Consider the following 224,890-nt stretch of genomic DNA (forward strand, 5'->3'; position numbering starts at 1 on the left):
TCTGCAAGACGAGCATTCCAGACTCTCCGAGAAACGCAAACACCGGCTGATCGGCCTGTCCAGTCAGGTCAGGGCGGCCGGTAACGGAACCTCCCCATTCTGAACACTCTGACCGGCCAGGTCACTGCCGCATTCAGTCGCCGCTTCATCGTCGCAACCCCCGACGGCGACCTGCCCTGCCAGGTTAAAGGCCGCCACCTGCGCGTGGTCTGCGGCGACCGCGTCGACGTCCGGCGCGATGGCGATGCAGGCGTGATCGAGACGGTGCATCCGCGTGCCAGCCTGCTGTATCGCTCCGACGCCTTCAAATCCAAGGCCATCGCCGCCAACGTCACGCAGCTGGCCGTGGTGGTTGCAGCGCGTCCGAGCTTCTCGATGGAACTGGTGCAGCGCTGCATCCTTGCCGCCGAAGACCAGGGCATCGCCAGCCTGCTGATTCTCAACAAGGCAGACCTGCCGGAAACACCGGCCGCACGCGAACGCCTGACGCTGCTCACCCGCGTCGGCTACCCGCTCGTCACATTATCGGCGCTGACCGATGTCGCACCGCTACGGCCGGCCTTGCAGGGCCATACCACTCTGCTGATCGGCCAGTCCGGGATGGGAAAATCGACCCTGATCAATGCGCTCTTTCCCGATGCCGAGGCGGTCACCGCCGAGTATTCCGAAGCGCTCGACAGCGGACGCCACACGACCACCCATACCCGTCTGCACCGTCTGGATGCCGATTCGGCTGTGGTCGATTCGCCTGGCCTACAGGAGTTTGCCCTGCAACATCTGGACGCCAGCGCCCTCGCGCACGCCTTCATCGAGTTCCGTCCATTTCTGGGGCTATGCCGGTTCCGTGACTGCAAGCACGAGTCCGAGCCAGGTTGCCGCCTTCTGGAAGCGGCGACGGCTGGCGAAATCGATCCGGCGCGGCTCAAGCTGTTCCAGACGCTGCGGCGCCTGCAGCAAAACGCCGCTCAGCGCCTATAAAACAAGCTCCTCCACCCGGCAAGGAGAGCGACCATGAAATCGCTTCTGATTGCGTTGGCAGGCCTATTTCTGGGCTTGTCCACCTCGGTGCTTGCTGCGGGAACGTGGGTGGCCACGCCCTATGCGCCCGCCAAGGTCGTGTTCGAGTTCTATCTGGACCACCCGCAGAAAATCGGCAGTGCGCTCTACTGGGTGCGTTCGCTGATGAACCCCTTGCTGGAGGCGCCTTACAACTATTCGCCCGAAGACCTGAGCCTCGTCGTCGTGATCCACGGCAACGAAATCGTGACGGTGGCGAAAAAGAACGAGGCGAAATACCAGGACGCGGTCGATCGCATGCGCTACTACGCCGGACTCGGGGTGAAGTTCAAGGTGTGCGGACAGGCGGCCGCGGACTTCGGCTACAAGGTGGAGGATTTCCAGGACTTCATCGAGGTCGTGCCCAATGCCATCACCGAGCTGGCACACTGGCAACAGCAAGGCTATGCGCTGATCGTGCCCAAGGTCATGGAAAAGACGATCGACATCGAGTCGATCCGCTAGCCAGCCTGGATGGACCGCTTACTCAGGCCAGTGCTTGATGTAGCGTTTCAACAGGCTGTTCTCGAAATTGGCTTCCTTGAGGCAGGCACGCGCCACGTCGTGAAAGGAAATGATGCCAAGCAGTTTGTTGCCGTCGAGAATCGGCAGGTGTCCGATATGCGACTTGGTCATCACATCCCGCGCATAGTCGACCGAGTCTTCGGCGTTGGCCACCACCGGTTCGGTCACCATGATGGTGCTGACCTCCGCGTCCTTAAGATTGCAGCCTTGCTTGACCATCCCCTGCACCACATCGCGTTCGGTCACGAGCCCCACCATCTCGCCGTTCTTGAGCACGACCAGCGAACCGACTCCCAGGCCCACCAGCTTGTCGACGGCGCTTGCGACTGAATCTGTAGGTGCGATGCTGTAGATGGTGTCACTCTTGAGGGTGAGAATTTCGCGAATCTGCATGGCGGTCTCCGGTTCGTCTGGATATTTGGTATAGGTTTGTTAATAATAGCAACGACGACGCATGGGTGGCTATGGCCTGACCAGGGCAGCTTCGACCTGCTGGCGTTTGTCGACTCCCACCAGCGTCTCGATCAGCGCAAGCGCGAAATCCATCGCCGTACCTGGCCCGCGCGAAGTCAGCACCTTGCCGTCCCGCACCACGGCCGCCGCGCTAACGGTCACGCCGGGCAAGCCATCGAGAAAACCGGGGTAGCTGGTGGCCTGCCTGCCATCAAGCACACCCGCTTCGGCGAGCACCATCGGGGCAGCACAAATGGCGGCGGTGTATTTCCCCGCTGCCGCCATGTCCTTCAGCAACTGGAGAATACGCGGGTCTGCCTTCAGATGGGCCGCGCCGGGCATACCGCCGGGCAGCACCACCATGTCGTAGTCGTCCTGCAAGGCGCGATCCAGCGTCAGATCCGGCACCAATTGCACGCCGCGGCTGGCCTTGACGACGCCGGGCTTGAGTCCGGCGCTCACCACTTCGATGCCGGCACGGCGCAACAAATCGATGATGGTGACGGCCTCAAGCTCTTCGCAGCCGTCCGCCAGCGGAACCAGGACTTTGGCCATATGCGCCTCCTGTTCGTCAGTCGCGGAAATTCTGGTACTGCAGCGGGAAGTCGGTGATGGTCTTCCGCACCAGCGCAATGGTGTCTTGCAGAATATCGCGCTTGGCACCCGACACGCGCACGGCGTCGCCCTGGATGCTGGCTTGCACCTTCAGCTTGCTGTCCTTGATGCATTTGACGATCTTCTTCGCCAGTTCGGTCTCGACGCCCGTCTTCACCGTCACGCTGCGCTTGACCTTGTTGCCCGAGACTTTCTCGACGCTGCCAATGTCCAGGCATTTCACGTCGACGCTACGCTTGGCGAGCTTTTGCGCGAGGATGTCCTGCACCTGGTCGAGCTGGAATTCGGTATCGGCGTAGACCGTCAGCACATAGTCGGCCTGTTCGACGCGAGCATCGGATCCCTTGAAATCGAAACGGGTGGACACTTCCTTGTTGACCTGGTCGACCGCGTTGCGCACTTCCTGTTTGTCGACCTCGGACACGATGTCAAAACTCGGCATGTTTACTCCTCAACATCCATCACAAATGACTGCGCCGGCAAACCCGACTCGTCATGGAATTCGGCCGCCGCCATCACACCCAGCCGCGCCACCGCCTCGGCATCGAGCGAAGGCGCGCGGTAGGCCGCGTACATCGCGCCCAGTGCATACGGGCTGCCGCTGCCATAGGCATAGAATTTCGAGAACTCCTGCACCGTGCGATGCGCCGCCACGCCGAATATGCCGCGCGGGTTGGCAATCAGCACGTCCATGCGGCTGGACTCCAGGTCTTCCTCCTTGTCCTCGCCTGTCTGCAGATAGTACTGCTCCTTGAGAACGCCGTGCAGGGCATTCCACACGCTGAAGATGCTGGCCACCGAGTCCAGCTGCGGCGGCTCTTCCAGCGAAGAAAAATAATCCGTCAGGATCAGCTTGAAGGTCGCCGATCCGGTGATCGCCACGAAGCTGTCGCCGACGTGAATGATCTTTTCGTGGTTCGCCACATAGGCGGCGGATTCCTTGCCGCCGCCCCATTTCGTCAGCGTGTCGGCCGCAATCGCGATACGACCGCCTTTCCTGACGACGGTGACGGTGGTCATGATTCAGCTCAGCCGAAGTGGCAGACGTAGTGATAGGGCTCGCCCGCCACCTCGATGTCGAAACTGGAATTGCCCGGCACCTTGAACGACTGGCCGGCGCCGTAGCGTGCCCACTCGCTCTCACCGGCCAGCTTGACGCGGCAGGCACCCGCCACGGTCTCCATGATTTCCGGCGCACCGGTGTTGAAAGTGAGCGTGGACGGCAGGATCACGCCGACCGATTTCTTGGTGCCATCTGCCAGCGTAATGCTGTGCGACACGCACTTGCCGTCGAAATAGACGTTGGCCTTGGAAACAACCGAGACATTGTCGAACTGGGACATGCTTATTTTCTCCGTGCGTCGAGTTTCGCTGCGATCCGCATGCGCAGCGCGTTGAGCTTGATGAAGCCGCCCGCGTCCTTCTGGTCGTAGGCGCCGGCGTCGTCCTCGAAGGTGGCGATGGTCGAGTCGAACAGCGAGTCGGTCTTCGAATCGCGGCCGACCACGATGACGTTGCCCTTGTAGAGCTTCAGCCGCACGCTGCCGTTGACGTGCTGCTGGGTATGGTCGATCAGCACCTGCAGGGCGCGGCGTTCGGGGCTCCACCAGTAGCCGTTGTAGATCAGGCTGGCGTAGCGCGGCATCAAATCATCTTTCAAATGCGCGACCTCGCGGTCGAGCGTGATCGATTCGATGGCGCGGTGCGCCTTCAACAGGATCGTGCCGCCGGGAGTTTCGTAGCAGCCGCGCGACTTCATGCCGACGTAACGGTTCTCCACCAGGTCGAGCCGGCCGATGCCGTGCTTGCCGCCGATCTCGTTGAGCTTCGCCAGCACTTCATGCGCCTTCATGGCCTGGCCGTTGATCGCGACGACGTCGCCTTTGGCGTAGGTCAGCTCGATGTATTCAGCCTGGTCGGGCGCCTTCTCCGGCGACACGGTCCAGCGCCACATGTCTTCCTCGGCTTCCGCATTGGGGTCTTCCAGATGGCGGCCTTCGTAGGAGATGTGCAGCAGGTTGGCGTCCATGGAGTACGGCGAACCGCCCTGGCGGTGCTTCATGTCGATGGGGATGCCGTGCGTTTCGGCGTAATTCAGCAGCTTCTCGCGGGAGAGCAGATCCCACTCGCGCCACGGGGCGATCACCTTGACGTCGGGCTTCAGCGCATAGGCGCCGAGTTCGAAGCGCACCTGGTCGTTGCCCTTGCCGGTGGCACCGTGGCAGATGGCGTCGGCGCCGGTTTCGTTGACGATCTCGATCAGGCGCTTGGCGATCAGCGGCCGCGCGATCGAGGTGCCGAGCAGGTATTCGCCTTCGTAGACGGTGTTGGCGCGGAACATCGGGAAGACGAAGTCATGCACGAATTCCTCGCGCAGGTCGTCGATGTAGATCTGCTCGGGCTTGATGCCGAACTGCAGCGCCTTGGCACGAGCCGGTTCCAGTTCTTCGCCCTGGCCGAGGTCGGCGGTGAAGGTGACCACCTCGCATTTATAGGTGTCCTGCAGCCATTTCAGGATGACCGAGGTGTCGAGGCCGCCGGAATAGGCGAGCACTACTTTCTTGATGTCGTTCATGGTGTGTGCGTCAGTGGGTGGAACCGGATTTGTTCTTGTCGATGATCTCGACCTGACCGGGGAAGCCGCCGATCTTCAGGATGTCGAGGTTGGTGGCGAGGCTGGCCTTTTCGATCTCGATGCCGACCACGCGGCCGTCTTCCGACAGGTTGAGCACGATGCCTTCGTGTGCTTCCCACGCCTGCGCGGGATTTTCGGGACTGATTTCGACATAGAGCGAATCCATGTCCTTGAAATAGGCGATGTTCATGATTCGATTTTTCCTAACAGTAGATATTCCATCAGTGCCTTCTGCACGTGCAGCCGGTTCTCGGCCTCATCCCAAACCACCGACTGCGGGCCGTCGATCACCTCGGCGGTGACTTCCTCGCCACGATGCGCTGGCAGGCAATGCATGAAGAGTGCGGTGGATTTCGCCACCTGCATCATGTCGGCATCGACCTGCCAATCGGCGAATGCCTTCAGCCGCTCCTCGTTTTCGGCCTCCCAGCCCATGCTGGTCCACACGTCGGTGGTCACCAGATCGGCGCCGCGGCAAGCGTCCATCGGGTCGGCAAAACTTTCGTAATTGTCCGTGCCGTATAGATTGGCGCGCTCGGGCTCGACTTCATAACCGGGAGGCGTCGACACGTGGACGTTGAAATCGAGCACTTCAGCCGCCTGCAGCCAGGTGTTGCACATATTGTTGGAGTCGCCGACCCATGCCACGGTCTTGCCCTGGATCGAACCGCGATGCTCGATGAAGGTGAAGATGTCGGCGAGGATCTGGCACGGATGATATTCGTTGGTCAGACCGTTGATCACCGGCACGCGCGAATGCGACGCGAAGCGCTCGATGATCTCCTGCTCGAAGGTGCGGATCATCACGATGTCGACCATGCGCGAGATGACCTCGCCTGCGTCCTCCACCGGCTCGCCGCGTCCCAGTTGTGTGTCGCGCGTGTTGAGGTAGATCGCCGAGCCGCCAAGCTGGTGCATGCCAGCTTCGAACGAAAGCCGCGTACGGGTCGAGCTTTTTTCGAAGATCATCGCCAGTGTCCGGTCGACCAGCGGGTGATACGGCTGATAGCGCTTGAAACGCGACTTGATCAGCCGCGCGCGTTCGAACAGATAGTTCAGTTCGTCGCGCGACAGGTCCTTGAATTGCAGGAAATGCTTCAGCATCACGCAGCCTGCTGCAGATAGTTTTTCACGATGCCGGAAACCGCCGTGACCAGCGTATCGACTTCGGCCGCGCCATAGATCAAAGGCGGTACCAGACGGATGACCGTGTCGGACGTGACGTTGATCAGCACGCCGGCATCGCGCGCCACCGCCACCAGTTCGCCGCACGGACGATCGAGTTCGATGCCGATCATCATGCCCTCGCCGCGGATGTCTACCACGCCATGCATGCCGAGGAGCGCTGCGCGCAGGCCACTGCGAATGGCTTCGCCGCGCACGCGCGCGTTGTCGAGCAGCTTCTCCTCTTCAATGGTCTGGAGCGTCGCCAATGCCGCGGCGCAAGCCAGCGGGTTACCGCCAAAAGTGGAGCCATGGCTGCCGGGCGTGAACACTTCGGCCGCCGCACCGCGTGCCAGACAGGCGCCGATCGGCACACCCGAGCCCAGGCCTTTGGCCAGCGCCATCACATCCGGCAGGACACCGCTATGTTGGAAGCCGAACCAGGTACCGGTGCGGCCGATGCCGGTCTGGACCTCGTCCAGCATCAGCAGCCAACCGTGGACGTCACAAATCTTGCGCAACTCGGCAAGATACTCCGACGGCAGCACGTTGATGCCGCCTTCGCCCTGCACCACTTCGATCAACACCGCGACCACGCTCTTGTTGTGCTCGGCGACATGGCGGATCGCCTCCAGATCGTTGAACGGCACCCGTGCGAAGCCCGACAGCAGGGGCTCGAACCCGGCCTGGATCTTGCGGCTGCCGGTCGCGGTCAATGTCGCCATGGTGCGGCCGTGGAAAGCCTTCTCCATCACGATGATGGTCGGCATCTCGATGCCCTTGCCGTGGCCATACAGGCGCGCCAGCTTGATCGCGGCCTCGTTGGCCTCGCAACCCGAGTTGCAGAAGAAGGCCTTGTCCATGCCCGACAGTGCGCACAGCTTGTCGGCCAGTTCCTCCTGTCGCAGCACGCGGTACAGGTTGGACGAATGGATCAGCGATGCCGCCTGTTCGCTGACGGCTTTCACCAGTTTGGGGTGGCCGTGCCCCAGGCCATTCACCGCCACGCCGGCGACCGCATCGAGATAGCGTTTGCCGGCTTCGTCCCACAGGTAGGCACCCTCGCCGCGCACAAAGGCGACGGGCTGGCGGTTATAGGTATTCATCAAATGTGTTGTCATGGCAGTCCCCAACCAGGCTGTCCCGAAATAGCTGCTGTAATTGAGTGAAATCAGCGAAATAGAAAACGGCGGCCAAAGCCGCCGTGCTTGTTATGCAGCGCCTTGATTATAGGCCGAAAAGCGCCCGGTGAGACCACCCGCCCGCCATGAAGAACAGCATCGGAATCGACAGCATGGTATTGGTGCGGGATGCCAGGAAGGCCACCCGGCGCGCCTTGTTCTTCTCGCCGTCGGTCGCCGAAACCATGCCGAGGATTTTCTTCTGGTTCGGCCAGATCAGAACCCAGACGTTGAACAGCATGATGGTGCCCAGCCACGCACCGATGCCGATCCCGCCCATGCCGTTACGCAGCAGGAAGGCGTCGACAAACAGCGGGCCCAGCAGAGCGGCGCCGGCGAGCCAGGTTACGACAGCCGCCCAGCGAAAGAACAGCAGGGCACGCGGCGCAACATGCTTGCTGATGCCGGCGGCCGTGCCATCGGCGGCGGCATTTTTCAACGCCGTCACCTGTACGAAATTGAAGTAGTACAGCAGGCCGATCCACATCACGCCTGCCATGAAATGGATCCAGCGGGCCAGGACTGCTGCGATATTGATGTTCTCCATTGCCGATGCTCCCTTTAGCTCAGAAAGTTTCTGGCAAAGACATACAGCACGGCGGTCAGAACAAAACCGGCGATGACCGTTCCCCACAGCGAATCGAGCGGATTTCTCATGATTTCCTCCTCCTGATGAATTGTTGACGGTTTTTGTCAGGTACCTGCGCCAGTATCTTCAAAATGCCGCAAACGCGCAAGCGAGGCCGGCTCAGCGCGCCTCTCCCTGCATGCTAAAATCCGCCAATTCCTTCCACCGCCCACCCACCCCATGGATGACGCCACCGCCAACGCCCCCTTCATCATTCGCGGCCTCACCAGCAAGGGTTCGCGGTTTCGCCCAAGCGACTGGGCCGATCGCCTGGCAGGCGCCTTCGCTGTCATCGATCCCAACAACCGCACCAACTATTCGCCCTATGTACAGCCCACCACATTGGACGGCATCCGCTGCGTCGTTGTGGATAAAAAGCTCAAGGCGACCGATCCCAACGCCTACCGGTTTTTACAGGCCTTTGCCGAGAGCAACGAACTGCTCACCGAGAATGGCGATTGAATAGCAACCGTGGGGGATCGGAAATGAAAAACGCCGCTGAATGCGGCGTTTTTTGCGGCGCGGGTCGTTTCACCCGGGATCGTCCGACGCTCAGGCCATGCTCTTGACCGCCTGCGACAGACGGCTCTTGTGGCGCGCGGCCTTGTTCTTGTGAACGATCTGCTTGTCGGCGATGCTGTCGATCACGCTCATGGACGCCTGGAAGACCTGCTGTGCTGCGGCCTTGTCGCCGGCCTCGATGGCTTTGCGCACTTTCTTGATCGCGGTGCGGAGCTCGGAACGCTGGCTCATGTTGCTGTCGCGCTGGGCGCTGGCTTGACGTGCGCGCTTGCGCGCCTGGGCGGAGTTCGCCATATATTTCTGCTCCTGTGGACCCCGCGCCTCGCGCAGGGCAATTAATCTAGTAGGTGCCTCGTTTGCAACGGGGCTGATTCACCAAAGCCCGCGATTGTACGGGACAACCCGACAAAAAATCAAGCCCACAGCAATCGGTGTTGCAGCACAGCCGCGCGACCCGCACAATGCGCGCAAAACCCGGTCCCGCCATGAACCTTCTCAAAGCCCTCGCTGCGGTCAGCAGCATGACCCTGCTCTCCCGCATTATGGGATTCGTGCGCGATACCATCATCGCCCGCGTATTCGGCGCCGGGATGCTCACGGACGCCTTCTTCGTCGCCTTCAAGATCCCCAACCTGCTGCGGCGGCTGTTTGCCGAAGGCGCGTTTTCGCAGGCCTTCGTGCCCATCCTCGCGGAATACAAGAGCCGCAAGGGTCATGATGCCACCCATACGCTGGTCAACCAGGTCGGCACCGCGCTGACGCTGACGCTGGTCGTCGTCGCCCTGCTGGGCATCGTAGGAGCGCCGTGGGTAGCCTATGTCAGCGCGCCCGGCTTTCGTGCCGACCCGGAAAAATTCGCGCTCACCGTCACGCTGCTGCGCATCACTTTCCCGTACATCGTGTTCATTTCGCTGGTCGCGTTGGCGGCCGGCGTGCTCAACACCTACAGCAAGTTTTCGGTGCCGGCGTTCGCGCCGGTGCTGCTGAACGTGGCCATGATCAGCGCCGCGCTGTGGCTGGCGCCCTACTTCGACCCGCCAGTGCTGGCGCTGGGCTGGGGGGTGGCGCTGGGCGGCGTGCTGCAGCTGGCGTGGATGCTGCCGCACATGATGAAAATCGGCATGCTGCCGCGCCCCACGCGGCACATCAATGACCCCGGCGTGCATCGCATCCTGCAGCTGATGGCGCCCGCCACGCTGGGTGTATCGGTGGCGCAGATCAGTCTGCTCATCAACACCATCTTCGCGTCCTTCCTCGCCACCGGCAGCGTGTCGTGGCTGTATTACGCCGACCGTCTGATGGAATTCCCCACCGGCATGCTGGGCGTGGCGCTCGGCACCATCCTGCTGCCCAGCCTGGCCAAGCATTACGCCGACGACTCCCCGGCCGAATATTCCAGGCTGCTCGACTGGGGCCTGCGGCTCACCCTGCTGCTGGCACTGCCCTCCGCGGCCGCGCTGGCGGTGCTGGCGGTGCCGCTCATCACCACGCTGTTTCGCTACGGCGCGTTCGACGCCCATGACGTCGCCATGACCCAGCACGCGCTGGTAGCCTACAGCCTCGGGCTGGTCGGGCTGATCCTGGTCAAGGTGCTGGCGCCCGGCTTCTATGCGCGGCAGAACATCCGCACGCCGGTCAAGGTCGCCATCTTTACCCTCATCGCCACCCAGTTGATGAACCTCGTCTTCATCGGCCCGCTGGGCCACGCCGGGTTGGCGCTGTCGATCGGGCTGGCTGCGTGCCTCAACGCCGGAATGCTGCTGCATCTGCTGAAAAAGCACGGCGTATACCAGCCGCAACCAGGCTGGACCGCCTACTTCCTGCGCGTGCTGCTGGCGGTTTCGCTGATGGCCGCCCTGCTTTACTTCGCCATGGGCGAGACGCAGTGGTGGCTGGCCGCCCGCTCCTACGAACGGCTGCTCCGGCTGTCGCTGCTGGTCGGCGGCGGCATCGCGCTGTATTTCGCCGCGCTCGGTCTGATGGGTTTCCGCCCGCGCCAGTTCGTCCGGCGCGCCGCGGAATAAGGGTTCGAATCGGCTAGAATAAGCGCTTTTCGGCGCCTCGCCCGCAATGCGCATCACCCACGGTTTTCGTCCACTCGGCACGCCCCACGCAGTCACCATCGGTAATTTCGACGGCTTGCACCTCGGGCACCAGGCCATGCTCGCCCGCTTGCAGGACGTGGCGCGGATGCGCGGCCTGCCGAGCTGCGTACTGAGCTTCGAGCCGCATCCGCGCGAGTTTTTCGCGCCCGAGCAGGCGCCCGCGCGTCTGTCGAGCCTGCGCGAAAAGGCCGAATGCCTGCAACGCCTGGGGATCGACCGCTTCCACGTATTCCGCTTCGACCGCGCGTTTTCTTCACTGACCGCCGAGGCTTTCATCGAACAGGTGCTGGGGCGTACGTTGCAGGCGCATTACGTCCTGGTGGGCGACGATTTTCGCTACGGCGCCAAACGCACCGGCGACTTTGCCCTGCTGCGGCAAACAGGCCGGTCGCTCGGTTTCGACGCGGAATTCCTGCCCACGGTCGAAGTGGCGGGGGAACGCGCTTCGTCCACGGCGGTGCGCAGTGCGCTGGCCGCGGGGGCGCTCGATCATGCGGCGCGCCTGCTCGGTCGTCCTTACAGCATCTCGGGCCGCGTGGTGCACGGCGACAAGCTCGGGCGCGACATCGGCTTTCCCACCGCCAACATCCAGCTCAAGCACAACCGTCCGCCGCTGATGGGCATTTTCGCGGTCGAACTCTGCGGCCTCAACGGCGCACCACTACCCGGCGTGGCGAGCCTGGGCAAGCGGCCCACGGTGAAAGGCGCAGACGCCGTGCCCGTGCTCGAAGTGCATCTGTTCGATTTCGACGCCGACATCTACGGCCGCCGCGTGCGCGTGGATTTCCTGCACAAGCTGCGCGACGAAGCAAAATACCCTGACCTTGACAGCCTCGTTGCGCAGATCCGCCGCGACGTCGACAACGCCAAACACTTTTTGGCCACGATTAAATAAAACCCAGACGCCATGCCTGACTATAAAAGTACGCTCAACCTGCCCGACACCCCCTTCCCGATGCGCGGCGACCTCGCGAAGCGCGAACCCGGCTGGGTCAAAAGCTGGCAGGAGAAAAAGCGCTACGAAGCCATCCGCAAGGCGGCGGCCGGCCGCCCAAAATTCATCCTGCACGACGGCCCGCCCTATGCCAACGGCGACATCCACATCGGCCATGCGGTGAACAAGATCCTCAAGGACATCATCGTCAAGGCCAAGACCCTCTCCGGCTTCGACGCGCCCTACGTGCCGGGCTGGGACTGCCATGGCCTGCCGATCGAGCTGCAGGTGGAAAAAACCCATGGCAAGGACATCCCCCCGTCGAAGTTCCGCGAACTGTGCCGCGCCTACGCCACCGAACAGATCGAACGCCAGAAGGCCGACTTCATCCGCTTGGGCGTGCTGGGCGACTGGGACCATCCCTACCGCACGATGGACTTCCAGTTCGAGGCCGACACCCTGCGCGTGCTTGGGCAGATCCAGCAGGCGGGCTACCTGTATCAGGGCGCCAAGCCGGTGCACTGGTGCGTCGACTGCGGCTCGGCGCTGGCCGAGGCCGAGGTCGAATACGAGGACAAGACCTCACCGGCGATCGACGTCGGTTTTGGCGTGGCCGACCCCGCCGACCTCGCGCGCCGTTTCGACATTGCGTCGATAGCCGAACCGGTTCGGATCGTCATCTGGACCACCACGCCGTGGACGCTGCCGGCCAACCAGGCGGTGGCACTGCACCCCGACTTCCAGTACGCGCTGGTGCGCACGGCCAAGGGCCTCCTGATCCTCGCCGACAGCCTGCGAGAAGCCGCGCTGACGCGCTACGGCCTCGCCGACGGCGCCGAAGTCATCGCGCACACCACCGGCCAGGCGCTCGAAGGCGTGCTGCTGTGGCACCCGTTCCAGGAGCGTCAGGTGCCGGTGATCGTCGGCGATCACGTCACGGCGGACGCCGGTACCGGCGCGGTGCATACCGCGCCCGGCCACGGCCTCGACGACTATGTGGTGGGCAGCCGCTACGGTCTGAAGGTCGACAACCCGGTGGGCGACGACGGCCGCTTCTACGCCAGCGTGCCGCTGGTCGGCGGCATGAGCATCTGGCAGGCCAATCCGCTGATCGTCGAAACGCTCGAGGCCAGCGGCAACCTGCTGGCGCACGAGAAACTGCTGCACAGCTATCCGCATTGCTGGCGCCACAAGACGCCGATCATTTTCCGCGCCACGCGGCAGTGGTTCATCGGCATGGAAGCCGGCGGCGACAAGACCCTGCGCGAGCAGGCGATGGCCGCGGTCGACGCGACCCAGTTCTTCCCGGCCTGGGGCCGCGCGCGGTTGGAGGCAATGATCCGGAACCGGCCCGACTGGTGCGTCTCGCGCCAGCGCAGCTGGGGGGTGCCGATGCCCTTCTTCACCCACAAGGAAACCGGAGAATTGCACCCGCGTACCCTGGAACTGCTGGAGATCGTGGCCAAGCGCGTGGAGGAAAAAGGCATCGAGGCTTGGTTCGCGCTCGACTCCGCCGAACTGCTGGGTGGCGACGCTGCAGACTACGACAAGACCGGTCACACGCTCGACGTGTGGTTCGATTCCGGGGTCACCCACGCCTGCGTGCTGAAGCGCCGCCCCGAGCTCGCGCATCCGGCCGACCTCTATCTGGAAGGCTCGGACCAGCATCGCGGCTGGTTCCAGTCCTCCCTGCTCACCGGCTGTGCCACCGACGGCCGCGCGCCCTACGATGCACTCCTCACCCACGGCTTCGTGGTCGACGGCAAGGGCCACAAGATGAGCAAGTCGAAGGGCAACGTCGTCGCACCACAGAAGGTGATGGACCAGTACGGTGCCGACATCCTGCGGCTGTGGGTGGCCACCACCGATTATTCCGGCGAACTGTCGATCTCGGACGAGATCCTCAAGCGCGTGGTGGAAGGCTACCGGCGGATCCGCAATACCCTGAAATTCCTGCTCGCCAACCTGTCGGACTTCGATCCGCAGGCGCACGCGCTGCCGGTGACGGACTGGCTGGAGATCGACCGCTACGCGCTGGCATTGACCCGCCAATTGCAGGGCGAACTGCAGGCGCACTACGACGCCTACGAGTTCCACTTCATCGTGCAGAAGCTGCAGTCCTTCTGCTCCGAAGACCTCGGCGGTTTCTACCTCGACATCCTCAAGGACCGACTCTACACCAGCGGTGCCGACAGCTCCGCTCGCCGCGCCGCGCAGAACGCGCTGTATCACCTGACGCAGGCACTGGCCCGCTGGATGGCGCCGATCCTGTCGTTCACCGGTGAAGAAGTGTGGGCGCAACTGGCGGGCGAGGACGACTCGGTATTCCTGCATACCTGGCACGACCTGCCGGCACAGGCCGGCGAAGCCGACCTGCTCCAGCGCTGGATCCGCATCCGCGCGGTGCGCGCCGACGTGCAGAAGGAGCTCGAAACCGTGCGCGTCGCCGGCGGCATCGGTTCCTCGCTGCAGGCCGACGTGACCCTGCACGCCAGCCCCGCCACCCAGGCCTTGCTGGCGCCGCTGGGCGACGACCTACGCTTCGTCCTCATCACCTCACAGGCACGCCTGGTGGCCGCCGCCGCCGATCGCATCGAGGTCACCCCGAGTGCCGCGAAGAAATGCGAGCGCTGCTGGCATTACCGCGACGACGTTGATGCAGACGCCGGACATCCCGGCCTGTGCGGACGCTGCGTCAGCAACCTGGCGGGCAGCGGCGAGGTGCGCAGCCATGCGTGATCTGCTGAATCCATCCATACGTAAATGGTTGGGCATCGCCCTGGCTGTGATCGTGCTCGACCACCTGACGAAGTTCTGGGTATCGTCCGCGCTCGATTATCAGGAGGCCATCCCTGTGTTGCCGTTCTTTTCACTGGTACTGGTGCACAACACTGGCGCGGCATTCAGCTTTCTCGCTGACGCAGGCGGATGGCAACGCTGGTTCTTCATTACGGTAGGTGTCGTGGCGACCGTGGTCATCGTGCGCCTGCTGAAGCGCCACGCCCATGACACGCATCTGGCATTCGCGCTGGCGCTGGTGCTCGGCGGGGCGCTCGGCAACGTGATCGACCGTGTGGTGCTCGGCCATGTGGTGGACTTCCTGTATTTCCACTACAAGAGCTTCGCCTGGCCGGCGTTCAACGTGGCGGATTCCGCCATCACCGTCGGCGCCGCGCTGCTGATCTGGGACAGCCTGCGCGGCAAGCAGGCCACGGCCAGCAAGCCATGAACGCACGTGCGGTTGTCGCCGGCGACACGTTCGAACTTCGCTATGCGCTGCGCCCACGTGGCGGCAACGACATCGTCTCCAACTTCGACGACGTCGAACCGGAGACCCTTACGCTCGGCGACGGCACCCTGGCGCCGATGCTGGAGCAATGGCTGATCGATCTCGTTCCCGGCGAACGCCACGTCTTCCTGCTCGACCCCTGGCAGGCCTTCGGCGCCAACCAGCCCGACCTGGTCCAGGTGCTGCCCAAAACCGACCTGCCCGCCGAAATGGAATTCGCGGTCGACCAACTGGTCGAATTCGCCATGCCCAACGGCCAGACACTGGCCGGCCGCATCCTTGAAATCGGCGACGACGCGGTGAAGATCGACTTCAACCACCCGCTCGCCGATCTGTCCATCGAGTTCGAAGTGGAAATCGTCCGCATCCTGTGACCCTGGAACGCCCATGACTCCTACCATTCTTCTCGCCAACCCGCGCGGCTTCTGTGCCGGTGTCGATCGCGCCATCGCTATCGTCGAGCGTGCGCTGGAGAAATTCGGCGCACCGATCTACGTGCGTCACGAAGTCGTCCACAACACTTTCGTCGTCAACGACCTCAAGGCCAAGGGCGCCATCTTCGTCGAGGAACTTGCGGAAGTGCCCGCCGGGGCCACCGTCATCTTCAGCGCCCACGGCGTGTCGCAGGCAGTACGCGTCGAAGCCGAGGCACGTGGCCTCAACGTGTTCGACGCCACCTGCCCGCTGGTCACCAAAGTCCACGTCGAAGTCAGCAAGATGCGCAAAAAGGGATTCGAGATCGTGATGATCGGCCACAAGGGCCATCCCGAAGTCGAGGGCACGCTAGGGCAGTCGAACGGTGGCATGTATCTGGTCGAAACGCCGGAGGATGTCGCCGCCCTGCAGGTCAGCGATCCCGACAAGCTCGCCTATGTCACCCAGACCACGCTATCGGTTGATGATGCCGCGCGTGTGGTCGACGCCTTGCGTGCACGTTTTCCACACATTACCGGCCCGAAGAAGGACGACATCTGCTATGCCACGCAGAATCGGCAGGATGCGGTCAAGGCGCTGGCACCGCAGTGCGATGTGGTGATCGTGGTGGGGTCACCGACCAGTTCAAACTCCAACCGCCTGCGGGAAGTAGCCCGCAACCTGGGCGTGACCGCCTACATGGTCGACAACGCGAGCGAAATCAATCCGCAGTGGATTGTAGGGAAGCAGCGCGTAGGGGTGACGGCCGGCGCCTCAGCCCCGGAGGTGCTAGTCCGGGAGGTCGTCGCACGCTTGGGACAACTCGGCGCAGGTGAGATCGAGAACCTGGCGGGTGTCCAGGAAAACGTGGGGTTCCCCCTGCCCAAAGGTCTGTAAAAACTGGGACGGAATATCGCCGACGGGCGGCATGTCGGCGGCGGCATGACTGAACCTTCTATTATTTTCCCCAGCAATCTGCCACGTTACCGCCAGCCCCCTGCAGGCCGGTATTCGTTAGCGTCAGTGTGCCGCATGTATCTCCTATCATCACTCCCGTTGGTGCGGCGGAAAGCGTAAAAGTTTGCGCCGGCGCAGCCCCCATCGCAACCGTGATGTTGTATTTGGCCGCACCATTGACCGGACTTACCTGACGTGGTAACTGTGAGCTGTCAATCGCGTTGCCTGCACTGTCCTGGTCGTAGCGGTTGGCAGTTGTGAAATTGCGCTCCAGAAACTGCGCGTTTTCAAGCAGCAGCGAGCGTGCCTCGGCCCGGCTAGCCCGCTGCACGTATTGTGTGTACGACGGGTAGGCAATCGCCGCCAGAATGCCGATGACGGCCACTGTGATCATCAACTCGATCAATGTGAATCCTGAGTGGCTGGTCTTTTTCATATTCACCTCTGATCCGATCAATGCTTACTGCGGGAAAAGCTGACGCCACGATGTCCTGGGAACACCTGTCGTTCCCTTTTCCTCCACCACCACGATACCGCCTGCGGTGCCACTGCCCACTTTGTATTCTTTCTCGCCCGCGCTGATGACGGTAGGCGACTTGAGCAAGCCCTCACTGGCGAGTTTTTTGCCGCTGACTGCAGCATTCACCGTAGAGCCACCCGAGGTGTAGCTCACATAATCCGAACTGTCGAAGACGGTGTCGCCATTGAAGTTGAACACGCTGTAAGGCAGCCCTGCCCCCGTGAAGGCATCCACCTCCGTCAGCCAACTGTAGCCCCCTTGGTCGCACACTGCCGCGGACGGCACGATGGACGTGAAGATCACGCGTCCGTAACGCAGCAACGGCACGCTGACGATGCGCTCACCCAGGTTCGTCGGCGTGTTGGGCGACAGCAGGTCGAGATACCAGCCCTTCTTGGCGGATCCTCCCGAATAGCTGAACGCAGTGGTGCTGACCACACGCACCACGTCCGAGTTGGTGGCCGAATACGGGCCCTCGTACACGAAGCTCTGCCCTTGCAGATCGCTACGGCCATTAGTGATTTTCGAGCCGGAATCCAGGATGCCATACCCCGTTTGCGTATTGGTCGGGCCGATATCGGAGTTGCCCAAGTATTTTCCGGTGCCGAAGTAGATCATGTAGCCCGACTGTCCGCTCGGCGCCGCACCAATCTCCAGGGGACTGGTGATGGGCTGCGCTGTCGTTCCGATCATCGCCTGGAATAGCGGGGATGGCGTTGAGCCGGTTTTGTATGCGACTTTCCAAGAACCCGTCGTAGCACCGCTCACATCAAACTTCCACACGTTGCCTTTCAGATCGCCCGCATAGATCGCATCGACGATGCGGTCGCCGGTCGTATCCAGCAAAGCGGGTTCGGACAGGCCGTTGTCGGTGCCGACCCCAGTATCGATCTTGATCACGGGCAAGCCCAGCGACTTGTCCAGCGGCACCATATACAGCAACGCATGCTGGTTGGCACTGTTGTAGCCGTTTCCGAACACGGCATACCAGTTGCCATCGTTCATACGCGCCACGAATGCGTGTCCCATGATGTTGCCGAGGTCGTTTGTATCGGTGAACTCCCACATGACCTTGCTTGCATCGAACGCATCCGGGTCGGTGATGTCCAGCGCGAATACCGCCTTGCCACCTGCCCCGAGCGTACCCAGCAGGACGGTTTTCCAAGCCGCTCCCAGATACGCGTCACCCGAATTGGGTGATCCGTCGACAAAATACTGGTGCTGGTAGGTCGGACTGGCCAGATTCTTCAAATTCGGAATGACGGCATTGGGCACGTAGGTGAACAATTCTTGTCCACCGCCCCCCGCTGCCGTGTCGGATGCATTGATGGCATGCAGCATGCCGTCGTTGGAGCCTACATAAAGCGCTGGTTTCCGGCCCGCCTTGAAGGTGGTACGGAAGGTCGTGTAGGCAGCCTGCTCAGTGGCAGACAGGCCGCTGCCCGGCTGATCGTAACCGTAGCTTTCAACCGCCACATAATGTGGGTCCGAGTTGACGATGTCGCCCAGCAGCGTGCTGCGTTTGCGGTAGGTTCCATTCGCCTCGTTCGATTGATCTCCCCGTATGTAATCAAGGACGGGGCTGCTTCCGTTGGAAGCATTCGCACTGTCGATCGCGTTTTTCTGCGTGCTGGTGATCGCCCCCCAGAGGAAGTCGGACCCAGCGCCGGCATTCCAGGCCGAGCCGTCCCAGGTTGCGATCTTGCGTGAAGCGGCAGCCGGGATATTGGTGCTATCGCTGGCATCCCAACTTGGGGTACCTGGCGCACCCGTCGAACTCAGCGGAATGGCCTTCAGTTCGCCATACCAGCCCGGCGTATGGAACAAGGCCTGATAAACGTGGGTGTTGGTGTCCAGGCGGGTGGAGTTGGTGGCGATGGCGGACGCCGACGCATCAGCCGTGGCCGCCGCCTCAAATACCTTGCCCAGCGCGTCGTACAGGCCAGCAGGGTTGGTCACCTTGAAGTAATTGTCAGGGACACCATCCGCACCTGCTGCACCTGTTTTATTGTTTTTGACGTCCCAGTTCCCGCTCAGATAATCGGCGCTGCCGTATTTAGCCGCATACCAGAGCGGGTTTTCCAGCAGCTTTGCTGCAGAGGAGCCAAGATCAAAGGTTCTGTAGGTCGGCCCTGTTACCGTTCCAGGACGGGTTGCGATCGAGGTGAAATTCTGGCCCCCGGGTCGCAGGATATCAAGATAGGTTCCGTCCGCGTCGCTTCCGGTCACAGTGTAGCCGAAGCGAAGCGTGTGTCCCGCTTGGGCATAATTGGTTTGTGCAGTAATCTTGAATTCATTGGAGGACACTGCCGGCGAACAGGCCGTGCCGACGCAGAAATCGATCAATTCCTTGCCGTCCAGGTCGTAGTCATTGCCCCAGGTGGAGTCCTCCCAGGACATCTCCAACTGACCACTGACGATATTGCCGCCTGACATGTTCAGGCTCAGCACTTTCATATCCGTCAGCGAGCATACACGCCAGCCTGAAGTGGAAGCCGTCGCGTTCGGGTCGCTGTTTGCCTGACAGGCGGGCAGGAAACTGATCGTCCCGCCAGATACCGGGATTTCCAGCTTGGGCAGGCTTTCGGCCAACGCAACCGTATAGGTGCCCATCGGCTGACGCGCCGCGTAGTCCGGCTTATAGTTGCCCTTGCTCGGATCGCCCCAGCGATTAGTGCGATCAGCCTTATATAGCGGACGTAAATCCACCGTCTGGTTGGAATACGCCAGGCCGGCGATGAAATAGGTACCTTTCAGGCTCGGGCCTTCGGGACAGATGCCCTTGGCATTTTTCAGATCCGCTAGCGTCTTGCCCGTGCACTGGTTATCCGAGGTCACGGAGTTGTCACCGATCAGATAGCTGCCGGAAATTCCTTCCTTGGTCCCCACCGCCGTCGTCAACACCGCCGGATTCAGGCCGGGTACATCAGATGCTGAAGAAAAGTCGTCGTCGTCAAATGAGCCCAGGCCCGTGGAAAGCACGATGGTATTAGACAGCGCGCACCATTCGGTACTCGGCAACGGATCACTCCAGGTCACCTTGGGCAGGTTGGGGATGATACTGGCATCTGATGTGTCAAAGGCATTACTCGGCGATGTATTGCCGGCAAAATAGCGCAAGCTTTCCAGATACATTTCGGACAAGGGATTGCCCCAGTCGACGCACTCGCCATTGTTAAAGGTGAGAATTCCTGGCGTGCCACAGTTGTATTGATACTTATGCGTGCCAAAATCCCAGCCGGCAATCCGGAACCGGTTGATGGTGTTGACGATACCGTAATCGCTCGCGCCCTGGTTGATGAATTGTCCAGTTGCGGTGTTAATCTCGTTGTCAGTTGCTGTTGTGTTTCCACTCATCCAAGTAGTATTTTTACGCAGAACACCTCCCGACTTGTTTTTGCTATAGCTCCCCGTCAAGAGTCCAAAACGCACCCGGGCAGCAGCTGTGCTTTCCCCATATTTCTGCAATAAGCCAGTAGGTTTCTTATTGCTCCCATACGTCGTGCAGTTATCTTCCTCTTTGCCGGACACGCACACTGCAACTCGCGCAGTCAGGGTAGTAATGGATCCTGATGAAGGTTTATCTCCCACAGCACCGCTACCTGCACCGCATTGCTGGCCGTCATAAAACGCCCAGTTGGTCCAGGACCCCGAGGCAACCTGAAGCGCAGGCGCTACGGTCGTACTATTCGACTGGCCACTCGTGGCAGGCGTAACGTTACAAATTGAAATTGACGAATATGAGTAAGGCGTAAATTTCGCCACATCCGTCGCACCACCGGCCGGCGCAAATATTTTGGCAAACGCATGCACATCATTCGGAAGCATGGCACGTTCCAGTACCGTGTCCCCCAGCGCAGTGCCATTATTATCGGTTGAGCGGTAGCCGCCGTATAACACCTTGCGTAGCACGTCCATCCGTGTCATGGCTGCCCAGTTAAGGAAATTACCACTCCATTGAGACGAACATTCGTGGCTATTTAAACCGCCAGCCGTTCCCGCTGGCTCGAAACGGCCACCACTTCCAGAAGTGTAGCTATAGCAGCGCTTAGGATTAAAGTAACCGTAATATTCGACTGTATCGGTATAACTTGTGTCCAATACGCCGTCACCATTCAGGTCGGAATAGTCGTTATAGGCCTTCATCGACAGTTGGTGATCGCGCGACATGACCAGCATCATGCGAGGGTCAGGCGGGTTGAGGAACACCGGCTTTTGGGCAATATCGACTGCCGCGCCAGCCAATGGCGACAGTGTGGCGAGGACCAGTCCGAGTATGAGGGCGTTGATGCGTTTCATGTTCGATGCTCCAGAGTATCGGCACTAGCGGCGATAAGTTTCCTGCAGATAGATATGGGTATTGGGATTGCCGCCGGTCCCGCGTGCAGTAATCCGATACATGCCCGACTCGGTTATCGGGCCGGACTTCAAGCTGAATCCGCCTGCGACCCCACTGGGTATCTGCTCGACCACGAAACTGGGGGCCGAATAGACACCAGCCGGGACGGTGGAGACCGCAACTGAATCCGTTCCCCAGTTGTGCGTTTGTATCCAGTAGGACGTATTGCTGCGGGTACTGCTTGGCGTCAGATAGGCCCCTGTTGCTGCGAAAGTAGGCAAGGATGCACCGTTGAGAACCGATTCGCCTGAGCGCAAAGCTGCCTCGGCGGCCTGGAACGCCAGATCGATATCGCGTGCATTGCCTGACATTTTTTCTTCGAGCAGGGTGGTGCGCAGCGCCGCCATCGAAATCAGGGTGAGGACGACCATGAAGATCAGGCCGGTGATGAGGGCGACACCACGCTCGGCGCGCGGCACGGTATGGGTCATCGTGTTCATGGCAGGCGGTTGCGAACCCCGATCGTGGTTGTCAAGACTTGGTACATGCGCCGGTCCCCGGCAGGCACGGCGGCATTGTTGTAGTTGTAGGTTTGCTGGGAGGTGACGATATTGTTGTCGGGGCTGGCCATCAGCAGGCTGATCCTGACCGCCACCACCCGGTCCCAGTTCGCGACCGCACCGGCCGTGACGTAGCTGTCCACGGCGCCGTCCGAATTGGTATCGATGCCGTACTGGATCTGCATGTTCTGGACGCCGTCAGCCAGTTCCACGGGATTGCTCGCGCTGGTGGCGAGGAAGTTGTCGTACACCCACAACGCGGGACGACCGCTCGCACCCGTGCGGATGAAATAGGTCTTGCTCTGCATCTTGGCAATTTCGCCGTTGACGAAGTTGTGGCCAAGATCTTGGGTGGCGTTGCCCGGCGTTCCCGTGCCGGTATTGTGAACGACGTTCTGCCCGCCCCCCGTTGAGTTGAAATTGGTAATCTGGAAAACAGTGGCATTCGTGCAATCGGTCACCATGGCGATGTCGCCGATCGCCAGATCGTTAGGCGTCGTAACCTTGAGATCGGCCGAGGTGTTGCCCGGCTGCTGTGTCACGTACGCGCCCATGCCTGCCGTGCTGCGCAGGACGACGGCATCCGTCCCGGGCAGGATGTTCAGCGTATCCAGCCCGCCGGTTCCGGTGGGCAGGGCGGGCGACCAGCTGGCGCTCTGCGCGTCGTAGCCGGCGAGCGGCTGACCGAAGTTGTAGGCGTTGAGCGAACTGTTGTTCAGAGTGTTGTTGAACGTGCCACTGCCGCTCGCACAGCCGCGATAGCCAGCCATGCGAATGTCGCGGGTCAGGGTGTCCATTGCATAGCGCGCGGTTTCCTGCATGCGCGACATGTTGTCGGCGGTACGGAAAGCGCCCCGGCTGCCGATGTAGAGGTAGCCGACCGCGCCGACCACAATGAACCCGATAGTGATCGCCACCATGAGTTCGACCAGGCTGAAGCCGGCCTGAGATTTTGCCTGAGTGGGGGTCATGGGTGTTTTCATAGCCGGGTCTGGATCGTGAATTGCTGGGCCGAGTCGCCGGCGTTACCTGTGCTCGTGTCGTGCTTCCCGACTCCTCGGCTATCGTTCCACTGCACCGTGATGGTTACGGTGCGATTGGCTTGAACGGCTATTGCACCATCCCCGGCTGGCAGCGCACAGGCGACCTGGTTTTTCCAGTCGGTCAGTTCGTTCGCTGCCATCGTCGCGCCGGCCAGGACCGGGGTCGCTGCGCAGGTGGCCGGGCTGCCAAGGGCCGTGTTGTAATTGCTGGCCAACGCCGCGGCCCGGTCGACACGCATGCGGTCGACGATGTCGTAGGCCAGCCAGGTGGCCTGGGTGCGCTGGTACGCGCTCTGGTTGTTGCGGACGCTGGCCGTCATCAGGCCAGCCAGGCCGAGCAGGCCGATGGCCAGCACCAGCACCGCGACCAGCACTTCGAGCAGGGTAAAACCGGACTGTTTCATTCGCATCCTCATGGGCAGACAGCGTCGGCGACGTACGGGCGCCCGGTCAGCTCGACCTGGATGGCCCGCCCCTTGACGGTGGCGGGGGCGGGGGGGCACAGCGTCAGGGTGGTGGCCGCAGCAAGGGTGGTGCGGCCATTCGGCGTATAGGTAATGGTGGTCACTGCGCCGGCCGACAGCGTGTTGCCACCGGTGAGGGCAGGCTGCACGCGAATGACGCCCGACGCATCGCGCACGATCAAGCCCTGCATCCAGCCGCCCGTGCAACTGCTGCCATTGCTGCTGGCGCACACGCTGACCTGAGCGCCCCGCTTGACGGCCTCGCTGCGCGCCAGGCTGAGCGCGCCGACGATTTCGTTGGCCTGCGATGCCATGCGGCTGTTCATCACGAACATCTGATAATTCGGGACGGCAACGGTCAGCAGAATGACCGCCACGGCCAGTGTGACCAGCAATTCGATCAGGGTAAAGCCGCGCGATGTGTCCGAGGCGTCGATCATGTTATTCAGGTTCTCATTTCACGCTGCCACCTTAAGAAGCGGGGGCGGTGATGTCCAGTTCCGCAAGACGAATGGCAGGATTGGGTTTATGAACGGCCAAACCCCGCCGGCACTGTGTTTCAGCAATCCACAATACTTAACGTCACGGGCGAGACCAACTTGAGCAGCTGGCGAGATCAGCAGATACCTGAGAGGAGACGGGGACGCCCAGTGTTATTGATAATGATGTCGCGTCGATTGCCCGAGTTACAAATTTGGATGGTGCCATTGGGCAGACTTAACCCCTGGCTTCTCCCAGTTGGAAGATAGCTGACGTAGCGGCTGTAGTTCGTGCCTGTAGTGATGATCACCGCTGAATTGACAGTGTCCTGTACTCTCAACACCACGTCACCCGAATCGACCACACCAGGCGTGCCACCATCGACAAATACCAGCCAGCCCTCGTGCCAGTTGGCCGTGGCATCGCAAGCCGATGGGACGGCCCCCGCATCGCCTGTCTTGCACACAGTAACGCGCATGCCCCGCTTGACGGCTTCGGACCGCGCCAGTTGCAGGTCCGTCACCAGATCGTTGGTCACGGCCGCCAGCCTGCTGGTGCTCGTCAGAAATCCATAGCCTGGAACAGCAATCGCCAATAAAATCGACCCTACCGCCAGCACAACCAGCAGTTCCACCAGTGTGAAGCCACGCCATCCCATTTCCCCCTCCCTCGCTTTTTTATATGGGAATGTCAGCTTGCCACGCTGTAGACGACGCATCTATACAACTTTAGTCGTAGGTTCAGCCCATGCATGAGCCAGGCAATCCGGGGCTGCGAACGTCCGTCATCGTCCTGGGCGCGGGGGTTTCCGGCCTCAGCGCAGCGCTGGCTTTATTAAAACGCGGCCATGGCGTCACGCTTCTGGAACGCGGAGACGTAGGGGCCGAGTCGTCGTGGGCGGGCGGGGGGATTCTGTCGCCGCTGCTGCCGTGGGATTACACCGAAGCGCTCTCCACGCTGGCGCTGCGCTCGATGGCCGGCTATGCGGACTGGGTGGCGGATATCGAGGCATACTGCGGACGCAGTGCCGAATACTGGTGCTGCGGGATGCAGGTATCGAGCGAACCCCGGATCGACGAGGCACTTGCCTGGTGCGAAACGCATGATCTGACGGCGCAACGCCAATTCACACAGGCAGGCGAAAGCCTCTGGCTGCCTGATATCGCCCAGGTGCGTAATCCGCGCCTGGTCGCGGCCTTGCGCGAAGCCGTGATACGCCTGGGCGGGATCATCCATGTACACAGCGCGGTGGAAACGGTCACCATCCGTGCAAAGCATATGGTGGCAGTCCACACGGCACAGGACACGTACACGGCGGATCGGTTCGTCGTAGCTACCGGGGCGTGGTCAGGCATCGCGCTACCCAATCTAACAGGTGTCCCGAATATCCGTCCGATACGCGGCCAGATGCTGCTATTCAAACAGGAACCCGGCATGCTTGATACGATCCTGTACCGCAAGGGTCTGTATCTGATTCCACGCCGCGACGGCCATGTGCTGGCTGGAAGCACGCTGGAAGACGCCGGGTTCGACAAGACCACCGATGCACCCACACGCCAGCGCCTGCACGTTGAGGCGGCCGAATTGCTGCCTTCCCTGGAAGAGCTTCAACCCATCAGGCATTGGGCCGGTCTGCGTCCCGGTTCACCCGACAATCTTCCAGTCATCGACCGCCATCCCGATTTCGACAATGTCTTCGTCAACGTAGGACATTACCGCTATGGCGTCACGTTGGCGCCTGCGTCGGCAGAGCTCCTGACCGACCTGATGGAGGACACCATGCCAGCCGTCGACCCCGCACCCTATCGTTGGGAAGCTGCGCGCGAACGCGGGTGGACCGACGCACTCTAGGTGTTCCCATGGGCAAGCACTCGGCGCGCCCTGACAAGATGGTTTACACTTTGCGCCACTCAAGCCACGCTGCTTCTGCCATGCGATGAAAACAATAATCGGTTCGTGCGACCCCATCTATACAAAGGCTGGCAGGAATGACAAGGGTGTCCATTGACTGAGGCAACCGGCAACCGCCCAGCCCTGACGGTCTGGATCGTCAGCGACGGCAAACCGGGGCATGTCAATCAATCGCTGGGACTGGTCGAGGCACTGGCGCGCGCCACGCCAACCGAAACCCATATGCTTCCCGCCTTGCCGGCTTGGCGCTCCTGGCTGGCGTTGCTACTGAAGCACATTCCGGGCAAGGCACTTCCCTCCCCCGATCTGATCGTGGGCGCAGGGCACGCCACACACATGACGCTACTGGCGGCACGACGTGCGCGTGGGGGACAGGTCGTCGTCCTGATGAAACCGAGCCTGCCGCGCGCTTGGTTCGACCTCTGCATTGTGCCCCGGCACGACGGCATCGCAGCTGATATGCGTACGCTCGTGACGGAAGGCGCCCTGAACCGCATGCGCACTGCGGCCAACAGCGATACACATCATGGATTGCTTCTGATCGGCGGCCTCTCGCCGCATTTCGAATGGGACAGCGACGCCATCCAGCTTCAGATCAAGAGCATCCTCACACGTACACCCGACACGCTATGGACGCTCACCACCTCGCGCCGCACGCCGCCCGAATTTCTGGCGGAGCTGCCACCCGCCGCCACCCTGACCGTGGTTCCGCATACCGCGACGTCGCCCGACTGGCTGCCGGCACAGTTTGCACGATGCGGCATCGTATGGGTCACGCCCGACAGCGCCTCGATGGTGTTCGAAGCCCTGTCGGCAGGTGCCGATGTCGGCGTATTCGACCTGCCGGTCAACCCGAAAAGCCGCGTTGGCCAGGCGATCGCACGACTTGCCGATTCGCAACGCATTACCCGCTTCGTGCGCTGGTGCGCGAGCGGCACGCTCCATCCCAACCTGCACCCGTTGGCCGAGGCCGACCGGTGTGCCGAATGGATTCTTGAATGGCTGAAGAAAAAAAACTGACCGTCCTGCAACTGCTGCCCGCCCTGCAATCCGGCGGCGTCGAACGCGGCACACTCGAAGTAGCGCAGGCCTTGGTGAAGCAAGGCCACCGGGCTCTGGTGATATCGGCAGGCGGACGGCTGGTTGCCCCCCTGACGAAAACCGGTGCCGAACATTTCACCTGGCCGATCGGCAAGAAATCGCTCAAGACGCTGCTGCTCGTCGGCAAACTGCGAAAATTCCTGACGGAAGAGAAAGTGGACATCCTCCACGCACGTTCGCGCGTGCCTGCCTGGATCGCTTGGCTGGCCTGGCGCGGCATGAATCCGTCGACTCGACCGCGTTTCGTCACCACGGTGCATGGCCCCTATTCGGTAAGTGCCTACAGCGCAGTCATGACGAAGGGCGAACGGGTCATCGCCATCTCAAAAATGATCATCAATTACATCGTCAGGAATTACCCGAAGGTGCCACAGGAAAATGTGCGCCTGATCTATCGGGGCGTCGACCCCGAGCAATTTCCGTCGGGTTACACGCCCCCTGACGACTGGATGCGCCAGTGGCAGCAGGAACATCCCGGCCTGGCAGGCAAGAAAATCCTGTTGCTGCCCGCCCGTCTGACCCGCTGGAAAGGCCAGACCGACTTTATCGACATGCTGGAACAAGTTCTCAAGACTCGGCCCGATGTCCACGGCCTGATCGTGGGCGAAACCCATCCAAGGAAGCAGGCATTCATGGCCGAGTTGGAAGCGCGCAGCAAACGTCTTGGCGTGTGTCAGCATCTGAGTTTCATCAGCCATCGCGCAGACCTTCGGGAAATCATGGCCATCAGCGATATTGTGTATTCGCTCTCGCGCGAACCCGAAGCGTTTGGCCGGGTCAGCCTGGAAGCGCTCAGCCTCGGCAAGCCGCTGATCGCCTATGACCACGGGGGTGTGAAAGAGCAACTGGCGGCCATCCTGCCGGAAGGTGCGGTTCCCGTCGGCGACATCGGCCAGGCCGCCCGGAAAACCCTGCGGTGGCTGGATGCCCCGCCTCGCGTACCCGAACAGAATCCGTTCACGCTGGAACGCATGCTGACAGCCACGCTCGACGTCTATACCGAGCTCGCCCGCGCACCGCGCACCAAATAAAGCAGACGCTATCGATACAGATCCGCAGCGGTCAGGATTTTCCGCTGATCGCCCCGGGCAGATGGCGCAGCCGTCCCCGGAGCTTGCCATACACGTCCCGAAACAGGGTGGCTGGGCTGGACATGCGCATGGCGCGGCGCGACAGAATTGCCGCCCCCGTTTCCGGTTTTGCGCCCTCGCGATGCAGGCGTGCAATTTCACGAGCGGCCACGGCAAACAGGTTGTATTCGAACATGACACGCCGCTTGGCCTCGACGATCGCCGGCAGGCGCTTGTCGAATTCACGGTTCGCGATCGCCTCTCGGATCAACGCGGCGGCTCCAGCCGCGTCATGGATATCGATACGGATAAAACTTTCTTCCGGAAAATACGCCTCCAGATTGGGGCAGCCACAGTAGAAAGGCAGCGCCAGCCCCAGGAAGGGATCGGCAATCTTTTCCGTCCAGTGGTGCTCGCCGATATAGTTTTCGATCGCGACGTGGTAACGATAGGCGCGAAGGCAGTCGGCCTTGTCGTCGAGCGGCCGTGCGCTGTGGCGGCCGAACGTATCGAGCTCGGGCATCAACTCCACCAGCTCGCGCATGAAGCGCGCACGGTGATAGTGCAAGGTATGCCGCATCGCCTTGGGCGAATACACCATCGAGACATTGCGGGATTTGTCTTGTGGCGATTCGCCCAGGATGTCGTCGAACGGCACGGTCCGATGCCGTCCCACCCCGTAGAACCAATGCAGCGCCGACTGCGAGTAAATCCGGTTGGGGTGCCGCAACGCCCACTCGGGCTGGCTGGTCAGCACCGCACCGAACTGTCGCGCATAGTCATTGCCATAAATCTTGACGGACGAAGGCTCCATGGTCACCAGCAGCGTATGCTCGTGCGGGCAGGCCAGCGGCTCGCGGCTGACTTTCTTTGCCTCCCCCGGTCTCGCGGGCACGTCGTCGTAGACCAGCAACCAGTCGTAATCCCGCGCCTCACGCTCGAAGACGAATTCGCATTCGCCCCATACGGGCTCATTGTGGGGAAATTGGTGAAGCCAGGTCGACGTGGGCGTGGAACTGATCACTTTGACGCGTAGCCGCGACTTGGTCATGGTCGGCCTCAGAAGCTGCGCAAACTGCCGGGGAGGTCCTGCCCGGCCTTCAGGTTGCCAGCGATGAGGTTCGGCAATTCTGCCGCCAACCATTCCGGCGTGATCGCTTTCATGCAGGCATGGGTGTCCGGATTGCTACAGGTCTTGGCATAGCAACTGATGCACGGCAGCTCGGCCTGGATCGCAACAACCCGCGGCCCGATCGGCTTGACCCGACGCGGGTCGGTCGGGCCGCACAGAACAAGCAAGGGCCTGTCGGCTATCGAGGCGAAATGTGCGGTGCCGGTGTCATTGCCGACGACTGCGGCAGCGCCTGCGCACAGCGGCGCAATATCCAGTAACTGGAGCCGGCCATTCAGATTGACCACCCATTCCCCGAGGGTCGCGATTTCAGCGCAGACATCCACCTCGTCCGGCCCGCCGATCAGGACGATCTTTTCCATACCCTGCTGGTGCAGCCGTTGCGCCAGTTCGGCAAAACGCTGCGTGCCCCAACGTTTCAGCGGGTGTGCGGCAGCCGCCCCGGGCAGCAGCACGACGTAATCATTCTCGCCGAGGCCATGTTCACGCCGCAACTGCTCGATGAACGGTGCACGGTCCGGTGCGGGATACAGCACCGGATGCAAGGTTCGCGTGGGGATGCCGATCGCCTGTAATACCGACTGCATCATCGGGAACGCATGGGCTCGAGGATCGCGCAGCGCCGGCTGATGTGTATAGGGAAGGCCCCCGCGGTTGCCGACGCGGATGCGCGGCGCACGGCCAGCAAGCCAGAGCAGCGTGAGCAGGAAACGGGAATGATCCGAGCGTTGCAGGTCGACGACCAGATCGTAATGCCCGGCACGTATTTTCTTGAGCCACGCGAGGCTATTGGCCCAACGCCGGGTTTTACTGCGCACGTCGATCGCCCATACCTCGGAAAAACGCGGATCGTGCGCAAACAGGCCGCTGCAGTTGGGCTGCGTGTTGAGATGTATCTCGGCGTGCGGCAAGGCACGCGCAATGTCTTCCATGAGTGCGCTGGCGGTCACCACGTCGCCCAGCGCACTCCACTTGATGACCAGGACACGCCGGATCCTGTCGAGTTGTACCGCATTCATGCTGGAGACAATTGGGGTTGATATTCCGGCACCCAGGTCTTCAACTGGCGTTTGACTGTCGCCTCATCGTAAGCGCCCGGATAGGCAAGCCAAGCCAGGCATTCGGCATACCAGTCAGCATCTGCCCTGCGTGCTTTGGCCACCCGTAACTTGGGATGCGGCGTCGGCAGGGTGGATTCGTCATCGGCAAGCAATTCCTCGTAAAGCTTTTCGCCGGGGCGGAGCCCGGTGTATTCGATGCGGATACGGTCTTCGTCCGCACCCGACAACCGAATCATGAGTCGGGCCAATTCGGCAATCCTGACCGGCTCGCCCATGTCGAGCACGAAAATCTCGCCACCCTCACCCATCAAGCCCGCCTGCAACACCAGCTGAGCCGCTTCGGGAATCGACATGAAATAGCGCATGATGTCGGGATGGGTCACCGTCACCGGTCCGCCCGCCTCGATCTGCTTCTGGAATTTTGGAATCACACTGCCGGACGAACCGAGCACGTTGCCGAAGCGCACCGACACGAAGCGCGTGCCGCCCGGTTGCTGCATCGCCTGGCAGGCCATCTCGGCGAGGCGCTTGGTCGCCCCCATCACATTGGTCGGGTTGACCGCCTTGTCGGTGGAAATCATCACGAACTTGCCGACACCCTGCGCCTGCGCCGCCGCTGCGACCACCTGCGTGCCGAGCACATTGTTGCGCACGGCTTCCCAAGCATTGTCATTCTCCATCAACGGTACGTGCTTGTAAGCCGCGGCATGGAACACCACGGCCGGCCGATGCTCGGCCATCACCTGGCTCAGCCAGACTGCATTCTTCACGTCGCCGATCACCGGCACAATTTTCAGTTGGGAAAAATGCTGCGGCAACTCCTGCTCCATCGCATACAGTGCCAGTTCGGACTGCTCGAACAGAACCAGTTTCGCCGGGACAAAGCGTGCAATCTGGCGGCACAGTTCCGAACCGATCGAGCCGCCGGCACCGGTCACCATCACCACCTGGCCGGTCAGCAACTGGTGCAGGCCGCTGTCGTCGAGCTGCACCGGGTCGCGTCCCAGCAGGTCGTCAAGTTCGACACGACGCAGGCTGGACACCGACACCCGGCCCGCCACCAGATCCTCGAGCGACGGGATGGTCATCACGTTCAACCCGGCTTCGGTACAGAGTTGGGTGATGCGCTTGCGCACGGCGTGCGCGGCCGACGGCAACGCCAGCACGATGTCGTCCACCTCCATTTTCTTCGCGCAGGCCACAACATCGTCCAACGCGCCCAGAACAGGAAGGCCCTGCACCAGCCGCCCCTGTTTGTCGCGATTGTCATCCAGCAGACCGACCACGTGAAAACCCGCCGGATTCCGCGCCAGTTCGCGCAGCAGAAAATCCGCCGCCGAACCTGCGCCAGCCACCAATACCGGCTTGCTGTCCGGACGCAACACGCTGGCAAGCCGGTGCTCCTTCCACGCCCGATAGGCCAGGCGGCTGCCTCCCATCACGATCACCAACAGCAACGGATCGAGAATCAGCACCGAACGCGGGACCACCGCGTGGACACGGAACAGGATCAGCGTCACGGGAACCAGCAGCGCAGCCAGACCCACCGCCAGCACGATGCGCTTGAGATCGGGCAGGCTGGCGAAACGCCAGATGCCGCGATACAGACCGAAGCGCCAGAACACCACGGCCTGCAACGGCACCACCCAGGCCAGCGTGGACAGGGCCGCCTCCTGGAACTCGGGCGGCATCGCCAGATTGAAGCGCAGCCAGTAGGCACCCATCCAGGCGAAAGCCGCCACCAGGATGTCGTGCAGGATGATGATGGCGGTGCGGGGATTAACGTTCATTACGGGATCGATGCCAGCGCCAGTCGATGGCGCGAAAAATCAGCAGATAGCTTGTCGCCGACAGTATAAGCACCCACACGGCGCACAGCGGCAGAATCAGCAACACGAATGCCAGCGCGGCAACCACCAGCATCAGGGCATAGGCTGCCAGGGCGAGTTGGCGGTGCGACGCTCCCAGCAATACCACGCGCTGATAATAATGCGAACGATGCGCCTGCCAGATCTTTTCACCGCGCAGGCCCCGCCGTGCGAGCGTCACGCTGGCATCGACGATGAAGGGCGAAAACACCAGCAGCGGAAACAACCAGGGCCATACGTTTTGTCGCGCCCCAAGGATGCCGAACGTGGCCGCCATGAATCCCAGCGGGATCGATCCGGCATCGCCCATGAACACGCGCGCGGGCGGAAAGTTGAAGTACAGGAACGCCAGCGCCGCCGCCGCAATCGCAGCGCAGAATACGGCCAGTCCATGAGCGTCCCCCATCCACGCGGCCAGCGCCAGCGCACCGAAGCCGATGACCGCCATGCCGCCTGCCAGGCCGTCCGAACCATCCATGAAATTGTAGAGATTGGTCATCCATACCGTCGCCAGCGTGCCCACCAGCAGGGCCCAGCCGGTGAGCCCCAGCGCCAGCAGGCAGCCTGCCGCCGCGAGGAAATGTGCCGAGAAACGCACCCGCACCGACAATCCCCGCAGGTCGTCGAGCAGCGACACGGCGGCCAGCGCGAACGCCCCCAGGCCCACCGGCAGCAAGGTGCCATCGCCGCCCCACAGGCTCGCGGCCCCCACTCCTGCCATGATGCCCAGCCCGCCAACGCGTGGCGTCGGCGTGGCATGCAGCGAACGGGCGTTGGGGTGGTCCATCGGCAGGCGTTCCCCACGCCGCAGCAGCCAGGCCAGCGTCAACCAGCACAGCAGGAAAGCGGCGAGCGGAGCTCCCCATGCGTCAACACTCATCTGCATTTACTTGTGGCCTATCGCTATTTTTGCGCCAGCACGTGAGCCGGTCGCATCACAGGAGTCGATATTGGCGAGCAAATCGTCGAATTGTATCAATCTGCAGCGCCACAACCTTGTGCTCGTCGTAAAGCCGCAGGGCACGCTTGCGGCCGGCCTCGCCCATGGCATGCGCCTCGGCCGGAGCTTGCAGCATACGGGCGAAGGCCTGAGTGAGCGCTGACGCGTCGCGCGCGGGAACAAGCAGGCCGGTTTCGTTAGCCACTACTTCCTCGCGCGACCCGCGGATGTCGGTGGCCACCACCGGCAAGCCCGACATCATCGCTTCGATGATGGTGCGGGGCATTCCTTCACGGTAAGAAGGCAGGCAGAACACATCCATCGCCCCCATCAGGTCTGGAATGTCCTTCCGCATGCCGGGCAGAACCAGCCTTGCCCCCAAACTGCTGCTGGCACGCTTCAAGGCATCGTCCATCGGGTCTGCATGGTCGCTCGCCAGCCGTTCACCAATCAGCAAGAAATATACGTTTGGAAGGTCCTTCGCCAGCATTTCGGCAGCAGCCAGAAATTCGCGTACCCCCTTTTCCCCGACCAAACGTCCCACCATGCCGATCACTGGCACGTCTGTGGGCAGGCCCAGTTCCGCCCTCACCTCGCTGCGCGGTCGTCTTGTACCTGGATCGAAGCTGTCTGGATCCACACCATTGCCTACGGCCAGAACCCGTTCTGGAGGCAGCAACTTTTCTTCGACAGCCGTTTGTGCATCCTCACTGCTCTGGGTAAACAGCAGATCGGTAAACCAGCCGCCTATCCTTTCCATTTCCACGAACAGCCGCCGCTTCCAGGCAGGCATCGCGTCGTGGAAATAAAACCCATGCGCGGTATAAACCACCATCGGCACCCCTGCCAACCGTGCAGCCATACGTCCGATCAGCGCCGCCACCGGCGTATGCGCATGCAGCAGATCAAAGTGTTCCTGCCGGAACAAACGATACAGACGCCAGAAAGGCAGCATCAGACGCAGCGGATTGAGACTGCGCGGAATGTTCACGGTCCTGATGGCATAGCCGCTCTGACGCAAGTGGGAAATAGCCGGTCCATCCGAACACACCGACACCACCTCCCAACCCACGGCTATCATGCCGTCCACCAACGGCAACAGGAACTTGTCTAGCGTAAAGTCCACCGCGCAGAGTTGGCATACTTTCAATGCCATTGCCGCCTCCACGCCTCGAACATCAATATATCCCACAGGTAGTACGACCAGTTGCGCCGCCCAGACAGATGTTCGTCCCATTTGTCGCGAATGAGGGAAGCCCGGAAATAACCGCTCGTCTCCAGACTGGATGCGTTCAACAGTTCCTCCGCCCAGCTCCTGAGCGGCCCCCGCAGCCAGACATCGAGCGGAATACCAAACCCCATCTTGGGACGCTCGATCATTTCCTGCGGAACATGGCGGTACAACACCTGCCGCAACAGCCATTTGCTCTGTCCGTCGCGCAGTTTCATCGTGAGCGGTAGTGCCCAGGCAAACTCCAGAACGCGGTGATCCAGCAAAGGCACGCGCGTTTCGAGGGAGACCCCCATGGCGGCTCGATCCACCTTGGTCAGGATGTCGTCAGGCAGATAGCTCACCGTATCGAGATACATCATGCGATGAGTCAGATCAGGAACATTCGCCCACTGGCTGGCGTCGGTCAAAACGGTGGGGGGTTCGGTTCCATATTTCACTATCTGTGTAGGCTGCTTCCAGTGGGATACCAGCCCCCAATAGATTTCCTCCGGATTGCGCACGGCCAGGATCTCAGCCAGTTTGTGCAGCTTGTCGCCGGGATTGGCATAGCGCAGATTCGCGGGAAGCATCCGTTCAAATTTCCTGAACACCGAATTCCAGGTGGTCGGTGGCAAGGTTGTCAGCACTCCAGCCACCGCTGCGCGAAGGGATTGCGGCAGCCAGCCCAGTCGCCGCCAGATGTTTTGGGCCCAGAAATAGCGGTTGTAGCCGCCAAACAGTTCGTCGCCGCCGTCGCCGGACAAACTCACTGTCACATGCTCGCGCGCTAGGCGCGACACCAAATAGGTAGGAATCTGCGAGGAATCCGCAAACGGTTCGTCGTAAAGCCCCGACAGCAGCGGGATCACCGCCTGCGCCTCTTCCGGCTTCACATAAAGCTCGGTGTGCTCGGTGCCCAGATGACGTGCCACCGCGTGGGCATGCTCCGCCTCGTTGTAGCCTGCTTCATTGAATCCGATGGTGAAGGTTTTCACCGGACGCTTGGACTGCGTCTGCATCAGCGCAACCACGGTACTTGAATCGATCCCTCCAGAAAGAAACGCCCCCAACGGCACATCCGCCAGCATCTGGCCCCTGATGCTCTGCCCGAGCACAGCCTCCAGAGCTTCGCACGCGTCGTTGTCGCTGCCTCGGAACAGGTTTGCCTGGCCGATCTCTGCCACTTCGCGTGCCGACCAATAGCTGACCGGATGAATCACACTCGAGCTTGCCAAGGCGGCACTCGCATTGACCTGCAAGAAAGTCCCAGGCGGTAGCTTGTTGATTCCGCGGTAGATGGAATAAGGCACAGGCACATAGTTGTGCCGCAAAAACAGCGTCAGCGCGTCACGGTTGATTACACCCTGGAAAGCCGGATGAGCCCGCAATGCCTTGAGTTCCGAGCCGAACAGTAGTACGCCATTCTGCCAGCCATAATAAAGCGGTTTTTCTCCTAATCGGTCACGTCCCAGCGTAAGCGTGCGGCTTTCGCGATCCCACAGCGCAATGGCGAACATCCCCACGCTCTTTTTAAGCGATGCCTCCACTCCCCAGCACTCAAAAGCCGCCAGTAGCGTCTCGGTATCGGAGTGTCCCCGCCACTTCCCATCTGGCAATGCTTCTCGCAATTCCAAGTGGTTGTATATCTCGCCATTGAAAACGATTACATAACGACCTGATGGCGACACCATGGGCTGGTGGCCGGCAGGAGACAGGTCTAGGATAGACAGGCGGCGATGCGCCAGTGCCACTCCTGCTGGTTCATCCACCCAGACACCAGAATCATCGGGGCCACGGTGATAAAGGGCCGATGCCATCCGATCGGCAACAACAGCTGAGCCACTTGAAGAAGTCCCCAGAAAGCCAGTAATACCACACATCCATCAATCCTTCTTTAGCCCGTGGGCAAACAGATTTCTCGTTTCTAGAGCAGAGGCCAATTACAGGATCCAGAGGCAATGTGTGGTGGTATCCCAGATTGGCACCACGCTGTTTATGAATTGGAATTTGTGTCTATCTTGTGTAAATCATGAAGATCACCCAAGACTTGATCTGCTGGCTGCAGCACGTATGAGCGACAGCAATCTTGGCGAAGCCAGTTCCAAACTAAACTCCGCCTCTACCCTGGCACGCCCTTTCTTTCCCATTTCCGTACGCAGCAATGGATCTTCGATCAAACGTAATAAATAGCTCACCCACTCTTCCTCGTCTCCAGCAAGAAAGCCGTTGATACCGTGCCCGACGATTTTCTGGTTAACTCCTACCGGGGAAGCTACAACCGGTTTTCCACAAGCCATGTACTGAATCAACTTGTAACCACACTTGCCGCGTTCCCACGGACTGTCAAGTAAAGGCATGATACCCACATCAAAAGACTGGATCATGCCGACCTCGCCCGCTTCGCTCCACTCCATGTTCACAATGGGTAGATTGGCTTGCACTGGCACTTTGCCGCCCACTACAACCAGTCGAATTGACTTGCCCATCTGGCACAATTTGGACATGGCACCAAGAACGATATCTAGATAACGCTGTGTTGATGGGGAACCAATCCAACCGATGGTAACAACATCCGGTTGTGTATTGCATTGGGGCTGGTAGCGGGTAGTGTCCACTACGGTTGGCAAAATCTCCACTCGTTTCGCGCCTGCGGCCAACGCCCGTTCGGCAAGATATTGATTACCGGCAATGACCAGCTGTGAATCTGCCATGATCCGGTCGATTTTCCCGCCGAGCAGAGAGCGCACCCACCGATTGCGGTGCAGATCATAGCGATGGAAGATGGCGTCATCGTAGTCCACAATATAGGGAACCCCACCCAAACCCAATACCATTTCCAGCCAGGCCGGCAACCAGGGAAAAGCCTCGTATTCCAGCCAAACCAGATCGTATTTCCTCGAACGCCATAAAGCAGAAACACGTTTCAGGTAGGCCATGGCGACCCCTGGCCAATCAGGTCCAGACCCCGCGTACAAACGCGTCAAATAATCATCGTCAAAGAGGGGGGCACTATCAACTTGGAGGCCTTGAGCCTCAAGGTAAGAGAGAAACTGGTAGAAGCGGAGTCGGCTACTGGCACCGAGATTGGTGTAGCGGGCCAGAACAAGAACTTTTAAGCGCGGCATCGAACGGGCTATTTTTTCCTGAGCCGTTACCTGACTTCATAACAGGGAACAATATGGCTCAGATTTTCCTCGTAGAACTCTTGCATATAGCCAACGCTGTTGAAAATAAGTCCAAACAATTTTTTGACCCCATGCCTAATAAAAAATGGGCGGGTTGATTTAAACACGAGATCGACAGCGATCAGATCAAATTGGATAGAGTGCTGATACGTCGGCACCTTACGACTGAACAAAGACTCGCTTGCGTAATAACAAAACGTATACAGGCCAAAGAAGGTTCTATGAGTTGGATCAGAGTAAAAATAAGGATTTGAAAAATGGGGGACCACTACTTCGAGATGGCCGCCCGGTCTCAAGACCCGAGCTATATTGCTAAGTAGCTCTTGAAAATTGGCTATATGTTCAAAGAAGTGGAACGAGTGAACTGAGTCCACTGATTTTTCCGGAAACTTTCCAAGAACTTCGAAAATATCGCCAACTATATCCACACCCTCGTAATTAATGGCATCAATCCCTATGGCGCTCATCAGCTTTTTGTTAGGGCCACACCCCAATTCCAGCGCGACCTTATCGAGTTGATCCAGCCGATTCAAGAAATCGTTTTTATCCAGCATTTTCAATGCGTGTCAAAGTCGAGGAAAATTTTTTATTAATCGCGCAATGAAAATCAATACTTGCAAAAACTTGTGTTTTTCCGTTTCCAATTGCACCTGAAACCCCTCGCACAAACCCCGGGCGAGATTAGAGTTCGAAACCCCACCAGTGGCAAAGCGGCCCATGACAACATCTGATTCGACACCCCGTAACCATGAATAAAAGAGCTTTTTAATGAACAATCCGTCAGCACACAATGTGTAACGTGTTGAATAGGGACCAAGCTGATCATGTACTCTGGTTCGAATCAGCATACCTACACTATGCCCATTAACCATGGCATGAGCCCCAAGCCATCCCTTACTTGGGCGCATCCCTTTCCTTAGCCTATTCCCCAGCCACATTGAGGCCACGACGAAATCAACCTCAGCGTGCTTCAACTGGGTATTTACAACTTGTTGTATTGCATCATCAAATAGTTCATCGTCGCACCCGAGCACAAGGTAATATTCACCGGACACCCTGCTTATAGCCTTATTGAAAGCATCATAAATCCCACAGTCTGGTTCACTCAGCCAATAATCAATTGTATGTTCATATTTTTTGATTATGTCCAATGTGCCGTCAGCAGAGGCACCGTCAATGATGACATATTCCACATTATCGTAGGTCTGCCTCGCCACACACTGAATGGCATTTTCCAATATGGCCGCACCATTGAAGACAACCGTAATAACTGTGATCAGTGGCTTCCCAGGTTCGGATTTCTTATTCACTCCCTGGAGACGCGTGCCACCCTCCTGTTTCACAATCAAGGAAGAACTGGCAGTCAGTTGGAGCGTTGGCATCTCGGAATTCAACCCCGCGCGGCCTAATATATGCATGCTCGACGATGGATTTTAGGTGGCAGGTCAGGAAGAGTCGGCGCTGTCAAAGCGGGATCCTTGTCACAGGAAAGAGTTTTCGTATTTGCCCATAAGCAAAACGCGTTCGGGTTCTAAGTTTGCTTAATAACGTTCGTCTTTGTTGTGGCCGTATTTCGAATCCATTTTGCAGCAATATCTCGACGGCTTTTCGCAATTCGGCGACATAGCCTGCATATACAAAACTCAAGGTCACGCGTGGCAGCGTATAGGGTCCCAAAAATACTGCGAATGCTCTTCTGGAATATTTTTCAATTCTTAAAGATTGAAAATGCCACACGATTCCATTTCCGTAGGGGAATCTCGTAGCATTCCACGGCGCGAGTGCCAACTCTTTGTCATTTAGGACATGGACAGAGTCTGGAAATCGCTCAGGCCAGTCATCCAAATATTTCTGATCCCCAAACTTTCCGTCCTCAAATCGTGCATAGCACCATTCAAGGCACCGCTCTTCCCACCACTTTCTAACTGTCTCGCCACCATCCCGTGTAAAGGTCATGAATTGCACACAATACTGTCCCGAAGTGGACGTTGCGTCGTTCTCCGGGGCATAAGCATGATCAGTTATCAGCACGTGCTTACCGGATGCCTCGAACTCTCTGAAGATTGGCGCCGGGTGCTTCCGAAACCACAGGTCAGCATCCAGGTAGGTCACACGGGTAACGGTAGAATCGGCGTCGAAAACAAATCGAGGCGCGAATGGCGTCAATGTCCAGCAATACTCGCCCTTGGTGCGAGTGGGTTTAACATGCTTGAGTTCTTCAGTCTCTAATTGATCGAGTTTAAGCAGCCGCAGATTTGGCAGACGCAGCTTGCTCAATATCTCATGCGTTTCGTTATCCACGCACAATACCCATAGCGTGTAGTCCTTTACATGCCGCTCCATGGACATGTGTAGTGCTAGTCCCTGGGGCAGGAACAGGCTATCGAACAGGGTGACGTAGTGTTCCATTATCTGGCCCGGAACCCATTGACGGCGGCTACGACCTGGGCGACGTCATCATCGGACATCTGCGGGTGACAGGGTAACGACAGGCAAGTTGCCGCATGCTGTTCACACGCAGCTAAGCCGAGCGGGTCATGCTGGATCGTCCTGCACGGTTCTTGATGGTGAACCGGAATGGGGTAGTGAATGAACGACTGAACATGCTGCTGCTGCAAGTGGGTTTGCAAGGCTTCACGCTGCTCGCAGGTAATTGCAAAGAGATGATATACGTGTGCTTCAGCCTCTTCGGGAGCGGCAAGTTGCTGAATGGCTGGGTTATGAATGCCGGCGCGATAAGCTTTAGCGATCTGGCGACGACGTTCGGTAAACTCCGACAACCATTTTAGTCGTTCGGTCAGCATGGCCGCGTGGATTTCGTCCAAGCGGCTGTTTAGCCCCAGCTCAGTGTGGTGGTAGCGTACGCTCTGGCCATAGTTGCGCAGCCGGCAGGCGCGTTGGGCCAATGTTTCATCTTGGGTAACGACCATGCCGGCATCGCCGGGAGCGCCCAGGTTTTTAGTAGGGTAGAAGCTATACGCGCCAGCTGCGCCAAAGCTGCCTGCTACTTTACCTCGCCAAGTTGCCAGATGGGCCTGGGCGCAATCTTCAATCAACTGAATACCGTACTTGGTACTGAACGCCACCCAACCATCCATCGATCTGACTTGCCCATATAGATGCACCAGCACAATGGCCTTGGTCTTGGATGAAACACAACGGCTCGCGCTTTCCATCGAGAGAAGCGCGGTTTTCGGATCGATATCGGCTAAGACGGGTGTCGCGCCCGCACGCAAGATGGCAAGGACTGTAGCAAAGGCCGTCATAGGCGTGGTGATCACCTCATCGCCGGGGCCGATGTCGAGTGCACGCAAGGCTATCTCGATTGCGTCCATCCCGTTGCCCACCCCGACGCCATGTTTCACGCCACACGCGGATGCCCACTGTCTTTCGAATGCAACGACCTCATTGCCCAGCACATACCAGCCTGATTCCAGCACGCGCCGTACGGCGCCTAACATCGCCTCACGCAACTCGTGCGGCTCAGCCTTGAAATCGTTCATCAAGATCATTGATCGTTGTTCCAATAATGCATGTGGTTGGCTTGGTAATAAGCCATCGTTCTTTGTAAGCCCTCACGCAAATCAATCTTGGGTTGCCAGCCCAACTCATGGGTAATCAGTGAAAAATCACTGTAGTAATCACCAATGTCGATAGCCTTGCGCTCCGGCGGAAACGGGATCAATTCATAGCCGCCGCCAATTTTCAGTTCATTTCCCAGCTCGACCATCATTTCGGCCAGCGCCTTAAGGCCAACAACCTCCGAACTGCCCAGGTTGTATATCTTGCCATTGGCATCATCACTGGCCCCAGCGAGCAATAAGGCTTCGACGCAATCATCCACATAGTTGAAGTCGCGCAATTGCAGGCCGTCTCCAAACACCCTGATAGGCTTCCCCTCGATCAGCAAACGCACCCAGATGCCGAGGAAGGTTTGCCGCGCATCCTTGACTCGCATACCTGGTCCGTAAGTATTGGTAAGACGCAGCGCACAAGCACGAATTCCATAAACATTGTTGTAGAGAAGGTGATACCACTCCCCTGCAAGCTTGTTGATGCCATTAACATCCACAGGTCGGATCGGGTGTTTCTCATCCACAGGCAAATAATCCGGCTTGCCGTAAAGCTGGCGTGTACTCGCGAAAACAATCTTGATTCCTGGATTGCTCTTACGGCAGGCTTCCAAAATCGCAAGTTGTGCCGCAGCGTTGATATCCAGATCAGTCTGAGGATCGGACATCGAGTCAAGATGGCTGGTCTGCCCCGCGAGATTGAATAGGAAATCCTTGCCCTGGAGCAGGTAGGCCATGGCAAACGGGTCGCGCACGTCGCAGACATTCACGGTTAGCTTGTCGCGAATATCGTCGATGTTGAATGGGTTTCCTCCGTATTGGGGGATAAGGCTATCAACCAGCGTGACTTCCGCTCCTTGCGCCACCAGAGCGCGGGCGAGATTCGAACCAATAAAGCCAAGGCCGCCGGTGATCAGAACACGCTTTTTAAGATAACTTTCTGACAACATCATTCGGCTCTCTTTCTGGCCAATACCACTTGATCGAGATACAAGTCAGGGTTGGCGGGTAATAGCTTGCCCAATACAATTCCCATCAAATTAAACGGCGCGATAACAAAGGCACAGACCAACAAATTTACTTTCGCGTTTGAGGTTTGCAATGCCTTGTATAGATATGCATTGATCAGCTGAAATAGCACTCGCACATCGGCATTCGTCTTGCGTTGCTCGTCTACGGCAAATCCGTTCCGTTCTAGCAAACTTCGCAAGCCGAACGACGAATATCGCGCGTAGTCCCATGGCTGTTCATGCTCATCCCAGACAAACGGAACCGTCATTAACAATTTCCCGCCCGGTTTGAGAACACGAGAAATCTCCTGAAGAAATTGATCCGGGTTGAAAACGTGCTCAAGAACCTGGTTACAGATGACTCCGTCATACGACAACGCATCGAACGGAAACGTATTCCCGTCGTAAAAATAATCTGCGCGCTTAGCAATGCGATTTACCGGAGTGTCATACTCCAGCCCGATATAATCGGACGCATAGAGAAACAACTCTCGATAAGGCTTAAAGCCACACCCTACATCTAACAGGCTACCATTCATCTTCGGCGCAAAACGGACCATTTCCCGGTGCAACTCTTTACGTGCGAGATAGAATGGGTTTAGCCAAATACCGAGAAGTCCCGGATCAAACTGCTGCCGAAGAAAATATTTTTTTACCCGCTCAAACATTTAAAGAACGTCGCCGGAGTCCAATCCTGTGCAAAACTGCGCCTCCAATTCGCCGCGCCATCGTATACGTGAATGTGCGCACAAAACTCCAAGTAAAGTAGTTTCGCAGAATCGCCCGTCTCAACTCTTGAGGTGAAAGCAGATGGTTTGTGCCCATCTCTTCATTAATTGAAGTGCTGTTGATTGAAAGCAGAAAATTTTTGTCAAACCTGAAACTCGTTTCAATGTATTCTTTTGATAGGTGCGGATTTCCCAAGTTTTTAACTTGAGACGGCAACTCTAAATGGTGAAGATTTAAACCCAAGTACCCGGCATAAATCACCCCGCTCCCCAGATCGCTAAAAATACAATGCTTCTTATCGTAAACGTTAAGAATAAAATTTCTCAGGAAATTTTCATCAAAAAGATTCCCATTTGACACCACATTGAAGCCGAAGCTTTTATACACACTTACTGTATGCGGATCCATGTCAAGGTAATACAACATTACAGTGATAGGCTTAAAGTCATCGCCCAACTGATCCAATGCCCGCGCAAAGCTATCAACAGAGTACTCTGTCTTTGCGAAGTGCGAAGAGTGCGGTGGGATACAAATACTTCCGTTCTTTTCCTTTGGAGGTAACTCGTTTTTAATAGACTCCATTAGGTAACAAAAAAACGATCCAACAATTCTAATTCTATCTCTCGGATAGAACCTAATCATTTCCCTTGCAATGCGCTCAGACCATACCCAAATTTCAGGCGGTTTTGCAACCGCCTCAAAGTCATGTACGTCTCGATGCCACCCATGATGAATAGCGACTGGAAATGGAAGGAATTTTGGCAACTGCGCATAGCCAAGCATGATTTCCTTAATTCCATAGAAACGAGCACCTGGATACATTTCAATAGCATTCCCGATTACACGGCAACTCAAATGAACTCTGCATAGTGAGTGGCGATAATTCCGTGCTGAGGGGTAAGCAACGGAATACCCAACACCACTGGATATATCCTTAATGAGGATTCAGACCAATAGCAGCCATGGGACAGCTGAAGCCGTTCCCCATTATTTGGGCATCTATACTCCACATTACGATTGCCGCTAGCTCTTTTGTTCTTCTCAATTAAAAGCATCGCTGTTGGATTTAATGAGTTTGAGCATACTTTGGTCAACCTGTAGTCGGAAACATTCATCCCGAGCTTATCAGCGACTTGAGGCAAACCCCTGACATAGCCCAGATGATCCATTCTTTGCCTACCTTCGTTCGTAGCCATTTCATATGATGGCTCGTACAAAATTAGATACTTCCTGGCCACGCGATATAACTCGGAGAGCGCATCTTCCTCGCGTCCTCCATTTGGCTCAATCGAATGAGAAGTGTAAACAATGTCAACCGAATCATCGGCCAAGGGGATACTAAACATGTCCCCGACGAAAAGGCTTGAGCTCCCCCGCCCTTTCCTGTTGAAATATTTTTGACCAAACAAAGCTCGCGAAAGCGAAATATCGAATCCAAAAGAATCCGGCTCAAATCTTAATTGCCGGCGGACATTTGCAAGTGTGGTCGCCTCGCCGACACCGGCCTCCATGATTGATTCAGTACCGGCACCTAAAGTGTTAAGGGTTTCGGCAATCTCACTTGTATATTCGTCAATGTAGGTACTGTTCTCATCAGCCAACGCTGTGTAGGTACCCGCCTGCAAATCGTAGCTAATTGCAATCGCGTCGGTGCGCCCTACTCCTCGGCACACTAGGTAATCAATAATATTGACCCCGCTTTTGTAGATCGCTTTTAATTCCAGAAGATCCATCGCCCACTCACGCTTTATTAGTAATGAAGGTTTGTATTTACTCAAATTGGAGGCATTTAAATGACAGCCGTCCACGAAACAGCGCCAAATGAAACAGCCTATACGGCTAAGCTTTTCGCTGCATATACTTTCACCGTGCTCGGCTTTCCTTCAAAAATATATTTGTCCGGAATATCGTATATCCACTCATATCCCGCAGCCAAAAACGTTTTTTGCGAAGCGATATTTTCCGAATAGGCACCCGCCTCTATCCATCGTAGCTTTAGCTTATCTAACGCCCATCGAGTCACGGCTTCTATTACTTTCGAGCCAAGTTTCTTTCCCCATACAGATTTGTCGAACAAACAAATGCCTATGTGCGCGGTCTTGTGATGGCTTTCTATCCCATGGAGACGGACTGTGCCGCAATGATGCTGAGCCCCGTTCAACCATACCCCGAACAACACTGCATTCTCGGACTGCTGGTTCTGCTTCACAAACTCCGAGACACTCTGCTCAGTCTGGGCAACTCGTTTGACGCCATCCAAGTATCTGTTCACTTCGGGGTCATTTAATCCGGCAACGTAGCCGGGATGCAAATCCTCCAGTTTCAGCGGACGCAAATAGCCTCCCGAGAATTCCAAGACAATTTCTGGATTCAACCCAGCATCCCCCAATTGAGAGCCGTCCCGCGCTTCACATCCTGACTGACGGTTTTACCCAGTATCTCTCCCAGAAATTTGGTGGGCAGCCCCAGACCGGGACGAATCGCTCGTACGTTCTCTTTCGTTAACACGTCCCCCGCCTTGATATCCTGCACCACATATAGCGACCGACGATACTGGAGAGACTTCTTCTCCGCCTGCGTTGGCCCGTAACTTACTCGCCCAAGTGCTTGCCAGGCCCGTTCGGCCTCCAACACCAGTTGCGTCATCTCCGCGGGCTCCATGGAGAAAGCCGAGTCTACGCCGCCGTCTGCGCGGCTGAGGGTAAAGTGCTTTTCGATGACGCTGGCCCCCAGTGCGACACTGGCAACAGAAACTCCGACTCCCATAGTGTGATCAGACAACCCCACTTCGCACCCGAACAATTCACGCAAGTGCGGGATGGTCAGGATGTTGGTATTCTCGGCTGTAGCAGGATAGGTGCTGGTGCATTTGAGCAGAATTAAATCCATGCACCCCGCCTCACGTGCCGCTCGGACGGTCTCATCCAATTCGGCCACAGTCGCCATGCCGGTGGAGATAATCAGTGGTTTACCGGTTGCCGCCACGCGGCGGATCAGCGGCAAGTCGGTGTTCTCGAACGAGGCAATTTTATAGCAAGGCACGTCCAATGCCTCAAGGAAATCCACTGCAGTATCGTCAAATGGCGTACTGAAAGGGATGATGCCAAGTTCGCGTGCACGATCAAAGATCGGCTTGTGCCACTCCCACGGCGTGTATGCCTCGCCGTAAAGTTTGTAAAGCGAGGCACCTTTCCACAAACTGTTGGAATCGCTTATGTGAAACTCCCGCTCGTCCAGATCGATCGTCATCGTATCCGGCGTATAGGTCTGTATCTTCAGTGCGTGTGCGCCTGACTTGGCCGCCGCTTCAACGATTTCCAAAGCACGTTCCAACGACTGGTTATGGTTACCAGACATCTCGGCAATGATGAATGGCGGGTAACTCGGGCCGATCTGGCGGCCGGCTATTTGAATAGGTTTCATATGCCTTTCAATCAATAATTACTGCACTCTGGACTCTCACCATGATGCGATCCTGCGATATTTCTGGAAAAACAACCTGCTTTCCTTCGGCTTCATCAATGGCCCAGAGCACGTCGGTGTATCCCAATCGGTGCCTCATCAATACAGTCGAAGAAAAGCGCGGATTGATCTCGAACACACGTGGCCCCTTATCGGTAAGCCGCAGTTGGACATTCATGCTGCCACGCAGATCCAAGCCTATAGCGATGGCTTCGCACATTCGGGTCGTTTCCTCATCCTTTATTATCTTCGCCCAGCCAGTAAATCCCCCCGTCAGGCGCCGCAGCATCAACAAACTGGAGACTTTTCCGTCAAGACGGCGATATACGGCGCATGTCACCTCTCGCTCTGCCGACCCTACCAATTCCTGGAAGATTGCATCCGGGTAACGTTTGACCAGGTAATCAGCATCTTCATCATCAGCAACTGTAAAGATAGCCCGCGACCCGGAACCTGTCCGATTCTTCAGGATGCAGGGATACGCAATAGGACGCCCGGCGCGCGCAGGGCGCGTCCAAGGTATTGGTATGCCAAGATCCATCAAGGAATTCATTGTTTCCAGCTTGTCCAACCCTGCCTTGACGACACGCTGCCCGGCAGTGATCCATTTCACTCCAGAAGCCAATTCTGGAAATGGCAAAGTTGCAGTTAACTCCGGCTCCGACATCGGTATCACCATCCCGACGGAATATTTCCTGACGATTTCTTTTATCGTATCCAGATATTCAGGATCACCTGCTTGGGGGACCAGTAGAAAGTGATCCACGAATAAATGCCCGCCATGTTGTGCATGAATATCCACGCCGACCAGGTAGAGGTCTGGCCGGTTTTCCCGGAGAATCGTAGCGACTCCTTGCGAGATATCTCCGCCTATCCCTGTAATAAGAACTACGTTGCTCATTTGCGTGTCAGGACCTCTGCTAAATAGGGTAGTTCAGGATGACGTTGCTGACACTCCTGCACCAGTCCGGATGCATCATATTGCTCGCAACGCAATTCCAGGCTTTGGGTAGCCGTATCGAAAAGCGCCCAATGCGCGCCCGGCTGACGATTGCGAGGCTGCCCCACAGAGCCGGGGTTCACCAAAAGTGTGTTGCCGATCTTTCGCTGCATGGGGTAGTGCGTATGGCCCAGCACGACCAGGTCGAAATCCTGCACCGCAGATCGACTCAACAACTCCGGTTGCGCATCCGGATAGACGTATTGGTCATTGTTCCAAGGGGAGCCGTGGCATAGCAAAATCCTGCATCCGTCGATCATGAGATCCAAAGGGTGAGGCAGACTGCACAACTCATCGAGTTGTTCCTCGCTTAGTTGCTCGATGGCAGTGCGTAAGCCCGTTCCATAGCGCGCATCCACTCGATCCAGAAATGCGGAATCGGAGCGTGCTGCAATCAGCATGTCTTCATGATTGCCTCTCACTACATGCCTGTCCCATGGCTTAAGCAATTCCAGTGCTTTCTTTGGCGCATAGTAGTAACCGATAAGATCACCCGTTATAAGCAATTTATCGGCCCCGTTTGAAGTGGCTGCGGTGAGGACAGCCCGCAACGCAAAGTCATTTCCGTGAATATCGCCCAGCAAGACCAACTTCATTTTGTGTTTGCTTGTTCCAAGTTAAGCAACATCTAACGCTTTTTCGCCACCATCATCACATCTCGACCGTAACCACCTGCTGCTAGGGTTTCATAAAAATGATCAAGAACATCAGTCATCCCGGCCTTTTTCAAGTTCTCCTCGAACATTACCCGTCGCTGGTGCGCAATAGGACCCAATTCCGGATGGGCCACGTAGTCAAGATCTTGCAACAGGAATAATTCCAATGGATATAACGCCGACTGGTCAATCACATCAAAACCATTTTGCTCAAGGACGTTCTTAAGGGAATCAAAATCAAAATAGTTAACGTGATCAGGAAGATGGACAAACCAGGGTAGATGTCCCTTAGCTTTCAAGAAGGCTTTTTGCAACGGGCTAAAATCGTTCGGGACCGTGACGCCCAGCAACGCACCGGATTTCATAACCCCGCGTATTCTTTCAAGAAACTTGATGGGTTCGGTAACATGCTCCAAGACATTGACCATCACGAATGCTTCTGCATCCACTTCCCCGCTGGACTCCGCCTCATCAAGAAATGTCCATACACTCTTTTTGAAGAATGTTCCAAATCCCAATTTCTGTGCACGCTCCAGTCCGGGACTCTGGTCAAATCCAGTGAGATTGTTAAACCCTAACGCATGCATCTCCTTTAAGAAGCCTCCGTCACCGCACCCCATATCGATAACTTTCGCATCACGCTGCAAGTTTCTGCCCAATAAGCGCGCTGTCTCAGCCAAATTTGCCTGGGGGGTTGGCATCTCGTAACGGCTGTAGAAATCGCTAAGATATTCGGCGGGCGGATAGGGATCGACATGGTAAAACTTGCAGGTTTCACAATAGCCAAGTTTAGTTCCAGCGAGGGGCCGACTGTTGCGCCACAGTTCCTCGGGTACAGGATCCAATATATAAGTTAGAAAATGGTGCCCTTTAGGAGCCATCTATTTGCCCTTTTAAATGATCGAGATTTTCTTCATGATGGCGGTGACCGTTTCCGTCCCCTGCCATTCCCCCAATACAACGCTAGCCTGTGCCGAAAGCCTCTTCAACTCAGCTGGACTTTCAATAAGGCGCTCAATTGCCTGCGCCAGGTCGGTGGCAGTAATTTCACCTTCCCATCCCAGGAATTCGATTGCCCCCATTTGCTCCAAGTCCAAAGTTGTTTGAAGCTGGTTATCCGCGAGTACGACAGTAAGCGTCGGCAATGCCAATGAACATCGCTCCCAAGTGGTTACACCTCCTGCACCGACCGCCAAATCTGCAGCTTCAATCAGTTCAGCCATATTGGATACTTGGCAATGGAATTGCGTGCTCGGCATCTCATTACACAGGGATAGGATTTCATTCCGATAGGGGTTGCCCGCACCCACGACCACATCAACGGAAATTTCCGGTCTGGCGATCAGCTTAACTGCATCTAATGCCTTACGCGTCTGATTGGTCGAATCGCTACCACCGAAAAAAATCAGGATACGCCGTACTGTTCCATCTCTCACTCTGAGCTTCTGTTTTGCGGTAGCGAATTCAGGACGCAACAACACATATTTTGGCCCAAGTAGGGTGACGCACCCTTCAGGCACCAAGCCCTGGTAGCGCCGCTCCATATCCCGATAATAATTCTGATCGAGCAGCAGATCGCAATCATGCGGTCGATTCGCAAGGTCATCGATCACCATGAGCTTGCGCGCGCATGGGCGTAGCGCACGCTCCCATGCAGCATCCAATTGATAATGATCAACCACCAGCCAATCAACGCCGTCCGGAAACAACTGCGCGGCCGCCTTGTTTGTTTCACCTGCATCATGCTGCTGAGTAACCTTTTCCACTTCAGCCAAGGGTAATTTGGCAAATCGATAACCACGTACGCTCAACAAGTCGAACATTCCGCCGGGCAAGTCGCGGCAAATGAAAGCCACTTCTGCCCCCTCGCAACGCAGTTGATCGGCCAGTGTCAGACAACGCATCAGATGCCCACTGCCAATCTCGACCGATGCATCGGTACGGACAAGTATCTTCATAACCGCTGCTAGCCTTGTTCTTTACATACGGTCACTGGTGCCGTCAGGCCGGTAGCCAATGAGTAGCGGGTCTGAAGCCTTACGCATCAACGCACCTTGAACAATGGCTCTAGCGGTTGACAGCGCAGCATCGACTCAAGCTTGTTTCCGCGCACGCCTTCGGCCAGCATCGGGATCACCTCATCGTATGCGCTGAAAAGCCGATCTAGATCGGCATCCGAATGGCTATAGCTCATGTTGTGCGATCCAATAGTTAGGATTCCGCGCGCGAACATCTCCTGCAAAAACAATGTCTTGATCTGCCACTGGCTATAGTTGCCTACATCTTTGATCAGGAAGAAGCTCCATGTCGGATTACCAGATGTGCTCAGAAAATCTTCTGCGCCTGCCGCCAGGATGCGCGTCTTTAAGCCATCGATCACCTTTCGCCCCTGGACATAGAGCGTCTCGGTGACCGGTTCCCTCTTGAGTTTTTGCATGGTAGCGAGCGCCGCCGCTAAAGAAAGCGTCTCCCCTCCAAAGGTGAAAGAAAAAAACACTTCCTCCATGAGTTGCATGACATCGGCTCGGCCAACAACGGCCGATACCGGGTAACCGTTGGCAAGCCCCTTGCCGAAGGTAGCGACATCGGGCGTCACCCCGAAGTGCTGTTGCGCGCCGCCAACGGCATAGCGGAAGCCCGTCACAGTCTCATCAAAAATCAGCAGCGCGCCATGTTTGTGCGCCAGCGCTTTCACTTCTTCCAGGAAACCCGGCAGCGGCTCTGTTACGTTCATCGGCTCAAGGATCACTGCGGCGATCTGGTCTGGGTATTCCTGAAACAGTTTGGCAAGACTGCTGATGTCGTTATAGGTCCATGTATGCGAGAGGTCGCGCGTGACCTGGGGCACGCCGCGGTTTCGCGCAGTAGTGCCGATGTACCAATCCTGCCAGCCATGGTAGCCACAGACCGCGACATGATCGCGATTCGTGTACGCGCGCGCGATACGAATCGCCCCGGCCGTGGCATCGGAGCCGTTCTTGCCAAAACGAACTTTTTCGGCACACGGCACAAGTTTGACGATCTGCTCAGCCACCTGCATCTCGAGTGGGTGCGGTAACGAAAAGATCACGCCGTCCTCAAGTTGAGCCCGCACTGCGGCATCCACATCTGGATCGCAATAACCCAAGGTGATGGCGGCCAAACTATTGATGAAATCAATGTATTCATTGCCATCGACATCCCATACCCGACAACCCTTGCCCTTCCGAATAAAGAATGGTGAAACGCTCATCGGGTATTGGGTTTTGCTTTTGCTAAAGGTCTGTGATCCAAGCGGAATGGTTTTTAGAGCCCTATCCAGCAATTCTTCTGAGTGTTGATAGCGTTCAGACATATTAATTCTCTTTGATTTGGTAAGCAGTTGATGACATATCTGCCTTGAGGGACTTTAGATATCCCTCATTGCGTTGATGGGTGGTGTTCCAGTTCGCCAATTCCGGACGCTGATCCAGCAGACTTAAGATGTCCTGCGTGGAAAAATCAGGATTCTTTGGATAGAGCGCCTCGTAAACCATGGTGACCAGCTCGAGATCCTTTGGCTCATCCACCGTCCAGCGCAAATGTGAGAGGTCGCTTGGACTCTTGTAATGACCTATTTTGAATCGAAGAGGTTGCTGATGGATGAACGGTGTCACATGTTCACGTTGAGACGGCAACGTAGCTTCCCGCCATGCCTGCTCAAGGCAGGAAAAGCGGAATAACTCGACGTCCAGTCCGTCAGGGAATGTGGGCTCTATTGCATTGCTAGCGTAATCAAAGCCACCATCCAGATAAAAGCCGATGACATCATCAATCAGCATTGGATCGGCCAAAGGACAATCCGCGGTAAGACGCACAACATGTTCTGGGTTGAAGACGCGCGCAGCCTGATAAAACCTATCCAGAACGTCGTTGAGACTTCCACGGTAACAACCGATGCCATGCTCTTCGCAGAGCTTTTCTATCAGATCGTCTGATGGCTCGTTACTGGTTGCCACCAGTAATCGATCTATCTTCTGCGCTTTCTGCAGCCTCTCGATCTGTCTCAATAACATGGGCGCGCCAACCAACGGTTTTAGCACTTTCCCCGGCAAGCGAGACGAGGTAACACGGGCCTGTAATATCGCAAGTATCATTTTTTGACCACGTCACCGTTGTGTAATGGCCTAATTGTACGGATAGCGACGGGGCTTTGGGGCAGTTGTCTGGAAGTTCCGCATATCGCCAGGTTAAGCCGCGACATTGCCCTTTTTCCCCACATCGAGCCGCCAAAGCGATGGATTGACGATCGACTCGTCAGAAACTGCGAAATTTGTGAATTCCCTCCAATCAATCTTTGCTTGGCTCGCCTCGCATATTTCCCGAAGTTGTTCGGAATTGTTCACACCACAAATAACCTGATCAATCTCTGGAATTCCCAGGACAAAGCCTAGGGCAGCTTGAAGCGGCGTCAACCCACGTTTACTAATGATTTGATGGTAGGAGTCAAGCTTCTCACGAACGCTATTAAAATAATCAGGTATATCTTGTTGCCCCATCAGCAAAAGCCCTTGTAGAAATACTGAGCGTGCATGTATTTCCACCCCAGCTCGTTTGAGTTTTTCCAGATAGGCGCCCCGCAATAAGCGCTGATCCAGCATATTGATGGGCAACTGAATCAAGTCGATAGAAAACCGGTCGAGCACCTGATCGATCTGCTGACCCGAATAGACCGATACCCCGATCTTGCTGACAAATCCATCTTTTTTGAGCCGCAATAGCCGATTCATCAGCAAGTCTCCGCCCGGTACCAGTAGATCGTCAGCCCTATGCATCAATAAGCCGTAAACCGATGGCATGCGTAGTTTCAGCAAGGAGGCATGGAAAGCGTCTTCCAGGTTTTGTGCATCGACTTCGTCCAGCATTTGCTTGGAGAACGCCACTGTCTTAGTAACGATGTTGAAATAAGTATCCGGGGGCATGGCCCTCCCAATTACTTCTTCGCTATCGCCATAGTGAGACGCTGTGTCAATGAACCTCACGCCCAATTCAAACGCGGTAGAGAGAATGGTCCGGACTTCCGACTCCGGCGTCTTCCCGTCTTTGTTAGAAATACCGTAGTTCGCGCCAAACTGTACTGCCCCAATTCCGATCTTCATTGCAGCAGTTCTTTAAGGACGCGCACCACGTAATCCTGATTCTTGTCCGTCAAAACAGGGTACATAGGCAAGCTGATAGCTTCGGTGTAGTAACGTTCGGCTTCCGGGAAGTCGCCGGCCTGGAATCCCATTCGCTGGTAGTAGGGCTGGGTGTGCACGGGGATGTAGTGGAGGTTGACGCCGATTCCCTGGTCGCGCAACGCCTCAAAGATCTGAGGATGGCTCTTCTTGATCTGGTCCAACTGCATGCGGATGACATAGAGGTGCAGGCCGGAATAACAGTCTGGATGTTGCCAAGGGATAACCACCGGCAAGTCCGCCAGTTGTTCGTCATACCGTCTTGCGATGGCGTGACGTTTGGCGACAAATTCATCCAGTCGCCGCATCTGGCTCAAACCAAGAGCGGCCTGCAGCTCGGTCATGCGGTAGTTGTAGCCGAGATCAATCTGCTGGTAATACCAAGATCCGTCGGGTTCGTGAGTCATCTGTCTTGGGTCGCGCGTAATGCCATGGCTGCGCAACAACGACATGTGGCCCGCGAGTTCGGGATCGTTGGTCAGCGCCATGCCACCCTCGGCAGTGGTGATGATCTTTACGGGATGAAAGCTGAAGACGGTGATGTCGCTGTAGCGGCAATTGCCAATCGGTTCACCCTTGTATTTCCCGCCAATGGCGTGCGAGGCATCTTCGATAATCTTGAAGCCATAGCGCTGGCTCAATACGTGAATAGCCTGCATGTCGCACGCTTGTCCGCACAAGTGCACGGGGATGACAACTTTCGGGAGTCGCCCGACACGCTCGGCGTCCTCTAGCTTACGTGCCAGGGCCTGTGACGACAGGTTGTAGGTGCGGGGGTCGATATCAACGAAATCGACTCCCGCACCACAATACAGCGCGCAGTTGGCGCTTGCCACAAAGGTAATCGGGCTGGTCCACACCCAGTCGCCTGGCCCCACTCCAAGCGATAAGCAGGCGATATGCAGGGCACTGGTCGCACTGTTAACGGCGATGGCATGAGTAGCCCCGCAGCAGTTGGCAATGGCTTTTTCAAAGGCCGGCACGACCGGCCCCTGGGTTAGATAATCCGAACGCAATACATCCACAACCGATTGGATGTCGTCCTCGCTGATGTCCTGTCGTCCGTAGGGAATCATCACAGCCCTTAGATGTTTCCGATCTTTTCGCGATTCTGTTCGACCCAGGCCCGCAGAGTATCGATGCTCATCCAATCGGGGTTGCTGTCCGAGCAATAAGTGAAGTCTTCAGCGACTTTCTTTCCGCCGTTGATGCGATCGGGGTCCGAACTCCAGTTGTGGATCGCAGGCAGTATTTTGAAGTGATCGGCATATTCGTAGGTATGCAATGCATCTTCGGTGCCAATCATCTGTTCATGGAGTTTTTCGCCAGGACGAATACCGATGATTTCCTGACTGGCATCGGGCGCAACGGCGAGGGCGAGATCCGTCACTTTCATGGAAGGAATTTTCTTGACATAAATCTCCCCCCCCACCATGTCTTCGAATGCATGCCAGACAAGTTCAACGCCTTGTTCCAGACTGATCATGAAACGGGTCATGCGCGCGTCAGTGATTGGGATCTTTCCCTTATTGGCGATGGATAGGAAAAAGGGAATGACCGAGCCCCGGGATCCCATCACATTGCCATAGCGAACGACGGCAAAGCGAGTGTCATGCCCACCCGCATAGGAGTTGCCAGCCACAAAGAGTTTATCCGAGGCCAGCTTGGTCGCACCATAAAGGTTGGCGGGGCTGCTAGCCTTGTCAGTAGAAAGTGCAACGACCCGTTTGACTTTTTTGTCGATACAGGCATCGATGAGGTTCATCGCCCCAATGACGTTGGTCTTAACGCATTCAAACGGGTTGTATTCGGCTGTCGGGACAATCTTAGTTGCCGCCGCATGAACCACATAGTCGACGCCATCGAGTGCACGGTAGAGCCTTTCACGATCGCGCACATCGCCAATAAAAAACCGCACCCGCTTGTCTCCGGCAAACTTCTTGGCCATTTCCCACTGTTTCATCTCGTCACGGGAATAGATGATGACCTTCTTAGGATTGTGTTTCTCGAGGGTCATTGGCACGAAGGTATGACCGAAAGAACCAGTACCTCCCGTAATCAGAATGGAAGAATTAGTGAGCATAGAACGTCTCTTTCCTGTTTTGGAAATCAAGCTAAATTAGCAACAATTTCTTGATAAGTACCGATTTTCTTAATGCCACCACCACACAACTCTACGATCTGGTCGCAGTTTTTCAAGGTGGTCAAACGGTGGGCAATGATAAGAATTGTAAGGTCGTCGCTGAGGCCTTCAATAGCCTGCATTACAGCCTCCTCGGTTTCATTATCGAGCGCGCTAGTCGCCTCATCAAAAATAATCACATCGGCCTGCTTATAGAGGGCGCGTGCAATGCCGATACGCTGACGCTGGCCACCGGAGAGCCGAACGCCGCGCTCGCCTACAAAGGTTTTGTACTGTTCAGGCCAAGTTTCAATGATATCTGCGATCTGAGCCTGGCGAGCAGCCTGCCTGACGCGTTGGGGATCAATCTGATCTTTGATCACACCAAAAGCGATGTTTTCTTCGATGCTGCTATCGGCCAGAAAAATGGCTTGTGGAACATGCGCAATATGCACCTGCCAAGCTCGATGGTTGACAGTCGTAATGGGCTGACCGTCGATTTCAAGCGCGCCCTGCGTAGGCGGCAATAGTCCCATGACGATATCGAGCAAAGTACTCTTGCCGCTACCTGTCGTGCCGATGAAGCCCACGCGGCTGCCTTTGGCGATGGCAAAGTCAATCTTATTGAGCACCCAGGGCGCTTGCGGAGCATAGCGAAACGAGAGTTGCTTCAGGGCGATGTTTTTTCCGAACGGCAGAGGTTCAGTGAGGTGCTGATCAGCGTATTCGGGCAGTGGTTGATCGAGTAACTGAAGCGCGTCCTGCAGCGATGCCTGCCCGCCACGAATAGCAGACCACGCACCATAGGACAACTGCATGACAGGCAACAGGCGCTGCGCGCCTAGCGCCAGGGCACCCAGCACCGGAATCGCCTTGGCGATGCCATCCGGTTGCTGGGCGAGAACATAGGCCAGTATGGCAATGAGCAGCATGCCCAAAGCTTCCATTCCATAGCGAGGGCTTTGGCTAATGAATATGTTATTGCCCTGTGCGAGGCGTAGCGGAAGATCAGCATCGCGGTATATCTGGCAGTAAGTCTGCTGGGTGCCATCGATTAGAACATCGCGTATTCCACCCAAGCCTTCCTGCAAAGCTTTAATGACGTGTGTACCTTCGCGAGCAATCCGCTGGCTATCTATCAATAGACGCTTTCGTGTCATACGGATGATGAAGGCGTAGATCATGCCAAACCCGCCAAAGGCAGCTAGCGCGATAAAAGGGTCTACGGATAAAAGCGCAACCAGAATCATGAGCAGCATGATGCTGGAACTGACAAGCGTCAGAACCGGCATGATCGCACTGTAGATAATGTCGCTGGTCTTGCCCGAAATACCGCTGATGACTTCGCTGCTATTGCGGGCAGCATGTACCGAGTAAGGCTGGTAAAGCGTACGGCGGTAGATACTCATACTCAGGTCGGCGCCTGCTGCGAAGGACAGGCGGGTACTGGCCCAGAGCAGCGCCAGGCGCATCGCGCCCGCCAGTAAAGCGGCCAAGCCAAAGAGTATGGTGAGTGGAAGCAGAAGCTCTTTAGGCTCTTTGAGCGCCAGCAATTCAATGAAGGGCTGAGCAGCGGGGTGCATAAAAACGCGGTCAGGCACCGTAAGTACGCCAAGGAAAGGCAATACCGCCCCGATACTGATAATCTCTGCGAATGAGGCCAGCACCATCAGCACGAGCAGCATCCCAAGTTGGGCGCGACGCCGCTGGCTAATGTGGCGCCAGAGTCGTGTTAATAGCTGAATGATGGGCTGGGTGGATCGCACTATAAAACCATAAAAGAGCACTGGATGTCCGCCAATTGGCGGCCTAGCTGAGCAAAAGAACGGTGAATTTATCCATACCGGTCAGTTCGCGCCAGCGTCCCCTGTCGATACTGTTTTCAAACACCAATTGGAGTCCAATCGAACGGCCCTTCAGCTCTTTAATTAAATTAAAGAAGCGCTTACTTTGTTCACGTCACTTGGAAGCATCCTATCTTATCGAGACGAACCCAGAAGGAAAAAGCAAATGGCTTCAAGAAGTTTTACGTTGTATTTTACCGTGCCCGGCAGGTACAAACAAAAAGGCCAACCTACCCATACATACCGAGGAATTTAAATGCACCCATCGATCTCACACACCACCGGTTTTACGTATGTATGCCAAGGAGTTTGGGGGTATCAATTGTACGAATGTCGTACAGAAACAATCGCAATCAGCCACCAGATCAACAATGACCAGTACGCTGAATAAAGTGCACTGTGGGTGTTTAGGGGAAACAGCCAGGAAAACGCTCCCAGCCATGACGCCCACACTAACGGAAAATCCGATATTCCCCGCCCTGTCCGAATAAAAAGAACAAAAAACACCAGTAATCCTGCCAGCCCGATCAGCCCCGTTTCAGATCCCACCTCCAGCAACAATTGGTGAGCATAGATCTGCCCTGTACCGTCAGGACTAAGAAAAGGATCCCCTGCCTCGGCAAATTGGGGATAGGCATAGCGATACGAGCGGACACCCGCGCCGTTAACCGGATAATGCTCCAGCACCGTGAGTGCGTTGCGCCACAAATGCAAACGCTGGGAACTGGCGGCGTTCAGGCCCTCGTAACTGAAATCCATTGCTTCAACGGACTGGTTCATGCGCTGGGCAAACTTGGGGTTGACCTGATAGGTTCCAAATCCTGCCACGACGGCGATCAGCATAATGGGTACCCATAGCCGGGCCGGATGAAACCCCAGCCGCCGGGCGTACACCCAACTCCACATCAGGGTGGCGATGGCGAAGACGATCCAGCTTTCGCGGTTGCTGGCGAGCAGAACGACAGTTGCGGTGCCGAGCCAGGCCAAAGCCAGTTGCCATTTGGCGCCGTGACGGGAAACGTATTCCCACACGATGGGCGACAGCATGGCAAGCGTCAGGCCGAGCTTCCAGTCATGCGGGCCATAGAGGCCATTCAGCCGTTCGGGGTAGGCATAGCCAAGCAGATCGTAGCCGACTGCGGCCTGGATCAGGGCATCCAGGACCCAGAAAAGCAGCAACCACGCCGACAGCTTGAGCAGACGCTGGCGCGCGCGATCTTCGTGCAGCATCCAGATGAGATAGATGCCGGCAAAGTAGATGCGCGGGTAGGTGAGCGTGGTACTGAGCGATTTGGTGAACCAGATGGAATCCGGCACCGACAGCGCCATGGGAATCCAGATGCACAGGAACAGCAGGCTGAAGGTCTTGGCGCCGCCCTCCCACACGACCTGCTTGCCATGCCGCCAGATCAGCATGCCGCCCAGGATGGCCATGATGAACACGGGCAACTCGGACGAACGGCCAAACGGCAGCAGCAGGAGGAACGACCAGGCGAGGACGACGGGCGGCCACGTTGCGGGGCGGAAAAAGGATTTCATCGCTAGACTTTATCGACGAATGCACCGTGCATCCGGCAGGGTGGATAGTACCGCACCACTCCGGACTTTCATGCAATGAAAGCCAGCGGGTCCGACTGATTAGCGGGTTTTTCTCCCTCACCTTCGACGAAGATGCGGTGCCAGACGGCAAAGCTGAGCAGCGTCCATATCGCACTGCCCTGCCGGCCGCCCTGCTGTTGTGCACGCAGCAGCTTGCGGACCTCGGATGGGTCGAACCAGGCACGGATCCCGTCCGCTTCCGGCAGGACTTTGAGCAGCGTCTGCAGCCGCTCGCCGCGCAGCCAGTCGTTTACCGGCACGGTAAAGCCTTTCTTGCGCGCCCATAGATGCTCGTGTGGCAGATAGCGCTCGCCCCACAGTCGCAGGAAGCGCTTGCCGGTTCGTCCCTCGATCTTGTAAGCATCCGGCAACGCCAAGCCGAATTCGACCACCCGGTGGTCGAGGAACGGCACACGGCCTTCGATGCCCCAGGCCATCAGCATGCGGTCGGCCTTGATCAGCAGATCGTCCGGCAGCCAGGTTTCCATATCCACGCATTGCATGCGTTGCAGCCGTGTCCACTGCCGCGGGGTGCGCTGCCACGCCTGCTGGAATGGTTGCCGCCAGCCGGGCAAGGCTTCGGCCAGCCGCGGGCTGAACAATGCAGCGCGGGTGCCGTCGAAGACGCCCTTGCTGCGGAAGCCGCCGCTGCCGGGAACACGCATCGCCGCCCAGGCTCGCTTGACCCAAGGTGAACGATAACGCCCGTAGCCGGCGAACACTTCATCTCCGCCTTCGCCGGAAAATACCACTTTCAGTTCTGCGCCGGCTTGCTCGGCCAGCATCGACACCGGCAAATTGGCATAGTCTGCAGTGAGATCGTCTGCCGCCCAGACGCTGCGCGGCAGGCAGTTCAGCATGTCGTCGGCACTCACCTCGAATACGCTGTGGCGGGTATGGAACTGCTCGGCGACACGCTGTGCCGCGTCAAGCTCGTTGTGCACCGAACTGCCCGGGAAGCCCACCGAAAACGTACGCAGAGGCTCAGCCATCCGTTGCGCCAGCATGACGGCCAGCAAGGAAGAGTCGACGCCCCCGGAGAGGAACAGGCCCAGCGGGACGTCGGCACGCATATGGATGTCCATCACGTCCCGCATCAAGACGTCGAAATACTCCAGCGCATCGTCCAACCCAAGATCAAGCGGAGTGATCTGCAACGGCGACCAGTAGGCATGCAATTCGATCGTCAGGGTACGGGTATCGATCCGGGCCAGATGCGCTGGCGGCAATTTCGCCACGCCCTGCAGCAGCGTCCGCGGCGCACAGGTGAAATTGGACTGCAGGAGTTGGGCAAGACCCTGAGGATCGACCTCGGGCTTCCCCAACCAGGGCAGCAGCGCCTTGATCTCGGATGCAAACGCCAGCCCTCGGCTATCGCGGCAGTAGTAAAGCGGCTTGATGCCCAGCCGGTCGCGCGCCAGAATCAGTTCTCCGCGCTGCACATCGTGGAGCGCAAAGGCAAACATGCCCTGCAGGCGGTCGAGGAAAGCGATCCCCCAGGCCTCGTAGCCGTGCAGGATGGTTTCGCAGTCGGAATGCGTGGCGAAGCGGTGGCCGAGCGTTTCCAGTTCGGAACGCAATTCGCGGTAGTTATAGATCTCGCCATTGGCGACCAGGATGAGACTGCGGTCCTCGTTGTAGAGCGGCTGCGCGCCGCCCTCCAGATCGATGATGGCAAGCCGCGTATGCAACAGGCCGACATTGCCCGCCACATGTCTGCCCTGCCCGTCCGGTCCGCGATGGACGAGGCGCCGCGCCATGTCGTCGAGCAGGGCCGCTTCGATCGGGTTGGCTGAAACGACGCCTGCGATCCCGCACATGCTAATTCCCTGCCGTGCGGCGGTATTCGATCGTCACGGCGTGCGGAACGCTTTAACGCGTGCTGCCGGCGGCAACAGCCGAAGCGAACGCATCGATCACCGGCTGGATCAGGTTCCGCTTGAGCTTGAGTGCGGCCTGGTTCACGACCAGGCGCGAACTGATGTCGCTGATGTGCTCGACCGCAACCAGCCCGTTGGCCTTGAGCGTGCCGCCGGTGGAAACGAGATCGACGATGACGTCGGACAGTCCGACCAGCGGCGCCAGCTCCATCGAGCCATACAGCTTGATGAGGTCGATGTGCACGCCCTTGCTGGAGAAATGGTCGCGTGCCGCGTTGACGTACTTGGTCGCGACGCGGATGCGTGCGCCCTGCTTCACCATTCCGGCATAGTCGTAGCCTTCGCGTACCGCGACCATCATGCGACAGCGTGCGATCTGCAGATCGAGCGGTTGATAGAGGCCGTTGCCGCCATGTTCGTTGAGCACATCCTTGCCGGCGATGCCGAGGTCGGCGGCGCCATATTGCACATAGGTCGGCACATCACTGGCGCGCACGATGATGAGGCGCACATCGGCGCGGTTGGTACCGATGATGAGCTTGCGCGAGGACTCGGGATTCTCGGTCGGCGTGATACCCGCCGCCGCCAGCAGCGGCAGTGTTTCTTCGAAGATGCGGCCCTTGGACAGGGCCAGCGTGATGCCGGAGTTGCTCATGTTCAATATCTGTCTTCAGTGCACGCGCTTGATGCGCGCGCCCAATTGGGTGAGCTTTTCCTCGATGCGTTCGTAGCCACGGTCAAGGTGGTAGATGCGTTCGATGGTGGTCTCGCCCGCCGCCACCAGTCCGGCCAGCACCAGGCAGGCCGAGGCGCGCAGGTCGGTCGCCATGACGATGGCGCCATCGAGCCGTGGCACCCCGCGCACCAGCGCCGTGTGGCCGGATACCTCGATGTTGGCACCGAGGCGACGCAATTCCTGCACGTGCATGAAGCGGTTCTCGAAGATGGTTTCGGTGACGCTGGCCGCCCCTTCGGAGACGGCATTCATCGCCATGAACTGCGCCTGCATGTCGGTGGGAAAGGCCGGGTGCGGCGCGGTGCGCACGTCGACTGCCTTCAGCTTGCCATCGGAGTCGATTTCGATCCAGTCCTCGCCGACGCTTACCTGGGCTCCGGCCTCGCGCAGTTTGCTTATCACCGCTTCCAGCGTATCGGGCTGGGCGTGAGTGGCGCGCACGCGCCCACCCGTCATCGCGGCGGCCACCAGGAAAGTGCCGGTCTCGATGCGGTCGGCCATGACGGCATACTCGGCGCCGTGCAGCGAGTCGACGCCGTGGATGGTGATGACATCGCTACCAGCGCCTTCGATCTTGGCGCCCATCGCGATCAGGCACCGTGCGAGGTCGACCACTTCGGGTTCGCGCGCGGCATTTTCCAGCACGGTCGTGCCGTCGGCCAGCGCGGCGGCCATCATCAGGTTCTCGGTGCCGGTCACGGTGACCATGTCCATCACGATGCGCGCACCCTGCAGGCGTTTGCAGCGTGCATGGATATAGCCATGCTCGATATTGATATCGGCGCCCATGGCCTGCAGGCCCTTGATGTGCAGGTCGACCGGGCGCGAGCCGATGGCGCAGCCGCCAGGCAATGAGACGCGTGCCTCGCCGAAGCGCGCCAGCGTCGGCCCCAGCACCAGGATCGCGGCACGCATGGTTTTCACCATTTCATAGGGCGCTTCCTTGTGCGGGATCGATTCGCCGGACAGGGTGACATGGTTCTTGTCGTCCAGGGTGACGCGCACGCCCATGTGGCCGAGCAGCGCCAGCATGGTGCTGATGTCCTTGAGATGCGGCACGTTGCCGAGCTTCAGTGGCTCGGCGCTGAGCAGGCTGGCGGTGAGGATCGGCAGCGCGGCATTCTTGGCGCCGGAAATGCGTACTTCACCGGCAAGCGGGTTGCCGCCGTGAATCAGCAGCGCATCCATTCAGCGGGCGGCCCACTCTTCGGGGGCGTAGGTCTTCATCGACAGCGCATGGATCTGCGCGTGCATGCGGGTACCCAGCGCATCATAGACCAGCCGGTGCTGCTGGATCATGTTCTTGCCGCTGAAGGCCGGGCTGACGATCACCGCCTGGAAATGCTGGCCGTCGCCGTCCAGTTCGATGTGGTCGCACGGCAGTTTCTCGGTGATCCAGCCTTTGATGTCGTCGGGAGTAACCATGCTTGTCTTGCCTCGTCTTTCGCAATACTAATGTCTGAGCTTGTAGCCACTCTTCAGCAGCATCAGGGTGAGCGCGGATATTGCCACAAAGCAGGCACCCGCGACCAGCAGGCCGAGCCCGGGATCGGTATCGGACTGGCCCACGAAGGCATAGCGGAAACCGTCGATCAGATAGAACACCGGATTGACGCGCGACACGGCCTGCCAGAAGGGTGGCAGCGAGTGGATCGAGTAGAACACGCCGGACAGGAAGGTGAGCGGCAGGATGAGGAAATTCTGGAATGCCGCCAGCTGGTCGTATTTTTCCGCCCAGATACCCGCCACGATGCCGACCGCAGCCATGATGGCACAAGCCAGCAGCGCGTACGCCAACAGCCAAACCGGATGCGGCAGTTGAAATGGCGCGTACCACAGGGTCACCGCCCATACGCCGAGCCCAACGATCAGCCCGCGCAGGATCGCCGCGCCGAGATAGGCCAGGAAGAACTCCAGATACGATAGTGGCGGTAGCAGCACGAACACGATATTGCCCTGCATCTTCGACTGGATGAGGCTGGACGAACTGTTGGAGAAGGCATTCTGCAGCATGCTCATCATCACCAGTCCCGGCACCAGGAAGCTGGTGTACGAAACGCCGGGATAGACCTCGACATGCGCCTCAAGGACATGCGAGAAGATCAGGAGATACAGCAGCGCCGTCACCACCGGGGCGACCACGGTCTGTACCACCACTTTCCAGAAGCGCAGCAGCTCCTTGTAAAACAGCGCCGAGAATCCGCTCATGTGCGCTTCATGATGTCCGTGAAGACATCCTCCAGATCCGGTTCCTGCAAATGCATTTCGGTCACGCGCACGCCCGTGACGCGCAGGTCGGCCAGCAGGGTTTCCAGTTCGAGGTACTCGCTGAAATTGATGCGCCAACCACCCTCCGCATCGCGCAGCAGCCGATCCTGCCAAGCGACCGGCACGTCGTTCCTGTCCAGCCGCAGTTGCGCGCAATGCTCGTTGGTCAATTGCAGCAGGTTGCGCGTGGTATCGCAGGCGACAACCCGGCCGCTCTTCAGCATCGCAATACGGCCGCACAGCGCTTCGGCCTCCTCCAGATAATGCGTGGTCAGGAGAATGGTATGCCCCTCGCGGTTGAGGCGGCTGATGAATTCCCACAGCGAGCGGCGGAGGTCGACGTCGACGCCAGCCGTCGGCTCGTCGAGTACGATGACCGGCGGCTTGTGCACCAGTGCCTGTGCCACCAGCAGGCGGCGCTTCATGCCGCCCGACAGGTTCTGGGTGTTCTTGCCGGCATGCTGGGCAAGATCGAGGTGATGCATGATCTCGTCGATCCAGCCGTCGTTGTGCTTGAGGCCAAAGTAGCCGGACTGGATGCGCAGGGTTTCGCGTACATTGAAAAAAGGATCGTAGACCAGCTCCTGTGGCACCACCCCGAGCGCACGGCGCGCCTGGCGATAATCGCGCACCACGTCGTGGCCCATGATGGTGGCCTGGCCGGCGTCAGCTCGCGTGAGCCCGGCCAGAATCGAAATGAGGGTGGTCTTGCCTGCCCCGTTGGGGCCCAGCAGGCCGAAGAACTCGCCCGGCTGGATGTCGAGCGACACGCCGTCCAAGGCCTGTGTGGTGCGGAAACGCTTGCGCAGATCGTCGACGTGGATGGCGGGCGTCGCCTGGCTCATGTCGGCAGCAGATCCGATACGCCATACAACTCCGCCAATGTGGTGAAACTGGGCGGCAGACCAGTGAAGGTCAGCGTACGATTCGCCTGGCGAGTCTGCCGCATGGCGCTGAACATGAGCGCGAGTGCAGCCGAATCGACGGTTTCGACCTTGCTGAAATCCAGGGTTTCAACCCCTCGGGCAAGCTGAGGCTGCAATTCGCGCAGCAGGCTGCCCACGCTGTCGACCGTCACCGCACCGGCGATGCGACAGCATGTGTCGTCGCATGCGATCACGAGCCGGAACGCGGCGCCGGCTGGGACACGCTGCGTGCGGACTTGTCGGCCAGGGTCTTGATCAGGCCATCGATCCCGCTCTGACGGATGGTGCTGGCAAAGGAAGCGCGGTAATTGGTGACCAGGCTGACACCGTCGATCGACACGTCGTAGACTTTCCAGCCGAAGCTGGTCTTGTACATGCTGTAGTCGATGGGAATCGGTTGCCCGCCGGGCTGGCGGATTTCGGAATGCACGGTCACGTCGGTATCGTCCGGCTTCATCGTCAGCGGCCTGAATTCGACCGTCTGATTGGTGAAGGCCGTCAACGAACTGGAATACGTCCGCACCAGCAGATTGCGGAATTCGGTCACCAGCGCCTGCTTCTGGTTGGCGGTGGCGCGCGGCCAGTGCTTGCCGACCGCCAGCTGGGTCATGCGGTTGAAGTCGAAATTGGGCAGGATCTTGGCTTCGACCAGCTGATACACCTTATTCAGGTTACCGCTCTGGATCTCCTTGTCCTGCTTCAGGATGGCAAGCACTTCCTGCGTGGTGCTGCGCGCCAACACATCGGGCGGCGTATCTGCGGCCCGCACCGGGGTACTGAATCCCGACACCAGTGCCAGCAGCAGAAAAAACGTGCGCAACATAACTATGTCCTATTCGAATTTAATGGATATACGGGAAATCGGTTATGGAGTAGACGCGATCGCGTTACTTGAGTTCACCCGTCAGGCGCGCCAATTGCGCCACATTCATGTTGTAGTCGTTCACCGTACGCAGATATTCCGTCTGCACCAGGACGTAGCTCTTGATCGCGTCGGCCACTTTGTCGGCGCTTTCCAGCCCGGCTGACAAATCGGCCAGCGACGCCACCATCCAGCGCCGCGCCGCCGTGGCGCCTTCGCTCAGTTCGTGTTGCGCATTGAAGTTGGCCTGGGCATTGATATAGGCCTCACCCACTTCGAACGGGATACCCGCCACTGCAAACGCCTTCTTGTGGTTGAGCGCTTCCAGCTCGGCCTGGGCCTGGTTGACGCGCGCATTGGCGGTCCCGAAGATCGTGTCCCACTTCACGCCCACCACCGGCGTGAGGCCGCCCCAGTTGAAGGGATCGTTGATGTAGGGATTATCCAGCCGATCGCGCTGCGAAGCGAAGTTGAACTGCCCGATCACGCCCGCGTATACGTCCGGCATGCGATCCGCCTTCTTGGCCGCCACCAGAGCACGACGGGCGCGCAACCCGGCTTCGAGCTGCTGCATTTCCGGACGGTCCTGCAGGGCGCGTGCCTGGAATTCGGCCAGATCGATCTGCGGGAACGGCACCGGCGCGATGCGCTCGTCCGCCACGCTCAGGTCCTCCTTCAGGCCCACGCCGGTCAGCACTTTCAAGCCGTCCAGGCTGATTTTCTCGACGGCACGCGCCTGACTCACATACTTGGAGAGCAAACCTTTCGCGGTCTGCAACGCATACAGGTCAGACTGCTTGGACTCGCCGTTTTCCTTCTTGAGATTGCGCTCGACCGAGCCGATGGACTGGTTCAGCCGATCCTGCATGTCCTCCAGAAAAACCCGGGTATCGCGCGCGGTCAGATAGCCGAAATAGGCACGCTTGGTGTCGTACACCGTATTGGTGCGCGTTTGCCGGAGTTCGCCCTGCTTGAGGTCGACATTGCCCTGTGCGGCCTCGCCGTAATGTTCGATCTTGCCGAAGGTGAAGAGCGGCTTGATCAGCGCGAAATCGAGGTGCGTCCAGTCGGACAAGCCATGGAACTCGTCGCCGTCGGTGCGTGGCACGGTTCCGCTAAAGCTCCCGCCCTGGTAAAACCCACCCTCGACTTGCGGCGCCAGCCCAATGAACGCATTGGCGTTGAGCCGCCAGCCGGCATTCCCCTGGACCTCCTGTACCATGCTGCGCGCGGCCTCGACGACCTGTTCGCGTTCCTTGATGCGGGGATCGGCAGCCAGGCTCATTTCCACAGCCTGCTGCAAGTTGATGGTCTCGGCCTCCCCAGGCAGAGCGGTCAGCAGCATGCCAGCTGCCAGGAGTGTGCGGGTCAGAGTGTTGCGTGTCATTTTGGCGCCCCTTCTTGAGCCTTACCGTATAAAAATTGGCCGATCAGATTTTCCAGTACCACCGCGTCCTGCGTGATCAGGATCCGATCCTTGTCTTTCAGTTTCTGGTTGTCGCCACCGGCTTCCAGCCCGACATATTGCTCGCCCAGCAGGCCCGAAGTCATGATGGCCGCCGAACTGTCCTTAGGGAAAGCATAGCGCTTGTCCAAGCGAAGCGTGACGGCGGCTTCGTATTTTTCATTGTCAAAGCGGATATCCGCCACCCTGCCCACGACCACCCCCGCGCTTTTGACCGGTGCGCGGGGCTTGAGGCCGCCGATGTTCTGGAAATCGGCGATGACTTCATAGCTGTCTGCAGAATTTACGGTACTCATGCTGCCGACCTTGAGCGCCAGGAACAGCAATGCGCCGATACCTGCGATGACGAATAATCCCACCCAGAAATCGAGTACGGTCCTGTTCATTTAATTGAGCCCCCGGAACATGAATGCGGTCAAGATAAAATCCAGTGCCAGCACGACCAGGCTGGAGGTCACGACGGTTCGCGTGGTGGCGCCTGACACGCCTTCGGCAGTAGGCGGCGCATCGTAGCCCTCGAACAGCGCGATGGTGGTGACGGCGATACCGAACACGACGCTCTTGATGACGCCGTTCAGGATGTCCTGCTCGAAATCGACGGCCCCCTGCATCTGCGACCAGAACGTACCCTCGTCCACGCCGATCAGCTTCACACCGACCAGGTAGCCGCCCAGCACGCCCATGGCCGAGAACAGCGCCGCCAGCAGCGGCATCGAAATCACCCCGGCCCAGAAGCGCGGTGCTACCACGCGAGCGATCGGATCGACCGCCATCATTTCCATCGCCGACAACTGCTCGGTTGCCTTCATCAAGCCGATTTCCGCAGTGATGGCCGATCCGGCGCGGCTGGCGAACAGCAGCCCGGCCAGAACCGGCCCCAGCTCGCGCACCAGGGACAGCGCCACCAACGTGCCCAGTGCCGACTCGGAGCCATAGCGCTGCAGGGTTTCATAGCCCTGCAGGCCGAGCACCATGCCGACAAACAAGCCCGACACCAGGATGATGATGAGCGAGAGCACGCCGGTGAAATACATCTCGCGGATGGTCAAGCCGAAGCGGCGAAACGCGGTTCCCGAATGTAGGAGCATCGACAGGAAGAAACGACTGGCGAAGCCGATGCGCCAGACGCCCTGTATGGTGTGGTTGCCCAGATTTTCGATAGCCTGCTTAAGCACTCTGCGCTCCCAACCTAAGGTCGTCGACATAGGGCGGCGCCGGATAATGGAACGGCACCGGCCCATCGGACTCGCCATGCACGAACTGATGCACATAGGGGAGCCCGGACGCCCGGATCTCCGCTGCCGTACCCTCTGCCACGATCACGCCTTCGGAGACGAAATAGACGTAATCGACGATTTTCAACGACTCCTGCACGTCGTGCGTGACCACCAGCGAAGTCAGCCCCAAGGTGTCGGTCAGGCGCCGGATCAGGTTGCCGGTCACCCCCAGTGAAATGGGATCGAGGCCGGCAAACGGCTCGTCGTACATCACCAGCGAGGGCTCCAGCGCAATCGCACGGGCCAGTGCCACTCGCCGCGCCATCCCGCCGGAGAGCTCGGCAGGCATCAGATGGGCGGCACCACGCAAACCCACGGCATGCAGCTTCATTAGCACCAGATCGCTGATGACGTCTTCCGGCAGGTCGGTATGTTCGCGCAGCTGGAAGGCCACATTGTCGAACACCGACATGTCGGTGAACAGCGCGCCGAACTGGAACAGCATGCCCATTTTTCGACGCACCCGGTAGAGGCCGGCCCGGTCGAGCTCACCCAGCGACTCGCCCGCCACGCGCACTGTACCCTGGCCAGCTTTGACCTGGCCGCCGATCAGGCGCAGGAGGGTGGTTTTGCCGCAACCGCTGCTGCCCATGATGGCCACGACCTGTCCCCGTTTGGCGGTCAGGTTGATGCCCTTCAAAACCGGCCGGGCGCCATAGCCAAATACAGCATCTTCGATCTCGACCAGAATGTCGTTTTGCAAGAAATCGAGCCTGTTTTTTTAGTTGAGGGCCGCTATTCTACCGAAGCTGGCCACGCTGCCGCCATTGGCAGGTATTTTCCCCCTGCTCAATAACCCATGACCTGCTTCAGGTTATTTGCCCGCTCCAGTTGCACGAGGTCGCCAGTCAGGCTGAAGACGAAGAGCGGAGAGCCGGTTGTCGCTTGCTGTGCGATGCGCTGTGCCAGCGCGCGCAGATCAGGCGCCTGATCCAGCCACCAGACATGCGCCGCCGTCCATGCGGGCGTCGCCAGCAGGACACGAGGCGAAACCGGCGGAACCGCCCCGGCATCGCCCGGCTCGAGCACGAAACAAAATCCGTCCTGGGTATCGCCAAGCCATTGCGCCCAGATCGCATCCGATGCGGCCTGCCACATGACGGCCGGCAGGTAGACTGCCTGGAATTGCGTGTTGTAATAAGACAACATCCAGTCATCCGGCAGGTCTTCCGGATAGAAGCTGCCGCGCCAATCGGGTCTATTCCAATTCATGGCGCCTACCAAGACGAGTGCACTGGATGTCATACGGCCATTATCCTGCCAGGGCGAAACATACTGCCACCCCGCCGATGCCGGGCATGTTCAGGCCCGGCGCCAGGTGGTTCCGCCCGCCCCGTCTTCCAATACGACGCCGGCGGCGGTCAGCGCATCGCGGATGCGATCCGACTCGGCAAAATCCTTCGCCTTGCGCGCCGCTTGGCGCGCAGCGATCAAAGCCTCGATCCCGGCTTCGGACAGGCCATCGGCAGCGCTTCCGGCTTGCAGGAAATCCGTGGCTTCGCGCTGCAGCAGACCGAGCACCGCGCCCAAGCTGCGAAGCGTCGTCGCGGCAGCGATATCGCCGCGATTGGCCTCGCCGGCCAGTTCGAACAGCACGGCGAGCGCCTCCGGCGTATTGAAATCGTCGTCCATCGCTGCCTTGAAACGTTGGGCAACCGGCTGCGCCCAGTCAGGGGCGGGCGTATTGACAGGTGCGTTCTTCAGCGCCGTATATAGCCGCGTCAGCGCACCCTTGGCGTCGTCGAGGTGCGCGTCTGAATAGTTCAGCGGGCTGCGGTAATGGGCGCGCAGGATGAAGAAGCGCACCACTTCGGCGTCGTATTTCGCCAGCACCTCGCGGATGGTGAAGAAGTTGCCGAGCGACTTGGACATCTTCTCGTTGTCCACGCGCACGAAGCCGTTGTGCAGCCAGTAGTTGACGAAAGTGCAGCCGTGCGCACCTTCCGACTGGGCGATTTCGTTTTCGTGGTGGGGAAACTGCAGATCCTGCCCGCCACCGTGGATGTCGAAATGCTGGCCGAGCAACTCGGCGCTCATCGCCGAGCATTCGATGTGCCAGCCGGGACGGCCCGGCCCCCACGGCGACTCCCACGCAGGTTCGCCCGGCTTGGCGGCTTTCCACAGCACGAAATCCATCGGGTCGCGCTTGTTGGGGTCGATGTCCACCCGCTCGCCGGCACGCAGCTCGTCGAGGCTCTTGCCCGACAGCCGCCCGTAGGTGGGAAACGCACGCACGCTGTAATACACGTCGCCGTTGGGCGCCGGGTAGGCCAGACCGTTGGCGATCAACTGCCCGATCAGTGCCAGCATCTGCGCCACGTATTCGGTGGCGCGCGGTTCGTGGTCGGGCGGCAGCACGCCCAGCGCACGCTCGTCCTCGTGCATCGCGGCAATGAAGCGCCCGGTCAGCGCAGCCGGGGTTTCGCCATTGTCATGCGCGCGTTTGATGATCTTGTCGTCGATGTCCGTGATGTTGCGAACGTAGTCGACCCGGTAGCCGCTGGCACGCAGCCAGCGCGTCACCATGTCGAACACCACGAATACACGCGCGTGGCCCAGATGGCAGAGGTCGTACACCGTCATGCCGCACACATACATGCGGACGACGCCGGGAGTAAGCGGGACGAATTCTTCCTTGGTGCGCGTGAGGGAATTAGTGATGTGCAGCATGGTGCGAACAGGCCTGGGGCGAAATGTCAGGGGGCGGTCCGGGGCGGCGCACCGACTGTCTTAGCGGGGTCGATGTTGTTAGAATGCCGGCTTCCCAAGATGATCCGAGCATATCACATGGCCTTGTCACGTTTCCTTGCCGCCGTTATTGCCGGCGTCATGCTCGTCGGCCTTCCCGTACAGGCCGATGAAATCCAGGACATCAACCTGCAGTTCCGCAAGGGCGAACTGACCGCCGCGCTCGACCAGGCCAACCGTTATCTGGCCAACAAGCCTAAGGACGCGCAGGCCCTGTTCCTGAAAGGCCTGATCCTCGGAGACCTGGGCAAGACCAACGATGCCATCGACGTGTTCAAGGGCCTGACCGAAAATTATCCCGAACTGCCCGAGCCCTACAACAACCTGGCCGTGCTCTATGCTTCGCAGGGCCGCTACGAACTGGCGCGAAACGCCCTCGAAATGGCCATTCGAACCCATCCCGACTACGTCACCGCGCACGAGAACCTTGGTGACATTTATGCCAAAATGGCGGCGATCGAGTATGGCAAGGTTCTGGCACTGGACAATGGCAACCAGGCTGCACAAACGAGGCTCAAGCTGATCCAGAACATGCTCGGCGGTCAGGCGACCAAACCGGCGGGCAAACCTGTGTCTGGTTCCGTCCGACCGACCAAAAAATAAAGGCAGCCCTCGCGGTGCCTGCAACGCGGCCTCGAGCCCACTCATCCCCGTAAACTCTCCATAGGACTCCACATGGTCAAGCTGCATACGAATCACGGCATCATCACCCTCGAACTCGACGCCGAGAAGGCCCCGAAGACGGTGGAAAACTTCCTGCAGTATGTGCGTGACGGCTTTTTCGACGGCACGATCTTCCATCGCGTGATCGACGGTTTCATGGTCCAGGGCGGCGGCTTCGAGCCCGGCATGACGCAGAAGCCCACCCGCGATGCGATCGAGAACGAAGCCTCCAACGGCCTCAAGAACGAGGCCTACACCATTGCCATGGCACGTACGCCCAATCCCAATTCGGCCACGGCGCAGTTTTTCATCAACGTCGCCAACAACAGCTTCCTCAACTTCACCGCCCCCACCCCACAGGGCTACGGCTATGCCGTGTTCGGCAAGGTGGTCGAGGGCATGGACGTGGTCGACGCGATCAAGAAAGTGAAGACCGGCAACCGCGCGGGCCACCAGGACGTGCCACTGGAGGACGTGGTGATCACCAAGGCGGAAATCGTCTGACCGGCACGGTGAGCCTGACCTCAAAACCAGGCGCAGGCCGCACCTATTTTGTTGCCGACCTGCACCTCACCGACGAACGCCCGGCTGCCACCGGGCGTTTTTTTCGCTTCCTGCAGGACGAGGTGGCCGGTGCGGACGCGCTCTACATCCTGGGCGACCTGTTCGAAGCCTGGATCGGCGACGACCACGGGGAACAAGTCGCCGGCGACACGGCGAACCGGCTCGCGGCACTGGGTGCAGCCGGTACGCGAGTGTACTTCATGCACGGCAACCGGGACTTCATGCTGGCCGAACGCTATGCTGCACGATCCGGCATGACGCTGATCGCGGATCCGGCACGAATTGACCTGTATGGGGTGCCGACGCTGCTGATGCACGGCGACACCCTGTGCACCGACGACACGGCCTACCAGGATTTTCGCCGCCGCGTCCGTCATCCGCTGACACGCGCACTCTTGCGTCGCCTGCCGCGGGCGCTGCGCCAGCGCATGGCACGCCAGGCGCGGGCGGGCAGCGAAGCGGCCAAGGCGCACAAGGCCGCCGGGATCATGGATGTGAATGCCGATGAAGTGGTACGCGTACTGCGCGAATACCAGGTCTGCCGTCTGATCCATGGGCATACCCATCGTCCCGCACAGCATGCGCTCACTGTCGACGATCGTGCATGCGTGCGCTGGGTGGTGCCGGACTGGTATACCCGCTGGGGCTATGTCGCGTGCGACGCCGCGGGCTGCACGCTGCAGGTGGGCGCGCTATGACGGCGTGTTGATCTCCGTCTCTCTTAAGACGGCGCATCAACCTGCGCTATGTCTATGAAGGCGCATTGATCTGCGCCATGCCCTCCGGCACGCGGAACAGCCCGGGATCCACTGGCAGCCGGGTTTCGCTCTCGAATGTCCGCGTCCGCCCGGTAAACTCGCGTTCCTCGAGAGGCAGGCCAAGACTGAGCGTGTCACCCGCGTTCCACACCTGATTCGCCAGGTCACAGTCGTGCTGCAAATCGGGAGGCGATGCCTTCCACACACGATATTGGGTCGCGGCCAGAATGGCTTTCATCTCGGCCATCGCGCGTGCCGCATCCATGGCATGTCTGGCGGCAATGCCTTCGCTACAGGCAACGCCCTTGACTGCCAGCGTGAAATGCCGGCCGCCACGCTCTGCCTTGCCCTTAGCGAGCCGCGCGTTCCAGCCGGCGGGTTTCAGCGGCAGCGTGCCGGACGCGAACACCATCGCCAGCCTGCTGTCGTGCATGACGTTGATGACCACCCGTTTCCGCCGGTCCAGCAGGGTGAAATCACCCGCGTCCTCGCCGCTGTCCATGCGCATGAAATCGGGGGTGACCAGGATGCGCGTCGCGTAAGGCGGGCCGCCCGGTTCCTGGTCGACGTAACGCAGCACCGTCATGTCGGCCGCATGCGCCATCCCCACGCACAGCGCGAGCAGAAGGCCGGACAGCGCTTTCATCCCGCCAGCCCGCGTGTCAGATCGGTCTGGATGTCGGCCACCGATTCCAGCCCTGCGGCGATGCGTACCAGCCCGTCGCTGATGCCGGCTGCCGCGCGCTGTTCCGCCGTCATGCGGCTGTGCGTGGTCGACGCGGGATGCGTGATCGTGGATTTGGTATCGCCGAGGTTGGCGGTAATCGACAGCAGTTTCGTCGCGTCGATCAGCTTCCAGGCGGCATCCTTGCCGCCCTTGAGCTCGAACGAGACGATGCCGCCGCCGGTTTTCTGCTGGCGCATCGCGAGTTCATGCTGCGGGTGCGAAGGCAGACCCGGATACCACACGCGCGCCACCTGGGGCTGGGCTTCCAGCCATTGCGCCAGCGCCAGCGCGTTTTTCGAATGCGCTTCCATGCGCAGCGAGAGCGTTTCCATGCCTTTGAGAATCACCCACGCGTTGAACGCCGACAGCGTCGGACCGGCCGTGCGCAGGAAAGTAAACACGCCCTCCATCAACTCCTTGCTGCCCAGCACGGCGCCGCCGAGCACCCTGCCCTGCCCGTCGAGATACTTGGTGGCGGAGTGGATCACGATGTCGGCGCCGAGTTCGAGCGGCTTCTGCAGCGCAGGCGAGCAGAAGCAGTTGTCGACCGCGAGCCAGGCGCCCGCCTCGTGCGCGATGTCGGCGAGCGCGCGGATGTCGCTGACTTCGGTGAGCGGATTCGACGGCGATTCGACGAAGAACAGTCGGGTGTTCGGCTTCACCGCCGCGCGCCATTCCGCCGGATCGGTCGGCGACACATAGGTCGTCTCGACGCCGAAGCGGCCGAGGATGTTGGAGAACAGCTGCACCGTCGAGCCGAAGATCGAACGCGACGCAACGACATGCTCGCCCGCCTTCATCAGCCCCATCACCGTCGCCAGGATCGACGCCATGCCGGAGGCGAACGCGACGCAGCGTTCGGCCCCTTCCAGCGCAGCAAGCCGTGCTTCCATCATGTTGACGGTAGGATTGGCGAAGCGCGCGTAGATGGGCCCGGGCTGTTCGCCCTTGAAGCGTGCCGCCGCTTCCGCAGCGCTGCTGAACATGAAGCTCGAGGTGAGGAATATCGCCTCCGAGTGTTCGTTGAACTGGCTGCGCACCGTACCGGCACGCACGGCCAGCGTCTCAATGTCGTATTCGTCGTTGTCCATGTTTGATCCCAAAAATAAAAACCCCGAACGGCAAGCGCGGTTCGGGGTTTCCCTGGCGACGCTTTAGCCGAATTTATCAAGCGCCCGCAAGCTGAGGTTCAAATCGGCGCCAAGGACAATTTACGCCCGGCGCCGGACACGGTCAACCGTTATTCGCCGCCAGATTGAGGTCGAGTTGCTGGGTGGAAAGCGCCGACGGTGGCGGGGTTTCGCCGTTGCGCACGGCCTCGACGTAATTCAGGTACTCCGGCGTCACGTCGCCGGTGATGTAGCGACCGTCGAAGCACGAGGTATCGAAGTCCTGAATCGCGGGATTGCCCGAACGGACCACCTCCACCATTGCGTCAAGATCCTGGTAGATCAGCGCGTCGCAGCCGATCTCGCGCGCGATCTCTGCGTCGGTGCGGCCATTGGCGATCAGTTCGTTGCGCGTCGGCATGTCGATACCGTAGACGTTGGAGAAACGTACCGGCGGCGAGGCCGAGGCGAAATACACCTGGGCGGCACCGGCATCGCGCGCCATCTGCACGATCTCGCGGCTGGTGGTGCCGCGAACGATGGAGTCGTCGACCAGCAGCACGTTGCGGCCCTTGAACTCCTCGGCGATGGCATTGAGCTTCTGCCGCACCGATTTCTTGCGCAGCGCCTGTCCCGGCATGATGAAGGTGCGCCCGATATAGCGGTTCTTGATGAAGCCTTCACGGTAGGGCACGTTGAGGTGGTTTGCCAGCTGCAGTGCGGAGGGACGGCTGGTGTCGGGAATCGGGATCACCACGTCGATCCTGAGATGGGCGAATTCACGCTTGATCTTTTCGGCCAGCGACACGCCCATGGCGAGCCGCGTGCTGTAGACCGAGACGCCGTCCATCACCGAGTCGGGACGGGCGAGGTATACGTATTCGAAGATGCAAGGATTGAGCACGGCCTTGTCGCTGCACTGACGGCTGTGCAGCTTGCGCTCGTAGTCGATGAACACCGCTTCGCCCGGCGCCACGTCGCGCAGCAGACGGAAGCCCAGCGTATCGATCGCCACGCTCTCCGACGCGACGATGTACTCGTGCGGCGTAACCTGTTCATTGACGCCGATCACCAGCGGCCGGATGCCGTACGGGTCGCGGAAGGCCAGCAGACCATGGCCGGCAATGAAGGCCGTCACCGCATAGGCGCCCTTGCAGCGCGCATGCACGCCGGACACCGCGCCGAAGATCGTGTCCAGATTGAGTTGGCGCCCGGCGGCGCGCACCTGGAGTTCATGCGCCAGCACGTTCAACAGCACCTCGGAATCCGAATTGGTGTTGACGTGGCGCAGATCGGCGCGGAACAGCGACTCCTTCAGCTCGTCGGTGTTGGTGAGGTTGCCGTTGTGTCCCAGCACGATGCCGTAGGGCGAGTTCACGTAGAACGGCTGCGATTCGGCCGACGACGACGCACTGCCGGCGGTGGGATAGCGCACGTGCGCCACCCCCATGTCGCCCAGCAGATTGCGCATGTCGCGGGTGCGGAACACGTCGCGTGCCAGCCCCTGCCCCTTGTGCATGTGGAAACGGCTTTCTTCCGCCGTCACGATGCCGGCCGCATCCTGACCGCGATGCTGGAGCACCATCAGCCCGTCATACAAAAGCTGATTGGCTGCCGAATTGGAAACGACTCCGATTACCCCGCACATGATGTGCACCCATCCATAAAGTTATTCGAAACGAATGTACTTCGCCACGTCGGCCGGCACCAGCGGCAAGGCGCGCTGCGCCATCGCCTGCAGGCTGCCCGACACCCGGGCCTGCTTCCAGAAGTCGGTACGCGGCAGCGAAGTCAGCCCGGCCGCCAGCGTCAGCCCGATCAGGATCACCAGACCCTTGGCCAGCCCCAGCACCCCGCCCAGCACCTTGTCGGCGCCGCCCAGCCCCACCGCCTTGACCAGTGTTACCAGGGCATGCCCCAGCAGCAGCACGCCGATCAGCACCACCAGAAAAACCACTGCAAAACCGGCGAAGTAGCGAATGCTCGGGCTCTCGATCCCGATCGGCAACAGCGGTGCCACCACCAACGCGCCCCATTTTCCCAGCATGAATGCCAGGATCCAGGCGGCCAGCGAAAACAGCGTATCGACCATGCCGCGCATCAGGCCGCGTACCACGGTCAGGACCAGCACCAGCACCACGATGAGGTCGAGCGTGTTCATTTGGCCAGCACCTGCCCGGTCATGCCGTTTTCAGCCAGCCGCCCTGCCGCTGCCTCCGCGGCCTCGCGCGTCGGATAAGGCCCTACACGCACACGCGTCAGATTGCCAACCGTATCGGTGTAGGTCGGCAATCCTGCCAGTGCCGCGCGCGCCTTGAGTTCGCGAGCCTTGGCGCCATCGGACAGGGCGGCAAGCTGTACCACGAACATTTCACTGGTTGCCGCAGGTTTTTTATGGGGAACAGGGGCAGCAACGGGATGCGGCTTGGGTTGCGGTTTGGCGGGTTCCGCTTTGACAGGCTCAGGCTTGACCGGTTCGCCTTCAGGCTTGGGCTCGGGTCTGGCTGCTGGTTTTGCGGGTTCGGGCGGCGGCGGCGCGGGCTGCGACGGCGCTGAAGGCGCGGGTTCGGCTGCAGGCACTGGCGCGACCGCCTGTTGTTCGGGTACGGGCGTCGGAGCTTCGGCCATGTGGACCGACAGCGTACTCGTCGGCGGCGGCTCGTCTTCCAGCAACAGCGGCAGCACGATCACCGCTAGCAAGGTCAACGCCACCGCACCGATCAGTCGGCGCCTGGCGAGGCGTTTGAGGTCATTTTCACTGCTGGGTGGCGGCATGGTCGAGCACGGCGGCAACGGTATAAAACGAACCGAAGACGAGAATTCTATCATCTTCGCGCGCCGCGCTTCGTGCCTCCGTGAGTGCACGGGCGACATCCGGTTGCACGTGTATCGGCACCTCGCCCACCTGGCCGCGCAGTTCGGCAGCCAGTGCCTTGGCATCCTGCGCACGCGGCGAAGCAGGCGTACACGTCCACCATGCATCGATTTCGTCGCGCAATGCCGCAAACACCCCCGCCGCATCCTTGTCGGCCAGCATGCCAACGACTGCCAGCGTGCGTCCGCCTACAGGCTGGTCGTGCAGGGTGGCCGCCAGTGCCCGCGCGGCTTCCGGATTGTGCGCCACGTCCAGAATGACTGCCGGCGCCTGGGCGATGTGCTGGAACCGCCCCGGCACGCGCGTGTCCGCCAGCCCGCGGCGGATAGCCGCTTCATCCACGGGCAGACGATCCTGTATGGCATCCAGCGCCGCCAGCGCACCGGACGCGTTACGCAACTGGCAGGCGCCCGCCATGGCGGGCAGCGGCAAATCTGCCCAGCATGTAGCGAGGCTGCGATAGGTCCAGTGGTCGTCCTCGCGCTGCGCGGAAAAATCCTGGTCCACACACCGCAGGTCGGCACCGATACGACGGGCATGTTCAAGCAGGCTGAGCGGCGGCACGGGATCGACGCAAACTGCAGGACGTCCGGTTCGATAAATCCCCGCCTTCTCGAAGCCGATCTTTTCGCGGCTGTCGCCCAGGTAGTCCATATGGTCGAGATCGACGCTGGTGACGACCGCGACGTCGGCGTCGAATACGTTCACGGCATCGAGCCGCCCGCCAAGGCCCACCTCAAGAACGGCCACATCGATGCCGGCATCGATGAACCGGGCCATCGCGCCCAGGGTGCCAAATTCGAAGTAGGTCAGCGAAACGTCGCCGCGTGCCGCGTCGACCCGTTCGAATGCAGCGATGAGTTCGGCGTCGCTCGCCTCCCTGCCGGCGACCCGCACGCGTTCGTTGTAGCGCAGCAGATGCGGCGAGGTGTACAGGCCGGTCTTGTAGCCGGCGGCATCGAGGATGGTAGCCAGATACGCACAGGTAGAGCCTTTGCCGTTGGTGCCGCCCACGACGATGAGCGGAAAATCCGGAACGAGTCCAAGTGCATCCTTGACCCGACGCACCCGATCGAGGCCGAGATCGATCGTACTGGGATGCAGTCGTTCCAGCCGCGCCAGCCAGGCATCAAGGGAAGTAAGACGTTGCACGATCAGGTTACGCCAGGACGGTATGCCAGACAGGAATCAAACAAATCGCCGCGATGCGGGCATGTCTCCGGCGACTTGGGCGCTCAATCAACTCGGATGTCAGGCCGCCAGCGCCGGCCGGCCCATCATCATCGCCAGCGTGGATGCGAGCTCGCTACGCATCTGACGGCGATCGATGATGCGGTCGATGGCGCCCTTCTCTTGCAGGAACTCGGCGCGCTGAAACCCTTCCGGCAGGGTTTCGCGCACGGTCTGCTCGATCACGCGCGGCCCGGCAAAGCCGATCAGCGCGTTGGGCTCGGCGACGATCAGGTCGCCCAGCATGGCGAAGCTCGCCGACACGCCGCCCATCGTGGGATCGGTCAGCACCGACACGAAGGGCAGTCGATGGCGCGATAACTGGGTCAGCGCCGCCGACGTCTTGGCCATCTGCATCAACGAAAACAGGCCTTCCTGCATGCGCGCGCCGCCGCTGGCGGAGAAGCAGACGAAGGCCGAGTTCGACTCGATCGCCGCTTCCACACCCAGGGCGAAGCGCTCGCCAACCACCGACCCCATCGAGCCGCCCATGAACTTGAACTCGAACGCCGCTGCCACTACCGGCACCGCCTTGACGCTGCCGCCGATCACCACCAGTGCATCCGTTTCCGACGTGCCGGTCTGCGCTTCCTTCAGGCGGTCGGGATATTTCTTGCTGTCCTTGAATTTGAGCGGGTCGAGGGGCGTGATATGGGCGCCGATTTCATGCTGCCCCTCCGCATCCAGCAGCATGGCCAGCCGCTGCCGCGCACCGATACGATGGTGGTGACCGCACTTCGGGCACACTTCCAGGTTGCTTTCCAGATCGGCACGGTAGAGCACCTCGTTGCAGGCCGGGCACTTGGACCACAAGCCCTCGGGCATCGACTTCTTCGATGCCTGTGCACGCCGCTTGATCTTCGGCGGCAGGATTTTCTGAAACCAGCTCATGTGTCTTCTCCGTTTATTTCGATGCCGCGTCGACGCCGCGGCGCAATTCGGCCACCAGGTGCTTGACGCGGTTGGTGCATTCGCCTTCGGGCGCGGTCTCGATCTCGTTCACGATGCGGCTGCCCACCACCACCGCGTCGGCGATGCGCGCCACCGCTTCGGCGGTTGCCGCGTCGCGTATGCCGAAGCCCACGCCCACCGGCAGGCTGCAATGCTTGCGCACCATGGCCAGTTTCTGCGCGACTTCCTCGGTGTCGAGATTGGCCGAACCCGTCACGCCCTTGAGCGAGACGTAATAGATGAAACCGCCGGCGGCCGCCGCCACTTGTTCCACGCGCGATTCCGGCGTCGTCGGCGACAACAGGAAAATCGGGTCGAGGCCGTGGGCCTTGAACACGTCCGACACGCCGGCCGATTCCTCCGGCGGAATATCCACCGTCAGCACGCCGTCCACGCCGGCCGCCTTCGCCGCCAGGGCAAAGGTTTCGTAGCCCATGCGTTCGACCGGGTTGGCATAGCCCATCAGTACCACGGGCGTCGTCGTATTGGTCTTGCGGAATTCCGCCGTCATCGCCAGCACGTCCTTCAGCCCGACCTTGTTCGCCAGCGCCCGTTCGGATGCCCGTTGGATCACCGGGCCGTCGGCCATGGGATCGGAAAACGGCACCCCCAACTCGATGATGTCGGCCCCGGCTTCCACCAGCGCGTGCATCAGCGGCACCGTCAGGCCCTTGCCGGGGTCGCCTGCGGTAATGAAGGGAATCAGGGCTTTTCTGTTGTGCGCTTTCAGCGCGATAAAGGTCTGGCCGATGCGGCTCATGGTGTGGTCTTCTGGAAGATTCGATTCAATTGGGGAGCCGGTTCAGAGTGTGATCCCCGATACCTTGGCCACGGTGTTGATGTCCTTGTCGCCGCGCCCGGAGAGATTGACCAGGATGATCTTGTCCTTGCCCAGGGTCGGCGCAAGCTTCTTGGCATGGGCGACGGCATGGCTGGATTCGAGTGCGGGAATGATGCCTTCGTAACGACACAGATCGTGAAAGGCGGCCAGTGCCTCGTCGTCGTCGATCGCGACATATTCGGCACGGCCGGCATCCTTGAGGTAGCTGTGTTCGGGGCCAACACCGGGATAGTCGAGACCGGCGGAGACCGAATGGGTCTCGATGATCTGGCCGTTCTCGTCCTGCATCAGGTAGCTGCGGAAGCCATGCAGCACGCCGGGCGTGCCGGCGGTGAGCGGCGCCGCGTGCTTGCCGCTGGCCACGCCGGAACCGCCCGCTTCGACGCCGATCAGGCGCACGTTTTCATGCGGGATATAGGGATGGAAGATGCCGATGGCGTTGGAACCGCCGCCGACGCAGGCGATCACCGCATCGGGCTGGCGGCCGGCCAGTTCCGGCATCTGGACGAGGCATTCGCGGCCGATCACGCACTGGAAGTCGCGCACCAGCATGGGATACGGATGCGGGCCGGCGGCCGTGCCAAGAATGTAAAAGGTCGACTCGACGTTGGTCACCCAGTCGCGCATCGCCTCGTTCAGCGCATCCTTCAGGGTCTTGGAACCCGACGACACCGGTACCACGGTGGCGCCCAGGAGCTTCATGCGGAAGACGTTGGGCGACTGGCGGGCGACGTCCTCGGCACCCATGTAGACCACGCATTCCATGCCGTAGCGCGCCGCGACGGTGGCCGACGCGACGCCGTGCTGGCCGGCGCCGGTTTCGGCAATCACGCGCTTCTTGCCCATGCGCCGCGCCAGCAGCGCCTGGCCGATGGTGTTGTTGATCTTGTGCGCACCGGTGTGGTTGAGATCCTCGCGCTTGAGGTAGATCTGCGCGCCGCCGTAGGCTTCGGAGAGCCGCTTGGCGTGATACACCGGACTGGGACGGCCGACGTAGTGCTTGAGCTCATACTCGAATTCGGCGATGAAAGCGGGATCGTTGCGCGCCTTGTCGTATTCGACGCGCAGTTCGTCGAGCGCCGCCATCAGGGTTTCGGCGACGAAAATGCCGCCGTAGGGGCCGAAGTGGCCGCGGGAATCGGGTAGATCGGTGAGCTTCATGATGCTTCTTTCGCTTTCGCAATGAATTGCGCAATCTTGTGCGCGTCCTTGATGCCTTTGGCGGCAACGGCCGCCCCATTAACAAGCAGCGCCGCTTCGACCCCGGAGGACACATCCACCGCCCACGGTCGCACGCGCTGCACCGCATCGGCGACGTTGTCGGGCGTGAGGCCGCCCGACAGGATGATCGGCCTTGGGAGATCCGGCGGGATCAGGGCCCAGTCGAAGCGTTCCCCGGTGCCGCCCGGCACGCCCGGCACGAAGGCATCGAGCAACAGGCCGCGTGCGGCATCGAAGTCAGCCGCGCATTTTAGCAAATCCGTGTCCCGATTGACCCGTACCGCCTTGATATAGGGTCGGCCGAAGCGCGTACAGTCGGCCGGCGTCTCGTCGCCGTGGAATTGCAGCAGGTCGAGCGGGGCACGTTGCAACACGCTTTCGACGAAGGCCGGCTCGGCGTTGACGAACAGGCCCACGCTCTGGACGAAGGGCGGCAATGCGCGCACCAGTTCAGCGGCGGCCTCGACCGACACGTGGCGCGGACTTTTTTCGTAGAACACGAAGCCCACGGCATCCGCCCCCGCGCTGCAGGCGGCTTGCAGGTCCTGCAACCGGGTGATGCCACAGATTTTTACGCGAACAGCCATCGTTCCGAGCTTTCCGGCAAGGCAAAGTGCGCAGGATACCGGATGTGGGTGAGATACAGCCCGGCGGCGTCGAAAGTGGGCGCTGCCAGCGTGCGATCGCGGCTTTGCAGGATCTCGTGCATCCACTCGGGCGACTGCATGCCGGCGCCGATATGGACCAGGCAGCCCATGAGATTGCGCACCATGTGGTGCAGGAAACCGTCGGCGCGGAAATCGCACAGCAGGTAATCGCCGCGCCGCTCGATCTGCGCCAGCCGCAGCTCCTTGACCGGCGACCGGGCCTGGCATTCGGCGGCACGGAAGGCGGAAAAATCGTGCCGACCGATCAGATGCGCCGCCGCCCGGTTCATCGCGTCGGCATCGAGCGGACGATGATGCCAGCCGATCAGCCCGTGATTGAGGCCGGGCCGCACCGGGTGATTCAGCAGCACATAGCGGTAGCCCCGCTGTGTGGCGGCGAAACGCGCATGAAAATCCTCGCCCACCTCGCGCGCCCATAACACCGCCACGCCAGGCGGAAGATGGCTATTGACGCCGCGCACCCAGGCCGTAATCGGACGCTGGGCCGAAGTATCGAAATGGGTGACCTGGAATGCCGCGTGCACGCCGGTGTCGGTGCGCCCGGCTGCAGTGACGACCGTCCTTTCGCCGGCAATCGCCGACACGGCCGCTTCCAGTGCGTTCTGCACACCGCAGCCCTGCGGCTGCGACTGCCAGCCGCAAAAGCCGACGCCGCAATATTCCAGCCCCAATACGATACGCATACTCACCCGGCCTCACGCCAGCACGATCCACACCCCAAGCAAGCCCGCAAGTATGACGGCGCTATCGCAGCCTTGCCAGCGTTCGGTGCGCAGAGTGTACGTGGCGGGGCCGGCGTCATCCGGCAATGGCACGCGCAGCGCATCCAGCCACCGCGCCGGTTTGGGCGCATGCTCGACGTAGTCCAGGGTCAGCCCCAGGCGTACTGCGAAGGCGCGACGATCAAACCCCAACCAGACCAGCGGGCGGGCCAGGCCATACAGGCCGTAAATCAGGCGAGGGCGGATAGTGGTGGCGAGCAGCACCCCCAGTCCAGCGATCATCAGTGCCAGCCGCGCCACGCGCAGTGCACCCAGCCGGATCCCTTCCAAGGTCGGGCTGGCCCATTCGAGCGGGGGCCATAACGGCGTACCGGGCATGGTGTAGGCGTAGGTAAGCAGAAGGACAACCATCAGCCAACGGGTTCGGCGCAACAAACGCCAGGCCTCATGGCGGGCAGATGCAAACAGCAAGGCCGTCGCAAGGGCGACGGCCAGGAAAGCAAGCTGGGGCAAGACAGCACGTTCCACCGCCACTGCCCACCCGCACCACAGCAGGATGCGGGCAGCCGGATGGGGGCATCTAACCAAGCGAACTCAACATGCCTTGCGCATCGGATTTCTGTCTTTCGCTGCCTTCGGCCAGCACTTCGTTGAGGATCTCGCGTGCGCCTTCCTTGTCACCCATTTCCACATAGGCACGGGCAAGATCGAGCTTGGTACCGACTTCGTCGAGTTCGAGTTCGTTGTCGCCCGACTCGCCCAGATCGAGATCGAGGCCGCTGAAATCGAATTTGCTGTCCGGACCATTATCGTCATTCAGGCCGAGATCCAGCTTCAACGAGTCGTCCTCCTCCGCAGGCAGATCGATATCCGGTAGATCGAAGTTCAGGCTATGGGTATCCGCCTCGACGTAGCCGGCTGCAGAGGATTCAGCCGCAGGCTCGGACGGCATGTCGAAATTGAGGACATGCCCCGCGGATTCGAATTCCAGCGGCATGTTGTCGGCTACCGGCTCTGGCTCGATTTCATGTTCGGCAGCGGGTGCCGATTCGATGGCGGATTCGGCCTTCGCCGGCTCGCCTGCGAAGGCCACGGCTCCACCGGCGATCGCCGCTGTCGCCGCTACCGTTTCCGCCGCGGCAGAAGGAGCGCTCGACTGCACGCCGCCATACAGCGGGTTGGTCGGATCGATGCTGCGGCCCATTTCGCAGACTTTGTCCCACAAAGGGCTCGACTTGCTGCCAAGCGCAGCATAGAGCTCGCCGGCAACCGATTCGAATGCTGAGGTATTGCGGCGCGCAGCGTAGATTTCCAGCAGTTTGACGCGGATTTCGTGACGGTCCGGATTTTTGCTGATGGCTTCCTTGAGGATCTCCTCAGCTTGGGCATCACGGCCGTACGCCATGTACACCTCGGCTTCGGCGATGGGATCCACATCGTGGGTATCGATGGTGCCCAGACCCGCCTGGCTGAAATCGGTCAGGAAAGACGTGTCGCCGGTATTAACGCTGCCACCGGATGCGGCACCGATGACCGTGTTCGGGCGCACGTCGCCGCCGCTCATGATGCTGTCTTCAAGGGCGGCGCTGCCGCCTTTGCGGCGTCCGCCACCCGCCATCATCCACCACAGGATACCGCCCAAGCCCAGCGCGGCTACGCCCCCCCCCCAATACAACGGGTCGGCGAGCAGAGGGTCGTACCAGTTTTGAGCTGGTTCGGGGCTGGCCGGCGGCGCCTTGACGGTGGGTGCAACTGGTGCCGGAGTAGGCGCAGGCTTGGCCGCCTGCGGAGCAACCGGGGCCGGGGTTGGGGTCGGAGCAGGAACGGGGGCTGGGGCTTCTTTTTTCGCTTTCTCCTTCATCTCGACCAGCTTCTGCATATCCTGGATCTGCTTTTCCAGTGTAGCCACGCGCTGCCCCGACTCCTTCAGCGCTTTTTCGCGGGCAGTCGCATCCTCTTCCTGTGCGCGCAGTTTTTCCTGCAGCGCCCGGGTTTCATCGGCCTTGCCCGCGGTCGTGGCAGGCGGCGCGGCCTTGGACAGCTTCAGGACGTCCTTCGGCGCTTCGGCTGCCGGCTTGGCGTGATCTTCCACCTTGGGCGTGACCTTGCCGCTGCTGGCCTGGCCTTGTGTAGCCTTGGCCGCGGGAGCTGCGCTCACGGTTCCGGCCAGTTTCTGCCGATAGGCACGCCAGTCATCCGCCTGCAGCCTGAGTTCGCGCATTGCATCTTGTTGCGGAATGGCAGCCACTTTGTCGGCGGACGGAACGTCGAGCGTCTTGCCTGCCCGCAGACGGTTCATGTTGCCGTCGAAAGCCTGGGTATTCTCCCGATAGAGGCCAACCAGGGTCTGCTCCAGACTCACGCCTTCGGGGCGCACGCGGCTGGCAATGCCGATGAGGGTGTCGCCCCGTTTGACTTTGACATGGTCCGCCGCCGTGGCCTTGGGCGCGGCCTTGCCCGCAGCGGGAGTCGTCGTTTTGGGTGCTGCCACGGCCGGGGCTGGAGCTGGGGCGGGTTTGGCTGCGGGGCCGTTCGACGGCGCCACGGCCGTCACGGGCGCCACCGTCTGTTTTGCCGCGAGACCCGGAGGATCGAGCAGCATGGTGTATTCACGCACCAGTCGTCCCGAACCCCAGTTCAGTTCGACCAGCATATCGATGAAGGGGTCGTTCACCGGGCGGCTGGAACTGACTTTCAGGACGGCCTTGCCGTTCGGCTTTTTCTCGACCGTGAAGCGCAGGGACGACAACACCGGGGCAAATTCGACGTGCGCATCGCGAAACGCCTGGTCGGAAGCCAGGCTGGCCGACAGGCTGTCGAGTTCGGCCTTGTCTGCCGCGAACAACTCGATTTCGGCCGCAAGCGGCTGGCCGAGCGTAGAGGTGACCGACAGCTTGCCCAACCCGGCTGCATCCGCCATCAGCGGCACGGCGATCAGGCCGGCAGCCACCAGTTGGGTGGTGAAGCGCTTCAATTTCATCCGTCTCTCCCTGTTCGCCCCGCTAGCGGGGCTGTTGAATCCTTGACGTCACTATTGACGGCTCGTCAGGCGCAATCTTTAGTGCAACAATCGCACCAGTCTTGAACCTGCCGCCCTCAACCCCATTCGGTCAGGCTTCCAGCAGGATGCGCAGCATGCGGCGCAGCGGTTCGGCTGCCCCCCATAGCAGTTGGTCGCCGACGGTAAACGCGGTCAGGTATTCCGGCCCCATGTTGAGCTTGCGCATGCGGCCGATCGGCACGGTCAGCGTACCGGTCACTGCGGCCGGGGTCAGTTCGCGCATGCTGAGTTCACGGTCGTTCGGTACCACCTTCACCCACTGGTTGTGGGCGGCGATCAGGCTGTGAATGTCGGCCAGCGGGACATCTCTTGTCATTTTGATGGTGAGCGCCTGCGAGTGGCAGCGCATCGCGCCGACGCGCACGCACAGGCCGTCGATCGGAATCGGTTTGTCGCTGCGGCGCATGATCTTGTTGGCCTCGACCTGCGCCTTCCATTCCTCCTTGGACTGGCCGGACTCGAGCGCGACGTCGATCCACGGGATCAGGTTGCCGGCCAGCGGCACCGGCCAGGCGTCGACCGGGTAGCGGTCGGAACGGATAAAATCCGCCACCTTGCGGTCGATTTCGAGGATGGCGGAAGCCGGGTCGGCGATCAGGTCCTTCACTTCGGCATACACTGCGCCCATCTGGGCGATCAGTTCGCGCATGTTGCGCGCGCCAGCGCCGGAGGCGGCCTGATAGGTCATCGGCGACACCCATTCGACCAGGCCGGCATCAAATAGCCCGCCCATTGCCATCAGCATCAGCGACACCGTGCAATTACCGCCGACATAGGTCTTGACGCCATTGGCGATGCCGTCCTGTATGACATTCTTGTTGACCGGGTCGAGGATGATGATGGCCTCGTCCTTCATCCTCAGCGTCGAGGCGGCGTCGATCCAGTAGCCATTCCAGCCCGCCGCACGCAGCTGCGGATAGACTTCCTTGGTGTAGTCGCCGCCCTGGCAGGTGATGATGGTATCGCAGGCCTTCAGTTCATCGATGCTGCCGGCATCCTTCAGCGGCGGCACGTCACGGCCGATGTCGGGTCCTTTGCCGCCGACGTTCGAGGTGGTGAAGAACACCGGTTCGATGTGATCGAAGTCGCGCTCTTCCTTCATGCGCCCCATCAGCACGGAACCCACCATGCCGCGCCAGCCGACCAGTCCTACTTTCATCATGTTCGTCTCCAGATAATCGGTCCGCGCATGCCTCGCAGGCCGTGCGCGGGAAAAATCACAGCGCCTTCACCACCGCGTCGCCCATCGCGCTGCACGACACTTTCTGCGTACCCTCAGTCCAAATGTCGCCGGTACGCAGACCCTGCGCGATCACCTTCTTCACCGCATTCTCGATGCGGTCGGCGGTCGCCAAGTCGGCGAAGGTGTAGCGATACATCATCGCCACCGACAGAATGGTCGCCAGCGGATTCGCCAGGTTCTTGCCGGCGATGTCGGGCGCCGAGCCGTGGATCGGCTCGTACATGCCCTTGTTGTGCTCGTCGAGCGAGGCCGATGGCAGCATGCCGATCGAGCCGGACAGCATTGACGCGGCATCGGACAGGATGTCGCCGAAGATGTTGCCGGTGACGATCGTGTCGAACTGCTTGGGCGCGCGGATCAGCTGCATCGCCGCGTTGTCGACGTACATGTGGGAAAGCGCGACCTCGGGATAGTCCTTCGACACCTCTATCATCACTTCCTTCCACAGCTCGGAGCATTCCAGCACGTTGGCCTTCTCGACCGAACACAGCTTCCTGCCGCGCTTCATCGCGATGCCGAAGGCGACGTGCGCGACACGGCGCACCTCGGACTCGGAATACAGCATCGTGTTGAAGCCGACGCGCTCGCCATTCCGCACCTCGATACCACGTGGCTGACCGAAGTACACGTCGCCGGTCAACTCACGCACGATCATGAGATCGAGACCGGACACCACCTCGGGCTTCAGCGAGGACGCACCCGCCAGTTCGGGATACAGCAGCGCCGGCCGCAGGTTGGCGAACAGGTTGAGCTCCTTGCGGATGCGCAGGAGGCCGCGCTCGGGGCGCAACGGACGATCCAGCGTGTCGTATTGCGGGCCGCCGACAGCGCCGAGCAGCACCGTATCGGCCTCCCGCGCGAGTTTCAGCGTCGCCTCAGGCAGCGGATCGCCCGCCGCGTCGTAGCCCGCGCCGCCGATGGGCGCGGTCTCCATTTCGATTTTCGCGCCGTCGGCACGCAGGACTTCCAGCAGCTTCACCGCCTGCGCGACGATTTCCGGACCGATGCCGTCACCCGGCAAGACTGCAATCTTCATTGTTGTGATCCACTAAATAACCAGGGGGCTTCCTGCTTGCGCCGTTCTTCGTATGCCTTGATCTTGTCGGCCTGCAACAGGGTGAGGCCGATGTCGTCGAGCCCGTTCAACAGACGGTGCTTACGCCCCGCATCCACATCGAACCGGATGCTTTCACCCGTTGGCGTGGTCACCGTCTGCTTGTCCAGATCCACTGTCAGGGCGTACCCCTCATTCGCTTCGCATTCGCGGAACAGTCGGTCTACCACCGCAGCGTCAAGCACAATCGGCAAGATGCCGTTCTTGAAGCAGTTGTTGTAGAAGATGTCGGCGAAGCTCGGCGCGATGATGGCAAGGACGCCATAGTCCTCCAGCGCCCATGGCGCGTGCTCTCGGCTCGAACCGCAGCCGAAATTGTCGCGTGTCAGCAGCACCGATGCGCCCTGATAGCGCGGCTGATTCAGCACAAAATCCGGATTCAGCGGACGGTCGTGATTCGACTTGCCCGGTTCGCCGTGGTCGAGATAGCGCCATTCGTCGAACAGATTCGGGCCGAAGCCGGCGCGCTTGATCGATTTCAGGAACTGCTTGGGGATGATCGCATCGGTGTCGACGTTGGCACGATCCAGGGGCACGACCAATCCATCCAACACTGAGAACTTACGCATCACTTGCTCACCTTCTCCAGTTTTTCGCCGCCTTTTTGCATCTTCTCGCCGACCCACTCGCCCGCCTTCTTGACGCCGTGCTCCGTCGCTTCAACGCCTTTCTTGATGCCACGTTCCGTTGCTTCCGCACCTTTCTTGATGCCGCGCTCCGTCGCTTCCGCGCCCTTCTTCACGGCGTCGCCCGTCTTTTGGACAACGCTTTTCTCTTCCGCCCATGCGCCTTGCGCCATCGCCAGCAACACCAACAACCCGAAGATTTTCTTCATCTTTCACTCCTTGCGGACATCGACGAAATGGCCGGCACACGCAGCAGCAGCCGCCATCGCCGGACTGACCAGATGCGTCCTGCCGCCCTGCCCCTGCCGTCCCTCGAAATTGCGGTTGGAAGTGGAGGCGCAACGCTCGCCCGGCTCCAGGCGGTCGGCGTTCATTGCCAGGCACATCGAGCAGCCGGGTTCGCGCCATTCGAAGCCGGCCTCGATAAAAATCCTGTCGAGGCCTTCGGCCTCGGCCTGCTGTTTGACCAGGCCGGAACCGGGCACCACCATCGCCAGCTTGACGTTGGGCGCGACCTTGCGACCCTTCGCCACGCTGGCGGCCTCGCGCAGATCCTCGATGCGGGAATTGGTACACGAGCCGATGAACACCTTGTCGACCGGAATTTCGGCGATCGGCGTGCCGGCCTGCAGGCCCATGTATTCCAGGGCGCGCGTCCAGTCGTGGCGCTTGACCTCGCTCGACGCGTCGGCCGGGTTGGGTACGCAGCCGCCGATGGTCGCCACCATTTCGGGCGAGGTACCCCAGGTGACCTGCGGTTCGATCTTCGCGGCATCGAGTTCGACCACGCGGTCGAACTCGGCGTCGGCATCCGAGTGCAGCGTGTTCCACCACGCCACCGCCTGGTCCCATGCGTCGCCCTTCGGCGCGTACGGACGGCCCTCGACGTAATCGATGGTGGCCTGGTCGACCGCCACCATGCCGGCGCGCGCGCCGGCCTCGATCGCCATGTTGCACAGGGTCATGCGCCCTTCCATGGTAAGGGCCCGGATCGCCGAGCCGCCGAATTCAAGCGCGTAGCCGGTGCCGCCGGCGGTGCCGATCTCGCCGATGACCGCGAGCGCGATGTCCTTCGCGGTCACGCCGTGGCCCAACTGGCCTTCCACCTTCACCAGCATGGTCTTCGAAGGTTTCTGCCACAGGCATTGCGTCGCCAGCACATGCTCGACTTCGGACGTGCCGATGCCGAACGCCAGTGCACCGAAGGCGCCGTGGGTTGACGTGTGCGAGTCGCCGCAGACCACGGTCATCCCGGGCAGGGTCAGTCCTTCCTCGGGGCCGATGACGTGGACGATGCCCTGGCGGATGTCGTCCATCTTGAATTCGGTGATGCCGAACTCGGCGCAGTTGGCGTCGAGCGTTTCAACCTGCAGGCGCGAAACGGGATCGGCGATGCCCTGCGATCGGTCGGTCGTCGGCACGTTGTGGTCCGGCACGGCAATCGCCGCATCCGCGCGGCGGGGCGTGCGGTGGGCGAGCTTCAGCCCTTCGAAGGCCTGCGGGCTGGTGACTTCATGCACCAGATGACGATCGATATACAGCAGGGTGGTGCCATCGGGTTCGACATGAACCACGTGGGCGTCCCACAGTTTCTTGAACAAGGTTTCACCGGGCATGCGGAATAAGGCCATACAGCGCGTAAAACGCTGATTATTTCATAGCTTAGGGGCCGCTGGCACGGGTTTTGTTCCGCCCCAGGCCGCATAGACCACCCAGGCCAGCGCCGCGCTGGCGGCAGCGAGGGTAAAGGTCCAGGCCGACCCCAGCGATTCCCAGGTCAGGCCGCTGGCCAAGCCGCCGATCGTGCCGCCGATGCCATAGGACAGGCTGGTGTAGAGCGCCTGGCCTCGCGCCTGGTGACGGCCACGGAAATGCTGGTGAACCAGCGCCACGGCGGAGGCATGGAAGGTGCCGAAGGTGAAGGCATGCAGCGTCTGGGCACCCCACACAAGCCAGGCCGATTCCACGCCCCAGGCGATCAGCAGGAAGCGCAGCACCGCCAGTGCGAAGCTTGCCAGGATCAGCCGACGCGGCGTCACCCGCGCAAAAACGCGCGGAATGACCAGGAAAATGCCGATTTCGCACAGCACACCCAGCGCCCACAACCAGCCCACGGTGGACTTATCGTAGCCGTGGTCGACCAGATAGATCGAATAGAAGGTGTAGTAAGGGCCGTGCGTCACCGCCATCAACATGCAGGCAGCCAGCAGCGACGCCACATCGGGACGCTTGACGACATCCCACACCGAGTGATGGTCGGTGGCGTGCGGCAGGATATCGGCCTCAGGAATGACCCGCGCGAACGCCAGGATGCCCAGCATCACCGCCAGCACCGCCCACGGCAGCCAGCCGATCGCCACATGATCGAAGGCGTAGCCCAGGCCCACCACCATCAGAATGAAGCCGACCGACCCCCACAGGCGGATGCGACCGTAGGTATCGGTGCGCTCGCCCAGATGCGACAGGGTCATCGCCTCGACAAGCGGCAGCGACGCGCTCCAGAAAAAGCTCAGCGCGGCCATCACCGCGAACATCCACCAGAAACTGCTGCCGAGAAATACGCCGCCGAACACCAGCACACTACCAAGCGCCGCGATCTGCACGATCGTCGTCCGGCGCCCGGTACGGTCGGCGATATGCCCCCAGATGTTGGGCGCAAAGATCCGCATCACCTGCAGCAGCGACATCAGCACGCCGATCTCGAAGGCATTGAACGCCAGCGAGCGCAGATAGAGCCCCCAGAACGGCGACATGGCGCCGACGAAGGCGAAATAAAAGAAGTAGAAACCGGACAGGCGCCAGTAAGGGAGATTGGGCATGAACTCTAACTGCCGCGGACGCGGCCAAAATGCAGCGCGCATTATGCGGCCACGGCCAGACGGTCGGAAGCTTAAAGCACACGCTTTCAATACATACCCTGGTATTGAAAGCGTGATCGGGCACGGTGCGACGATCCGGTACTCGCCCCGTGCCGGAAAACTTATTTCAGGATGAAAGTCAGCTTCATCCTGACGCCGTAAGTGACGATCTTGCCTTTCTTCACTTTCACGCTTTGGTCCATGATCCAGGCGCCGGTGATGTTTTCCAGCGATTCGGCCGCCTTGGCTACCCCCTGCTTGATCGCGTCTTCGAACCCTTTCTCGGAACTCGCCGAGATTTCGATGGTTTTTGCAATGCTCATGACCGTCCCCTTCCGCTTCGACAAGCTGAATGTGACTTCAGCCTATCAACTTGCCGCAGGATTCCAACTGCAAAATCGGCCTATTTCATCGCCGAACGCAGCCTGATCGTCTCGCCGGCTATCGCAAACACCCCGTTGCCCCGATGGTGCAAGGTCTGCGGGTTCTTGACAGCGGTGTCGACCCAGGCCCGCACCACTTCGAGAACGAAGAAATTGTAACGATTCACAAGCCGTGTGTCGGCCACCCGGCATTCGAGGTTGGCATAGCATTCGGCGATCAACGGTGCCTTCACTTCGGAAGCCTCGACCGCAGTCAGGCCGAATCGGGCGAACTTGTCGACTGTCTCGCCGGAGCAGTTGCCGACGCCCACCACCTGTTTCGCCAGATCCTGTGTCGGAATGTTGATCGCACATTCCTTCGTCGTCCGAAGCGCGTCGAACGAGGCATTACGCCCGCTGATCACGCAGCCAATCAACGGCGGCTCGAATTCCATCATGGTGTGCCATGACATCGTCATGATGTTGGGCCTCCCTTTGCGGCGAGTCGTCACCAGAACCACCGGCCCCGGTTCCAGCAGGCCGTAGACCTTGGACAATGGATAGGATCGTTTTGACATGATGGACGCCTCATGGAAACCTGACCTTTTCAGCGTAGCCCGTCTGGCCCCCTGTCACAAACTGCCACGTTCTGGAACGGCCGGGACACAGACCGGCCACACAGCCTCCCTACCATGCACATACCGCATGCACTCACCTGCATCCGGATATTTCAATCTCGATAGGAGTGACTCATGAAGCACATCGCACACGCCCTGGTTTTCGGCTCCCTTGCCGCCCTGTTCTCGGTTTCGGCGCTGGCCGACCACAACAGCCCCATGGGCGCAGGTTGGGCCAACATGCCGAATGACATCCACAACACGCAGATCGAAGACGACCTCAGCGGCGCCGAGTTCAGCGACTTCGTGCGCCAAGGCGCCGGTGCCGATACGGTGAACCGCTATCTGGATACGTCTACCCTGCAGTCGGGCGCGGGCAGTAGCGCCACCGCAAGCGGAGGCGGCCGTCGCTGACCGGACCGGCGCGCGAATCACTGCCGCCTGCCAACGAGACCGTGCCCCGAAGGGCACGGTTTTTTGACATATCGAGGGCGTGCCAGCCCGATTACCTCGGGCATTCTCATGCGAAGCCACCCGGCCGAAATGCGCCTTGTATCCAAAGGAGGCCTGTCCTACTTTTAAAGGACATCCTGCAAGCCCCCGAAGGAGAAGACCATGCTGCACGAATCAGCCGACATCAACCATCTGATCCGGGAGCCCAACCCCAATCCCGATTTTCCCGACGCCCCGATGGAATGGACCCGGGATGACGCAACGAACATCGCCCGCGAGGAGGGCCTGGCACTCACCGAAGACCACTGGAACGTGATTCGCGCCCTCCAGCACTACTACGCGCAACATGCCGACGACACCGTCATCAATCTGCGCGATCTGCATGACGCCCTGGACGAGCGCTTCCACCGTCAAGGTGGCGTGAAATACCTCTATACCTTGTTTCCCGGCGGGCCGATCGCGCAAAGCTGCCGTATAGCCGGCCTCAAGGCGCCGTACATCGCCACGGATCCCAGCTTCGGCAGCGTGGCCTGAGGCGCGATACGTCGCACACCGCTCCATTCACCGCTTGACGGGAAACCGTCGGTAACGCCCGTCTGGCCGGTTGCTGCCCCCTCTGCCCACATCTGTGAGGAATGCCGTGAGAGACCGGCACCTCGCTCACGATCGTTTCCCAAGTGCTTGATCAAACGCGCAAATAGACACATACTTCGCGCCACATACGGCTGGGTTTCCTTTTCTGATCCTTTGCACGATTCTGACGCCAGGTATAGAGCCCCTTCTGTGGCTTCCACATCCCACCCATCGCTGATCGATCTGCAGGATTTGCAACTGGACGACGCGCGTGCGTTACTGGAACACGCCGGACAAGACAGCGGCCAGGAAAGCGACGAACTGCCGCTCGCCTATCTGCAGCGCGTGATCAATGAACTGTGCGAACTCTCGCTCAAGGATCCCCTGACGGGCTTGGGCAACCGAAGGCACTTCATCGCGACGCTCGAACGCGCAATCGAGGTGGCGGCCCGCTCCGGGGAATCCATCCTGCTGCTGCTGCTCGACATCGACCACTTCAAGCACATCAACGACACCCACGGCCATCTGGCCGGCGACCAGGTATTGCAGGCCGTCGCCGCCTGCCTGGGCCACTGTGTGCGGCCCATGGACACGGTCGCGCGCTATGGCGGCGAGGAATTTGCCATGATCCTGCCCAACTGCCGGCCCAACTGCGGGCGCGCAGTTGCCGAGCGTGTGCGCCGCACGATCGAATCGCTGTCCATCCCGGTGACACCGCTGGTCAACCTGCATGTCACGATCAGTATTGGCGGCGCCTATGCGCCGGAATGGGTGCGCTCCACCACCGATTTATGGATCGAGCGCGCCGACCAGCAGCTCTATCGCGCCAAGGCCGACGGACGCAATCAGGTGTTTCTCGACTTGCCGTATGAGATTTCGGTCAGTGCCGAGGAAAAAGGCTTGCTGTTCGGCCATTTCGTCATGGATCAGGCAGCGACGACGCCAGACAGCGCACCTGACGGGGCAGGTCCCGGAAGCCATTCCCCTCATCGAGTCAACGCATGAACGACCTGCTCACGCCACCCCTCTCCGGCAAGCAGGACACAAGCCCTCTCCCGCTCAAGCCGCTTGGCAAGGTCATCGCCGTCACCAGCGGAAAAGGCGGCGTCGGCAAGACCTTCATCTCGGCCAATCTCGCTGCCGCTCTGGCCCAGCGTGGGAACAAGGTCCTGGTGCTCGACGCCGACCTCGGACTCGCCAACCTCGACGTGGTGCTCAATCTCTACCCCAAGATCACCCTGCACGACGTGTTCACTGGCAAGGCCAAGCTGGAAGAAGCCGTCCTGCAGACGCCAGGCGGATTTTCGGTCCTACTGGCAGGGTCCGGCCTGGTCGAATATTCGCGGCTCACCCCCGAGGTACGCAACGAGTTCCTGCGCATCATGAGCAGTCTGGTGCCGAATTACGACATCGTATTGCTGGATACCGGCGCCGGGATTTCAGATGTGGTGCTGTTTGCCGTCTCGCTGGCTTCCGAGGTCCTGATGGTCGCCACCCCCGAACCGACCTCGCTCACCGATGCCTACGCCACCATCAAGGTGCTGGTGGGGCAACAGCAGCGACAAACCGTGCGCATTGTCGTCAACCAGGCTTCCCGTCCAGGCGCGGGGCTGCCGATCACCCACCAGCTGCAGCATGTCCTTGACCGTTTCGTCACGACCGTGACCGGTCATCCCGTCCGCCTGGTCCACATGGGGGATATCCCGATCGACCCCGAGGTCCGCCAGGCTGTGATGCGGCGGCAGCTGCTGATGCAAAACGCCCCGGGATGTCCGGCGGGGCAGGCCATCGCCCAACTCGCCACCCGACTGGAAAAAACCGTCATGCCCAAGCTGGCCTAGCCTCGCCGCCCGGCAAACGGGCTGCCTCAGGCGATCGCGGGACCGGCCTTCACCAGCGCCATCACCTTGTTCGGATCCATGTGAAGCAGTGCGGCAATTTCATCGAAATCGTCCGGCAAGGCTGCGTCGTGCCAGCCATGGGCAGAATGTCGGGCCAGATTGACCGCCAACATGACATTGCGCACACGGATCGATTGCGCCAGCGCCGGATCCATCAGGTTTCTCAGCAATTCGGGCAGGCGCCATGTAATTGTCAACTGGCGCTGCAACTCCAGGCCGGCAAAACCCAGCACCAGCGTCTGCGCGTCGGCACTACGCATGGCGTGGTCGGTTGCCTGCAATTTCTGGATTTCGAGCATCCGCTCGGGACTGAAACACCACATCAGCATTTCGGATACATGGGTGAGCAGCGCGGAGACCTGCACCTCTTCCGCATGCATGTCGTGCAGGCGCAATGCCCAGTCGAAGGCGTAATACGCCGAACGCTGCGCCCGCCTGACCGTGCGCAACAGATACACCAGCGCGGCACGGTGCTCCTTCAGCATTTCTTCCGCGATCGGCATTGCCGGCACTTCGCGGAAAAACGTGTCCAGCCCCATCATGAGCAGCGCCTGTTTCACGTCGACCAGCTCGTGAGTCTGGTTTCGGCGCTTGTGCGTCTGCATGTAGCGTAACAATTTGACCGTCATCAGCGGGTCGTCGGTGACCACGTCGGCAACCGCGCGTGCGTTGAGTTGAACCTCGTCCTCGCGCAGCCGTTCCAGCTCGCGCGCGGTTCGCTTCAGCACAGGGATATCGGCCCGTCCCAAAAAGGCGAGCCAATCAGCCAAGCTTGCGGGTTGCAGCGCCATCATCCTCCCCTTTGGTCCGGCATGAATGCATTGTAGTGAGGCCTACACGAAAAACCGACGGGCGGCAGGAGAAACGCACCCTTTCACCTTATGCAGACAATTCGAGACGTCTCATTTTGTCTATCGGCGCCGTTTGCCATCCCTTGAGGGTCTGCGCATCCGCAGCCGCCACTCAGAGCAACGGCCTGAAGTAATCCACGCCGAATGCCACGGCCTGTTCCAGCGTGTATAAGCTATGGCTCTGCCAATCGCCCCCATGCCATTGGGCGGCGGCGTCAACGTCTTTCAGGAAGATCATCTCGGTGCACAGGCTGTGCGCGGCGCTGTCGCCCGCAGGCGCCTGCCAGCGCACGCCCACCTGCGCTGCGGCCGGGCTGGCGCCCACGATGCGCTCGCCGTGCTGCCTGATCGTGACCGCATCCCCCGTCACCCGGCAATGCGAACGGATGCGTACCGGACAATCGAACAAGGGGCTGACAGCAAGCGCATCGACCGCGCACATGGCATAAATCGAGTGGCCATTGACCTCGAGTGCATGCGGCGTGATTTCCGATGTGACGGGGTAGGCCCCGAGGATGTCACGCCGGTCTGCGGACAGCACGACGAGATCATCGTTTCCCAGCCGGGCAAGTGCCGCGTCAACCTGCATGTCGCCCACCTGGGCGGCGATCTCCGCCCGGGAAGGTGGGCGTCCGCGCACGACCAGAGACACGATCACTGCGCGATGCAAGGCCCTGAATGCCGGCGCGTGGCGGTCCTGGCGCGCCTTCAGGGGCAGCAATTCGTTCAGCCGCAGCACGGAGGATTTGACTGATTCGCTCATCTCATTCGAGAGGGTGGGGCGACGCACACCCTGTCACTCGCGGTACACAGGCACGCGGGTCTTCGACAAGCTTATTTCAGATTGCTGGACGAGAACAACAGCACCTGGCCCGCAAGAAAATTCACGTGGACGGAATGTTTCTCATCGCCCCACTGGCAGCTGCGCACGCCCATCACATCGTCACATCGATCGGGCGTCCCGATCAGCTGGACGACCTCATCATACGGCATGCCCATGGCGATCTTGTTGTAATTTTCCAGCGTGAGATTGCTGCAGCCTGACATCGTCAGGACCAGGCCCAGTAGCAAGACAGTCAAGGTTTTCATGGGCACTCCAGGAGGGTCGTCACAGGGTCTCTGCGCTGCATCGGGCATCTCACAGCAAGTCAGGCAGACGGGCGTACGCGTGCCAGATAGTTGCTCGCCAGGGCCTTGTACAGCGGCCGCGGGCACACGACCCGCGACACGGCGGTGGCCAGCAGCGTGGACAGCATCAGGGGCACCACCATGTCATGGTTGCCGGTCATTTCCATCACGATGACAAACGCGGTGATGGGCGCCTGGACCACGCCGGCAAAATAGGCCGCCATGCCGATCACGATCAATGCGCCGGCATCCGCCTGGCCAAGCATGCCCGCCACGACCTGGCCGATTCCCGCACCGGCCGACAGGCTGGGCGCGAACAATCCGCCGGGAATGCCGCTGACGAACGACACGAAGGTCGCCAGCATTTTCCATATCCCGTATCCCGCCGATACGGTTCCCGTGCCTTCGATCAGACGCTTGGCTTCCACGTAGCCGCTGCCGTAGACAGCGCTCCCGGATGCGAAGCCGATCAGCGCCAGCGTCAGGCCACAGAGCGCGGCAAACTTCACGGGGTGGGTGCGAACGAACACCCCCGCCCGGCCCGGCAGGCCATGCGTCGAGAAGGCCAGCAGCAGACGGCTGAATCCCCCGCCCAGCAGACCGCCAGCCAGCCCGCACAACAACACGCCGAACCAGCCGGACGCTCCGGCGAGCGTGGAATTGGTCGCACCGAAATACGTGTAGTTGCCCTGCACATAGACTGCGGCGAGGCCGGCAATGATGACCGCCGTGATCAGGGTGCCGCTGGAACGCTCCTCGAACGACCTGGCCATTTCTTCGATGGCGAACACGATCCCCGCGAGCGGCGTGTTGAAGGCCGCCGCCACGCCAGCGCCCCCGCCAGCAACAATCAGGCCACGCTCCATCAGATGACGAGGGAAACGGACCAGCCAGCGCAGGTTGTACAGCAGCGCAGCGCCCACCTGGACTGTGGGGCCTTCGCGACCCACGCTGGCACCGCCTGCCAGGCTGATGCAGGTCAGGAACATCTTGCCGATGGCCACGCGCAGGGACAGCACCGCGTCGCGATCGCTGCCTTCGGACATGCGGATGGCCGCGATCGTCTGCGGAATGCCGCTGCCTTCCGCTCCCTTGAAATAACGCTGCGTCAGCGCAGCCACGCCGGCAAGCGTCAGGGGCGTGACCAGGAAGGGCAGCCAGGGGGACGCTGCCACCACCGAGCGGAACAGCGTATGCGCATAGTCGCTGCTCAGGGCGAACGCCGTGGCTGCCAAGCCAACGGCGACTGCCCCGCTCCAGAAAAGCATGTGGCGCAACCACAGCCGCAACGAAAGCAGACCGACGCGGTGACGCTTCTGGACGTAGGGGAATCGGGGGCGGGGCCAAGTCATGACGGCCCATATTAACCCACCCGTTCGAAGCGTGTCTCGACGGCATGATCAAGTGTGGGAAGGTATCCAGGATGCAGGACTCTACCCGTTCAGAATCCTCCGATATAGGCGTACCCGTCGTTCTGTAGCTTGACGATGCGCGTATAGCCGTCGTGGACGATCGTAACCCCGGGCAGGACGTCGTCGGCCGTCCAGCCCTTCGATTTCATCACGCTGTGGCAGATTTCCACGCTCACCCCAATATCCAGCAAATCCTGGGTGATCTTCGCATTGAGATTGACCGCGAAGGGATCGCCGACGACATCGCGATAGGTCGTGTCGATGAGCAGATACTGCGCTGCCTCGCCATGCAGTACCAGATGGATGTCGAGTTGCGGTGGCGCGACGCCCTGCTTGCGATAGGCTTCGATCAGGCCGCGCGCATAGAACAGTCCTTTGCTGATGCCTGCTGCCGTCTCGGCGGAATGGATGTCGTACACCACTTTGTAATGCGCATGCGGATCGACATTGACCAGCGTCCGTGCCGACAGTGCGGGTTCGAGCGCCTGCCCCATCGCGGGTGCTGTCAGTCCCAGCATGCAGCCGATCACACAGATGAATTTCGTACAGTTCATTGTTGGTCCTTCGTCATTACATGTGGCGTGGAACCTTCGGGCTCACGACCGTTCGGGACGCGATTATTGCGCCGATGCATGCCACGTATGTTTCCGTGCCCGGATCAGAACCAGAACGATGTGTCCTTCATCAGGAATTCCACATGCGGCATGTAGTGGGAACCATCGCATGAAAACGTCACGCTCACCAAGCCGTTGAAAATATTGATCGAGGCCATGCGCAGATAAAAAGTCGGATCGGTGAGCCGCAAGGCCTGCATCGTGCCGAGTATCCGGCTGATATCGCCCGGCGGGATGGCTGCGTCGGCAGGATACGGACGCGAGGGATAGATCAGGCAGATATCCGGGTCGTTCAGTGCATCCGCATCCAGAATGCGATAGCGGAAGGGATCGTCCACAGTCCAGATCGTTGCCTGGCTGCTGGAAAAGTGGATCTGGCATTGAAACATGCCGCGCTGCGTCAGCAATTCCTCGAGGATGGACAGGGCCTTTTCCAGATTACCATCCATCGGGCTTTCCACCCGGCACTGCTGAAATACGGTACCGCGGATCGCAGGATCGCCTTTCACCTGCCGCCAATATCCGGGCTCTTCATAGAGCACGGACGTCACCGGCAGATTGCGCAAGTCGAAGTCGGCCCCGAGATAGCCGAGAGTCTGGCTGTCCTGGCTAACGGCCTGCAGCGCGGTAAGCGAAGGGCGGTGCCGGTTCAGGCCGATGTAGGCATCCGAGAGCAGAAACCCCCACACCGGCACCGCCTCCTTCATGTAGGGGCGTTGCGAGCGGTCGCGCCCGAGGTAACCTGGCTCGATTCCATGCTGGCCGACGTTGTTGCAGATCTGAACCCCATCGACCCCTACGCAGTAAAGAAAGGAACAATGCGGAATGCCGTCAAAATGCGCGACGAGAACGGCATCCAGCGCCTCGCCATCGCCCCATACCGGTGCGCAATGCCCGGCCAGTTGCGCCAATGGCTCGCGCAGGATGCCGGCCAGTTCTTCACGTTGCAGGTAGATGCTGTCTTTCCATGAATTTTTCATGAAGTTTCCACCTCCTCCAGGGAAACGGCATGTCTGTGCTCGACACAAGCAAAGTCGATGCCCATGACGAGCGAGCAGCCGGTTGGATAGGAGGCGGTCGGCAATAGTTCAGCGGGGCGTCCGGCATCGCCGGACAGAAAACTGCGTCAGCGACGGCAGCCGCCTGTCAGGACTCAGCGATGCGCCGGGCGATATGGGCCAGGGCCTCCTCCACCTGATCGATCAGGATCAGGCACAGGTCGCCGGGCTTCAGGTGCGACAGGGCGATATCGATGGCCAGGAATTCGCCGGTGATTTCGGTGATGTCGCGCGTGCGCGGTGCGTCGCGCAGCCCCTCCCGCAGCAGCGCCAGCACCTCTCCTTCGGCACGGCCGCGCTGGCACTGGTCCTGATAGAGGATCGCCTCGTCGAATGCCGCGCCCAGGGTACGGGTCTGTTCGCGGATGTCCTCGTCCCGCCGGTCGCCTGCGCCGCTGATCACGACGATCCGGCGTTGTGCCGGCAGGGCGTCCACCGCCCTGACAAGGGCAAGAATGGCATCGGGGTTGTGGCCATAGTCGGCGATGAGCGTGGCGCCACGGTAATCGAACAGGTTGAAGCGGCCGGGGACGTTCTGCGCCGTGCTGTCGAAGCTGTGCAGGCCGCGTCGGATGACGTTCCAGTCCAGCTCCAGCGCCCAGGCAGTAGCCGTGGCCGCCATCGCATTCTCGATCTGGAAACGGATGGTGCCGCCGCGCGTCAGCGGGATCTCCGCCAGCGGCAGGCGTTGCTCGCTGTCGCCCAGCGCCGCCACGAGGCAGTCGCCGTCCAGGTAGACCACCCGGTTCCCCTGGGCGCGATGGGCCGCGATGATGGGATGATGGGACTCGCCGGCGAAGAAGATGACCGATCCCGGGCAATGGATCGACATCTCGACGCACTTGGGGTCGCAGGCATTGAGAACTGCCACGCCGTCCGGCGCGACATTCTGTACCACGACCTGCTTGAGCACGGCGAGATCCTCCACCGTGGTGATGAAGTTGAGGCCGAGATGGTCGCCCATGCCGATATTCGTCACCACCGCGACCTTGCAGCGGTCGAACGCCAGACCTTCGCGTAACAGCCCGCCGCGGGCGGTCTCCAGCACCGCCGCGTCGACATCCGGATGCAGGAGGATGTTGCGTGCGCTTTTCGGGCCGCTGCAGTCGCCGGTGTCGATGCGCCGGCCCTGCACATACACGCCATCCGTTGCGGTCATGCCGACGCGTTTGCCGGCAAGCGCCAGGAAATGGGCGATCAGGCGCACGGTCGTGGTCTTGCCGTTGGTACCGGTCACCGCCACGATAGGAATACGGCCATCCTCGCCGGGCGGAAACAGGGCCGAGACGATGGCCTCGCCCACTGGCTGTCCCTTGCCGTAGGAGGGCATGAGATGCATGCGCAGGCCCGGCGCCGCGTTGACCTCTACGATCCCGCCGCCCTGTTCTTCGAGCGGCTTGTGCACGGTCTGACAGACCGCATCGACGCCGCAGATGTCCAGTCCGATCATCTGCGCGGCCTCCACCGCGCGGGCCGCCACGTCGGGATGGACATCGTCGGTCACATCGGTCGCCGTGCCGCCCGTGCTCAGATTGGCGTTGTTGCGCAGGACGACGCGTTCGCCGATGGCAGGAATGGAGTCGGCGCTGTAATCCTGCACGGCGAGGCGGGCCAGCGCGATATCGTCGAGCCGAATCCGCGTCAGCGAGGTAGCATGCCCTTCGCCGCGGCGTGGGTCGCTGTTCACCTGCGCGACGAGTTCGCCCACGGTATGCACGCCATCGCCGACCACATGCGGCGGTTCGCGGCGGGCCGCGGCGACCAGACGATTGCCGACCACGAGCAGGCGGTAGTCGTGGCCCGGAATGAAGCGTTCCACCAGCACTTCCTCGCTGATCGCCGCCGCGGCGCCATAGACCGCCATGAAGTGTTCCCGCGTCAGGATGTTGACCGTTACTCCTTTGCCCTGATTGCCGTCGCGCGGCTTGACCACCACCGGCAGCCCGATCTCGCAGGCGGCCGCCCAGCCCGCCTCGGCATCGGTCACGATCCGTCCCAGCGGCACCGGCACGCCCGCAGCCTCCAGGAGCGTCTTGGTGAGATCCTTGTCCTGGGCGATCGCCTCGGAAATGGCGCAGGTCGTATCCGTCTCGGCGGCCTGGATGCGCCGTTGGCGGCTTCCCCAGCCGAACTGCACCAGGCTGCTCGCCGTCAACCGCCGATAGGGAATACCGCGCGCGACGGCGGCCTGGACGATTGCGCCGGTGCTCGGGCCGAGGCGGACGTCTTCGTCCAGTTCCCGCAAGCGCGCCAGGGCGCCCTCCAGATCGAACGGAGCATCGTCGCGCGCTGCCCGGCACAGCGACTCGGCCAGTTCGAGCGCGAGTCGGCCGACTGCCTCCTCGGTATATTCGAAGACAAGCTGGTAGGTCCCCGTCTCGACCGTGGGCGACGTGACGCAGAAACTGACCGGACAGCCGGCCTGTGCCTGCAGGCCGAGTGCGGCAAACGCCAATGCATGCGCCACGGAAATATCATCCTCTTGTCCGATCGGGCACATCGGACCAATTTCCGGAAAGCGCGCCCGCAAGCGCGCCTCGAACCCGCTGATCGAGTCGATCAACCGCTCCTCGGGCGCACACTGCGCCAGCGCCTCGATGACCGTGTGCCGGCTCCAGAGATTGGGCCCGCGCAGTGCTCGGATGCGTGATATTTCCATGAACGCCTGTTCCTGTTGGGTATCCCGCGGCAGGCTCGCCCTGCCGGATCGTATTCCTAGTAGTTGGTCTGGATCGCAGGGGTGGGTAACGAGACGCAGGTATCCATTGCCGCACGAATCAGTTCCGGCGGAATATCGAGCGCCAGCGCCACCCCCACTGCGGCGAGAACGTGCAAGGGCTGAAGCATCGGTTTTCCGCTCATAGCAGGGTGCAGGGCAGCCAGGTTGAAGAGCGGCGTCTCGCCCGTGGCACCCGCGACGACCACCTGGTTGTCGTGGAGAAACAGAGCCCGGCCGCCGCCCGCACAGTGCATGTCGATCACTGGCAGCCCAGGATCGAGGGCATAGAACAGCACTGTCCCATCGCACAGCGAGGCCAGTTCGGCCACGGCCGGGTCGCCCGCATGCAGAACCGCCACCCCGTCGGGCAGGACCAAGTCCACCTGGGTGCGCATGACCGTGTACATCTGTTCGGGTTCGCGAATGTAGTACTCCGCGAGCGAGGCGTCCATCTGCAGGTCGGTCACCACGCCGACCTGGCAGCGGTCATAGGCATACCCTTCGTGAAGGATCGAGCGGGCATCGTGCTCGAAGACGGCGGCATCCACGCCCCGATTCATCAACAGTTGCCGACCCGCACGCCAACTTGCGCAATTGCCCGGCTTGACCTGACGCAGCCCCAGATAAAGCCCGTCGCGACAGGCCAGTCCCGTACGCTTGCCGGTACAGGCAATCAACTGGGCGACCACATGGGCGATCGAGGCGCCCCCCTGCGAGCCGCTGATGCCGACAATGGGAATGCGGCCACTCTCCCCATCGGGAAACAGGTGATCGACGATGGCACGGCCCACCGGACGGGGACTGCCCTCGGCAGGCTTGAGGTGCATGAGCAGCCCCGGCCCGGCGTTTACCTCGACGATGGCGCCGCTCTGTTCCGCGAGCGGCCGCGAGACATCCTGCGCCACCATGTCGATGCCGGCGACGTCGAGTCCGATCACCCGCGCGGCGAGAACGGCCGTTTCCACTACATCGGGGTGAAGCGTGTCGGTGACATCGAAGGCGACATTGCCATTGCGCTGGATCAGGACGGTCTGTCCCGCTGCCGGGACGTCGGTTGGCGCAACCCCCTGGCGCGCCAGTTCGAGACTGACCGCCGGGTCTTCGTCGATCAGGATCCGGTTGAGCGGGTAGTCTTCCGTCACGCCGCGCCGCGGATCAGTATTGAGCTGGCGGTCGATCAACTCGGCGATGGTCGAGCGACCGTCGCCCTTCACCCAGGCTGCCTCGCCGCGCGCCGCTGCGACGACGCGCGGGCCAACCACCAACAGCCGATGTTCGTTGCCCGGCACATAGCGCTCGACGATGACCTCGCTTCCCTCCGCCAGGGCCAGCCGATAGGCCCGTTCGACATCGTCCCGGGTGGCGAGATCGAGGGAAACGCCCCGGCCATGGTTGCCATCCACCGGCTTGATCGCGACCGGCAGGCCGATCTCCTCCGACGCTTCCCAGGCATCTTCCGGGCTTTCTGCAATACGGCCGTCCGGGACCGGTACCCCGCAGGATTTCAGCAAGCGCTTGGTCAGGTCCTTGTCGCTCGCGATGCTTTCGGCAATCGCGCCTGTCAGGTCCGTTTCCGCAGTCCAGATGCGGCGTTGACGGGCGCCGTAGCCCAACTGGATCAGGTTGCCCTCGGTCAGGCGTATGGACGGGATATGGCGGCTGACCGCGCCATCGACGATACAGGCCGTGCTCGGCCCCAGGCAGCGCCGGTCAGCCAGATCACGCAGACGCGCCACAGTGCCCTCGATATCAAACGGGCGATCCTCGATGGCGGCCATCAGCAGGTCGCGTCCCGCCTGCAGGCAGGCACGTCCGACTTGTTCATTGCGCGTCCGTACCGCCACCTTGTAGATGCCGCGTTCGGCAGTCTCGCGTGCCTTGCCGAAGCCGACCTTCATGCCGGCCAGGTTCTGCAGTTCGATCGTGATGTGTTCGAGAATATGGGCCGGCCAGGTTCCCTCGCGCAGACGCAGCAGAAAGCCGCCGCGCTCGCCGACACCGCAACGATGCTCGATCAGGCCGGGCAGCCAGCCAGTCAGGCGCTCGTACAGGCCGGGAATCGTGTTGGAGGGCGAATCCTCGAGATCGCCGATGTCGACCCAGGCCTCCAGCACAGGCCGGTAGGTCCAGATATTCGGTCCGTCCAGATGTGTGACACGCAGGAATTCAATGGTTTTTCTGTTCACGACGCGCGACGTCCGGACCGGACGATGAAGTGAAATGCGGCAGGCATGGAAAGGCGGATCGGGACGCTGGGGCTTCGCCGGAAAAGATTGTTGTTTGCTACGTTCAGGTTACACGGAACCACGCCGCGCAGCATACAATAAACCCCGCTTTGCCGGGGGCTGGTCGGATGCAGATGTACAGGGAAAAATGAAAAAAATTTATTGTCGCGCCTGCGGGTACGCCCTCCCCCGGCGCAACGCCATTCACCCATGATCCGTACACCCCCTCCCCTGCCTGGTGCCTTTGCAAGCGCCACCGATACCTGGCAAGCCGAACTGGACGTGCGGCTTGCTGCCGGCGAGCCGATCGTGGCCACACTGGAGCCTGATCTCGACGCCCATCTGGCTTTTGCCGCGGAACGGCTGGTCCTGACCGACCGGCGCCTGCTGGCCCGGTCGGCGGGGGACGCGGGCTGGGCAGACTGGCCGTTGCGGCCTGGCCTGTCCCTGCAGCACCACGACCATGCCGGCGTGGGCACGCTGGAACTGCACGACACGGCCTCGCGCCTGGCCAGCTGGCGCTTCACGCTGGTGCATAACGGAGCGGCATTGCGGTTGGCCGACCGTTTTGCGGCGGAATTGACAGCCCATCTCTCCGGCCAGCCGGTGCCCGCCCCGGATGAAACCGTCTGCCCTGCCTGCAAGACGCCGCTGCCGCCCGATCAGACGGAATGCCCGCTGTGCAGCCGCGAACTGCACGAGGCACCCTCGACCTGGACCCTGTTCCGGCTGTGGCGCTTTGCCGGCCCCTATCGGGGCCAGCTCCTGGCCGGGTTCCTGCTGACCCTGGCCGCCACCGGCGCCACGCTGGTACCACCTTACCTGACCATGCCCTTGATGGACAAGGTGCTGATTCCCTACCAGAACGGACAGTCGATCAATACCGGGGTCGTCGCCCTGCTGCTTGCCGGTCTCTTCGCATCCGCCCTGCTGGCCTGGGGCCTCGGCTGGGCCCGCACTTACATTCTCGCCCGGGTCAGCGAACGCATCGGTGCCGACCTGCGTACCGCCACCTACGAGCACCTGCTACAGCTCTCGCTCGAGTACTTCGGTGGCAAGCGCACCGGCGACCTGATGGCGCGCATCGGGTCGGAAACCGATCGCATCTGCGTCTTCCTCTCGCTGCATCTGCTCGACTTCGCCACCGACGTGCTGATGATCGCCATGACCGCGGCGATCCTGTTCTCGATCAACCCCGCGCTCGCGCTCGTCACCCTGCTGCCGCTGCCCTTCATCGCCTGGATGATCCATCTGGTACGCGACCGCCTGCGCACCGGCTTCGAGAAGATCGACCGCGTCTGGTCGGAAGTCACCAACGTGCTGGCCGACACCATCCCCGGCATCCGCGTGGTAAAGGCTTTCGCCCAGGAAAAGCGCGAGGCACAGCGCTTCCGCGAGGCCAACCGTCACAATCTGGCCGTCAACGACCGCCTCAACAAGACGTGGTCGCTGTTCTCGCCCACCGTCACCCTGCTTACCGAGATCGGCCTGCTGGTGGTGTGGGCCTTTGGTATCTGGCAAATCGCCCACGACCAGATCACGGTCGGCGTGCTCACTGCCTTCCTCGCCTACATCAGCCGCTTCTACGGCCGCCTCGACTCGATGAGCCGTATCGTCTCGGTGACCCAGAAGGCCGCAGCCGGCACCAAGCGGATCTTCGATATCCTCGACCACGTCTCCAGTGTCCCCGAGCCGACCCGGCCGACGCACCTCGATCGGGTACAGGGCCGGATCGAGATCCGCGACGCGTCCTTCCGCTACGGCAACCGCGGTGTGATCCGCGGCCTCAACCTGGACATCCAGCCAGGCGAGATGATCGGTCTGGTGGGCCACAGCGGCTCGGGCAAGAGCACCCTGGTCAACCTCATCTGCCGCTTCTACGACCTGTCGGAAGGCACCATTCGCCTCGACGGCACGGATATCCGTTCCCTGCCCGTAGCGGAATACCGCCGCCACATCGGCCTCGTGCTGCAGGAACCCTTCCTCTTCTTCGGCACCATCGCCGAGAACATCGCCTACGGCAAACCCGATGCCTGCCGTGCGGAGATCGTTGCCGCCGCCCGCGCCGCTCATGCCCACGAATTCATCCTGCGCCTGCCGCACGGCTACGACTCGCTGGTGGGAGAACGCGGCCAGGGTCTGTCCGGAGGCGAGCGCCAGCGCATCTCCATCGCACGTGCGCTGCTGATCGATCCGCGCATCCTCATTCTCGACGAGGCGACCTCCTCGGTGGATACCGAGACCGAAAAGGAAATCCAGAAGGCACTCGACAACCTGGTGCGCGGGCGCACCACGATCGCCATCGCCCACCGCCTGTCCACCCTGCGCCAGGCCGACCGGCTGGTCGTCATGGATCGCGGCCGGATCGTCGAGATCGGCAACCACGACGACCTGATGGCACGCGAAGGCCATTATTACCGTCTATACCAGGCCCAGGCACGCAACGTCGACACCGACCTGGACGAGCTGCCCACGGCCAGCGCCGAGGCCAAACCCCCTATGCCGAAGTGACCTGCCATGACGACCGCTCCCTTCCAACTCACCCGCGACCCGCATGGCCGACTCCTGCTGACCGCGCCTGACGGCAGCGTGCACGCAGGCGTGCAGCCCGTGCGCGCCTTCCCTCTCGCCGCGCCGGCGGAGGGTATTGCACTGATGGGCACGGACGGCCACGAACTGGTCTGGATCGACCGTCTGAACGACTTACCCGAGGCGACGCGAAACCTGCTCGAAGCCGAACTGGCCAGCCGCGAATTCATGCCTGAGATCCGCCGCCTGCGGCAGGTCTCCACCTTCGCCACGCCCAGCACCTGGACGGTCGAAACCGACCGCGGCGAGACCCGCTTCATTCTCAAGGGCGAGGAAGATATCCGCCGCCTCGGCGCAACCGCCCTGCTTATCAGCGACAGTCACGGCGTACAGTACCTGATCCGCGACCTGTCCAAACTGGACAAGACCAGCCGCCGGCTGCTCGACCGCTTCATGTAAATCCGACCAGACCGACATTCCCATGAATCCCGACAATACTTCCGTCAGCGGCGGCATCCTGATCCACACGCAGGGCGAGGCCGGCCTCGCCACCACACGCCGCGATTTCCTCGTCTTCCTCGCTTCGCTTGAACTCGATCGCTTGGTGGAGGTTCACCGGGAAGACCTCGCCCTTCGCTTCCATCTAAGGCCGGATGTCGCGCAAGAATGGGCGCCCGACTTCGACACCACCCTGTTGAGCCAATGGCTCAACCTCGACACTGGAGCCAACGTCGCCGACCTGGAACGGGAGATTCTGGCGGCCATGCTGGTGGGGCCAGTGGCTTTCGAGTTTCCAAGTTACGCAGAGGCCATTTCGGCGATCCACATCCGGCGCAACATCGTCCAGGCCGCACGCCGGACGGCACTCGATTTCCACACGACCGAGGCCGAGCGCCCCGAGGATTACTGGACCTACGTCGAGGGCAAGGGCTTCACCATCCTGCCGGGCCGGTCGCTGATCGAAGGCTTGGTGAAGGCCACCCAGCCCGAAGTGTCCGGCCAGCTCTATGCCTTTTCCTGCTACCGGGCGACCGAATACGTCATTCTGCTCGCTCTGGCCCAGGAACTGGCTGCCCGCAACCCCGCATTGCTGCAGCGCCTGCAGCGCCAGTGGGAGAGCCGGCCCATCATGTCTGGACAATTCCATGATGTCTTCCTGCATGAATACGGCGCCATGGAAACCCCGTTGCCGCCGAAATACTATGTCCCCGGCGACCGCCTCTGGTTTCGCAACCCCGATGAGCGCTCCGCCGACGTGACCGGTTATGAAGGCTCATGGGTGTTCTATCTCGGGGACGGACTGTTCAGCAATTTCTGGAAACGCGACCGGCCGTTCAGCCTGACGACGAAATGCCTGGAAATCTTTCACTGGCGGCACGGAGCCTACGTGGATGACCAGGGCGAGCTGCAGATGGACGAGAAGATCGTCGAGGAACGGGTTCGCGCCACGCAGAACGATCCGACAGAAGTGGCGCGCATCCTGCAGCGCATGCTGCGGCTGCGCGATCCCAAGGGGATCTATCAGGAAGGGGGCTGCATCGACACGTCCCGGGAATACCCCCGCTGCATCCATCCCGCCACCGCAGACATCCGGCTACCCGAGCGGCCCTTCGAACGCTGGGAGAAGTTTTTGCGCCTGCTGCGCGCCCGCACCCGCCTCAGGGTCGCCATCTGCGTCAGCCTGCCCCTTCTTGCTCCCAGCCACCATGCTGCGGCCGCCCATTCCCTTTCCGAGGAGATTCGCGAGGCATGCCACGCGGAACAGCTCGTCCGGATCGAAACCGGCATGGCGGCCTATCTGGGCATCCACCCCAAGTAATTCCCGGGACGGTTGGGCCGCTTGTTGAATGCCCTGGCCGGGCATGACCCGCCCTACCGGTAGACCTGCCCGCCATGTTTGATCCAGCCCGAAGCATGGTGACCCTGCGGGTCCTGGTGCGTCCAGTGGATCACGCCGCCCTTCGGGTTCCATTCATACTCGCCGTAAAAGGCCACCGTATCCCCCGCTTGCAATGTCTCGATGCGCGCGGCCAAGTCGATGTTGTGCGCCACCAGCAGCGTACGCCCGGAGGCCAGCCGCAGGATGAAGCGCTGGTGCCGGCTGCCGCTGGCGTCATCCGGCAGCAGCTTCGCTACCGTTCCCTGCCCGGCCACCTGCAGGTTGTCGATGCGATGCGTGAATGCGTGTTCGAGGACGGCATCGCTGTCGTCTTGCTCCGCCTGCGACACGTCGTGCGAAGCCGTGGCCGCGCGGACGCCCGACGGATGGAGGTTCGGGGCAAACGTGAAGTAGGCGGCGACTGCGAGCGCGGCGATCAACAGGAGTCTGTTCATTCCTACTCGACGCGGTTGCGGCCATTGCGCTTCGCGCGGTACAGCGCATCGTCGGCACGGCCGAGCAACGCCGACGCGGATTCGCCGGTCTGGTACATGGCGACGCCGAAACTGGCCGTCACACACCCCACCCTTTCAAACACGTTTTGCGCCAGCGACCGGCAGATCCTGCCCGCAACCAGACGGGCTGCCTCGAAATCGGTCTGCGGCAGCAATACCGCGAACTCCTCTCCGCCCCATCTCGCCAGCGTGTCGATGTGGCGCAACTGTCCCTGAATGTGTTGCGCCACCCCACGCAGTACGATATCGCCCTGGTTGTGTCCCCAGGTGTCGTTGATCTGCTTGAAGCGGTCGATGTCGACGATGAGCACCGAGAACGGCACCGCGGGCAGACGGCAGTGCCGTTCCTGCTCGGTGAGCAGCAATTCCTCGAAGCGTGCCCGGTTGGCCATCCCGGTCAAGGGGTCGGTCGCGGCGATTTTCTCCAATCGCGCCGTCTTGTTTTCCAGTACATGGATGATTTCGCGCAGTTCCAGCGCATGGTGGTGCATCAACTCGGCCCATCGACTGTAGGCCACGCCAATCAGATCGCGCTGGGTGATGATGCCGATCAATTCCCGGTTTTGCGGGTCTTCCACCACCAACCGCTTGAAATTCAGGTCGCGCATGGCCGCCACCGCTTCGCCCACTGTCAGGTCGCAGGTCACAGTACGGAGCGGGACCGACATGTGAACATGCACCGGGTCCGTCAGCGCCACCTCGTCGTGCAGCAGGCGGATGGCATCGCGCGTCGTCACGATGCCGACTCCCACGCCCTGCTTGGTCACGACCACCGCATCGTCCTGATCGACCAGACATGCCAGCACGTCGCCGATCAGCGTATCGTACGGCATCTTCTTGACCTCATGGCGACGCAGCAGATCGCGCAATTGTTGGCGCTGCAGCATGGTCTGCGGGTCAAGGCTGGCGAGAATATCGGTATTCGAGACGATGCCGAACAACGTGTTCGACTCGTCGATCACCGCCGCGTAGCCATGCGCGTCGTCGAACAGTTCGATCACATCCAGCAGATTGCTTCCCTTGGCGATGTAGGGAAGGGCGTGGTAGCCCACGTCGCTAATCGCGGCATCGAGCCCCAGTTGTGAGAAGCGGAGCCGCACCACGTCGGACGCAGTCAACAATCCATAGCCGCCCGATGCCTCCTCCACCACCACGTTGCGCACTTTGTACTGAGACATCTTCTGCAACGCATGGCGGACCGCCACACGGGGCAGCACACTCACGATATCGGTCGTGGCCAATTCGTCGATCAACGGAAAAAGCATCTGTCTCGCTCCAAACCTGCCCTCACCCGTGAAGTCAGCCAGACTGGACTGCCGTTCTCGGCGTGGCTTAGTGTTTTTCGTTCCGGCAAAAGACCGGAGCCTCCGGCTGTACCTCAGCCCCGCGAGGGAGGCAGGCTGACGATGACAGCGCCCCCCTCCTTCTTGTCCACCACCAGCACGCCTTTTTTATGCGCATCGTCCAGGATTTTTCCAAATGCGTTGTAGCCGTATTCCGACTCGCTGAATCCCGGGCGTATCCGCTTGATGGTGCTCTTGATCAGCGACGCCGAGATGGAACCTTCGCCACCGCGCTCCGCCACCAGTTGCTCCACCGTACCCACCACGAGTTCGATCGCCTGGTTCTTCTTGTCTTCGGCACTCGGTTCGGCCACTGCAGCGACCCGCCCTTCGTCGGCTGCAACCGGCTTCTCCGACATCGGCCGGGTACGTCGTCGGGGCGGACTCTTGGATGTGCTGACGGCCGCTTCTTTGGCCGGTGCTGCCGGCGCCGGCTTTCTGGCCGGCGCTTTGGATGACGCTCTGATCTGCACCAGATCCTCGTAAAAGATGAACTCGTCACAGTTGCCGATCAGCAGCGACGAGGCCGAGCCGCGCACCCCGATGCCGATCACGCTCTTGCCGTTCTCCTTCAGCTTGGAGATCAGCGGCGAGAAGTCGGAATCCCCGCTGATGATCACGAAGGCATCGATGTGCGATTTGGTATAGCAAAGGTCGAGCGCATCCACCACCATGCGAATGTCCGCCGAGTTCTTGCCCGACTGCCGCACATGCGGGATCTCGATCAGTTCGAAGGCCGCCTCGTGCATGTCGCGCTTGTATTCCTTGTAGCGGTCCCAGTCGCAGTAGGCCTTCTTCACCACGATACTGCCCTTGAGCAGCAGGCGCTCGAGCACCGGGCGAATCTTGAACTCGGGATAGCTGGCTTCCTTGATGCCGATCGCCACGTTCTCGAAATCACAAAATACGGCAATGTTGCGGATATCTGGTGTCGCCATCGTTCTTCCTTTCCAGGCAATTAATCTTGTACCGAACCCACTTCCTCATTTCGGATTGGCCGCTTGGTAATCCAGGTCGTCCAACAGCTTTCCAATCAGTGTGTGATACAGCGCCCCGTATTGGTTGACCCCGGACGGAATGGCTTCCATGCCGACGAATGAAGACGGCCAGCTCGCACTGACGTTCAGTTCCTTGTCATACACTGCTTTACCCAGCCGGACCACGACGAAGCGGGCGCCCAGGCTTGCATGGCCCGTATCGAGCGGCACATCCAGCGTCGAATCCGTCAGAAAGCCGCTTATTTCGCTCGGGGATGCGGCATCATACAGTCCTGCCGCCTGCAGGTCGGTGATCAGCGTCTGCCTCAGGTACTGCGCAAACGAACCCTGAATGGGCGACACGACCACATTCGAGCGGACACTCAGCCCCGTGTCGATTCCTGGAGCGGCGCCCGGATCAAGCCGGAACGACCCGACGGCGACCGGCGCTGTGCCCGACCGGCCGGCCTTCTCGATATTGCCGAAACTGGCGGCTGGTTCGCCCAGCGGCAACTGGGCGCAGCCAGTCAGCGCGGCGAACGCCAGCCCTGCCAGTGCGGACAAACACCGCCGTCCAGGATCGGACCGTGCGCCTGCGACGATCATTTGAATCCGGGATCGCGGGACAACGCATCAAGCGCGGTGCTCACGATCTGACGCGTCATGGTTTTGACAGCCATCTCCAGGCTATCCATCCGGGTTCCATTGGCAGGCGCATCTTTCGCCCCCATCACGGTATGGATGGCATGGCGCGCGGTACTGCTGATGGCCGGGGCTTGCGGCTGTGCGAGGTACTTCATGGTGCAGACATAGCCGTCGGAAACCTGCGAGCCCGCCAATCCGAACGTCAGCCCCGTCACAAATCCCTTGCCGAACGCATCGTCGGTCAGGGGAACATTGTTCAGCACGATGCTGAGCAGAGCCCCGCCTTCGACCGGTGTTGTCTTCAATTCCGAAAACAGGCCGCTACTCTTGATTTGCTCAAGGACCTGCGGCGCCAGATATTGGGTAGCCCGGGCATTCGTCACCCCTTTGGTCTGGAATTCGAAAACGACCTGGACGGGATGGGGCGAAGCGGGCTTTTGGTAGGCGTCTACGGGAATCTCTTTCGTGGCGGTGTCCACATAGAAACTGGCGCACCCTGTCAACGCCAGCAACCCCAGCAGGAGGATCGCGCGCGTCAAATTCAGAAGGGTTTGAAACGGGGGAAGGAACCTGCTCATGAACGACTCCTGATCGCGATAAGGGTTGGGGGGAACGAATCAGTCAGGGTTATTGTCTTGGGGGAGTGCGGGACAATGCGTTCCGGTTCTGCTGGTTTCGTGCGATCCGGTAGGCATCGACGATCCCGATCACCCAGCAGCCGGCCAGCACCAGCGAAGCCGCCGTAACGACGAGACTGTCCGGGCCATTCGACGTCTGTGTGACCAGGTTCGACAGCTGGCCGACATCGACCGCCCCGACTTCTGATGCCACCTGATCGAGAACGATCGACGCCTGCTGCATCGCCCGGTCCATGAAGATCCAGAGGCACGCAAGGCTGATCGCGATCAAGGCGATGCCGCGCGGATAGTGTTTCAGATAGAGATGGCCGGCGCCGGGTAATACGAGTGCGGACAGCAAGACGGCGGTCGTCGACCGGCTCATCGTGCTGCGCTCCCACACGGCTGATCACGCACCCAGTCCGGGCCGTCATTTACCGCGTTATCAGGACGCCTTCTTGCCGAATGCGTCATCGACGTGGCGTATGCTTAGCTGTCCGTTTCGTCCAGGCGGCCGCGACACGGCCAGTTCGATTCGATAACGTTCCGATGAACATGAACCCCTCCTCCATTATTTTTTATTCGGGAAATAGTATTGGAAGCGCGGCCATTCCGCCATTGTTTATTCGAGGCCGGCAGGCCCCATAAAAAAGCGTGGGCGATTGCCGCCCACGCTTGCCTACCGCCTGCCTGACGACTCAGGACTGGAAGCGGTGATGCTCGCGTGTCCGCATGGGATCGGGCATCGCCTCGGCATCGAACACCTTTTGCTGCTCGGGGTTCAACTGGGCATAGAACACCTTGATGGCCTGGTTGCGCTCCAGCATCCGGGAGCGGCGCGCGTCCGACATGGCCATCATCTTGTCCAGGCGTTGCGGCGTGCTCAGCTTTTCAAACTCGTCCCGCATGGCCTGACGATCGGCACTTGCATGACGCATTCCAGGCTGGGCGGCACGAGTGAAGGTGCCCCATGCGGCTTCCTGATCAGGACTCAGCTTGAGTTTTTCCTTCAACTCAGACAGGTGCTCGGCTCGCCGTGCTTCCCACTTGGCGTGGGTCTTTTGGCCCTGCCGGGCATCACAGCCGTCCCTGCCGGCAGGCCCACTCGCCGTCATGGCGAAAGACGATGCCGCTAGAATGCCGCTGCCGGCGATCAAACCCACCATCAATGCACGTTTGGTAAAAGAACCCGGGATCAGTTTCATTGCGATCTCCTTCAGAAAGATTGTCAAGAAGCCGGCCCGAAGCAGGTCGGCATGAAACGCATTCTGGGGCGGCGATGTATCCCCGGAATGTCGGAGACCCGTGAATATGTAACGAGTTGTAACCGAATGTAACCAAGGCCTGCTCGGCTGCTTGAAGTTCAATCGGCATGCGCTAGGTTTCAAGCTCGAAACCCGCATACCCGGATGCGCATTCTTGTCAGCAGGCTGGGTGGCGGGCACCGCATTCACGATGCTGATCAGGAGAAACACATGCACAGGAAGTTCTCTATCGCGCTGCTTGCCGCGCTCCTACTCTCCGGATGCGTCGTAGCTCCCTCGCACCCGGGGCCTGAATGGGTCGTGGCACCCGCACTGCCGCTGGTGGTCGAGTTGGGCGTCGAGCCCTACTACTACCACAATGGTTTTTTCTATTACTACCACGATCAACGGTGGAGCTATGCGCATGAACGAACGGGACCCTGGAGAGAGCTGCCGCGGGACCGTTATCCCCGGGAGATCCGATACAGAGGCCGCGATGGCGGAGGCGAGCGGGACCGCGATCATGACGACCGCAGGCGGGATTAGTGTCGCCTGCCTGTCCGGCTCACCTCGGGGGACATGCCTGAACGTCAGCGCCTGCGGCGATTCCTGAACATCGCCCACAAGGTCTGCTCACCCAATGGTCGGTCGCTGTGATCGATTTTCAGGCTGGCGCGCAGGTCGCTGCCGAAAGCCGGATCGTAGCGCCAGTGGACCAGGGCCACGATCAGCAGGCTGGCCGCCGCGCCGACGGCCGCCACCGCCATGTCCTTCTGGGCATCCCATACGTCACCCTGCGCACCCAGGAAAGCGAGCCCTGCCGAGGGATCGACCCGTGCGGCCACTAGCCACTCGATGATCTCGTAGGCACCCGAAAAGGCCAGCACCAGTTCGAACGGAAACCAGTATGCCCACAGCCCGCGCACTTTTGCCACGCGCATGAAGACCTCGCGTAGCGGATAAGCCAGCAGCAGGCCGAAGCTGAAGTGAACCAGACGGTCGTACATGTTGCGGCTCGCCCCGATCCACTGCTGAAGCGTATAGCCGAACGGCACTTCGGCATAAGTGTAGTGCGCCCCCACCACATGCATCAGCATGAAGGCGGTGATCAGCGTATAGGAGAGATCGGACAGCCTGAAATAGCGTGCGGTCAGCAGGATGAGCGGCACGAAAACGAATACCAGATAATTCTCCAGCAGCCAGTCGTGCGGATACGTCGGCTCGATGGCAGCCCATCCCCATACGAGCGCGAACAGGCCCAGCAACAGGGCGTGGTAACGCGTCACGTCACAAGCCTCCAGACAAGGCTGCTTGCGACGAACCGTACATTGCGCCACACAGATTTTCGCATCATGAGTAAGAGATATCCGGCTGCGCTGCAGCTTCAGTAGGAACGCCTGGATCCTCCATGAAACCTGCCCAATGTTCAACTGCCGCCCCTTGGTCATACAGGGAACAGGAGATCCTCAGGATTCGACTGTCCATAAAGGACGCGCTGTCCTGTTGTCATGACAAGTTTCCTGACAACTGTGTCACAGGCGTACACTCATGAAACCAAATCGTATTAAGAATCATATAGATAAAAATCGGCACGAAATATGCATGACGGGTACGCAAAACCCTGCCTGTTTACGGCGGATAAACAATCGATCCCATCCATGGAGGACACCTTATGACAAGCATGACCGGCCTATTCCGCATCGTCGCGGCCGTACTCTGCCTGGCGCTCGGCAACGCCAATGCAGCCGGTGACGCCCCGCCTCATCCCTCGCCTGAAGCAGCCAACGATCAGCCAAGCCAACCCAGCACAAAGGAGGATGCCCACAACGCCCCATCTACATCCAAGAAAAGCAGTGCAACCCACGAAGAACCGGAATGCGACTAGATCGACCCCTTGCATATTCCGCATCACTTTAGGAGACAACATGAAGCTTCGCTCGTTAATCGCCACCTCTACCCTTTTCGCCGCGCTTGCGGTGCCCATAGCCGCCAGCGCACTGGACGTGAACATTGCCGCCGACCTGGCCTCAGTCGAGGTCATGCATGGCGACCAGAAAGTCACGATCGTGCGCAATCAGGATCAAAACAACACCGTCAATCCCGATTTCGCCAAGACTTCTCGCAAGTGCCCGCCCTTCTGTATTCAACCAGGCGAACTCGCACCGGGAGTCGAGACCATCGGCGAGCTTGAAATCATTCACTACCTGAAAAAAATGAGCGATGGCGACAAATCCATCGTCGTGGTCGATTCACGTACGCCGGACTGGGTGGAAAAGGGCACGATACCGGGCTCGGTCAACATCCCCTGGGACAAGCTCAATATCGGCAAGTCCGACCCCATTACGGTCCAGGAAATCCTGGAAAAGCAACTCGGCGTGAGGAACCAGGATGGTTTCTACATGTTCGACAATGCCAAGACGGTCGTCATGTTCTGTAATGGCCCCTGGTGCGGGCAATCTCCCACCAACATCAAGGGCCTGCTGAAAATCGGCTATCCCGCACACAAGATCAAGTGGTACCGCGGCGGCATGCAGGACTGGGAAGTACTGGGTCTGGCCACAGTCAAACCGGTGAAATAAGGAAGGGCAGATCGACAAAACGGGGCGTCAAGCCCCGTTTTTCATTTGAAGTCCTCAGGCCGGGCAAGCGGGCCGGGATGTCACCGTTCGAACACCAGGCTTTCCGAATGCGCTCCCAGATCCGTCAGTGCGGCGTTGATCGCATCCATGAAGGGTGGTGGACCGCAAACGTAGAAACGCTGCGTGAAATCGCTGACCATTTCTTCCAGGAACGCACGATCGACGCGCCGGCTTTCATACCCCGGCGCCGCGGCACCGGTACAGGTCAGGATGCAGCGCTCACCCAGAACATGGCGCAGTTCCCTTTCGCAGATCACGTCGCGCGGGGTCTTGTTGGAAAAGATCAGGGTCTGCCTGTCCAACTCCCCCTTGCCTGCCAGATCGCGCAGGATGGCGAGAAAAGGCGTGATGCCTGCACCGCCGGCGATGAACACGCCGGGGCCCTCGTAGCGGATCGTGCCGAACGGCTCAGACATCAGTAGTTCGGCTCCTGGCTCCAGCTGGTGGAGCGCCTGGGTCACGCCCGCGTGGTCGGGATAGGCCTTGATGGTGAACTCGAGCACCCGGTCGCCGGCCAGCCCGGTGGGAGTGAACGGCCGGCCCTGCTCCCGCAGTTCGAGCCGGTTGACCGCCAGCTCCACCCCCTGGCCGGGAACGATGGAGAAACCTTCCGGCTTGCTGACGATGAAATGCTTCACGTCGTGGGTGACGAACTGGCTCATCAGCAGCGTGACGGTATGGTTCATTGTCCTGTTTCTCCTCTGACCTGCCTGCCTTGCGCCAGGTAGGCGTCAAAATTGATCGGCCATCCAGCCGTCCAGCAGGGTGCAGGCCTCCTGCTTGGGGACCTGGGAATCCATCCCCTGCAGGGGCGTGTAGCACAGGTACGGATTGCCGTCGCGATCCGTCAGGTTGCGCAGCGGCATGTCGCCCACGATCTCGAAGCCGCGGGTGTCCATCATGATGAACTGGTAGTCATCCCCTACGCTGACCTCCAACCTGCCACCGTTGCCCTCCCCGTATTTCTCCCACCAAGTTTCCGGATCGGCACCATCGTAAAAAGGCAGCGTCTCGCCCGCCCTGCTGCTCCGATGCCACGACATGATGGTCGGATCCTTCATCTGGTTGTCTTTCGCCGCCTTTTTCGCGAGCAGGCTGGCGGCCTGGAAGCCCTGGTCCGGGCCTTGATAGTCGATGTGTATGTTTCTCATGGTGAACGTCTCCTGAGTTGGGGGAACTTCGGTGGGGGCAGTGCGGGATCAGCGTGCGGCCTGTATTCATTTGTAGGCCAATACCCGACAAAAACAATCAGGAATTTCGCGTGCGGATCTGCCGTCCGCCAGCCGCCCCATTCGGACCGTACCGGCTTGCCGCTTCATTGACGGCCCGGAGCGATTGGTCGATGATGGTTTTGGTCGACCTGCCTGTCCGAAATGCCGACACGATCCCATAAAAAAGGAGAATGCCATGCCGCAAACCAAGTTCCTGCTCGATGAATCGGAGATTCCGACCCACTGGTACAACATCGTCGCCGACATGCCCAACCGGCCGGCACCCCCGCTAGGTCCGGACGGCAAGCCGATCGGACCCGAGGCGCTGACGGCGATCTTCCCGATGAGCCTGATCGAGCAGGAAATGTCTGCGGAACGCTGGATCCCGATCCCGGAGAAAGTGCGCGAAATCTACCAGCTGTGGCGCCCCTCGCCGCTGTTCCGCGCCCATCGCCTGGAAGCGGCACTCGGCACCCCGGCGAAGATCTACTACAAGTACGAAGGCGTTTCGCCGGCCGGCTCGCACAAGGTCAACACTTCGGTGGCCCAGGCCTACTACAACGCCGAAGCCGGCATCAAGCGCATCGCCACCGAAACCGGTGCCGGGCAATGGGGCTGTTCGATGGCGCTGGCCGGCCAGATGTTCGGGCTGGAGGTACGTGTCTACATGGTCAAGGTGAGCTATGGGCAGAAGCCCTATCGCCGCTCCATGATGCAAACCTGGGGCGCGGAAGTATTCGCCAGCCCCAGCATGGAAACCCATTCCGGCCGCGCCGCGCTGGCGGAAGATCCCGACAACCCGGGCTCACTCGGCCTGGCGATTTCCGAGGCGGTGGAAGACGCCGCCTCGCGTGCCGACACCAACTACGCCCTCGGCTCGGTACTGAATCATGTCCTGCTGCACCAGACCGTGATCGGACTGGAAGCGAAGAAACAGTTCGAGAAGGCCGGCGACTATCCCGACATGATCTTCGCTCCCTGCGGCGGCGGCTCCAACTTCGGCGGCGCGGCCTTCCCTTTCTTCGCCGACAAGGCTGCCGGCAAGAACGTGCGTCTGGTCGCGGTCGAACCCGCCTCCTGCCCCACCCTGACGCGCGGCCACTATGCCTACGACTTCGGCGATACTGCCAAGCTCACGCCGATGATGCTGATGTACACCCTCGGCCACGACTTCATGCCGCCCGGCATCCACGCCGGCGGCCTGCGCTATCACGGCGACTCCGCGCTGGTATCGCAGCTCTATCACGAGAAGCTGCTCGAGGCGGTAGCCGTGCACCAGCTCGCCACCTTCAAGGCCGGCGTCACCTTCGCTCGTGCCGAGGGCATCGTTCCGGCGCCCGAGTCCAACCATGCCATTGCCGCCTGTATCGACGAGGCCCTGCGCTGCAAGGCAAGCGGCGAGCCGAAGACCTTGTTCTTCAACCTGTCCGGCCACGGCCACTTCGACATGGCCGCCTACGACAGCTACTTCAGCGGCAAGCTCGAAGACTTCGCCTATCCGGAAGAAGCGATCCGGGCCGCGCTCGAGCGCCTGCCGAAAGTGGGTTGATCGCCCGGTGACGTCCTGTGCAGTTCGGACGTCGCCCGGTCAGTTGCCGGCAGCTATCGTTCCCACAAACAGGCAGATAGAATCCTCCCGCCTTTACTGGAAAGGCATTCATAGGGAGGAGTTATTTTGAATAAGATCAATCTAGTCGTTTTAATGTCTGCAACGATGCTGGGCTCGGGCTGCGCTTCGATTGTTTCCGGCCAGAATCAGAGCGTCTCGGTGGAAACGCGCAGCAAGCAGGGCGAAGCTGTCATGAGTGCGAACTGTAAACTCTCCAACAACAAGGGTACCTGGTTTGTCACAAGCCCAGGCTCGGTGACCGTCAGGCGCAGCTACGAAGATCTCCTGATCAACTGTGAGAAGGCAAACCAGGAGCCGGGGTTGGCCAGCGTGAAATCGTCAACCAAGGCCATGGCGTTCGGCAACATCATTTTTGGCGGGGTGATTGGTGCAGGCGTCGACGTGGCAAGCGGCGCTGCGTATGACTACCCAACCATGATTACTGTTCTGATGGGCGAAAAAGTCACCATTGATGCGCCACCTGCGGACAAACCCGAGGGAACGCAACAGCCACAGGCCACAACCGGAGCCGTTCCAGCCGTCGCAGCCAGCGCCGCTCCCACGACCGAAGCCCATCCCTGAGGTCATGCATTTGGGCAGGGTTCACGCGGACCCTGTCCGGTCAAACATTGCGCTATCCGCAGCCCCCGAGCAGCGACATCAATTCTGCGGCATCCTGCGCCGCCCTGCTTTCGCTATTGTTGTTTGGCCCGGCTCCCATTATTGTTCAGGTATGAAACCCAACTATCAGTACGAAAAACGGCAACGCGAGCTGGAAAAGAAGAAGAAGAAAGCCGAGAAGGAGCTCAAGAAAACCACGGTACCCGAGACGCCTCCGGTGCCGGAGACCGTCGTTCCACAGGACAAGACAAAGGATTGACGCCTCGGTGTTGGGGCGTGAATCCGTGAATGCCCTGTTCGGCATCCGCATGCCGGCATCTGCGGGAACCTGATCCGTTACGTGTCGTGCTCGCGCTGGCTCGCCTGCCACTGGGCAAAGCGGGCACGGATTTCCGGCATTGTCTTGGCTTCATCGAGTAGTTGATGAATTGCCGACAGCCCGCAGTGGGCATCGATCAGCGTCTGCAGCATATCCAATAGTTCCGATTCCACGATATCGCTTCGTTCGACATGTGGTGGCGCCTTCCTGGCCGTCATCATGACGCACCTCCTGAGTGACCCGACAATCAGGGAGGTGCGATTACCATGCCAGGAAACTGGTAAGTTTCAACCACCAGCGAACGCGCGCACCGGACGGCGCGAACAGCCTGTCCCGGGTTCAGGGCGCCGGATTGGGGAACTGGAGGTGGATGCGTTCGATATCCGCCAGGATGTCAGGGCCCAGCCTGGTCTGGCGCGCCGCCAGATTCTCCTGCAACTGCGCCATCGTGGTGGCGCCGACGATCGTACTGCCGACGCACCAGCGGTTATAGACGAAACCCAGCGCCAGTTGGGTGGGTGTCAGGCCATGCCGCCGGGCGAGTGCTGCATACGCGGCCACGGCCGGCGCCGTGTTGGGCTTGCCGTAGCGGCTGGCGAATCCGGTAAACAGATTCACCCGCCCTGGCGTTTTCGGGTCATCCAGGTATTTGCCGGACAGCACGCCGAAGCCGAGTGGCGAGTAAGCCAGCAAGCTGATGCGTTCGCGGAAACCGATCTCGGACAGGCCGTTTTCCCAGGTCCGGTTCAGCAGACTGTAGGCGTTCTGGACCGAAACCGGGCGGGGCAGTCCCAGCGCGTCGGCTAGCCGCAGCACCGTCATCAGCCCCCACGGTGTCTCGTTGGACAGCCCCCAGTGACGAATCCTGCCTGCCCGGATGAAATCTACCACCGCGGCCAGGGTTTCCTGCAGTGGAACGGTCTCGCGCTCCTGGGCCGGGTCGAAGTGATAGTGGCCGAACATGGGCACATTGCGATCGGGCCAATGCAGTTGATAAAGATCGACATAGTCCGTCTGCAGCCGCTGCAGCGATCCGTCGAGCGCCTGCTGCAGGTTCGGCCGGTTGAAATCGAGCCGGCCTTCCCGGATCCAGTCCAATGCCCGGCCTGGGCCGGTTGCCTTGGTCGCCAGGACGATGCGGTCGCGCGCCTGGCGCTTCAGCCAGGTGCCCACATGACGTTCGGTCAGTCCCGCCGTCTCCGCCCGTGCGGGCACCGGGTACATCTCGGCGGTATCGATGAAGTTGATGCCCTGACCCAGGGCATAGTCCAGTTGGGCATGCGCGTCGGCCTCGCTGTTCTGCTGCCCGAAAGTCATGGTGCCCAGGCAGACAGAAGGGACGGGCAGGTCGCTGTTGCCGAGAAGGATTGCATTCATCTGGAAGGATGGGCCTCAAGTTCTGTGGGGATGCGCCGCTACCTCGTCTTGCGAAGCGCACGAAGATGCAGCGATGCGTCTCCGGTCCCCTTCACGGTGACCGGTTCGGACGACACTGCACTCAGGCTCCCGGTGATGTCGACGAACTGAATGCTCTGCTGAGAACGATATAAACACAAGTCTTGCGAGGAGACTGGATGGGCATGGAAACCTTTCTGGCGCGGCAACCTATTGTGGATGCCCAACATCGCCTGTTCGCCTACGAACTTCTGTTCAGGCAATCGATGGCCTCCGTCTCGGCCCAGATCAGCAGCCAGTTGCAGGCCGGCGTCGGCGTTATCAGCAATACCCTCTGCCTCGGTCCCGACTGGCTGCTGCAAGGCAAGCTCGCCTTCATCAATCTGGACGAAGCCACCCTGATGAGCGATTTTGTCTGCCTGCTGCCGCCCCAGCATGTAGTCTACGAAATTCTCGAGACCGTCCCTGTCTCGTCGGTGCTGATCGCCCGCATCCGGGAGCTCCGGCAACTTGGCTACCGCTTCGCCCTGGATGATTTCGTCTGTCTGGAGGAATACCGCCCGCTACTGCCGATGGTCGACTTCGTGAAGCTCGACGTGCTCGAACAGCATCCCGAAAAAACCGTGGAAATCCTCGCGCACATACAACGCGACTTCAAAGGCCAGTTCATCGCCGAGAAGGTCGAGACCCGCGAGATGTTCGAACTCTGCCGCAACAGCGGCATCCAGTATTTCCAGGGCTATTATTTCGCCCGCCCGGAGAATCTGGCCAACAAATCCATCCAGCCGGGCCAGCTGGCCGTGCTCGATCTGATGAACAAGGTCAGCAACTGCGAAGACCTGAGCGACATCGAAGAGCCGCTGCGCCGCAATGCCGCGCTGACCCTGCGTCTGCTGCGCTATGCCAATTCCGCTGCCGCGGGCCTCCAGCAGCAGGTCCACACAGTGCGCCAGGCCCTGACCCTGATCGGGCTGAAGACGCTGTATCGCTGGCTCGCGCTGCTGCTGGTCACCGCAAAACCAACGCCTACCAATGCCCTGGCGGCGCGGACAGCCGTGACGCGCGGCCGCATCTGTGAACTGCTCGGCCAGTCCCGGCTCGACCGACAGGCCCAAGACGAGTTGTTCATCACCGGGCTGTTCTCCCTGGCCGAACCGTTGATGGAAGTCCCGCTTGCCCAGCTGCTCGAACGACTCCCCATGCCCGCCTCCGTCGTCCAGGCCCTGGTCCACCAGACGGGACCTTATGCGCCCTTCCTGAAACTCGCCGAAGCGTCGGAACGCGGCGATTTCGAGCGCATCGCCCGCTACGCCAGCGCTATCGATTCCAGTCCGGAAGAAGTCAATCTTGCCCAACTGCAGTCGCTCGCCTGGACCGAAGAACTGGCCAGCGAAGCCAGCCCTGCGACGGACGAATCTGCTTGCGACTGACCGCCTGCGATCCCGCCCGCCATGAAAAATGCGTGCCCTGGACCCGAAACGCGATCAGGCAGGCTGACGATCCGTCACCGGCAAGTGGCCTGTCTTGACGAAGATCGTACACCCCGTGCGGCTGAAGGGTTGGTGGCGGCTCATATGCGGACTGCGGATCCAGGTACCTGTCGGGTAGCGGCCGTATTCGTCCTCGAACACGCCGGACAGGACCAGGATCTCCTCGCCCCCAAAATGCGCATGCTGCTGGAAATACGTCTCGGGTTGCCAGCGGACCAGCGCGGCGTGCTCATGCTGGCACTGATGCAGCGGCATGACGCTCAGGCCGGACACCAGGCCGGGGAACCAGGGCGTCTTCGCCGTATCGATCCGCACGACGGCAACATCCTCCGGTTCGAACGGATAGCGCTTGATGAACAAGACGCAGCCCTGATCGGTACCCAACGTGCGCGGCGCGCCTGGCGGATAGCGCAGGTAGGCGCCCGCCGAATACCCGGCCCGCCCCTCCGCCAACGTTCCTTCCAGGACCAGGATTTCCTCGCCCAGTCCCTGCCCGGGCGGCTCGAGCACACATCCCGGCGCGCACCGTACCACGCTAGTTGCCTGGGCGTCCCCCGTGTCGACGCGCTCGAGCAGCTTGCAGCCGCCTCGCGTGTCATCCGTCGCCAGCCACGCCATCGCTTCCGTATCCAGCATGACGCGTGCGTTCAAATCGGCATTCATCACCATGTACCCTCTTCCTGGCTTGCCGTCCTTGAGAAAACGTATTGTCCTACCCCATACGCGCACGATAAAGCGCTTTCTGGACGACAGGCATTAGGAAAAACCCCGATGGACATCGTGCGCCAAGGGGTATTCGGGTCGAGCGCGCCACCTTGGCTCCGCGAGAAGTCGTATCGACCTGGTATTCTGCATTTCATTTTTTGAGCGGGATACCGATACCAATCGGATATCGTCAATTTCTACCGCCCTCCTCAGGTAGCTGCCGCATGACAGAGACCCCGCCGCCCGGCTTTTTACGGCGCTGGCCCTTGATGGGCGTGGCGCCCGACGACTCGGAAGACCTCCGCCTGAAGAAAGCGGTGATGACGATCACGTCCATCAGCATCGCCTTCCTGGCCATCTTCTGGGGCGGTTTCTACATATACAACGGCTATCCATTCTCCGGCGCCATTCCGCTCGCGTATTCCGTCGTTTCCTTCAGCAGCACCCTGTATTTCTTCAAGACCCGGCACTTCGCCTTCTTCTGCTTCAGCCAGCAGTTGCTCATCCTACTGCTACCGTATCTCCTGATGTGGAGCCTGGGCGGCTTTGCCAACGGCAGTGTGGTGATGATCTGGGCCATCTTTGCGCCGCTGGCGGCCTTGTTCTTTATCGACCTGAAGGCGGCAACACGCTGGATGCTGGCCTTTCTCGCCCTGCTCGTCCTCTCCGCGCTCTTCGACCAGACCTTTGCCGCCCATGCACGTCCGATGCCGGCCGGACTCAATACCTTCTACTTTCTCCTGAACCTCGGCTGCGGCTTCATCCTGATTGCGATCATGCTGTATTACTTCGTCAAGGATCGCGAATCCGCCTACGCGAAGCTGCAGCAAAGCGAGACGCACATCCGCGAACTGATGCTCACCGACCCCCTCACCGATGTGGCAAATCGACGGCATCTGGACAGCAGGATGGTCATGGAATTGAATCGCCAGATGCGCTATGGCCCGCCCTTGTCCGTCATCCTGACCGACATCGACTGCTTCAAGCGCGTAAACGACACCTACGGACATGCAGTGGGCGACACCGTACTCAAGACATTTTCCGACCATCTCAGGGACAGTCTCCGCGTCAGCGATTTCGTCGCACGTTATGGCGGGGAAGAATTCGTGCTGCTACTGCCCAACACAACGATCGAAGACGCGACCGCCCTGGCAGAGCGGATACGCGAAACAACCAAGCATCTCCAGTTTGCGCAGCCCGAACTGTGCATGACGGCCAGCTTTGGCGTGACGGCTGCGCGGCCCGGAGAGACCATGACAGAAGTCTTGTCGCGTGCCGACGAAGCGATGTACCACTCCAAATCCCATGGCAGGGATCGGGTCAGCGTGCTGATTGAATGACCCGGCTGCCGGGTCTCGTCAAGTCGCCGAACGGCCGGCTCAACGTATCGCGAGATCTTGCACCCACACCAGCTCGCAGGCGCCGTTGCCCGAGTCGCTGCGTGTCATCGAACTGTTCCAGTGCCAGCCGTCCGGCGCCTGCACGCGCACGAGATAACCGCTCAGCGCGACGATCTGGCCCGCGCGCACCGTGCCCAGGCGCCGCTTGATGTCATCGTTGGCGGGGATCATGTGCATGTTCGCGCTATGCTCGACGATATCCACCGGCGGAATCGGCGGCGCGCCCGACCAGCGGTAGAAATAGAAACGATTGCCCTGGCTGATCTGCAGGCGATCCAGCACGGCGCTATCCGACATCAATCCCCAGCCCAGTGCGAAATCGACGGGAGACAGATCGGCTTCGCGGCCCACATGATAGGTCTCCGTCGCGAGCACGCGGGCCTGCAGCGAAAACGCCGCAGCCGGCATGATCCGGTAGCCCGCCACCGAGAACGCCGGCAGCCCCGGCCGGTCGGTCTGCACCGGGTCGTCCGGTGCAAGGATGCCCGCAGCACGGTCGACGGGCCGCGCGGAAAAATGATTCCACGCACCGACAGCGATGACAACGATGAGTAGAGCTGGAACAAGTCGCATGGGCCGGGCAGAAGGGATGAACGCCTCCCTGTATCGGACAGAACCGTCGCGCGATTGAGTTGTCCACTGACTACCCTGTGCTGCACTACACTGTTTATATGAAGCCTGTACGAAGGAGAATGTCCATGAATCCCATGATTGCGACAAGGCGGAACCTCGTTCCCACCCTGATGCTGACGGCCCTGGCCGCCTTTTTCCTCGCCGCCCCCATGGCGCACGCAGCCAGCGCGTCAGAAATCGATCACGAAGTCGACGCGACGCTGAAGGCCTTCCAGAAAATCGAAGGAGCCAAGGCCTATCTCGGCATTGCCAAAGGCGCGCTGGTATTTCCCAAGGTCTACAAGGCAGGCATCGGAGTCGGCGGCGAATACGGCGAAGGCGCGCTGCGGGTAGACGGCAAGTCCGTCGCCTACTACAGCACCGCCGCCGCCTCCATCGGCTTTCAGCTGGGCGCGCAAGCCAAGAGCATCGTCATCCTCTTCACCAACGAATCCGCCCTCGACAAATTCCGCGCAAGCGAGGGCTGGAAAGTAGGCGTGGACGGCTCCGTCGCCCTGGTGGATCTCGGCGTCGGCAAAGCGGTCGACACCAACAACATCAAGGACCCGATCGTCGGCTTCATCTTTGGCCAGAAAGGGCTGATGTACAACCTGACGCTGGAAGGCTCGAAGTTCACCAAGCTGGACAAAAAGTAATCACGGCCCGTCACGGACGGGACGGGGATCGCCAGGAGCTCTGGCGCTGCGACGGACTCAATGCGTGGAGTCCGCGATAGCGTAAACTCACTCGCCCAGCCAAGTACTGAATAGATCCTCAGTCATTCTGGCCCAAGAATCCGGACGGACTGAGGAAGTCGATCCCGCCTGCACCGATATCCACAAGGCTTTCCGGAAATCCGGGGCAGCTCAGTCCGCCCCTTTGATTTCCATGGATCGTCGCACCGTGCTTCACGAACCCGGAACAGTGTCTCAAACTGGAAACGCCATGAGTTGGCCGAACAATGACTAACGCACAATGGTTCATATTCGTTGGGTGCCTATTGCTTTTCATGGGCGTGACTTTTACCGTCCTCAAACGCCTGCCGGTCACATCGGCCATTATCTATCTGGCGGTGGGACTGCTGGTAGGACCAACGTTCCTCGATCTGTTTCACTTCAATCCACTCAAGGAATCGGCACTGCTGGAAGTACTGACCGAAGTCGCGGTGCTGATTTCCCTGTTTTCCGCTGGCGTCAAAATGCCGGTGCCGTTCAGTTTTGCGCGCTGGCGTGCGCCCGTGTTGCTGGCGACGGTATCGATGGTGTTGAGCGTCGGGATGGTCGCCGCCTTCGCCTATTACCTGCTCGGTCTGCCGTTGGGTGCGGGGGTCCTGCTGGGCGCGATTCTGGCGCCAACCGATCCAGTGCTGGCGACCGACATCCAGAGTCGTCATCCCGGTGACCGCGACCAATTGCGCTTCACCTTGACCTCTGAAGCAGGCATGAACGACGGCACTGCCTTTCCGTTTGTAATGCTGGGAATGGGGTTGTTGGGCCTGCACGAGATCGGTGATTTCGGCCTGCGATGGGCCGCGGTCGACGTGCTGTGGGCGACGGTGGGCGGAATTGCGATTGGCGTGGCTGCGGGGGCCGCATTGGCACATCTGGGATGGAAGCTGCGCGGCGAACCGCACAAGCACGAACTGTTGGATGACTTTCTCGGGCTTGGCTTGATCGGGTTGGTGTACGGTTTAACCGTGCAGGTTCATGCCTGGGGATTCCTGGCGGTATTTTTCGCCGCGGTGGCACTGCGCCAGACCGAGTTGAGGCTCGCCAACCGCCACTCCCCGGGCTTACGCTCTGCCCAGGCAGTCGAGCGTGCAGATTCGGCCAATCCCGACCCCGCGGTTTCGCCTACCGTCAGCCAAGGGGCTTTGATATTCAAGGAACATCTGGAGCGGTTGTCTGAACTCATGCTGGTCCTGCTACTGGGCGGAACGCTTTACCCCGATTCGTGGAGCTGGCAGGCGGTTGCCTTGGCGCTGTTCCTGTTCATGGTGGCGCGGCCACTCAGCGTCTTCATCGGCCTGCTCGGCACCCGTGCATCATGGCGCATGCACGGCATGGCGGGCTGGTTCGGAGTACGCGGCATCGGTTCGCTTTACTACCTGATGTACGCCATCCAGCACGGTTTACCTGAACCCCTGGCGCTGGAGCTGATGCAACTGACGCTGATCGTGGTTACGTTGTCCATATTGATGCACGGCACGAGCGTCAAGCCGCTGATGGGCCGTTTCTGGCGGCGCGACAAGCATCGACCGCTACCGCCCTGAACGGGGCGGGCCGGCAGCGGCTGGAAACTCTCGCCCAGCCTCGACATCACGCAAAGAAAAGCAAGATTCTCCTCTAGACGTTCGACTACCTGCCGGGGGCAGGTACGGCACTTGTGCGGCAAGTCCCCGCTCGGAATGGACCTGCACCTTGGTACCGGTGGGGTTCCGGCAAATACGTCCAATGGCCATATTGATATTTATCGGGCGCTTCGCCGGCGCATCCCTCCCTCGCGTCACAATGATCCGATGATATTCGGCATAATGCGCAACCTGTACGTTTCACCCATCGGCCTCGCGACATAGAGGCTGGCTCATTCAGTCAATCGAACCATGCTCCCTTCCATCGAACATCGACTTGCCGCCGAGATCTCGGCCAAATCTGCGCAAGTGGCTGCGGCCATTGCCCTGCTGGACGAAGGGGCGACGGTGCCCTTCATCGCGCGCTATCGCAAGGAGGCGACCGGGGGGCTTGACGACGCGCAACTGCGCCTGCTGGAAGATCGGCTGCGCTATCTGCGCGAACTGGAAGCGCGCCGCGCGGCTATCGTCGAATCGATCTCCGAGCAGGGCAAGATGACGCCGGAATTATTGAAGGCGATCTCGCTGGCCCCCGACAAGACGCAACTGGAAGACCTCTATCTGCCCTACAAGCCGAAGCGGCGCACCAAGGTGCAGATCGCGCAGGAAGCCGGGCTGGAGCCGCTGGCCGACACCCTGCTGGCGAACCCGATGCTGAATCCCGAAGAGGAGGCGGCGCAATACCTGCGCGAGTCCTTCGCCACCGAACAAGGCGACAACCCGGGCGTGCCCGACGTCAAGGCCGCGCTCGACGGCGCGCGGCAGATCCTGATGGAGCGTTTTTCCGAGGACGCGGGCCTGCTGCAATGGTTGCGCGACTATGTGCAGGAACATGGCGTCGTCGAATCCAGGGTACGCGAAGGCAAGGACGCAGCGGCGGAGAAATACGCCGACTACTTCGACTATTCCGAATCGCTCGGCACCATCCCCTCGCATCGCGCGCTGGCGCTGTTCCGCGGGCGGCGCGAGGAGATGCTCGACGTGCGGCTGCGCCTCGACAGCGAAGAAGAACGACCGGGCTGGAGCGCGCCGCACAACCCCTGCGAAGCGCGCATCGCCAGCTGCTTCGGCATCCAGGACCTGAACCGTCCCGCCGACCGCTGGCTGATGGACACAGTGCGCTTCACCTGGCGCGTCAAGAGCTTCATGCACCTGGAACTGGAACTGATGGGCGCACTACGCACCCGCGCCGAAACCGAAGCGATCCAGGTGTTCGCACGCAATCTCAAGGACCTGCTGCTCGCCGCCCCCGCCGGGCCGCGCGCCACCATGGGGCTCGACCCCGGCGTGCGCACCGGCGTGAAAGTGGCTGTGGTCGACGAGACCGGCAAGGTGGTCGACACCGCCGTGATCTATCCGCACCAGCCGAGGAACGACTGGGATGGCTCGCTGCATACGCTGGCCAGGCTCGCCGAGAAACACCGCGTCGCGCTGATCGCCATCGGCAACGGCACGGCCTCGCGCGAAACCGACAAGCTGGCACGCGACCTGATCAAGCTGCGCCCTGAACTTAAATTGACCAGCATCGTCGTCTCCGAGGCCGGCGCGTCGGTCTATTCGGCGTCCGAATTCGCCTCGCGCGAACTGCCCGACATGGACGTCTCGCTGCGCGGCGCGGTGTCCATCGCACGGCGGTTGCAGGACCCGCTGGCCGAACTGGTGAAGATCGATCCGAAGTCTATCGGCGTCGGCCAGTACCAGCACGACGTCAGCCAGTTCGAACTGGCGCGCTCGCTCGACACTGTGGTGGAGGATTGCGTCAATGCCGTGGGCGTGGACGTCAACACCGCCTCCGCGCCCTTGCTTGCGCGCGTCTCCGGCCTCGGCAACAGCGTCGCGCAGGCCATCGTCGCCCACCGCGACGCCACCGGGAAATTCGCCCGCCGCGCGCAGCTGCGCGACGTGCCGCGCCTGGGCGAGAAGACCTTCGAACAGGCAGCCGGTTTTTTGCGCATCGTGGGCGGGGACGACCCGCTCGACGCCTCCGCCGTCCATCCGGAATCGTATCCGCTGGTGCAGCGCATCCTCGCCGACATCCAGCAGGACCTCAAGGCCGTGATCGGCAATGGCAACCTCCTGAAATCGCTCAATCCGTCGAAATACACGGATGAGCAATTCGGCCTCCCCACCATCAGCGACATCCTCAAGGAACTCGAGAAACCCGGCCGCGACCCGCGCCCCGAATTCACCACCGCAAGCTTCAAGGACGGCGTGGAAACGCTGGCCGACCTCAAGCCCGACATGATCCTGGAAGGCGTCGTCACCAACGTCGCCGCGTTCGGCGCCTTCGTCGACATCGGCGTGCATCAGGATGGCCTGGTCCACATCTCCGCCCTGTCCAACAGCTTCGTCAAGGACCCGCACAGCGTGGTCAAGGCCGGGCAGATCGTGAAGGTGAAGGTGCTGGAAGTCGACGAGAAGCGCAAGCGCATCGCGCTGACGATGCGGCTGAGCGAGGCAGCGGAGAAGCCGGCCGTCAGAACGGACGCCTCACGCAAGCCGCACGATGCACGCAGCCCCAACAAGGCATCGGGAAGCAAACCGAAGCGCGCGCCGTCACCCGCAATGGGGGGCGCCATGGCAGCGGCGTTTCAGAAGCTGAAGGCGTGATGCGATAGGCTCCGTGCCCGATGAACGATCAAAGCGAGATCACCTGGACATCCGTCGTGCCCGACAAGGCCGCGTATAGCTGGGGAAAACACCCCACATGCGCGCCTTCGACCAGGCCTTTCGGTTTGACTTCGCCACTCCCGCATTGCTCGAACGCCCCTTCGGCCAATCCACGGCGTACCGCACACTGATCGCAGGCCATCAGCAGAATCCCCTGCGCCTTGGCCACTTTCGCCAGCCTTTCGCCAAAGGGATCGCCGCTGCGCAATGTATAAATATTGTCGTCAAAAAACATCATCCCGACCACCTGCGCGCCATGATTGCCCGCTTCGAGCTGGGGCAGGATCATCGTGTTCAGTTTGAACGTGGATGCCATATTGGTCGTAAAAACGTAAGCAACTTTCATGTCGTCTCCTGAGATACAAGAAAAATCGGGCTTATATGATTCACCGGGGCCGGTCTTGTCCGACACGGTGCGAAGCAGGATGACAGGGTATTCCCCCTGTTTTTTTCATGGTGCTTATTTCACGCAACTCGACGAGGGACAGACCGGCCCGGCCTGATTTGTCCTGTACTTCACCTGTGCAGCGCATCGAGCAGGCAGTGCCTTCCCTTGAGCAGGCCGCGAACCGGCTCGCGGCTGCCCGAGTCGGAGATGCAAGGATCCCAGCCTGTCGCGGCATCAGGCGGCCCTCGTCACTCGAGGTCGACCAGATGCCTAATTTCGAAAGTCTTCCCCCAGTGCGCCTGGAGATATTCGGCGGCAAGCCGTCTGTGGCAGTGATGCGGAAAATGCTCGCTGCACAACAAGCATCCCTGGTCGACGATAGCTGGGTCGACCAGCCTTTCTGCATTTTTTCTGGCAAGGCCGTTCGTGTATTCGGCCGCGTATGCCTCCCACGTGAGTTCCTTTTGCTGGTAGCGCTTCAGAATATTCTTTTCTGGCGCCAGGTCTTTCGACTCGACGTAATCGATGTTGCAGATCGCCTCCAGGAAATACCGGAGGTCTTCCCGTTTCGAGAATCCCGCGAGCTGCGAGATATTATTCACGCGGGTGTCGATGACCGTCCTTACGCCGGCCCGCTTCAACAGACCAAAAAACGTTGCCGCCGGCTTTCTTGTAAATCCAATCGTGTAGACAGTACCCATTTAAGCGTAAGCCCTGGTTAAATTGTTGTCACCCCGGAACGTATACATCCCGTTCTCTTGCATCCGGTATCCTACTCGTCCATCCTCGCTTGTGTGTTCGCGGCGACATTTCCCGCCGCGGCGGAAATGAATCGTGTCCGACGCCATGTGTCTTGCTGATCCCATGTGTTGCTTTCCAACATGAAGCCTTATCTGCCTCCTGTTGATGCCCTGCTTGTCCGCACGGTCTGCGTTTGCTGAATGCCATGCACGTGCCCACCGTCAACGCCTTGCCCCTGCTCTACAGTTATCGCCGCTGCCCCTATGCGATGCGGGCTCGAATGGCCCTGCTTCAGGCCGGGCGGGATTTCCAGGCCCTAGAAGTCGATCTGCGCGACAAGCCCGCCGCGCTGCTGGCCCTGTCGCCCAAAGGCACGGTGCCGGTGCTGCACTTGCCCGATGGACGAGTGCTGGAGGAGAGCTGGGACATCATGGCATGGGCGCTGGCGCCGGACGATCCCGATGGCTGGTGGCGCCTGGCCCAATCACCCGAGAACCTCGACCTACTGCACCGCAACGACGGCGATTTCAAGCATTATCTGGATCGCTACAAGTATCCCGATCGCTATCCGGAGGACGAACGATCCCGCGACGCGCTGCGGGCGCATGCCGTGGCGGCCTTGCTCGTTCCGCTGGAGGCCCGGCTCCACAGTCAGCCCTATCTGGGCGGCGCCACGCCATGCGCTACCGACCTGGCGATATTTCCATTCGTGCGTCAGTTCGCGGGCGTGGATCCGCGCTGGTTTGCCGAACAGGACCTGCCTTCCCTTCAAGCGTGGCTGGCTGCATGGCTGGGCAGCCGCCTGTTCGAGGCCTGCATGGCCAGGCTGTCGTCCCAGTCTGCCGTACGCTTTCCCGCGTTGCAGGCTTGAACGCTGCGCTGGATCGAACACCTGTGCCGGGAACCTCGCCGAAGCAGCGTACGCATTGCGAGCGGACAGGTCATGTCGAGACCGACTCGACACGCGGAAAACCGGGCGATAGTGGCCGGTCCCATGTATTCGAGCACAAGCGATATTCAAAACCGGTCCCGTCAATGTGAGGTGGACAGGAATCTTTTCAGTACGCAGGATGTCACTGATACGGGCGTCGCGAGGCCGCGACGCCCGATTCGACTCCATGCCTGTTCAAACCTGAAAAGTGTTCACCGCACGGTCGGTAGCGCTTGCGGGATACGCGCATTTACAGGTCTGGATCCGGACATGATGCACGTTCACACGCTCCAATACTGCCCGAGTCGGGTATCACACTGTTTGCGAAAGGAGTACAGGATGTTTGTAGCAATGAACCGATTCAAGATTGCACCGGGAAAAGAGGCGGAATTCATCGAGATATGGCGCAACCGCGAGACTCATCTCGATCAGGTGCCGGGGTTCAAGACCTTCAATCTGCTGAAGGGGGCCGGCAATGACGAATTCTCGCTCTTCGCATCGCATTCGATCTGGGAGTCGAGGGCCGCTTTCGAAGACTGGATCAAATCCGAGGCCTTCCGCCAGGCCCATGCCAACGCGGGCGCTTCCAAGGGCATTTACCTGGGGCCGCCGCAATTCGAGGGGTTCGACGCCGTGTTGTAAAGCGGCAGGCGATCCTAGCCCTCTAACGGCCTGATTCCTGCAGCGCCCGCGCCCGCAGCTGGCCGCACCCGCCCTCCACATCCTGCCCCGCGGAGTGGCGCAGCTTGGTGAGCACACCGCGTTGGTGCAGGCTGCGCGCCATCTCCGCCGCCCGCGCCCAGCTCGGGCGGCGGAAGTCGAATCCCTCGACACCCTCGACGCTGTTGTAGGGAATCAGGTTCATCACCGCGTACCTGCCGGCCAGCAGTCGTACGATCCCGTCCAGCTCGGCCTCGCTGTCGTTGATGCCTTCGAGCAGCGTCCACTGGTACTGGATCGGATAGCCGGTGCGGCGAGCATAGGTCTCGCCCAATTCGACCAGTTCGTCTGGCGTGATGTCCGGCGCCCTGGGCAGTAGACGCCGGCGCAGCGCGTGATCGGTGGTGTGCAGCGAGAGCGCCAGGGCAGGCTTCACTACGGACTGCGGCAGGCGCTCGAACACGCGCCGATCGCCGACTGTGGAGAAGACCAGGTTCTTGTGGCCGATGCCGCCTTCCACGCCGAGCAGCTCGATGGCCTCCAGCACGTTGTCCAGATTGTGGGCCGGCTCGCCCATGCCCATGAACACGACCTTCTTCACCGGGCGCCGGCTGCGCGCCAGCACCACCTGGGCGACGATTTCCGCGCTGGTAAGCTGGCGCAGCAGGCCGGAGCGACCGGTCATGCAGAACACGCAGCCCACGGCACAACCGACTTGCGTGGACACGCACACGCCGTCGCGCGGCAGCAGCACCGTCTCCACCGTCTGGCCATCGGCCAGCGCCACCAGCAGGCGCGCCGAGCCATCGTTGCCGGCGTGCTCGGAATGCACGCGCGCGAGTGCGTTCAACTCACCGAACAAATCCGGAAGCGCGTTACGCATCGCCAGCGGCAGGAAGTCCTCGGCGCGCCGATGCCTGTTGTCGAGCGAGCGCACCTGCACCCACGCGCGCAGCACGCGGCCCTCATGGCACGGCGCGGCGCCGAGGTCGCGGAGACGTTGTCGGAGTTGAGGGAGTCGCATGGCGGGGCGGATGGTAGCACGGGGGCTTCGCCGAGTCGGGGCAGGTTACGACATCTTCGCGCGGATCCGCAGTGGCGCGTCAGGTATCGTGTTTCTGCGCCATTTCCCGCAGCAAGTGTTCGATCTCGTCCGCCCGCGCGGGCTTGCTGAAGTGATGGCCCTGGATTTCGTCGCAGTGATGTGACAGCAGGAATTCGCGCTGCGCGTCGGTTTCCACACCCTCGGCGATTGCCTTGCGCTTCATGCTGTGCGTCAGCGAAATAATGGCGGACGAGATCGCCGCGTCCTCCGGATCGGTGGTGATACGCTGCACGAAGGACTGATGGATCTTGATCTTCTCTATCGGAAAGCGTTTGAGGTAGCTCAGCGAAGAATAGCCGGTCCCAAAGTCGTCGATGGAGAAGAGCACGCCGAGCTCATTCAGCCGTTCCATCACGTCGATGCTCGCTTCGACGTTGAACATTGCCAGGCCCTCGGTGATTTCGAGCTCCAGATGGTCGGCCGGCAATCCGCTTTCCTGCAACACGGCGCAGATTCGATCCACCAGGTCCTTTTGCCGGAATTGCCGCGGCGACAAGTTGACCGCGACCGGCGCCGAGCTCAGGCCCTTGTCCATCCACGCTCGGGCCTGCATGCACGCGGTGCGCAGCACCCATTCGCCGAGCGGCACGATCAGGCCGGTTTCCTCGGCGAGCGGAATGAAGTCGGCCGGCATCAGCAATCCGCGGCGCGGATGCTGCCAGCGCACCAGCGCTTCCATGCCGGTGATCCTGCCGGTGCGCAAGTGGACCTGCGGCTGGTAATAGACCAACAGTTCGCCCGTGTCGATCGCGTGGCGCAAATCGGTCTCGAGTTCGAGCCGCTCGACCGCCCGCGTGGTCAGCTCCTCGGTATAGAACTGGTAGGTGTCCCGCCCCTGGTCCTTGGCCCGATACAGCGCGCTGTCGGCGTTCTTGAACAGCGTCACGACGTCCTCGCCATCCCTGGGATACACGCTGATGCCGATGCTGCAGGTGACGAAGACCTCATGGCCGAACAGCACGGCCTTCTCGGACAGCGCACCGAGAATTTTCCGGGCGACGCCGCTCGCCGCGGCGGAGTCGTCCAGATCCTCCAGCAGGATCGTGAACTCGTCGCCGCCGAGTCGACTGATCGTATCCTCGTCGCGCACGCATTTCCTGAGCCGGTCGGCGACCTGCTGCAACAGCAGGTCGCCCGCGGGATGGCCCAGCGTGTCGTTGATGAACTTGAAGCGGTCGAGGTCCAGAAACAGCACCGCCATCTGCTTATCGTTCCTGCGCGCCCGCGCCAGCGCATGGTCCGCGCGTGCGTTGAGCAACAGCCGGTTGGGCAGGCCAGTCAACGGATCGTGGTGGGCCAGCCGGTCCAGTCGCGCCTGGGATTCCTTGAGCACGGAGATGTCGGAAAACACGCTGACATGGTTCGTCACACGGTCATCGTCGTCGCGGACGACGCTGACGCTGAGCCACGCCGGATACTCCTCGCCGTTCTTGCGCCGGTCCCGGGTTTCACCTTGCCAGTGGCCGCTTTCCCTGACCGCCTCGCCGATATGTCGATAGAACGCGTCGTCGTCGCACGGCGCGCGCAGCATCGCCGGGGTACGGCCGACGATGTCGTCCGCACTGTAGCCGGTGATCTCGACGAACGCGCGATTGACCGCCACCACGCGGTGGGACGCGTCCGCGATGATCACGCCCTCCTTCGTGTTTTCGAAGACCGTCGCCGCCTGCCGCAGCGCCTCGTTCGAGCGCGTCAGCCGCGTCGCGTAGCCATCGATTTCGCGCTCGACCCGACGCGCCACCCACACCATCAGCCCGCTGAGCAGCAACAGCGCGGCACCGACGATGGCGACCTGCCCGCGCACGCGGTCCCAGAAAATGCGGTCGACGTCGTCGACGTAAATACCCAAGCCGACGACCCATCCCCAGGGCAGGAAGCCCTTCACGTAGGAGAGTTTCGGGACCGGGCGCGTGAACCCTGGTTTGGGCCACAGGTACTCGACAGTGCCCTCGCCCCGCTTGCGTACGGTCTCGGCGAATTCGACGAACAGCCGCTTGCCGTTCGGATCGGTGTAGCCCGACAGGTCGCGGCCCTCCAGCTCCGGCATCACCGGATGCATCACCATGTGCGACTGCAGATCGTTGATCCAGAAATATTCGTTGCCGTCATAACGCATCGCCCGTATCGCCTCGATCGCCGCGCGCTGCGCCTGCGCCTCGGTCAGCGTGCCTGCCTGCTGCAAACTATGAAAGTGCTGCAAGACGCCGTACGCCGACGTGACCAGATGACGCGTCGCCGTGACGCGGTCCTCCATCAGGCTGGACCGCTCATGCAGCAACGCCAGCGTGGCAATCGACACCATTGCCACGAACGCCAGTGCCACGATGAGGAACAGCCACGGCCGCAGATTGAAATTCGACGCAGGTTCACGCTTCATGGCTGGCCCAGGTCAATCGCCGCCTGGGCGATCATTCGGTCCCGGGGCCAGCGTGAGCTCGTAGATCCTCGCCTGCAATGGCTCTTTCAGCGCTTCGATTGCGTTGTATTTGGCCAAAAGCGCATCAGCCTGCCGAGACAAAGCCTCCCTGCGCTGGATCGCATTTCTCTGCGCCGCGACCACCGCGTCGTAGTTCGCGATCTGCCCGTCGAGCGGCGAGAGCGCCGGCATGCCATAAAGCGGCTGGGCGCTGCCGCGGCGTACTTCCTGCACCATCTGGAAGTGCTGATAGACTGCCCGTTGCTGCTGGTTGAGCATATTCAAGGCGCTGGAGAGCCTTTCCAGTTCAGTTCCGTCGTCGGCTGCGGCGGCGAAACTCAGCGGCAGCAGCAATGCATAGATGAGGCGGCGCATGGCTCCTCCCGTGGGCGAAACGAATGCCCCAGTATAGATAAGGCGCAGAAATCCGGCACGCGGATCGTTTTTCAGCTGAACGAAGGTTGGGAGGTTGTCGCATGGACCTCCCGCGCTATAGCCGTCATGAAATAGACCAGGTTGTGTGCTTAGACCGTTTTTTCAATCGTTCTCATTTACAGGGAAACGGAATCTCGCCATACGTCAGTTGGCACCTATATCCCGGAGTCAGGTCTTGTCTCTTGCGGCAGAAGGCGAGACCTGACTCCGAGGTTCGTACGCCGGCCCCGAAAGTGCGCGTCACGCACGACCGTGGTCTGTTCCTCATTTTTTCACCGCAACAGAGCGGCATTGATTTCAAGCTGCGCTATTGGCTGCCCGAATGTGCCCTGACCGCATTGCGGCCCGCCGCTTTTGCCTCGTAAAGCGCGGCATCGGCACGGCGGACGATGTCGTCGATGCCGGCGTCATCCGGATGGCATCGGCACAGCCCGGCGCTCATGGACAAGTTGACGCTGCCGTGCGGCGCGTGCAGGCTCACCTGGTTCACCTCGCCGCGAATTTTCTCGGCCAGCACGATCGCCCCGACCCGGGGCGTACCAGGCAGCAGCAGCCTGAATTCATCGCCTCCCGTTCGGGCAAAAATATCCTGCTCGCGCAGATTGTGCCTGACGATCTGGACGAATTTCCGCAGCGCGTCATCGCCCGCTTCGTGACCGAGCGTGTCGTTGATTTTCTTAAGGCGATCGAGATCCAGCACCAGCAGGGAGAACGCCTCACCCGTGCGCTTGAAGCGCGCGAACTCCTGGTTGGCCAGTTCGTAGAAGGTGCGCAGATTCACCGCGCCGGTCAGGAAATCCTCGCGGGCTGCCTGCGCGAGTTCGTCTTCCTGACGCTTGCGCTCGGTGATGTCGAGGATCACCCCCGAGATGCCGTCGGGCTGGCCGTCCGCATCGTAAAACACCGACTTGTAGAAGATGACATCGTGGACGCTGCCGTCGGCGTAGCACACGTTGGTTTCGTAGGTTTGCGTGCCGCCGTCGGCCAGCAAATCGCGATCGGCCTTCTCGTAGATGGCGGCCAGCTCGGCGGGGGCAACGTCATGAACCGTCGCGCCGATGATCCTGGTACGCGACAGGCCGATGTATTTCTCGAAGGCGCGGTTGCAGGCAATGTAGCGGCAGTCCGCGTCCTTGATGAAGATCGGGCTGGGCAGCATGTCGATCGCATTCTGGATCCGCCGGACGATATCCAGGTCAGTGTGCTCGTTTCTCAACCCAGCAACCTCCATTCTTCTTCATTCCTGTGCACCTCAACGCAGCGCCAACCTGCGACTGAATCAAAAGCGCCAACTTGAACTGATTCATCAAATTTTGCCCTTCGCGCGCCGCCGCCTGGTGTCGAACGAGGCCCCTGCTCCCACGCCCGCAGCACGCCCCTCATGGCAGGGCGCAGCGCCGAAGTCGCGTAGACGTTGTCGGAGCGGGAGGAATCGCATGGCGGCGGATGGTAGCACGGGGAATGCCGGCGACTGCGGAGCGGTCTGGCCGCCATCGGCCATGTGTTGAGCACGCCCCGCTCGGGACGTCCCCGTCCTACGCGCATGCTGCCCGGACGTCACCCTTCAAGCCGGTCGCGGCATTCGAATCAGAACAGCCACTGTCCCACGGCCTGACCCGCGACAGCCCGATAGCCTGAGGCCACTTCGCCATCCAGTTGCACGGTGAAGGTGAAAGCGCGGGATTTCCGGAAAACCAGGGCCGCGCCCACATTGTAGGTGTTGCTTGCCAGATCCTGGCCGGGCGTGACAAATGCTGCGCCGCCGCCGGTAAAGCTTGCAGTCGAATTCAGCCCGTCGTTCTGGAGATCATGCCGCCAGTTCACATGGGCCGAAGGCGTCAGTTTGGTGCCATTGGCCAGTTCGGCCCGGGTTGAGACGCTGACGCCCAGAATGCTCCGAACCCGTGAGGCGGACGCATCCTGCACCGTCATGGACAGGGCGCCAGCGCCGGACTCCGTGTAGCCGTCCTGCTTGAGGCGGTTCCATTCCAGTCCGGCCATGGGCGTCAGGGTCGTGTTGCCGTTCAAGGCAAACGGCCAGCCCGCACTGACGCGCGCGGCCATCTGGTCGCCGCCAAAATCGGCATGGGCCACGCCGGAAACCGTGGTGTTACGGCTGCTGCCGTATTGTTGGCGGGCATAGGCCGCCATGCCATCCAGGTACCACAGGCCAAAATTGCGGCTGGCGTAGGCGGTGGCCTGATACACGTCGATGTCCGTGCTGTCGCCACTGCGGAAGTCGTTCATGCTGACGCCGGTCCTGGCGTAGGTCAGCGCGCCACCCACCACCCAATCGTTGTCCAGCAAGGTATCGGTGCCGAACGTCATGCCCCAGGTGGTGCTGTCGTAGCCCGCATATCCAGCCTGCTGATCCTGATTGTCGTGCGCGCCAAAGCCCTTCATCCATACGCTGCGCTTCTTGCTGCCGTCGGCGTCCAGCAGCCCCGCCATGTCGCCGCTGGATGCCACCTTGAGCTTGCCCTTGTTCAGCTCGTCCACCAGCCCCACCACAAAGCCCTGCTGGCGCACGCCTTCCAGACGAACCGCCACGCTGTCGAGCGCACCGTTCACCGTCTGGTTCGCCGCCACGCGCACTGCGCGGCCGGTGTCCGGCGCGATGCGGCGCAGCGCGGCGGCCTGCTCGCTGGCGCCCATGGCGTTGAGCGTATCGATAGCGGCGATCATGTTGGGATCCGTCGCGGTGCCCGACAGCACATCCAGCTCGCCCGCCGCATTGCCGCCGACCGGGCCGGCGTTGGCGCGGAACAGCGGCGTCGTGACGGCACCCGTCACGGTGATGACCAGATCCTGCGTGTTGGTGATGTCCTGCGCGAAGGTGAATCCGCTGGTGAGAGAGGTGATGCTGCTCGACAAGGTGGGGACAACCGGCTGGCCGCTGTTGAAATCGACGATCGTATATTGCGTGCCATTGCTGAGTGTCACGCCGTTGGCGACGCGCATCCGGACCTGCAGCGCGACAGGCAACTGCGACATGCCCATCATCCCGTTGTATGACGCGCGAATACAGCCGGCCGTGTTGCCGCCGGCCGTGCAACTGGTCTGTCCGCCCGCCGCGGTGATGGTGCTGACCAGGGCCAGGGTTCCGCCTGAGTTGGTGTTGAAGTACCCGCTATTCGTCGTCAACGCGTTGCCCTGCAGGTCGAGTGTGGAGATTTTTCCTGTGTTCGGGGCCTTCCAGTCAAAGTTGTTGGAGGCCGATATATCTCCTCCCAGCACGACCGTGGCGCTATAGGGGAGCCCGTTGCTGCCATTGTTAATAATGAAATTCGACGTGTGGACGTCACCGTTGAAGGTGTAGACATTCCCGTCCGCCAGCCTTGAGGTTGCCGCTCCATAATCGCTCCCTGTGCTCACATAGCCCATTGGTGTCCCGGCTGTGCCGATGTTGCCGTTGAAGGTGACGGTGCCGTTGAGGTGCAATTCACCCGAGCCGGTCACGTCGCCGGTAATCAAGGGGGTGGAAATTGCCGCGCCGACATAACTGGTGAAATTGATGGCCGGGCTTGCGTTCGGGTCGGTCGTAATCTCCACCCCGCCCCCGGAAATCGTGACGGTTGCAGCATGTGCCATGGAGGCCAGTGCGATGAACACGGCCGCTGCGAGGGGCTTGAGTGGATGCATGATGCCTTCTTGGGGGTGGGGACTGCGCTCAATCCCTTGTGGGTGGGCTATTTCAGAAAAGCAGAAGCGCTCCTCTTATACGTCAGTGCGCGCCACTTTCTTGAGGCCACGGGACTGCGAACGCCGATCTTTACCGGCCTGCCGAGACAGCAATCAACCCATTCGATGTCAGGCCTTGCGAGGCAATACGTCAAGCAAGACCTGACCCGTGGTCTCTGCGGTCTCAGAAATTGAATCGAACCTGAGCTGACCCCATGGTTTCTGCCCCAGGAATTCGCACGGCAGAACGGAAAATACCTGCGCTATGGCAGATAGTGCGCCGCCGCCCGCTCGACGAGGCCGCCGGCATCGAAGAACAGCACTTCAATCACGGGGCCACGCACGCCGTTGTAGTGGATCGCCACGCTGTCCGCTCCGGCAAATATCGCCAGCAGTTCGAAGTGCAGGTCGGGGACGCGCGACAGGGCCTGTCTCCAGTAGTCCCCCACCGCGCGTTTTCCCTTGAGCACGCCGCCCGGTTCGCCCGCGATCACGGCAATATGCGGGGAAGACATCACGAAGTCCTCGCTGTAGTGCGACAGTATCCGGTCCAGGTCATGGCTGTTCCAGGCTTCGATCCACTCCTTGCCGACTCTGTCGGCTTGCGCTTTCGTGATCACGTGTCCTCCGATTCCAGATGTACGTTCCCAATTCTCGTGCCGAATCCAGCAGCCGACGCAGTGCGCGCGCCCCGCGTTCCGTTCGGCCATAGCGGACCGCGTACATGATGCCACCCCGGCCCACGCCCAGATCATGCAGTGCCCGGTCGCTCAACGCGCCGAGTTCGGACTCGGCCCGCCAGCAGGCCATGGCAACATACAGGCGCCGCAGGATTCTGCGTACAAGCCTCCGGATATAGCGCCTGCGCAAGGCTTCCGCCCGGCGCACAAGCTGCCGGACATCCGCGTTTCCTTCATGCCGTGTGTTGCCGTCCATGCCCGGAATACTAGGCAGGCGCGGCACCTCAATACAGATGCAGAAAAACCGATTTTGTTAGGTTACAGTTGCACACGGACCCCAACTGTATCCATAAGGATCGGCATCGCGTGTACTGCATCCGGGCATGGGACTGGCCCTACACTGGCCACACAGGAGGCTGCAATGAACTTGTACGAAAACCTCGCGACGCACGTGAAGAACGCCATCCGCCAGGGCGTATACCAGCCCGGTGACCGCCTGCCCTCGGTCAGAAGGCTGTCCGAACAGCACCGGGTCAGCCAGAACACGGCCGTGTCGGCCTACCGGCTGCTGGAAAGCCACGGCTGGCTGGAAGCCCGGCCGCAGTCCGGCTTCTTTGCACGCCACCCCGAATCCTCGCTGCCTCCCGCAAAAGGCAACGACAGTGCCGAAGGCCCCTGCACGGTCAGCGTCACCGAGGTCGCCCTGCGCCTGTGCCGCAACGCGCTTCGGCCCGACCTCGTTTCGCTGGGTGCGGCCACCCCCCACCCCGACTATCTTCCGCTGGCCGACCTGCGCGCCGCGTTCAACCGTTGCCTGCGCGACAGCAACGACGTCGCCAGCCGCTACAGCTTCCCCCCCGGAGAAGAGCCCCTGCGGATACGGATCGCGCAACGCGCCGCCGAACGCGGCTGTGCCTTCGGCCCGGACGACGTGGTCATCACCGACGGTTGCCAGGAAGCCCTGAACCTCGCCCTGCGCGCCGTGGCCAAGGCCGGCGACATCATCGCCATCGAGAGCCCCGCCTTCTTCGGCACCCTCCAGGCGATCGAGTCCCTGGGCATGCAGGCGCTGGAAATCCCCAGCGACCCAGTCGAAGGCATCAGCCTCGACGCCCTGGCCCTGGCGCTGGAACGCTGGCCGGTCAAGGCCGTGACCGTCGTGAGCAATTTCAGCAACCCCACCGGCAGCCTCATGCCCGACGCCCACAAGACCCGGCTGGTGAAGATGCTTGCCGCGCGCGGCATTCCGCTCATCGAGGACGACATCTACGGCGACCTCGCGCATGGACGCCAGCGGCCCCGTCCGGCCAAGGCCTATGACCACGCGGACAACGTCCTGCTCTGCGCCTCGTTCTCCAAGACCATCGCTCCCGGATACCGCGTCGGCTGGATCGTGCCGGGACGCTGGCGCAAGGCCGTCGAGCACCTGAAGTACGTCAGCACCCTGTCCAGCGCCACCCTGCCGCAACTGGCCGTGGCCCACTATCTGGCAGACGGTCGCTACGAACGCCACCTGAACAAGGTGCGCCGCACCTACGCCGACAACCTGGCACGCATGCAGGCGCACATCGCACGGCATTTTCCGGCCGGCACCCGGACATCGCGCCCCGACGGCGGCTTCGTGCTCTGGGTCGAACTGCCGGAGCAGACCGATACCCTCGCCCTCCACGACAAGGCGCTGCGGCAAGGCATCAGCTTCACCCCGGGCAACCTCTTCTCGCCGCAGGGCCGCTATCGCAACTGCTTGCGGCTGGCTGCCGCCCTGCCCTGGGATGCGCGGGTGGAACAGGCGCTGGAAGCACTCGGCAAACTGGCCCGGCGCGCCTAGCCGGACACAAACCATCACCGGGAGAAATCGCCATGACGCACCCCACCCCTGTCGCCCTCGATGCCCTCGGCATTCCACCGCGCGGCCGTCCCTCGACCTACCCCCAGTCGATCCAGGCTTTTCTGGGCGAACGGCTGGCGGGACGCGAGAAGCGCGCCCTGGGCGATGCCTTCGGCCTGACGAACTTCGGCGTCAACCTCACGCGCCTGGCCCCCGGCGCGGTCTCGGCCTTGCGCCATGCGCATTCCCGGCAGGACGAGCTGATCTACATCCTCGCCGGATCGCCCACCCTGCGCACCAACGAAGGCAGCGTGCGCCTGGCGCCCGGCATGTGCGCCGGCTTCAAGGCAGGCACCGGCAATGCCAGCCAACTGCTGAACGAAACCGGCGAAGACGTGCTGTATCTGGAAATCGGCGACCGCTCGCCGGGCGACGAAGTCACCTACCCCGACGACGACCTGTTCGCCACCTTCGCCGATGGCCAGTGGCGCTTCTTCCACCAGGATGGCACGCCGTATTGAGCGGGCGCGCGGGTCGATCACGCCGGTCCGGAGCATCAAGCGCACAAAAGATCGCGGAACCTTCTATTTTTCGTGCGGCTGCCTAATATCACTTCTGGATCCTGGCGGGGGTTCCTCCTCGCAGTCGCTTTTCCTTTCCCCGCTTAAGCTGGGTTTCTCGATCCACCCGACGCCCAGAACCCGCATCCCGCTTTTGCCGCGAGGAGACGAAATGAAACAGATTTCAAGGACGCAACTTAAAAAGGCCGTGATTGCTGCCGAAGCCGAGCGCATCAGCAGCTTATCGGTGTCACGGCCGGATTTTGGCCAATCTGCCAAGCTCGCCAGCAACGCGCGCGCAGCGGAAAAACTCGGCACGCGTTTCTTAAAAGCCGCAGGGATGGATGCGGCAAAACTGCAAGCCATCGCAGCAGGGCGCGAAGCGGAACAAACGCGCATGATCGAGAAGCATAAAGCAGACGCGCTCAAGCGTGCCGCGCGGCAACAGAAGACGCTGCGGGCCACGTTAATCGCACAAAGCGAAGCACTGGCGCAGTCGGTCGCGGGCGATTTCTTTCCCTATCCTTCATTCAATTTGGACACGCCGTTTTTGATCTGGAGCACTCCGCTCCTGGATATCGACTCGGCGGCAATCCCGTTCGGCAGCTCGGCCAAATTCCGATTGGCCACCTCGCAATACCAGGGCGTGCAGAAAGTCGGCTTTTATTTCTACTGGGCCAATCCGTTTCAGGACTATGCCGTCATCAATGCCGCAACGTTCATGTCGGCGAACGGCCATTTGCGCGCGCATGCCCCGTGGACCATCGGCGTGAATACCAGCGAGGTGACGGCAACAGCGCAGCTCGGTTTGTCGTTTGGCTGGCCTCGGCCCGGTACCTACCAGGAGACAGAGGGTGTCTACCTTGGCGGCACCGGCGCATTCGCCCAAACCTTCATCGGCGGCGACAGCAACGCCACCACGATTTCTGCCGGCGTGAGCTTGAATCGTACGATGTTCGCAGTCCCACCGCGCGAGGTCGTGGTGTTCGAAGTCGCGTTGCTGGTTGATTACAAAAACGACGACGGCAACATCGAGGTCGACTTTGCCAAGGGAAGCTTCAATATCACCTGCCCGGTGGTGGTGTTCTCGATCTTGAATTCACCGCCCCAACTGAGGAAAAAGGGGCGATTGGACACGTGTTAAAGCGCGAAACACGAACGAGCAAGGAATCAGGTTGAACTGACCCCATTTATTGGAAGCCGCTCGCTGGAATTCACTGCATCCGTGTCGCCTTGGTTCACGACGCGATCGATTGAGTGGTCAGTGGTAAGGTGAGCGCTACCGTCCATCCCCGAAGCCCATCGCATGACCGATGCAGACCTACCTATTCCGGTCCACCGTTTCCACCTGCTCAAGGGCTTTGCGGCTGCAGCCGTGGTAGTCGTGGTCTGGTCCGGGTTCAACATCGTCTCCCGGCTGGGCGGCCGCAGTCCGCTTACGCCCTACGACATGGCAGCCATACGGTTTGTCTTCTCGGGAATCGTGTGTCTTCCCTTTGTGTTGGCCCGATGGCGCCGCCTCAAGTGGCCGCGGCTTGCCGTGCTGGCCGCGTTTGGCGGCTTGATTTACGGGTTACTGGTCTACTCGGGCTTTTCCCTTGCGCCGGCCGCGCATGCGGGCATTCTGGTCAATGGCGGCATTCCCTTTGCGAGTGCATTGATCGCCTGGCTCGTACTCGGGCATCGCCCTGGCATCCGGACCGAATTTGCCCTGTTGGTCGCAGGCTTGGGAATCGTGTTGATTGGCATACACAGCCTGGGGCAGCTTTCCGGTGCACCCGCCCATCAATGGGTGGGGGATGTGTTCTTTCTCCTGGCCGCAATCAGCTACGCATGCTTTGGCTTATTGCTCAAGCATTGGCAGGTCTCCCCCCTCGAAGCCACGATCGGCATCGCCGTGATTGCCATGGTCTGCTACACGCCGGTTTATCTCCTGTTCCTGCCCAAGGCCATCACCACCGTTTCCCCGTCCTTCATACTGTTGCAAGGCGTTTATCAAGGCATCCTGGCCGCCTCGATTGCCGGCTTGCTCTTCGCCTACGCCATCCACAACATCGGGCCGCAAAAGGCAACGCTCATGCTGGCCATGGTTCCTGGCATCTCGGCGGTGGCGGCCGTGCCATTGTTGAAGGAATCCCTCGATGCCGTGACCATTTCCGGCGTCGTGCTGGTGACGATCGGCGCGGTTCTGGGCGCGACACATCAATTGGCAAAACGAGGATGAATAGGTCAGTTGAGTCTGACCTATTCATTCGATGCCAAGGCAATGGGTAACATGTGTCCAAAGGACCTGGAATTGCTTGTCACCCGGGAGATGCCATTTGGCATGCACAAGGGCCGGATCATTGCGGACCTGCCGGGCAATTACCTCAACTGGTTCGCGCGCAACGGATTCCCTCCGGGTGAAATTGGCCGTTTGCTGGCCCTGATGCAGGAAATCGATCACAACGGCCTGGCAGACATCCTCACACCGCTCCGACAGCGATCAGGCAAACCTCCCGGGCTAACTGATTAAGTGTTTTTTCAGACGGATGGAACAACGCCCCATTTGACGGGTCTTCAGCCTGCCTACGTCCCATACGGGGTAGCGCCCAAGGTTCGAAGGCGCGCTTCGAACGCTCAGTCCGATTAAACCCAGTCGTATTCAAGCTTGTATCGCACGCTTTGATGGAGAACGCATGATCCTTGCCGCAATCGTTCTGTTTTGTCTGGCGGTGGCGCTGGGCCTGTGGCTCGTGGTGCTGGGCGTGCGCTATCGACGCGGCTCCCGTGCCCTGGCGGCGGCGCACGCCGGCGCCGCCCTGCTGGGCCTGATCCTGTTGGGAAGGCATATCTTCAGCAGTCCCGTTCACATGTTGTACAACGATGCGGCGCTGCTGTTCGTTCTGGCGCTGGCCGGCGGGCTGGTTCTGCTGGTCCTGCGCATGGGCAATCGCGAGCATCGCTCGCCGCCGCCGATGATGGGCGTCAGCCTCCATGCAGCCATGGCCCTCACGGCGCTGCTGCTGTTGGTCTTGGGGTACACGCATCCCTGACCCTGGGATTCCGGACAGCGGAATCAATTCGATCTGGCACCTTGGATTGCGCTGCTGGCGTTTGCGCCTGTCGATTTGGCCCCCTCTCAAACGTCGTCCTTGTTATCGACAACCCTAAAGGAGATGACCGTGCAATTCATGATGCTGATGATTCCCGCTCTTTACCAAGGCGGCAAACCGGCACCGGACTTCAGGCCGGATCTCCGGAAAATGGAAGCGATGGGACGGTTCAACGAGGAAATGGGCAAAGCCTTGAAAATCGAATCGCTCAACGGCCTGCATCCGCTGGCCAAGGGGGCGCGCGTGTCGTTCGCCCAAGGCAAGCCCTCCGTCACCGACGGACCGTTCATCGAAGCGAAAGAAGTGTTGGGCGGTTACTGGCTGGTGGACGCGCCGTCCAAGGAAGACGTGGTGAAGTGGGCGCAGCGCTGCCCAGCTGACGAAGGCGACACCATCGAGATCCGGCAAATCTTTGGGCCCGACGATTTCACGAAATAAAGCGCGCGGCGTGAACGCGTCGCCCGGGTTCATCGAAGGCAAATCGCTCGAGCCCGGTCCGTTTGATTCATTTCGCCCGCTTCTCGTCGGCGGCCTCGAAATGATCCATCTGGTCGGCCCGGGCCTTTTTGAATGAGGGACGATCCGTGACACGCGCCACATAGGCCTCGGTCGCCGGCCGGTCGCCAAACGAACGGACGTCCGGAATGCGCAACACGTCCGCCATCAGCAGGTCTGCGACAGTGAAGCGGCCCGCCGCGAGCCATGCTCGCTCGCTCAGTACTTTTTCGAGCTGGTCGAGACGCTGGCCCATCCATGCGCCAAGGCCATTGTTCTCGTCGCCGGAGATATTCAGAAACCACCACGGTACGGTGACCATCTCGATCGAGTTGAGCGCGGCGATCGTCCATTGCAACGTTTCCGCTTCGCCAACCGGATCGCGCGGCATCAGCGTGTCGCTTTTCCGGGCCAGATGCAGCAGCCCGGCACCGCTTTCGAACATCTCCAGTTCCCCGTCGCTCAGGAACGGAACCTGGCCAAAAGGCTGGCGCGCGAGATGATTGGCATCGCAGCCGTCAAATGGAACCGTGCGGACTGCGTAGCTGAGACCGGCTTCTTCGCACGCCCACCTCAGCCTCAGGTCACGCACAAAACCACGTGGGCCTTCGGGCACCCAGTCGTAGGTCCAGATGGTCAATTCGCTCATCGCAGCAAGCCCTTCCTGTATCCAGATTGAGAATGAATCGCCGGTACGAACTGAGGTTCCAGCCGCATCAGCATGCGTACCTTATGCCAAATAGCCTGAAACGTCTCATGCCCATGCCTGGCAGGTGCGTTCTCGCAAGCGGGAAGACAGCACCTGCCTCCTCTAACCCGGCCACTTCAACTCGCGCGGGAAGCCCCGCCCCATTTTCAGACATGGCTTACACGGAATTCGGACGTCCCCTCGCTGCCAATCGTCGCCCTTATCGGCATCATTTGGCCATCGTTTCGATTAGCCATCGTGCCGCGTAATCGGCATTGGTTGACAGGGTGGCGCTGACGCAACCCTGCACACAGGACAAGCGCATGAACCCGGCCGCCGCGAAAGATCTGAGTTTCCTTTTTGACAAGGATGGTTTCTTCATCAATTCCGAACAATGGGATATCGCGCTGGCTCAGCGCATCGCGAATTCCGAGGGCATAGGAGAAATGGATGACTTGCAGCAGGAGCTGTTACTGACCTTGCGCGATGAATTCCACAAATTCGGCGCGGTCACGGCCTTGAGCCATTTTGTCACCTGAATGGCCTCGACGCGGATTGCCTGCATCAACTGTTCCGTTCCCCGCGCCAGGCATGGCGTATCGCAGGTCTGCCCAATCCGGGCGAAGAAGCCAAAGCGTACCTGGCGTGAAATCCATTCGACCCTGGCCCCTTGATTGCGCCAGAGTAAATGGAGTCCGACCTATTTACGTGGTTGCTTCGCTGCGCGCCTCCATGAACCTGGCCAGAATCGGGCCGCAAATCATACCCAGGGCCAGGCGCAGGCTTTTGCTGGGAACCACCATCGTGGTCGGACGTGACATGTAGGCGTCGGGAATGCGCCTGAGCAAATCGGGAAAATCATGGCGCTCGCGGTCGCGAAAATGGATGACGCACAGCGATTCGTCGGCCAGCGGCACGTCGCGCGCAATGAACGGGTCGGAGGTATCCACCAGCGGCATGCGCTGGATATTGATATCGGTCAGGCCGAATTGCGGAACGATGTAATGGATGTAGTCGTCCATGCGGCGCAGGATGGTTTCCACCGATTCTTCGGGCGAGCACGTGCCCTTTTTGCAGTCGCGGTGGATCTTCTGTATCCACTCCAGGTTGATGGCAGGCGCCACGCCGATCAGCAGGTCCACATGCTGGGCCACGTCGACGCCCTGGCGGCCCGTGCGACGGTCGATTTCCGGCGGAAAGTGGCGCGATTCGATCTTGCGGCGGGTCCAGGTGTTGGCCATCAGGCCGCCATGCTGCCCCTCATAGAACAGGAGATCGCTGCCCGGCTGCAGGGGTGCCCAGGGCGTGAACTCGCCAGCCTGCACCCCCAATTCCTCGCCATGCTCGGCCGTGTGCGCATACTGGCGAACCACCCCGCTGCCGCATTCGCCATAGGTCCGGAAGAACGATTCCAGCTCCTGGAAATGATTGCACTCGGGCCCGAACCAGGAAATGTTGCGGCCGCTGCTCCGCGCTTCGTCGAGCAAGGCGGCGAACTGCCGATCGGTATAACGCCGGAAACCGTCGCCATGAACGATCGCAGGTTTGATGTTCAGGCGCTCGAAAATGAACTTGAACGCGTGGCGTATCGTGGACAGGCCGGCCCCGGACGAGCCGGTCACAGCAATGATGGGATGCTGCTGGGACATGATCGGTTATTCCCCCGGATTGGCCAGAAGGCCGCAGAGCCGAAAGTTTAACCCGCGCATCCCGCGAAGAACAGAATCCGAACCTCGTGAGCCCCGGGGCTCGCCAAGCGCGTGGCGTCCATTCGAGCCCGGCCCCTTTGATTCAGGATCAGTCAACGGTTTGCCGGGCGGCCTTCAATCGTGCCCGTTCTTCCTTCAAGTGCGCCTGCGTTTCGGTGTTGATTCTGACGAATTCCAGACTCACCACCTTGCCTTCTGCCACGCTGATCTCATTGTTGCGGCTGGCAAGGATGGTTTTAATCATCACATCGCGCTGCGCCTCGGGGGTCGAGGCCGCGCGCAGTTGATGGAGCAGATCGGTCACCTGGGGATTTTCAGAGGCGAGGACAGCTTCTTTTTGGGCCATGGTCGTATTTGCCTGTAGCTCGATTGCGGTGAGGGGAACCGATGTTGATGGGCTTGCCGTCCTGCTTCATTGGGACACCCCATCCTACGCCTGTCCCTACGAATGCGTGCAATCAAGGGCCATCAAAGGGGCTGGCCCCCTTGATTACCGGTGGTCTGTCCTCTATTGTTTCGCGGGCTGGAATCCATTCGGGCCGGGCCCCGTTACGTAGCCCAGACGTTGCAGTTCATGCGTATGTCCGAACCATGATCCGCGCAACTTGGCCTATATTGGATAGACGCTCGTGCGCAGGCAAAATGCGTCCGCAAACCCCGTCAAGGGAGCTCGCCCTTGGATATCCCTGTGCCACCCTCTTCAGACTCCCGGGATCAGGGCATCCTTGTGCCGCAGATTGCGCAGAGCTTTCGCCAGCTCTCCATATCGCTGATCGCCAACCTGGCCAACGGATTCATTCTTGTCGCGGTTCTGTGGGGCGCCATGCCCACGCCCGTCCTGCTAAGCTGGTCAGGCCTGCTGGTCGCCGTCACCGGGGCTCGGTTCCTCAGCTTGCGGGCGTTCAGAAACGCCTCCCCCAGGAGCGAGCCGGACCTGGCTGTCTGGACGAAGTATTTCGTGGCGGGCGCATGCGCTGCCGGCGTGGTGTGGGGGCTGTCCGGCATTCTCCTGTTTCACCCCAGTTCCTTCCCGCACCAGGTTGTGCTCGCTTTTGTACTGGGTGGAATGGTGGCCGGCGCCGTTCCGCTGCTCTCGTCCGTGCGCCATGCCTATGGGTGCTTCGCCATTCCGGTCGTGGTCCCCATCGGCATACGCATGATGTGGGTGGGCGACCGCATCCACCTCGTCATGGGCCTGCTGATGGTCATCTTCGGTCTCACCATGCTCGCCACGTCCGCCCAGGTCCACCGCCTGTTTCGCAACGCGGAAAAACTGCGCCGCGAGCTGTTCTCGTCAAGCGAAGTGGCGCAGGCGCTGGAATACCTGGTCCGTCTGGACAGTCTCACCGGCATCCCGAACAGACGGCTGTTCGAGGAAGAACTCGGCAAGGAGTGGGCAAGAGCGAAACGCGACAATGCGCCGTTGTCGCTCATCATGGCCGATATCGATCACTTCAAGGAATACAACGACCACTATGGGCATCCGGCCGGCGATCTGTGCCTGGTGGACGTGGCGCAGACCCTGTACCACGCGCTGTCCCGCCCTGGCGATGTGGCGGCCCGAATCGGCGGCGAAGAGTTTGCGATCCTGTTGCCGCAGACTGATTTGAACGGCGCGATCGCCGTGGCCGAGCAGTTACGCGAGCGCATCCTGGCCTTGAATCTTCCCCACGAAGCTTCGCCCGTAGCCAGCCAGGTCACCCTGAGTTTCGGCGTGTCTTCGTCCGAGCTTGCGTCCGTCTCCTCGCCTGCCGAGCTGATCCGCACATCCGACATCGCGCTATACGAAGCCAAACGCTGCGGACGCAACCAGATTGTGGCGGCCCGGAAAACGCCATCGGTTCTGGTCGCGTGAGCAAAGGGGCCGTCTGGCTACCAGCGGCCCTGTGTTCGTGCAAGACCTGCCCCCGCGCCCTCCAGGCACCCGCCCCTGCTGCCTTTACGCCGACGCCTGCATGCGCCGCGACTGCATGAGCGACACCATGTGCAGCATCAGGAAAATCGGCACCAGATACGCCGGAATGATCACCTCCGGCATGAACGCCATCACCCCGGTGGTGATTTCACCCGGCACCCCCCTGGCAAGCATCGATCCAAACGCCCCGAGCGTGAGGGCCATGACCAGATCGAGGATTCCCAGCCAGTTCCACCGCCGGAACCCCCTGCTGGCGACGAAGTCGGGCCGACGCAGCAAAGCCAGCAGCACCAAGGGTGCAGTGACGCCTACCGCGATATCGCCCAGCCCCGCCGGAAACGCGAAAAAGCCCGGCAGTACGTCGTGCGCATACAACGCCAGAAATCCCAGGCCCCCGGCGCGCCACGCCTGCATCGAGACCAGAATACGCAGATCGGCCGCCATGACGAGACCGTAGAACCAGGGCGACAGCCGCGACGCAATAAAGAACAGGGCAAGCGGTGCCACCACTGCAACGAGGATGGGCAGCGGCGGCCTCCCTGGCGGTCCGGCGAATGCGCCGCCCGTGCCCAATACAACGACAAGCGAGAACCACATTGCAAGTATCACTCCAATTATCAGCTTCGCCTGGGCTGGAACGCGCAAGTGCAGATTGTCGGTAGAGGGGGGAATCGTCTGTAGCATGATTTTCTCCTGATAGTAACTTGCCTATTGCAAGTGACTATCAGGCTAGCATTGTAACTTGTATAATACAAGTTACTAAAAAAACGGCCTGGAGCCAAAACCATGAAAACGGGCAAAACCAAACCTGACACTTTTCGACGCTCACCCTGCCCGGTTGCGAATGCGCTCGACCTGCTCGGCGATCAATGGTCGCTGCTGGTGATTCGGGACATCCTGCACGGCAAGCACACCTATGGCGAACTGCTGGATTCGCCCGAAAAAATCCCGACCAGCACGCTCGCCGACCGCCTCAAGCGCCTCGAAAACGCGGGCATCCTCGTCAAGGCCGCCTACCAGGAACGCCCAACGCGCTATGCCTATTCGCTGAGCGCCAAGGGTGCGGCGCTGGGCGAGATCCTGCTTGCTTTCGTGAACTGGGGGACCCAATACATTCCGGGCACGCAGACCCTGAAATCGTTCAAGGATGGACGCAATTGATCCGCGTGCCCATGGCGAGGGTGTGCGGCAGGGCCAGAAGCGGTGAATCACAGGGAGACGGCGGCCTGTCTCCCATTGCCTGTCCAAACCGCCCCCGCTGGTTCGAAGGATCAATCGAGCCCGGGGCCTGTAAACCCCATACTGCGTGCACCGGTCTATTTGTTGTCGCCGCGCAGCAGTGCCCACAACCCCAGCACCGTACACGCCACAAAGACGACCAGCGCCGCCATGTTCGAATGTTTTCTCAAGAGAGGACTATGATGAAGATGATCGTGCCAACTGCGATGGCGCTTGCCGCCGCCGCATCCTCGTGCCGATCACGAAGGGCTGGCGCGTATGCCTTGGAAGAATGGACGTTCCTTACTAGAAGAAGGTGGAATCATGCAACTTATGACGCGAAAGAATGGTGGTGAAACTCCACTTCAGGAGGTGGCTGATGCCTGGAAGAAAGAGGACCACAATTTTGGCTGGAGCGAGTACGAGGTGGACGCATGGGCCGTTGTATATGCCAAAAAGACACAGCGAGAAGAAAGAGAGGGGCTGTTGAAAGAAGCGCCAGGCGAGCCCATCCGATAAATATTCCGGCAATTCGCTTTTCGCCTGCGTATCAGGGGGATAGACACCGATTTTGACAGCACCCTCACGCAAAACCGTGGTCTGCCCCCCCTTGTTCGGTATGAATATCGTGTCTGACCCCGTTTATTCGCGGGTTTGATGTTCAGGCGCTCGAAAATGACTTGAACGCGCGGCGTACTGTGGACAGGCCCGCACCGGACGAGCCGATGACCGCAATGATGGGATGCTGCTGCCGCAGACTGATTTGAGCGGCGGGATAGCCGTGGCCGAACAGTTACGCGAGCGCATCCTGGCCTTGAATCTTCCCCACGAAGCCTCGCCCGTGGCCAGCCAGGTCACCCTGAGTTTCGGCGTGTCTTCGTCCGAGCTTGCTTCCGTCGCCTCGTCTGCCGAGCTGATCCGCACATCCGACATCGCGCTATACGAAGCCAAACGCTGCGGACGCAACCAGATTGTGGCGGCCCGGAAAACGCCATCGGTTCTGGTCGCGTGAGCAAAGGTGGCAGGATCGAAAGAAAATTGGTAGCGGTGCTCCCGAGGTTTCCGCGAACCTGCCTCGTCGACCCTGCATGCAATCCGCACCAGCGACCCGACGCGCGCGAATGTTCTTCGGACCCCAATTCGCCTATGATCGAAACTGCGGACTGCGCCAAGACCCCGACGCTGCGGCGATCCATTCGGACAGGGCGTCGATTGGGTTGATTCGAGACCGTCGTTGATCGGCAAGCTGGAGAACACATGATTTCACATTCGACGCACTGGCCGCGTTCCCTGAAGGGGTTCGCATGCATCCTGCTCCTGTTTTCCTGCCTTGCCGGCGCAGCAGAAAAGAAAGAGGGCGCTTTCCATGGCGCGGTCCAGACCGAATACCCGAGTTGGTTCAAGGCAAGCTTCCTCAGCCTCCGGGACGATATTGCAGAAGCCCAATCCAGAAACAGGCGTGTGATGATCCTGTTCACGCAGGACGGCTGCCCCTACTGCCATGCCCTGGTCGAACGCAATCTTTCGCAAAAGAACATCGAAACCTATCTGCGGAAGCACTTTGACGTGATTGCCATCAACATGTGGGGCGACCGCGAGGTCGTGGGGCTCGACAACCGATCCATGACCGAGAAGCAGTTTGCCGCCAGCCTCAAGGTGCAATTCACCCCCACCATCCTGTTTTTCGACGAAGCTGGGCAAACCGTATTGCGGCTCAATGGCTACATCCCGCCCACCCGATTTATGACTGCGCTGGAGTTTGCTGCGCAGGGCACGAAGGATTCCAACTACCTCGATTACGTCGCGGCGCACCAGCCGCCTGCGACAGGCAGCGAATTGATCGCAGAATCCTTCTTCAAGAAGCCGCCCTTCAATCTCGCGCGCAAGGGCAAGGCCAGGCCGGTTGCGGTGTTCTTCGAGCAACGCGATTGCCCCGCCTGCGCCGAATTGCACGACAGAATCCTGTCGGACAAGCAGACGCGCGCCATCATTGCCGGGTTCGATGCGATTCAACTCAATATGTGGTCGGACACGCCGCTAACCACCCCGCAGGGAAAAGCCACCACGGCGCGCGCATGGGCCAGGGCGCTGGACATCAAATATGCGCCCGCCATCGTGCTGTTCGACGCAAAGGGCAAGGAGATCATCCGCTCCGAGGCCTATTTCAAGTTGTTCCATACCCAGGGCATTCTTACCTATGTGCTGAGCGGCGCCTATGAAAACGAGCCGAGCTTTCAGCGCTACCTGTCCGCCAAGGCGGACCGCCTGCGCGAGCAGGGCCAGGATGTGGATATCTGGCGCATGGGCGATGAACCTGCCGGGAAGAAATAGGCGCGTGCGAATTCACGTGAACGGCCCATCCGATGGCAAGTCGCACGTGCCGATGAAAATCAGGCCAGCCCGCGTGGCCCGGCTTGCGGATCACGGTACTGGAATCGGCTTAGGTGCGGATCAGCAGAGGCTTTCTGGCATCCCCCTCATGGCGCGCACATGCGGGGGAAAACAATTCGTGCCTGGCCTCTTTGGTTTGCTTAGTGCCGGGTCTGCTGCGCGTCGCCCTTAGGCATGTAAAACGGGCAAGTTGTGGTGCTGTCCGGCTGGCGGACCAGTTCCTCGCTGAAGTCCGCATAAGTGCGAGAAAGCAGATGCTTGCCTGCATCGTCCTCATAACGCGCGCAGATATCAGCCAGCGCGCAGTTCGACGTCATGCAGTAGGTATAAGTCATGATTCACCTCATTAGTTCGTAATCAACTCGAGCCTGGCCCCTTAGATTTTCAGGCTTCACGGCTTTGCCTTGCGCTGCTTCGCGACCCTGCGCCAATAGGAGAATTCTTCCTCGTGAATCTCGAAGTCGATCTCGGACACCCTTGCCTGCAGCCGGACCTGAACATCGGCTACGGCCTTGTTGTAGATGCTCGGTCCGATTTCTTCAAGGATGTAGCCGAGTAAGCCGGCGGCTGCAACGTTGCCAATCCTCTCTTCCATGTTCTCTTGGAAGTAACGCTCGATTGATGCAACGGCTTGCGCCCGGTCTTCCTTACTGAGTTCGATAGTCATGCTGTCGCCTTTGTAAATGCGGGTGAAAGTATCCGCCCTAATGCCGAACCGCGGTTCTGGATGCACTACTGTTTCCGTCCGCATGTCCGGAACAATCGGTCCGGCGGCTGGCGATGAAGCGGGGGGCGAAACCAGCGCCAAGCACAGGCAAGGCGTCTGCCCTTCGGGATCGGCACGGCTCTTTCGCTCTTGGGCGGTCGCAATCCAGAGTGTGAGTCAAAGGGGCCAGGTTCGAATGTCGAAAACAATGTGGGCCTGGCCCCTCTAATTACGATGCGTGAAGAAGGCGACCAGTGCGCCATCCCACCCATCAGCATGAACAGCGTGCGCTGGGCAATGCACAGCGGGCAGGGTTGCAGCTTCAGCCATGCCACCATGATGGAGCTGGCGGCGGCGGCGAGTGCCATGCCGGCCAGTGCAATGGCGAGCCAGAGAAGCGGGGGTGGGATGCGTTTCATCGCGGGTTAATTCAAGTCTGAACTGACCCCATTTCTTTTGTTCTCTGCGATTCAAAACTTGTAATTGAGGCCGAGACTCAGCAACGAAAACCGGATGGCCGCATCCTGCTCGTAGACAAAGGACGGGGTATCCGTAAATCGATAGTCCTTCTTGCCCAGATCCACGTAAAGGTAGTCGGCTTGCAGCTGCACATTTTTCGACAGCGCGTAAAGCATGCCCGCCCCCGCGGTCCAGCCTGTGGCGAGGTGTTTGTCGGATCCCCAGTTTCCGGTCGGACCCCAGTACTGGATGGCCTCATACATGTCGCGCCGGACCTCTCCTGCGGCGACGCCGGCCGTGCCATACACGGCATAGCGTTCGTAGGCCTGCCCCACCTTCAATCGCAGGGTCACCAGGTTTTCCACCCGCTGCCTGATATGCATGGGACAGTTCGCGCGGGCGCTATCGCAACCGTCCGCCACGCCTGGAAGCGGGTTGGTGTACAGGCTGGTGCTGCCTTCGATGTGCGTGTCCAGCACGTCCACCCCGAGGCCATAAATCAGGTTCTCGCGTTGCCAGTCATACCCCAGGGACAAACCCGCGCCCGCGCCGTGCAGATTGACCGACGTGGGCGTAAAGGGAAATGCCGGATCGTAACGTCCGGTGCCCAGATGTGCCTCGCCCCACCCCTCGGCAAGCTTCACGCCGGCATAAAGGCCGCTCCAATCCGCGCCGTCACGCATTTCCGCGGCAAGCGCAGGGATCGAGGAGAGCAACAGACTTAACGCAATAAATTTGCGAACGTGGGTTCGGATTATTTTCATAAGCAGGATTAAAGGAAGGATAAAAGGGGGCTGCTTCGATTTTTTATTCATAATGATTTTTGCATTGCCGCAAACGCTCGGGCAAACAATCCGAAGCTGCGCCCTTTAGCGGCAATGGTGTCTGACCCCATTTATTAGAAGCTGACCCCTTTAAGCTGATCCCCCGTCGGTGAAGAGCTAGAGGGTGAGTAGCTCCGCGAGCTTGGCCGCGACGTCTGCCATTGGCTCTTCTGCAGTGCTCAGGCCACTTCGCGAGCCGAGCAAGGGACTGACTTCTCGGAGAGCTTCATACGTCGTGTCGTGCACGATGGGAACGAGCAGATCACGCGCCAAGAGTGCCGAAAGCTCTTTGTCAGCGATGCCCTCTCCTGCGAGCCGGCGCAGCAGCGCAGGGGTCACCAGCACGATCCCGACTCGCGACTTTGCCAATCCCTTATCGATTTCGCGGAGCAACGTCGCACCGAGGAGGACGTCCTTCTCGCTGAACCAAACCGAGACACCGCGCGACTCGAGCAGATCGTGCAGCTCCTTGGCGGCCCCTTTCCGGTCGTCCCACGCGTGGCAAAGAAAGACGTCCCGAAGATCAGGCACGGACGCTCGCTTCTCGACGTTTTCGCGGACTGGCGTGAGCGTCCGCACCTCGGCAGGCGTGTACACCACGGACGAACCTGCTCGCGACCAGCGCGGCCTTACGCTGCTGCCGGACCCGCCAGCGCTACTCCGGCCGCCCCAGCTGCTTCCGTTGCTCCCCGACGAGGAGTAGGATGAATATGACCCGTAGCCGCGAGAGCGGCTACTACATGCGGGGCAGGCCGCTGCCCCGCTCGCTGTGCGATGTCCATTTATTGGTGCTGTGCATCTAGCCATGTCGCAATCTTCCCATTTGAAAATTAATCGTGTCTGACCCCATTTACTGTGCGTTTATGTCCCAAGTTCCCAGAACTTCTTTTTCGCCGTCATTGCCATACTTTTTCTTGGCTTGATTAATCCACATCCGTATCGTGGCTGTCGAGAGCCCCGAATCTTGCATTCTTTCAAGAATCTCAACCCTAGGAATCCCAGCCGCCACCATCTCGGCAATCATGGTTCGCGGATGCGGATCCTGAGACAGTTCTAGCAAACCCCGTTGCGCTATTTGTTGGAGAGGAGAAAATTCACGTTCGGCCCGCATTTCAAGCTTGCGCAGCCGCGTGTTGAGGAACCTAGTGTTTTCCAGAATTTCCGCCAGTAAGTTTTTCTCTGATCGCGGTTCTGGTTTTTCACCTTGAGGATTGAGTTTCAGAATTTCCTTAAATTTCGTTTCAAACTGATGCCAGTATGTTGAGAAAACTTGCTCAAGAACACGCTCATCCAATGTGTTACTTCCAAGGCATCCATTGAGAGTTCGAACCAGCCCCCACATGCTGTCTTTTGAGGGAAATGTATGGTTGAACTGAGCTAAAGGATCTTCAAGATCAGCGGATTTAAGATCTATAAGGAAGGTGCAAACACGATTGTACGAAAGGCCTTTCGCCAAAGCGCCGGCTTCGAAGAGAATCCAAGGCTTGTCTTTGTTTTCTTGTGTAAGGCAAACGATACCGACTGAAGTATCTTTAAGTTGATCGCTAATTTCGCTAAACCACAGTGCGCCTCGATCAATGTCTCGTGTAGAAATCCACGGCCTAGTGGCTTGAATAACGCATTTAATCCAATCATTTAGAAGTTCGGCGACGGCCCTACTTCTAGCCCCAGACCAACTGATAAAAACTTTCATAGCTCGCCCCTCAAACAGATATAGCACCCAACACATCGCCCCCCGAAACAAATAGGGGGCAATTCAGTCTGACCCCAATTACTCGTTAATGTGCAAGACCTGATCCTTCGTCCCATTAATGTTCAACCGATCATTCGAAACCAATCTTTCACAGCGAGCCGTAGCCTATCTATTTCATCCTCTTGCATAGGACAGCAGTGTGCAATGGGGCCACGAAGGAGATTCAGGTTCGCCATTACGCGCTCGACACCACGTTTGTTCTTGAGAGTCGGCTCGAACAAGTCCCAGTTGGAGGTAATGATGCCTGACAGCTGACCGAAGGTTGTGTAATCGATCATGTTGTCGGATCGTTGCGTGACACCGTTGTCCCGCTCCTTCTTCACAAGACTCGCTACATCTGCCTTAATGTCGGGAGCAATACGCATACTGTTCCACCAGTCTGTACCTTCGCTATCCTCTAGTGTCTCAACGATCAGCTTGCGAATCGCCTGCTCAAGACAATAAAAGACTTCATAGTTCTCAGACATGTCCGCTGCCTCGAGGCGAACGCTCTGCTCGAATTGCGGGTAGTAAGCCACCGCGCTCCCTACTTCTGCTTTAGACACGTGCCCGAGTTCAATTCCAAATCTCTGCTCGATCTGTCGCAACTCATCGCATATGAGAAAGCCCGACATGCCAAATGACCGGACGGAGTCGTCTACGTCACTCATTGGAAGCTTTCAATAGATGTTCCTTCAATGCGCGAAAGATCGCATTAAAGACTGCGGGATCAGATGTAGCAGGGAGATTTAGATTTATGGTGTACCCGAGATTAAGACCAAGCCGCTGTGAAGTTTGAGCCATAGGATTTTGTTGGGGAAGTGTGTTGGAAGGGAGCGTTTCCATAACTGCCTTCTCGGGTTTCTCCTCGATGGGGGGCACGTCCCACTTCGCAAACTTCTTTAGCTGCTTGATACATGCAAGTATTAACGGAACCACATTGGAGTCTTGCTCAGCCCCGGTCTCCTCGACGACGAGCCCCTTAAGATCCTCGTCAGAGAGCTTATGCATATACTCATTCCTGACATATAAAGATGCATAGCCTGTCTTTATTGCTTGTGCGGCTGCCCAGCCTTCCGTCGCCGAGTTTCTAAATTTTTTGTAGAGATCGGTGGGGGTTCCATCAGTTGTTGCGAATCCAATCTTTTTTAGATACGCAGTCATCTGATTGCCTGACCCACCCTTTATTCCCAGTATCGTCTTGACGAAATCTTGACTGACCGCTTCCGGAGTTGCCGCAGCTTTAATACCTTTTAATGCTTTCTCGATATTTCCCGTGGCGGTGACATAAGGCAAAACAGCCATTCTTATCTCCTTATGGGGCCGATCGGAACCCCAATGTCTGCTAGAAAGTACGACAACAAGCCAGTGACTATCACTACCAGTAACGCAGAGATATCTGCATCCTAGACACACCCACTATGGGCACTCAGGCAGGCTCAATAAATTGTTTGGGTGCTCGCCGTCATTCTGTGTTTTTAGGTATTTGTTACCCGCTGCGCTTGTGGCAACGACGACCCAAACGGAATTGCCATTAACGCTTACCCAAAATTTCCATTTGCCGGATTCGATTCCTGAGATGGCTTCAGGCTGCGTCAGCTTCCAGCGAGCTCCGTCTGCATTTGTGCCACCCACATGCGTGATCCGCTCATGCGGGTTATAGCGATCACTCTTGTTGATGCACTTAATCTGATGGTTGTCGGCCATTTTTGCTTCGCTCTCCTTAAACTCTATCGGAATGTCAGCTATGCCTCTGCGACCACGCATCAGCACACCACAATAAAAAAGGCGCAGTCCCCTGCGCCTTTTTGTCTTCCCAGCCGGTCAATCCCAGCTCAACGCCCCGCCCGTCTGATACTCCGTGACGCGCGTCTCGAAGAAGTTCTTCTCCTTCTTCAGGTCGATCATCTCGGCCATCCAGGGGAAGGGGTTGGTGACGCCGGGGAACATTTCGTCGAGGCCGATCTGCTGGCAGCGGCGGTTGGCGATGAAGCGCAGGTATTCCTTGAACTGGCTGGCGTTGAGGCCGAGCACGCCGCGCGGCATGGTGTCTTCGGCGTAGCGGAATTCGAGCTCGACGCCCTTCTGGATCAGGTCGCGGATTTCGGCCTTGAACTCGCTGGTCCACAGGTGGGGGTTTTCCAGCTTGATGGTGTTGATGAGGTCGATGCCGAAGTTGCAGTGCATGGACTCGTCGCGCAGGATGTACTGGTACTGCTCGGCGGCGCCGGTCATCTTGTTCTGGCGGCCCAGGGCGAGGATCTGCACGAAGCCGACGTAGAAGAAGATGCCTTCCATGATACAGGCGAAGACGATCAGCGACTTCAGCAGGGCCTGGTCGGCCTCGGGGGTGCCGGTCTTGAATTCGGGGTTGGTCAGCGTGTCGATGAAGGGGATGAGGAAGTCATCCTTGTCGCGGATGCTGGCGACTTCGTGATACGCGTTGAAGATCTCGCCTTCGTCCAGGCCCAGGCTTTCCACGATGTACTGGTAGGCGTGGGTGTGGATGGCCTCCTCGAACGCCTGGCGCAGCAGGTACTGGCGGCACTCGGGCGCGGTGATGTGGCGATAGGTGCCGAGCACGATGTTGTTGGCGGCCAGCGAATCGGCGGTGACGAAGAAGCCGAGGTTGCGCTTGACGAGGCGGCGCTCGTCCTCGGTGAGCGCGGTCGGGTCTTTCCACTGCGCGATGTCGCGCGACATGTTCACTTCCTGCGGCATCCAGTGGTTGGCGCAGCCGGCGAGGTATTTCTCCCACGCCCATTTGTACTTGAAGGGGACGAGCTGGTTCACATCCGTCGCGCCGTTGATCACGCGCTTGTCGGCGGCCTGCACGCGACGGGCCTGCGGTGCGGGTTCGGCGGCCGGGGCGGCGGATTCCTTGCGCAGGAAGGACGGCACGTCGACGGTACGGGCGGCGGGGGTGAAGTCTTCTTCAAAATTCAGCATCGTTTGTTATCTCCTTTGGTTGTCCCAAAGTGGGCTGAGCCCACACTACTTGTTCATCTTGAGGACGGGCTGCAAGCCTGGCCGAGTTTCAGCTCAGGGGCTGCCCCGGCCAACGAACCCACGCACATCGCGTCAACATCCATTGGCCGGCTTGGCCTCTTCTTTTGGTGCTGCTCCTCCTCACTACCTCTTACTGGCACGCCTCGCATTCCTCGAACCCGGGATCGCCCGGGCGCATGGTGCAGGCCTTGCCTTCGATTTCCGGCTCCGGCAGGTTGGCCGCGGCCCGGTTCATCGCGCTGCCGCCGCTGCTCATCGCCCCCGCGCCGCCGCTCGCCGACACGGCATTGAGCTCGCCGCCCTTGCCGGTGGATTTCTCCGCCGAGGTAGCGCCCATGGTGCGCAGGTAATAGGTGGTCTTGAGGCCGCGCAGCCACGCCAGCTTGTAGGTCTCGTCGAGCTTCTTGCCCGAGGCGCCGGCCATGTAGATGTTGAGGCTCTGCGCCTGGTCGATCCACTTCTGGCGGCGCGAGGCGCACTCGACCAGCCAGTGGGTTTCCATCTCGAACGCGGTGGCGTACAGCGTGCGGATGTCGGCCGGGATGCGGTCGATCTTGGCCAGCGAGCCGTCGAAGTACTTGATGTCGGCGACCATGACCTCGTCCCACAGGCCGAGCTTCTTCAGGTCGTTGACCAGATACTTGTTGGCGACGGTGAATTCGCCCGACAGGTTCGATTTGACGTAGATGTTCTGGTAGGTCGGCTCGATCGACGCGGAGACGCCGACGATGTTGGCGATGGTCGCGGTCGGCGCGATCGCCAGGCAGTTGGAGTTGCGCATGCCGTACTGGCCGATGCGCTCGCGCAAGGCGTCCCAGTTCAGGGTGCTGCTGGAATCCACTTCCAGGTAGCCGCCGCGCTCCTCGGCCAACAGCTTCAGCGAATCCTGCGGCAGGATGCCGCGGCTCCACAGGCTGCCTTCATAGCTGGAATAGCGGCCGCGCTCTTCGGCGAGCTCGGTCGACGCCCAGTAGGCCCAGTAGGCGACGGCTTCCATCGAGCGGTCGGCGAATTCCACCGCCTCGTTCGACGCGTAGGGCACGCGCAGTTCCTGCAGCGCATCCTGGAAGCCCATGATGCCGAGGCCGACCGGACGGTGCTTGAGGTTGGAATTGCGCGCCTTGCCGACGGCGTAGTAGTTGACGTCGACCACGTTGTCGAGCATGCGCATCGCGGTGTGGATGGTCGCCTTCAGCTTGTCGAGGTCGAGCTTGCCGTCCTTCAAATGATTGACGAGGTTGACCGAGCCGAGGTTGCACACGGCGACTTCGTGGTCGTTGGTGTTGAGCGTGATCTCGGTGCACAGGTTGGACGAGTGGACGACGCCGACATGCTGCTGCGGGCTGCGGATGTTGCACGGGTCCTTGAACGTGATCCAGGGATGGCCGGTCTCGAACAGCATCGACAGCATCTTGCGCCACATCTGCACGGCAGGGATGCGCTTGTACAGCTTGATCTCGCCGCGGTCGGCCTTGCGCTCGTATTCGCAATACGCTTCGGCGAACTTGCGGCCATAGAGGTCGTGCAGGTCGGGCACGTCGTTGGGCGAGAACAGGGTCCAGTCGCCGCCTTCCATCACGCGCTGCATGAAGAGATCCGGAATCCAGTTCGCGGTGTTCATGTCATGGGTGCGGCGGCGGTCGTCGCCGGTGTTCTTGCGCAGGTCGAGGAATTCCTCGATGTCCATGTGCCAGGTTTCGAGATAGGCGCACACCGCGCCCTTGCGCTTGCCGCCCTGGTTGACCGCGACGGCGGTGTCGTTGACCACTTTCAGGAAGGGCACGACGCCCTGCGACTTGCCGTTGGTGCCCTTGATGCGCGAGCCCATGGCGCGGATCGGGGTCCAGTCGTTGCCCAGGCCGCCTGCGTACTTCTGCAGCATGGCGTTTTCCTTGATCGCCTGGTAGATGCCGTCGAGGTCGTCGGTGACGGTGGTCAGGTAGCAGGACGACAGCTGGCTGTGGCGGGTGCCGGCGTTGAACAGGGTCGGCGTCGACGACATGAAGTCGAACGAGGACAGCACCTGGTAGAACTCGATGGCGCGCGCTTCGCGGTCGATCTCGTTGATCGCCAGGCCCATCGCCACGCGCATGAAGAAGGCCTGCGGCAGTTCGATGCGCGATTCTTCGATGTGCAGGAAATAGCGGTCGTACAGGGTCTGCAGGCCGAGGTAGCCGAACTGGTAGTCGCGGCCGGCGTCGAGCACTTTGGCGAGGCGCGCGAGGTCGAACTGGCCGAGCTTCTCGTCGAGCAGTTCGGCGGCGATGCCCTTCTTGATGAATTGGGGGAAATACTCGGCGTAGCGCTGGTCCATCTGCGCCTGCGTCACGGCCTCGCCCAGCACTTCGTGGCGGATGGAATTGAGCAGCAGGCGCGCGGTGACCAGCGAATACGCCGGGTCTTGCTCGATCATCGAGCGTGCGGCCAGCACCAGCGCCTTCTCGACTTCGGCCATCGGCACGCCGTCGTAGAGGTCGCGCAGCACGGTGTGCATGATCGGCTCGGCCTTGACGTTGTCGCCGAGGCCGGTGCAGGCGTCGGCCAGCAGGCCGGTGAGGCGTGCGGTGTCGAGCGGCTTTTTCTGGCCGTCTTCCAGCACGTGCAGGGTGGCTTCGGGGACGCCGGCGGCCTTTTGCGCCGCGCGTTCCTGCGCGCGCTTCTCGCGGTAGAGCACGTAGGCGCGGGCGACTTCGTGTTCGCCCGAGCGCATCAGTGCGAGCTCGACCTGGTCCTGGATGTCCTCGATGTGGAAGGTGCCGCCGTTGGGAGTGCGCCGCATCAGGGCCGCGGTCACCTGGCCGGTGATCGACTCGACCAGCTCGCGGATACGCGCCGACGCCGCCGCCTGCCCGCCCTGCACCGCAATGAAGGCCTTGGTCACGGCGATGGCGATCTTGTTCGGCGCAAAGCCGACTACCGCGCCGTTGCGGCGGATGATCTTGTAGTCGGCGTAGCGGGTATCGATCACTGCCACGTCGGCAGGCTCAATGGAGGGAATGGGTGCGGATGCGGCGGATTCGGTGGCGACGTTCAGCATCGAGGGGGGCTCCTTGGTGGTGGGTGTAACGACAATCCGGGCTGGCCGTGCCGGGGTGCGAAACATCCACACCTTATACACAGCTTGCCCGACCCTCGCCAACAGTTTTATTCACAACATATTGTGGTGTTGGTGGAGGCTGGATACAAATTCTAGGTGTCCTGCCCGGCATGTCAACCCGGAACCGGCGTGTCCGGACAAGATTTTTTATGGCCCTGAAAATCCCAAGACAAATCAAAGTTTTTGCCGACCGGGATGCCTAAAGTTTGACCAGCACTGCGGCAGGACAGGGCTTGGCGCCACGAAACGCCCGGCCGGGCCGTGGAACGCGGTGAAGTCCGGTTTGTCCAGTCCGCCTGCAGGCCGCGCGCGCCGCGCAAAGACTGCTGAATCTTTGCGCGGCGCAGCAAAAACCCGGCGCCGCGCCGGCCCCGGGGGAGGCCCGACGGCCGCTTCCCTTAAGAGAATCAGGGTAATTTTGGTTATGATGGCGAAAAAACCACACCTTCCCGGTCCGCCCATGCGTCATACCGCCGTCCTGCTGATTTCCTGCCCCGACCAGAAGGGGCTGGTCGCCGCCATTGCCGATTTCCTGCTGTCGCACAACGCCAACATCCTGCATGCCGACCAGCACCAGGATGCCGAACTGAAGCTGTTCCTGATGCGGGTGGAATGGGAACTGGCGGACTTCAACCTCGACCTGACCGAGTTCGCCGCCGCCTTCGGTCCCATCGCCGAGCGCTTCGGGATGACCTGGCGGCTCGCCGAGTCGAGCCGCAAGCCGCGCCTGGCGGTGTTCGTGTCGAAGTTCGACCACTGTCTGGCCGACCTGCTCTACCGCTACCAGAGCGGCGAGCTGCATTGCGAGCTGCCGATCATCCTGTCCAACCACGAGGACACGCGCTGGCTGGCCGAGGCCTACCGCGTGCCCTTCCAGCACCTGCTCGTGCACAAGGACGCCAAGCACGAGGCCGAGCAGATCCAGCTGGCGATCCTGCGCGACCAGAAGATCGACTTCATCGTGCTGGCGCGCTACATGCAGGTGCTGTCGGCCGATTTCATCCGCCATTTCCCCAACCGCATCATCAACATCCACCATTCCTTCCTGCCGGCCTTCCACGGCGCCAAGCCCTACCACCGGGCGTTCGAGCGCGGCGTCAAGCTGATCGGCGCGACCGCGCACTACGTCACCGAGACGCTCGACGACGGCCCCATCATCGAGCAGGACGTGGCGCGCATCTCGCACCGCGACAGCCTCGACGACCTGATCAACAAGGGCGCCGACCTGGAAAAGGTGGTGCTGTCGCGCGCGGTGAAATGGCATCTCGACAACCGCGTGCTGGTGTACGCCAACAAGACCGTCGTGTTCGACTGAACGGCATGCTCGCGTTCAGTCTTCCCCAGGTCGATCCGCTCAGCCAGTCCACCGCCGAAACCCGGCCGAAGGCCGTGGCCGCGTGGCTGGGCCGCCTGCCCTACGCCAGCCCGGTCGACGCGGCCCAGCAGCTGCTCGCCGCGCTGTACGCCCTCAATCGCCATCCGCTGGGCGCCGACGACCGCCATACCCTGCTGTCGCTGTACCGTCCCGTGATCGTGCGCGTGGCGGCCAGCCTGGAAACGCTGCTTGCCGAATCGGGGGTGCCGCCCTATGCGCAGCAGCGGCAGGCCGGTGCCCTGCTGCGCGACCTGCAGCGCGAGCGCAGCCTCGGCTACAAGCATCTGCTGATGGCCCTGACCGACCAGCGCTTCGGCCGCGCCAATCCCCGGCGCCTGGCCGAATTCGCTGCCCAGGTGGCGGCCGCGCTGCGCGACCTGCAGACCGCCTGTTTCATGACCTACACGCCGCCGCCCGCCGGCCTGTGGCAGGACCTGCACCAGCTCCATGCGTACGCGCAGGTCACGAATGTGGCGGAGCTGCCGACCGATGGGGTGCCGACGGCCAGCCTGAGCTACCGCCAGGCCTTGCTGATCGCGCTGGCCGATCCGCCGCACCTGAGCCCGGCCGAGCTCACCCATACCCGGCTCTACCTGGACCGTTTCGCCGCCCTCGCCGAACTGACCTACGGGCCGGTCGCCGACCATCTCGGGTTTCCGGTGTCCACCGACGGCGACATTGCGCCGACCCAGGTCGCGGCCGGCGGCAAGCCGGGCGGCCTGTGGCTGGACACCGATACGCTGTGCCGCCACGTGCACGAAACCGCGGTACGGCTGCGCAAGGGCGAGACGCCGGAACAGGTCGACCTGCCGCCGGGGATGGACCGCGCGCTCAGCCTGACGCTGTGCAAGCGGCTGCTCAAGGAATGGGGCACTACCGCCCAGCGCACGTACAAGCGCTACCCGACGGCGCCCGACAGCACGGTGCAGGTCGTGGCCGGCGTGAGCGCCATCCACCGGCTGCTGGAACAGATCCCGTGTACGGAGCAGAGCGAACCGGACGAGAGCCTGCCGATCCATGACGTCCAGGGGATGTTCGCCTCGCCGGTCGCCGTCAACGCCACCGTGTGGTCCGTCACCAACGACAGCGCGGCCGGCGTCGCCCTCGCCGGCGCGCCGGATACGCCGCTGAACCTGAAGGTGGGCGATCCGCTGGCGCTGCATGCCGGCACGGCCTCGGGGTGGTCGCTGGGCGCGATCCGCTGGATCCGCATGCGCGATGCGCGCCAGGTCGAACTCGGCGTCGAACGGCTGTCGCCGCAGATCCAGCCGGTGTGGGTGCGCCCGCTGCGCGGCCATCGCAAGGCGAGCCCGGAACCGGCCTTGTTCCTGCCCGCCCTGCATGCGCTGAAACAGTCCGACCGCCTGTTGCTGCCGCGCCATCTGTACGAGACCGGCATGGATGCCGAGGTGCTGCATGCGCCGCACCAGTACACGCTCAGTTTCGGCCGGCTGCTGGAACACACGCCGGGCTTCGACCTGGTCGATTTCACCCTGATTGCAGACGAACCGCTATGACCGAGATTCTTGTCCTCTATTACAGTGCCGGTGGCAGCGTGCGCGACATGGCGCATCTGATCGCACGCGGCATCAACCAGGTGGCGGGGGCGTCCGCCCGGCTGCGCACGGTGCCGCCGGTGGCGCCGCGCACCCAGGTGGCCGAGCCGCCGGTGCCCGACGAAGGCGCGCCCTATGTGGAACTCACCGACCTGGAGCAGTGCGCCGGCCTCGCGCTCGGCTCGCCCACCCGCTTCGGCAACATGGCCGCGCCGCTGAAGTATTTCCTCGATACCACCGGCGCGCTGTGGGCGAAGGGCACGCTGGTCGGCAAACCCGCCGCCGTGTTCACCTCCACCGCCAGCCTGCATGGCGGCCAGGAAACCACGCTGACCAGCATGATGCTGCCGCTGCTGCACCACGGCATGCTGATCGTCGGCCTGCCCTACACCCTGGCGGAAGTGAACCACACCGAGAGCGGCGGCACCCCCTACGGCGCCAGCCACTGGGCCGGCGCCGCCGACGACAAGCCGCTGACCGACGCGGAACGCACGCTGTGCATTGCACTGGGCAAGCGCCTGGCCGAAACCGCACGCAAGGTGGCAGCATGAGCCACCCGGCGAGGGACCCGCGCAGCGGGATCGACGGCCAGGCGAATGCTGTCGGAGGCCGACCCGCCACGGGTCGCCCGGGGATGAACACCCGGAGGCCGGTCGCATGAAAGTCCTGCAAATCGTATCCAGCATCAGTCTGATCGCGCTGATTTTTCTCTGCCTGGCGTGGGAGTTGTGGCTCGCGCCGCTGCGCCCCGGCGGCTCCGGACTGGTGATGAAAGTCTTGCCGCTGCTGCTGCCGCTGATGGGCATCCTGAAAGGCCGCCGCTACACCTACCAATGGGCGCCGATGCTGATGCTGGCCTATTTCACCGAAGGCGTGGTGCGCGCGTGGTCGGACACCGGCCTGTCGGCGTGGCTGGCCGGGGGCGAGATCGTGCTGACGGTGGTGTTTTTCTTCGCCGCGATCTACTACGCGAAGTTCAGCGGGCCGTCGCACCAGACACCCTAAACCAGCGGCACGCACCGGCCGAAAGACACGGCCGGACGAGTGGTCAGAAGTTGTAGGCGACGCCCAGCGAAACCATGTTGGCGGTCATCTTGCCGGTCTTGTCGGATTTGCCGAGCCCGCTCACATGGTCGTAGTCGGCGCGCAGGTCGACGTGGTCGCTGAGCTTGTAGAGGGCGCCCACGCCCAGCAGGGGACGGACGACATGGGTCGATGCGTCGCCGCTGGCTGCAACGGCCGCACCGCTGGCAGCGAGGCGGGAATCGACTTTCGCTGCGACCACGCCCGCCTTGCCGAACACGGACAGGCTGTCGCTCAGCGGCAGCGAAAGCAGCGCCGCCAGATCCACGCCGCCGGCCTTCAGCGAACCCTGGGCGCTGCCGCCGCTGTAGCTGGCCGTGTACTTGGCCTTGCCGAAATCGATGTAGCCGGCTTCCACCGCCAGGTTCGGATTGAAGCGATAGCCGCCCTGCAGGCGCCACTTGGTGTTGTTGCCGGAATCGCCGCTGGACAGTCCGGTTGCGCCGTTGGCGAGCAGCGCACTGTCGAAGTGATTGCGGTCGAGCGACAGATTCGAACGGGTGATCTCGCCCACGCCGTAGAAACCGTCGGCGAATGCCGTGGTGGACAGGGCAAGCAGGGCGAACGATGCCAGATGCTGAAGTTTCATGGAGTCTTCCTGAAGTGAATGGAGTGGCCGCCGGATCTGCCGGCGACACCTCCAATCTGCAAGCGCAATGCCAGTTGCACGGCCTCGCTTCAAGGCATTGATTTCATGGAATACGTGGCGCACCCGCCGCCGCGCGCACCGCAGGACGGCGTGGGGCGCATGCAAGAATCGTCGACAAAACTTGCAGGACCGCGCGGCGTTCAGGACTGGTCGGGACGGTATTTCTTCAGCTTGTACCAGAGGGTGCGCTCGCTGATGTCGAGCAGCGCGGCAGCCTTGGCCTTGTTGCCCTCGGCCTGCGCCAGGGCCTCGTCGATCAGCCGCGCCTCGAGATCTTCGACCGCCTGGTTCAGCGGCGGCGGCGCTTTCTGGCTTTCGGCCGACGCGGTGGCCGGCTTGGGTTTGTTGTCGGCGGCGCGCGGGTTGAGCAGGAAATGCTGTTCGTCCAGCGTGCCGCCGCCGCTCAGGATCAAGGCCCGCTCGACCATGTTTTCCAGTTCGCGCACGTTGCCCGGCCAGTCATAGTCGCGCAGGCGCTCGAGCGCCCGCGGCGTGAGGCGGGTCGCTGCCGTCGAATGGCCGTGCTTGACGATGAAGTGCTCGACCAGGCCGGCGATGTCTTCGACCCGCGCGCGCAGGGGCGGCAGTTCGATCGAGAACACATTGACCCGGTAGTAGAGGTCTTCGCGCAGCGTGCCTTCCCGCACGCTTTCCAGCGGATCGCGGTTGGTGGCGGCGATGACGCGCAGGTCGAGTTCGATGACGCGGTTGCCGCCGAGGCGCTCGATGGTGTTTTCCTGCAGCACGCGCAGCAGCTTGGCCTGCAGCGGCAGCGGCATTTCGGTCAGTTCGTCGAGGAAGATCGTGCCGCCGTCGGCCAGTTCGAACTTGCCGACGCGTTCCTTGACCGCGCCGGTGAAGGCACCCTTCTCGTAGCCGAACAGCTCGCTCTCGAGGATGTCGGCCGGGATCGCCGCGCAATTGATCGGCACGAACAGCTTGTCGCGGCGCGGCGAGGCATGATGCAGCGCGCGCGCGGCGAGTTCCTTGCCGGTGCCAGTTTCGCCGGTGATCAGCACCGAGGCCTTGCTCGGCCCGACGCGCTGGATCAGTTCGTACACCGCCCGCATCGGCTCGCTGGTGCCGACGAAGGCATCCCAGCCGCGCTCGATCTCCTGCCGCAGGAAGGCGTTCTGCTGCGCCACCGCGGCACCGTTCAGCACACGCTCGACAGCAAGTTCCACCACGTCGATGTCGAACGGCCGCAGGATGTAGTCGCAGGCGCCGTGCTTCATCGCGGCCACCGCGGTCTCGATGGTGCCGTGCGCGGTGATCACTATCACCGGCACGTCAGACGCCTGCGCCCGCAGCGCGGCCAGCAGTTCGATGCCGTCCATCTCGGGCATGCGCAGGTCGGTGATGACGAGGTCGACGCTGTTCGCCTGGAACAGCGCGAGCGCTTCGACGCCGTTGCCGGCCGCGAGTACCCGGTGGCCCATCTTCTGCAACATGATTTCGAGGACGCGGCGCATCTTGGGTTCGTCGTCCACGACGAGGATCTGTCTGCCTTTCATGTCTCTCCCGATTGCCTGCGCGGCAGGTGGATGCGGAACAACGCGCCGCCCAGTTTGCTTTCCGCTGCTTCGATTTCGCCCCCGTGGGCACCCACGATCTGCTGCACGATGGCCAGTCCCAGCCCGATGCCGCCTTCGCGCTTGAAGAAGAAGGCTTCGAACACGCGGGTCCGTTCGGCCGGATCGATGCCCGGCCCGTCGTCGGCCATTTCGATGGTCAGGAACGCGTCGTCGTCATGGGTCGCCAGTTCGATCTGTCCGCCATGATCGAGGATCTGCAGGCCGTTCATCAACAGATTGAGCAGGACCTGGGTGATCTGTTCCGCGTCGCACTCGATCACCGGTTTCGTTGCCCGCAGGCGGGCGGTCACGCTGACCTGCTTCCTGTCGGCCTGCGCGCCCAGCATGGCGATACTCTTCTCGATCAGCGCGTGCATGTCCACTGCGGCATACGACGGCGCGCGCGGCCGGGCGGTATCGAGCATGGCCGACACCAGGCGGTTGAGCCGCTCGGTCTCGCTTTCGATGAAACCGACCAGCTCGCGGCCCTCGTCGCTGATGCCGGATTCGCGTTGCAGCATCTGCGCCGAGGAACGCAGGATGCCGAGCGGCGTGCGTACCTCGTGCGCGATCACCGAGGACATCTCGCCGATCACCGCCAGTTTCGAGGCACGCACCAGGTTCTGCTGCGACTGGTCGATGTCGCGCATCATCTGGACGAAGGCGTCGGTCAGTTCGCCGACTTCGCCGCCGCGCGCAACCGGCGGCGCCTGCAGGACCTTGTTGCGCATGTAGCCGCGGGCAAAGCCGGTCAGCGCGGCGACGGGCCGGGCGATCTCGCGGCTGACCCAGCTGGCCATGGAGAAGGTCAGCAGCATAATGAGGCCGAGCAGGCCGAGGAAGATGAGCGCCATGCGATGAACCGGCGCAAGCGCCTGGTCGACGGGCTGGATGATCAGCGTGGTCCAGCCGAAGCCGGCGAAATTGGCATAGCCACGCGCGCGCGCGGCACCGACGATGACGTCGGAATCCGCCACCGGCGCGCCCGGCCGCACCGACACGGTCGGACCGGGCGCGCCGGTGCGCCACGCGGCGAGCGCCTTGCCCAGCAGCATGCCGCGCGCACGGAGTTCCTTCGATGCTGCGATCAGCCGGCCCTCGCGGTCGAGCACGGCCAGCATGCGGCCACCGCCGCTGGTGGCCTGGTCCAGCACGTCGTCGATCTCGGTCCAGTCGAGTTTCAGCCGCAGCTGGCCGAGCGTGCCGCCGGCGAACGCCGAGGCCACCGGCACCCGCATCACCAGCGCGCCGTCTTCCTGGCCGGTCGGCGCTTCGAGCGCCACGTCCGCGCCCGACAGCACGGCACCGAGCCAGACCGGCCGGTCCGTCACCCGGCGGCCGACCTCGGCCGCGTCGCTGCTGCTGATGATGCGTCCGTCGCGGTCGACGCACGCAAGCGCAAGATACACATCCTTGTAGCCGGCATGCAGATCGGACAGGAAATGCGAGAGCCGCTTGTCGACATCGCGTACCTGCAGGTCCTGCAGGATGTCGAGATGGCTCCAGGTGGCGGCGTTCTGCAGACGCTCGAACATCATCTTGTCGATGTCCGCGGCGACCCCGGTCGCCTGGATGGCGAGGTTGCGTTCGATCTCCGCCTGCACGGCCTCGCGCGCCTTGACAAAAGCCAGGCTGGCCAGAAGTATGGCGGGCAAAAGGCCGACGCTGAGGAAGGCGACGAGTAGCGTCTTGCGTATGGTCACACCGAGGATGGTAGCCGAATGAAAGTCTGGAATGAGGCCGGAACGCGACAAGAACACGAAAATTCCGGTCCGCCCCCGCCGACTCCGTGCCTGTCCTTGCGCGCTGTCGCGCGGCGGCTCGCCGCGTTCGCCCTGGCGTTCGCGTGCGCCCAGGCCGCGGCCGGAGACGGCGCATTGTCCGACATCAACTACCGCCTGGGCGAAGGCCTCCAGCTGGCGGACACCGGCTTCTCGCTGGGCGGCTATGCCACGGCCAGCTTTGAACACCTGCGCCATGCGCCCGCCCGCACCGCCCTCGACAACCTGAGCCTGTTCGTCTGGTGGCAGGGCGAGAGCCGCTGGAAATTCTTCTCCGAGCTCGATTACGAGAACGTGCTGGCGACGCCCGTGTCCGACCGCGAAGGGGAGACCCGCTACCTGGCGCTGGAGCGGCTCTACCTCGACTATGCGATCACCAACACCACCACGATCCGCGCCGGCAAGTTCCTCACCCCCATCGGCCGCTGGAACCTCATCCATGCGACGCCGCTGGTCTGGACGACGTCGCGTCCGCTCGTCACCACCGAGACGTTTCCCACCAACGCGACGGGGCTGATGCTCAACGGAACGCTGCCCACCGTGGCGAACGGCACCGAGTATTCCCTCTACGCATCGAAAGGCGGGGAGTTGCGCCCCAATCCGGTTCTGGACCCGTTCTACGAGGCCATCGGCGCCCATGTGGCCTTCCCCCTGCTCACGGACGGGCAGATCGGTTTTTCCTACGCCGCCTTCGAGCAACGCAAGACCCGCGACGAGAAAAAACGCCTGCTCGGCGTCGATTTCGTCTGGACGCGCAACCGCTACGAGATCAGCGGCGAAGGCATCTACCGGTTCTCGGACAACGGCAGCGACTGGGACGAGAAAGGCGCCTTCGGCCAGCTGGTGGTCCCGTTGACCGCCAAGCTCTATGCGGTCGGCCGCTATGAGCTCTACCGCAAGGCGCAGGAAGCGCAGGCCACCCGGCTGTGGGTCGCCGGCCTGAATTACCGGGTCACGCCGGCGATCGTATTGAAGGCGGAATGGAACGGCGCCACGCACAACACCATCGACGCGCCCGAAGGCTTCATGTCCTCGCTCAGCCTTCTGTTCTGACGCGCCGCATGCCGACGATCCTGTCCCTGCTGGCGCTCTGGCTAGCCCTTGCCCTGCCCGCCGCGGCGGCCGACCTGCCGTTCGCGGTCATCGCCGCGCCGGGCGCGACCGACCAGCACCTGACGCGCGAATCCGTCGCACTGATATTCAGGCGCAAGCAGAACTACTGGGAAAACGGCACCCGCATCCAGCCGGTCAACCTGCCGCCGGCCCACCCGCTGCGCCGTGCGTTCTCGCGAATCATCCTGGGCCACGCGCCGGAAGCGCTGGAAGACTACTGGCGCGAGATGTATTTCCACGGTGTGCTGCCGCCGCACGTGCTGGCCTCGGAGGAGGCGGTCATCCTGTTCGTGCGGGCCACGCCAGGCGCGATCGGCTATGTCTCGACCTGCGTCCCGGAACACGGGATCTCGATTGTCTTCACCGTCGGCGAGGTGCCCGCCTGTCCCAAATAGCCGGCGACTGCAAGATTGGTCGACAAGACTTGCAGGATGCGCGGCGGGAAGGTGGATCGGGCAGACCCTGAACACCGCCGGCTTGATCCCCTAACACCTTTCATATCAATCGCTTGAGCGATTTTTCCAGTCGGGCTCACCAGCTGGCACCGGTATTGCAATTCCCTGCCTGTCGTGTGGCATCTGCCGCACATCATGCCAAGGAACCCGATGCCTTCCCACCCTGCCGCGCGCCTGCCGACGATCGACACCCCGCCGGCCATCCCGGCCCTGCAGCCTCCGCTGCGCAGCGTGGAACGCGCCGCCCCTGCTACGGACGAGGCATCCGGCCAGCCGCGTTTTGACCTGTTCGAGCATATCGGCAGCAACCGGGCCACGGTCGAAACCTTCATCAGCCAGTGTTTTGCGGAAAGCTTCGGCTCCCGCATCGAGGCCTTCATGCCGCGCCTGTTCAGCGTGCGCAACGAGGCTGGCGATCTCTGCGGCGCATTCGGCCTGCGCTCGGCCAGCCGCAACCTGTTTCTCGAACAATACCTCGACGCGCCGATAGAAAAAGTCATTGCGGCACGCGCCGGCAAACGCATCGAGCGTCACGTCATCGTCGAGGTCGGCCATTTCTCCGGGGCGTTTCCGGGTGCGGTCCGCGCCATGATCGGCCTGCTGACGGCACGCCTCCACCAGGAAGGCTACGAGTGGGTGGTGTTCACCGGCACGACGGGGCTGCGCAACGCCTTTTGCCGGCTGGGCCTGTTCCCCATCGACATCCAGGCAGCCACGGCCGACCGTATCCCGGCGGACGAACGCGCCGCCTGGGGACGCTACTACGACCACGCACCGCGCGTGCTGGTCGGCAACGTCCAGGCCGGCTACCGGGCCATGCGGCTGCCCGCGCCGTCGCGCTGCTGCCTGGCCGGAGAACCGGCATGAGCCTGATTTTCGCAGCCCTGCAACGCCATGCGGCAAGCCATCCCGGCAAGGTGGCCCTGCAGGACGAACACGGTGCGCTCACCTATGGCGAACTGCCGGCTGAAATCGCAAGGCTGGCCGGCCTGCTGCGCGCAGCGGCCCCGCGTGCGGTCGCGATCCTCGCCGACAACGGCAAGGCCTGGGCACTGGCCGACCTGGCCGCGCACGCAGCGGGCATTCCGAGCATTCCCTTGCCATTGTTTTTCTCGCCGGCCCAGCTGGCCCACGTACTCAGGACCGCTTCGATCGACCTGGTGCTGACCGACCAGCCCCAGCGGCTGCTGGCGGCCTTGCCAACACCCAGCCTGTCCGTCGCAAGCTTTTGCGGCGCAGTGATGCAGGTACGGCTGCAGCCCGTCGAACCTGTTGCTGCCCTGCCCGCCGGCACGCACAAGATCACGTTCACGTCGGGGACGACGGGCGAACCGAAAGGCGTCTGCCTGGGATGGGACACGATGGAGACCGTCGCCGAGTCGCTGCGCATCGCCAGCGCGGCCCGACGCGACGACCGCCATCTTGGCCTGCTTCCGTTGAGCACCCTGCTGGAAAACATCGGCGGACTCTATACGCCGCTGCTGGCGGGCGCGACGATCTGCCTGCCGGGGTTGGCCTCGGTGGGGCTCTCCGGCAGTTCCGGGCTGGATGCCGGGCGCCTGCTGGCCGCGCTGGGAGACTGGCACGCGAGCACCGCGATCATGGTCCCGCAGATGCTGCGGGAGATCGTCGCGGCGATCCAGACGGGAACCCCCCGGCCGCATGGCCTGCGCTATCTGGCGGTCGGCGGCGCACCGGTCGCGGTGCGGCTGATGGAGGCAGCCCATGCGTTGGGCCTGCCCGTACACGAAGGCTATGGCTTGTCGGAATGCGCGTCCGTCGTTGCCGTCAACCGCCCCGACGACAGCCGGATCGGCAGCGTCGGCAAGCCCCTGCCGCATCTCGAACTCGCCTTCGCCGACGACGGCGAGATCCTGATTCGGGGCCTCCGCTGGCGCGGCTATCTGGGCGAGGACGACGCAGGGGCCGAGCCGGACGTCATCGCCACGGGCGACCTCGGCTACCGGGACGCAGACGGTTTCCTGTTCCTCACCGGACGCAAGAAGAACATGTTCGTCACCGCCTTCGGGCGCAACGTCGCGCCCGAGTGGGTGGAGGGCGAACTGGCGGCCGACCCGGCGATCGCCCAGGCCGCCTGCTTCGGCGAGGCCCGGCCGTTCAACTGCGCGGTCATCGTGCACCGTCCGGGCATCCCGCAGGCGGCCATCGAGGCGGCGCTGGAGCAGGCCAATCGACGGCTGCCCGACTATGCCCGGGTGCGCGCCTGGATTCCCGCCGCGGAACCCTTCACCGCAGGCAACGGGCTGTCGACGCCGAACGGCCGCCTGCGCCGCAGCGCCATCTTCGGGCGCTACGCCGCGCAGATCGACGCCTTGTATCCATCCTGAACCCGAACCGGACCTCTATGGATTTCTACCCGCACCTCCAGCACGCCACCGCCGCCGAACGCGCGGCCCTGCTGTCGACGCCCCTGATCACGGCCGCCCTGGCGGGCCAGGTGAAGCGGCCTCACTACCTCGCCTTCCTCACCCGCGCCTTCCACCACGTCAAGCACACCGTTCCGCTGCTCATGGCCTGCGGCGCGCGCCTGACCGACCGCCAGGAATGGCTGCGCAGCGCGGTGGCCCATTACATCGAGGAAGAACTCGGCCATCACGAGTGGATCCTCAACGACATTGCCGCTGCCGGCGGCGATGCGGACGCCGTCCGCGACAGCCAGCCCGATTTCGATACCGGCGTGATGGTCGCCTATGCCTACGACACGGTGATGCGGCGCAATCCGGTCGGCCTGTTCGGCATGGTGTACGTCCTCGAAGGCACCAGCGTCAGCCTCGCCTCGAATGCGGCGCGTGCACTGCAGACGGCACTCGATCTGCCCCCTTCTGCCTTCACTTACCTGAGCAGCCACGGCGCACTCGACGTCGAGCACATCGGCGATTTCGAGCGGCTGGTCAACCGGCTCGACACAGAGGGCGAGCGCGACAGCGTCGTACAAAACGCCCGCGCGTTCTTCCGTCTCTACGGCAACGTTTTTCGCAGCATCGATCTTCAGGAGAACACATGAACATATCCGGCAGCACGGTTCTGATCACAGGCGCCAGCGGCGGCATCGGCGGCGCCATCGCGCGCGAACTCGCCTGGCGCGGCGCGTCGCTTATCCTCGTCAATCGCGACGGCGACAGGCTGGAGCGCCTCGCCACGGAACTCCGCGGTTCGGGCGGCAAGGTCATGGCGCTGACCGGCGACATCGCGCAGCCCGGCATGCCGGCCCGCCTGATCGAGCAGGCACTCGAGCAGGCGGGAACCATCGACATCCTGATCAATTGCGCAGGCGTGCAGAACTTCGGATTCTTTGCCCAGGAACGCGCCGCCGACACGGCCATGCTGTTCCAGGTCAACACCATCGCGCCGATCGCCCTGGTCAATGCCGTTCTGCCCCACATGCTGGCGCGCGGCACGGGAAAGATCGTCAACGTCGGCTCGATCTTCGGCTCCATCGGCTTTCCCTGCTTCGCCTCCTATTCGGCCAGCAAGTTCGCACTGCGCGGTTTTTCCGAAGCGCTGCGGCGCGAACTCGCGGGCACCGGCGTCGGCATCACCTACGTCGCCCCGCGTTTCACCAAGACCGCCTTCAACCGCAACGTGGTCGCGCGCATGGCGAACGCCCTGAAGATGAACCAGGACGAGCCGGAAAGCGTGGCCGCCAGCGTCATCGCCACCATCGAACGCGACGATCGCGAGCGCTACCTCGGCTGGCCCGAGAAGCTGTTCGTGCGCATCAATTCGATCCTCCCGCGCCTGGTCGACCCGAGCCTGATCAAACAGGCTGCCCTGATGCGCCCCTTCGCCACCGAATCCACCCGTTAATGCCTGCCACCCGGAGAACGACCATGTTCCGCACGTCCATCGCCACGCTAATTCTGTTCGCCAGTCTGAATGCAGCCAGCCTCGCCGCCACGTCCCCGCTGGATGACGCCATCGCCGACATCGGCCATCGCTGGGCAAAGGTGTCCTACCAGACGCCCAAAGCCGGCAGGGAAGCCGCCTTCGACACCCTGATCGCGCATGCCCAACAGGTGGCCCAGGCTTACCCCAACCGGGCCGAGCCGATGATCTGGGAAGCCATCGTCCTCGCCAGCGCGGCCAAGGCCGACGGCGGCCTGGGTGCGCTGAGCAAGGTCAAGCAGGCGCGCACCCTGCTGCTGGCGGCCGAGAAGATCAATCCGACTGCGCTGAACGGCTCCGTCTACAACTCGCTGGGCAGCCTCTACGCCAAGGTCCCGGGATGGCCGATCGGGTTCGGCGACAAGCAGAAAGCGAAGGCCTATCTTGAGAAGGCGCTCGCCCTCAATCCCGACGGCATCGACCCCAATTACTTCTATGCTGACCTGCTCGCCGACCAGGGCGACTACGTGCAGGCGGCCGATCACTTGAAGCGCGCCCTGGCCGCGCCCGCCCGTCCCGGTCGCGAGGACGCCGATGCCGGCCGCCGCCAGGAAGCCCAGCAACTGCTGGACAGCCTGCGGCAGAAGCATGGCGACCAGCTTGCCGGCAGATGACACGGCGTGTCGCGATGAACAAAACGGCCGACCGGCTCGACACGTTCTGGTGCCTGGTCTTCGTCCTCGCCAGCCTGGGAGGGTGGCTGTGGCTGTACTGGGACATGACCTATCCTGCGCAGCAGCTGCTGTAGTCCCGCCTGCTACGTGCGGGCACGCCGGCTGTCGAGACTGACGATGAGCACGCCCGCCAGCACCAGCGCGGAACCGGCGACCTGCAAGGGCGACAGGCTCTCCTGCAGGAACACATAGGCCATGAGGAGGGTGCTGACCGGCCCGATGGAGCCGATCAGCGACGTGTTGCCGGAACCGATGCGACGGATGGCGTGCGACAGCAGGAACACCGGCAGCAGCGTGGAAAAGATCGCCATGGCCAGGGCGAGCCCGACTACCCGTGCCGGCACCTCAAGCGCATGGAGCGGATGCGTGAATGCGAACTGCAACACACTGGCCGCCGTCGCCACGATCATCGCGTAGGCCGTGAAGCGTGCCGCGCCGATCCGCGCGATGGCATGGCCCGCGCCCACCAGGTAGACGGAATAGGACAGGGTGCTGGCGAACACCAGCGACGCGCCCAGCACGATTCCGCCCTGCATCGTTCCCACATCGTGGACAAACACCAATGCAATCCCCGCATAGCACACGGCCATCGCAGCCATGACCGACTTGCCGATGGCGCGCCGGTACAGCAGTGCCGACAGGATCACCGTCATCGTCGGATACAGGAACAGGATCAGCCGCTCCAGGCCGGCGGAGATCGTTTGCAGTCCGAGAAAATCCAGCAAGCTGGACAGGTAATAGCCGACCAGGCCCAGCACCAGCACGAGGAAGCGGTCATGCCGGCTGAGCGGCTCGACATGCTGGCGTCGGACCCACAGCGCCACGCCGATGAAGAACGGAACCGAGAATGCCATGCGCAAGGCCAGCAGCGTCACCGCATCGACTCGGTCGAGATAGGCCAGCTTGACGAGGATGGCCTTGGCCGAAAAACCCACCGCTGCGAGCAGCGCAAAGCACACGCCGACCAGCGCATCCTGATTGAGTAATCCAGCTTGTGTCGTGTTTGCCATGTTCAGGACCCTGAGGGATACGGCGGGTCGACGGCAAACAGGGTGCAAGGCGGTCGGACCCGCAGTGCCCCGTAAATGAAATTAAGTTAAGCGTGGAGCGGACTGCGGCACAGGGAGAACCCTAGCCACAGTCGCTTGGCGAAGTATGGTGCGGAAATGACGTGTTGCGTGTTCATGGACGTGGAGCCTACCGGGACGGATCGGCCGGGTCAATGGAAACGCCCCGGCGGGGCATTTCCATCGGGCCGGCCTCACACCTGGGGATGCGCGCGCTCACGCTTGCTATGCAGCTTGTTGAGCGCATGCAGATAGGCCTTGGCCGAGGCCACCACGATGTCGGTGTCGGCGCCCTGCCCGTTCACCACGCGCCCGTCCTGCGCCAGCCGCACCGTCACCTCGCCCTGCGCATCGGTGCCGCTGGTGATGTTGTTGACCGAATAGAGCAGCAGGTCCGCCCCGCTGTGGACCACCGATTCCAGCGCCTTGAAGGTCGCGTCGACCGGGCCTGAGCCCTCTCCGCTGGCCCGCCATTCCGCACCATCGTCGGTGAACACCAGTTGCGCAAGCGGCGTCTCGCCGGTCTCGGAACAGACTTTCATCGACACCAGCTTGAAGCGTTCGTGCTCGGTGGCATAGCCCTCGTCGGACACCAGCGCCTGCAGGTCCTCGTCGAAGATCTCGCGCTTCTTGTCGGCCAGACTCTTGAAGCGGGCGAACGCGGCGTTGAGCGCCTCTTCGGTCTCCAGAACAATGCCCAACTCGGCAAGCTTGCTCTTGAACGCGGCGCGGCCGGAGAGTTTGCCGAGCGTCAGCCGGTTGGCATTCCAGCCCACGTCCTCGGCCCGCATGATTTCGTAGGTCTCGCGGTGCTTGAGGACGCCGTCCTGGTGGATGCCGGATTCGTGGGCGAAGGCGTTGGCGCCGACGATGGCCTTGTTGGGCTGCACCGGATAGCCGGTGATGGTGGAGACGAGCTTGGACGCCGGCACGATCTGGGTGGCGTCGATGCGGGTGTCGCAGTGGAACACGTCCTTGCGGGTGCGCACCGCCATCACGATCTCCTCCAGCGAGGCATTGCCTGCGCGTTCGCCCAGCCCGTTGATGGTGCACTCGACCTGGCGCGCGCCGTTCATCACCGCAGCGAGCGAGTTGGCGACCGCCATGCCGAGGTCGTTGTGGCAGTGGGTCGACCAGACGACCTTGTCGGAGCCGGGCACGCGCTCGATCAGCTGCTTCATGCGCTCGCCCCACAAGGCCGGGATGCTGTAGCCGACGGTGTCGGGCACGTTGATGGTCTTGGCGCCGGCCTTGATCACCTCGTCGAAGATGCGGACGAGGAAATCCATGTCGGAACGCACCGCATCCTCGGCCGAGAATTCGACGTCGTCGGTGTATTCGAGCGCGAGCTTCACGGCTTTGACCGCCGCCTCGACCACCTGGTCCGGCTGCATGCGCAGCTTCTTCTCCATGTGGATCGGGCTGGTGGCGATGAAGGTGTGGATGCGCCCGGACTTCGCCGGCTTGATCGCGCCGCCCGCCGCGTGGATGTCGCGTTCGTTGGCGCGTGCCAGCGAACACACGGTCGAGTTCTGGATCGTTTCGGCGATCGTGCGGATCGCCTCGGCATCGCCCGGGCTGGCGGCGGCAAACCCCGCCTCGATCACGTCGACGCCGAGCTTTTCCAGCTGGCGCGCGATGCGGATTTTCTCGTCGCGGGTCATCGACGCGCCGGGGCTTTGCTCGCCGTCGCGCAAGGTGGTGTCGAAAATAAACAAACGGTCTTTCATGGCAGGCTCCATGGAGGGTCGGCGTCAGGCCGACGCATTATATCGGGTTGCCGCGAGAAGCAGGCGGCGCGGGGTACTGCGGGGGAGGGGGTTCAGTATGTGCGCGCGACGCGCAGCAGCAGGCTGCCGAACAGGACGTTCGACAGGCAGAGAAGATAGGACGGGTGCGACTGGTTGGACATGGACCAAATTCTATCTACTTTTCGCCGCCCTGCAAGGGGGCAGCCGTCTCGACCGATTTTTTGTGGCGGATCCGCTGCAACAGGGCATCGACATAGCCCGACAGTCCGTACAGCAGGAACACGACGAACAGCACTTCGGGCGGGCTGGTCGACACCAGGATGAAGGCCAGCACGATCAAGAGGATGACGAAGAACGGCACGCTCTTCCTGAGGTTGATTTCCTTGCCGCTGTAATAGCGGAAGTTGCTGACCATGGTGAGCCCGCCGAACAGCGCGATCACGGCGGCCAGCCAGCGTATGTCGTGGCCCGCGATGCCATACTCGACCATCACCCAGACGAAGCCGGCGACCAGGGCCGCGGCCGCAGGGCTGGGCAAACCCTGGAAGAAGCGCTTGTCGGTGACCGTGTCGATCTGGGTGTTGAAACGCGCCAACCGCAGCGCGGCGCCCGAGCAATAGACGAAGGCGGCGATCCAGCCGAACTTGCCCATGCCCTGCAGGGCGAATTCGTAGATCACCAGCGCCGGCGCCACACCGAACGACACCATGTCGGACAGGCTGTCGTACTCGGCCCCGAAGGCGCTCTGGGTATGCGTCATGCGGGCGACGCGGCCATCGAGGCCGTCAAGCACCATGGCGATGAAAATCGCTACCGCCGCGAGTTCGAAGCGGCCGTTCATCGCCTGCACGATCGCGAAGAAGCCGGCGAACAGCGCACCGGTGGTGAACAGGTTGGGCAGCAGATAGATGCCGCGATCACGCATCCGGGGGCGCTTCGATTCGGTTTTTCGGTGATGGAAGTCGAGCATGAAGAGGACTGAGGCGTATTCGCCCGCGTTACCAGCGAGCCAGTATGGTACGCCCGCCCGTGACTTTTTGCCCGATCGAGACTTCGGCACGCGCCGTCGTCGGCAGATAGACGTCGACCCGCGAGCCGAAGCGGATGAAGCCGTAGCGCTGGCCGCGCACCAGTTTGTCGCCGGTGCGCACGTAGCACAGGATGCGCCGCGCGATCAGGCCGGCAATCTGCACGCTCGTCACATCGCCGCGCGCGGTCTGGATCCAGATCGCGTTGCGTTCGTTTTCGGTGGACGCCTTGTCGAGGTCGGCGTTGACGAAGCTGCCGGGTATGTACCAGAGCCCCTTGATCTCGCCGTCGACCGGACTTTTGTTGGAGTGCACGTTGAACACGTTCATGAACACGCTGATCTTCAACGCATCGCGTTCCAGGTAGGAATCGCGCACCTTCTCCACCGAGACGATGCGACCATCCGCAGGCGAGATAACCGCGTCGGCATCGGCCGGAGGCACGCGTGCCGGATCGCGGAAGAACTGCAGCGCGAACACCGCCCAGATCCAGAATGGAATCGACCACCAGCCGATGAGCCAGGTCGCAATCAATGCGGCCGCAAATGCGGCCAGCAAAACCAGCCAGCCTTCACGGGCGATAAGAGGATGTGTCATAAATAGATCGGGTAAGGCGTGAGAAGAAAAGGGTGAGGCGCGCGGGCCGATCGGCCCTCGCGCCCCACCCCCTGACCGTATAGGTACGGAATCAATTCTTCGATTGATCGACCAGCTTGTTCTTGCTGATCCACGGCATCATCGCGCGCAGCTTGGCGCCGACGACTTCGATCGGATGTTCGGCGTTGAGGCGGCGACGCGCGGTCATCTCGGGGTAATTGGTGCGGCCTTCGAGGATGAACTGCTTGGCATAGTTGCCGTTCTGGATGTTGTCCAGGCATTCCTTCATTGCGGCCTTGGACTGCGCGTTGATGACCTTGGGGCCCGTCACGTATTCGCCGTATTCCGCGTTGTTGGAGATCGAGTAGTTCATGTTGGCGATGCCGCCTTCGTACATCAGGTCGACGATCAGCTTCAGCTCGTGCAGGCACTCGAAGTAAGCCATTTCCGGCGCGTAGCCCGCTTCGGTCAGGGTTTCGAAGCCGGCCTTCACCAGGTCGACGCAACCGCCGCACAGCACGGCCTGTTCACCGAACAGATCGGTCTCGGTTTCTTCGCGGAAGGTGGTCTCGATCACACCGCCCTTGGTGCCGCCGTTGGCGCAGGAATATGACAGGGCGAGGTCGCGCGCCTTGCCGGACTTGTCCTGGTACACGGCGATCAGCGAAGGCACGCCGCCGCCCTGGGTATAGGTGGAGCGTACCAGGTGGCCCGGGCCCTTGGGAGCGATCATCACGACGTCGAGATCGGCACGCGGGGTGATCTGGTTGTAATGGATGTTGAAGCCGTGCGCGAAGGCGAGCGTGGCGCCTTTCTTCAGGCTGGGCTCGATGTCGTTGTAGTAGGTCGCGGCCATCAACTCGTCGGGAATCAGGATCATGACGAAGTCAGCTGCCTTCACGGCGTCGCCGATTTCCTTGACGTCGAGACCGGCCTTCTTGGCCTTGTCCCACGATGCGCCGCCCTTGCGCAGGCCGACCGTGACCTTGACGCCGGAATCCTTCAGGTTGTTGGCGTGGGCATGGCCCTGCGAGCCGTAGCCGATGATGGCGACCTTGCGCTTCTTGATGAGGGAAAGGTCAGCGTCCTTGTCGTAGAAAACTTTCATGGTGAATTCCTGAAGAAATAAAAAATCAGACTTTGAGACTGCGTTCGCCGCGTCCGATGCCTGACGCGCCGGTACGCACGGTTTCGATGATGGAGGCGGAATCGATCGCCTCCAGGAAGGCGTCGAGCTTGGAGCCTGCACCGGTCAGTTCGATGGTGTAGGTCGACTCGGTCACGTCGATGATGTTGCCGCGGAAGATATCGGCGGTGCGCTTGATCTCTTCGCGATCCGCCCCCACCGCCCGGAGCTTGACCAGCATCAGTTCACGCTCGATGTGACTGCCCTCGGTCAGGTCCATCACCTTGATCACGTCGACCAGCTTATTCAGCTGCTTGGTGATCTGCTCGATGATGTCTTCGGACCCCACGGTAACGATGGTCATGCGCGACAGCGTGGCATCCTCGGTCGGGGCCACAGTGAGCGACTCGATGTTGTAGGCACGCGCAGAAAACAGCCCGGCCACACGCGACAGCGCGCCCGCTTCGTTTTCCATCAGCAGCGAAATGATATGGCGGCGGCTCATCACAGTTCCTCCGCCAGGATCATTTCCGACAGCCCCTTGCCGCCTTCCACCATGGGGAAGACGTTCTCGGTCTGGTCGGTCTGGAAGTCCATGAACACCATTCGTTCCTTGAGCGCGGGCGAGAAGGCTTCCTTCAGCGCGGCCTCGACGTCCTCGGGGCGGTCGATGCGCATGCCGACGTGGCCATAGGCTTCAGCCAGCTTGACGAAATCAGGCAGCGACTCCATATAGGACTCGGCATAGCGGCTGCCGTAGAAGAACTCCTGCCACTGCCGAACCATGCCCATGTAGCGGTTGTTGAGCGTGACGACCTTGACCGGAATGCGGTACTGCTTGCAGGTCGAGAGTTCCTGGATGTTCATCTGGATGCTCGATTCGCCGGTGATGCAGGCGACCTGCGCGTCGGGGAACGCGAGCTGCACGCCCATGGCATACGGCAAGCCGACGCCCATGGTGCCCAGGCCGCCGGAATTGATCCAGCGGCGCGGCTTGTCGAATTTGTAATACTGCGCCGCCCACATCTGGTGCTGGCCCACGTCGGACGTCACGTAGGCGTCGCCCTTGGTCACTTCCCACAACTTTTCAACCACGTACTGCGGCTTGATGATCGGGCTGTTGCGGTTGTACTTGAGGCAGTTCTTCGAACGCCACAATTCGATCTGCGTCCACCATGCGTTCAGCGCGGCCACATCCGGTTTTTCCTTGGCCTGTTTCAACAGGGCCAGCATGTCGGTCAGCACGTTCTTGACGTCACCGACGATCGGCACGTCGACCTTGACGCGCTTGGAAATCGACGAAGGATCGACGTCGATATGGATGATGCGGCGCTGCTCGCGCGCGAAATGTGCGGGGTTGCCGATCACGCGGTCATCGAAGCGCGCACCGACTGCCAGCAGCACGTCACTATGCTGCATCGCCATGTTGGCTTCGTAGGTGCCGTGCATGCCCAGCATGCCGAGGTTCTGCCGGTCGGTCGCGGGGTAGCCGCCCAACCCCATCAGGGTATTGGTGATGGGGAAGCCCAGCAGGCGCGTCAATTCGGCCAACTGTTCCGAGGCATCGCCCAGCACCACGCCGCCGCCGGCATAGATCATCGGGCGCTTGGCTTCCAGCAGCATCTGCACGGCACGCTTCATCTGGCCGCTATGGCCTTTCACCACCGGGCTATACGAACGCATCTCGACCGTCGCCGGGTATTCGAAATCCGTGGTGTGATAGGTCACATCCTTGGGCACGTCGACCACGACCGGACCGGGCCGGCCGGTGGCCGCGATAATGAAAGCTTTCTTCATCGTTGCGGCGAGGTCTTTCACGTCCTTGACGAGGAAGTTGTGCTTGACGCAGGGACGCGTGATGCCGACGGTGTCGACTTCCTGGAAGGCATCGAGACCGATCGCCGGCGTCGGCACCTGGCCGGTGACCACGACGATGGGAATGGAATCCATATAGGCGGTGGCGATACCGGTCACCGCATTGGTGACGCCCGGGCCGGAGGTGACCAAAGCCACGCCTACACGGCCGGTGGAGCGCGCGTAGGCATCGGCGGCATGCACCGCGGCCTGCTCGTGGCGCACCAGCACATGCTTGAATTTGTTCTGCTTGAAGATTTCGTCGTAGATGTTGAGCACGGCCCCGCCGGGATAGCCGAACACGAACTCGACCCCCTCTTCGGCCAGACAACGTACGACGATCTCGGCGCCCGTGGCTTCCATAAACTGGTAAAAAATCAATTCGTTGGTGAACCTGTGAGGGTAATCGTTTTGCCCTGTAACGGTCAAGAAATCATGCCATGGCAACCATCCGGCAGACTTCCGCGCCTTATTTTCACGATCCTCACGCCGGGGCCAGCAAACATTCCTGAGGCCAATGAAAAACCCCTCCGGCAAGGAGGGGCGGAGCGGCAATCGCTCTACTCAACAACGCCGCAGGCGTGGCCTGGGCGTATTACTCGTGTGCGGCTTCGCGGAGCGCCTGCATGACTTCGTTCAACGCCCCTTCCGCGTTCTCGAACAGGCAGACCATGTTGCCGACGCTGCACACTGTCGTCGCGACCCCCTGAACGACCCAGCCCTGCGACGGGGACCAGCCGCGCATTTGCGAAAACAGGGACAGCAGATCGGTATTGCCCGACACCATGCGACGATACCAATGGGCGAATTTCGCCAAACGCTCCATCAACTCGGGTGACAACATGCCTTCGGCCTCCATGATCACGCCGTCGTCACGAAAGCGGCACACGGCCGTCACGCCGTCGAGCACCAGGATTTTTCTCAGCGACATACGCGCTCCTCAGGCCTGCAGGGCATCGAACGTGGCTTCGTAATCGGCGTCGCGATTCCTGACCACCACGCCGCAGTTGCCGTTCACCACCACCGACCATTCCAGCCCCACCACCGAGAAACCCTTGATCGGCTGGAATCCGCTTTGACCAGTAAGCGCTTCCCAGCCACGTGCTTCCATACCGGCAATCGCCAGATTGGCCACGCACGAACGCGCCAGCAAATCCAGCACCTGCGGCGTCAGCTCGGTACCTTCGCGCAACACATGCGATTGCAGATCCCCCTTGTCGGCATAGGTAAACGCCGCAAGTGCGCCCGGCAAATCCATCATTTTCTGCAGATCCATCTTGTCTTCCCCCTTCATATCGATATCAGACTTCAGTACAGCGCTTCCTTGGTATTGCCCCCCAGCCTGGCATACAGATTGACCAGCAGGTCATCCTGCACGTCGCCGACTTTGGCGCGCATGATGGTCATGACGTCGTTGAGCAAGTCGTCACGGTTTTCGATGAAGGAAAAATAGTTGCCGACCGCGCACACCGTCACCTGTGCGCCGCGCACGATCCAGCCTTGCACCGGACGGCACCCGCAGCTCTCGGAGAAGGAATCGAGGATTTCGGCCTGCATGTTGACCGACAGGGTATTGGCACGGCACAGGATCGACGCCATGCGCGCAAATTCGTCGGTCAGTGCGCCTTGATAAGAGAAGCGGTCGCCACGGTATGCATATTCGCCGGCAGCGATGACGCCGGGGATTGCCATGAGTTGCTTTACGATGTGCATCGAGCCCCCTCCTTGGTTTTGATTTGTATGCGGCGCGCTGTGGCAAAGTGTCGCACCTAAGTCGCAATATAGAGCCTCCATGCAAGACAACGCAATAGCCCCCATCTCTGCCACTTTTCTGGCGCGCGTCGCCGCGATGATCTACGAGCTGCTGCTGGTGACCGCAGTCCTGTTCGTTGCCTCGCTTCCTTTTCTCTATCTGGTTGGCAATGCCGAGACCGGCTGGCGGCATTATGTCTTTCAGTTGTATCTGATCGGCGTGTTGTTCGCCTACTTCAGCGCGTTCTGGATGCGCAGCGGGCAAACCCTGGCCATGAAAACCTGGCGTATCCGGCTGGTCGATCTGAACGGCGGCCGCCCCACCCTCCGGCAGTCCGCACTACGCTTCGTCTTTGCACTGCTCGGCCTCGCGCTGGCAGGCGCCGGTTTCTGGTGGGCTCTGTTCGACCGCGACCGCCAGTTCCTGCACGACCGCCTGGCACGCACCCGCCTGGTTCGAGTGCCGCGCAAGGCATGAACTGGCGCGAGCATCTGCAGACCCGCCTGCTGGAGATCCAGCCGGACAGCGTGTGTGCACTCGATGAGGCCGCCCATCAGCTGGTCCGCAACGTGTTGCATGACATCCCGCTGCACACCTCCGACAACAACCCGCCCGCCCAGCCCTGCGCGCTGGCCCTGGGAGTCGACGCGCTGAACGGATTGGACGCGCAGCAGGCACAGCACCTGATCAGCCGCACGCGCCTCTATGTCGCGCCGCGCCTCCTGCTTGCCGCGCTGCCCGGCTGCGCACTGGACGACGCGGCCTTTCGCGCCCTCGGTTTTACGCTGTCGTCGACGGAACCGGCAGAAGGTCCGCGCATCTACTACTACGACCTCGAAACCTACAAGACAGTGCCGGACTGGCTCAATCCCCGCTTCTGGGCACATCCCGAACGCTGGGAACCCTGAAAAGGACGCCGCCCCACTTCGTAGCCACGCTCCGGCCAACCTGCATGGTATGGCTGCGCTGCGCGCTTCCGCGCGCAAGCGCCCCCGCATACGTTACACTGGCCTCTGCCTCGCTCCGTCCTGCCCGACTGCCATGAACTTCACCCCCCACAACACACTTGAAGAACAGCTTGCCGCCGTCCACGCCGGCACGCTCGATCCCGAGACCTTCGTGCTGCGCCTGCTCGACCAGCAGCTGTTCATGCCGGTGCGCGACGAGAAGGACGCCATTCAAGGTTTCCAGCGCTCGACCCAAGCCGAGCCGCTGATCATCGAAGACGAGGACGGCGAGCGCGTGCTGGTGATGTTCACCAGTCCCGAACGCGCCAAGCCGTTTGTCGAACATTTCCCCGACTTCTCGGGCGGCCTGCTGACCGAGTTTTCCTGGCTGCTGCGCCGCATCGGCGGCGGCATACCGATTGCGTTGAACCCTGGCTGGGACATCGGCATGGATTTCGATGCCGACATGATTGCGCAACTGGTGGCGCAACTCCCGCCCGAACAACCGGTCTGACGCACCCCCCCCTGCCTCATCGCTTCGCCATGTTGTCCGACCGCGTGCTTGCCGCCTTCCGTTCCGCCCTCGGGGCCGATCGCGTCTTCGATGACGCCGCCACGCGCGCGCTCTATGCCTGCGATGAAACGCCGCGCCGGGTCGAACCCGACGCCGTACTGTTCCCGTCTTCGCACGACGAAGTGCTTGCGCTCGTGCACGCCGCCTTCGAACACCGGATCGCACTGACCCCGCGCGGCGCTGGTTCCGGCAACGTCGGCGGCGCGCTGCCCGCGCCCGGCAGCGTCGTCGTCAGCTTCGAATGCATGCGCCGCGTGCTCGAATTCGACCCGGCCAACCGGCTCATCGTCGTCGAGCCCGGCGTGGTCACCGAGGAAATCGACCGCACTGCGCGCGGCGCCGGACTGTTCTATCCGCCCGACCCCGGCAGCAGCGCCTATTGCCGCATCGGCGGCAACCTCGCGATGAACGCCGCCGGCCCGCGTGCCGTGAAATACGGCGTCACCCGCGACTACGTACTGGGGCTGCGCGCCGTCACCGGCGACGGCCGCGAAATCCGTACCGGCTGCCGCACCACCAAGGGCGTCACCGGCTACGACCTCACCCGTCTGCTGATCGGGTCCGGCGGCACCCTTGCCCTCATCACCGAGGCCACGCTGAAACTGCTGCCCGCGCCGGAGGCCGTCGCCACCCTGCGCCTGTGTTTTGCCAGCAACCGGGCCGCGCTCGATGCGGTCGGCCGTGCCATGCGCCAGGCTGTGGTACCCAGTGCGCTCGAGTTCATGGACCGGCATGCCCTCGACGCCATCCGACCGACCGGCGCGGCGGACGATCTGCCGCCTGGCACGCAGGCCCTGCTGATGGTCGAGGCCGACGGTGCCGCGCAGGATCTTCCGCGTCAGATCGCCGCGCTGGAACAGGCGCTCGCCGGCAACGGTCTGCTCGAAATGAAGAGCGGATTCGCGCGCGCCGACATCACCCGGCTGTGGACGGCGCGCAAATCGCTGTCGCACGCAGTCAAGCAGATCGCGCCGCTGAAGATCAACGAAGACGTCGTAGTGCCCGTGTCGCAGCTCGCCGACCTCGTCGACTTCCTCGACCACACCGCGCAGACCCAACAGCTGCCGATCGTCTCGTTCGGCCATGCCGGCAACGGCAACCTGCACGTCAACCTGATGGTGCACCCCGACGACGATGGCGAAATGGCGCGTGCGCGCCTGGCGCTCGATACCATCATGCTGCGCGTACTGGCACTGGGCGGCACGCTCTCGGGCGAGCACGGCATCGGTACCGAAAAACGCCGCTTCGTGCCGCAGGAAATCGATCCTCCCACGCTCGACCTGATGCGCGCGATCAAACGGCAATTCGATCCGCACGGCCTGCTCAATCCCGGCAAACTTTTTCCTGACTGAGATCGCCGCGAAGGCTTTACAAGCACGAAATGCATCTATAGAATGCGCGGCTTCGTTGGGGGTATAGCTCAGCTGGGAGAGCGCTTGCATGGCATGCAAGAGGTCAGCGGTTCGATCCCGCTTACCTCCACCAACTGACAGGATGTACGATGCACAAGCTTGGCGTCATCACCACACTGCTGGGGTTGATCCTGAGTGTAACGGGCTTGGCTGTCGGGTTTTGGGAAATGCTTCATGGCAACGGGAACGCACAGTACTGGCTCTCGCTGATACCATTGGGGTTCGTCGGATTGTTTGTCGGCGTCACCTTGACCCAGCTGTACAACAAGCAGGAAGGGCGCAAGCCTGAGTAGTAAAAGTTGGCGGTTCACACCGTCGTCCGGGTCCCCATCGTCTAGAGGCCTAGGACATCGCCCTTTCACGGCGGTAACCGGGGTTCGAATCCCCGTGGGGACGCCACCTTACATCCGTAAGGTGATCAAGATCCAGCCCTTCCCGGGTTGGCAAAAATCAAACTGAACCGAATACAGCCTAGGAAATGACGGCTGGCTTTTATCTGTGTGCGACGCACATCGGGCGAATCCAACGTGGCGCCCCGAAGACGAATCGAACGTCCGACCTACCCCTTAGGAGGGGGTTGCTCTATCCACTGAGCTACCGGGGCGTGGCGCGCATTCTACCGAATACCGTGTGTATACACGAACTGTCGCGTATACACTCCGTATCTGCCACGGGCAGTCTATGATGCATCTCAGGAGAACTTATGTTCAAAATGATAATGGGCGGACTGGCGGTGCTGCTGCTGGCTGCGAGCGTGGCGTTCTGGATGCTGAGACCCGGTACGCAACGGACGGAAGGCAGTGCCGCGCCGGACTTCGCCCTGCAGGACCAGAACGGCCGGATGCACCGTCTGAGCGACTACGCCGGACGCTGGCTGGTCCTGTATTTCTATCCGCGCGACGACACGCCGGTCTGCACCCGCGAAGCCTGCCGTTTCCGCGACGACATCGGCACCCTGGGAAAACTCGATGCGGCCGTAGTCGGTGTCAGCGTCGACAGCACGCGTTCGCATGCCGATTTTTCCCGCAAGTACGGCCTGCCGTTTCCACTGCTGTCCGACCCCGACGGGCGTACCGCCAGTGCCTATGACAGCCTGCTCAACCTCGGAATCATTCGGTTCGCCCGCCGCCACACGTTCATCATTGCCCCGGATGGACGCATCGCAGCCCGGTTCGATCACGTAGACCCCGCGCGACATGCCGAAGAAGTCAGGGATGCCCTGCGAAGTTTGCAGGGTTCCGGCGCTCCCCACATTTTCGCGGCGGCGGGCCGTGGCTAACCCCCCCCCGCCCACGAATCCCAGCCCTATACAGAGGGGGTTTTCTCCCCTTATCGGAACCGCCTTTATTGCCCTGATCGCATTGATCTGCGGCCTTTTGTTCAACAGCCTGTTCCAGCTCAAGGCGCTGGGCAGGCAATTGAACATCGTGGTCGAGCTTCACAATCGCAAGATCGACCTCATCACGCAAACCCAGGTGGCGGCGCATATCCGCACTGACAGCCTGTTCCGCATGGTGCTGACCGACGACCCCTTCGAACGCGACGCCCATTTCCTGCAATTCAACCATGCAGGCTTTCTTGTCATGCAAGGGCGCAACGCGCTACATGAGCTTGGGCTCACCGCCACCGAGCAGCGCAACTTCGATGCCCAGACGCAACTGATCATGCGAATCCGGGCGGTACAAGAGCGCCTGATCGATCTGCTTCATGCCAATCAGGGCCTTATGGCGCGCCAGGTTCTGGTACACGAAGCCATTCCCCTTCAGGAACAGTTCAACCGGCAGCTGGCCACGATGCGCACGGCCTACCAGAGGGCCAATCTGGCCGCCCAGAAACAGGCGCAGCAGACCTACCGGCACGCGCTTTATCTCACACTGGCCTTCGGTCTCGCGGCCATCACGCTGGCGCTGCTGATCGCCTGGCAGACGACACGCAAGATCAAACTGAAGTCGCAACGAATTCACGACCAGATGGAAGAACTGGAACAGTCGCGTGCTGCACTGCGCGAAGAGGCCACCCACGACCCCCTGACCGGCTTGGCCAACCGGCGGCTGTTCTACGACCGGCTGCAGCAGGCGATCCGCCATGCCCTGCGCTATGGCGGCAAAGTGGGCATCCTGTACCTGGACATGGATCGTTTCAAGGACATCAACGACCGGCACGGCCATCACGTCGGCGATGCCGTATTGATGGAAGTGGCGCAAAGACTGAAGGATTGCGTACGCGAATCCGATTCGGTGGCGCGCCTGGGCGGAGACGAGTTCGTGATATTGCTGGAAGGTGTTCAGGGACGCCAGGACTGCATTGCCGCAGCCCTCAAGATCGAACAAAGTCTGGCGCAAACCGCCCGCTTCGGCGACCTGCATCTGGAGATCGACGCCAGCATCGGCCAGGCACTCTACCCCGACGACGGCAACGACGAAGACGCCTTGATCCGGGCGGCCGACGCGGCCATGTATCAGGTCAAATCCGGCAGCGAGTCCGAGCGTCAGAGCCGTCTGCCGTTTCAGTAAAGCGAATCAGCGCGGCTTCAGACGGATCGCCTCGCGTTCGCGCCGCGCCTTGGCACCCCATATCCACACATACTGCACGCCGGAAGCCACGGCGATGACGAAGACAGCGACGAACAGAGCATGCAGCCAGTCGCCCAGCGACAGCAGCCCGGCCAGTCCGCCCAACACCAGTGACAGCAACGACAGCTCCGCGAACATGTGCGTCTTGCCCAGCCAGGTCGGGTGGATTTCCAGGTGCCCCGCCAGGCCGCGATAGCTCAACGCACCCAGCACGATGATGCTGTCGCGCAACAGGATCGCCAGCGTCACCCACAGCGGGATCGCACCCACCTGGGTCAGCATGACCAGCGTCACCACGCCCAGTGCCTTGTCGGCGACGGTATCGAGCGCAGCGCCGAGCTGGGTCAGCTGATTGAGCCAGCGTGCCAGCAGGCCGTCGATGCCATCCGATACCGCGGCGGCGAGAAACAGCCAGCACGCGGCGTCCCAACGCTGCTGCAGGATGAGCCATGCCACGCCCGGAACGGCAGCCAGGCGCAGCAGGGTGATGACGTTCGGCAGATTGAATACGCGTTCGCTCATGCGCTAACCGTACTCAATTCAAGGGCTGTCTGGCAAGTTCGTCCCATAGTTTGTCGAGCCGCTTCGCCGATACCGGATACGGAGTTTTCAGTTCTTGGGCAAAGAGCGATATCCGCAGTTCCTCCAGCTGCCAGCGGAAATCGTCCAGCGCGGCGGATGCCGTGCCCACCACTTGACCTCGCCGCGTCAGGTATTTGTTCTGCAGCGTCAGCACGCCGGCCATGCTTCGTGCGTCGCGCTGCTCGGCCGCAGGCAGTTTGTCCAGCCGCTTGAGAATGCCGCGCAGGTAACGCGGCAAATCCTTCAGATGTGCCCATGGCGTGGCTGTGATGAAGTCCGTCGGCACCAGTGCGGCGAGATGCGCGGTTTCGTCGCGCATCACTGCGGTGAACTGCGGCTTGGCATTCAACCGCGTCGCCACCTGCGCATGCAGGTCCAGGATTTCCGCGCTGTCGCGCAGCAGCGCCTGCTTCACCACGGCGATTCTGGGCTTGGCGCGCTCCTTCTGCTTGCCAAAGGCTTTCCCGTCGCGCGGCGTGTCGTCGTCGCCCAGTAGCGCGCGGGTGGCGATCGCATCGATGAGCGTAGCGCGCAGCTGCTCGGGACTGCCGAAGCTGCGGAATTTCAGTGCGAGCGCGGTTTCTCGCGCCAGGTCCTTGTCAAGCTGCTTGAACTGCGCCGCCAGCGCGATGCGCAACAGCCGCACCACGCCGCGCCGCGTTTCGCTTTCGGCCACATCTGCAGTATCGAGAAGCCGCAGGTCGACGCTCTCGCCATTGTCGACCAATGCTGGATAGCCCAGTAACTCGCGCCCGCCGCGTTTGAATTTCACCTGCTCGGGCAGGTCGCCGAAATTCCACTCGGTCAGCCCGATGCGCTCGAATTCGCTGTTCTCGGCACCACCGCCGTAGGTGATGCGTGCCGCGCCGCCCAGCTGCTGGCGCAGCACAGCCAGATCGCGCCCACTGGCAAGTTCCTGACCGCTGTCGTCGATCACGCTCACGTTCATTTTCAGATGCGCCGGCAGCTCGCCCTTCCATTCGTCGGGGTGGATGTCGGCGCCGGTCTTCCTGCGGACGAATCCGGCCAGCGCCTCGGTCAGCGTCTGCTCACCCGGCTTCGCCACGCCGAGAAACGCGGTCACCGTGTCGGGCAGCGGAATCAGCGGACGGCGCTTGTCCTTGGGTAGGCATTTCAGCAAGGCGGTCAGTTTTTCCCGGATCAGGCCGGGCACCAGCCAGTCGATCTGCGCGGCTTCGATGCGATTGAGCAGGTACAGCGGCAACCGCAGCGTCACCCCGTCGAGCGCGTGGCCGGGCTCGAAGCGGTATTTCAGCTGGCACGCTTCGCCGTCGACTTGCATCGTTTCGGGGAACAGCGTGTGGTCGGCGCCGAGTCCCTCGCCAAGGATGTCCTCGCGCTGCAGGAACAGGATTTTCGGGTTGACGGCTTCGGCTTCCGCACGCCAGGTCTCGAACGCCGCGCCGTTGTGGATGCCCTGCGGCACGCGCACATCGAACACGCGGAAGATGCGCTCCTCATCCAGCCACACGCCCGACTTCCGCGCCTTGTGTTCGAGGTCCTCGATTTCCTTGATCAGCGCGCGGTTGTGGACGAACCACGGCGCCTTCGTATCGTAGTCGCCCGCTACCAGCGCGCCGCGGATGAACAGCTCACGCGACAGATCCGGATCGATCGGGCCATAGTGGATCTTGCGCCGCGGCACCAGGGTGATGCCGTACAGGCTCACGCGCTCGAACGCCGCTACGCGGGCGCCGTCCTTTTCCCAGTGCGGCTCGATGTACATGCGCGTCAATAAATGACGGCCCGCGGCTTCGACCCATTCCGGCCGCACCTCGGCCACGGTGCGCGCAAGCAGCCTGCCGGTGTCGGTCAGCTCGGCGGCCATGATCCACTTCGGGCTTTTCTTCGCCAGCGCCGAGCCCGGATGGATCGACAGCTTGATGCCGCGCGCGCCCTGGTAGTTGCCTTCGCCGGGCTTGGCGCGTGCCTTGGCATCGTCTGACTTGAAACCGATGTTGCCGAGGAGTCCGGTCAGCAGCGCCTGGTGGATCGTGTCGTAGCCCGCGTCCTTTTCGTTCTCCTTTAAACCCAACTCGCTCACCTGGGCGTGCAGCTGGCCGTGGATGTCGCGCCATTCGCGCATCCGTCGCGGCGACAGGAAATGATCCTGCAGCAGCGTCTGCAACTGGCGGTTCGTCTTCTTGTGCTGCACCTGCTCCTCGTACCAGCGCCACAGCTTGAGCCAGCCCATGAAGTCGGAGCGCTCGTCGGCGAACAGCTTGTGTTTCTCGTCGGCTGCCTGTGCGCGCTCCATCGGGCGGTCGCGCGGATCCTGCACCGACAGCGCGCTGGCGATGATCAGTACCTCACGTACACAGCGCTGCTGCTCCGCCGCCAGCAGCATGCGTGCAATACGCGGATCGAGCGGCAGTCTGGCGAGTTGGGTGCCGATCTTGGTCAGCTGCCCCTGCTCGTCGAGCGCGTGCAGTTCCGCCAGCAGCTGGTAGCCGTCGGTCACCAGCCGCGAACTCGGCGGGTCGATGAAGGGAAAACCCACGACGTCGCCGAGGCCGAGCGACTTCATGCGCAGGATGACGCCGGCCAGCGACGAACGCAGCAGTTCGGGATCGGTGAAGCGCGGACGGTTGCCGAAGTCGGCCTCGTCGTAAAGCCGGATGCAGACGCCGTCGGCCACCCGGCCGCAGCGTCCGGCGCGCTGGTTGGCCGAGGCCTGCGAGACTTTCTCGATCAACAGCTGCTCGACCTTGTTGCGTGCCGAATAGCGCTTCACCCGCGCGGTGCCGGGATCGATCACGTAGCGGATGCCCGGAACGGTGAGCGAGGTTTCGGCCACGTTGGTGGCCAGCACGATGCGGCGCAGCGCGCTGGTGGGCTTGAAGATTGCGTCCTGCTCGGCCACTGACAGGCGGGAAAACAGCGGCAGGATTTCGGTACCGGGCGGATGGTGCTTGCGCAGCGCCTCGGCGGTGTCGCGGATCTCGCGCTCGCCTGGCAGGAACACCAGGATGTCGCCGGGGCCGACCCGCGCGAGCTCATCGGTGGCGTCGAGTATCGCTGCGATCTGGTCGGGTGCGTCCTTGTCTTTCTTTTCGCGTTCGACCTTGGCCGGCGTTGCCGGCTCCTCGCGCTCGATCGGCCGCCAGCGGATTTCCACCGGGTAGGTGCGCCCTGATACCTCGATCACCGGCGCATCGTTGAAGTGTTTGGAGAAGCGCTCGGCGTCGATCGTCGCCGAGGTGATGACCACGCGCAGGTCGGCACGCTTCTCCACCAGCGTCTTCAGGTAGCCGAGCAGGAAATCGATGTTGAGGCTGCGCTCGTGCGCCTCGTCGATGATGATCGTGTCGTAGCGGCTCAAGAGCGGATCGCCCTGGCTCTCGGCCAAGAGGATGCCGTCGGTCATCACCTTGATCGCGGTGTCGTGGCGCACGGTGTCGGTGAAGCGAACCTTGTAGCCGACCCGGCCGCCAAGCTCGCTGCCCAGTTCCTGCGCGATACGCGCCGCCACCGAGCGCGCGGCGATGCGACGCGGCTGGGTGCAGCCGATCAGCTTGCCGGAGCGCGTTGTCTCCGATTCAAGCCGGGCTTCCAGGCACATCTTGGGTATCTGCGTGGTCTTGCCCGAGCCGGTCTCGCCGCACAGGATCAGCACGCGGTTTTTCTGCAGCGCGGCGAGAATGTCGTCGCGGCGCTGGCTGACCGGCAGGTCGGGATAGCTGATAAGCAAGGGACTACTTGTTCTGGATGTATTTGGCGTCATCGAAGGTTTCCAGCCAGGCAGGGCGATAGACCGCCATCATCGTCACCGCCATGCCGGTCGAAAAAGCCTCCGCCCAGCTGATCAATACCGTGGCATACGGCGTGTATTGGGCAAGCAGATAATCGAGCGGGTACACCCCGGACAACGCCATCAGCGCCGTGGTCGTCACGCCGATCGCCGCCACCGAAAGCGCGGCGCCGAAGAAACCATTGCCCAGCACGTAGATGAAGAAGTGATTCGGCAAACGGCGCTCGACGAAACGATAGACGTTCCAGCTCACGGCCGCTGGCAGCACCGCCATCAACAGCGCATCCGCACCCAATGCCTCCCAACTGCCATGCCCGAATGCCGCGTTCGCCAGCAGGACCAGCACGCCCGAGAACGTGGCGCGCCAGAAGCCGAACATCAGCGTCAACGCCGCCAGTCCGTACAGATGGAATGCCAGCCCGGGTTTGACGCCTGTGCGGATCTGCCACAAGGCCAGCACGGCCACCGTGGCGCCGAGGAACAGGTTCAGTCTTGATGGCTCGGCCAGCCTGCGCCAGTCACCCGACACCATCCAGCGCCAGGCCAGAAAAGCCAAACCCAGCCAGCCGGCCAGATAAAAGGATTCGGGCAACAGTGATGCGGACTGGCCCAGCACGGTAAAATTCATGTGCCGATTTTACGCGATGCGCGGTCCGCATCCTTATTTAGAAGCCCAGCCATGCCCGCACCCAAATCCCCCCACGCCCCACTCAGCGACGACGAGATCGATACGCTGGCCGACCTGGTCGACCTCATCGACGAGCGCACCGACGTCCCGGTCTCGCTCGAAGGCCTGGACGGCTTCGTCACGGCACTGGCCTGCAGCCCGCGCGCCATTCCGCCCGAAGAATATTTCCCGGTACTGTTCGATCGCGACGACGGCCTCGATGCGATATTCGAGGACGAAGCCGACGCGGCGCGGTTCCTGGCGCTGTTCGAGCGCCGCCGCAACGAGATCGCCCGTGCGCTCGCCGCCCCGATCGAGGATCTCACCGACCCCAGGGCGCTGTCGCCGCTGATCATGGACTGGAACGGGCTGCTGGCCGAACTGCCGCCCGCCGAAGCCGGACGCTTGAAGGCGGCCGGCATCCCCCCCTATGCCCAGTTGTGGGCTGCCGGTTTTCTGCTTGTCGTGGAACACTGGGAAGCCGACTGGAACTTACCGGTGGACAGCAAGGACGAAGCCTTCGTCGACGAGGTGCTCGACCCGTTCTACGTGCTGGCCGCACCGCTCGACGAACTCAGCCCCGAAGAGCGGGCCATCCGCCGCGAAGACCACGTCGCCCTCGCCATCTGGGGCGCCTACGAACTGCGCGAATTCTGGCTCGACCGCGGCCAGGCCCCGCGCGCCTGAATTCCTGTCATTTGAACCTGCTAACGTATATCCGATGAATCTCGTCCTGTTCGATCTCGACAACACCCTGCTCGCCGGCGATTCCGACTATGAATGGGGGCAATTCCTCATCGCCAAAGGCGTGGTCGACGGCCCGCACTACGAAGCCAAGAACCGCGCCTTCTACGAGGACTACAAGGCCGGCCGGCTCGACATCTACGCCTTCCTAGCGTTCGCCCTGCGTCCGCTCGCCACCCACACGCGCGAACAGCTTGACGCCTGGCACGCCGAATACATGGAGACCCGCATCAAGCCGATGATCACCCAAGCCGCACGCGACCTGGTCAACAAGCATCTGGATAGCGCGGACCTGGTCGCCGTCATCACTGCCACCAACAGCTTCGTCACCGGGCCGATCGCGAAGGAGTTCGGCATCCCGCACCTGATCGCCACCGACCCCGAGGAAATCGACGGCCGTTTCACCGGCGAAGTCGCCGGCACGCCATGTTTCCGCGAAGGCAAGGTCGTCCGTCTCGAGCAGTTCCTCGAAGCGCGCGGCACGCGGCTGGACTGCCTCAGTACCAGCTGGTTCTACAGCGACTCGCTCAACGACCTGCCGCTGCTGGAAAAAGTCCGGCATCCCGTTGCCGTCGACCCCGACTCCACGCTGCGCGCGCACGCCGAAGCCAGGAACTGGCCGGTGATCTCGCTGCGCTCCCCGTCCCTGCAGGGACACTCGCACTCATAGGCTACACACGCAATGCACATCGTCATCCCGGACCGGTCGCCCCTGTCCACTCCATCCACGCTTGCCGAAAGCGTCGCCCAGCAACGCAACGCCCTCGCCAACCTTCTGCGCGAACCGCTGGCGCTGGCGGCACAGGCATGCAGCCGGGCCTGGCCCAGCCGGGCCGGCCTCAACGCCGCGTTGACGCACGCCCTGAACGGGCTGCCTGCCTGCAAGTACATGTATGCGCTGGACACCCACGCCCTGCAGCTCAGCGACAACATCAGCCATGCCGGCCTGATCGAGACGGACTACGGGCGCGACCGCTCCGATCGTCCCTACATGAACGAAGCCGTGCCGAACCAGGGTTTCCTGCTGTCGCAGGCCTACATCAGCCTGCGGGCCAGGCGGCCGTCGCTGACCGCGATCCAGATCGTGCGCGACGACGACGGACAGGTACTCGGTTTCGTCGGAGCCGATTTCGACCTGCGCGACCTGCCGATCACCGCCAAGCTCTACAACGAACCCACCGCCTGGCGGCAGATCAAGGGTGACCCGGCGATCCGCGGCGCGGTATTCCATCAGACCCGCAGCGACAGCCAGTTGGACCTGAACCTCGATACCGTGCTGGGCGTGATGGAAGAACTGATGACCGACCGCGGCGTGTTCCACGGCAAGCTGCATTTCTCCAGCAGCCGCGCCACAGTCTGGCTGGTCGACGACCCCTATCGCTACCGTCTGCTGGATATCGATGCGCTGACCGACCCCGACACCTGTCTCAGCTATCCGCGCCGCCCTTATCCGGACGACGCGGTGGTGCCCAAGGACAGGATACGCCCGGTTCTGGACACCCTGCGCGCGTTGCGTTTCATGGACGAAACGTTCTACCTGCGTGCCGGTTCGCTTAATATTTTCAACGGCATGGTCGGCCTCACCTTCTCGTGTGACGGCTCGCATTACCTGCCGTGGGGCGAGTTCCTGAGCAAAGGCTACGATTTCTGGGCCAGCAGCACGCCCGGAATCGCCAACACCTCCAACTGAGCCAGGCCCTTAGCCCGCCGCCCGGACTTTCCTGGCACGGGGATGCACCTGTATCGTAGCCTGCGTTTTCTTGTCGGGGCGACGCCTGGTCAATGACGCCAGCGTCACCTTGTCCAGCTTGTCCAGATAGGCGGCCGTCGCCGATTGCAGTACGTCCTTGAGCGCGCACGCGGGTGAATACAGGCATTGGTTGCCGGATGGGTCGAAGCACTCGGCCATGTTGAAATCGGTTTCGGTATTGCGCACCACCTCCCCGATGTTGATATCGGCCGGTTCGCGATTCAGGCGCAAGCCCCCATTGCGGCCACGCACCGTCTCGACCATGCCGGTCAGCCCAAGCTGATACACCACCTTCATCAGATGATTCTTCGAAATCCCGTGTATGTCGGCAATTTCGGAAATCGTCACCAGCCGGTCGCGGTGGCTGGCGAGATACATCAGCGTGCGCAGCGCGTAGTCGGTGTAGGCAGTCAGTCTCATGGCAGCAGCATCCTGTAATAAATCAACCCGCTATTGACCGGCTCGTCCGCAATAAAACATGCACCAATCATACATGTTCATGACATGGCGACCAGAAAATCGCCCAGTGTTGTATGAATGCATCATAACAAATCGATCTGAAGATATTTTTATTTGCATACTTTAATCATGTATGTAATATACATCTTTAATAATCTGTTTTTTTGCAGCCCCTTCGCTAAGAAAGGAAATTCGCCATGAACGCCACACGCAAGCTCTGGACCTGGCTGGCCGTCATCTGTGTACTGTCCTTCGCCGCCCTCGGTTGGGTCGGTACGGAAATCTACCTCAAGGCTCCACCCATTCCGCAAAAAGTCGTCAGCGCCAGAGGCGACCTGATCTTCACCGCCGATCAGATTCAGCAGGGCCAGCAGGCCTGGCTGTCGGCTGGAGGCCAGCAGATGGGCACCGTCTGGGGCCACGGCAGTTACCTCGCTCCGGACTGGTCGGCCGACTGGCTGCATCGCGAAGCGCTGGCGCTGCGCGAAATATGGGCGCAACGCGATTACGGGATGCCCTTCGCGCAATTGAACGTGGGTCAGCAGGGTCAGGTGAACAGTCTGCTGAAAGTCGAAATGCGGCACAACGCATACAGCAGTGCCGACGCCACGCTCACGGTGTCCGACGACCGGGCTGCCGCGATACGCCAGGTGGCATCGCACTATCGCGGCCTGTTCGGTCATGAGAGTACGCTCGACACCCTGCGGACCCAATACGCCATGGCGACCGATTCGCTGCGCGACCCGGCCGACCGCCAGGCATTGACCGCCTTTTTCTTCTGGACCGCCTGGGCCGCCACCACCGACCGGCCGGGCGAAACCGACCTGAGCTATACCAGCAACTGGCCGCACGAGCCGCTGGTCGGCAATACGCCCACCGCGACCATCGGCATCTGGTCGATCGCCAGCGTGATCCTCATGATTGCGGCTATCGCCGGCATGATTTTCTTCCACAGCCGCCACAAGGAAGAAGACGACCCGGTCCCGCCCAAGTCCGACCCGCTGTTCGATCTCAAGCCCACGCCCTCGATGAAGGCCACCAAGAAGTATTTCTTCGTGGTGATCGGTCTCATCCTGGCGCAGGTGGGCATGGGCATCCTCACCGCGCACTACGCGGTGGAAGGCAACAGCTTCTTCGGCATCCCGCTGGGCGAGATCCTGCCCTTCACGGTCAGCAGGACCATCCATACCCAGTTTGCGGTCCTTTGGATTGCTACTGCCTGGCTGGCCACCGGCCTGTATATCGCGCCCGCCATCTCCGGGCATGAGCCCCGGTTCCAGAAACTGGGCGTGGATGTGCTCTTCTATGCCCTCTTGTTCATCGTGGTCGGTTCCACCGTCACCGGCTGGCTCGGCACACTGCAACACCTCGGAACCACATTCAGCTTCTGGATCGGCAACCAGGGCCTGGAGTTCACCAGCATGGGCCGGGTATGGCAAATCCTGCTGTTCATCGGCTTGCTGTTCTGGGCCACCCTGCTCGGCCGCGGCCTCTGGCCGGCGCTGAAAAAACCGTCCGAAAGCCGTGGCCTGATCGCGATGGTGTTCCTGGCTGCGCTTTGCATCGGCGGCTTCTATGCCACCTCGCTGACCTGGGGCCCGCACACCCATTATTCGATGATCGAGTACTGGCGCTGGTGGCTGGTCCACCTGTGGGTCGAGGGCTTCTTTGAAGTGTTCGCCACCGCCGTCATCGCCCTGCTGTTCACGCGCCTGGGCCTGATCCGTGCCGCGACCGCCAACAGCGCGATCGTGCTGGAGACCATCGTGTTCCTGTTCGGCGGCATCCTGGGCACGCTGCACCACTTGTATTTCACCGGCACGCCGACCCACGTGATCGCCATCGGCGCCATGTTCTCGGCACTGGAAGTGGTCCCGCTCGCCATGATCGGGGCCGAGGCCTACCGCAACTACAAGCGTTCGCAATCCGCACCCTGGGTCCAGTCGTACAAATGGGCGATCCTGAGCTTCATTGCGGTGGGATTCTGGAATGTGGTCGGCGCCGGCCTGCTGGGCTTTTCCATCAACACGCCCATCGCGCTGTACTACATGCAGGGCATGAACATGACGGCAGCCCACGGCCATGCCGCCCTGTTCGGCGTATACGGCATGCTGGGGATCGGCCTGCTGCTATTCTGCCTGCGCGGCCTGAGTGATCGCCATGCCTGGTCGGACAGGCTGCTGAAACCCATGTTCTGGTCGCTCAACATCGGCCTCGCCATGATGGTATTCATGTCGCTGGTACCGGCCGGCCTCTACCAGGCATGGGCCAGCGTCAGCCACGGCGTCTGGTTTGCCCGCTCCCCGGAAGTGGTGCATTCGACGCTGATGGAAACCTTCGTCTGGCTGCGCGTACCGGGTGACGTCGTATTCTCGGTTGGCGTGCTCTTCCTGACCCTGTTTGCGGTGCGGTTGCTGAGAGGCGGCAAGCGCGTCCAGCCTGCCGCGCGTATCTCCGGCGTGGCACAAGCGTCCAAACCCTGACCCGGCCGATGCAAAAACCTGCCAGCGGCAGGCGCGGCCCGACCCGTCTGGGGCGCAAAACGCCTGGACGGGTCGGGCCGCGTCTGGCGGTTGTGCTGCATCGACGGCCGAAGGTTTGCCCTCCCTTCCGTACAATCTGCAATATCAGGCTTGAATCCCCCGCCTTCCGCGGCGGATAATGCGGCATTGCGTCAGGCTGCCTGCTTTGGAAACCTACATCCTCATTCTCATTTCCACGGTGTTCGTGAACAACATCGTGATGGCCAAGATTCTCGGCCTGTGCCCCTTCATGGGCGTGTCGAAGAAACTGGAAACGGCAATCGGCATGGGGCTGGCGACGACTTTCGTGCTGACGCTGGCCTCCGGCGCCAGCTATCTGGTCAACGAATACCTGCTCGGCCCCGAATTGTTCTATCTGCGCACGCTCTCGTTCATCGTGGTGATCGCCGGAATCGTGCAGTTCACCGAGATGTTCATCCACAAGAGCAGCCCGGTGCTGTACCAAGTGCTGGGGATCTATCTGCCGCTGATCACCACCAACTGCGCGGTGCTGGGCATTCCCCTGCTCAACGTGCAGGCGCAGCACAATTTCGTCGAATCGCTGTTCTTCGGCGCCGGCGGCGCGATCGGCTTCACCCTGGTGCTGATCCTGTTTGCCGGCATCCGCGAACGGATCGAGACCTGCGACGTTCCCTCTCCGTTCAAAGGCACCAGCATCGCGATGATCACCGCGGGGCTGATGTCGCTTGCCTTCATGGGTTTCTCGGGCCTGGTCAAATAATGCTGGCCGCAATCGGGGTGATGGTTCTGCTGGCCGTGGCGATCGGCCTGGTACTCGGCTGGTCGGCCATCCGCTTCAAGGTGGAAGGCAACCCGCTGGCGGAAAAGATCGACGCCATCCTGCCGCAGACGCAGTGCGGGCAGTGCGGCTTTCCCGGTTGCCGTCCCTATGCCGAGGCGATCGCCAAGGGCGAGGCCGACATCAATCAGTGCCCGCCGGGCGGTGAGGAAGGTGTCAAGAAACTCGCCGAACTGCTGGGCGTGGAACCCAAGCCGCTCGACGAAGCCCACGGCACGCCCAAACCGAAGTCGGTCGCCTTCATCGACGAACAAACCTGCATCGGCTGCACCCTGTGCATCCAGGCCTGTCCGGTCGACGCCATCTCCGGCGCGGCCAAGCAGATGCACACCATCATCGCCGCCGAATGCACCGGCTGCGAACTGTGCCTGCCGCCCTGTCCGGTCGACTGCATCTCGATGGTGCCGATCGCCGAAGACCTGCCCCACTGGAAATGGAAGCATCCGGTAGTGATGATGAAGAAGATTGCCGAAACGGAGGGTGCATGAGCCGCGAACTGTTCAAGTTCAAGGGCGGCGTGCATCCCCCCGAGCACAAGGCAGAATCCACTTCGCGCCCGATTCATGCCGCACCGCTGCCGAAGAAACTGGTCATCCCCTTGCGCCAGCACATCGGCAATCCGGCCAAGCCGGTGGTCGAGATCGGCGAACGGGTCCTGAAGGGCCAGATGATCGCAGCCGCCGACGGCTATATCTCGACGGCCGTCCATGCCTCCAGTTCGGGCACGGTCACGGCCATCGACCTGCAACCGGTCCCGCATATCTCCGGCCTGCCCGATCTGTGCATCACGATCGAAACCGACGGTCGCGACGAATGGGTGGCGCATGCTCCGCTCGACTACCAGGCGATGGAGCCCTCTCAACTGCGCATGCAGTTGCGCGACCTGGGACTGGCCGGTCTCGGCGGCGCGGTCTTCCCCAGCGCGGTCAAGCTCGATCCCGGCGCGTCTCACGCCTGCACCACGCTCATCATCAACGGCGGCGAATGCGAGCCGTGGATCACCTGCGACGACATGCTGATGCGCCACCACGCCGACGAAATCCTGCAGGGCGTGGGGATCATGCGCCATCTGCTGGGCAGCACCGAAATACTCGTCGGCATCGAAGACAACAAACCCGAGGCGCTGGATTCAATGCGCTCCGCTGCCGCGAAGCTGGATTTCGCGGTGGAAGTGGTGAAGGTGCCGGCGCGCTACCCGGGCGGCGGCGCCAAGCAGATGATCGAGACGCTCACCGGCAGGCAGGTCCCGTCCGGCAAGCTCTCCACCGACATCGGCATCCAGGTCTTCAATGTCGGCACCAGCTATGCGCTGGCGCGTGCGATCCACCATGGCGAACCGCTGATCACGCGGCTGGTCACCGTCACCGGCCACGTATTGCGCCCGCAGAACTTCGAGGTGCTGATCGGCACCCCGATGCACACCCTGATCACGCTGGCTGGCGACCGCGACGGCACCACGGGGGTGCTGATGGGCGGGCCCATGATGGGCGTGCCGATGCCGAATCTCGACGTGCCGGTGGTCAAGGCCACCAACTGCATCCTGGTCAAATCCGCGGAATTGTTCCCGCCCCTGCCCAAGGCCTTGCCGTGCATCCGCTGCACCCGCTGCGCCGACGCCTGCCCGGTCGAGCTGCAGCCGCAGGAACTGTTTCGTTTCGCCAAGGCGGGCGACTTCGGCCGGGCACAGGAATACCACCTGTTCGACTGCATCGAATGCGGCTGCTGCAGCTACGTCTGCCCCAGCCATATTCCGCTGGTCGATTTCTATCGCTACGCCAAGAGCGAGATCTGGGCACGCGAGAAGGACAAGCGCGCCGCCGATCTGGCACGCGAGCGCCACGAATTCCGTCAGTTCCGGCAGGAGCGCGAGAAGAAGGAAAAGGCCGAGAAGCTCGCCGCCAAGGCCCAGGCCGCGCGCGCGCAAGCCGCGCTGGATCAGGCACAGCGCGCCGAACTCGCCGCCGCTCCGGCCGCCGAAGGCGCTGCGGTCAGCGATACCGACGCCAAGAAAGCGTTGATCGCCGCCGCGCTGGCACGCGCGCAGGCAAAAAAATCCGACGCCGCGCCCAAGAACGTCGATCAACTGACCTCCGAGCAGTTGCATCAGATCGAGGAGATCGAGGCACGTCGGACTAAAATCCGCGAACTGGCGCGTAAACCGCTGGAATCCGAAGAGAAAAAACCCTGATGCCCTCTCCATTCATTCTTGACCGCACCAGCGTCACCCAAGTCATGGCCTGGGTGTTGGCGGCCCTGCTGCCCGGCATCGCAACCTACGTCTGGCTGTTCGGGCCGGGCATCCTCGTCACGCTGTCGCTCGCCACCGTCACGGCGCTGGCTGCCGAGGCAGCGATGCTGAAGGCGCGCGGCTATGCGGTCAAACCCTTCCTCGCCGATTTGAGCGCCATCGTCACCGCCTGGCTGCTGGCGCTGTCGCTGCCTTCGCTGGCGCCATGGTGGCTGATCGTCACTGGCACGCTATTCGCCATCGTGGTGGCCAAGCATCTCTACGGCGGGTTGGGCCAGAACATCTTCAACCCGGCCATGGTCGGCTACGCCGTGCTGATCGTGTCCTTCCCGGTACAGATGACGCACTGGGCTGGCCCGAACGAACTGACTTCGGTGCACCTCACGCTGGCACAAAGCGCAACGGTCATTTTCGGCGGCGACATGCCCCGGGCCACGCTGGATGCTGTCACCATGGCCACCCCGCTAGATGCGTTGCGAACCGGCCTGCTGCAGCAACTGACGGTCGACGAAGTGATGACGCACCCGATTTTCGGGCATTACGGCGGCGTCGGCTTCGAGTGGCTGGCGGGCGCGTTCCTGCTGGGCGGCCTGCTGTTGTGGGCCTTGCGCATCATCAGCTGGCAGGTGCCGCTGGCCTTTCTGGCCGGCATCTGGCTCACGGCTGGCTTTCTGAACTTCTTCGACGCCGGCCGGTTCGGTCCACCCTGGTTTCACCTGTTCGCGCCGTCGGTCATGCTGGGCGCCTTCTTCATCGCCACCGACCCGGTGTCGGGCGCGACCACGCCGCGCGGCAAGCTGATCTTCGGCCTGGGCGCCGGGTTTCTCACCATGGCCATCCGCACCTGGGGCGGCTTCCCGGACGGCGTGGCCTTCGCCATCCTGCTGATGAACCTGTGCGTGCCGCTGATCGACCAGTACACCCAACCGCGCATCTATGGCGGCGCCGACAAGGAACCGCGCGCGTGAGCATGACGGCTGCCGCCCGCAACGCGTTCCGCGCAGGAACCGTCCTGTTGCTGTTTGCGCTCGTCGGTACGGCAATGCTGGCATTCACCCACGACCGGACCGAACCCGTTATCACCCGCAGCCAGCAGGCCGAGAAACTCGCACTCATCAACCAGGTGCTGCCCGCTTCGTCCTACGACAATGACCTGCTGGCCAGCCGGCAGGACCTGCCGCCGGACGATCTCCTTGGCACGCGCCAGCCTTCCGCCCTGTGGATCGCCCGCCGTGGCGGACAGGCCACTGCAGTGGTGCTGGAAGCTGTCGCGCCGGACGGCTATGCTGGCGATATCGCCCTGCTGATCGGCATCGACATCGACGGCAAGGTGATCGGAGTGCGCGTCACCGCTCACCATGAGACGCCCGGTCTTGGCGACTACATCGACCGCGCCAAAAGCGCCTGGATCGACCAGTTTTCAGGCAAGTCGCTGACCGATCCCGAGTCCAAGCGCTGGAAAGTCGCCAAGGATGGGGGGACATTTGATGCGCGCGCCGGCGCCACCATCACCCCGCGCGCCGTGGTCAAGGCCGTCAAGAGCGCGCTCGATTATTTTGCGCGGCACCGTGCGGCTTTTGCCGCTCCACCCGCCGCGAAGGAGAAGAAAGCATGATGACGATGAGCGAATTCCGCAGCCTGTTCCACAACGGGCTTATCAAGCAGAACACCGGGCTCGTGCAACTGCTCGGGCTGTGCCCGCTGCTGGCGATCAGCAACAACGTGGTCAATGCACTGTCGCTGGGACTGGCTACGACGATGGTGATGGCGGCATCCAGCGGCGCGGTGTCGAGCGTCCGTCATTTCGTGCCGAATGAAATCCGCATCCCGGTGTTCGTCCTCATCATCGCGGCACTGGTCACGGTGATCGACCTGGCGATGAACGCCTTCGTGCATCCGCTTTATCTGGTGCTGGGGATTTTCATTCCGCTCATCACCACCAACTGCATTGTGCTGGCACGTGCTGACGCGTTTGCCGCCAAGAATCACCCGCTGCACAGCGTGATCGACGCCATTTCCATGGGCCTGGGCCTCACGCTGGTGCTGATCGTGCTGGGTGCGATTCGCGAGCTCGCCGGCAAGGGTACGCTGCTCTCCGGCATCGATATGGTGTTCGGTCAGGCTGCCAAGGGATGGGTGCTGCATATCCTGCCCCACTATCAGGGTTTTCTGCTTGCGATCCTGCCCCCCGGCGCCTTCATCGCTCTGGGACTGCTGATCGCAGCCAACAACTGGAACAAGGCACGTGCCGTCCAGCGCGTCCGTGCCGCCGTGCCGATGGCGGCATGAAGCCGCCGCTGAAAAGGCGCGTCCCTAAACCGCGCAACCCCTTTGTTGCGCTGGCCATTGCCCGCAAGGCCGGCAAGCACGACAAAACGCCTCGCGCCCGGCGACAGGCCGAAAAACAGGCCCTGAGGAAACGCGTGGAAGACCAGTGATCCAACCCCGATGAACGCCGCCAAACGCCACGAAATCTTCAGCCGCCTGCGCGCGGCCAACCCCCATCCCACCACCGAACTCGAATACACCACGCCGTTCGAATTGCTGGTGGCCGTAGTCCTGTCGGCCCAGGCGACCGACAAAGGGGTGAACCTGGCGACGCGCAGGCTGTTTCCTGTGGCCCATACCCCCGAGGCGATTGTCGCGCTGGGCGAGGCCGGCCTCGCTGACTACATCAAGACCATCGGACTCTACAAGAGCAAGGCCCGGCACCTCATCGCCGCCTGCCAGATGCTGGTCGAGCTGCACGGCAGCCAGGTGCCGGCCGAACGCGCGGCCCTTGAGGCGCTGCCCGGCGTGGGGCGCAAGACGGCGAATGTGATTCTCAACACGGCGTTCGGCCAGCCGACGATGGCGGTCGACACCCACATCTTCCGCGTCGCCAACCGTACCGGGCTGGCCCCCGGCAAGACGGTGCTGGAAGTGGAAAAGAAACTGCTCAAGACCATCCCCGCGGAATTCCGCATCGACGCCCACCACTGGCTGATCCTGCACGGGCGCTACGTGTGCCAGGCACGCAAGCCGAAATGCGGCGAATGCATCATCGCGGATCTGTGCGAATTCAAGGGCAAGCTGGTTGCGCCGGCTCCGCTCCGGGCACGCCGCGGCTGATGTTCAATCCCAGCCGCGACCAGGTCCGCCAGTTCTTCTTCGATGTATGGGCGAAGTACCGGGCCGGACAGCCGCTGGCGGGGGCGGAACAGCCGGCGCTCGATGCCGTACTGGCGCATCCCGAATACCATGCCCTGCTCGACCAGCCCGATCGTTACCGGGAGCGGGACTACTTGCCGGAATCCGGCGAGATCAACCCTTTTCTACATCTTTCCATGCACCTGGCAATCGCCGAGCAAGTGTCGGTCGACCAGCCGCCCGGCATCCTCGAACGCTACCGGCGGCTGCTCAAGCAATATGGCAACGCCATGGACGCGCAGCATGACGTCATGGACTGCCTTGGGGAAATGATCTGGCAGGTGCAGCGCCATCAGACGGCGTTCGATTCGGCGGCCTACCTCCACTGCCTGGACCGCAAGCTCGGCGACGCGTAGCAGGCGCCAGCCGCCGATATCAAATCCGCGAAAGCAGCCTTCATTTTGTCGAAATCCTGTCGTTATCACTGTTGACAGTCTGACACCGCCGGGAAAAAGCTCCCCACTTGCATCGGTTCTGACTCGACCGTTTTGATTCGGGGCCGCCCTGTGAGGGGCCGCCACTAACGTTTGCTTCGCCACTAATAAACGATGACACAGGCTGAACAACTGAAACTCAGCGGCCAACTGCCCTCTCCTCGCGGGGTCGCACTGGCGATACTTGAGTTATCCAGACGCGAGAATGCGACACTGGGTGAAATTGCACGCGTCGTGCAGACCGACCCCGCATTGTCCGGGCGACTGATCAAACTGGCCAATACCGCTTCGCACGTTGCACGACCGGTTGTCTCGATTCAGGAAGCCGTCGTCCGCCAGGGCATGGCGACGGTGCGCCATCTGGCATTGGGTTTTTCGCTGGTCGACCAGTACCGTGACGGCGCCTGCGAGGCATTCGACTACAAGGGATACTGGTCGCATTCCCTGCTGATGGCGCTGTGCATGCAGGCCCTCGGGACGCGAGTGCATGTGGCCGCCGCGGACGAACTGTTCGTCTGTGGCCTGCTGGCGCAGGTAGGGAAGCTGGCGCTGGCGACGGCCTATCCCGACGAATACAACACGGTCCTGCTGGCACGACGGTCCGACCCCGCGCAAGCGCTCATCGCCCTTGAACGGTCCCGCCTGGAAACCGACCATGTCGAAATGGGTACCGTCATGATGGCCGACTGGGGCATGCCCAGAACCTTCACCGAGCCGCTTACCCATTACGAAGAGCCGGACCATCCAGGCTTCCCCCATGATTCGCGCGCCAACAGCCTGGTGCTGATGCTGCGCCTGTCGCACCAGCTGGCCGACCTTGGACAGATCGATGCCGGCGCACGGCCCGACCTGCTGAAGGACTGGATGGCGAAGGCCGTTGCGCTCGACATTTCCCCGGAAACGGCCGGCAGCTTTGTCGACGACGTCATCCATCACTGGCGGGAATGGAGCGAGCTGCTGAAGATCCCGGCTGTCGCGCTGCCGTCGTTTGCCGAGATCTGCCACGGCCACCACGAAGCCGAAGGCCAGGCCCATGATGGCGACATGGCGGATATCGAAATGCCATTGCGCATCGTGGTGGCGGACCGCGATGCCACCCGCCGTCGCCACATCATGACCTTGCTGGTCGAGAACAGCGAGCATACGGTCTACCCGGCCGAGAACGGGAACGCTGCGCTTGCCCTGGCGATGGAAGTGCTGCCCCATGTCATCATCGCGCATTACGAGCTACCCCTGCTCGATGGCCTGGAATTGTGCCAGGCCCTGCGGGCCACCGATGAAGGTCGACGCATGCATATTCTGATGACGTCCGACGAGCACGGCGAAGAACAGCTGAACCGCGCCTATGAAGCCGATGCTGACGGCTATCTACCTAGCAACCTCAGTTCCAAGGGCCTGCATACCCGCCTGCGTGCCGCACAGCGCATGATCCATCTGCAAACCGCTTGGGAAAAGGATCGTGCGCAACTGCGCCAGATCGCAGCCGAACTGGCGGTGGCCAACCGCCGACTGGCCAACGCAGCGCTCACCGACCTGCTGACCGGGCTGCCGAACCGCCGCTCGGCCATGGACCAGCTCGAACAGGCCTGGAGTGCCGCTTCTCGCTCAGGCCAGCCGATTGCCGTGATGGTGGTCGATATCGATCATTTCAAGCATATCAACGACACCTATGGCCATGCTGCCGGGGACCGGGTATTGCGCGAAGCTGCAGCCATCCTGCGTGCCTCGGCGCGTCGCGAGGACAGTGTCTGCCGTATCGGCGGCGAGGAATTCCTGGTTATTTGTCCCAACACCGATCTCAACGCCGCGCTGCAGTCGGCCGAACGCCTGCGTGCGAACCTGAGCGCCAAGCGGATCACCATCGGAAACACGGAAAAAACGCTCACCGTCAGCATCGGGGTAGCCACACGCGAATCCGTCACCGGCGACATCGACGCGCTGGTCAGCATCGCCGACCAGGCGCTCTATGCCGCCAAGGAAGCGGGGCGCAACAAAGTCTGCACTCGGCAGTACAGCGTATTCCATTGACCCTGTCCGCACCTGCGGACAAGCATCTGCCTCAAACTGGCCTGCCCGCGCTAGAGCGCGCGTGAAACCTTCCGGACAGTGTCATCCTCGGGGTGTACCTCGATATGGAAGCCCAGCGCTTCCACCAACTTCAGCATGGGGCGGTTGGTCTTCAGCACCTCGCCCTCCATCACTTTCAGACCCTTGCTGCGCGCAACGTCCATCAGTACATCCATGAGCTTGTGGCCGATCCCCTGTTTCTGCCAGCGGTCGTCGACCACCAGGGCGAATTCGCAGGATTCGGCATCCGGATTGATGGCATAGCGCGCCACGCCCAGCTCGACCTCCCTGCCATCGATCTCGGTCAACGCCAGCAGCGCCATTTCGCGTGTGTAGTCGATCTGGGTCAGACGCGCCAGCATGGTGGGGGAAAGCTCGCGTACCGCATCCATGAAACGGAAATACTTGGATTCCTCGGACAGGCTGCGCACGAAACCCTGGGTCAGGTCGGCATCTTCGGGACGGATCGGTCGGATCAACACGTCGTTGCCGCTGGGCAATTGCCAGCGCGTCACCAGATGCGCGGGATACGGATGAATCGCCATGTGGCCGTAGCGGTCGGCGGTCGGCACGCGCGGCGCGATGACAATGCGCGCATCCAGCGCCAGCGCGCCGTGTTCGTCCACCAGCAGGGGATTGATGTCGATTTCCGCGAGCCACGGCAGCTCGCAGACCATTTCCGACAAGCGCAGCAGGACGTTCTCCAGTGCATCCATGTCGATCGGCGGGCGATTGCGGAACGGGCCCAGCAAGGTCGCGACGCGGGTCCGCCGGATCAGGTCGCGCGCCAGATAGTGGTTGAGCGGCGGCAAGGTCACGGCGCGGTCCTGCAGGGCCTCGACGTCGACGCCGCCGGCGCCGAACACGATCACCGGACCCAACACCGGGTCCGAGGTCATGCCCAGCAGGACTTCGCGCGCATGCGGACGCGCCGCCATCGGCTCGATGACGATGCCGTCGAGGGTGGCGTCAGGTCGCAGGCGTTTGATGTCGGCCAGCATCTCGCCAAAGGCGGCACGCACCGCCTGGCCGCTGGACAGGCCCAGCCGTACACCATTGACGTCGGACTTGTGGGTGATGTCCGGCGAGTTGATCTTCATCGCCACCGGGAAGCCCAGCTGTTGCGCCAGCAGCATCGCTTCCATGGGATCACGCGCAATCAGGGTCTGCGCGATCGGGATGTGGAACGCCGACAACAGCGCCTTCGATTCCACTTCGTTCAGCAGATGGCGGCCATGCGCCAGCGCGCTCTCGATGATCAGGCGCGCGCCCTCCACGTCCGGCTCGGCCTGATGCGACAGCGGCCCCGGCGTCTGCATCAATAGCCGCTGGTTCTCGTAGAAAGCCGAGAGGAAGGAGAACACCTCGACCGCGGGCTCCGGTGTGGTGAAATAGGGAATCCCCGCCTGCTTGAACAGCCGCCGGCCTTCGATCACTTGCGCCTCGCCCATCCAGCAGGTCAACACCGGCTTGCTCGAAGTCTTCGCCGCGTCCACCACCGCCTGGGCCGCCTCGGTCGGCCTCGTCATCGCCTGCGGCGTCAGCATGGCCAGCACGCCGTCGACGTTGTCGTCGCGAAGGCAGGCGTCCACCGCAGCGCGATAGCGCGCTGCGGTGGCATCGCCAATGATGTCGAGCGGGTTGTCCTGCGACCAGTTGGACGGCAATACGCCGTTGAGCGTTTCGATCGTTTCGGGCGACAGCTCGGCCATGCGCACGCCCATGTCCACCGCAAGATCGGTCGCCATGACGCCGGGCCCGCCGCCGTTGGTGACGATGGCAAGCCGGTTGCCGGTGGGCTGGATATGCGTGGACAACGCCCGCGCCGAGGCGAACAGCTGCAGGATGGTATTGACCCGCACCACGCCGGCACGTCGCACCAGCGCATCGAACACCGCGTCCGATCCCACCAGGGCACCGGTATGCGACATCACCGCCTTGGCGCCCGTCGCATGGCGCCCCACCTTGACCATGACGATGGGCTTGAAGCGGGCGGTTGCGCGCAGCGCACTCATGAAGCGGCGTGCATCGCGGATGCCCTCGATATACAACAGGATGCCCTTGGTCTGCGTGTCGACGGCGAGGTAGTCAAGAATCTCGCCGAAATCCAGATCGGCCGATGCGCCGGTGGAAATCACGCTGGAAAACCCGATGCCGTTGGTTTCCGCCCAGTCCAGCATGGCCGTGCACAGCGCGCCGGATTGCGACACCAGCGCAAGGTCACCGGCCTGGGTGACGCCCTGGCTGAAGGTGGCATTCAGGCCGATGGACGGCCGCTGGATACCCAGGCAGTTGGGGCCGATGAAGCGGATGCCGTATTGCCGGGCAATCGCCACCAGGGCATCCTCCAACGCCATCCCCTGCTCGCCCACTTCGCGGAATCCGGCGGACAGCACGATGGCATGGCGGATCCCATGCTGCCCGCATGCCTGCATGATCGACACCACGGTCGACGCGGGCGTGGCGATCAGGGCCAACTCCGGCACCGCCGGCAATTCGCCGGCCGACGCGTAGCAGCGCACGCCGAACACCGTTGCATACTTCGGGTTGACCGGATAGACCTCGCCCTTGTAGCCGGCTTGGCGCAGGTTGCGGAACAGGGTGCCGGCGACCGAATCCTCGCGTTCGCTGGCACCAAAGACCGCGACCGAACGGGCGTTGAACAGAGGGTGCAGATAGTGTCGGGGCATGGTTGGGTCAGCCTGGATTGCTGCGGCCTAATCGAGCGGATCGGGAATCAGCCTATGCTAGGCCATCCCCTGCTGCCGCGCCATCATGCCGGGCGTATAGTTGATTTATTTCTTCCCTTGCCTGCGCCATGCACACCGCCTACATCACCCATCCGTCATGCCTCCAGCACAACATGGGCGACTGGCATCCGGAGAGCCCCGCACGCCTGCGCGCCATCGACGACCGGTTGCATGCCGCCCATCTGTTCGACTTCCTGGCCCATCACGAAGCCCCGTGCGTTCACCGCAGCCAGCTGCTGCGGGTGCATGACGCCACCTACCTCGATGCCGTCGACGCCGCCGTGCCCAGCGAAGGCGTACGCATGCTCGACCCCGACACCGGCATGAATCCGTATAGCCTGGAGGCCGCGCGCCACGCGGCCGGCGGCGCCGTGATGGCAGTCGACCGGGTGACCCAGGGCGCGGAAGCCAACGCCTTCGTCGCCATCCGTCCGCCCGGCCACCACGCCACCCGCAACCAGGCCATGGGATTCTGCATCTTCAACAACATCGCCGTGGCCGCCGCGCACGCGCTCGAACAGCACGGCCTGGAGCGCGTCGCCATCGTCGATTTCGACGTCCACCACGGCAACGGCACCGAGGACATCTTCCGCGACGACCCGCGCGTGATGCTCTGCTCCACCTTTCAGCACCCCTTCTATCCTTTCCGCGGCGCGGACACCGCTAGCGAGCACATCGTCAACGTGCCCTTGCCTGCCGGCACCACTGGCACAACTTACCGCGAAGCCTTTATCACCCTGATCCTGCCGCGGCTGGAGGCCTTCCGCCCGCAAATGCTGTTTTTCTCCGCCGGCTTCGACGGCCACCGCGAGGACGACATGGCGCAATTCGGCCTGGTGGAAGCGGATTACGTCTGGATCACCGAGCAGGTCATGGGCGTGGCCGCACGCCATGCCGGGCGGCGCATCGTCTCGGTGCTCGAAGGCGGCTACGACCTCAGTTCCCTGGGACGCAGCGTGGCGGCACACATCAAAACGCTGGCAGAACTGTAGGTCGCATTCCACGTTCTTCGCATGCCGGGCCAGACAAGGCGGGGTTCGGAGTGGAACCCGTAATTGACTGGAAGGCGGCAGAAGTGGCATTGTCTGGCGGGCCTGGGCCAGCGCCACCCGGCGCCATCGGAATGCCACCTTGTTTCACGTCACTTCACACAACGCAATGCAAAGGAGACGGCGATGAGCAGTCCTGAATCCGACACGATTTTTGCCGGCTCCATTCCCCGGCTCTATGAGGAATATCTCGTCCCGCTGATCTTCCAGCCATACGCCGATGACCTTGCCAACCGCCTGGCTTCACGCCCCCTCTCCCGTGTACTCGAAATTGCCGCCGGCACGGGCGTCCTGACCCGTCGACTGACATCCGCACTGTCGGAAGACGTCGCGATTGTCGCCACGGACCTGAACCGTCCCATGCTGGACATGGCCACCAAGATCGGTACGAGCCGCCCGGTGGAATGGCACCAGGCAGACGCCATGCAGCTGCCATTCGGGGACGCGCAGTTCGATGCAGTGGTGTGCCAGTTCGGGGTCATGTTCTTTCCCGACAAGCCGAAGGCGTTCTCCGAGGCATTCCGCGTGCTCAGACCGGGTGGTGTGCTGCTGTTCAGCGTCTGGGACCGGATCGAGGAGAACGAGTTTGCCCATACGGTGGAGACCGCCCTGGAATCCCTCTTTCCCAATGATCCCCCACGCTTCATGGCGCGCACGCCGCATGGCTACCATGATCTCGCACGCATCGAGCGCGACCTCCGGAGCAGTGGCGTTGTCACCTCACCGCACGTCCATACCGTCGCACAGCGCAGTGCGGCGGCGTCCCCGCACATCCCCGCGCTCGCCTACTGCCAGGGTACCCCCCTGCGCAATGAAATCGAGGCGCGCGACAAGACCCGGCTGGGCGAGGCAACCGAGCTTGCAGCCGCAGCGATCACCGAACGGTTCGGGCCAGGTCCTGTCGACAGCAAGATCCAGGCACACGTTGTCACGCTCGAACGTTAAGTATCATTACCCGGATATCCTGCCCGGTTTCCCAGCCAACCGGGCATGTCGCCAGTCAGCCGAACCCGCCCATGAGGAAAAACATGATCAAACTTCGCCACCTCATCCTGCTTGCCTATGTCGTCATGAGCCCCGCCATCGCGGCGGAACTGCCTGCCAGCGAAGCGTCCGTCAGGGAACTGCTCGCCATCACCCAGTCCCGCAAGCTGGTTGATAGCACCATGGGGCAAGTCGATACCATGATGCAGCGTTCCATGAAACAGGCACTCGCAGGCCAGCCGACGCTTACAACCGATCAGCAGAAGATCATGGACAGCATGCGCACGCAGATGATCGCCCTGATCAGGACGGACATGAAATGGGAGACGCTGGAGCCGATGTTCGTTGACATCTACATGCAGTCCTTCACGCAGAAGGAGGTCAATGGAATGCTTGATTTCTACAAGTCTGAACCAGGACAGGCAGTCATCGCAAAGATGCCCATCGTGATGCAGAACACCATGCAGGCCATGCAGGCACGCATGGCAACGACGCTCCCGAAACTTCAGAAATTGCAGCAGGATGCGATGGCCGAACTCAGGGCGAGCCGGGCGAAATAAAACAGAAGCATATTGAAGCCGGGCTGTTCCGCCCGGTCAGCGCGGGATCCCGAGCGCCATCCAGCTTCCCCACGCGACCAGGGCCAGACCCGTGGCGTGGCTGAGCCTTCGCCCCTGCGGCAGATTTTTTTCCAGCAGCACGAAAGCGGCGAGCAGGGCGATCCACAGCAGATTCATGACCCCCACGACAAACAGGACTAGCATCAGCAGCCCGCAGCAGCCGGTGCAATAGAGGCCATGCCGCCATCCCATGACCAGAGCGCCCCGTGCACCGTCGCGCCATTCGTTCAGGAGAAACCCGAGCGGAGAGCGGCAATGGTTGAGGCAGGCGTGCTTCGCCGGTGTCCACTGGTAGATGCCGGCGGCGACCAGCACCGCGCCGCCCAGCAGGGGGCTGGTGCCGACCATCGCAGGCGAAATCAGCATGACACTGTGCAATCCCCACTGAATCAGTGTCGCGGCCACGCTGAAAGCCGTCCACGCGAGGAGGTAACCGAACAGGAACAGGCCGCTCATCATCCCTGATGAGACCTGGAAACGGCGTTCATGCCGGATGCGCGCAAACAGCAGGAGCACTGGGCTGGCAGATGGCGCCATCATGCCGATCATCATGACGACCCACATCGTGAACACCAACGCGAGGTCAAACGGTCCCCATTCCCGGGCATTGGGCATCGCCATGTCCACCACGTCCATGTGGTCCATAGCCCACGCCTGATAGGCGAGATACCCCCATGCCAGCGCCGTGATCCCGACGACGCTGGCAACTGCTACGAAGCTTGCGGCGCGGGTCCCGTATCGCCCATCAGGCTTGGTAGCTGAAGGGAGAATAAAACCCATTTTTCTTGGAAATCTCCACATCGAAGCCGTGATCGTGGAAGCTCAGACGCTTCGATCTGCACGCCACCGTGGGGTAACCCGGCACCGGTGTGAACGGAATACTAGTGAGCGTGACATCCTCTCCACCCTGGCCGGGCATCGCCTCGATTTCCATTTGTGCTACTTGCGGAATGGTCAGGCTGCGTTGCTTGCCTTCGAGACGGTAATCAATAGCGGCGCTCTTGACCCCGAGGACTTCGCCGATCAACGGCGTCAACGCAGAAAGGTGGCCCCCGGCCGCCCCGGAGAATATTTTGGTGAGGGCGTCCGTCTGCTGCGTATCGGCCCGTTCATCGACATACAGGGCGACTTTCCATTTGGTTTCCAGCATATGTCCCGGCGCGTAGGCAAACAGTGCGGCGTTGAGCCCGTCGAGGGCGGTCCCGGCGAACATGCCCTGATCGATGTGCCAGCCGATCAGCGCCTTGCAATCGCCATCGGTCGGCGGGCTCGTGAACACGCACGGGCAGGCGGCCTCGCAATTGCAGGCTTCAAAGTACGTGCCTGCCACTTTCCACTGGATATCCATGATGTTCCTCCTTGTATGCACTTCGGGTATTCCGCTTATCGAATGATGCACACGCCTCCACAGGGGTCCAGGAGCGTGGCTTATCCGCACAAGAGGACAAACCACCATGGTCGTCATGGCGGCATCCATGCAGTGGCTACGCTGTTTATGCGGATAAACGATGTATAGCAGATGGGCATGCCACTGCTGTGGAAATCAGGATTTTTCGGAGGCAGGCCGCATGGTCCTGCGTATTTCATTCAAACACCGGCCGAGTACCGTTTCGGGCGCCTGCGAAGCCGGGCCGCCAGCGGCGAATTCCGGATGCCCATCAGAAATAGAAAGGCGCTGCCTATGGCAGCGCCCTTTTCCTGTCCATACCGCCAAATCAATACTTCAGGGTCAGCCCCTTCTGCTGGGAAAAGTACGTGGCCAGATCCTGCATGTCGGTATCGGACAGGGCTTGCACCTGGCCACCCATGATGGGGTTCTTGCGTACGCCGATCTTGTATTCGTGCAGGGCCTGAAGGAGATAATCGCGGTGCTGGCCGGCCAGTTTGGGGAAGCTCGTCACGGTGCTATTGCCGTCCGGGCCATGGCAGGCAGCGCAGGTGGTGGATTTGGCCTTGCCGGCCTCGTAGTCGCCGGCGGCGTGCGCCGGAAACGAGGCGGCCAGCGCGGCGGTGGTGAGGATGAGCAGCGTTGTTTTCATGTGTCTCTCCTCAGTTGGCCGGGCCGGTGTACGACGATTCGTAATAGGCCGCGAGATCTTCCATGTCCTGTTCGGACAGGCTGCTTGCGATGCTCTTCATGCCAGGATGGCTGCGTTCGCCACCCTTGTAGGCCTTGAGCGCAGCCACGATGTACTCCGCGTGCTGCCCGCCGAGCATGGGGACGCTGTACACATAGGGATAAGCGGTACGCCACCCGGGAATGCCATGACAACCGGCACACATTGAGGTCTTGAGTTGCCCGGCCTTGGGGTCGCCCGCTGCCTGAACCGGCACGGCCAACACCAGCAGCACGGACGCGAACAGCGTCTTCGTGATGAGTTTCATCTTCCTCGCTCTCTCTGGTTGAGTTGTCGTTGTGGTCCCCGTCTGACGCAGGGCTGCGCCCGATTATAAAACCGGACAGGTGGCCTGATGACGGTTCGGGTCCTAAAAAATCCTTTTATGACAGGCAGTTATAACGTTATTCGCTAATATGCTTCTAAACCGTAGGGTTGATGCCGAGCGCAATCCACAGAGAGACTCGCCCGCTATTTCCGCGGCAACCGGCATAGTGCGCCGCGTCTAGAAACGGTTGTGATCTCTTTTGGGATGCGTTCGCCGCCACTCCCACGGCGGCGCCGGCGCCGCGCCCTGCCAGAGCCCGCGCTGGTCCAGGCGCGCCTGGCGCTGCGCCTTCGCCAGTTCAGCAGCGCGCCGGGAACGCGTGGCGGCCCAGGCGAAACCGGATTGCACCAATTCCGTTCCGACCTCGTGTCCCGCCACATGAATGTGTGCGATCGTGCGGCCATAGACGTCGGTCGCGACCGCGGTCACCGCCACCCGCCGATTCAGCACGCGCGCCGCCAGTTCGCGCGTGGCTGCGTCTCCATAAGGCTGGTCCGTTTCCGGTGCATCGATGTCGGCAAGGCGGACTTTCAGGAAGGTGCGTCCTGATGTATGGGCATGATCAGGTTTGAACAGGACGGTATCGCCGTCGACGACCACGATGACGACGCCGTGCATCGTCTCGGCTTGCGCAGGCGGGGCAGCCGCCCAGGCCAGACACAGCAGGGACAGCACCAACCCGCGTCTCACCCGGCGAGCATCTCCGCGGCATGCTGCCGGGTGGTGGCGGTAATCTTGAGGCCCCCCAGCATGCGCGCGATCTCTTCCACGCGTGCGTCCGCATCGAGGACGGCGATATTGGACGAGACGAAACGACCGTTCGCCTGCTTGGCCACCCGCAGATGCTGCGTACCGCGCGCCGCCACCTGCGGCAGGTGCGTGATGACCAGCACCTGGCGGGTCTCGCCCAGCTTGGCCAGCCGGCGGCCCACGGCTTCGGCCACGCTGCCGCCGATGCCGACGTCGACCTCGTCGAAGATCAGCGTTGGCACGCCGGCCACGCCCGACAGCGCGGTCTGGATCGCCAGGCTGATGCGCGACAGTTCGCCGCCCGAGGCCACCTTGCCCAGCGGCCCCGGCGGCAGGCCGGGATGGCTTGCAGCGAGAAAGCTTACGTCTTCCAGCCCGTGCGCGCGTGGCTCGCTGACCGGCTGCAGGACGATGTCCAGATGCCCGCCGGCGAGCGCGAGCTCGTGCATCGCCGCCGTCACCTGTTTCGACAGCGCGGCGGCGGCCTTGCGGCGCTGCGCGCCGAGCTGCTTCGCTTCGGTCTGGTACTGCGCGAAAGCGGCATCCTCGGCCGCCTGCAGCGCATCGAGGTCGTCGCTGGCGGTCAGCTCGACCAGCCGTGCCTGATAACCCTCGAGCAGGCCGGCCAGCGCGTCCGGCTGCACACGATGCTTGCGCGCCAGGCGATGCATGTCGCCGAGCACGCGGTCGAGTTCGGCGAGCCGTTCGGGATCGAGATTCAGGTGATCGGCATAGCGGCGCAATGCATGCACAGCCTCGCCCAGATTGGCGCTGGCCGAGTTCAGCAGCGCGGCGAC

At 61.4% G+C, this 224,890-nt stretch carries 233 protein-coding genes and 3 tRNA genes (2 of these 236 only partly in view); 85 read left to right on the forward strand and 151 right to left on the reverse strand.

Annotated features, from left to right (window positions below; all coding sequences use genetic code 11):
• The 3 genes from B058_RS0100300 to B058_RS0100310 all read left to right on the forward strand — a co-directional run.
• On the forward strand, nt 1-103 hold the 3' portion of the coding sequence (locus B058_RS0100300) for a hypothetical protein (RefSeq protein WP_026240504.1). The gene continues 116 nt to the left of window position 1, outside the view; the window shows 103 of its 219 coding nt (coding positions 117-219); its start codon lies beyond the left edge, outside the window; it ends in the stop codon at nt 101-103.
• Nucleotides 104-204: 101 nt separating this feature from the next.
• Nucleotides 205-978, forward strand: coding sequence for a ribosome small subunit-dependent GTPase A (rsgA, locus tag B058_RS0100305; protein WP_245539225.1), 774 nt, complete (start codon nt 205-207; stop codon nt 976-978).
• A gap of 33 nt (nt 979-1,011) precedes the next feature.
• The gene (locus tag B058_RS0100310) at nt 1,012-1,521 is read left to right on the forward strand and encodes a DsrE family protein (protein ID WP_018506460.1); all 510 of its coding nucleotides are present in this window, start codon (nt 1,012-1,014) and stop codon (nt 1,519-1,521) included.
• Nucleotides 1,522-1,539: 18 nt separating this feature from the next.
• Here B058_RS0100310 and B058_RS0100315 read toward each other — a convergent pair whose 3' ends face one another.
• From B058_RS0100315 to B058_RS0100360, 10 genes are all read right to left on the reverse strand, one after another.
• Complete coding sequence (locus B058_RS0100315; RefSeq protein WP_018506461.1) at nt 1,540-1,974, reverse strand: CBS domain-containing protein; 435 nt, start codon at nt 1,972-1,974, stop codon at nt 1,540-1,542.
• A gap of 69 nt (nt 1,975-2,043) precedes the next feature.
• On the reverse strand, nt 2,044-2,589 hold the full coding sequence (locus B058_RS0100320) for a DJ-1 family glyoxalase III (RefSeq protein ID WP_018506462.1): 546 nt from the start codon (nt 2,587-2,589) through the stop codon (nt 2,044-2,046).
• A 16-nt stretch (nt 2,590-2,605) separates the two neighbouring features.
• Nucleotides 2,606-3,091 carry a YajQ family cyclic di-GMP-binding protein gene (locus tag B058_RS0100325; protein ID WP_018506463.1) on the reverse strand — a complete coding sequence of 162 codons (486 nt, stop codon included), beginning with the start codon at nt 3,089-3,091 and terminating at the stop codon, nt 2,606-2,608.
• Between the two features lie 2 nt (nt 3,092-3,093).
• Nucleotides 3,094-3,669, reverse strand: a complete 576-nt coding sequence (locus tag B058_RS0100330) for a hypothetical protein (RefSeq protein ID WP_018506464.1) — start codon at nt 3,667-3,669, stop codon at nt 3,094-3,096.
• An 8-nt stretch (nt 3,670-3,677) separates the two neighbouring features.
• Nucleotides 3,678-3,992 (reverse strand): pyrimidine/purine nucleoside phosphorylase, encoded by a 315-nt coding sequence (gene ppnP, locus B058_RS0100335; protein ID WP_018506465.1) that lies wholly within the window; start codon nt 3,990-3,992, stop codon nt 3,678-3,680.
• 2 nt (nt 3,993-3,994) lie between these two features.
• Nucleotides 3,995-5,224 carry an argininosuccinate synthase gene (locus B058_RS0100340; protein WP_018506466.1) on the reverse strand — a complete coding sequence of 410 codons (1,230 nt, stop codon included), beginning with the start codon at nt 5,222-5,224 and terminating at the stop codon, nt 3,995-3,997.
• A gap of 10 nt (nt 5,225-5,234) precedes the next feature.
• Nucleotides 5,235-5,474 carry a DUF2283 domain-containing protein gene (locus tag B058_RS0100345; RefSeq protein ID WP_018506467.1) on the reverse strand — a complete coding sequence of 80 codons (240 nt, stop codon included), beginning with the start codon at nt 5,472-5,474 and terminating at the stop codon, nt 5,235-5,237.
• A complete protein-coding gene (gene argF / locus B058_RS0100350) occupies nt 5,471-6,388 on the reverse strand; it encodes an ornithine carbamoyltransferase (protein ID WP_018506468.1) in 918 nt (305 codons plus the stop codon). Before argF ends, B058_RS0100345 begins: the two co-directional genes overlap by 4 nt.
• Entirely contained in the window at nt 6,388-7,569 is a 1,182-nt protein-coding gene (locus tag B058_RS0100355) for an acetylornithine transaminase (RefSeq protein WP_040723072.1), read from the reverse strand. Before B058_RS0100355 ends, argF begins: the two co-directional genes overlap by 1 nt.
• 106 nt (nt 7,570-7,675) lie before the next feature.
• A complete protein-coding gene (locus B058_RS0100360; RefSeq protein WP_018506470.1) occupies nt 7,676-8,176 on the reverse strand; it encodes a urate hydroxylase PuuD in 501 nt (166 codons plus the stop codon).
• 261 nt (nt 8,177-8,437) lie between these two features.
• Between B058_RS0100360 and B058_RS0100370 the strand changes: the two genes are divergently transcribed.
• Nucleotides 8,438-8,719 carry a DUF3579 domain-containing protein gene (locus B058_RS0100370; protein ID WP_018506472.1) on the forward strand — a complete coding sequence of 94 codons (282 nt, stop codon included), beginning with the start codon at nt 8,438-8,440 and terminating at the stop codon, nt 8,717-8,719.
• A gap of 90 nt (nt 8,720-8,809) precedes the next feature.
• Here the strand turns inward: B058_RS0100370 and rpsT are convergent, their stop codons facing one another.
• Nucleotides 8,810-9,073: a 30S ribosomal protein S20 gene (rpsT, locus tag B058_RS0100375; protein ID WP_018506473.1), complete on the reverse strand. Its 264-nt coding sequence runs from the start codon at nt 9,071-9,073 to the stop codon at nt 8,810-8,812.
• A gap of 191 nt (nt 9,074-9,264) precedes the next feature.
• Between rpsT and murJ the strand changes: the two genes are divergently transcribed.
• From murJ to ispH, 6 genes are read left to right on the forward strand one after another with little or no spacing between them, the layout of a single operon-like run.
• On the forward strand, nt 9,265-10,803 hold the full coding sequence (gene murJ, locus B058_RS0100380; RefSeq protein ID WP_018506474.1) for a murein biosynthesis integral membrane protein MurJ: 1,539 nt from the start codon (nt 9,265-9,267) through the stop codon (nt 10,801-10,803).
• Between the two features lie 46 nt (nt 10,804-10,849).
• On the forward strand, nt 10,850-11,779 hold the full coding sequence (locus tag B058_RS0100385) for a bifunctional riboflavin kinase/FAD synthetase (protein WP_018506475.1): 930 nt from the start codon (nt 10,850-10,852) through the stop codon (nt 11,777-11,779).
• Nucleotides 11,780-11,791: 12 nt separating this feature from the next.
• On the forward strand, nt 11,792-14,557 hold the full coding sequence (gene ileS, locus B058_RS0100390) for an isoleucine--tRNA ligase (RefSeq protein ID WP_018506476.1): 2,766 nt from the start codon (nt 11,792-11,794) through the stop codon (nt 14,555-14,557).
• A complete protein-coding gene (gene lspA, locus B058_RS0100395; protein ID WP_018506477.1) occupies nt 14,550-15,047 on the forward strand; it encodes a signal peptidase II in 498 nt (165 codons plus the stop codon). The genes ileS and lspA overlap by 8 nt, the downstream gene beginning before the upstream one ends.
• Nucleotides 15,044-15,481 (forward strand): FKBP-type peptidyl-prolyl cis-trans isomerase, encoded by a 438-nt coding sequence (locus B058_RS0100400; RefSeq protein ID WP_018506478.1) that lies wholly within the window; start codon nt 15,044-15,046, stop codon nt 15,479-15,481. The genes lspA and B058_RS0100400 overlap by 4 nt, the downstream gene beginning before the upstream one ends.
• 13 nt (nt 15,482-15,494) lie before the next feature.
• Entirely contained in the window at nt 15,495-16,418 is a 924-nt protein-coding gene (gene ispH, locus B058_RS0100405; RefSeq protein ID WP_018506479.1) for a 4-hydroxy-3-methylbut-2-enyl diphosphate reductase, read from the forward strand.
• Between the two features lie 61 nt (nt 16,419-16,479).
• Here the strand turns inward: ispH and B058_RS0100410 are convergent, their stop codons facing one another.
• The 7 genes from B058_RS0100410 to B058_RS0100440 form a co-directional block, all read right to left on the reverse strand.
• Nucleotides 16,480-16,914, reverse strand: a complete 435-nt coding sequence (locus tag B058_RS0100410) for a type IV pilin protein (protein ID WP_026240506.1) — start codon at nt 16,912-16,914, stop codon at nt 16,480-16,482.
• A 24-nt stretch (nt 16,915-16,938) separates the two neighbouring features.
• The gene (locus tag B058_RS0100415; RefSeq protein ID WP_081616693.1) at nt 16,939-21,297 is read right to left on the reverse strand and encodes a pilus assembly protein; all 4,359 of its coding nucleotides are present in this window, start codon (nt 21,295-21,297) and stop codon (nt 16,939-16,941) included.
• Nucleotides 21,298-21,321: 24 nt separating this feature from the next.
• A complete protein-coding gene (locus B058_RS0100420) occupies nt 21,322-21,837 on the reverse strand; it encodes a pilus assembly PilX family protein (protein ID WP_211208592.1) in 516 nt (171 codons plus the stop codon).
• Complete coding sequence (locus B058_RS0100425) at nt 21,834-22,880, reverse strand: PilW family protein (RefSeq protein WP_081616694.1); 1,047 nt, start codon at nt 22,878-22,880, stop codon at nt 21,834-21,836. The genes B058_RS0100420 and B058_RS0100425 overlap by 4 nt, the downstream gene beginning before the upstream one ends.
• Nucleotides 22,877-23,344: a type IV pilus modification protein PilV gene (pilV, locus tag B058_RS0100430; RefSeq protein ID WP_018506484.1), complete on the reverse strand. Its 468-nt coding sequence runs from the start codon at nt 23,342-23,344 to the stop codon at nt 22,877-22,879. The genes B058_RS0100425 and pilV overlap by 4 nt, the downstream gene beginning before the upstream one ends.
• A gap of 8 nt (nt 23,345-23,352) precedes the next feature.
• Nucleotides 23,353-23,844, reverse strand: a complete 492-nt coding sequence (locus tag B058_RS0100435) for a GspH/FimT family pseudopilin (protein WP_018506485.1) — start codon at nt 23,842-23,844, stop codon at nt 23,353-23,355.
• A 176-nt stretch (nt 23,845-24,020) separates the two neighbouring features.
• Nucleotides 24,021-24,602, reverse strand: coding sequence for a GspH/FimT family pseudopilin (locus B058_RS0100440; protein ID WP_245539226.1), 582 nt, complete (start codon nt 24,600-24,602; stop codon nt 24,021-24,023).
• Nucleotides 24,603-24,631: 29 nt separating this feature from the next.
• Between B058_RS0100440 and thiO the strand changes: the two genes are divergently transcribed.
• From thiO to B058_RS0100455, 3 genes are all read left to right on the forward strand, one after another.
• Nucleotides 24,632-25,735 carry a glycine oxidase ThiO gene (gene thiO, locus B058_RS0100445; protein WP_018506487.1) on the forward strand — a complete coding sequence of 368 codons (1,104 nt, stop codon included), beginning with the start codon at nt 24,632-24,634 and terminating at the stop codon, nt 25,733-25,735.
• Between the two features lie 153 nt (nt 25,736-25,888).
• On the forward strand, nt 25,889-26,815 hold the full coding sequence (locus B058_RS0100450) for a mitochondrial fission ELM1 family protein (RefSeq protein ID WP_018506488.1): 927 nt from the start codon (nt 25,889-25,891) through the stop codon (nt 26,813-26,815).
• The gene (locus B058_RS0100455; RefSeq protein ID WP_026240509.1) at nt 26,794-27,927 is read left to right on the forward strand and encodes a glycosyltransferase family 4 protein; all 1,134 of its coding nucleotides are present in this window, start codon (nt 26,794-26,796) and stop codon (nt 27,925-27,927) included. Before B058_RS0100450 ends, B058_RS0100455 begins: the two co-directional genes overlap by 22 nt.
• 31 nt (nt 27,928-27,958) lie before the next feature.
• Here B058_RS0100455 and B058_RS0100460 read toward each other — a convergent pair whose 3' ends face one another.
• The 42 genes from B058_RS0100460 to cysS form a co-directional block, all read right to left on the reverse strand.
• Nucleotides 27,959-29,017 (reverse strand): glycosyltransferase family 10 domain-containing protein, encoded by a 1,059-nt coding sequence (locus tag B058_RS0100460; RefSeq protein ID WP_018506490.1) that lies wholly within the window; start codon nt 29,015-29,017, stop codon nt 27,959-27,961.
• Between the two features lie 8 nt (nt 29,018-29,025).
• Nucleotides 29,026-30,117, reverse strand: coding sequence for a glycosyltransferase family 9 protein (locus tag B058_RS0100465; RefSeq protein WP_018506491.1), 1,092 nt, complete (start codon nt 30,115-30,117; stop codon nt 29,026-29,028).
• Nucleotides 30,114-31,949, reverse strand: a complete 1,836-nt coding sequence (locus tag B058_RS0100470; protein WP_018506492.1) for a polysaccharide biosynthesis protein — start codon at nt 31,947-31,949, stop codon at nt 30,114-30,116. Before B058_RS0100470 ends, B058_RS0100465 begins: the two co-directional genes overlap by 4 nt.
• Nucleotides 31,939-32,913, reverse strand: coding sequence for an MraY family glycosyltransferase (locus B058_RS0100475; protein ID WP_018506493.1), 975 nt, complete (start codon nt 32,911-32,913; stop codon nt 31,939-31,941). Before B058_RS0100475 ends, B058_RS0100470 begins: the two co-directional genes overlap by 11 nt.
• Before the next feature lie 49 nt (nt 32,914-32,962).
• Entirely contained in the window at nt 32,963-34,123 is a 1,161-nt protein-coding gene (locus B058_RS0100480) for a glycosyltransferase family 4 protein (protein ID WP_018506494.1), read from the reverse strand.
• Nucleotides 34,114-36,060, reverse strand: a complete 1,947-nt coding sequence (gene asnB, locus B058_RS0100485) for an asparagine synthase (glutamine-hydrolyzing) (protein ID WP_026240511.1) — start codon at nt 36,058-36,060, stop codon at nt 34,114-34,116. The genes B058_RS0100480 and asnB (B058_RS0100485) overlap by 10 nt, the downstream gene beginning before the upstream one ends.
• A 156-nt stretch (nt 36,061-36,216) precedes the next feature.
• Nucleotides 36,217-37,305: a glycosyltransferase gene (locus B058_RS0100490; protein ID WP_018506497.1), complete on the reverse strand. Its 1,089-nt coding sequence runs from the start codon at nt 37,303-37,305 to the stop codon at nt 36,217-36,219.
• Between the two features lie 26 nt (nt 37,306-37,331).
• Complete coding sequence (locus B058_RS0100495) at nt 37,332-37,919, reverse strand: methyltransferase domain-containing protein (protein WP_018506498.1); 588 nt, start codon at nt 37,917-37,919, stop codon at nt 37,332-37,334.
• Nucleotides 37,920-37,931: 12 nt separating this feature from the next.
• Nucleotides 37,932-38,747 (reverse strand): glycosyltransferase family 2 protein, encoded by an 816-nt coding sequence (locus B058_RS17165; protein WP_018506499.1) that lies wholly within the window; start codon nt 38,745-38,747, stop codon nt 37,932-37,934.
• 82 nt (nt 38,748-38,829) lie between these two features.
• Nucleotides 38,830-39,774 carry a hypothetical protein gene (locus B058_RS16120; protein ID WP_018506500.1) on the reverse strand — a complete coding sequence of 315 codons (945 nt, stop codon included), beginning with the start codon at nt 39,772-39,774 and terminating at the stop codon, nt 38,830-38,832.
• A complete protein-coding gene (locus B058_RS0100510) occupies nt 39,774-40,868 on the reverse strand; it encodes a DegT/DnrJ/EryC1/StrS family aminotransferase (protein WP_211208593.1) in 1,095 nt (364 codons plus the stop codon). The genes B058_RS16120 and B058_RS0100510 overlap by 1 nt, the downstream gene beginning before the upstream one ends.
• A gap of 5 nt (nt 40,869-40,873) precedes the next feature.
• Nucleotides 40,874-41,890 carry an NAD-dependent epimerase/dehydratase family protein gene (locus B058_RS0100515; RefSeq protein ID WP_018506502.1) on the reverse strand — a complete coding sequence of 339 codons (1,017 nt, stop codon included), beginning with the start codon at nt 41,888-41,890 and terminating at the stop codon, nt 40,874-40,876.
• The gene (locus B058_RS0100520) at nt 41,887-42,615 is read right to left on the reverse strand and encodes a class I SAM-dependent methyltransferase (protein WP_018506503.1); all 729 of its coding nucleotides are present in this window, start codon (nt 42,613-42,615) and stop codon (nt 41,887-41,889) included. The genes B058_RS0100515 and B058_RS0100520 overlap by 4 nt, the downstream gene beginning before the upstream one ends.
• Nucleotides 42,608-43,498 (reverse strand): hypothetical protein, encoded by an 891-nt coding sequence (locus tag B058_RS17705; protein WP_157265447.1) that lies wholly within the window; start codon nt 43,496-43,498, stop codon nt 42,608-42,610. The genes B058_RS0100520 and B058_RS17705 overlap by 8 nt, the downstream gene beginning before the upstream one ends.
• A 29-nt stretch (nt 43,499-43,527) precedes the next feature.
• Nucleotides 43,528-44,454 (reverse strand): class I SAM-dependent methyltransferase, encoded by a 927-nt coding sequence (locus tag B058_RS0100530; protein WP_169335069.1) that lies wholly within the window; start codon nt 44,452-44,454, stop codon nt 43,528-43,530.
• Between the two features lie 53 nt (nt 44,455-44,507).
• Nucleotides 44,508-45,050, reverse strand: coding sequence for a GNAT family N-acetyltransferase (locus tag B058_RS0100535; RefSeq protein WP_157265451.1), 543 nt, complete (start codon nt 45,048-45,050; stop codon nt 44,508-44,510).
• Nucleotides 45,047-46,099: a pseudaminic acid synthase gene (pseI, locus tag B058_RS0100540; protein ID WP_018506507.1), complete on the reverse strand. Its 1,053-nt coding sequence runs from the start codon at nt 46,097-46,099 to the stop codon at nt 45,047-45,049. The genes B058_RS0100535 and pseI overlap by 4 nt, the downstream gene beginning before the upstream one ends.
• Nucleotides 46,100-46,106: 7 nt before the next feature.
• On the reverse strand, nt 46,107-47,039 hold the full coding sequence (locus tag B058_RS16125; RefSeq protein WP_018506508.1) for an ATP-grasp domain-containing protein: 933 nt from the start codon (nt 47,037-47,039) through the stop codon (nt 46,107-46,109).
• Nucleotides 47,036-47,734 carry a metallophosphoesterase family protein gene (locus B058_RS0100550; RefSeq protein ID WP_018506509.1) on the reverse strand — a complete coding sequence of 233 codons (699 nt, stop codon included), beginning with the start codon at nt 47,732-47,734 and terminating at the stop codon, nt 47,036-47,038. The genes B058_RS16125 and B058_RS0100550 overlap by 4 nt, the downstream gene beginning before the upstream one ends.
• Nucleotides 47,735-47,766: 32 nt before the next feature.
• Nucleotides 47,767-48,675, reverse strand: coding sequence for a class I SAM-dependent methyltransferase (locus tag B058_RS16130; protein ID WP_018506510.1), 909 nt, complete (start codon nt 48,673-48,675; stop codon nt 47,767-47,769).
• Between the two features lie 12 nt (nt 48,676-48,687).
• The gene (gene pseG, locus B058_RS0100560; protein ID WP_018506511.1) at nt 48,688-49,752 is read right to left on the reverse strand and encodes a UDP-2,4-diacetamido-2,4,6-trideoxy-beta-L-altropyranose hydrolase; all 1,065 of its coding nucleotides are present in this window, start codon (nt 49,750-49,752) and stop codon (nt 48,688-48,690) included.
• Between the two features lie 86 nt (nt 49,753-49,838).
• On the reverse strand, nt 49,839-51,128 hold the full coding sequence (locus tag B058_RS0100565; RefSeq protein ID WP_026240514.1) for an aminotransferase class III-fold pyridoxal phosphate-dependent enzyme: 1,290 nt from the start codon (nt 51,126-51,128) through the stop codon (nt 49,839-49,841).
• A 1-nt stretch (nt 51,129) separates the two neighbouring features.
• On the reverse strand, nt 51,130-51,909 hold the full coding sequence (locus B058_RS0100570; protein ID WP_026240515.1) for a cytidylyltransferase domain-containing protein: 780 nt from the start codon (nt 51,907-51,909) through the stop codon (nt 51,130-51,132).
• 93 nt (nt 51,910-52,002) lie between these two features.
• Nucleotides 52,003-52,911 carry an aldo/keto reductase gene (locus B058_RS0100575; protein ID WP_018506514.1) on the reverse strand — a complete coding sequence of 303 codons (909 nt, stop codon included), beginning with the start codon at nt 52,909-52,911 and terminating at the stop codon, nt 52,003-52,005.
• Entirely contained in the window at nt 52,908-54,065 is a 1,158-nt protein-coding gene (gene pseC, locus B058_RS0100580) for a UDP-4-amino-4,6-dideoxy-N-acetyl-beta-L-altrosamine transaminase (RefSeq protein WP_018506515.1), read from the reverse strand. The genes B058_RS0100575 and pseC overlap by 4 nt, the downstream gene beginning before the upstream one ends.
• Before the next feature lie 8 nt (nt 54,066-54,073).
• Entirely contained in the window at nt 54,074-55,072 is a 999-nt protein-coding gene (pseB, locus tag B058_RS0100585) for a UDP-N-acetylglucosamine 4,6-dehydratase (inverting) (protein WP_026240516.1), read from the reverse strand.
• Nucleotides 55,073-55,098: 26 nt separating this feature from the next.
• Nucleotides 55,099-56,796, reverse strand: a complete 1,698-nt coding sequence (locus tag B058_RS0100590) for an ABC transporter ATP-binding protein (protein ID WP_018506517.1) — start codon at nt 56,794-56,796, stop codon at nt 55,099-55,101.
• A gap of 477 nt (nt 56,797-57,273) precedes the next feature.
• Nucleotides 57,274-58,494 (reverse strand): O-antigen ligase family protein, encoded by a 1,221-nt coding sequence (locus B058_RS0100595; protein WP_018506518.1) that lies wholly within the window; start codon nt 58,492-58,494, stop codon nt 57,274-57,276.
• Between the two features lie 68 nt (nt 58,495-58,562).
• Nucleotides 58,563-60,374, reverse strand: a complete 1,812-nt coding sequence (gene asnB / locus B058_RS0100600; protein ID WP_018506519.1) for an asparagine synthase (glutamine-hydrolyzing) — start codon at nt 60,372-60,374, stop codon at nt 58,563-58,565.
• 52 nt (nt 60,375-60,426) lie between these two features.
• Entirely contained in the window at nt 60,427-61,089 is a 663-nt protein-coding gene (gene hisG / locus B058_RS0100605; RefSeq protein WP_018506520.1) for an ATP phosphoribosyltransferase, read from the reverse strand.
• Between the two features lie 15 nt (nt 61,090-61,104).
• Nucleotides 61,105-62,358, reverse strand: a complete 1,254-nt coding sequence (gene murA, locus B058_RS0100610) for a UDP-N-acetylglucosamine 1-carboxyvinyltransferase (RefSeq protein WP_018506521.1) — start codon at nt 62,356-62,358, stop codon at nt 61,105-61,107.
• Nucleotides 62,359-62,595 (reverse strand): BolA family protein, encoded by a 237-nt coding sequence (locus B058_RS0100615; RefSeq protein WP_018506522.1) that lies wholly within the window; start codon nt 62,593-62,595, stop codon nt 62,359-62,361.
• Between the two features lie 27 nt (nt 62,596-62,622).
• Complete coding sequence (locus B058_RS0100620; protein WP_018506523.1) at nt 62,623-63,378, reverse strand: ABC transporter permease; 756 nt, start codon at nt 63,376-63,378, stop codon at nt 62,623-62,625.
• On the reverse strand, nt 63,375-64,283 hold the full coding sequence (locus B058_RS0100625; protein ID WP_018506524.1) for an ABC transporter ATP-binding protein: 909 nt from the start codon (nt 64,281-64,283) through the stop codon (nt 63,375-63,377). The genes B058_RS0100620 and B058_RS0100625 overlap by 4 nt, the downstream gene beginning before the upstream one ends.
• Complete coding sequence (locus B058_RS0100630) at nt 64,280-64,558, reverse strand: STAS domain-containing protein (protein ID WP_018506525.1); 279 nt, start codon at nt 64,556-64,558, stop codon at nt 64,280-64,282. Before B058_RS0100630 ends, B058_RS0100625 begins: the two co-directional genes overlap by 4 nt.
• Complete coding sequence (locus B058_RS0100635) at nt 64,555-65,187, reverse strand: MlaC/ttg2D family ABC transporter substrate-binding protein (protein ID WP_018506526.1); 633 nt, start codon at nt 65,185-65,187, stop codon at nt 64,555-64,557. Before B058_RS0100635 ends, B058_RS0100630 begins: the two co-directional genes overlap by 4 nt.
• A gap of 64 nt (nt 65,188-65,251) precedes the next feature.
• A complete protein-coding gene (locus B058_RS0100640; RefSeq protein ID WP_026240517.1) occupies nt 65,252-66,613 on the reverse strand; it encodes a TolC family protein in 1,362 nt (453 codons plus the stop codon).
• On the reverse strand, nt 66,610-67,077 hold the full coding sequence (gene mlaD, locus B058_RS0100645; RefSeq protein WP_018506528.1) for an outer membrane lipid asymmetry maintenance protein MlaD: 468 nt from the start codon (nt 67,075-67,077) through the stop codon (nt 66,610-66,612). Before mlaD ends, B058_RS0100640 begins: the two co-directional genes overlap by 4 nt.
• Nucleotides 67,078-67,866: a lipid asymmetry maintenance ABC transporter permease subunit MlaE gene (mlaE, locus tag B058_RS0100650; RefSeq protein ID WP_018506529.1), complete on the reverse strand. Its 789-nt coding sequence runs from the start codon at nt 67,864-67,866 to the stop codon at nt 67,078-67,080.
• Nucleotides 67,859-68,671, reverse strand: coding sequence for an ABC transporter ATP-binding protein (locus tag B058_RS0100655; protein ID WP_018506530.1), 813 nt, complete (start codon nt 68,669-68,671; stop codon nt 67,859-67,861). The genes mlaE and B058_RS0100655 overlap by 8 nt, the downstream gene beginning before the upstream one ends.
• A gap of 86 nt (nt 68,672-68,757) precedes the next feature.
• The gene (locus B058_RS0100660) at nt 68,758-69,180 is read right to left on the reverse strand and encodes a DUF72 domain-containing protein (protein ID WP_245539228.1); all 423 of its coding nucleotides are present in this window, start codon (nt 69,178-69,180) and stop codon (nt 68,758-68,760) included.
• A gap of 90 nt (nt 69,181-69,270) precedes the next feature.
• Nucleotides 69,271-70,638, reverse strand: a complete 1,368-nt coding sequence (cysS, locus tag B058_RS0100665; protein WP_026240518.1) for a cysteine--tRNA ligase — start codon at nt 70,636-70,638, stop codon at nt 69,271-69,273.
• 117 nt (nt 70,639-70,755) lie between these two features.
• Here cysS and B058_RS0100670 point away from each other — a divergent pair, with 117 nt between their 5' ends.
• From B058_RS0100670 to B058_RS0100680, 3 genes are all read left to right on the forward strand, one after another.
• Nucleotides 70,756-71,319: a tetratricopeptide repeat protein gene (locus tag B058_RS0100670; RefSeq protein WP_018506533.1), complete on the forward strand. Its 564-nt coding sequence runs from the start codon at nt 70,756-70,758 to the stop codon at nt 71,317-71,319.
• 72 nt (nt 71,320-71,391) lie between these two features.
• Entirely contained in the window at nt 71,392-71,883 is a 492-nt protein-coding gene (locus B058_RS0100675) for a peptidylprolyl isomerase (RefSeq protein WP_018506534.1), read from the forward strand.
• Nucleotides 71,884-71,891: 8 nt separating this feature from the next.
• Entirely contained in the window at nt 71,892-72,641 is a 750-nt protein-coding gene (locus B058_RS0100680; protein ID WP_018506535.1) for a UDP-2,3-diacylglucosamine diphosphatase, read from the forward strand.
• A 52-nt stretch (nt 72,642-72,693) separates the two neighbouring features.
• Here the strand turns inward: B058_RS0100680 and B058_RS0100685 are convergent, their stop codons facing one another.
• The 21 genes from B058_RS0100685 to B058_RS0100785 all read right to left on the reverse strand — a co-directional run bounded on the left by B058_RS0100685 (nt 72,694) and on the right by B058_RS0100785 (nt 92,887).
• Nucleotides 72,694-73,347: a hypothetical protein gene (locus tag B058_RS0100685; protein WP_018506536.1), complete on the reverse strand. Its 654-nt coding sequence runs from the start codon at nt 73,345-73,347 to the stop codon at nt 72,694-72,696.
• A complete protein-coding gene (locus tag B058_RS0100690) occupies nt 73,344-74,519 on the reverse strand; it encodes an O-succinylhomoserine sulfhydrylase (protein WP_018506537.1) in 1,176 nt (391 codons plus the stop codon). The genes B058_RS0100685 and B058_RS0100690 overlap by 4 nt, the downstream gene beginning before the upstream one ends.
• A 142-nt stretch (nt 74,520-74,661) precedes the next feature.
• A complete protein-coding gene (purF, locus tag B058_RS0100695) occupies nt 74,662-76,185 on the reverse strand; it encodes an amidophosphoribosyltransferase (protein ID WP_018506538.1) in 1,524 nt (507 codons plus the stop codon).
• A gap of 21 nt (nt 76,186-76,206) precedes the next feature.
• A complete protein-coding gene (locus tag B058_RS0100700) occupies nt 76,207-76,698 on the reverse strand; it encodes a CvpA family protein (protein WP_018506539.1) in 492 nt (163 codons plus the stop codon).
• Nucleotides 76,695-77,312, reverse strand: a complete 618-nt coding sequence (locus B058_RS0100705) for an SPOR domain-containing protein (protein WP_018506540.1) — start codon at nt 77,310-77,312, stop codon at nt 76,695-76,697. Before B058_RS0100705 ends, B058_RS0100700 begins: the two co-directional genes overlap by 4 nt.
• Entirely contained in the window at nt 77,293-78,564 is a 1,272-nt protein-coding gene (folC, locus tag B058_RS0100710; protein WP_018506541.1) for a bifunctional tetrahydrofolate synthase/dihydrofolate synthase, read from the reverse strand. Before folC ends, B058_RS0100705 begins: the two co-directional genes overlap by 20 nt.
• Nucleotides 78,565-78,663: 99 nt before the next feature.
• Nucleotides 78,664-79,533: an acetyl-CoA carboxylase, carboxyltransferase subunit beta gene (gene accD, locus B058_RS0100715; RefSeq protein ID WP_018506542.1), complete on the reverse strand. Its 870-nt coding sequence runs from the start codon at nt 79,531-79,533 to the stop codon at nt 78,664-78,666.
• Nucleotides 79,534-79,546: 13 nt separating this feature from the next.
• Complete coding sequence (gene trpA, locus B058_RS0100720; protein WP_018506543.1) at nt 79,547-80,353, reverse strand: tryptophan synthase subunit alpha; 807 nt, start codon at nt 80,351-80,353, stop codon at nt 79,547-79,549.
• A 42-nt stretch (nt 80,354-80,395) separates the two neighbouring features.
• Nucleotides 80,396-81,595: a tryptophan synthase subunit beta gene (gene trpB, locus B058_RS0100725; protein ID WP_018506544.1), complete on the reverse strand. Its 1,200-nt coding sequence runs from the start codon at nt 81,593-81,595 to the stop codon at nt 80,396-80,398.
• Nucleotides 81,592-82,242 (reverse strand): phosphoribosylanthranilate isomerase, encoded by a 651-nt coding sequence (locus tag B058_RS0100730; RefSeq protein ID WP_018506545.1) that lies wholly within the window; start codon nt 82,240-82,242, stop codon nt 81,592-81,594. Before B058_RS0100730 ends, trpB begins: the two co-directional genes overlap by 4 nt.
• The gene (gene truA, locus B058_RS0100735) at nt 82,227-83,006 is read right to left on the reverse strand and encodes a tRNA pseudouridine(38-40) synthase TruA (RefSeq protein ID WP_018506546.1); all 780 of its coding nucleotides are present in this window, start codon (nt 83,004-83,006) and stop codon (nt 82,227-82,229) included. The genes B058_RS0100730 and truA overlap by 16 nt, the downstream gene beginning before the upstream one ends.
• A 12-nt stretch (nt 83,007-83,018) precedes the next feature.
• Nucleotides 83,019-83,633: a CbiQ family ECF transporter T component gene (locus B058_RS0100740; protein WP_245539229.1), complete on the reverse strand. Its 615-nt coding sequence runs from the start codon at nt 83,631-83,633 to the stop codon at nt 83,019-83,021.
• Nucleotides 83,626-86,025, reverse strand: coding sequence for a motility hub landmark protein FimV (locus B058_RS0100745; RefSeq protein ID WP_018506548.1), 2,400 nt, complete (start codon nt 86,023-86,025; stop codon nt 83,626-83,628). Before B058_RS0100745 ends, B058_RS0100740 begins: the two co-directional genes overlap by 8 nt.
• 130 nt (nt 86,026-86,155) lie before the next feature.
• Nucleotides 86,156-87,268 (reverse strand): aspartate-semialdehyde dehydrogenase, encoded by a 1,113-nt coding sequence (gene asd, locus B058_RS0100750; RefSeq protein WP_018506549.1) that lies wholly within the window; start codon nt 87,266-87,268, stop codon nt 86,156-86,158.
• Between the two features lie 55 nt (nt 87,269-87,323).
• Nucleotides 87,324-88,385 carry a 3-isopropylmalate dehydrogenase gene (gene leuB, locus B058_RS0100755; RefSeq protein ID WP_018506550.1) on the reverse strand — a complete coding sequence of 354 codons (1,062 nt, stop codon included), beginning with the start codon at nt 88,383-88,385 and terminating at the stop codon, nt 87,324-87,326.
• On the reverse strand, nt 88,382-89,032 hold the full coding sequence (gene leuD, locus B058_RS0100760) for a 3-isopropylmalate dehydratase small subunit (RefSeq protein ID WP_018506551.1): 651 nt from the start codon (nt 89,030-89,032) through the stop codon (nt 88,382-88,384). The genes leuB and leuD overlap by 4 nt, the downstream gene beginning before the upstream one ends.
• On the reverse strand, nt 89,032-89,298 hold the full coding sequence (locus tag B058_RS16135) for a hypothetical protein (protein ID WP_018506552.1): 267 nt from the start codon (nt 89,296-89,298) through the stop codon (nt 89,032-89,034). The genes leuD and B058_RS16135 overlap by 1 nt, the downstream gene beginning before the upstream one ends.
• Nucleotides 89,299-89,301: 3 nt before the next feature.
• Nucleotides 89,302-90,705 (reverse strand): 3-isopropylmalate dehydratase large subunit, encoded by a 1,404-nt coding sequence (gene leuC / locus B058_RS0100770; RefSeq protein ID WP_026240520.1) that lies wholly within the window; start codon nt 90,703-90,705, stop codon nt 89,302-89,304.
• A gap of 39 nt (nt 90,706-90,744) precedes the next feature.
• Nucleotides 90,745-91,908 (reverse strand): MFS transporter, encoded by a 1,164-nt coding sequence (locus B058_RS0100775; RefSeq protein ID WP_018506554.1) that lies wholly within the window; start codon nt 91,906-91,908, stop codon nt 90,745-90,747.
• A 161-nt stretch (nt 91,909-92,069) separates the two neighbouring features.
• Nucleotides 92,070-92,270 carry a dodecin family protein gene (locus tag B058_RS0100780; RefSeq protein ID WP_018506555.1) on the reverse strand — a complete coding sequence of 67 codons (201 nt, stop codon included), beginning with the start codon at nt 92,268-92,270 and terminating at the stop codon, nt 92,070-92,072.
• Nucleotides 92,271-92,350: 80 nt separating this feature from the next.
• A complete protein-coding gene (locus tag B058_RS0100785) occupies nt 92,351-92,887 on the reverse strand; it encodes a flavin reductase family protein (RefSeq protein WP_026240521.1) in 537 nt (178 codons plus the stop codon).
• Nucleotides 92,888-93,061: 174 nt separating this feature from the next.
• Here B058_RS0100785 and B058_RS0100790 point away from each other — a divergent pair, with 174 nt between their 5' ends.
• The 4 genes from B058_RS0100790 to B058_RS0100805 all read left to right on the forward strand — a co-directional run bounded on the left by B058_RS0100790 (nt 93,062) and on the right by B058_RS0100805 (nt 95,793).
• A complete protein-coding gene (locus B058_RS0100790) occupies nt 93,062-93,340 on the forward strand; it encodes a hypothetical protein (RefSeq protein ID WP_018506557.1) in 279 nt (92 codons plus the stop codon).
• A gap of 201 nt (nt 93,341-93,541) precedes the next feature.
• Nucleotides 93,542-93,913 (forward strand): TusE/DsrC/DsvC family sulfur relay protein, encoded by a 372-nt coding sequence (locus B058_RS0100795; RefSeq protein WP_018506558.1) that lies wholly within the window; start codon nt 93,542-93,544, stop codon nt 93,911-93,913.
• A gap of 249 nt (nt 93,914-94,162) precedes the next feature.
• On the forward strand, nt 94,163-94,957 hold the full coding sequence (locus B058_RS16140) for a GGDEF domain-containing protein (RefSeq protein WP_018506559.1): 795 nt from the start codon (nt 94,163-94,165) through the stop codon (nt 94,955-94,957).
• A complete protein-coding gene (locus B058_RS0100805; protein WP_018506560.1) occupies nt 94,954-95,793 on the forward strand; it encodes a MinD/ParA family protein in 840 nt (279 codons plus the stop codon). Before B058_RS16140 ends, B058_RS0100805 begins: the two co-directional genes overlap by 4 nt.
• Before the next feature lie 26 nt (nt 95,794-95,819).
• Here B058_RS0100805 and B058_RS0100810 read toward each other — a convergent pair whose 3' ends face one another.
• From B058_RS0100810 to B058_RS0100845, 8 genes are all read right to left on the reverse strand, one after another.
• Nucleotides 95,820-96,647 carry an HDOD domain-containing protein gene (locus tag B058_RS0100810; protein ID WP_018506561.1) on the reverse strand — a complete coding sequence of 276 codons (828 nt, stop codon included), beginning with the start codon at nt 96,645-96,647 and terminating at the stop codon, nt 95,820-95,822.
• 169 nt (nt 96,648-96,816) lie between these two features.
• Nucleotides 96,817-97,467 (reverse strand): organomercurial lyase, encoded by a 651-nt coding sequence (locus tag B058_RS17170; protein WP_018506562.1) that lies wholly within the window; start codon nt 97,465-97,467, stop codon nt 96,817-96,819.
• 71 nt (nt 97,468-97,538) lie between these two features.
• Nucleotides 97,539-97,793 carry a hypothetical protein gene (locus B058_RS0100820; RefSeq protein ID WP_018506563.1) on the reverse strand — a complete coding sequence of 85 codons (255 nt, stop codon included), beginning with the start codon at nt 97,791-97,793 and terminating at the stop codon, nt 97,539-97,541.
• Between the two features lie 59 nt (nt 97,794-97,852).
• Nucleotides 97,853-99,184: a chloride channel protein gene (locus tag B058_RS16150; protein ID WP_051081994.1), complete on the reverse strand. Its 1,332-nt coding sequence runs from the start codon at nt 99,182-99,184 to the stop codon at nt 97,853-97,855.
• 89 nt (nt 99,185-99,273) lie between these two features.
• Nucleotides 99,274-99,798, reverse strand: coding sequence for a DsrE family protein (locus B058_RS16155; protein ID WP_018506565.1), 525 nt, complete (start codon nt 99,796-99,798; stop codon nt 99,274-99,276).
• A gap of 104 nt (nt 99,799-99,902) precedes the next feature.
• Entirely contained in the window at nt 99,903-100,838 is a 936-nt protein-coding gene (locus B058_RS0100835; RefSeq protein ID WP_018506566.1) for a PDC sensor domain-containing protein, read from the reverse strand.
• 166 nt (nt 100,839-101,004) lie between these two features.
• Complete coding sequence (gene cphA / locus B058_RS0100840; RefSeq protein ID WP_018506567.1) at nt 101,005-103,575, reverse strand: cyanophycin synthetase; 2,571 nt, start codon at nt 103,573-103,575, stop codon at nt 101,005-101,007.
• Between the two features lie 56 nt (nt 103,576-103,631).
• The gene (locus B058_RS0100845; protein ID WP_018506568.1) at nt 103,632-105,821 is read right to left on the reverse strand and encodes a cyanophycin synthetase; all 2,190 of its coding nucleotides are present in this window, start codon (nt 105,819-105,821) and stop codon (nt 103,632-103,634) included.
• A gap of 249 nt (nt 105,822-106,070) precedes the next feature.
• Between B058_RS0100845 and B058_RS0100850 the strand changes: the two genes are divergently transcribed.
• Genes B058_RS0100850 through B058_RS16160 form a run of 3 tightly spaced genes read left to right on the forward strand, consistent with a single transcriptional unit; the run spans nt 106,071 to nt 110,208 of the window.
• Complete coding sequence (locus B058_RS0100850) at nt 106,071-108,371, forward strand: cyanophycin metabolism-associated ABC transporter (RefSeq protein WP_018506569.1); 2,301 nt, start codon at nt 106,071-106,073, stop codon at nt 108,369-108,371.
• 6 nt (nt 108,372-108,377) lie between these two features.
• Nucleotides 108,378-108,848 carry a cyanophycin metabolism-associated DUF1854 family protein gene (locus B058_RS0100855; RefSeq protein ID WP_018506570.1) on the forward strand — a complete coding sequence of 157 codons (471 nt, stop codon included), beginning with the start codon at nt 108,378-108,380 and terminating at the stop codon, nt 108,846-108,848.
• Between the two features lie 22 nt (nt 108,849-108,870).
• Nucleotides 108,871-110,208 carry a hypothetical protein gene (locus B058_RS16160; RefSeq protein ID WP_018506571.1) on the forward strand — a complete coding sequence of 446 codons (1,338 nt, stop codon included), beginning with the start codon at nt 108,871-108,873 and terminating at the stop codon, nt 110,206-110,208.
• A gap of 53 nt (nt 110,209-110,261) precedes the next feature.
• Here B058_RS16160 and B058_RS0100865 read toward each other — a convergent pair whose 3' ends face one another.
• The 8 genes from B058_RS0100865 to B058_RS0100905 all read right to left on the reverse strand — a co-directional run bounded on the left by B058_RS0100865 (nt 110,262) and on the right by B058_RS0100905 (nt 116,895).
• Nucleotides 110,262-110,723, reverse strand: coding sequence for a DUF3465 domain-containing protein (locus B058_RS0100865; protein ID WP_026240524.1), 462 nt, complete (start codon nt 110,721-110,723; stop codon nt 110,262-110,264).
• A 2-nt stretch (nt 110,724-110,725) separates the two neighbouring features.
• Complete coding sequence (locus tag B058_RS0100870; RefSeq protein WP_018506573.1) at nt 110,726-112,048, reverse strand: diguanylate cyclase domain-containing protein; 1,323 nt, start codon at nt 112,046-112,048, stop codon at nt 110,726-110,728.
• A 113-nt stretch (nt 112,049-112,161) separates the two neighbouring features.
• The gene (locus B058_RS0100875) at nt 112,162-113,064 is read right to left on the reverse strand and encodes an NYN domain-containing protein (protein WP_018506574.1); all 903 of its coding nucleotides are present in this window, start codon (nt 113,062-113,064) and stop codon (nt 112,162-112,164) included.
• Between the two features lie 45 nt (nt 113,065-113,109).
• Nucleotides 113,110-113,667: a hypothetical protein gene (locus B058_RS0100880; protein ID WP_157265453.1), complete on the reverse strand. Its 558-nt coding sequence runs from the start codon at nt 113,665-113,667 to the stop codon at nt 113,110-113,112.
• Between the two features lie 38 nt (nt 113,668-113,705).
• A complete protein-coding gene (locus B058_RS0100885) occupies nt 113,706-114,326 on the reverse strand; it encodes a hypothetical protein (RefSeq protein WP_018506576.1) in 621 nt (206 codons plus the stop codon).
• A gap of 49 nt (nt 114,327-114,375) precedes the next feature.
• Entirely contained in the window at nt 114,376-114,750 is a 375-nt protein-coding gene (locus tag B058_RS17175; protein ID WP_018506577.1) for a DUF6677 family protein, read from the reverse strand.
• 313 nt (nt 114,751-115,063) lie between these two features.
• Complete coding sequence (locus B058_RS17180) at nt 115,064-115,570, reverse strand: Spy/CpxP family protein refolding chaperone (protein ID WP_018506578.1); 507 nt, start codon at nt 115,568-115,570, stop codon at nt 115,064-115,066.
• 629 nt (nt 115,571-116,199) lie between these two features.
• On the reverse strand, nt 116,200-116,895 hold the full coding sequence (locus B058_RS0100905) for a DUF2238 domain-containing protein (RefSeq protein ID WP_018506580.1): 696 nt from the start codon (nt 116,893-116,895) through the stop codon (nt 116,200-116,202).
• A gap of 639 nt (nt 116,896-117,534) precedes the next feature.
• On the opposite strand from B058_RS0100905, the gene B058_RS0100915 reads away from it, so the two are divergent.
• Nucleotides 117,535-118,188: a rhodanese-like domain-containing protein gene (locus tag B058_RS0100915; RefSeq protein ID WP_018506582.1), complete on the forward strand. Its 654-nt coding sequence runs from the start codon at nt 117,535-117,537 to the stop codon at nt 118,186-118,188.
• 80 nt (nt 118,189-118,268) lie between these two features.
• Here B058_RS0100915 and B058_RS0100920 read toward each other — a convergent pair whose 3' ends face one another.
• Entirely contained in the window at nt 118,269-118,934 is a 666-nt protein-coding gene (locus B058_RS0100920; protein ID WP_018506583.1) for an FAD-binding oxidoreductase, read from the reverse strand.
• 45 nt (nt 118,935-118,979) lie between these two features.
• The gene (locus tag B058_RS0100925; protein ID WP_018506584.1) at nt 118,980-119,399 is read right to left on the reverse strand and encodes an AF1514 family protein; all 420 of its coding nucleotides are present in this window, start codon (nt 119,397-119,399) and stop codon (nt 118,980-118,982) included.
• Nucleotides 119,400-119,655: 256 nt separating this feature from the next.
• On the opposite strand from B058_RS0100925, the gene B058_RS0100930 reads away from it, so the two are divergent.
• The 3 genes from B058_RS0100930 to B058_RS17975 all read left to right on the forward strand — a co-directional run bounded on the left by B058_RS0100930 (nt 119,656) and on the right by B058_RS17975 (nt 121,948).
• Nucleotides 119,656-121,008 (forward strand): TrpB-like pyridoxal phosphate-dependent enzyme, encoded by a 1,353-nt coding sequence (locus tag B058_RS0100930; protein WP_018506585.1) that lies wholly within the window; start codon nt 119,656-119,658, stop codon nt 121,006-121,008.
• 126 nt (nt 121,009-121,134) lie between these two features.
• Complete coding sequence (locus B058_RS16180) at nt 121,135-121,650, forward strand: hypothetical protein (RefSeq protein WP_211208595.1); 516 nt, start codon at nt 121,135-121,137, stop codon at nt 121,648-121,650.
• A gap of 151 nt (nt 121,651-121,801) precedes the next feature.
• Nucleotides 121,802-121,948: a hypothetical protein gene (locus B058_RS17975; RefSeq protein WP_018506587.1), complete on the forward strand. Its 147-nt coding sequence runs from the start codon at nt 121,802-121,804 to the stop codon at nt 121,946-121,948.
• Between the two features lie 77 nt (nt 121,949-122,025).
• Here B058_RS17975 and B058_RS0100945 read toward each other — a convergent pair whose 3' ends face one another.
• A complete protein-coding gene (locus B058_RS0100945) occupies nt 122,026-122,229 on the reverse strand; it encodes a hypothetical protein (RefSeq protein WP_018506588.1) in 204 nt (67 codons plus the stop codon).
• Nucleotides 122,230-122,347: 118 nt separating this feature from the next.
• A complete protein-coding gene (locus B058_RS0100950) occupies nt 122,348-123,385 on the reverse strand; it encodes an aldo/keto reductase (protein WP_018506589.1) in 1,038 nt (345 codons plus the stop codon).
• 203 nt (nt 123,386-123,588) lie between these two features.
• On the opposite strand from B058_RS0100950, the gene B058_RS0100955 reads away from it, so the two are divergent.
• The gene (locus B058_RS0100955; RefSeq protein WP_245539230.1) at nt 123,589-124,833 is read left to right on the forward strand and encodes an EAL and HDOD domain-containing protein; all 1,245 of its coding nucleotides are present in this window, start codon (nt 123,589-123,591) and stop codon (nt 124,831-124,833) included.
• 54 nt (nt 124,834-124,887) lie between these two features.
• Here the strand turns inward: B058_RS0100955 and B058_RS0100960 are convergent, their stop codons facing one another.
• Nucleotides 124,888-125,556 (reverse strand): cupin domain-containing protein, encoded by a 669-nt coding sequence (locus B058_RS0100960; RefSeq protein WP_245539231.1) that lies wholly within the window; start codon nt 125,554-125,556, stop codon nt 124,888-124,890.
• Between the two features lie 266 nt (nt 125,557-125,822).
• Between B058_RS0100960 and B058_RS0100965 the strand changes: the two genes are divergently transcribed.
• On the forward strand, nt 125,823-126,938 hold the full coding sequence (locus B058_RS0100965) for a GGDEF domain-containing protein (RefSeq protein WP_211208596.1): 1,116 nt from the start codon (nt 125,823-125,825) through the stop codon (nt 126,936-126,938).
• 39 nt (nt 126,939-126,977) lie between these two features.
• On the opposite strand, the gene B058_RS0100970 is transcribed toward B058_RS0100965, so the two are convergent.
• Nucleotides 126,978-127,571: a hypothetical protein gene (locus B058_RS0100970; RefSeq protein ID WP_018506593.1), complete on the reverse strand. Its 594-nt coding sequence runs from the start codon at nt 127,569-127,571 to the stop codon at nt 126,978-126,980.
• A gap of 125 nt (nt 127,572-127,696) precedes the next feature.
• On the opposite strand from B058_RS0100970, the gene B058_RS0100975 reads away from it, so the two are divergent.
• The 3 genes from B058_RS0100975 to B058_RS0100985 all read left to right on the forward strand — a co-directional run bounded on the left by B058_RS0100975 (nt 127,697) and on the right by B058_RS0100985 (nt 132,570).
• A complete protein-coding gene (locus B058_RS0100975) occupies nt 127,697-128,266 on the forward strand; it encodes a lipid-binding SYLF domain-containing protein (protein ID WP_018506594.1) in 570 nt (189 codons plus the stop codon).
• Nucleotides 128,267-128,619: 353 nt separating this feature from the next.
• The gene (locus B058_RS0100980; protein ID WP_018506595.1) at nt 128,620-129,882 is read left to right on the forward strand and encodes a cation:proton antiporter; all 1,263 of its coding nucleotides are present in this window, start codon (nt 128,620-128,622) and stop codon (nt 129,880-129,882) included.
• A gap of 330 nt (nt 129,883-130,212) precedes the next feature.
• Complete coding sequence (locus B058_RS0100985) at nt 130,213-132,570, forward strand: Tex family protein (protein WP_018506596.1); 2,358 nt, start codon at nt 130,213-130,215, stop codon at nt 132,568-132,570.
• Between the two features lie 28 nt (nt 132,571-132,598).
• Here B058_RS0100985 and B058_RS0100990 read toward each other — a convergent pair whose 3' ends face one another.
• Both B058_RS0100990 and B058_RS0100995 read right to left on the reverse strand, forming a co-directional pair.
• A complete protein-coding gene (locus B058_RS0100990) occupies nt 132,599-132,976 on the reverse strand; it encodes a SaoD/DsrE family protein (RefSeq protein ID WP_018506597.1) in 378 nt (125 codons plus the stop codon).
• Nucleotides 132,977-133,266: 290 nt separating this feature from the next.
• Nucleotides 133,267-133,719, reverse strand: a complete 453-nt coding sequence (locus B058_RS0100995; RefSeq protein ID WP_018506598.1) for a DUF488 domain-containing protein — start codon at nt 133,717-133,719, stop codon at nt 133,267-133,269.
• 245 nt (nt 133,720-133,964) lie between these two features.
• On the opposite strand from B058_RS0100995, the gene B058_RS0101000 reads away from it, so the two are divergent.
• Nucleotides 133,965-134,630: a glutathione S-transferase gene (locus B058_RS0101000; protein WP_026240529.1), complete on the forward strand. Its 666-nt coding sequence runs from the start codon at nt 133,965-133,967 to the stop codon at nt 134,628-134,630.
• Nucleotides 134,631-135,041: 411 nt separating this feature from the next.
• A complete protein-coding gene (hmuQ, locus tag B058_RS0101005) occupies nt 135,042-135,332 on the forward strand; it encodes a heme-degrading protein HmuQ (RefSeq protein WP_018506600.1) in 291 nt (96 codons plus the stop codon).
• A gap of 22 nt (nt 135,333-135,354) precedes the next feature.
• Here hmuQ and B058_RS0101010 read toward each other — a convergent pair whose 3' ends face one another.
• The 6 genes from B058_RS0101010 to B058_RS0101040 all read right to left on the reverse strand — a co-directional run bounded on the left by B058_RS0101010 (nt 135,355) and on the right by B058_RS0101040 (nt 143,607).
• Nucleotides 135,355-136,374, reverse strand: coding sequence for an RNA methyltransferase (locus B058_RS0101010; protein WP_040723103.1), 1,020 nt, complete (start codon nt 136,372-136,374; stop codon nt 135,355-135,357).
• Nucleotides 136,375-136,453: 79 nt separating this feature from the next.
• Entirely contained in the window at nt 136,454-138,832 is a 2,379-nt protein-coding gene (locus B058_RS18380) for an EAL domain-containing protein (RefSeq protein WP_018506602.1), read from the reverse strand.
• Nucleotides 138,833-138,844: 12 nt separating this feature from the next.
• Nucleotides 138,845-139,246 carry a hypothetical protein gene (locus tag B058_RS0101020; RefSeq protein WP_018506603.1) on the reverse strand — a complete coding sequence of 134 codons (402 nt, stop codon included), beginning with the start codon at nt 139,244-139,246 and terminating at the stop codon, nt 138,845-138,847.
• 367 nt (nt 139,247-139,613) lie between these two features.
• On the reverse strand, nt 139,614-140,537 hold the full coding sequence (locus B058_RS16190; protein ID WP_018506604.1) for a sensor domain-containing diguanylate cyclase: 924 nt from the start codon (nt 140,535-140,537) through the stop codon (nt 139,614-139,616).
• Between the two features lie 356 nt (nt 140,538-140,893).
• Complete coding sequence (locus B058_RS0101030; protein WP_018506605.1) at nt 140,894-142,948, reverse strand: autotransporter family protein; 2,055 nt, start codon at nt 142,946-142,948, stop codon at nt 140,894-140,896.
• A 302-nt stretch (nt 142,949-143,250) separates the two neighbouring features.
• Entirely contained in the window at nt 143,251-143,607 is a 357-nt protein-coding gene (locus B058_RS0101040; protein WP_018506607.1) for a nuclear transport factor 2 family protein, read from the reverse strand.
• Between the two features lie 481 nt (nt 143,608-144,088).
• On the opposite strand from B058_RS0101040, the gene B058_RS0101045 reads away from it, so the two are divergent.
• The 7 genes from B058_RS0101045 (at nt 144,089) to B058_RS16195 (ending at nt 149,588) form a co-directional block, all read left to right on the forward strand.
• Nucleotides 144,089-145,495, forward strand: coding sequence for an aminotransferase-like domain-containing protein (locus tag B058_RS0101045; protein WP_018506608.1), 1,407 nt, complete (start codon nt 144,089-144,091; stop codon nt 145,493-145,495).
• A gap of 32 nt (nt 145,496-145,527) precedes the next feature.
• Nucleotides 145,528-146,016 (forward strand): cupin domain-containing protein, encoded by a 489-nt coding sequence (locus B058_RS0101050; RefSeq protein WP_018506609.1) that lies wholly within the window; start codon nt 145,528-145,530, stop codon nt 146,014-146,016.
• A 211-nt stretch (nt 146,017-146,227) separates the two neighbouring features.
• The gene (locus B058_RS0101055; protein ID WP_026240531.1) at nt 146,228-147,199 is read left to right on the forward strand and encodes a hypothetical protein; all 972 of its coding nucleotides are present in this window, start codon (nt 146,228-146,230) and stop codon (nt 147,197-147,199) included.
• Between the two features lie 162 nt (nt 147,200-147,361).
• Entirely contained in the window at nt 147,362-148,279 is a 918-nt protein-coding gene (locus tag B058_RS0101060; RefSeq protein ID WP_018506611.1) for a DMT family transporter, read from the forward strand.
• Between the two features lie 51 nt (nt 148,280-148,330).
• Complete coding sequence (locus B058_RS0101065; RefSeq protein WP_026240532.1) at nt 148,331-148,570, forward strand: DUF3820 family protein; 240 nt, start codon at nt 148,331-148,333, stop codon at nt 148,568-148,570.
• 163 nt (nt 148,571-148,733) lie between these two features.
• Nucleotides 148,734-149,090, forward strand: coding sequence for a hypothetical protein (locus B058_RS0101070; RefSeq protein WP_018506613.1), 357 nt, complete (start codon nt 148,734-148,736; stop codon nt 149,088-149,090).
• A 123-nt stretch (nt 149,091-149,213) separates the two neighbouring features.
• Nucleotides 149,214-149,588 (forward strand): YciI family protein, encoded by a 375-nt coding sequence (locus B058_RS16195; protein ID WP_018506614.1) that lies wholly within the window; start codon nt 149,214-149,216, stop codon nt 149,586-149,588.
• A 67-nt stretch (nt 149,589-149,655) separates the two neighbouring features.
• Here B058_RS16195 and B058_RS0101080 read toward each other — a convergent pair whose 3' ends face one another.
• The gene (locus B058_RS0101080) at nt 149,656-150,294 is read right to left on the reverse strand and encodes a glutathione S-transferase family protein (RefSeq protein WP_018506615.1); all 639 of its coding nucleotides are present in this window, start codon (nt 150,292-150,294) and stop codon (nt 149,656-149,658) included.
• A gap of 362 nt (nt 150,295-150,656) precedes the next feature.
• Between B058_RS0101080 and B058_RS16200 the strand changes: the two genes are divergently transcribed.
• A complete protein-coding gene (locus B058_RS16200; RefSeq protein ID WP_018506616.1) occupies nt 150,657-150,872 on the forward strand; it encodes a TusE/DsrC/DsvC family sulfur relay protein in 216 nt (71 codons plus the stop codon).
• A gap of 165 nt (nt 150,873-151,037) precedes the next feature.
• Here the strand turns inward: B058_RS16200 and B058_RS0101090 are convergent, their stop codons facing one another.
• A complete protein-coding gene (locus B058_RS0101090) occupies nt 151,038-151,982 on the reverse strand; it encodes a phosphoribulokinase (protein ID WP_018506617.1) in 945 nt (314 codons plus the stop codon).
• A 148-nt stretch (nt 151,983-152,130) separates the two neighbouring features.
• Nucleotides 152,131-152,388 (reverse strand): hypothetical protein, encoded by a 258-nt coding sequence (locus tag B058_RS0101095; RefSeq protein ID WP_018506618.1) that lies wholly within the window; start codon nt 152,386-152,388, stop codon nt 152,131-152,133.
• Nucleotides 152,389-152,769: 381 nt separating this feature from the next.
• Between B058_RS0101095 and B058_RS0101100 the strand changes: the two genes are divergently transcribed.
• A complete protein-coding gene (locus tag B058_RS0101100; protein ID WP_018506619.1) occupies nt 152,770-153,897 on the forward strand; it encodes a GGDEF domain-containing protein in 1,128 nt (375 codons plus the stop codon).
• Nucleotides 153,898-153,981: 84 nt separating this feature from the next.
• Here the strand turns inward: B058_RS0101100 and B058_RS0101105 are convergent, their stop codons facing one another.
• Complete coding sequence (locus B058_RS0101105) at nt 153,982-154,641, reverse strand: hypothetical protein (RefSeq protein ID WP_211208599.1); 660 nt, start codon at nt 154,639-154,641, stop codon at nt 153,982-153,984.
• 102 nt (nt 154,642-154,743) lie between these two features.
• Here B058_RS0101105 and B058_RS0101110 point away from each other — a divergent pair, with 102 nt between their 5' ends.
• The 4 genes from B058_RS0101110 to B058_RS0101125 all read left to right on the forward strand — a co-directional run bounded on the left by B058_RS0101110 (nt 154,744) and on the right by B058_RS0101125 (nt 157,506).
• Nucleotides 154,744-155,118, forward strand: coding sequence for a winged helix-turn-helix transcriptional regulator (locus tag B058_RS0101110; protein ID WP_018506621.1), 375 nt, complete (start codon nt 154,744-154,746; stop codon nt 155,116-155,118).
• 381 nt (nt 155,119-155,499) lie between these two features.
• Nucleotides 155,500-155,694 (forward strand): hypothetical protein, encoded by a 195-nt coding sequence (locus tag B058_RS0101115; RefSeq protein WP_018506622.1) that lies wholly within the window; start codon nt 155,500-155,502, stop codon nt 155,692-155,694.
• Between the two features lie 223 nt (nt 155,695-155,917).
• The gene (locus B058_RS17185) at nt 155,918-156,187 is read left to right on the forward strand and encodes a diguanylate cyclase (RefSeq protein WP_018506623.1); all 270 of its coding nucleotides are present in this window, start codon (nt 155,918-155,920) and stop codon (nt 156,185-156,187) included.
• Nucleotides 156,188-156,432: 245 nt separating this feature from the next.
• Nucleotides 156,433-157,506 (forward strand): thioredoxin family protein, encoded by a 1,074-nt coding sequence (locus B058_RS0101125; protein WP_018506624.1) that lies wholly within the window; start codon nt 156,433-156,435, stop codon nt 157,504-157,506.
• A 200-nt stretch (nt 157,507-157,706) separates the two neighbouring features.
• Here the strand turns inward: B058_RS0101125 and B058_RS0101130 are convergent, their stop codons facing one another.
• The 11 genes from B058_RS0101130 to B058_RS0101175 all read right to left on the reverse strand — a co-directional run bounded on the left by B058_RS0101130 (nt 157,707) and on the right by B058_RS0101175 (nt 167,333).
• Nucleotides 157,707-157,901: a hypothetical protein gene (locus tag B058_RS0101130; RefSeq protein ID WP_018506625.1), complete on the reverse strand. Its 195-nt coding sequence runs from the start codon at nt 157,899-157,901 to the stop codon at nt 157,707-157,709.
• A gap of 56 nt (nt 157,902-157,957) precedes the next feature.
• Complete coding sequence (locus B058_RS0101135; protein WP_026240535.1) at nt 157,958-158,233, reverse strand: DUF2164 domain-containing protein; 276 nt, start codon at nt 158,231-158,233, stop codon at nt 157,958-157,960.
• A gap of 65 nt (nt 158,234-158,298) precedes the next feature.
• Nucleotides 158,299-158,691 carry a disulfide bond formation protein B gene (locus tag B058_RS18485; protein WP_081616698.1) on the reverse strand — a complete coding sequence of 131 codons (393 nt, stop codon included), beginning with the start codon at nt 158,689-158,691 and terminating at the stop codon, nt 158,299-158,301.
• 51 nt (nt 158,692-158,742) lie between these two features.
• Nucleotides 158,743-159,495 (reverse strand): outer membrane protein, encoded by a 753-nt coding sequence (locus B058_RS0101145; protein WP_169335070.1) that lies wholly within the window; start codon nt 159,493-159,495, stop codon nt 158,743-158,745.
• A 177-nt stretch (nt 159,496-159,672) separates the two neighbouring features.
• On the reverse strand, nt 159,673-160,152 hold the full coding sequence (locus B058_RS0101150; protein WP_245539233.1) for a toll/interleukin-1 receptor domain-containing protein: 480 nt from the start codon (nt 160,150-160,152) through the stop codon (nt 159,673-159,675).
• Between the two features lie 253 nt (nt 160,153-160,405).
• The gene (locus B058_RS16210; protein WP_051082020.1) at nt 160,406-161,248 is read right to left on the reverse strand and encodes a TIR domain-containing protein; all 843 of its coding nucleotides are present in this window, start codon (nt 161,246-161,248) and stop codon (nt 160,406-160,408) included.
• A gap of 122 nt (nt 161,249-161,370) precedes the next feature.
• Complete coding sequence (locus tag B058_RS0101160) at nt 161,371-161,958, reverse strand: Swt1 family HEPN domain-containing protein (protein ID WP_018506631.1); 588 nt, start codon at nt 161,956-161,958, stop codon at nt 161,371-161,373.
• Nucleotides 161,951-162,592: a DUF5343 domain-containing protein gene (locus B058_RS0101165; protein ID WP_018506632.1), complete on the reverse strand. Its 642-nt coding sequence runs from the start codon at nt 162,590-162,592 to the stop codon at nt 161,951-161,953. The genes B058_RS0101160 and B058_RS0101165 overlap by 8 nt, the downstream gene beginning before the upstream one ends.
• Before the next feature lie 114 nt (nt 162,593-162,706).
• A complete protein-coding gene (locus tag B058_RS17365; protein WP_081616730.1) occupies nt 162,707-162,994 on the reverse strand; it encodes a DUF3892 domain-containing protein in 288 nt (95 codons plus the stop codon).
• Between the two features lie 117 nt (nt 162,995-163,111).
• Nucleotides 163,112-164,236, reverse strand: a complete 1,125-nt coding sequence (locus B058_RS0101170; protein WP_018506633.1) for a ribonucleotide-diphosphate reductase subunit beta — start codon at nt 164,234-164,236, stop codon at nt 163,112-163,114.
• Nucleotides 164,237-164,426: 190 nt separating this feature from the next.
• On the reverse strand, nt 164,427-167,333 hold the full coding sequence (locus B058_RS0101175; protein WP_018506634.1) for a ribonucleoside-diphosphate reductase subunit alpha: 2,907 nt from the start codon (nt 167,331-167,333) through the stop codon (nt 164,427-164,429).
• A gap of 520 nt (nt 167,334-167,853) precedes the next feature.
• Between B058_RS0101175 and purU the strand changes: the two genes are divergently transcribed.
• From purU to B058_RS0101195, 4 genes are all read left to right on the forward strand, one after another.
• Nucleotides 167,854-168,708: a formyltetrahydrofolate deformylase gene (gene purU / locus B058_RS0101180; protein WP_018506635.1), complete on the forward strand. Its 855-nt coding sequence runs from the start codon at nt 167,854-167,856 to the stop codon at nt 168,706-168,708.
• Between the two features lie 5 nt (nt 168,709-168,713).
• Entirely contained in the window at nt 168,714-170,285 is a 1,572-nt protein-coding gene (locus B058_RS0101185; protein WP_018506636.1) for a hypothetical protein, read from the forward strand.
• A complete protein-coding gene (wrbA, locus tag B058_RS0101190; RefSeq protein WP_018506637.1) occupies nt 170,282-170,875 on the forward strand; it encodes an NAD(P)H:quinone oxidoreductase in 594 nt (197 codons plus the stop codon). The genes B058_RS0101185 and wrbA overlap by 4 nt, the downstream gene beginning before the upstream one ends.
• Nucleotides 170,876-170,981: 106 nt before the next feature.
• A complete protein-coding gene (locus B058_RS0101195; RefSeq protein ID WP_018506638.1) occupies nt 170,982-171,329 on the forward strand; it encodes a DUF2069 domain-containing protein in 348 nt (115 codons plus the stop codon).
• Nucleotides 171,330-171,372: 43 nt separating this feature from the next.
• Here B058_RS0101195 and B058_RS0101200 read toward each other — a convergent pair whose 3' ends face one another.
• The 3 genes from B058_RS0101200 to B058_RS0101210 all read right to left on the reverse strand — a co-directional run bounded on the left by B058_RS0101200 (nt 171,373) and on the right by B058_RS0101210 (nt 175,333).
• The gene (locus B058_RS0101200; RefSeq protein ID WP_018506639.1) at nt 171,373-171,996 is read right to left on the reverse strand and encodes an outer membrane beta-barrel protein; all 624 of its coding nucleotides are present in this window, start codon (nt 171,994-171,996) and stop codon (nt 171,373-171,375) included.
• 200 nt (nt 171,997-172,196) lie between these two features.
• Nucleotides 172,197-173,570, reverse strand: coding sequence for a sigma-54-dependent transcriptional regulator (locus B058_RS0101205; protein ID WP_018506640.1), 1,374 nt, complete (start codon nt 173,568-173,570; stop codon nt 172,197-172,199).
• The gene (locus B058_RS0101210) at nt 173,567-175,333 is read right to left on the reverse strand and encodes a sensor histidine kinase (RefSeq protein WP_040723369.1); all 1,767 of its coding nucleotides are present in this window, start codon (nt 175,331-175,333) and stop codon (nt 173,567-173,569) included. The genes B058_RS0101205 and B058_RS0101210 overlap by 4 nt, the downstream gene beginning before the upstream one ends.
• A gap of 96 nt (nt 175,334-175,429) precedes the next feature.
• Between B058_RS0101210 and B058_RS0101215 the strand changes: the two genes are divergently transcribed.
• The 8 genes from B058_RS0101215 to B058_RS17980 all read left to right on the forward strand — a co-directional run bounded on the left by B058_RS0101215 (nt 175,430) and on the right by B058_RS17980 (nt 181,633).
• Nucleotides 175,430-176,464, forward strand: a complete 1,035-nt coding sequence (locus B058_RS0101215; RefSeq protein WP_026240539.1) for a hypothetical protein — start codon at nt 175,430-175,432, stop codon at nt 176,462-176,464.
• An 8-nt stretch (nt 176,465-176,472) separates the two neighbouring features.
• Nucleotides 176,473-176,919 (forward strand): hypothetical protein, encoded by a 447-nt coding sequence (locus tag B058_RS16215; protein WP_018506643.1) that lies wholly within the window; start codon nt 176,473-176,475, stop codon nt 176,917-176,919.
• A gap of 210 nt (nt 176,920-177,129) precedes the next feature.
• The gene (locus B058_RS16220; RefSeq protein WP_018506644.1) at nt 177,130-177,846 is read left to right on the forward strand and encodes a thermostable hemolysin; all 717 of its coding nucleotides are present in this window, start codon (nt 177,130-177,132) and stop codon (nt 177,844-177,846) included.
• Nucleotides 177,843-179,327 carry an AMP-binding protein gene (locus B058_RS0101230; RefSeq protein ID WP_018506645.1) on the forward strand — a complete coding sequence of 495 codons (1,485 nt, stop codon included), beginning with the start codon at nt 177,843-177,845 and terminating at the stop codon, nt 179,325-179,327. Before B058_RS16220 ends, B058_RS0101230 begins: the two co-directional genes overlap by 4 nt.
• 17 nt (nt 179,328-179,344) lie before the next feature.
• Nucleotides 179,345-180,004, forward strand: coding sequence for an iron-containing redox enzyme family protein (locus B058_RS0101235; protein ID WP_018506646.1), 660 nt, complete (start codon nt 179,345-179,347; stop codon nt 180,002-180,004).
• Nucleotides 180,001-180,807: an SDR family oxidoreductase gene (locus tag B058_RS0101240; protein ID WP_018506647.1), complete on the forward strand. Its 807-nt coding sequence runs from the start codon at nt 180,001-180,003 to the stop codon at nt 180,805-180,807. The genes B058_RS0101235 and B058_RS0101240 overlap by 4 nt, the downstream gene beginning before the upstream one ends.
• A 23-nt stretch (nt 180,808-180,830) precedes the next feature.
• Nucleotides 180,831-181,499, forward strand: a complete 669-nt coding sequence (locus B058_RS0101245; protein ID WP_018506648.1) for a tetratricopeptide repeat protein — start codon at nt 180,831-180,833, stop codon at nt 181,497-181,499.
• The gene (locus B058_RS17980) at nt 181,496-181,633 is read left to right on the forward strand and encodes a hypothetical protein (protein WP_169335071.1); all 138 of its coding nucleotides are present in this window, start codon (nt 181,496-181,498) and stop codon (nt 181,631-181,633) included. The genes B058_RS0101245 and B058_RS17980 overlap by 4 nt, the downstream gene beginning before the upstream one ends.
• A 9-nt stretch (nt 181,634-181,642) precedes the next feature.
• Here the strand turns inward: B058_RS17980 and B058_RS0101255 are convergent, their stop codons facing one another.
• The 10 genes from B058_RS0101255 to B058_RS0101305 form a co-directional block, all read right to left on the reverse strand.
• Nucleotides 181,643-182,569 carry a DMT family transporter gene (locus B058_RS0101255; RefSeq protein ID WP_018506650.1) on the reverse strand — a complete coding sequence of 309 codons (927 nt, stop codon included), beginning with the start codon at nt 182,567-182,569 and terminating at the stop codon, nt 181,643-181,645.
• Between the two features lie 251 nt (nt 182,570-182,820).
• Entirely contained in the window at nt 182,821-184,356 is a 1,536-nt protein-coding gene (locus B058_RS0101260) for a 2-isopropylmalate synthase (RefSeq protein ID WP_018506651.1), read from the reverse strand.
• A 196-nt stretch (nt 184,357-184,552) separates the two neighbouring features.
• Nucleotides 184,553-185,347 (reverse strand): CDP-diacylglycerol--serine O-phosphatidyltransferase, encoded by a 795-nt coding sequence (gene pssA, locus B058_RS0101270; protein WP_018506653.1) that lies wholly within the window; start codon nt 185,345-185,347, stop codon nt 184,553-184,555.
• Nucleotides 185,348-185,375: 28 nt separating this feature from the next.
• Nucleotides 185,376-186,002 carry a phosphatidylserine decarboxylase gene (locus B058_RS0101275; RefSeq protein WP_018506654.1) on the reverse strand — a complete coding sequence of 209 codons (627 nt, stop codon included), beginning with the start codon at nt 186,000-186,002 and terminating at the stop codon, nt 185,376-185,378.
• 91 nt (nt 186,003-186,093) lie between these two features.
• Complete coding sequence (gene ilvC, locus B058_RS0101280; RefSeq protein ID WP_018506655.1) at nt 186,094-187,110, reverse strand: ketol-acid reductoisomerase; 1,017 nt, start codon at nt 187,108-187,110, stop codon at nt 186,094-186,096.
• A gap of 25 nt (nt 187,111-187,135) precedes the next feature.
• Entirely contained in the window at nt 187,136-187,633 is a 498-nt protein-coding gene (gene ilvN, locus B058_RS0101285; RefSeq protein WP_018506656.1) for an acetolactate synthase small subunit, read from the reverse strand.
• Entirely contained in the window at nt 187,633-189,345 is a 1,713-nt protein-coding gene (locus B058_RS0101290) for an acetolactate synthase 3 catalytic subunit (protein WP_018506657.1), read from the reverse strand. Before B058_RS0101290 ends, ilvN begins: the two co-directional genes overlap by 1 nt.
• A gap of 232 nt (nt 189,346-189,577) precedes the next feature.
• On the reverse strand, nt 189,578-189,913 hold the full coding sequence (locus B058_RS0101295; protein ID WP_018506658.1) for a DUF2173 family protein: 336 nt from the start codon (nt 189,911-189,913) through the stop codon (nt 189,578-189,580).
• Between the two features lie 9 nt (nt 189,914-189,922).
• The gene (locus B058_RS0101300; RefSeq protein WP_018506659.1) at nt 189,923-190,276 is read right to left on the reverse strand and encodes a DUF2173 family protein; all 354 of its coding nucleotides are present in this window, start codon (nt 190,274-190,276) and stop codon (nt 189,923-189,925) included.
• 14 nt (nt 190,277-190,290) lie between these two features.
• Complete coding sequence (locus B058_RS0101305) at nt 190,291-190,695, reverse strand: DUF2173 family protein (RefSeq protein WP_018506660.1); 405 nt, start codon at nt 190,693-190,695, stop codon at nt 190,291-190,293.
• A gap of 79 nt (nt 190,696-190,774) precedes the next feature.
• On the opposite strand from B058_RS0101305, the gene B058_RS0101310 reads away from it, so the two are divergent.
• From B058_RS0101310 to B058_RS0101340, 7 genes are all read left to right on the forward strand, one after another.
• Nucleotides 190,775-191,212 (forward strand): RDD family protein, encoded by a 438-nt coding sequence (locus B058_RS0101310; protein ID WP_026240541.1) that lies wholly within the window; start codon nt 190,775-190,777, stop codon nt 191,210-191,212.
• The gene (locus B058_RS0101315; protein ID WP_018506662.1) at nt 191,209-191,643 is read left to right on the forward strand and encodes a DUF6231 family protein; all 435 of its coding nucleotides are present in this window, start codon (nt 191,209-191,211) and stop codon (nt 191,641-191,643) included. Before B058_RS0101310 ends, B058_RS0101315 begins: the two co-directional genes overlap by 4 nt.
• A 133-nt stretch (nt 191,644-191,776) precedes the next feature.
• Nucleotides 191,777-192,196 (forward strand): SseB family protein, encoded by a 420-nt coding sequence (locus tag B058_RS0101320; RefSeq protein ID WP_040723374.1) that lies wholly within the window; start codon nt 191,777-191,779, stop codon nt 192,194-192,196.
• Between the two features lie 29 nt (nt 192,197-192,225).
• Nucleotides 192,226-193,608 carry an FAD-binding oxidoreductase gene (locus B058_RS0101325; protein WP_018506664.1) on the forward strand — a complete coding sequence of 461 codons (1,383 nt, stop codon included), beginning with the start codon at nt 192,226-192,228 and terminating at the stop codon, nt 193,606-193,608.
• Between the two features lie 57 nt (nt 193,609-193,665).
• Nucleotides 193,666-193,741, forward strand: a tRNA-Ala gene (locus tag B058_RS0101330).
• A gap of 16 nt (nt 193,742-193,757) precedes the next feature.
• Nucleotides 193,758-193,961 (forward strand): hypothetical protein, encoded by a 204-nt coding sequence (locus tag B058_RS0101335; RefSeq protein ID WP_018506665.1) that lies wholly within the window; start codon nt 193,758-193,760, stop codon nt 193,959-193,961.
• A 30-nt stretch (nt 193,962-193,991) separates the two neighbouring features.
• Nucleotides 193,992-194,067, forward strand: a tRNA-Glu gene (locus B058_RS0101340).
• Between the two features lie 129 nt (nt 194,068-194,196).
• On the opposite strand, the gene B058_RS0101345 is transcribed toward B058_RS0101340, so the two are convergent.
• Nucleotides 194,197-194,272 (reverse strand) — tRNA-Arg (locus B058_RS0101345).
• Nucleotides 194,273-194,371: 99 nt separating this feature from the next.
• Here B058_RS0101345 and B058_RS0101350 point away from each other — a divergent pair.
• Both B058_RS0101350 and B058_RS0101355 read left to right on the forward strand, forming a co-directional pair.
• Nucleotides 194,372-194,947: a peroxiredoxin gene (locus B058_RS0101350; protein WP_018506666.1), complete on the forward strand. Its 576-nt coding sequence runs from the start codon at nt 194,372-194,374 to the stop codon at nt 194,945-194,947.
• Nucleotides 194,940-196,181, forward strand: coding sequence for a diguanylate cyclase domain-containing protein (locus B058_RS0101355; RefSeq protein WP_281166654.1), 1,242 nt, complete (start codon nt 194,940-194,942; stop codon nt 196,179-196,181). The genes B058_RS0101350 and B058_RS0101355 overlap by 8 nt, the downstream gene beginning before the upstream one ends.
• A 6-nt stretch (nt 196,182-196,187) precedes the next feature.
• Here B058_RS0101355 and B058_RS0101360 read toward each other — a convergent pair whose 3' ends face one another.
• Genes B058_RS0101360 through B058_RS0101370 form a run of 3 tightly spaced genes read right to left on the reverse strand, consistent with a single transcriptional unit; the run spans nt 196,188 to nt 201,223 of the window.
• Nucleotides 196,188-196,763 carry a CDP-alcohol phosphatidyltransferase family protein gene (locus tag B058_RS0101360; RefSeq protein WP_018506668.1) on the reverse strand — a complete coding sequence of 192 codons (576 nt, stop codon included), beginning with the start codon at nt 196,761-196,763 and terminating at the stop codon, nt 196,188-196,190.
• A 13-nt stretch (nt 196,764-196,776) separates the two neighbouring features.
• Nucleotides 196,777-200,568 (reverse strand): ATP-dependent RNA helicase HrpA, encoded by a 3,792-nt coding sequence (gene hrpA, locus B058_RS0101365; protein WP_026240542.1) that lies wholly within the window; start codon nt 200,566-200,568, stop codon nt 196,777-196,779.
• A complete protein-coding gene (locus B058_RS0101370) occupies nt 200,540-201,223 on the reverse strand; it encodes an energy-coupling factor ABC transporter permease (RefSeq protein ID WP_018506670.1) in 684 nt (227 codons plus the stop codon). Before B058_RS0101370 ends, hrpA begins: the two co-directional genes overlap by 29 nt.
• Before the next feature lie 51 nt (nt 201,224-201,274).
• Between B058_RS0101370 and B058_RS0101375 the strand changes: the two genes are divergently transcribed.
• The 3 genes from B058_RS0101375 to B058_RS0101385 are packed head-to-tail and all read left to right on the forward strand — an operon-like array spanning nt 201,275 to nt 203,696.
• Nucleotides 201,275-201,949, forward strand: a complete 675-nt coding sequence (locus B058_RS0101375; RefSeq protein ID WP_018506671.1) for a YecA/YgfB family protein — start codon at nt 201,275-201,277, stop codon at nt 201,947-201,949.
• Nucleotides 201,950-201,983: 34 nt separating this feature from the next.
• Nucleotides 201,984-202,676 (forward strand): histidinol-phosphatase, encoded by a 693-nt coding sequence (locus B058_RS0101380; RefSeq protein ID WP_018506672.1) that lies wholly within the window; start codon nt 201,984-201,986, stop codon nt 202,674-202,676.
• Nucleotides 202,677-202,688: 12 nt separating this feature from the next.
• Complete coding sequence (locus B058_RS0101385; protein ID WP_018506673.1) at nt 202,689-203,696, forward strand: PDC sensor domain-containing protein; 1,008 nt, start codon at nt 202,689-202,691, stop codon at nt 203,694-203,696.
• Nucleotides 203,697-203,705: 9 nt separating this feature from the next.
• Here B058_RS0101385 and B058_RS0101390 read toward each other — a convergent pair whose 3' ends face one another.
• Nucleotides 203,706-204,176, reverse strand: coding sequence for an RrF2 family transcriptional regulator (locus B058_RS0101390; protein ID WP_018506674.1), 471 nt, complete (start codon nt 204,174-204,176; stop codon nt 203,706-203,708).
• Nucleotides 204,177-204,412: 236 nt separating this feature from the next.
• Between B058_RS0101390 and B058_RS0101395 the strand changes: the two genes are divergently transcribed.
• The 11 genes from B058_RS0101395 to B058_RS0101445 all read left to right on the forward strand — a co-directional run bounded on the left by B058_RS0101395 (nt 204,413) and on the right by B058_RS0101445 (nt 215,456).
• On the forward strand, nt 204,413-206,698 hold the full coding sequence (locus B058_RS0101395) for a nitric-oxide reductase large subunit (RefSeq protein ID WP_018506675.1): 2,286 nt from the start codon (nt 204,413-204,415) through the stop codon (nt 206,696-206,698).
• A gap of 205 nt (nt 206,699-206,903) precedes the next feature.
• Nucleotides 206,904-207,479 (forward strand): electron transport complex subunit RsxA, encoded by a 576-nt coding sequence (gene rsxA / locus B058_RS0101400; protein ID WP_018506676.1) that lies wholly within the window; start codon nt 206,904-206,906, stop codon nt 207,477-207,479.
• Nucleotides 207,479-208,045, forward strand: a complete 567-nt coding sequence (rsxB, locus tag B058_RS0101405) for an electron transport complex subunit RsxB (protein WP_018506677.1) — start codon at nt 207,479-207,481, stop codon at nt 208,043-208,045. Before rsxA ends, rsxB begins: the two co-directional genes overlap by 1 nt.
• Nucleotides 208,042-209,745, forward strand: a complete 1,704-nt coding sequence (gene rsxC / locus B058_RS0101410) for an electron transport complex subunit RsxC (RefSeq protein ID WP_018506678.1) — start codon at nt 208,042-208,044, stop codon at nt 209,743-209,745. Before rsxB ends, rsxC begins: the two co-directional genes overlap by 4 nt.
• Entirely contained in the window at nt 209,745-210,773 is a 1,029-nt protein-coding gene (gene rsxD / locus B058_RS0101415) for an electron transport complex subunit RsxD (RefSeq protein ID WP_018506679.1), read from the forward strand. Before rsxC ends, rsxD begins: the two co-directional genes overlap by 1 nt.
• 2 nt (nt 210,774-210,775) lie before the next feature.
• Complete coding sequence (gene rsxG, locus B058_RS0101420; RefSeq protein WP_040723144.1) at nt 210,776-211,420, forward strand: electron transport complex subunit RsxG; 645 nt, start codon at nt 210,776-210,778, stop codon at nt 211,418-211,420.
• Nucleotides 211,417-212,094, forward strand: coding sequence for an electron transport complex subunit E (locus tag B058_RS0101425; protein WP_018506681.1), 678 nt, complete (start codon nt 211,417-211,419; stop codon nt 212,092-212,094). The genes rsxG and B058_RS0101425 overlap by 4 nt, the downstream gene beginning before the upstream one ends.
• Nucleotides 212,091-212,243: a hypothetical protein gene (locus B058_RS17985; RefSeq protein ID WP_018506682.1), complete on the forward strand. Its 153-nt coding sequence runs from the start codon at nt 212,091-212,093 to the stop codon at nt 212,241-212,243. The genes B058_RS0101425 and B058_RS17985 overlap by 4 nt, the downstream gene beginning before the upstream one ends.
• A 10-nt stretch (nt 212,244-212,253) precedes the next feature.
• Complete coding sequence (gene nth / locus B058_RS0101435) at nt 212,254-212,916, forward strand: endonuclease III (RefSeq protein WP_018506683.1); 663 nt, start codon at nt 212,254-212,256, stop codon at nt 212,914-212,916.
• Nucleotides 212,916-213,350: a DUF1841 family protein gene (locus B058_RS0101440; protein ID WP_018506684.1), complete on the forward strand. Its 435-nt coding sequence runs from the start codon at nt 212,916-212,918 to the stop codon at nt 213,348-213,350. Before nth ends, B058_RS0101440 begins: the two co-directional genes overlap by 1 nt.
• Before the next feature lie 192 nt (nt 213,351-213,542).
• On the forward strand, nt 213,543-215,456 hold the full coding sequence (locus B058_RS0101445) for a diguanylate cyclase (RefSeq protein ID WP_026240544.1): 1,914 nt from the start codon (nt 213,543-213,545) through the stop codon (nt 215,454-215,456).
• 50 nt (nt 215,457-215,506) lie between these two features.
• On the opposite strand, the gene B058_RS0101450 is transcribed toward B058_RS0101445, so the two are convergent.
• Complete coding sequence (locus B058_RS0101450) at nt 215,507-218,185, reverse strand: bifunctional acetate--CoA ligase family protein/GNAT family N-acetyltransferase (RefSeq protein WP_018506686.1); 2,679 nt, start codon at nt 218,183-218,185, stop codon at nt 215,507-215,509.
• A gap of 128 nt (nt 218,186-218,313) precedes the next feature.
• On the opposite strand from B058_RS0101450, the gene B058_RS0101455 reads away from it, so the two are divergent.
• The 3 genes from B058_RS0101455 (at nt 218,314) to B058_RS0101465 (ending at nt 220,838) form a co-directional block, all read left to right on the forward strand.
• Nucleotides 218,314-219,237 carry a histone deacetylase family protein gene (locus B058_RS0101455; protein WP_018506687.1) on the forward strand — a complete coding sequence of 308 codons (924 nt, stop codon included), beginning with the start codon at nt 218,314-218,316 and terminating at the stop codon, nt 219,235-219,237.
• Nucleotides 219,238-219,420: 183 nt separating this feature from the next.
• The gene (locus B058_RS0101460; RefSeq protein ID WP_018506688.1) at nt 219,421-220,239 is read left to right on the forward strand and encodes a class I SAM-dependent methyltransferase; all 819 of its coding nucleotides are present in this window, start codon (nt 219,421-219,423) and stop codon (nt 220,237-220,239) included.
• Between the two features lie 83 nt (nt 220,240-220,322).
• Nucleotides 220,323-220,838, forward strand: coding sequence for a DUF2059 domain-containing protein (locus B058_RS0101465; protein ID WP_018506689.1), 516 nt, complete (start codon nt 220,323-220,325; stop codon nt 220,836-220,838).
• 36 nt (nt 220,839-220,874) lie between these two features.
• Here the strand turns inward: B058_RS0101465 and B058_RS0101470 are convergent, their stop codons facing one another.
• From B058_RS0101470 to recN, 6 genes are all read right to left on the reverse strand, one after another.
• A complete protein-coding gene (locus tag B058_RS0101470; protein WP_157265459.1) occupies nt 220,875-221,678 on the reverse strand; it encodes a DUF2182 domain-containing protein in 804 nt (267 codons plus the stop codon).
• Entirely contained in the window at nt 221,644-222,246 is a 603-nt protein-coding gene (locus B058_RS0101475) for a DUF1326 domain-containing protein (RefSeq protein WP_018506691.1), read from the reverse strand. The genes B058_RS0101470 and B058_RS0101475 overlap by 35 nt, the downstream gene beginning before the upstream one ends.
• A 367-nt stretch (nt 222,247-222,613) precedes the next feature.
• Nucleotides 222,614-222,937, reverse strand: coding sequence for a c-type cytochrome (locus B058_RS0101480; RefSeq protein WP_018506692.1), 324 nt, complete (start codon nt 222,935-222,937; stop codon nt 222,614-222,616).
• Nucleotides 222,938-222,947: 10 nt separating this feature from the next.
• Nucleotides 222,948-223,283: a c-type cytochrome gene (locus B058_RS0101485; protein ID WP_018506693.1), complete on the reverse strand. Its 336-nt coding sequence runs from the start codon at nt 223,281-223,283 to the stop codon at nt 222,948-222,950.
• Nucleotides 223,284-223,520: 237 nt separating this feature from the next.
• Entirely contained in the window at nt 223,521-224,018 is a 498-nt protein-coding gene (locus B058_RS0101490; protein WP_026240545.1) for a thermonuclease family protein, read from the reverse strand.
• A gap of 11 nt (nt 224,019-224,029) precedes the next feature.
• Nucleotides 224,030-224,890 carry the 3' portion of a DNA repair protein RecN gene (gene recN / locus B058_RS0101495; protein WP_018506695.1) on the reverse strand. 795 nt of this gene lie beyond the right edge of the window, so the window shows 861 of its 1,656 coding nt (coding positions 796-1,656); the start codon falls outside the window, past its right edge; the stop codon is at nt 224,030-224,032.

Source organism: Thiobacillus thioparus DSM 505 (assembly GCF_000373385.1).
Classification (GTDB): Bacteria; Pseudomonadota; Gammaproteobacteria; order Burkholderiales; family Thiobacillaceae; genus Thiobacillus; species Thiobacillus thioparus.

Excerpts from the sequence above, each read along its gene's own strand:
- B058_RS0100310 (WP_018506460.1), top strand. The coding sequence starts at position 1,012 with ATGAAATCGCTTCTGATTGCGTTGGCAGGCCTATTTCTGGGCTTGTCC.
- B058_RS0100315 (WP_018506461.1), bottom strand. The coding sequence starts at position 1,974 with ATGCAGATTCGCGAAATTCTCACCCTCAAGAGTGACACCATCTACAGC.
- B058_RS0100320 (WP_018506462.1), bottom strand. The coding sequence starts at position 2,589 with ATGGCCAAAGTCCTGGTTCCGCTGGCGGACGGCTGCGAAGAGCTTGAG.
- B058_RS0100325 (WP_018506463.1), bottom strand. The coding sequence starts at position 3,091 with ATGCCGAGTTTTGACATCGTGTCCGAGGTCGACAAACAGGAAGTGCGC.
- B058_RS0100330 (WP_018506464.1), bottom strand. The coding sequence starts at position 3,669 with ATGACCACCGTCACCGTCGTCAGGAAAGGCGGTCGTATCGCGATTGCG.
- ppnP (WP_018506465.1), bottom strand. The coding sequence starts at position 3,992 with ATGTCCCAGTTCGACAATGTCTCGGTTGTTTCCAAGGCCAACGTCTAT.
- B058_RS0100340 (WP_018506466.1), bottom strand. The coding sequence starts at position 5,224 with ATGAACGACATCAAGAAAGTAGTGCTCGCCTATTCCGGCGGCCTCGAC.
- B058_RS0100345 (WP_018506467.1), bottom strand. The coding sequence starts at position 5,474 with ATGAACATCGCCTATTTCAAGGACATGGATTCGCTCTATGTCGAAATC.
- argF (WP_018506468.1), bottom strand. The coding sequence starts at position 6,388 with ATGCTGAAGCATTTCCTGCAATTCAAGGACCTGTCGCGCGACGAACTG.
- B058_RS0100355 (WP_040723072.1), bottom strand. The coding sequence starts at position 7,569 with ATGACAACACATTTGATGAATACCTATAACCGCCAGCCCGTCGCCTTT.
- B058_RS0100360 (WP_018506470.1), bottom strand. The coding sequence starts at position 8,176 with ATGGAGAACATCAATATCGCAGCAGTCCTGGCCCGCTGGATCCATTTC.
- B058_RS0100370 (WP_018506472.1), top strand. The coding sequence starts at position 8,438 with ATGGATGACGCCACCGCCAACGCCCCCTTCATCATTCGCGGCCTCACC.
- rpsT (WP_018506473.1), bottom strand. The coding sequence starts at position 9,073 with ATGGCGAACTCCGCCCAGGCGCGCAAGCGCGCACGTCAAGCCAGCGCC.
- murJ (WP_018506474.1), top strand. The coding sequence starts at position 9,265 with ATGAACCTTCTCAAAGCCCTCGCTGCGGTCAGCAGCATGACCCTGCTC.
- B058_RS0100385 (WP_018506475.1), top strand. The coding sequence starts at position 10,850 with ATGCGCATCACCCACGGTTTTCGTCCACTCGGCACGCCCCACGCAGTC.
- ileS (WP_018506476.1), top strand. The coding sequence starts at position 11,792 with ATGCCTGACTATAAAAGTACGCTCAACCTGCCCGACACCCCCTTCCCG.
- lspA (WP_018506477.1), top strand. The coding sequence starts at position 14,550 with ATGCGTGATCTGCTGAATCCATCCATACGTAAATGGTTGGGCATCGCC.
- B058_RS0100400 (WP_018506478.1), top strand. The coding sequence starts at position 15,044 with ATGAACGCACGTGCGGTTGTCGCCGGCGACACGTTCGAACTTCGCTAT.
- ispH (WP_018506479.1), top strand. The coding sequence starts at position 15,495 with ATGACTCCTACCATTCTTCTCGCCAACCCGCGCGGCTTCTGTGCCGGT.
- B058_RS0100410 (WP_026240506.1), bottom strand. The coding sequence starts at position 16,914 with ATGAAAAAGACCAGCCACTCAGGATTCACATTGATCGAGTTGATGATC.
- B058_RS0100415 (WP_081616693.1), bottom strand. The coding sequence starts at position 21,297 with ATGAAACGCATCAACGCCCTCATACTCGGACTGGTCCTCGCCACACTG.
- B058_RS0100420 (WP_211208592.1), bottom strand. The coding sequence starts at position 21,837 with ATGAACACGATGACCCATACCGTGCCGCGCGCCGAGCGTGGTGTCGCC.
- B058_RS0100425 (WP_081616694.1), bottom strand. The coding sequence starts at position 22,880 with ATGAAAACACCCATGACCCCCACTCAGGCAAAATCTCAGGCCGGCTTC.
- pilV (WP_018506484.1), bottom strand. The coding sequence starts at position 23,344 with ATGAAACAGTCCGGTTTTACCCTGCTCGAAGTGCTGGTCGCGGTGCTG.
- B058_RS0100435 (WP_018506485.1), bottom strand. The coding sequence starts at position 23,844 with ATGATCGACGCCTCGGACACATCGCGCGGCTTTACCCTGATCGAATTG.
- B058_RS0100440 (WP_245539226.1), bottom strand. The coding sequence starts at position 24,602 with ATGCGTCGTCTACAGCGTGGCAAGCTGACATTCCCATATAAAAAAGCG.
- thiO (WP_018506487.1), top strand. The coding sequence starts at position 24,632 with ATGCATGAGCCAGGCAATCCGGGGCTGCGAACGTCCGTCATCGTCCTG.
- B058_RS0100455 (WP_026240509.1), top strand. The coding sequence starts at position 26,794 with ATGGCTGAAGAAAAAAAACTGACCGTCCTGCAACTGCTGCCCGCCCTG.
- B058_RS0100460 (WP_018506490.1), bottom strand. The coding sequence starts at position 29,017 with ATGACCAAGTCGCGGCTACGCGTCAAAGTGATCAGTTCCACGCCCACG.
- B058_RS0100465 (WP_018506491.1), bottom strand. The coding sequence starts at position 30,117 with ATGAATGCGGTACAACTCGACAGGATCCGGCGTGTCCTGGTCATCAAG.
- B058_RS0100470 (WP_018506492.1), bottom strand. The coding sequence starts at position 31,949 with ATGAACGTTAATCCCCGCACCGCCATCATCATCCTGCACGACATCCTG.
- B058_RS0100475 (WP_018506493.1), bottom strand. The coding sequence starts at position 32,913 with ATGCAGATGAGTGTTGACGCATGGGGAGCTCCGCTCGCCGCTTTCCTG.
- B058_RS0100480 (WP_018506494.1), bottom strand. The coding sequence starts at position 34,123 with ATGGCATTGAAAGTATGCCAACTCTGCGCGGTGGACTTTACGCTAGAC.
- asnB (WP_026240511.1), bottom strand. The coding sequence starts at position 36,060 with ATGTGTGGTATTACTGGCTTTCTGGGGACTTCTTCAAGTGGCTCAGCT.
- B058_RS0100490 (WP_018506497.1), bottom strand. The coding sequence starts at position 37,305 with ATGCCGCGCTTAAAAGTTCTTGTTCTGGCCCGCTACACCAATCTCGGT.
- B058_RS0100495 (WP_018506498.1), bottom strand. The coding sequence starts at position 37,919 with ATGCTGGATAAAAACGATTTCTTGAATCGGCTGGATCAACTCGATAAG.
- B058_RS17165 (WP_018506499.1), bottom strand. The coding sequence starts at position 38,747 with ATGCCAACGCTCCAACTGACTGCCAGTTCTTCCTTGATTGTGAAACAG.
- B058_RS16120 (WP_018506500.1), bottom strand. The coding sequence starts at position 39,774 with ATGGAACACTACGTCACCCTGTTCGATAGCCTGTTCCTGCCCCAGGGA.
- B058_RS0100510 (WP_211208593.1), bottom strand. The coding sequence starts at position 40,868 with ATGAACGATTTCAAGGCTGAGCCGCACGAGTTGCGTGAGGCGATGTTA.
- B058_RS0100515 (WP_018506502.1), bottom strand. The coding sequence starts at position 41,890 with ATGATGTTGTCAGAAAGTTATCTTAAAAAGCGTGTTCTGATCACCGGC.
- B058_RS0100520 (WP_018506503.1), bottom strand. The coding sequence starts at position 42,615 with ATGTTTGAGCGGGTAAAAAAATATTTTCTTCGGCAGCAGTTTGATCCG.
- B058_RS17705 (WP_157265447.1), bottom strand. The coding sequence starts at position 43,498 with ATGTATCCAGGTGCTCGTTTCTATGGAATTAAGGAAATCATGCTTGGC.
- pseI (WP_018506507.1), bottom strand. The coding sequence starts at position 46,099 with ATGAAACCTATTCAAATAGCCGGCCGCCAGATCGGCCCGAGTTACCCG.
- B058_RS16125 (WP_018506508.1), bottom strand. The coding sequence starts at position 47,039 with ATGAGCAACGTAGTTCTTATTACAGGGATAGGCGGAGATATCTCGCAA.
- B058_RS0100550 (WP_018506509.1), bottom strand. The coding sequence starts at position 47,734 with ATGAAGTTGGTCTTGCTGGGCGATATTCACGGAAATGACTTTGCGTTG.
- B058_RS16130 (WP_018506510.1), bottom strand. The coding sequence starts at position 48,675 with ATGGCTCCTAAAGGGCACCATTTTCTAACTTATATATTGGATCCTGTA.
- pseG (WP_018506511.1), bottom strand. The coding sequence starts at position 49,752 with ATGAAGATACTTGTCCGTACCGATGCATCGGTCGAGATTGGCAGTGGG.
- B058_RS0100565 (WP_026240514.1), bottom strand. The coding sequence starts at position 51,128 with ATGTCTGAACGCTATCAACACTCAGAAGAATTGCTGGATAGGGCTCTA.
- B058_RS0100570 (WP_026240515.1), bottom strand. The coding sequence starts at position 51,909 with ATGATACTTGCGATATTACAGGCCCGTGTTACCTCGTCTCGCTTGCCG.
- B058_RS0100575 (WP_018506514.1), bottom strand. The coding sequence starts at position 52,911 with ATGAAGATCGGAATTGGGGCAGTACAGTTTGGCGCGAACTACGGTATT.
- pseC (WP_018506515.1), bottom strand. The coding sequence starts at position 54,065 with ATGATTCCCTACGGACGACAGGACATCAGCGAGGACGACATCCAATCG.
- pseB (WP_026240516.1), bottom strand. The coding sequence starts at position 55,072 with ATGCTCACTAATTCTTCCATTCTGATTACGGGAGGTACTGGTTCTTTC.
- B058_RS0100590 (WP_018506517.1), bottom strand. The coding sequence starts at position 56,796 with ATGCTGCTCGTGCTGATGGTGCTGGCCTCATTCGCAGAGATTATCAGT.
- B058_RS0100595 (WP_018506518.1), bottom strand. The coding sequence starts at position 58,494 with ATGAAATCCTTTTTCCGCCCCGCAACGTGGCCGCCCGTCGTCCTCGCC.
- asnB (WP_018506519.1), bottom strand. The coding sequence starts at position 60,374 with ATGTGCGGGATCGCAGGCGTCGTTTCAGCCAACCCGATCGAAGCGGCC.
- hisG (WP_018506520.1), bottom strand. The coding sequence starts at position 61,089 with ATGAGCAACTCCGGCATCACGCTGGCCCTGTCCAAGGGCCGCATCTTC.
- murA (WP_018506521.1), bottom strand. The coding sequence starts at position 62,358 with ATGGATGCGCTGCTGATTCACGGCGGCAACCCGCTTGCCGGTGAAGTA.
- B058_RS0100615 (WP_018506522.1), bottom strand. The coding sequence starts at position 62,595 with ATGGTTACTCCCGACGACATCAAAGGCTGGATCACCGAGAAACTGCCG.
- B058_RS0100620 (WP_018506523.1), bottom strand. The coding sequence starts at position 63,378 with ATGAGCGGATTCTCGGCGCTGTTTTACAAGGAGCTGCTGCGCTTCTGG.
- B058_RS0100625 (WP_018506524.1), bottom strand. The coding sequence starts at position 64,283 with ATGAGCCAGGCGACGCCCGCCATCCACGTCGACGATCTGCGCAAGCGT.
- B058_RS0100635 (WP_018506526.1), bottom strand. The coding sequence starts at position 65,187 with ATGTTGCGCACGTTTTTTCTGCTGCTGGCACTGGTGTCGGGATTCAGT.
- B058_RS0100640 (WP_026240517.1), bottom strand. The coding sequence starts at position 66,613 with ATGACACGCAACACTCTGACCCGCACACTCCTGGCAGCTGGCATGCTG.
- mlaD (WP_018506528.1), bottom strand. The coding sequence starts at position 67,077 with ATGAACAGGACCGTACTCGATTTCTGGGTGGGATTATTCGTCATCGCA.
- B058_RS0100660 (WP_245539228.1), bottom strand. The coding sequence starts at position 69,180 with ATGAATTGGAATAGACCCGATTGGCGCGGCAGCTTCTATCCGGAAGAC.
- cysS (WP_026240518.1), bottom strand. The coding sequence starts at position 70,638 with ATGCTGCACATCACTAATTCCCTCACGCGCACCAAGGAAGAATTCGTC.
- B058_RS0100670 (WP_018506533.1), top strand. The coding sequence starts at position 70,756 with ATGGCCTTGTCACGTTTCCTTGCCGCCGTTATTGCCGGCGTCATGCTC.
- B058_RS0100675 (WP_018506534.1), top strand. The coding sequence starts at position 71,392 with ATGGTCAAGCTGCATACGAATCACGGCATCATCACCCTCGAACTCGAC.
- B058_RS0100685 (WP_018506536.1), bottom strand. The coding sequence starts at position 73,347 with ATGAAAGCGCTGTCCGGCCTTCTGCTCGCGCTGTGCGTGGGGATGGCG.
- B058_RS0100690 (WP_018506537.1), bottom strand. The coding sequence starts at position 74,519 with ATGGACAACGACGAATACGACATTGAGACGCTGGCCGTGCGTGCCGGT.
- purF (WP_018506538.1), bottom strand. The coding sequence starts at position 76,185 with ATGTGCGGGGTAATCGGAGTCGTTTCCAATTCGGCAGCCAATCAGCTT.
- B058_RS0100700 (WP_018506539.1), bottom strand. The coding sequence starts at position 76,698 with ATGAACACGCTCGACCTCATCGTGGTGCTGGTGCTGGTCCTGACCGTG.
- B058_RS0100705 (WP_018506540.1), bottom strand. The coding sequence starts at position 77,312 with ATGCCGCCACCCAGCAGTGAAAATGACCTCAAACGCCTCGCCAGGCGC.
- accD (WP_018506542.1), bottom strand. The coding sequence starts at position 79,533 with ATGAGCTGGTTTCAGAAAATCCTGCCGCCGAAGATCAAGCGGCGTGCA.
- trpA (WP_018506543.1), bottom strand. The coding sequence starts at position 80,353 with ATGAGCCGCATCGGCCAGACCTTTATCGCGCTGAAAGCGCACAACAGA.
- trpB (WP_018506544.1), bottom strand. The coding sequence starts at position 81,595 with ATGAAGCTCACCGATCTACCCGATTCCCGCGGCCACTTCGGCCCCTAC.
- B058_RS0100730 (WP_018506545.1), bottom strand. The coding sequence starts at position 82,242 with ATGGCTGTTCGCGTAAAAATCTGTGGCATCACCCGGTTGCAGGACCTG.
- truA (WP_018506546.1), bottom strand. The coding sequence starts at position 83,006 with ATGCGTATCGTATTGGGGCTGGAATATTGCGGCGTCGGCTTTTGCGGC.
- B058_RS0100745 (WP_018506548.1), bottom strand. The coding sequence starts at position 86,025 with ATGAAATTGAAGCGCTTCACCACCCAACTGGTGGCTGCCGGCCTGATC.
- asd (WP_018506549.1), bottom strand. The coding sequence starts at position 87,268 with ATGATGAAAGTAGGACTGGTCGGCTGGCGCGGCATGGTGGGTTCCGTG.
- leuB (WP_018506550.1), bottom strand. The coding sequence starts at position 88,385 with ATGAAGATTGCAGTCTTGCCGGGTGACGGCATCGGTCCGGAAATCGTC.
- leuD (WP_018506551.1), bottom strand. The coding sequence starts at position 89,032 with ATGCGTAAGTTCTCAGTGTTGGATGGATTGGTCGTGCCCCTGGATCGT.
- B058_RS16135 (WP_018506552.1), bottom strand. The coding sequence starts at position 89,298 with ATGAAGAAAATCTTCGGGTTGTTGGTGTTGCTGGCGATGGCGCAAGGC.
- leuC (WP_026240520.1), bottom strand. The coding sequence starts at position 90,705 with ATGCCCGGTGAAACCTTGTTCAAGAAACTGTGGGACGCCCACGTGGTT.
- B058_RS0100775 (WP_018506554.1), bottom strand. The coding sequence starts at position 91,908 with ATGCCCAATCTCCCTTACTGGCGCCTGTCCGGTTTCTACTTCTTTTAT.
- B058_RS0100780 (WP_018506555.1), bottom strand. The coding sequence starts at position 92,270 with ATGAGCATTGCAAAAACCATCGAAATCTCGGCGAGTTCCGAGAAAGGG.
- B058_RS0100785 (WP_026240521.1), bottom strand. The coding sequence starts at position 92,887 with ATGTCAAAACGATCCTATCCATTGTCCAAGGTCTACGGCCTGCTGGAA.
- B058_RS0100790 (WP_018506557.1), top strand. The coding sequence starts at position 93,062 with ATGAAGCACATCGCACACGCCCTGGTTTTCGGCTCCCTTGCCGCCCTG.
- B058_RS0100795 (WP_018506558.1), top strand. The coding sequence starts at position 93,542 with ATGCTGCACGAATCAGCCGACATCAACCATCTGATCCGGGAGCCCAAC.
- B058_RS0100805 (WP_018506560.1), top strand. The coding sequence starts at position 94,954 with ATGAACGACCTGCTCACGCCACCCCTCTCCGGCAAGCAGGACACAAGC.
- B058_RS0100810 (WP_018506561.1), bottom strand. The coding sequence starts at position 96,647 with ATGATGGCGCTGCAACCCGCAAGCTTGGCTGATTGGCTCGCCTTTTTG.
- B058_RS17170 (WP_018506562.1), bottom strand. The coding sequence starts at position 97,467 with ATGAGCGAATCAGTCAAATCCTCCGTGCTGCGGCTGAACGAATTGCTG.
- B058_RS0100820 (WP_018506563.1), bottom strand. The coding sequence starts at position 97,793 with ATGAAAACCTTGACTGTCTTGCTACTGGGCCTGGTCCTGACGATGTCA.
- B058_RS16150 (WP_051081994.1), bottom strand. The coding sequence starts at position 99,184 with ATGACTTGGCCCCGCCCCCGATTCCCCTACGTCCAGAAGCGTCACCGC.
- B058_RS16155 (WP_018506565.1), bottom strand. The coding sequence starts at position 99,798 with ATGAACTGTACGAAATTCATCTGTGTGATCGGCTGCATGCTGGGACTG.
- B058_RS0100835 (WP_018506566.1), bottom strand. The coding sequence starts at position 100,838 with ATGAAAAATTCATGGAAAGACAGCATCTACCTGCAACGTGAAGAACTG.
- cphA (WP_018506567.1), bottom strand. The coding sequence starts at position 103,575 with ATGGAAATATCACGCATCCGAGCACTGCGCGGGCCCAATCTCTGGAGC.
- B058_RS0100850 (WP_018506569.1), top strand. The coding sequence starts at position 106,071 with ATGATCCGTACACCCCCTCCCCTGCCTGGTGCCTTTGCAAGCGCCACC.
- B058_RS0100855 (WP_018506570.1), top strand. The coding sequence starts at position 108,378 with ATGACGACCGCTCCCTTCCAACTCACCCGCGACCCGCATGGCCGACTC.
- B058_RS16160 (WP_018506571.1), top strand. The coding sequence starts at position 108,871 with ATGAATCCCGACAATACTTCCGTCAGCGGCGGCATCCTGATCCACACG.
- B058_RS0100865 (WP_026240524.1), bottom strand. The coding sequence starts at position 110,723 with ATGAACAGACTCCTGTTGATCGCCGCGCTCGCAGTCGCCGCCTACTTC.
- B058_RS0100870 (WP_018506573.1), bottom strand. The coding sequence starts at position 112,048 with ATGCTTTTTCCGTTGATCGACGAATTGGCCACGACCGATATCGTGAGT.
- B058_RS0100875 (WP_018506574.1), bottom strand. The coding sequence starts at position 113,064 with ATGGCGACACCAGATATCCGCAACATTGCCGTATTTTGTGATTTCGAG.
- B058_RS0100885 (WP_018506576.1), bottom strand. The coding sequence starts at position 114,326 with ATGAGCAGGTTCCTTCCCCCGTTTCAAACCCTTCTGAATTTGACGCGC.
- B058_RS17175 (WP_018506577.1), bottom strand. The coding sequence starts at position 114,750 with ATGAGCCGGTCGACGACCGCCGTCTTGCTGTCCGCACTCGTATTACCC.
- B058_RS17180 (WP_018506578.1), bottom strand. The coding sequence starts at position 115,570 with ATGAAACTGATCCCGGGTTCTTTTACCAAACGTGCATTGATGGTGGGT.
- B058_RS0100915 (WP_018506582.1), top strand. The coding sequence starts at position 117,535 with ATGAAGCTTCGCTCGTTAATCGCCACCTCTACCCTTTTCGCCGCGCTT.
- B058_RS0100920 (WP_018506583.1), bottom strand. The coding sequence starts at position 118,934 with ATGAACCATACCGTCACGCTGCTGATGAGCCAGTTCGTCACCCACGAC.
- B058_RS0100925 (WP_018506584.1), bottom strand. The coding sequence starts at position 119,399 with ATGAGAAACATACACATCGACTATCAAGGCCCGGACCAGGGCTTCCAG.
- B058_RS0100930 (WP_018506585.1), top strand. The coding sequence starts at position 119,656 with ATGCCGCAAACCAAGTTCCTGCTCGATGAATCGGAGATTCCGACCCAC.
- B058_RS17975 (WP_018506587.1), top strand. The coding sequence starts at position 121,802 with ATGAAACCCAACTATCAGTACGAAAAACGGCAACGCGAGCTGGAAAAG.
- B058_RS0100945 (WP_018506588.1), bottom strand. The coding sequence starts at position 122,229 with ATGATGACGGCCAGGAAGGCGCCACCACATGTCGAACGAAGCGATATC.
- B058_RS0100950 (WP_018506589.1), bottom strand. The coding sequence starts at position 123,385 with ATGAATGCAATCCTTCTCGGCAACAGCGACCTGCCCGTCCCTTCTGTC.
- B058_RS0100955 (WP_245539230.1), top strand. The coding sequence starts at position 123,589 with ATGGAAACCTTTCTGGCGCGGCAACCTATTGTGGATGCCCAACATCGC.
- B058_RS0100960 (WP_245539231.1), bottom strand. The coding sequence starts at position 125,556 with ATGAATGCCGATTTGAACGCACGCGTCATGCTGGATACGGAAGCGATG.
- B058_RS0100965 (WP_211208596.1), top strand. The coding sequence starts at position 125,823 with ATGACAGAGACCCCGCCGCCCGGCTTTTTACGGCGCTGGCCCTTGATG.
- B058_RS0100970 (WP_018506593.1), bottom strand. The coding sequence starts at position 127,571 with ATGCGACTTGTTCCAGCTCTACTCATCGTTGTCATCGCTGTCGGTGCG.
- B058_RS0100975 (WP_018506594.1), top strand. The coding sequence starts at position 127,697 with ATGAATCCCATGATTGCGACAAGGCGGAACCTCGTTCCCACCCTGATG.
- B058_RS0100980 (WP_018506595.1), top strand. The coding sequence starts at position 128,620 with ATGGGCGTGACTTTTACCGTCCTCAAACGCCTGCCGGTCACATCGGCC.
- B058_RS0100985 (WP_018506596.1), top strand. The coding sequence starts at position 130,213 with ATGCTCCCTTCCATCGAACATCGACTTGCCGCCGAGATCTCGGCCAAA.
- B058_RS0100990 (WP_018506597.1), bottom strand. The coding sequence starts at position 132,976 with ATGAAAGTTGCTTACGTTTTTACGACCAATATGGCATCCACGTTCAAA.
- B058_RS0100995 (WP_018506598.1), bottom strand. The coding sequence starts at position 133,719 with ATGGGTACTGTCTACACGATTGGATTTACAAGAAAGCCGGCGGCAACG.
- B058_RS0101000 (WP_026240529.1), top strand. The coding sequence starts at position 133,965 with ATGCACGTGCCCACCGTCAACGCCTTGCCCCTGCTCTACAGTTATCGC.
- hmuQ (WP_018506600.1), top strand. The coding sequence starts at position 135,042 with ATGAACCGATTCAAGATTGCACCGGGAAAAGAGGCGGAATTCATCGAG.
- B058_RS0101010 (WP_040723103.1), bottom strand. The coding sequence starts at position 136,374 with ATGCGACTCCCTCAACTCCGACAACGTCTCCGCGACCTCGGCGCCGCG.
- B058_RS18380 (WP_018506602.1), bottom strand. The coding sequence starts at position 138,832 with ATGAAGCGTGAACCTGCGTCGAATTTCAATCTGCGGCCGTGGCTGTTC.
- B058_RS0101020 (WP_018506603.1), bottom strand. The coding sequence starts at position 139,246 with ATGCGCCGCCTCATCTATGCATTGCTGCTGCCGCTGAGTTTCGCCGCC.
- B058_RS16190 (WP_018506604.1), bottom strand. The coding sequence starts at position 140,537 with ATGGAGGTTGCTGGGTTGAGAAACGAGCACACTGACCTGGATATCGTC.
- B058_RS0101030 (WP_018506605.1), bottom strand. The coding sequence starts at position 142,948 with ATGCATCCACTCAAGCCCCTCGCAGCGGCCGTGTTCATCGCACTGGCC.
- B058_RS0101045 (WP_018506608.1), top strand. The coding sequence starts at position 144,089 with ATGAACTTGTACGAAAACCTCGCGACGCACGTGAAGAACGCCATCCGC.
- B058_RS0101050 (WP_018506609.1), top strand. The coding sequence starts at position 145,528 with ATGACGCACCCCACCCCTGTCGCCCTCGATGCCCTCGGCATTCCACCG.
- B058_RS0101055 (WP_026240531.1), top strand. The coding sequence starts at position 146,228 with ATGAAACAGATTTCAAGGACGCAACTTAAAAAGGCCGTGATTGCTGCC.
- B058_RS0101060 (WP_018506611.1), top strand. The coding sequence starts at position 147,362 with ATGACCGATGCAGACCTACCTATTCCGGTCCACCGTTTCCACCTGCTC.
- B058_RS0101065 (WP_026240532.1), top strand. The coding sequence starts at position 148,331 with ATGTGTCCAAAGGACCTGGAATTGCTTGTCACCCGGGAGATGCCATTT.
- B058_RS0101070 (WP_018506613.1), top strand. The coding sequence starts at position 148,734 with ATGATCCTTGCCGCAATCGTTCTGTTTTGTCTGGCGGTGGCGCTGGGC.
- B058_RS16195 (WP_018506614.1), top strand. The coding sequence starts at position 149,214 with ATGACCGTGCAATTCATGATGCTGATGATTCCCGCTCTTTACCAAGGC.
- B058_RS0101080 (WP_018506615.1), bottom strand. The coding sequence starts at position 150,294 with ATGAGCGAATTGACCATCTGGACCTACGACTGGGTGCCCGAAGGCCCA.
- B058_RS16200 (WP_018506616.1), top strand. The coding sequence starts at position 150,657 with ATGAACCCGGCCGCCGCGAAAGATCTGAGTTTCCTTTTTGACAAGGAT.
- B058_RS0101090 (WP_018506617.1), bottom strand. The coding sequence starts at position 151,982 with ATGTCCCAGCAGCATCCCATCATTGCTGTGACCGGCTCGTCCGGGGCC.
- B058_RS0101095 (WP_018506618.1), bottom strand. The coding sequence starts at position 152,388 with ATGGCCCAAAAAGAAGCTGTCCTCGCCTCTGAAAATCCCCAGGTGACC.
- B058_RS0101105 (WP_211208599.1), bottom strand. The coding sequence starts at position 154,641 with ATGCTACAGACGATTCCCCCCTCTACCGACAATCTGCACTTGCGCGTT.
- B058_RS0101110 (WP_018506621.1), top strand. The coding sequence starts at position 154,744 with ATGAAAACGGGCAAAACCAAACCTGACACTTTTCGACGCTCACCCTGC.
- B058_RS0101115 (WP_018506622.1), top strand. The coding sequence starts at position 155,500 with ATGCAACTTATGACGCGAAAGAATGGTGGTGAAACTCCACTTCAGGAG.
- B058_RS17185 (WP_018506623.1), top strand. The coding sequence starts at position 155,918 with ATGCTGCTGCCGCAGACTGATTTGAGCGGCGGGATAGCCGTGGCCGAA.
- B058_RS0101125 (WP_018506624.1), top strand. The coding sequence starts at position 156,433 with ATGATTTCACATTCGACGCACTGGCCGCGTTCCCTGAAGGGGTTCGCA.
- B058_RS0101130 (WP_018506625.1), bottom strand. The coding sequence starts at position 157,901 with ATGACTTATACCTACTGCATGACGTCGAACTGCGCGCTGGCTGATATC.
- B058_RS0101135 (WP_026240535.1), bottom strand. The coding sequence starts at position 158,233 with ATGACTATCGAACTCAGTAAGGAAGACCGGGCGCAAGCCGTTGCATCA.
- B058_RS18485 (WP_081616698.1), bottom strand. The coding sequence starts at position 158,691 with ATGAAACGCATCCCACCCCCGCTTCTCTGGCTCGCCATTGCACTGGCC.
- B058_RS0101145 (WP_169335070.1), bottom strand. The coding sequence starts at position 159,495 with ATGAAAATAATCCGAACCCACGTTCGCAAATTTATTGCGTTAAGTCTG.
- B058_RS16210 (WP_051082020.1), bottom strand. The coding sequence starts at position 161,248 with ATGAAAGTTTTTATCAGTTGGTCTGGGGCTAGAAGTAGGGCCGTCGCC.
- B058_RS0101160 (WP_018506631.1), bottom strand. The coding sequence starts at position 161,958 with ATGAGTGACGTAGACGACTCCGTCCGGTCATTTGGCATGTCGGGCTTT.
- B058_RS0101165 (WP_018506632.1), bottom strand. The coding sequence starts at position 162,592 with ATGGCTGTTTTGCCTTATGTCACCGCCACGGGAAATATCGAGAAAGCA.
- B058_RS17365 (WP_081616730.1), bottom strand. The coding sequence starts at position 162,994 with ATGGCCGACAACCATCAGATTAAGTGCATCAACAAGAGTGATCGCTAT.
- B058_RS0101170 (WP_018506633.1), bottom strand. The coding sequence starts at position 164,236 with ATGCTGAATTTTGAAGAAGACTTCACCCCCGCCGCCCGTACCGTCGAC.
- B058_RS0101175 (WP_018506634.1), bottom strand. The coding sequence starts at position 167,333 with ATGCTGAACGTCGCCACCGAATCCGCCGCATCCGCACCCATTCCCTCC.
- purU (WP_018506635.1), top strand. The coding sequence starts at position 167,854 with ATGCGTCATACCGCCGTCCTGCTGATTTCCTGCCCCGACCAGAAGGGG.
- B058_RS0101185 (WP_018506636.1), top strand. The coding sequence starts at position 168,714 with ATGCTCGCGTTCAGTCTTCCCCAGGTCGATCCGCTCAGCCAGTCCACC.
- wrbA (WP_018506637.1), top strand. The coding sequence starts at position 170,282 with ATGACCGAGATTCTTGTCCTCTATTACAGTGCCGGTGGCAGCGTGCGC.
- B058_RS0101195 (WP_018506638.1), top strand. The coding sequence starts at position 170,982 with ATGAAAGTCCTGCAAATCGTATCCAGCATCAGTCTGATCGCGCTGATT.
- B058_RS0101200 (WP_018506639.1), bottom strand. The coding sequence starts at position 171,996 with ATGAAACTTCAGCATCTGGCATCGTTCGCCCTGCTTGCCCTGTCCACC.
- B058_RS0101205 (WP_018506640.1), bottom strand. The coding sequence starts at position 173,570 with ATGAAAGGCAGACAGATCCTCGTCGTGGACGACGAACCCAAGATGCGC.
- B058_RS16215 (WP_018506643.1), top strand. The coding sequence starts at position 176,473 with ATGCCGACGATCCTGTCCCTGCTGGCGCTCTGGCTAGCCCTTGCCCTG.
- B058_RS16220 (WP_018506644.1), top strand. The coding sequence starts at position 177,130 with ATGCCTTCCCACCCTGCCGCGCGCCTGCCGACGATCGACACCCCGCCG.
- B058_RS0101230 (WP_018506645.1), top strand. The coding sequence starts at position 177,843 with ATGAGCCTGATTTTCGCAGCCCTGCAACGCCATGCGGCAAGCCATCCC.
- B058_RS0101235 (WP_018506646.1), top strand. The coding sequence starts at position 179,345 with ATGGATTTCTACCCGCACCTCCAGCACGCCACCGCCGCCGAACGCGCG.
- B058_RS0101240 (WP_018506647.1), top strand. The coding sequence starts at position 180,001 with ATGAACATATCCGGCAGCACGGTTCTGATCACAGGCGCCAGCGGCGGC.
- B058_RS0101245 (WP_018506648.1), top strand. The coding sequence starts at position 180,831 with ATGTTCCGCACGTCCATCGCCACGCTAATTCTGTTCGCCAGTCTGAAT.
- B058_RS17980 (WP_169335071.1), top strand. The coding sequence starts at position 181,496 with ATGACACGGCGTGTCGCGATGAACAAAACGGCCGACCGGCTCGACACG.
- B058_RS0101255 (WP_018506650.1), bottom strand. The coding sequence starts at position 182,569 with ATGGCAAACACGACACAAGCTGGATTACTCAATCAGGATGCGCTGGTC.
- B058_RS0101260 (WP_018506651.1), bottom strand. The coding sequence starts at position 184,356 with ATGAAAGACCGTTTGTTTATTTTCGACACCACCTTGCGCGACGGCGAG.
- pssA (WP_018506653.1), bottom strand. The coding sequence starts at position 185,347 with ATGCTCGACTTCCATCACCGAAAAACCGAATCGAAGCGCCCCCGGATG.
- B058_RS0101275 (WP_018506654.1), bottom strand. The coding sequence starts at position 186,002 with ATGACACATCCTCTTATCGCCCGTGAAGGCTGGCTGGTTTTGCTGGCC.
- ilvC (WP_018506655.1), bottom strand. The coding sequence starts at position 187,110 with ATGAAAGTTTTCTACGACAAGGACGCTGACCTTTCCCTCATCAAGAAG.
- ilvN (WP_018506656.1), bottom strand. The coding sequence starts at position 187,633 with ATGAGCCGCCGCCATATCATTTCGCTGCTGATGGAAAACGAAGCGGGC.
- B058_RS0101290 (WP_018506657.1), bottom strand. The coding sequence starts at position 189,345 with ATGGAAGCCACGGGCGCCGAGATCGTCGTACGTTGTCTGGCCGAAGAG.
- B058_RS0101295 (WP_018506658.1), bottom strand. The coding sequence starts at position 189,913 with ATGTCGCTGAGAAAAATCCTGGTGCTCGACGGCGTGACGGCCGTGTGC.
- B058_RS0101300 (WP_018506659.1), bottom strand. The coding sequence starts at position 190,276 with ATGAAGGGGGAAGACAAGATGGATCTGCAGAAAATGATGGATTTGCCG.
- B058_RS0101305 (WP_018506660.1), bottom strand. The coding sequence starts at position 190,695 with ATGCACATCGTAAAGCAACTCATGGCAATCCCCGGCGTCATCGCTGCC.
- B058_RS0101310 (WP_026240541.1), top strand. The coding sequence starts at position 190,775 with ATGCAAGACAACGCAATAGCCCCCATCTCTGCCACTTTTCTGGCGCGC.
- B058_RS0101315 (WP_018506662.1), top strand. The coding sequence starts at position 191,209 with ATGAACTGGCGCGAGCATCTGCAGACCCGCCTGCTGGAGATCCAGCCG.
- B058_RS0101320 (WP_040723374.1), top strand. The coding sequence starts at position 191,777 with ATGAACTTCACCCCCCACAACACACTTGAAGAACAGCTTGCCGCCGTC.
- B058_RS0101325 (WP_018506664.1), top strand. The coding sequence starts at position 192,226 with ATGTTGTCCGACCGCGTGCTTGCCGCCTTCCGTTCCGCCCTCGGGGCC.
- B058_RS0101335 (WP_018506665.1), top strand. The coding sequence starts at position 193,758 with ATGCACAAGCTTGGCGTCATCACCACACTGCTGGGGTTGATCCTGAGT.
- B058_RS0101350 (WP_018506666.1), top strand. The coding sequence starts at position 194,372 with ATGTTCAAAATGATAATGGGCGGACTGGCGGTGCTGCTGCTGGCTGCG.
- B058_RS0101360 (WP_018506668.1), bottom strand. The coding sequence starts at position 196,763 with ATGAGCGAACGCGTATTCAATCTGCCGAACGTCATCACCCTGCTGCGC.
- hrpA (WP_026240542.1), bottom strand. The coding sequence starts at position 200,568 with ATGACGCCAAATACATCCAGAACAAGTAGTCCCTTGCTTATCAGCTAT.
- B058_RS0101370 (WP_018506670.1), bottom strand. The coding sequence starts at position 201,223 with ATGAATTTTACCGTGCTGGGCCAGTCCGCATCACTGTTGCCCGAATCC.
- B058_RS0101375 (WP_018506671.1), top strand. The coding sequence starts at position 201,275 with ATGCCCGCACCCAAATCCCCCCACGCCCCACTCAGCGACGACGAGATC.
- B058_RS0101380 (WP_018506672.1), top strand. The coding sequence starts at position 201,984 with ATGAATCTCGTCCTGTTCGATCTCGACAACACCCTGCTCGCCGGCGAT.
- B058_RS0101385 (WP_018506673.1), top strand. The coding sequence starts at position 202,689 with ATGCACATCGTCATCCCGGACCGGTCGCCCCTGTCCACTCCATCCACG.
- B058_RS0101390 (WP_018506674.1), bottom strand. The coding sequence starts at position 204,176 with ATGAGACTGACTGCCTACACCGACTACGCGCTGCGCACGCTGATGTAT.
- B058_RS0101395 (WP_018506675.1), top strand. The coding sequence starts at position 204,413 with ATGAACGCCACACGCAAGCTCTGGACCTGGCTGGCCGTCATCTGTGTA.
- rsxB (WP_018506677.1), top strand. The coding sequence starts at position 207,479 with ATGCTGGCCGCAATCGGGGTGATGGTTCTGCTGGCCGTGGCGATCGGC.
- rsxC (WP_018506678.1), top strand. The coding sequence starts at position 208,042 with ATGAGCCGCGAACTGTTCAAGTTCAAGGGCGGCGTGCATCCCCCCGAG.
- rsxD (WP_018506679.1), top strand. The coding sequence starts at position 209,745 with ATGCCCTCTCCATTCATTCTTGACCGCACCAGCGTCACCCAAGTCATG.
- rsxG (WP_040723144.1), top strand. The coding sequence starts at position 210,776 with ATGACGGCTGCCGCCCGCAACGCGTTCCGCGCAGGAACCGTCCTGTTG.
- B058_RS0101425 (WP_018506681.1), top strand. The coding sequence starts at position 211,417 with ATGATGACGATGAGCGAATTCCGCAGCCTGTTCCACAACGGGCTTATC.
- B058_RS17985 (WP_018506682.1), top strand. The coding sequence starts at position 212,091 with ATGAAGCCGCCGCTGAAAAGGCGCGTCCCTAAACCGCGCAACCCCTTT.
- nth (WP_018506683.1), top strand. The coding sequence starts at position 212,254 with ATGAACGCCGCCAAACGCCACGAAATCTTCAGCCGCCTGCGCGCGGCC.
- B058_RS0101440 (WP_018506684.1), top strand. The coding sequence starts at position 212,916 with ATGTTCAATCCCAGCCGCGACCAGGTCCGCCAGTTCTTCTTCGATGTA.
- B058_RS0101445 (WP_026240544.1), top strand. The coding sequence starts at position 213,543 with ATGACACAGGCTGAACAACTGAAACTCAGCGGCCAACTGCCCTCTCCT.
- B058_RS0101450 (WP_018506686.1), bottom strand. The coding sequence starts at position 218,185 with ATGCCCCGACACTATCTGCACCCTCTGTTCAACGCCCGTTCGGTCGCG.
- B058_RS0101455 (WP_018506687.1), top strand. The coding sequence starts at position 218,314 with ATGCACACCGCCTACATCACCCATCCGTCATGCCTCCAGCACAACATG.
- B058_RS0101460 (WP_018506688.1), top strand. The coding sequence starts at position 219,421 with ATGAGCAGTCCTGAATCCGACACGATTTTTGCCGGCTCCATTCCCCGG.
- B058_RS0101465 (WP_018506689.1), top strand. The coding sequence starts at position 220,323 with ATGATCAAACTTCGCCACCTCATCCTGCTTGCCTATGTCGTCATGAGC.
- B058_RS0101470 (WP_157265459.1), bottom strand. The coding sequence starts at position 221,678 with ATGGGTTTTATTCTCCCTTCAGCTACCAAGCCTGATGGGCGATACGGG.
- B058_RS0101475 (WP_018506691.1), bottom strand. The coding sequence starts at position 222,246 with ATGGATATCCAGTGGAAAGTGGCAGGCACGTACTTTGAAGCCTGCAAT.
- B058_RS0101480 (WP_018506692.1), bottom strand. The coding sequence starts at position 222,937 with ATGAAAACAACGCTGCTCATCCTCACCACCGCCGCGCTGGCCGCCTCG.
- B058_RS0101485 (WP_018506693.1), bottom strand. The coding sequence starts at position 223,283 with ATGAAACTCATCACGAAGACGCTGTTCGCGTCCGTGCTGCTGGTGTTG.